The sequence below is a fragment of the Pseudomonas sp. UBA7530 genome, assembly GCF_002479365.1.
Taxonomy (GTDB): Bacteria; Pseudomonadota; Gammaproteobacteria; order Pseudomonadales; family Pseudomonadaceae; genus Aquipseudomonas.
Genome location: NZ_DLMS01000001.1, coordinates 918,103 through 1,101,298 on the forward strand (window position 1 = coordinate 918,103; position 183,196 = coordinate 1,101,298).

General features: G+C 62.9%; 185 protein-coding genes and 2 pseudogenes (1 of these 187 cut by a window edge). 85 read left to right on the top strand and 102 right to left on the bottom strand.

What is annotated here, in order from left to right; genetic code table 11:
• Nucleotides 1-663, top strand: partial view of a transglycosylase SLT domain-containing protein gene (locus tag B2U07_RS04375; protein WP_275544573.1) — the final stretch only. The gene continues 1,266 nt to the left of window position 1, outside the view; the window shows 663 of its 1,929 coding nt (coding positions 1,267-1,929); its start codon lies off the left edge, out of view; its stop codon occupies nucleotides 661-663.
• Nucleotides 664-717: 54 nt separating this feature from the next.
• Here B2U07_RS04375 and B2U07_RS04380 read toward each other — a convergent pair whose 3' ends face one another.
• The 3 genes from B2U07_RS04380 to yegS all read right to left on the bottom strand — a co-directional run bounded on the left by B2U07_RS04380 (nucleotide 718) and on the right by yegS (nucleotide 3,605).
• Nucleotides 718-1,524 (bottom strand): MOSC domain-containing protein, encoded by an 807-nt coding sequence (locus tag B2U07_RS04380; protein ID WP_275544572.1) that lies wholly within the window; start codon nucleotides 1,522-1,524, stop codon nucleotides 718-720.
• 139 nt (nucleotides 1,525-1,663) lie between these two features.
• Nucleotides 1,664-2,596 carry a chemotaxis protein CheV gene (locus B2U07_RS04385; protein WP_197855957.1) on the bottom strand — a complete coding sequence of 311 codons (933 nt, stop codon included), beginning with the start codon at nucleotides 2,594-2,596 and terminating at the stop codon, nucleotides 1,664-1,666.
• A gap of 91 nt (nucleotides 2,597-2,687) precedes the next feature.
• A complete protein-coding gene (gene yegS / locus B2U07_RS04390; protein ID WP_275544571.1) occupies nucleotides 2,688-3,605 on the bottom strand; it encodes a lipid kinase YegS in 918 nt (305 codons plus the stop codon).
• A 176-nt stretch (nucleotides 3,606-3,781) separates the two neighbouring features.
• Here yegS and B2U07_RS04395 point away from each other — a divergent pair, with 176 nt between their 5' ends.
• Nucleotides 3,782-4,480, top strand: a complete 699-nt coding sequence (locus B2U07_RS04395) for a pirin family protein (RefSeq protein WP_275544570.1) — start codon at nucleotides 3,782-3,784, stop codon at nucleotides 4,478-4,480.
• Between the two features lie 135 nt (nucleotides 4,481-4,615).
• On the opposite strand, the gene B2U07_RS04400 is transcribed toward B2U07_RS04395, so the two are convergent.
• The 3 genes from B2U07_RS04400 to B2U07_RS04410 all read right to left on the bottom strand — a co-directional run bounded on the left by B2U07_RS04400 (nucleotide 4,616) and on the right by B2U07_RS04410 (nucleotide 9,686).
• Entirely contained in the window at nucleotides 4,616-6,175 is a 1,560-nt protein-coding gene (locus B2U07_RS04400; protein ID WP_275544569.1) for an FGGY-family carbohydrate kinase, read from the bottom strand.
• 335 nt (nucleotides 6,176-6,510) lie between these two features.
• A complete protein-coding gene (locus B2U07_RS04405) occupies nucleotides 6,511-8,088 on the bottom strand; it encodes a glycerol-3-phosphate dehydrogenase/oxidase (protein WP_296275983.1) in 1,578 nt (525 codons plus the stop codon).
• 2 nt (nucleotides 8,089-8,090) lie between these two features.
• On the bottom strand, nucleotides 8,091-9,686 hold the full coding sequence (locus B2U07_RS04410; protein ID WP_275544567.1) for an FAD-binding oxidoreductase: 1,596 nt from the start codon (nucleotides 9,684-9,686) through the stop codon (nucleotides 8,091-8,093).
• Nucleotides 9,687-9,811: 125 nt separating this feature from the next.
• On the opposite strand from B2U07_RS04410, the gene B2U07_RS04415 reads away from it, so the two are divergent.
• A complete protein-coding gene (locus B2U07_RS04415; RefSeq protein WP_275544566.1) occupies nucleotides 9,812-10,846 on the top strand; it encodes an AraC family transcriptional regulator in 1,035 nt (344 codons plus the stop codon).
• On the opposite strand, the gene B2U07_RS04420 is transcribed toward B2U07_RS04415, so the two are convergent.
• From B2U07_RS04420 to B2U07_RS04435, 4 genes are read right to left on the bottom strand one after another with little or no spacing between them, the layout of a single operon-like run.
• A complete protein-coding gene (locus B2U07_RS04420; RefSeq protein WP_275544565.1) occupies nucleotides 10,843-11,442 on the bottom strand; it encodes a DoxX family protein in 600 nt (199 codons plus the stop codon). The genes B2U07_RS04415 and B2U07_RS04420 overlap by 4 nt on opposite strands.
• A 5-nt stretch (nucleotides 11,443-11,447) precedes the next feature.
• A complete protein-coding gene (locus B2U07_RS04425; RefSeq protein ID WP_275544564.1) occupies nucleotides 11,448-12,158 on the bottom strand; it encodes a DNA-binding domain-containing protein in 711 nt (236 codons plus the stop codon).
• Complete coding sequence (locus tag B2U07_RS04430) at nucleotides 12,155-12,997, bottom strand: DUF692 domain-containing protein (protein ID WP_275544563.1); 843 nt, start codon at nucleotides 12,995-12,997, stop codon at nucleotides 12,155-12,157. Before B2U07_RS04430 ends, B2U07_RS04425 begins: the two co-directional genes overlap by 4 nt.
• Nucleotides 12,998-13,017: 20 nt before the next feature.
• Nucleotides 13,018-13,311 (bottom strand): hypothetical protein, encoded by a 294-nt coding sequence (locus tag B2U07_RS04435; protein WP_275544562.1) that lies wholly within the window; start codon nucleotides 13,309-13,311, stop codon nucleotides 13,018-13,020.
• Nucleotides 13,312-13,467: 156 nt separating this feature from the next.
• Here B2U07_RS04435 and B2U07_RS04440 point away from each other — a divergent pair, with 156 nt between their 5' ends.
• The 6 genes from B2U07_RS04440 to rpsU all read left to right on the top strand — a co-directional run bounded on the left by B2U07_RS04440 (nucleotide 13,468) and on the right by rpsU (nucleotide 17,088).
• Complete coding sequence (locus B2U07_RS04440; protein ID WP_275544561.1) at nucleotides 13,468-14,046, top strand: hypothetical protein; 579 nt, start codon at nucleotides 13,468-13,470, stop codon at nucleotides 14,044-14,046.
• An 87-nt stretch (nucleotides 14,047-14,133) separates the two neighbouring features.
• Nucleotides 14,134-14,664, top strand: coding sequence for a hypothetical protein (locus B2U07_RS04445; protein ID WP_275544560.1), 531 nt, complete (start codon nucleotides 14,134-14,136; stop codon nucleotides 14,662-14,664).
• Nucleotides 14,665-14,748: 84 nt separating this feature from the next.
• On the top strand, nucleotides 14,749-15,213 hold the full coding sequence (locus tag B2U07_RS04450; protein WP_275544559.1) for a hypothetical protein: 465 nt from the start codon (nucleotides 14,749-14,751) through the stop codon (nucleotides 15,211-15,213).
• Nucleotides 15,214-15,288: 75 nt separating this feature from the next.
• Nucleotides 15,289-15,651: a hypothetical protein gene (locus B2U07_RS04455; protein ID WP_275544558.1), complete on the top strand. Its 363-nt coding sequence runs from the start codon at nucleotides 15,289-15,291 to the stop codon at nucleotides 15,649-15,651.
• Nucleotides 15,652-16,462: 811 nt separating this feature from the next.
• Complete coding sequence (locus tag B2U07_RS04460; protein WP_275544556.1) at nucleotides 16,463-16,723, top strand: hypothetical protein; 261 nt, start codon at nucleotides 16,463-16,465, stop codon at nucleotides 16,721-16,723.
• Nucleotides 16,724-16,833: 110 nt separating this feature from the next.
• Nucleotides 16,834-17,088, top strand: coding sequence for a 30S ribosomal protein S21 (rpsU, locus tag B2U07_RS04465; RefSeq protein ID WP_275544555.1), 255 nt, complete (start codon nucleotides 16,834-16,836; stop codon nucleotides 17,086-17,088).
• A 97-nt stretch (nucleotides 17,089-17,185) separates the two neighbouring features.
• Here the strand turns inward: rpsU and B2U07_RS04470 are convergent, their stop codons facing one another.
• The 3 genes from B2U07_RS04470 to B2U07_RS04480 form a co-directional block, all read right to left on the bottom strand.
• Complete coding sequence (locus B2U07_RS04470; RefSeq protein ID WP_275544554.1) at nucleotides 17,186-17,419, bottom strand: anti-sigma factor family protein; 234 nt, start codon at nucleotides 17,417-17,419, stop codon at nucleotides 17,186-17,188.
• Nucleotides 17,413-18,015: an RNA polymerase sigma factor gene (locus B2U07_RS04475; protein ID WP_275544553.1), complete on the bottom strand. Its 603-nt coding sequence runs from the start codon at nucleotides 18,013-18,015 to the stop codon at nucleotides 17,413-17,415. Before B2U07_RS04475 ends, B2U07_RS04470 begins: the two co-directional genes overlap by 7 nt.
• Nucleotides 18,016-18,086: 71 nt before the next feature.
• Nucleotides 18,087-19,208: a beta-ketoacyl-ACP synthase III gene (locus tag B2U07_RS04480; protein WP_275545321.1), complete on the bottom strand. Its 1,122-nt coding sequence runs from the start codon at nucleotides 19,206-19,208 to the stop codon at nucleotides 18,087-18,089.
• Between the two features lie 240 nt (nucleotides 19,209-19,448).
• On the opposite strand from B2U07_RS04480, the gene B2U07_RS04485 reads away from it, so the two are divergent.
• Nucleotides 19,449-21,059, top strand: a complete 1,611-nt coding sequence (locus B2U07_RS04485) for an FMN-binding glutamate synthase family protein (RefSeq protein ID WP_275544552.1) — start codon at nucleotides 19,449-19,451, stop codon at nucleotides 21,057-21,059.
• 118 nt (nucleotides 21,060-21,177) lie between these two features.
• On the top strand, nucleotides 21,178-21,840 hold the full coding sequence (locus B2U07_RS04490; protein WP_275544551.1) for a substrate-binding periplasmic protein: 663 nt from the start codon (nucleotides 21,178-21,180) through the stop codon (nucleotides 21,838-21,840).
• 15 nt (nucleotides 21,841-21,855) lie between these two features.
• On the opposite strand, the gene B2U07_RS04495 is transcribed toward B2U07_RS04490, so the two are convergent.
• Nucleotides 21,856-22,884 carry an AAA family ATPase gene (locus B2U07_RS04495; protein ID WP_275544550.1) on the bottom strand — a complete coding sequence of 343 codons (1,029 nt, stop codon included), beginning with the start codon at nucleotides 22,882-22,884 and terminating at the stop codon, nucleotides 21,856-21,858.
• A 1-nt stretch (nucleotide 22,885) separates the two neighbouring features.
• The gene (pnuC, locus tag B2U07_RS04500) at nucleotides 22,886-23,452 is read right to left on the bottom strand and encodes a nicotinamide riboside transporter PnuC (RefSeq protein WP_275544549.1); all 567 of its coding nucleotides are present in this window, start codon (nucleotides 23,450-23,452) and stop codon (nucleotides 22,886-22,888) included.
• A gap of 140 nt (nucleotides 23,453-23,592) precedes the next feature.
• On the opposite strand from pnuC, the gene B2U07_RS04505 reads away from it, so the two are divergent.
• The gene (locus B2U07_RS04505) at nucleotides 23,593-24,345 is read left to right on the top strand and encodes a tetratricopeptide repeat protein (RefSeq protein ID WP_275544548.1); all 753 of its coding nucleotides are present in this window, start codon (nucleotides 23,593-23,595) and stop codon (nucleotides 24,343-24,345) included.
• An 11-nt stretch (nucleotides 24,346-24,356) separates the two neighbouring features.
• Here the strand turns inward: B2U07_RS04505 and B2U07_RS04510 are convergent, their stop codons facing one another.
• Both B2U07_RS04510 and B2U07_RS04515 read right to left on the bottom strand, forming a co-directional pair.
• Complete coding sequence (locus B2U07_RS04510) at nucleotides 24,357-25,640, bottom strand: FAD-dependent oxidoreductase (RefSeq protein WP_296275995.1); 1,284 nt, start codon at nucleotides 25,638-25,640, stop codon at nucleotides 24,357-24,359.
• Nucleotides 25,641-25,726: 86 nt separating this feature from the next.
• Nucleotides 25,727-26,152: a 3-isopropylmalate dehydratase gene (locus B2U07_RS04515; RefSeq protein WP_275544546.1), complete on the bottom strand. Its 426-nt coding sequence runs from the start codon at nucleotides 26,150-26,152 to the stop codon at nucleotides 25,727-25,729.
• Nucleotides 26,153-26,336: 184 nt separating this feature from the next.
• Between B2U07_RS04515 and B2U07_RS04520 the strand changes: the two genes are divergently transcribed.
• On the top strand, nucleotides 26,337-26,603 hold the full coding sequence (locus B2U07_RS04520; protein ID WP_197855978.1) for a DUF2790 domain-containing protein: 267 nt from the start codon (nucleotides 26,337-26,339) through the stop codon (nucleotides 26,601-26,603).
• A 53-nt stretch (nucleotides 26,604-26,656) separates the two neighbouring features.
• On the opposite strand, the gene B2U07_RS04525 is transcribed toward B2U07_RS04520, so the two are convergent.
• The gene (locus B2U07_RS04525) at nucleotides 26,657-27,094 is read right to left on the bottom strand and encodes an HIT family protein (RefSeq protein ID WP_197855979.1); all 438 of its coding nucleotides are present in this window, start codon (nucleotides 27,092-27,094) and stop codon (nucleotides 26,657-26,659) included.
• 320 nt (nucleotides 27,095-27,414) lie between these two features.
• Here B2U07_RS04525 and B2U07_RS04530 point away from each other — a divergent pair, with 320 nt between their 5' ends.
• A complete protein-coding gene (locus B2U07_RS04530; protein ID WP_275544545.1) occupies nucleotides 27,415-28,116 on the top strand; it encodes a glutathione S-transferase N-terminal domain-containing protein in 702 nt (233 codons plus the stop codon).
• A 43-nt stretch (nucleotides 28,117-28,159) separates the two neighbouring features.
• Here the strand turns inward: B2U07_RS04530 and B2U07_RS04535 are convergent, their stop codons facing one another.
• Complete coding sequence (locus tag B2U07_RS04535) at nucleotides 28,160-29,470, bottom strand: NTP/NDP exchange transporter (protein WP_275544544.1); 1,311 nt, start codon at nucleotides 29,468-29,470, stop codon at nucleotides 28,160-28,162.
• A 43-nt stretch (nucleotides 29,471-29,513) separates the two neighbouring features.
• Complete coding sequence (locus tag B2U07_RS04540; RefSeq protein ID WP_275544543.1) at nucleotides 29,514-30,563, bottom strand: SDR family oxidoreductase; 1,050 nt, start codon at nucleotides 30,561-30,563, stop codon at nucleotides 29,514-29,516.
• A gap of 293 nt (nucleotides 30,564-30,856) precedes the next feature.
• On the opposite strand from B2U07_RS04540, the gene B2U07_RS04545 reads away from it, so the two are divergent.
• The 3 genes from B2U07_RS04545 to B2U07_RS04555 all read left to right on the top strand — a co-directional run bounded on the left by B2U07_RS04545 (nucleotide 30,857) and on the right by B2U07_RS04555 (nucleotide 33,677).
• Nucleotides 30,857-31,780 carry a LysR family transcriptional regulator gene (locus B2U07_RS04545; protein WP_275544542.1) on the top strand — a complete coding sequence of 308 codons (924 nt, stop codon included), beginning with the start codon at nucleotides 30,857-30,859 and terminating at the stop codon, nucleotides 31,778-31,780.
• Between the two features lie 74 nt (nucleotides 31,781-31,854).
• Entirely contained in the window at nucleotides 31,855-33,054 is a 1,200-nt protein-coding gene (locus B2U07_RS04550; RefSeq protein ID WP_275544541.1) for an MFS transporter, read from the top strand.
• Nucleotides 33,055-33,119: 65 nt separating this feature from the next.
• A complete protein-coding gene (locus B2U07_RS04555) occupies nucleotides 33,120-33,677 on the top strand; it encodes a hypothetical protein (RefSeq protein ID WP_275544540.1) in 558 nt (185 codons plus the stop codon).
• Between the two features lie 812 nt (nucleotides 33,678-34,489).
• On the opposite strand, the gene B2U07_RS04560 is transcribed toward B2U07_RS04555, so the two are convergent.
• Both B2U07_RS04560 and B2U07_RS04565 read right to left on the bottom strand, forming a co-directional pair.
• Entirely contained in the window at nucleotides 34,490-35,791 is a 1,302-nt protein-coding gene (locus B2U07_RS04560) for an SLC13 family permease (RefSeq protein ID WP_296276000.1), read from the bottom strand.
• A gap of 40 nt (nucleotides 35,792-35,831) precedes the next feature.
• A complete protein-coding gene (locus B2U07_RS04565) occupies nucleotides 35,832-36,653 on the bottom strand; it encodes an amidohydrolase family protein (RefSeq protein WP_275545320.1) in 822 nt (273 codons plus the stop codon).
• A gap of 173 nt (nucleotides 36,654-36,826) precedes the next feature.
• Between B2U07_RS04565 and B2U07_RS04570 the strand changes: the two genes are divergently transcribed.
• Entirely contained in the window at nucleotides 36,827-37,564 is a 738-nt protein-coding gene (locus B2U07_RS04570; protein ID WP_275544539.1) for a GntR family transcriptional regulator, read from the top strand.
• A gap of 150 nt (nucleotides 37,565-37,714) precedes the next feature.
• On the opposite strand, the gene B2U07_RS04575 is transcribed toward B2U07_RS04570, so the two are convergent.
• The 5 genes from B2U07_RS04575 to B2U07_RS04595 form a co-directional block, all read right to left on the bottom strand.
• Entirely contained in the window at nucleotides 37,715-39,028 is a 1,314-nt protein-coding gene (locus B2U07_RS04575) for a CitMHS family transporter (protein WP_212630123.1), read from the bottom strand.
• 159 nt (nucleotides 39,029-39,187) lie between these two features.
• Entirely contained in the window at nucleotides 39,188-39,931 is a 744-nt protein-coding gene (locus B2U07_RS04580) for an SDR family NAD(P)-dependent oxidoreductase (RefSeq protein ID WP_275544538.1), read from the bottom strand.
• 61 nt (nucleotides 39,932-39,992) lie between these two features.
• Nucleotides 39,993-40,340 carry a hypothetical protein gene (locus B2U07_RS04585; RefSeq protein WP_275544537.1) on the bottom strand — a complete coding sequence of 116 codons (348 nt, stop codon included), beginning with the start codon at nucleotides 40,338-40,340 and terminating at the stop codon, nucleotides 39,993-39,995.
• Between the two features lie 166 nt (nucleotides 40,341-40,506).
• On the bottom strand, nucleotides 40,507-41,031 hold the full coding sequence (locus tag B2U07_RS04590) for a DUF3087 domain-containing protein (RefSeq protein ID WP_275544536.1): 525 nt from the start codon (nucleotides 41,029-41,031) through the stop codon (nucleotides 40,507-40,509).
• 111 nt (nucleotides 41,032-41,142) lie between these two features.
• On the bottom strand, nucleotides 41,143-41,970 hold the full coding sequence (locus B2U07_RS04595; protein WP_161866538.1) for an AraC family transcriptional regulator: 828 nt from the start codon (nucleotides 41,968-41,970) through the stop codon (nucleotides 41,143-41,145).
• Between the two features lie 121 nt (nucleotides 41,971-42,091).
• Here B2U07_RS04595 and B2U07_RS04600 point away from each other — a divergent pair, with 121 nt between their 5' ends.
• Nucleotides 42,092-42,610: a carboxymuconolactone decarboxylase family protein gene (locus B2U07_RS04600; protein ID WP_212630119.1), complete on the top strand. Its 519-nt coding sequence runs from the start codon at nucleotides 42,092-42,094 to the stop codon at nucleotides 42,608-42,610.
• An 18-nt stretch (nucleotides 42,611-42,628) separates the two neighbouring features.
• The gene (grxC, locus tag B2U07_RS04605; protein WP_161866540.1) at nucleotides 42,629-42,883 is read left to right on the top strand and encodes a glutaredoxin 3; all 255 of its coding nucleotides are present in this window, start codon (nucleotides 42,629-42,631) and stop codon (nucleotides 42,881-42,883) included.
• 163 nt (nucleotides 42,884-43,046) lie between these two features.
• Here grxC and B2U07_RS04610 read toward each other — a convergent pair whose 3' ends face one another.
• On the bottom strand, nucleotides 43,047-44,495 hold the full coding sequence (locus B2U07_RS04610) for an alpha/beta hydrolase (protein ID WP_296276006.1): 1,449 nt from the start codon (nucleotides 44,493-44,495) through the stop codon (nucleotides 43,047-43,049).
• A gap of 151 nt (nucleotides 44,496-44,646) precedes the next feature.
• Here B2U07_RS04610 and B2U07_RS04615 point away from each other — a divergent pair, with 151 nt between their 5' ends.
• From B2U07_RS04615 to arsH, 4 genes are read left to right on the top strand one after another with little or no spacing between them, the layout of a single operon-like run.
• On the top strand, nucleotides 44,647-45,003 hold the full coding sequence (locus tag B2U07_RS04615; protein ID WP_161866542.1) for a metalloregulator ArsR/SmtB family transcription factor: 357 nt from the start codon (nucleotides 44,647-44,649) through the stop codon (nucleotides 45,001-45,003).
• Nucleotides 45,004-45,012: 9 nt separating this feature from the next.
• On the top strand, nucleotides 45,013-46,296 hold the full coding sequence (locus B2U07_RS04620) for an arsenic transporter (protein WP_212630117.1): 1,284 nt from the start codon (nucleotides 45,013-45,015) through the stop codon (nucleotides 46,294-46,296).
• Nucleotides 46,297-46,311: 15 nt separating this feature from the next.
• Nucleotides 46,312-46,782 (top strand): arsenate reductase ArsC, encoded by a 471-nt coding sequence (locus B2U07_RS04625; RefSeq protein WP_275544534.1) that lies wholly within the window; start codon nucleotides 46,312-46,314, stop codon nucleotides 46,780-46,782.
• A gap of 10 nt (nucleotides 46,783-46,792) precedes the next feature.
• Nucleotides 46,793-47,479: an arsenical resistance protein ArsH gene (gene arsH, locus B2U07_RS04630; protein ID WP_275544533.1), complete on the top strand. Its 687-nt coding sequence runs from the start codon at nucleotides 46,793-46,795 to the stop codon at nucleotides 47,477-47,479.
• A 70-nt stretch (nucleotides 47,480-47,549) separates the two neighbouring features.
• Here arsH and B2U07_RS04635 read toward each other — a convergent pair whose 3' ends face one another.
• The 14 genes from B2U07_RS04635 to B2U07_RS04700 form a co-directional block, all read right to left on the bottom strand.
• Entirely contained in the window at nucleotides 47,550-47,912 is a 363-nt protein-coding gene (locus B2U07_RS04635) for a hypothetical protein (protein ID WP_275544532.1), read from the bottom strand.
• Between the two features lie 180 nt (nucleotides 47,913-48,092).
• Nucleotides 48,093-48,365 carry a hypothetical protein gene (locus B2U07_RS04640; protein WP_275544531.1) on the bottom strand — a complete coding sequence of 91 codons (273 nt, stop codon included), beginning with the start codon at nucleotides 48,363-48,365 and terminating at the stop codon, nucleotides 48,093-48,095.
• Nucleotides 48,366-48,732: 367 nt separating this feature from the next.
• Nucleotides 48,733-49,689, bottom strand: a complete 957-nt coding sequence (gene cyoE / locus B2U07_RS04645; RefSeq protein ID WP_296276014.1) for a heme o synthase — start codon at nucleotides 49,687-49,689, stop codon at nucleotides 48,733-48,735.
• Nucleotides 49,689-50,024 carry a cytochrome o ubiquinol oxidase subunit IV gene (cyoD, locus tag B2U07_RS04650; protein ID WP_074675324.1) on the bottom strand — a complete coding sequence of 112 codons (336 nt, stop codon included), beginning with the start codon at nucleotides 50,022-50,024 and terminating at the stop codon, nucleotides 49,689-49,691. The genes cyoE and cyoD overlap by 1 nt, the downstream gene beginning before the upstream one ends.
• Nucleotides 50,025-50,651, bottom strand: coding sequence for a cytochrome o ubiquinol oxidase subunit III (gene cyoC, locus B2U07_RS04655; protein WP_296276018.1), 627 nt, complete (start codon nucleotides 50,649-50,651; stop codon nucleotides 50,025-50,027).
• Between the two features lie 2 nt (nucleotides 50,652-50,653).
• A complete protein-coding gene (cyoB, locus tag B2U07_RS04660; RefSeq protein ID WP_296276020.1) occupies nucleotides 50,654-52,642 on the bottom strand; it encodes a cytochrome o ubiquinol oxidase subunit I in 1,989 nt (662 codons plus the stop codon).
• A 2-nt stretch (nucleotides 52,643-52,644) separates the two neighbouring features.
• Entirely contained in the window at nucleotides 52,645-53,562 is a 918-nt protein-coding gene (gene cyoA / locus B2U07_RS04665) for a ubiquinol oxidase subunit II (RefSeq protein ID WP_296276022.1), read from the bottom strand.
• Between the two features lie 816 nt (nucleotides 53,563-54,378).
• The gene (locus B2U07_RS04670; RefSeq protein ID WP_296276024.1) at nucleotides 54,379-54,954 is read right to left on the bottom strand and encodes a DUF6436 domain-containing protein; all 576 of its coding nucleotides are present in this window, start codon (nucleotides 54,952-54,954) and stop codon (nucleotides 54,379-54,381) included.
• Nucleotides 54,951-55,214 (bottom strand): hypothetical protein, encoded by a 264-nt coding sequence (locus tag B2U07_RS04675; RefSeq protein WP_161866554.1) that lies wholly within the window; start codon nucleotides 55,212-55,214, stop codon nucleotides 54,951-54,953. Before B2U07_RS04675 ends, B2U07_RS04670 begins: the two co-directional genes overlap by 4 nt.
• A gap of 63 nt (nucleotides 55,215-55,277) precedes the next feature.
• Nucleotides 55,278-59,303 carry an ATP-dependent RNA helicase HrpA gene (gene hrpA, locus B2U07_RS04680; RefSeq protein WP_296276028.1) on the bottom strand — a complete coding sequence of 1,342 codons (4,026 nt, stop codon included), beginning with the start codon at nucleotides 59,301-59,303 and terminating at the stop codon, nucleotides 55,278-55,280.
• A 161-nt stretch (nucleotides 59,304-59,464) separates the two neighbouring features.
• Nucleotides 59,465-61,054 (bottom strand): non-canonical purine NTP pyrophosphatase, encoded by a 1,590-nt coding sequence (locus B2U07_RS04685; protein WP_349681756.1) that lies wholly within the window; start codon nucleotides 61,052-61,054, stop codon nucleotides 59,465-59,467.
• Between the two features lie 70 nt (nucleotides 61,055-61,124).
• Nucleotides 61,125-62,108 (bottom strand): beta-ribofuranosylaminobenzene 5'-phosphate synthase family protein, encoded by a 984-nt coding sequence (locus B2U07_RS04690; protein ID WP_296276032.1) that lies wholly within the window; start codon nucleotides 62,106-62,108, stop codon nucleotides 61,125-61,127.
• Nucleotides 62,101-62,799 (bottom strand): hypothetical protein, encoded by a 699-nt coding sequence (locus tag B2U07_RS04695; protein ID WP_296276034.1) that lies wholly within the window; start codon nucleotides 62,797-62,799, stop codon nucleotides 62,101-62,103. The genes B2U07_RS04690 and B2U07_RS04695 overlap by 8 nt, the downstream gene beginning before the upstream one ends.
• A 26-nt stretch (nucleotides 62,800-62,825) precedes the next feature.
• Nucleotides 62,826-64,022 (bottom strand): DNA adenine methylase, encoded by a 1,197-nt coding sequence (locus tag B2U07_RS04700; protein WP_296276036.1) that lies wholly within the window; start codon nucleotides 64,020-64,022, stop codon nucleotides 62,826-62,828.
• A gap of 790 nt (nucleotides 64,023-64,812) precedes the next feature.
• Between B2U07_RS04700 and B2U07_RS04705 the strand changes: the two genes are divergently transcribed.
• The 3 genes from B2U07_RS04705 (at nucleotide 64,813) to B2U07_RS04715 (ending at nucleotide 65,989) form a co-directional block, all read left to right on the top strand.
• Nucleotides 64,813-65,055 carry a hypothetical protein gene (locus tag B2U07_RS04705; RefSeq protein ID WP_296276038.1) on the top strand — a complete coding sequence of 81 codons (243 nt, stop codon included), beginning with the start codon at nucleotides 64,813-64,815 and terminating at the stop codon, nucleotides 65,053-65,055.
• Complete coding sequence (locus B2U07_RS04710; RefSeq protein ID WP_296276040.1) at nucleotides 65,048-65,350, top strand: LasR-specific antiactivator QslA; 303 nt, start codon at nucleotides 65,048-65,050, stop codon at nucleotides 65,348-65,350. Before B2U07_RS04705 ends, B2U07_RS04710 begins: the two co-directional genes overlap by 8 nt.
• Before the next feature lie 189 nt (nucleotides 65,351-65,539).
• The gene (locus tag B2U07_RS04715; RefSeq protein WP_296276042.1) at nucleotides 65,540-65,989 is read left to right on the top strand and encodes a carboxymuconolactone decarboxylase family protein; all 450 of its coding nucleotides are present in this window, start codon (nucleotides 65,540-65,542) and stop codon (nucleotides 65,987-65,989) included.
• A gap of 62 nt (nucleotides 65,990-66,051) precedes the next feature.
• Here B2U07_RS04715 and B2U07_RS04720 read toward each other — a convergent pair whose 3' ends face one another.
• Nucleotides 66,052-66,969 (bottom strand): LysR family transcriptional regulator, encoded by a 918-nt coding sequence (locus B2U07_RS04720; protein WP_296276043.1) that lies wholly within the window; start codon nucleotides 66,967-66,969, stop codon nucleotides 66,052-66,054.
• A gap of 116 nt (nucleotides 66,970-67,085) precedes the next feature.
• Here B2U07_RS04720 and B2U07_RS04725 point away from each other — a divergent pair, with 116 nt between their 5' ends.
• The gene (locus B2U07_RS04725) at nucleotides 67,086-67,415 is read left to right on the top strand and encodes a nuclear transport factor 2 family protein (protein ID WP_296276045.1); all 330 of its coding nucleotides are present in this window, start codon (nucleotides 67,086-67,088) and stop codon (nucleotides 67,413-67,415) included.
• Nucleotides 67,415-68,188, top strand: a complete 774-nt coding sequence (locus B2U07_RS04730) for an SDR family oxidoreductase (RefSeq protein ID WP_296276280.1) — start codon at nucleotides 67,415-67,417, stop codon at nucleotides 68,186-68,188. The genes B2U07_RS04725 and B2U07_RS04730 overlap by 1 nt, the downstream gene beginning before the upstream one ends.
• A 97-nt stretch (nucleotides 68,189-68,285) precedes the next feature.
• Here B2U07_RS04730 and B2U07_RS04735 read toward each other — a convergent pair whose 3' ends face one another.
• On the bottom strand, nucleotides 68,286-69,452 hold the full coding sequence (locus tag B2U07_RS04735; protein WP_296276048.1) for an MFS transporter: 1,167 nt from the start codon (nucleotides 69,450-69,452) through the stop codon (nucleotides 68,286-68,288).
• Between the two features lie 94 nt (nucleotides 69,453-69,546).
• Between B2U07_RS04735 and B2U07_RS04740 the strand changes: the two genes are divergently transcribed.
• The 4 genes from B2U07_RS04740 (at nucleotide 69,547) to B2U07_RS04755 (ending at nucleotide 72,463) form a co-directional block, all read left to right on the top strand.
• On the top strand, nucleotides 69,547-70,440 hold the full coding sequence (locus B2U07_RS04740; RefSeq protein WP_296276050.1) for a LysR family transcriptional regulator: 894 nt from the start codon (nucleotides 69,547-69,549) through the stop codon (nucleotides 70,438-70,440).
• A 234-nt stretch (nucleotides 70,441-70,674) separates the two neighbouring features.
• Nucleotides 70,675-70,977 carry an ArsR/SmtB family transcription factor gene (locus B2U07_RS04745; RefSeq protein ID WP_296276053.1) on the top strand — a complete coding sequence of 101 codons (303 nt, stop codon included), beginning with the start codon at nucleotides 70,675-70,677 and terminating at the stop codon, nucleotides 70,975-70,977.
• A gap of 151 nt (nucleotides 70,978-71,128) precedes the next feature.
• On the top strand, nucleotides 71,129-72,103 hold the full coding sequence (locus tag B2U07_RS04750) for a zinc-dependent alcohol dehydrogenase family protein (RefSeq protein ID WP_296276056.1): 975 nt from the start codon (nucleotides 71,129-71,131) through the stop codon (nucleotides 72,101-72,103).
• 33 nt (nucleotides 72,104-72,136) lie between these two features.
• The gene (locus B2U07_RS04755; protein ID WP_296276059.1) at nucleotides 72,137-72,463 is read left to right on the top strand and encodes an antibiotic biosynthesis monooxygenase family protein; all 327 of its coding nucleotides are present in this window, start codon (nucleotides 72,137-72,139) and stop codon (nucleotides 72,461-72,463) included.
• A gap of 232 nt (nucleotides 72,464-72,695) precedes the next feature.
• Here the strand turns inward: B2U07_RS04755 and B2U07_RS04760 are convergent, their stop codons facing one another.
• Nucleotides 72,696-73,199, bottom strand: coding sequence for a MarR family winged helix-turn-helix transcriptional regulator (locus B2U07_RS04760; RefSeq protein WP_296276061.1), 504 nt, complete (start codon nucleotides 73,197-73,199; stop codon nucleotides 72,696-72,698).
• Nucleotides 73,200-73,284: 85 nt separating this feature from the next.
• On the opposite strand from B2U07_RS04760, the gene B2U07_RS04765 reads away from it, so the two are divergent.
• Together B2U07_RS04765 and B2U07_RS04770 are read left to right on the top strand one after the other, a co-directional pair.
• Nucleotides 73,285-74,187 carry a DMT family transporter gene (locus tag B2U07_RS04765; RefSeq protein WP_296276063.1) on the top strand — a complete coding sequence of 301 codons (903 nt, stop codon included), beginning with the start codon at nucleotides 73,285-73,287 and terminating at the stop codon, nucleotides 74,185-74,187.
• Nucleotides 74,184-75,356, top strand: a complete 1,173-nt coding sequence (locus B2U07_RS04770; protein ID WP_296276065.1) for a cyanate transporter — start codon at nucleotides 74,184-74,186, stop codon at nucleotides 75,354-75,356. The genes B2U07_RS04765 and B2U07_RS04770 overlap by 4 nt, the downstream gene beginning before the upstream one ends.
• Nucleotides 75,357-75,368: 12 nt before the next feature.
• On the opposite strand, the gene B2U07_RS23020 is transcribed toward B2U07_RS04770, so the two are convergent.
• The 4 genes and pseudogenes from B2U07_RS23020 to fadD2 all read right to left on the bottom strand — a co-directional run bounded on the left by B2U07_RS23020 (nucleotide 75,369) and on the right by fadD2 (nucleotide 81,085).
• The gene (locus tag B2U07_RS23020) at nucleotides 75,369-76,124 is read right to left on the bottom strand and encodes a methyl-accepting chemotaxis protein (RefSeq protein WP_419096321.1); all 756 of its coding nucleotides are present in this window, start codon (nucleotides 76,122-76,124) and stop codon (nucleotides 75,369-75,371) included.
• A gap of 102 nt (nucleotides 76,125-76,226) precedes the next feature.
• A pseudogene (locus tag B2U07_RS23025) lies at nucleotides 76,227-77,054 on the bottom strand (cache domain-containing protein); the annotation flags it as partial.
• Nucleotides 77,055-77,317: 263 nt separating this feature from the next.
• Entirely contained in the window at nucleotides 77,318-79,006 is a 1,689-nt protein-coding gene (fadD1, locus tag B2U07_RS04780; RefSeq protein WP_296276069.1) for a long-chain-fatty-acid--CoA ligase FadD1, read from the bottom strand.
• A gap of 390 nt (nucleotides 79,007-79,396) precedes the next feature.
• Nucleotides 79,397-81,085, bottom strand: coding sequence for a long-chain-fatty-acid--CoA ligase FadD2 (gene fadD2, locus B2U07_RS04785; RefSeq protein ID WP_275544511.1), 1,689 nt, complete (start codon nucleotides 81,083-81,085; stop codon nucleotides 79,397-79,399).
• A 217-nt stretch (nucleotides 81,086-81,302) separates the two neighbouring features.
• Here fadD2 and B2U07_RS04790 point away from each other — a divergent pair, with 217 nt between their 5' ends.
• From B2U07_RS04790 to codA, 10 genes are all read left to right on the top strand, one after another.
• A complete protein-coding gene (locus B2U07_RS04790; protein WP_296276071.1) occupies nucleotides 81,303-82,253 on the top strand; it encodes an alpha/beta hydrolase in 951 nt (316 codons plus the stop codon).
• A complete protein-coding gene (locus B2U07_RS04795) occupies nucleotides 82,250-82,720 on the top strand; it encodes a MaoC family dehydratase (protein ID WP_296276073.1) in 471 nt (156 codons plus the stop codon). The genes B2U07_RS04790 and B2U07_RS04795 overlap by 4 nt, the downstream gene beginning before the upstream one ends.
• 280 nt (nucleotides 82,721-83,000) lie before the next feature.
• A complete protein-coding gene (locus B2U07_RS04800; protein WP_296276075.1) occupies nucleotides 83,001-84,038 on the top strand; it encodes an isopenicillin N synthase family dioxygenase in 1,038 nt (345 codons plus the stop codon).
• Nucleotides 84,039-84,059: 21 nt separating this feature from the next.
• Complete coding sequence (locus B2U07_RS04805; protein ID WP_296276078.1) at nucleotides 84,060-85,163, top strand: BMP family ABC transporter substrate-binding protein; 1,104 nt, start codon at nucleotides 84,060-84,062, stop codon at nucleotides 85,161-85,163.
• Nucleotides 85,160-86,671 carry an ABC transporter ATP-binding protein gene (locus B2U07_RS04810; RefSeq protein ID WP_296276080.1) on the top strand — a complete coding sequence of 504 codons (1,512 nt, stop codon included), beginning with the start codon at nucleotides 85,160-85,162 and terminating at the stop codon, nucleotides 86,669-86,671. Before B2U07_RS04805 ends, B2U07_RS04810 begins: the two co-directional genes overlap by 4 nt.
• 16 nt (nucleotides 86,672-86,687) lie before the next feature.
• Nucleotides 86,688-87,776: an ABC transporter permease gene (locus B2U07_RS04815; protein ID WP_296276081.1), complete on the top strand. Its 1,089-nt coding sequence runs from the start codon at nucleotides 86,688-86,690 to the stop codon at nucleotides 87,774-87,776.
• Nucleotides 87,773-88,702, top strand: a complete 930-nt coding sequence (locus tag B2U07_RS04820; protein WP_296276082.1) for an ABC transporter permease — start codon at nucleotides 87,773-87,775, stop codon at nucleotides 88,700-88,702. The genes B2U07_RS04815 and B2U07_RS04820 overlap by 4 nt, the downstream gene beginning before the upstream one ends.
• Before the next feature lie 472 nt (nucleotides 88,703-89,174).
• Nucleotides 89,175-90,446 carry a cytosine permease gene (codB, locus tag B2U07_RS04825; protein WP_296276084.1) on the top strand — a complete coding sequence of 424 codons (1,272 nt, stop codon included), beginning with the start codon at nucleotides 89,175-89,177 and terminating at the stop codon, nucleotides 90,444-90,446.
• Complete coding sequence (locus B2U07_RS04830) at nucleotides 90,443-91,666, top strand: PucR family transcriptional regulator (protein ID WP_296276086.1); 1,224 nt, start codon at nucleotides 90,443-90,445, stop codon at nucleotides 91,664-91,666. The genes codB and B2U07_RS04830 overlap by 4 nt, the downstream gene beginning before the upstream one ends.
• 11 nt (nucleotides 91,667-91,677) lie before the next feature.
• Nucleotides 91,678-92,913 carry a cytosine deaminase gene (codA, locus tag B2U07_RS04835; RefSeq protein WP_296276088.1) on the top strand — a complete coding sequence of 412 codons (1,236 nt, stop codon included), beginning with the start codon at nucleotides 91,678-91,680 and terminating at the stop codon, nucleotides 92,911-92,913.
• Nucleotides 92,914-93,182: 269 nt separating this feature from the next.
• Here codA and B2U07_RS04840 read toward each other — a convergent pair whose 3' ends face one another.
• From B2U07_RS04840 to B2U07_RS04870, 7 genes are all read right to left on the bottom strand, one after another.
• Nucleotides 93,183-94,034, bottom strand: a complete 852-nt coding sequence (locus tag B2U07_RS04840; protein WP_296276091.1) for an HlyD family secretion protein — start codon at nucleotides 94,032-94,034, stop codon at nucleotides 93,183-93,185.
• Between the two features lie 223 nt (nucleotides 94,035-94,257).
• Nucleotides 94,258-94,461, bottom strand: coding sequence for a DUF1656 domain-containing protein (locus tag B2U07_RS04845; RefSeq protein WP_275544504.1), 204 nt, complete (start codon nucleotides 94,459-94,461; stop codon nucleotides 94,258-94,260).
• Nucleotides 94,448-96,436 carry an FUSC family protein gene (locus B2U07_RS04850; RefSeq protein ID WP_296276093.1) on the bottom strand — a complete coding sequence of 663 codons (1,989 nt, stop codon included), beginning with the start codon at nucleotides 96,434-96,436 and terminating at the stop codon, nucleotides 94,448-94,450. Before B2U07_RS04850 ends, B2U07_RS04845 begins: the two co-directional genes overlap by 14 nt.
• Nucleotides 96,437-96,630: 194 nt before the next feature.
• The gene (ccoM, locus tag B2U07_RS04855) at nucleotides 96,631-96,747 is read right to left on the bottom strand and encodes a cytochrome c oxidase subunit CcoM (RefSeq protein ID WP_283088575.1); all 117 of its coding nucleotides are present in this window, start codon (nucleotides 96,745-96,747) and stop codon (nucleotides 96,631-96,633) included.
• A gap of 199 nt (nucleotides 96,748-96,946) precedes the next feature.
• Entirely contained in the window at nucleotides 96,947-97,108 is a 162-nt protein-coding gene (locus tag B2U07_RS04860) for a hypothetical protein (protein ID WP_197856023.1), read from the bottom strand.
• Nucleotides 97,105-97,704, bottom strand: a complete 600-nt coding sequence (locus B2U07_RS04865; RefSeq protein ID WP_296276097.1) for an alpha-ketoglutarate-dependent dioxygenase AlkB family protein — start codon at nucleotides 97,702-97,704, stop codon at nucleotides 97,105-97,107. The genes B2U07_RS04860 and B2U07_RS04865 overlap by 4 nt, the downstream gene beginning before the upstream one ends.
• 34 nt (nucleotides 97,705-97,738) lie before the next feature.
• On the bottom strand, nucleotides 97,739-98,032 hold the full coding sequence (locus B2U07_RS04870) for an aspartate-semialdehyde dehydrogenase (protein WP_197856025.1): 294 nt from the start codon (nucleotides 98,030-98,032) through the stop codon (nucleotides 97,739-97,741).
• A gap of 162 nt (nucleotides 98,033-98,194) precedes the next feature.
• Here B2U07_RS04870 and rapA point away from each other — a divergent pair, with 162 nt between their 5' ends.
• On the top strand, nucleotides 98,195-101,038 hold the full coding sequence (rapA, locus tag B2U07_RS04875) for an RNA polymerase-associated protein RapA (RefSeq protein WP_296276099.1): 2,844 nt from the start codon (nucleotides 98,195-98,197) through the stop codon (nucleotides 101,036-101,038).
• A 104-nt stretch (nucleotides 101,039-101,142) separates the two neighbouring features.
• On the opposite strand, the gene B2U07_RS04880 is transcribed toward rapA, so the two are convergent.
• Nucleotides 101,143-102,375 carry an RNA polymerase sigma factor gene (locus B2U07_RS04880; protein WP_296276101.1) on the bottom strand — a complete coding sequence of 411 codons (1,233 nt, stop codon included), beginning with the start codon at nucleotides 102,373-102,375 and terminating at the stop codon, nucleotides 101,143-101,145.
• A 152-nt stretch (nucleotides 102,376-102,527) separates the two neighbouring features.
• Here B2U07_RS04880 and B2U07_RS04885 point away from each other — a divergent pair, with 152 nt between their 5' ends.
• The 3 genes from B2U07_RS04885 (at nucleotide 102,528) to cmoB (ending at nucleotide 105,062) form a co-directional block, all read left to right on the top strand.
• Nucleotides 102,528-103,166: a lysoplasmalogenase gene (locus B2U07_RS04885; protein WP_296276103.1), complete on the top strand. Its 639-nt coding sequence runs from the start codon at nucleotides 102,528-102,530 to the stop codon at nucleotides 103,164-103,166.
• Between the two features lie 187 nt (nucleotides 103,167-103,353).
• Nucleotides 103,354-104,097, top strand: coding sequence for a carboxy-S-adenosyl-L-methionine synthase CmoA (cmoA, locus tag B2U07_RS04890; protein WP_296276105.1), 744 nt, complete (start codon nucleotides 103,354-103,356; stop codon nucleotides 104,095-104,097).
• Nucleotides 104,094-105,062 carry a tRNA 5-methoxyuridine(34)/uridine 5-oxyacetic acid(34) synthase CmoB gene (cmoB, locus tag B2U07_RS04895; RefSeq protein WP_296276107.1) on the top strand — a complete coding sequence of 323 codons (969 nt, stop codon included), beginning with the start codon at nucleotides 104,094-104,096 and terminating at the stop codon, nucleotides 105,060-105,062. The genes cmoA and cmoB overlap by 4 nt, the downstream gene beginning before the upstream one ends.
• 58 nt (nucleotides 105,063-105,120) lie before the next feature.
• Here the strand turns inward: cmoB and B2U07_RS04900 are convergent, their stop codons facing one another.
• Nucleotides 105,121-105,381, bottom strand: a complete 261-nt coding sequence (locus B2U07_RS04900; RefSeq protein WP_296276109.1) for a hypothetical protein — start codon at nucleotides 105,379-105,381, stop codon at nucleotides 105,121-105,123.
• 115 nt (nucleotides 105,382-105,496) lie between these two features.
• On the opposite strand from B2U07_RS04900, the gene B2U07_RS04905 reads away from it, so the two are divergent.
• Nucleotides 105,497-106,384: a LysR substrate-binding domain-containing protein gene (locus B2U07_RS04905; RefSeq protein ID WP_275544495.1), complete on the top strand. Its 888-nt coding sequence runs from the start codon at nucleotides 105,497-105,499 to the stop codon at nucleotides 106,382-106,384.
• Between the two features lie 140 nt (nucleotides 106,385-106,524).
• Here B2U07_RS04905 and pdxJ read toward each other — a convergent pair whose 3' ends face one another.
• From pdxJ to rpoE, 12 genes are all read right to left on the bottom strand, one after another.
• Nucleotides 106,525-107,271, bottom strand: coding sequence for a pyridoxine 5'-phosphate synthase (pdxJ, locus tag B2U07_RS04910; RefSeq protein WP_197856033.1), 747 nt, complete (start codon nucleotides 107,269-107,271; stop codon nucleotides 106,525-106,527).
• Nucleotides 107,264-107,953, bottom strand: coding sequence for a DNA repair protein RecO (gene recO / locus B2U07_RS04915; RefSeq protein WP_197856034.1), 690 nt, complete (start codon nucleotides 107,951-107,953; stop codon nucleotides 107,264-107,266). The genes pdxJ and recO overlap by 8 nt, the downstream gene beginning before the upstream one ends.
• 60 nt (nucleotides 107,954-108,013) lie before the next feature.
• On the bottom strand, nucleotides 108,014-108,919 hold the full coding sequence (gene era, locus B2U07_RS04920) for a GTPase Era (RefSeq protein WP_197856035.1): 906 nt from the start codon (nucleotides 108,917-108,919) through the stop codon (nucleotides 108,014-108,016).
• Nucleotides 108,906-109,595 (bottom strand): ribonuclease III, encoded by a 690-nt coding sequence (rnc, locus tag B2U07_RS04925; protein WP_013714666.1) that lies wholly within the window; start codon nucleotides 109,593-109,595, stop codon nucleotides 108,906-108,908. Before rnc ends, era begins: the two co-directional genes overlap by 14 nt.
• Nucleotides 109,592-109,969: a DUF4845 domain-containing protein gene (locus tag B2U07_RS04930; RefSeq protein ID WP_296269464.1), complete on the bottom strand. Its 378-nt coding sequence runs from the start codon at nucleotides 109,967-109,969 to the stop codon at nucleotides 109,592-109,594. The genes rnc and B2U07_RS04930 overlap by 4 nt, the downstream gene beginning before the upstream one ends.
• Before the next feature lie 88 nt (nucleotides 109,970-110,057).
• A complete protein-coding gene (gene lepB, locus B2U07_RS04935) occupies nucleotides 110,058-110,912 on the bottom strand; it encodes a signal peptidase I (RefSeq protein ID WP_275544493.1) in 855 nt (284 codons plus the stop codon).
• Between the two features lie 6 nt (nucleotides 110,913-110,918).
• Nucleotides 110,919-112,718, bottom strand: coding sequence for a translation elongation factor 4 (lepA, locus tag B2U07_RS04940; protein ID WP_197856038.1), 1,800 nt, complete (start codon nucleotides 112,716-112,718; stop codon nucleotides 110,919-110,921).
• 151 nt (nucleotides 112,719-112,869) lie between these two features.
• On the bottom strand, nucleotides 112,870-114,294 hold the full coding sequence (locus B2U07_RS04945; RefSeq protein ID WP_197856039.1) for a DegQ family serine endoprotease: 1,425 nt from the start codon (nucleotides 114,292-114,294) through the stop codon (nucleotides 112,870-112,872).
• A 35-nt stretch (nucleotides 114,295-114,329) separates the two neighbouring features.
• Nucleotides 114,330-114,785 (bottom strand): SoxR reducing system RseC family protein, encoded by a 456-nt coding sequence (locus B2U07_RS04950; protein ID WP_296276112.1) that lies wholly within the window; start codon nucleotides 114,783-114,785, stop codon nucleotides 114,330-114,332.
• Nucleotides 114,782-115,729 (bottom strand): MucB/RseB C-terminal domain-containing protein, encoded by a 948-nt coding sequence (locus B2U07_RS04955; RefSeq protein WP_296276114.1) that lies wholly within the window; start codon nucleotides 115,727-115,729, stop codon nucleotides 114,782-114,784. The genes B2U07_RS04950 and B2U07_RS04955 overlap by 4 nt, the downstream gene beginning before the upstream one ends.
• Nucleotides 115,730-115,749: 20 nt before the next feature.
• Nucleotides 115,750-116,322 carry a sigma-E factor negative regulatory protein gene (locus B2U07_RS04960; RefSeq protein WP_296276116.1) on the bottom strand — a complete coding sequence of 191 codons (573 nt, stop codon included), beginning with the start codon at nucleotides 116,320-116,322 and terminating at the stop codon, nucleotides 115,750-115,752.
• Nucleotides 116,323-116,352: 30 nt separating this feature from the next.
• A complete protein-coding gene (gene rpoE / locus B2U07_RS04965) occupies nucleotides 116,353-116,934 on the bottom strand; it encodes an RNA polymerase sigma factor RpoE (protein ID WP_003245473.1) in 582 nt (193 codons plus the stop codon).
• A 550-nt stretch (nucleotides 116,935-117,484) separates the two neighbouring features.
• On the opposite strand from rpoE, the gene nadB reads away from it, so the two are divergent.
• The gene (gene nadB / locus B2U07_RS04970; protein WP_296276118.1) at nucleotides 117,485-119,116 is read left to right on the top strand and encodes an L-aspartate oxidase; all 1,632 of its coding nucleotides are present in this window, start codon (nucleotides 117,485-117,487) and stop codon (nucleotides 119,114-119,116) included.
• On the opposite strand, the gene B2U07_RS04975 is transcribed toward nadB, so the two are convergent.
• Together B2U07_RS04975 and B2U07_RS04980 are read right to left on the bottom strand one after the other, a co-directional pair.
• Nucleotides 119,070-119,537, bottom strand: coding sequence for a protein YgfX (locus B2U07_RS04975; protein ID WP_296276120.1), 468 nt, complete (start codon nucleotides 119,535-119,537; stop codon nucleotides 119,070-119,072). The two genes, nadB and B2U07_RS04975, sit on opposite strands and share 47 nt — an antisense overlap.
• Nucleotides 119,521-119,775 carry a succinate dehydrogenase assembly factor 2 gene (locus tag B2U07_RS04980; RefSeq protein ID WP_197856045.1) on the bottom strand — a complete coding sequence of 85 codons (255 nt, stop codon included), beginning with the start codon at nucleotides 119,773-119,775 and terminating at the stop codon, nucleotides 119,521-119,523. Before B2U07_RS04980 ends, B2U07_RS04975 begins: the two co-directional genes overlap by 17 nt.
• Before the next feature lie 167 nt (nucleotides 119,776-119,942).
• Here B2U07_RS04980 and B2U07_RS04985 point away from each other — a divergent pair, with 167 nt between their 5' ends.
• The 3 genes from B2U07_RS04985 (at nucleotide 119,943) to B2U07_RS04995 (ending at nucleotide 122,664) form a co-directional block, all read left to right on the top strand.
• Nucleotides 119,943-120,884, top strand: coding sequence for a YgfZ/GcvT domain-containing protein (locus B2U07_RS04985; RefSeq protein WP_275545319.1), 942 nt, complete (start codon nucleotides 119,943-119,945; stop codon nucleotides 120,882-120,884).
• A 47-nt stretch (nucleotides 120,885-120,931) separates the two neighbouring features.
• Nucleotides 120,932-121,768 carry an HDOD domain-containing protein gene (locus tag B2U07_RS04990; protein ID WP_296276123.1) on the top strand — a complete coding sequence of 279 codons (837 nt, stop codon included), beginning with the start codon at nucleotides 120,932-120,934 and terminating at the stop codon, nucleotides 121,766-121,768.
• A 140-nt stretch (nucleotides 121,769-121,908) separates the two neighbouring features.
• Nucleotides 121,909-122,664 carry a substrate-binding periplasmic protein gene (locus tag B2U07_RS04995; protein ID WP_296276124.1) on the top strand — a complete coding sequence of 252 codons (756 nt, stop codon included), beginning with the start codon at nucleotides 121,909-121,911 and terminating at the stop codon, nucleotides 122,662-122,664.
• On the opposite strand, the gene B2U07_RS05000 is transcribed toward B2U07_RS04995, so the two are convergent.
• Both B2U07_RS05000 and B2U07_RS05005 read right to left on the bottom strand, forming a co-directional pair.
• Entirely contained in the window at nucleotides 122,647-124,044 is a 1,398-nt protein-coding gene (locus B2U07_RS05000) for a sensor histidine kinase (RefSeq protein WP_275544487.1), read from the bottom strand. The two genes, B2U07_RS04995 and B2U07_RS05000, sit on opposite strands and share 18 nt — an antisense overlap.
• The gene (locus B2U07_RS05005; protein ID WP_197856049.1) at nucleotides 124,041-124,712 is read right to left on the bottom strand and encodes a response regulator; all 672 of its coding nucleotides are present in this window, start codon (nucleotides 124,710-124,712) and stop codon (nucleotides 124,041-124,043) included. The genes B2U07_RS05000 and B2U07_RS05005 overlap by 4 nt, the downstream gene beginning before the upstream one ends.
• A gap of 257 nt (nucleotides 124,713-124,969) precedes the next feature.
• Between B2U07_RS05005 and B2U07_RS05010 the strand changes: the two genes are divergently transcribed.
• The 5 genes from B2U07_RS05010 to B2U07_RS05030 all read left to right on the top strand — a co-directional run bounded on the left by B2U07_RS05010 (nucleotide 124,970) and on the right by B2U07_RS05030 (nucleotide 130,278).
• Nucleotides 124,970-126,235: an OprD family porin gene (locus tag B2U07_RS05010; RefSeq protein ID WP_275545318.1), complete on the top strand. Its 1,266-nt coding sequence runs from the start codon at nucleotides 124,970-124,972 to the stop codon at nucleotides 126,233-126,235.
• 31 nt (nucleotides 126,236-126,266) lie between these two features.
• Nucleotides 126,267-127,244, top strand: coding sequence for a Bug family tripartite tricarboxylate transporter substrate binding protein (locus B2U07_RS05015; protein WP_197856051.1), 978 nt, complete (start codon nucleotides 126,267-126,269; stop codon nucleotides 127,242-127,244).
• A 62-nt stretch (nucleotides 127,245-127,306) separates the two neighbouring features.
• Complete coding sequence (locus tag B2U07_RS05020; RefSeq protein ID WP_275544486.1) at nucleotides 127,307-127,750, top strand: tripartite tricarboxylate transporter TctB family protein; 444 nt, start codon at nucleotides 127,307-127,309, stop codon at nucleotides 127,748-127,750.
• Nucleotide 127,751: 1 nt separating this feature from the next.
• Nucleotides 127,752-129,272 (top strand): tripartite tricarboxylate transporter permease, encoded by a 1,521-nt coding sequence (locus B2U07_RS05025; RefSeq protein WP_197856053.1) that lies wholly within the window; start codon nucleotides 127,752-127,754, stop codon nucleotides 129,270-129,272.
• On the top strand, nucleotides 129,256-130,278 hold the full coding sequence (locus tag B2U07_RS05030; RefSeq protein WP_275544485.1) for an AbrB family transcriptional regulator: 1,023 nt from the start codon (nucleotides 129,256-129,258) through the stop codon (nucleotides 130,276-130,278). The genes B2U07_RS05025 and B2U07_RS05030 overlap by 17 nt, the downstream gene beginning before the upstream one ends.
• A gap of 105 nt (nucleotides 130,279-130,383) precedes the next feature.
• Here B2U07_RS05030 and B2U07_RS05035 read toward each other — a convergent pair whose 3' ends face one another.
• Complete coding sequence (locus B2U07_RS05035) at nucleotides 130,384-131,265, bottom strand: RluA family pseudouridine synthase (protein WP_275544484.1); 882 nt, start codon at nucleotides 131,263-131,265, stop codon at nucleotides 130,384-130,386.
• A 125-nt stretch (nucleotides 131,266-131,390) separates the two neighbouring features.
• Between B2U07_RS05035 and B2U07_RS05040 the strand changes: the two genes are divergently transcribed.
• The 3 genes from B2U07_RS05040 (at nucleotide 131,391) to B2U07_RS05050 (ending at nucleotide 135,172) form a co-directional block, all read left to right on the top strand.
• Nucleotides 131,391-132,062 carry a COG3650 family protein gene (locus tag B2U07_RS05040; protein ID WP_275544483.1) on the top strand — a complete coding sequence of 224 codons (672 nt, stop codon included), beginning with the start codon at nucleotides 131,391-131,393 and terminating at the stop codon, nucleotides 132,060-132,062.
• Nucleotides 132,063-132,282: 220 nt separating this feature from the next.
• Nucleotides 132,283-133,410 (top strand): MFS transporter, encoded by a 1,128-nt coding sequence (locus B2U07_RS05045; RefSeq protein WP_275544482.1) that lies wholly within the window; start codon nucleotides 132,283-132,285, stop codon nucleotides 133,408-133,410.
• A gap of 148 nt (nucleotides 133,411-133,558) precedes the next feature.
• On the top strand, nucleotides 133,559-135,172 hold the full coding sequence (locus B2U07_RS05050; RefSeq protein ID WP_275544481.1) for an NAD(P)/FAD-dependent oxidoreductase: 1,614 nt from the start codon (nucleotides 133,559-133,561) through the stop codon (nucleotides 135,170-135,172).
• A gap of 265 nt (nucleotides 135,173-135,437) precedes the next feature.
• On the opposite strand, the gene B2U07_RS05055 is transcribed toward B2U07_RS05050, so the two are convergent.
• The 16 genes from B2U07_RS05055 to B2U07_RS05130 form a co-directional block, all read right to left on the bottom strand.
• Nucleotides 135,438-135,953, bottom strand: coding sequence for a GNAT family N-acetyltransferase (locus B2U07_RS05055; RefSeq protein ID WP_275544480.1), 516 nt, complete (start codon nucleotides 135,951-135,953; stop codon nucleotides 135,438-135,440).
• 107 nt (nucleotides 135,954-136,060) lie between these two features.
• A complete protein-coding gene (locus B2U07_RS05060) occupies nucleotides 136,061-136,399 on the bottom strand; it encodes a Na+/H+ antiporter subunit G (protein WP_197855296.1) in 339 nt (112 codons plus the stop codon).
• 12 nt (nucleotides 136,400-136,411) lie between these two features.
• Entirely contained in the window at nucleotides 136,412-136,681 is a 270-nt protein-coding gene (locus B2U07_RS05065; protein WP_013714638.1) for a K+/H+ antiporter subunit F, read from the bottom strand.
• Nucleotides 136,666-137,163 (bottom strand): Na+/H+ antiporter subunit E, encoded by a 498-nt coding sequence (locus B2U07_RS05070; RefSeq protein ID WP_275544479.1) that lies wholly within the window; start codon nucleotides 137,161-137,163, stop codon nucleotides 136,666-136,668. The genes B2U07_RS05065 and B2U07_RS05070 overlap by 16 nt, the downstream gene beginning before the upstream one ends.
• A complete protein-coding gene (locus tag B2U07_RS05075) occupies nucleotides 137,160-138,671 on the bottom strand; it encodes a monovalent cation/H+ antiporter subunit D (RefSeq protein WP_275544478.1) in 1,512 nt (503 codons plus the stop codon). The genes B2U07_RS05070 and B2U07_RS05075 overlap by 4 nt, the downstream gene beginning before the upstream one ends.
• A complete protein-coding gene (locus B2U07_RS05080; protein ID WP_099522068.1) occupies nucleotides 138,668-138,997 on the bottom strand; it encodes a Na+/H+ antiporter subunit C in 330 nt (109 codons plus the stop codon). The genes B2U07_RS05075 and B2U07_RS05080 overlap by 4 nt, the downstream gene beginning before the upstream one ends.
• Nucleotide 138,998: 1 nt before the next feature.
• Nucleotides 138,999-141,791 carry a monovalent cation/H+ antiporter subunit A gene (locus B2U07_RS05085; protein ID WP_296276132.1) on the bottom strand — a complete coding sequence of 931 codons (2,793 nt, stop codon included), beginning with the start codon at nucleotides 141,789-141,791 and terminating at the stop codon, nucleotides 138,999-139,001.
• 295 nt (nucleotides 141,792-142,086) lie between these two features.
• Entirely contained in the window at nucleotides 142,087-142,548 is a 462-nt protein-coding gene (locus B2U07_RS05090; protein WP_197855291.1) for a hypothetical protein, read from the bottom strand.
• 114 nt (nucleotides 142,549-142,662) lie between these two features.
• Nucleotides 142,663-143,796, bottom strand: coding sequence for a glycerate kinase (locus tag B2U07_RS05095; protein ID WP_275544476.1), 1,134 nt, complete (start codon nucleotides 143,794-143,796; stop codon nucleotides 142,663-142,665).
• A gap of 56 nt (nucleotides 143,797-143,852) precedes the next feature.
• On the bottom strand, nucleotides 143,853-145,220 hold the full coding sequence (locus tag B2U07_RS05100) for a GntP family permease (RefSeq protein WP_275544475.1): 1,368 nt from the start codon (nucleotides 145,218-145,220) through the stop codon (nucleotides 143,853-143,855).
• Nucleotides 145,221-145,404: 184 nt separating this feature from the next.
• Nucleotides 145,405-146,535: a sugar diacid recognition domain-containing protein gene (locus tag B2U07_RS05105; RefSeq protein WP_275544474.1), complete on the bottom strand. Its 1,131-nt coding sequence runs from the start codon at nucleotides 146,533-146,535 to the stop codon at nucleotides 145,405-145,407.
• Between the two features lie 98 nt (nucleotides 146,536-146,633).
• Nucleotides 146,634-147,161, bottom strand: coding sequence for a ProQ/FinO family protein (locus B2U07_RS05110; protein ID WP_275544473.1), 528 nt, complete (start codon nucleotides 147,159-147,161; stop codon nucleotides 146,634-146,636).
• 364 nt (nucleotides 147,162-147,525) lie between these two features.
• Nucleotides 147,526-148,218 carry a DUF421 domain-containing protein gene (locus B2U07_RS05115; RefSeq protein WP_275544472.1) on the bottom strand — a complete coding sequence of 231 codons (693 nt, stop codon included), beginning with the start codon at nucleotides 148,216-148,218 and terminating at the stop codon, nucleotides 147,526-147,528.
• Nucleotides 148,219-148,657: 439 nt separating this feature from the next.
• The gene (gene pdxH / locus B2U07_RS05120) at nucleotides 148,658-149,305 is read right to left on the bottom strand and encodes a pyridoxamine 5'-phosphate oxidase (protein ID WP_275544471.1); all 648 of its coding nucleotides are present in this window, start codon (nucleotides 149,303-149,305) and stop codon (nucleotides 148,658-148,660) included.
• Nucleotides 149,306-149,392: 87 nt separating this feature from the next.
• Entirely contained in the window at nucleotides 149,393-150,040 is a 648-nt protein-coding gene (locus B2U07_RS05125) for an OmpA family protein (RefSeq protein ID WP_275544470.1), read from the bottom strand.
• A gap of 82 nt (nucleotides 150,041-150,122) precedes the next feature.
• The gene (locus B2U07_RS05130) at nucleotides 150,123-151,268 is read right to left on the bottom strand and encodes a serine hydrolase domain-containing protein (protein WP_275544469.1); all 1,146 of its coding nucleotides are present in this window, start codon (nucleotides 151,266-151,268) and stop codon (nucleotides 150,123-150,125) included.
• Nucleotides 151,269-151,505: 237 nt separating this feature from the next.
• Between B2U07_RS05130 and mbhE the strand changes: the two genes are divergently transcribed.
• Genes mbhE through mnhG form a run of 6 tightly spaced genes read left to right on the top strand, consistent with a single transcriptional unit; the run spans nucleotide 151,506 to nucleotide 157,260 of the window.
• Nucleotides 151,506-154,226 (top strand): hydrogen gas-evolving membrane-bound hydrogenase subunit E, encoded by a 2,721-nt coding sequence (mbhE, locus tag B2U07_RS05135; protein WP_296276137.1) that lies wholly within the window; start codon nucleotides 151,506-151,508, stop codon nucleotides 154,224-154,226.
• Nucleotides 154,226-154,624 carry a sodium:proton antiporter gene (locus B2U07_RS05140; protein ID WP_197855281.1) on the top strand — a complete coding sequence of 133 codons (399 nt, stop codon included), beginning with the start codon at nucleotides 154,226-154,228 and terminating at the stop codon, nucleotides 154,622-154,624. The genes mbhE and B2U07_RS05140 overlap by 1 nt, the downstream gene beginning before the upstream one ends.
• Nucleotides 154,621-156,117: a proton-conducting transporter membrane subunit gene (locus tag B2U07_RS05145; protein ID WP_275544467.1), complete on the top strand. Its 1,497-nt coding sequence runs from the start codon at nucleotides 154,621-154,623 to the stop codon at nucleotides 156,115-156,117. The genes B2U07_RS05140 and B2U07_RS05145 overlap by 4 nt, the downstream gene beginning before the upstream one ends.
• The gene (locus tag B2U07_RS05150; protein WP_275544466.1) at nucleotides 156,117-156,614 is read left to right on the top strand and encodes a Na+/H+ antiporter subunit E; all 498 of its coding nucleotides are present in this window, start codon (nucleotides 156,117-156,119) and stop codon (nucleotides 156,612-156,614) included. The genes B2U07_RS05145 and B2U07_RS05150 overlap by 1 nt, the downstream gene beginning before the upstream one ends.
• Nucleotides 156,611-156,922, top strand: coding sequence for a monovalent cation/H+ antiporter complex subunit F (locus B2U07_RS05155; RefSeq protein WP_275544465.1), 312 nt, complete (start codon nucleotides 156,611-156,613; stop codon nucleotides 156,920-156,922). Before B2U07_RS05150 ends, B2U07_RS05155 begins: the two co-directional genes overlap by 4 nt.
• Nucleotides 156,919-157,260 carry a monovalent cation/H(+) antiporter subunit G gene (gene mnhG / locus B2U07_RS05160; protein ID WP_275544464.1) on the top strand — a complete coding sequence of 114 codons (342 nt, stop codon included), beginning with the start codon at nucleotides 156,919-156,921 and terminating at the stop codon, nucleotides 157,258-157,260. The genes B2U07_RS05155 and mnhG overlap by 4 nt, the downstream gene beginning before the upstream one ends.
• A gap of 3 nt (nucleotides 157,261-157,263) precedes the next feature.
• On the opposite strand, the gene dinG is transcribed toward mnhG, so the two are convergent.
• Nucleotides 157,264-159,408 carry an ATP-dependent DNA helicase DinG gene (gene dinG, locus B2U07_RS05165; RefSeq protein ID WP_275544463.1) on the bottom strand — a complete coding sequence of 715 codons (2,145 nt, stop codon included), beginning with the start codon at nucleotides 159,406-159,408 and terminating at the stop codon, nucleotides 157,264-157,266.
• 139 nt (nucleotides 159,409-159,547) lie between these two features.
• Between dinG and B2U07_RS05170 the strand changes: the two genes are divergently transcribed.
• Nucleotides 159,548-160,012: a CopD family protein gene (locus B2U07_RS05170; protein ID WP_275544462.1), complete on the top strand. Its 465-nt coding sequence runs from the start codon at nucleotides 159,548-159,550 to the stop codon at nucleotides 160,010-160,012.
• A 48-nt stretch (nucleotides 160,013-160,060) separates the two neighbouring features.
• Here the strand turns inward: B2U07_RS05170 and B2U07_RS05175 are convergent, their stop codons facing one another.
• The 4 genes and pseudogenes from B2U07_RS05175 to B2U07_RS05190 all read right to left on the bottom strand — a co-directional run.
• Nucleotides 160,061-160,822 (bottom strand): collagen-like protein, encoded by a 762-nt coding sequence (locus tag B2U07_RS05175; protein ID WP_275544461.1) that lies wholly within the window; start codon nucleotides 160,820-160,822, stop codon nucleotides 160,061-160,063.
• Complete coding sequence (locus B2U07_RS05180) at nucleotides 160,815-161,120, bottom strand: DUF1145 domain-containing protein (protein WP_275544460.1); 306 nt, start codon at nucleotides 161,118-161,120, stop codon at nucleotides 160,815-160,817. The genes B2U07_RS05175 and B2U07_RS05180 overlap by 8 nt, the downstream gene beginning before the upstream one ends.
• 155 nt (nucleotides 161,121-161,275) lie before the next feature.
• Nucleotides 161,276-162,010 (bottom strand): OmpA family protein, encoded by a 735-nt coding sequence (locus tag B2U07_RS05185; RefSeq protein ID WP_275544459.1) that lies wholly within the window; start codon nucleotides 162,008-162,010, stop codon nucleotides 161,276-161,278.
• 139 nt (nucleotides 162,011-162,149) lie between these two features.
• A pseudogene (locus tag B2U07_RS05190) lies at nucleotides 162,150-162,503 on the bottom strand (OmpA family protein); the annotation flags it as partial.
• 445 nt (nucleotides 162,504-162,948) lie between these two features.
• Here B2U07_RS05190 and B2U07_RS05195 point away from each other — a divergent pair.
• The 3 genes from B2U07_RS05195 (at nucleotide 162,949) to B2U07_RS05205 (ending at nucleotide 165,116) form a co-directional block, all read left to right on the top strand.
• Nucleotides 162,949-163,446, top strand: coding sequence for a DUF6231 family protein (locus B2U07_RS05195; RefSeq protein ID WP_197855272.1), 498 nt, complete (start codon nucleotides 162,949-162,951; stop codon nucleotides 163,444-163,446).
• A gap of 4 nt (nucleotides 163,447-163,450) precedes the next feature.
• Entirely contained in the window at nucleotides 163,451-163,933 is a 483-nt protein-coding gene (locus B2U07_RS05200) for a YchJ family protein (protein ID WP_275544458.1), read from the top strand.
• 67 nt (nucleotides 163,934-164,000) lie between these two features.
• Nucleotides 164,001-165,116 carry a hypothetical protein gene (locus B2U07_RS05205; protein ID WP_275544457.1) on the top strand — a complete coding sequence of 372 codons (1,116 nt, stop codon included), beginning with the start codon at nucleotides 164,001-164,003 and terminating at the stop codon, nucleotides 165,114-165,116.
• Nucleotides 165,117-165,173: 57 nt separating this feature from the next.
• On the opposite strand, the gene B2U07_RS05210 is transcribed toward B2U07_RS05205, so the two are convergent.
• A complete protein-coding gene (locus B2U07_RS05210) occupies nucleotides 165,174-165,728 on the bottom strand; it encodes a hypothetical protein (RefSeq protein WP_275544456.1) in 555 nt (184 codons plus the stop codon).
• Between the two features lie 192 nt (nucleotides 165,729-165,920).
• Here B2U07_RS05210 and B2U07_RS05215 point away from each other — a divergent pair, with 192 nt between their 5' ends.
• The 4 genes from B2U07_RS05215 (at nucleotide 165,921) to B2U07_RS05230 (ending at nucleotide 169,715) form a co-directional block, all read left to right on the top strand.
• Nucleotides 165,921-166,418, top strand: coding sequence for an LEA type 2 family protein (locus B2U07_RS05215; protein ID WP_197855268.1), 498 nt, complete (start codon nucleotides 165,921-165,923; stop codon nucleotides 166,416-166,418).
• A gap of 17 nt (nucleotides 166,419-166,435) precedes the next feature.
• A complete protein-coding gene (locus B2U07_RS05220) occupies nucleotides 166,436-166,630 on the top strand; it encodes an SEC-C metal-binding domain-containing protein (RefSeq protein ID WP_197855267.1) in 195 nt (64 codons plus the stop codon).
• A gap of 7 nt (nucleotides 166,631-166,637) precedes the next feature.
• Nucleotides 166,638-167,102 (top strand): DUF2489 domain-containing protein, encoded by a 465-nt coding sequence (locus B2U07_RS05225; RefSeq protein WP_197855266.1) that lies wholly within the window; start codon nucleotides 166,638-166,640, stop codon nucleotides 167,100-167,102.
• A gap of 99 nt (nucleotides 167,103-167,201) precedes the next feature.
• The gene (locus B2U07_RS05230; protein WP_275544455.1) at nucleotides 167,202-169,715 is read left to right on the top strand and encodes a penicillin acylase family protein; all 2,514 of its coding nucleotides are present in this window, start codon (nucleotides 167,202-167,204) and stop codon (nucleotides 169,713-169,715) included.
• A gap of 266 nt (nucleotides 169,716-169,981) precedes the next feature.
• Here B2U07_RS05230 and B2U07_RS05235 read toward each other — a convergent pair whose 3' ends face one another.
• Nucleotides 169,982-170,674 carry an NUDIX domain-containing protein gene (locus B2U07_RS05235; RefSeq protein ID WP_275544454.1) on the bottom strand — a complete coding sequence of 231 codons (693 nt, stop codon included), beginning with the start codon at nucleotides 170,672-170,674 and terminating at the stop codon, nucleotides 169,982-169,984.
• Nucleotides 170,675-170,816: 142 nt separating this feature from the next.
• On the opposite strand from B2U07_RS05235, the gene B2U07_RS05240 reads away from it, so the two are divergent.
• The 3 genes from B2U07_RS05240 to nadE are packed head-to-tail and all read left to right on the top strand — an operon-like array spanning nucleotide 170,817 to nucleotide 173,495.
• Nucleotides 170,817-171,461, top strand: a complete 645-nt coding sequence (locus B2U07_RS05240) for a nicotinamidase (RefSeq protein WP_275544453.1) — start codon at nucleotides 170,817-170,819, stop codon at nucleotides 171,459-171,461.
• Complete coding sequence (gene pncB, locus B2U07_RS05245) at nucleotides 171,458-172,657, top strand: nicotinate phosphoribosyltransferase (protein ID WP_275544452.1); 1,200 nt, start codon at nucleotides 171,458-171,460, stop codon at nucleotides 172,655-172,657. The genes B2U07_RS05240 and pncB overlap by 4 nt, the downstream gene beginning before the upstream one ends.
• A gap of 10 nt (nucleotides 172,658-172,667) precedes the next feature.
• Entirely contained in the window at nucleotides 172,668-173,495 is an 828-nt protein-coding gene (gene nadE / locus B2U07_RS05250) for an ammonia-dependent NAD(+) synthetase (protein WP_275544451.1), read from the top strand.
• A 56-nt stretch (nucleotides 173,496-173,551) separates the two neighbouring features.
• Here nadE and B2U07_RS05255 read toward each other — a convergent pair whose 3' ends face one another.
• The 3 genes from B2U07_RS05255 to dcd all read right to left on the bottom strand — a co-directional run bounded on the left by B2U07_RS05255 (nucleotide 173,552) and on the right by dcd (nucleotide 175,051).
• Complete coding sequence (locus B2U07_RS05255; RefSeq protein ID WP_275545350.1) at nucleotides 173,552-173,785, bottom strand: hypothetical protein; 234 nt, start codon at nucleotides 173,783-173,785, stop codon at nucleotides 173,552-173,554.
• Nucleotides 173,786-173,849: 64 nt separating this feature from the next.
• Nucleotides 173,850-174,413 (bottom strand): hypothetical protein, encoded by a 564-nt coding sequence (locus tag B2U07_RS05260; protein WP_275544450.1) that lies wholly within the window; start codon nucleotides 174,411-174,413, stop codon nucleotides 173,850-173,852.
• A 71-nt stretch (nucleotides 174,414-174,484) separates the two neighbouring features.
• Nucleotides 174,485-175,051 carry a dCTP deaminase gene (gene dcd, locus B2U07_RS05265; RefSeq protein ID WP_013714599.1) on the bottom strand — a complete coding sequence of 189 codons (567 nt, stop codon included), beginning with the start codon at nucleotides 175,049-175,051 and terminating at the stop codon, nucleotides 174,485-174,487.
• Between the two features lie 300 nt (nucleotides 175,052-175,351).
• On the opposite strand from dcd, the gene B2U07_RS05270 reads away from it, so the two are divergent.
• Nucleotides 175,352-175,561, top strand: coding sequence for a cold-shock protein (locus tag B2U07_RS05270; RefSeq protein ID WP_013714598.1), 210 nt, complete (start codon nucleotides 175,352-175,354; stop codon nucleotides 175,559-175,561).
• Nucleotides 175,562-175,967: 406 nt separating this feature from the next.
• Here the strand turns inward: B2U07_RS05270 and apbC are convergent, their stop codons facing one another.
• Nucleotides 175,968-177,056 carry an iron-sulfur cluster carrier protein ApbC gene (gene apbC, locus B2U07_RS05275; protein ID WP_275544449.1) on the bottom strand — a complete coding sequence of 363 codons (1,089 nt, stop codon included), beginning with the start codon at nucleotides 177,054-177,056 and terminating at the stop codon, nucleotides 175,968-175,970.
• A 160-nt stretch (nucleotides 177,057-177,216) separates the two neighbouring features.
• Here apbC and metG point away from each other — a divergent pair, with 160 nt between their 5' ends.
• From metG to rsxC, 5 genes are all read left to right on the top strand, one after another.
• Entirely contained in the window at nucleotides 177,217-179,253 is a 2,037-nt protein-coding gene (metG, locus tag B2U07_RS05280) for a methionine--tRNA ligase (protein WP_275544448.1), read from the top strand.
• Nucleotides 179,254-179,274: 21 nt separating this feature from the next.
• Nucleotides 179,275-180,042 carry a DUF4349 domain-containing protein gene (locus B2U07_RS05285; protein ID WP_275544447.1) on the top strand — a complete coding sequence of 256 codons (768 nt, stop codon included), beginning with the start codon at nucleotides 179,275-179,277 and terminating at the stop codon, nucleotides 180,040-180,042.
• Nucleotides 180,043-180,164: 122 nt separating this feature from the next.
• Nucleotides 180,165-180,749, top strand: a complete 585-nt coding sequence (rsxA, locus tag B2U07_RS05290; protein ID WP_275544446.1) for an electron transport complex subunit RsxA — start codon at nucleotides 180,165-180,167, stop codon at nucleotides 180,747-180,749.
• A complete protein-coding gene (rsxB, locus tag B2U07_RS05295) occupies nucleotides 180,746-181,321 on the top strand; it encodes an electron transport complex subunit RsxB (protein ID WP_197855256.1) in 576 nt (191 codons plus the stop codon). The genes rsxA and rsxB overlap by 4 nt, the downstream gene beginning before the upstream one ends.
• Nucleotides 181,318-183,196: electron transport complex subunit RsxC (gene rsxC / locus B2U07_RS05300; RefSeq protein ID WP_296276151.1), on the top strand; the 1,879-nt coding region annotated here is incomplete at its 3' end. The genes rsxB and rsxC, both read left to right, overlap by 4 nt.

Genomic DNA, 183,196 nt, shown 5'->3' on the forward strand with positions numbered 1-183,196 from the left:
GTCGACGGCCGCCGCGAGTGGTATCACGTCAGCCGCCGGTTCAGCCGCGACGAGCTGGTGGCCCAGGCGCGCCTGGCCTACGAAATGGAGTGGTACTTCCCGGCCATCCGTACCATCAGCCAGGCCCAGTACTGGGACGATCTGGAGGTACGCTTCCCCATGGCTCATCGCAACGAACTGGTCCGCGAAGCCAGACGCCGCGACCTGCATTCGAGCTGGGTGTTCGCCATCACCCGCCAGGAAAGCGCCTTCATGGCCGACGCCCGCTCCCACGCCGGCGCCATGGGCCTGATGCAACTGATGCCGGCCACCGCCAAGGAAACCGCGCGCAAGTTCGGCATCCCCCTGGCCTCACCGCAGCAGGCGCTCAACCCGGACACCAATATCCAGCTGGGTGCGGCTTATCTCAGCCAGGTGTACGGCCAGTTCAACGGCAACCGCGTGCTCGCCTCGGCCGCCTACAATGCCGGCCCGGGCCGGGTACGCCAGTGGCTGCGCGGCGCCAATCACCTGAGCTATGACGTCTGGGTGGAGAACATTCCGTTCGACGAAACCCGCCAGTACGTGCAGAACGTGCTGTCCTACTCGGTGATCTATGGCCAGAAGCTCGATGCGCCGCACCCGCTGGTGGCCTGGAACGAGCGTTTCTTCGACGATCAGTGAAGCCGGTGTAGGAGCGAATTTATTCGCGAATGAATTCGCTCCTACAAGACCGCGCTACTCCAGCACCTGCACCGTCATGCCCAACTGCAGCTCACCGACACCGCGCGGCAGCAAGTTCTGCCCGAAGAACACGTCACCCTCGCGTTCACGATAGGTCTTGAGCGTGGCCAGCGGTTCGCGCTGAGCGTTGCGCTCGCCGGTCTGCGGGTCGATGGTGGTGAGAATGCAGCGCGAGCAGCCCTTGACCACGTCGAATTCCACCTCGCCAATGCGGATACGCTTCCAGCTGTCTTCGGCGTAAGGCTCGCTGCCGGCAACCACTAGATTGGGGCGAAAGCGCAGCATCGAGAGCGGCTGGCCGACACGCTGGGACAGATCGTCCAGCGATGCCTGGCCGATCAGCAGCAGCGGGAAACCATCGGCGAAGGCCACGCGATCACCCGGCTTGGCATAGGCGGTATCGACCTGGCGGGTGCGCTCTTCGGGCACCTGCACCAGACGGCAGGCCTTGCCCAGCAAGGCGCTGAGCCACTCGGCAGCTTCATCGCCGGCATCCGGCACACGCAAGCTGTCGCGCCACAGGATGACGCCACGCAGATCCTGATCAGGGTCGGGCAGCGCCACGGAAATATCGTCGCGCCCCGGCGCGCTGAGGGTGAGGCCGCCACGCCCATCGTACAACGCGCTCAACTGGCTCATTTGCGGCAGCAGGCGCTGGCTGATGAAGCGGCCGTTGTCGGCGTCGACCAGCATCCAGCGCCGATCGCCATGCAGGCCAAGGCCATCGACCGCACTGCGCTGCAAGGTCTCGCCGCGGCCGGACTTGAGCGGGTAACGGTAAAGCCCCGAGAGACTCAGCATGGGTCAGCTTCCTGTTGGCAAAACGCCGTTATACGAGCTGACGGCCTCGCTCACAAGCACTGCGGGGCAATAACGACTGGCCGGCGTAGAGCGGGTCCGCCATCGGTGCCCGACGAACCTCCCCCGCCGCACACGTGCTCTAACGCGGCTCGTCGAGCTCCAGGCGCTGGCGGATCACGTCCACCAGCTTGTCCGGCTGGAACTTGGAGAGGAAATTGTCGCAACCGACCTTCTTCACCATCGCCTCGTTGAAGCTGCCGGACAGCGACGTGTGCAGCACCACGTAAAGATCCTTGAGGCGCGGATCATTGCGAATTTCACTGGTGAGGCGGTAGCCGTCCATTTCCGGCATCTCGGCGTCGGTGAAGATCATCAGCAGCTTGTCCGTCATCACTTCGCCAGTGTCCGCCCACTTCTTCAGCAGGTTGAGCGCTTTGAGGCCATCGCTGGCCATATGCAGGCGGATGCCCAACTGCGACAGGGTATCGCGCAACTGGCTGAGGGCGACGCTGGAGTCGTCCACCAGCAGCACTTCACGGCCACGGGCCTTTTCCAGCAGCGGGTCGGCGAGCTTTTCCTCGGAGACCTTGGTGCTCATCGGCACGATCTCGGCCAGCACCTTCTCCACGTCGATGACCTCGACGATCTGCTCGTCGACCTTGGTGATGGCGGTCAGGTAGTGCTGGCGGCCGGCACCGCCGGGCGGTGGCTGGATCGACTCCCAGTTGAGGTTGAGGATGCGATCCACGCTGCCGACCAGGAAGGCCTGCACCGAGCGATTGTATTCGGTGACGATGATGGTGCTGCGCTCATCCGGCACCAGCGGGCGCATGCCGATGGCCTGCGACAGGTCGATCACCGGCAGGGTCTGGCCACGCAGATTGACCACGCCGCAGACGAAGCGGTGGCGTTGCGGCATCAGCGTCAGCTTGGGCATCTGCAGGACTTCCTGCACCTTGAACACGTTGATGGCGAACAGCTGCCGGCCGGCCAGGCGGAACATGAGAATTTCCAGACGGTTTTCGCCGACCAGTTGCGTGCGTTGATCCACTGAATCGAGAATGCCGGCCATCATGCGCTCCAAGGTAATGAGGTGAGTCTAGTCTGCCGCTCGGGTTATCGGCGAACTGCCGGCAGACTGAAGCGTTGCTGGCGCGCAGCCATCATGCCTCAGCGCCAAGCGCATGGCCAGCGAGCAGCGGCGAATGCCCGGGCAGGTGCAGACGCAAGGCACCGGGTTGTGCAGTGAAGCGCAGCCGCTTGCTTTCCATCGGCTCGCCGTCGAGGTTCAGGTCCAATCCCTCCAGCGCCTCCACCTCCAGCCAGGGCAGCCGCGCGCTGATCGCAACGCTTTGCAAACCGTGCATGCCGCCAGTGAGCAGCGTGCCAAGAGTGCTCACCACGTCCTGCGCCGCCGGCACGATGCTGACGTCCAGCAGGCCATCATCGATGGTCGCTTCCGGGCAGAGCAGATGCCCGCCGCCCGCCTGACGGCCATTGCCGATACCGAGGGCGAGAAATTCGCCCTGCCATTCGAACTCCGGCCCATGAAAACGCCCCGCGGCGGCGCGCACTTGGGAAAAGCGACTGAGCCCGGTCAGCAGATAGGCGGCGCCACCGAGGACGTTCTTAAGCTCCTCCGAGGTATTGGCGGTGACATTGGAGCCGAAGCCGCCGGTGGCCATATTGAGAAAGGCGCGCTCGCCCGCCATGCCCACATCCACCGCCACCGGCTCCACTTCCAGCAGAGCCAGCGCCGCAGCTGGCGTCAGCGGCACGCCGGCGGCATGAGCAAAATCATTGGCCGTACCCAGTGGCAACAGCGCCAGGCTGGCTTCACTGCGTGCCTTGACCATGGCCTCGACCACATCGCGCAGGGTGCCGTCGCCGCCGCCAGCGATCAGGATCGGATAACCAGCCGCCAGCCCTTCGTGCACCAGACGCTCGGCATCGCCACCCTCCCAGGTCAGGCGCACCGCCAGATCCCAGCCACGCTCGCGCAGGCCGTTCACGGCCGCCCTCACCTCTTCGTTCAATGCCTGCTTGCCATGCAGGATCAACCAGGCCTTGCGCTCGCGCATTGCGGTGCTCCTTGAAAGGGGTAAACGAAAGCCTAGTGTGTGGCCCTCGGACAATTAATCTAATTTATAGATATAAAATCAATAAATATTGCGCTTTTAAATCGATCAATCAAAAAGGATCATTCATCCATCGACATCGCACGGGACTGACCTCGTGCATGACTGGAGGATTGACCATGATCGATGTACGTCCGTTCGAACAACTCGGTGGCGCTCACCACGGCTGGCTGAATGCCCGTCACCATTTTTCCTTCGCCGAATACTACGACGCCGAGCGCATGAACTGGGGTCGCCTGCGCGTCTGGAACGATGACGAGATCGCTCCGCACTCTGGCTTCCCGCCGCACCCGCACCGCGACATGGAGATCATCACCTACGTTCGCGAAGGGGCCATCAGCCATGAGGACAACCTGGGCAACAAAGGCCGTACCGAGGCCGGCGATGTGCAGGTGATGAGCGCCGGCACCGGCATCGCCCACAGCGAGTACAACCTGGAAGATGAGACCACCAAGATCTTCCAGATCTGGATTCAGCCGAACCAGGCCGGCCTGCCGCCCTCCTGGGGTGCCAAGCCTTTCCCTAAAGGCGACCGCTCCGGAGCCTTCGTCACCCTGGCCAGCGGTTACGAGGAAGATGTCGACGCCCTGCGCATCCGCACCGACGCACGCCTGGTAGCGGCCACGGTCAAGGCCGGACAAAGCGCCGAGTACGTGCTGCAGCCGGGTCGCAAGGCCTATCTGGTGGGCGCCACCGGCGCCTTCAGCGTCAACGGTGTGGCAGCCAAGGCACGTGACGGCGTCGCCGTTGCCGATGTCGAGGTGATCCGCGTCGAAGCGCAGGAAGACAGCGAAATCGTGCTGGTGGATGTCGCTTGAAGCACGCCCTAACGCCCTCCATTTGGAGGGCGACTGGTTTCTGTAGGAGGGGCTTTAGCCGCGACCTTGGTATTACTCGGTCGGGGCTAAAGCGGAGCGCCGCCCGGCCCCTCCCACAGTGCTCATCCCTATGCTCTACGCCGGATAGCCGGTGATCTTGCGAATGCGCTGGTACAGCGGTTTGAGCTGGCGGTACATGCGCTGATAGACCTGCCCGTAGAGCTGCTGGTAAACGCGCTGTGCCTCCGGGTTCGGCTGGAACACCTGCCCTACTCGAGTCATGGCGGCGATGGCGCTCGGGTAATCGGCGTGCAAGCCCAGGCCCACCGCGCAGTTGATCGCCGCGCCCAGCCCGCTGGTCTCGTACAGATGCGGCCGCTCGGCCGGCAGGCCGAAGATATCGGCCGTCAGTTGCATTGCCGCATCGCTCTGCGAACCGCCACCGGACACACGCAGGCGCTCGATGCGGGTGCCGGAGCGTTTTTCGATACGTTCCTTGCCCTGACGCAACGCATAGGCCAGGCCTTCGAGAATGGCACGGTAGATATGCGCGCGGGTGTGCACATCACCAAAACCGATGATCGAACCCTTGGCCTCCAGCCCCGGCTCACGGATGCCGGGCGTCCAGTACGGCTGCAACATCAGCCCCATTGAGCCGGGCGGGACGGCGTTGACCAGCTCGTCGAACAGCGCTTCGGGCGACACGCCCAGCGCCTCGGCACGCTGCATCTCCCGCAGACCGAATTCGCGCTTGAACCAGCTGACCATCCAGAAACCGCGATAGATCATCACCTCGGTGTTGCAGTGATCCGGCAGCGCCGCCGGATAGGGAGGAATCAGGCGCACGGTTTCCAGATAACGACTGCGCGTGGTGTTGATGGTCGCTGTGGTGCCGTAGGACAGGCAGGCCGTGCTGGCCTCCAGCGCACCGGAACCCAGTACCTCGCACGCCTTGTCTGCGCCGGCAGCGATCAGCGGCAGGCCCTCGGGAATACCGGAGTGGCGGCTGGCCTCGGCCGTGATGCAGCCCAGTCGCTCCCCTGGCTTGAACAACTCGGGCAGTTGCTCACGGCGTACCTTCAGCGCCTGCCACTTCCAGTCGCCGGGCGCGGCCCAGCGCAGGCGTTTGTAGTCGAACGGCAGATAAGCCACGCAACTGCTGGTGGAATCAACGAAGCGGCCGCACAGGCGATGGGTGAGAAACCCGGATAGCAACAGCACCTTGTGCGTGCGATCCGCGTTGTCCGGCTGATGCTGAGCCACCCAGTTGACCTCGGCCTGGCCACGAAAGTGATCGACCGCCTCCTCGGCACGTGCCAGCTTGAACAGCCAGCCCCACAGGCCCTTGATGCGCCCCGCCACCTCGGCACGACGCTGATCGAGCCAGAGAATCGCCGGGCGCAGCGGCGTGCCCTGCTCATCGACATGAATGATGCTGCCGCGCTGGGTGGTAACGGCGACGCCGCGGATCAGGCGGCGGTCGATATCCACCTGTTGCCACAGCAAGCGGCAGGCCTCGCCGAGGCTGGCCCAGTAGTACTCCGGGTCCTGTTCGGCCCAGCCAGGCTGTCTGGAGAAATAGGGATCGAGCTCGACCTTGCCCTTGGCGAGCAGGTTGCCGTTGGTATCGAACAGCAGCGCTCGGACGCTCTGGGTGCCGTTGTCGATGCTCAGCAGGTAGCTTGGTTCGCTCAAGGTGTGGTCCTTCTGTTATGTCTCCCCTCTCCCATTTATGGGAGAGGGGCCGGGGGAGAGGGTGTTCCGTCTGAGCCAGGTGGCCTGCGAATAAACGCTTTCCCTCTCCCCAACCCTCTCCCGCAAGCGGGAGAGGGAGCTGATCGGAGTTACCGCAATCTAGCTACGTAGCCCGGATGAAATCCGGGAGCTGCATCGTCGTTCATCCCCGGATTGCATCCGGGCTACAACCTGTACGCGGAATCCGTGTAGGAGCGAGCTCTGCTCGCGAAGCTTTTGCGCTAACCGCATTCGCGAGCAGAGCTCGCTCCTACGGAAAGTCGGCAGCGCCATCATTAAGTCTCTGGCAGGCTGTAACAGCGCTGCCAAAGCGCCAGGTAATCCGCCTCCTCCTGCTGCCAGCGCGCATCGTTCCAACCCAGGCGCGGCTGGCATAGCGCGCGGATACGCGGCAACTCGGCGCGGCCGCCTTCAGCCAGCAGCAAACCCAGGCGCGTGCGCCGCAACAGCAGGTCGTCCAGGTGCAGCACCAGCTCGCCCTCGGCGGCCCAGGCCAGTTCGGCCCACAGGGTGTTTGTACCCGCGACGCAATCGCCGCCCACCTCGTCGATCAGGCGCAGCACCTCGCCCAGCTGGCGGCCATGGCGACCGGCCAGACGGCGTTGCTGCGCCGGGCTTAATGCCGGCACCGGTGTCGGCGTATTCGCAGCGAAGACCGCGCCGCCCTGATGGTCCACCGCTTTGCCGACGAAGCCTGCGCAGGCGCGCAGTACCTCCAGCGCCAGCAGGCGGAAGGTGGTCAGCTTGCCGCCGGCCAGGGTTACGCTGCCCGGTTCGATCCACAGAGCATGCTCGCGCTTTTCGTCCGAGGGTTTCAGCCCGGCGCTGCCATCGCCCACCACCGGGCGCACGCCGGCCCAGGCCGACAACACATCGCCGCACGTCACTTCGGCGCACGGGAACTGCTGGGCGCAGGCGGCCAGCAGGTAGTCGACCTCCTCCTTGCTGATCGCCGCCTCGGTATCCAGATCGTCCGCATGATCCAGATCAGTGGTGCCGATAACCGTCGCGCCCTCCCAAGGGAAAACGAATACCGGCCGCCCATCGGCGGCGTGCATAAAACTGAAGGCATGCGCCACCGGCAGGCGCCAGCTCGGCAGCAGCAGGTGGCTGCCGCGTAGCGGTCGAACCCGGCCATTACCGGGCTGGCGCAGACGATCGGCCCAGGCACCAGTGGCTTGCGCCACGGCGCGGCTGCGCAGGCGGTACTGTTTGCCCGTTTCCACATCCTCGGCGAGCACACCAACCACCTGCCCCACCTCGCGCAGCAGCTCGACCACGCGCATGCCATTGAGCGCCTCTGCACCTTCGGCGCGCGCCTCGCCCAGCACGCGCTGCACCAGACGGGCATCGTCGGTCACTGCGTCGAAGAAGCGCGTGCCGCCGAGCAGGCCGTCCTCGCGGATGCCCGGCGCCAGGTAGCGCAGCTGTTGCAGCGGATAGAACAGATGATTGCGCTTACCGGCCAGAGCGTCGTAGAGGCTGAGCAGACCGCCAAATACCTTGGGACCAGGGAAGCCGCCGCGGTAATGCGGCATGACGAAACTCAAGGGTTCCACCAGCCCCGGCGCCTCGCCGAGCAGGCGCTGGCGTTCGCGTACCGAGTCGCGGGTTAGCCCAATCTGGCCCTTGGCAACGTAACGCAGGCCACCGTGCACCATCTTCGACGAGCGGCTAGAGGTGCCCCAGGCGAAGTCGCGCTGCTCCAGCAACAGGCAGCGCCAGTCACGCCGCGCCGCCTCACGCAGGATGCCGGCGCCGCAGATGCCGCCGCCGATCACCAGCAAATCCCAGTCGCGCGCGGCCAGTTCAGGCAGCGCACGCTCGCGCCAGCGGGCGTTCCACAGTTCCATGCTCAATCCTGCAACAGCACGCCGGGAGCCAGGCGCTGCTCCGGGTCGAAGTGCGTGGCCAGGCTGCGCAGCGTGGCCATGCCCAGCTCGCCCTTCTCCGCCGCCAGATAAGACGCGTGGTCGCGCCCCACGCCGTGCTGGTGGCTGATGGTGCCGCGATTTCCGGCGATGGTGCGACTGGCCGCTGCCTTGAGCCGCTGCCAACGCGCCATGGCGGTGGCGTAGTCGCTGCCGGGGCGGAATACGTAGGTGGTGTAGATGCTCGAACCTTCGCCGTAGACGTGCGACAGGTGGGTGAACACGTGCACCCGCTCGCCCTCCCCGGCCAGCTCGTCACGCAGGCTTGCCTCGACCTTGTTCAACAGGTTGTCGACGTTGGACCAGTCGGTGGCGGTTTCCAGGGTGTCCACCAGATAGCCGCGCTCCCACAGACCGTGACGCAGATAGGGGAAGCGGAAGCGGTTGTGCTCCCATTTCTTGCCCAGCAGGGTGCCGGTGAACACGCCGCCAAAACCTTTGAGCAGGCGCCGCGTCTGTTTCAGCGAAGCGGCGTTCTGCACCCGGCTGCCAGTGACGCCGAAGGTCAGCATGCACTTCTCATCGCGAGCGCCGCGCAGGGCCAGGTATTTCTCCAGCAGCGCGATCTGTTGCGGGTGACCGGCCAGGGCCAGTTGGGTGCGGGTTTCGATGGCATTGGACAGACGCAGCATGGACAGCGGCACGCGCGCCTGCGCAAGGCTGCGAATGGCACTCAGCGCCTGCTGCCAGTTGGGCAGGAACACCGCATAGAAGCGCTCCTGCTCGGCCAGGCGACTGATGCGCACGCGCACCTCGGAGATCACCCCGAAGCGCCCTTCCGAACCCAGCACCAGCTCGCGCAGATCGGGGCCGGCGGCCGACGCCGGGAAGGTGGGAATCTCCAGAGTGCCGGCGAAGGTTTCCAGCTTACCGCCGGCGAACAGTTGCTCGATGCGCCCGTAGCGCAGCGACTGCTGACCGCTGGAGCGGCTGGCGACCCAGCCGCCGAGGGTCGACAGCTCCCAGGACTGCGGGAAGTGGCCCAGCGTATAGCCGCGCGCGCGCAGCTGGCTTTCCACCTGCGGGCCGTTGGCGCCAGGGCCGAAGGTGGCGATCAGGCTGTCCTCGTCGATATCCAGCAGGCGCGTCATGCGCTCCAGCGACAGGGTCAGCACCGGGCGCCGCCCGGCCTGCGGGTTGATGTGGCCGGCCACCGAAGTGCCGCCACCGTAGGGGATCAGGCTGACGTCATGCTGCTGTGCCCAGGCCAGCAGCTCGCGGATCTGCTCGGCACTCTCCGGGCAGGCGACGCCATCGGGGAAGAGGCCGAACTCGCCGGAGCGCATGGCCAGCCAGTCCGGCAGGCTCTGGCCACGGGCATGGCGCACGCGCACTTCGGCATCAACGCTGATCAGCGGATGCGGGGCCAGACGCGAGGCCGGCACACGCGCCAGGACATCCTGCAAGCTGGCATCGGCCAGACGCTGGCCCGGCCCGACCAGTTCGGCGAGAAAGGCCTCGCCATGGGCCGGCAGTTCCACCTCGGTCGCTTCGTCACCCCATCCGTTCCAGCGTCGCATCGCATCCCCCATTCCGATCAGCACTTATGGCTGCCTATACTAGCCAGCCGCCGATTTCCGTCACTGTCGAATCGGGACAGGCGCTATCGCCAATCAAGACAGGCATCGCAGAACAAGAAGAATCCATGGAAAACCTCGGCTATACCTCGGTTCCCGCCCTGCTCAAGTACCTGCGCCAGGCCGAACAGCTCGGCCTGGATATCGACCGCGCCCTGGCCGCCGCCGGGATTGCCGCGCAGGACCTGGCCGACAATGGCAAGCGCATGCCCAGCGAGGTGCACGAACGCCTGCTGGCGCATCTGATGGAGGTTTCCGGCGATCCCTTGTTCGGCCTGCACTCGGCGCGTTTCGTCCAGCCCGGCTCGTGGAGCGTACTTGGCTATATCGCCATGAACTGCGCCACCCTCGGCGAAGCCATGGGCCGCATCGTGCCCTACGAGAAACTGGTGGGCGACATGGGCACCAGCCGTATCGAGGCAGCCGAGGATCACGTGCGGCTGATCTGGAGCTGCCGCCATCAGGCGCCGGACGTTCGCCGCCATATGGTCGAGAACGTACTCGCCTCCTGGCTGCTGTACGCCCGCTGGATCGCCGACTCCGATCATTCGCCGCGCGAGGTCTGGTTCGAACACGCGCAACCGGCCACCACCGACCTGGCCGAATACCAGCAGCTGTTCGGCTGCCCGGTGCGGTTCGAACAGCCCTGCAACGCCCTGCTGGTGCCGCTGGACTACCTCGGCGTGCCGCTGCGCCAGGCCGACGCCAACCTGCTGCGCACGCTGGAAGAACATGCCCTGACCCTGATGGCAGGACTGGACGACAACGAGCCGCTGCCCCGCCGGGTAAAGAACGCCCTGCGCCTGCTGCTCAAGGACGGCCTGCCGCGCAAGGAACGGGTCGCGGAGAAGTTCGACATGACCGTGCGCACCCTGCAGCGCCACCTGCAGCAGGCCGGCACCAGCTACCAGCAGATACTCGACGAGCTGCGCCAGGAACTGGCCGAGCATTACCTGCTGCGCAGCGACCTGGCGATCCAGGACATCGCCTGTTACCTGGGCTTCACCGAGTCACGCTCGTTCCACCGCAGCTTCAAGGGCTGGACCGGGCAGACGCCCGGCGAATTTCGCGAGAGCCGGCGCAGGGACAACCCATTGGGCTAACGGGAAATTCGGAAACGTCGCGCCAACCAGTAATCGATGCTCAACCAGCGCCCTGCCCCACTGAAGAACAACGCCACGAGCATCACCAGGTAGGTGGCGGCGAACTCGATGCCATTGTTCAGCACCACGAACTTGCCGCTGGCGGTCAGCCAGTCGTAATTGCCGTGCTCACGCAGGATGCTGCGCGCCCGTTCGAGCTTTTCCGCCGCCGCTAGCACGCGCTCGTTGGCGAACGGCGCGGACGGGTCGGCAATCGCCTGCCAACCATAGGGCCAGTGCACGGCGAAAATCGCCACCAGCATGGTGACGATCAGCGGGATGCTGATCCAGCGCACGGCAAATCCGAACAGCAGCAGAATGGCGCCACCGGCCTCGGTCAGCGCCGCTGCCCAGGCCAGCAGCTCGGGAAACGGCAGGCCGAGCCCCCAATCCGGATTGCCGAACCAGGCGGCAGTGGCGTCGATGTCCTTGAGCTTCTGCGTGCCGGCCATCCAGAACACCGGCACCAGATACAGGCGCAGCAGCAGCGGGCCGAGAAAATCCAGGCGCCGGGAAGCCTCCAGCGCGTCCTGGCAGCGATTGAGTAAAGCGATCATGGTGGTCAGTCCTCGGGATACGGAAACCAGATATCGCGCGTCTGCCAGTCATCCAGCAGCGCGCGAGCGTTAGCGAAATAGGCGCGATCAGCGGCCAGGCCGTGCTCGATGGCCAGCGCCTGTTGCGCCTGCACGGGCGGCTCGCCAGCCTGCAGCCGCAGCGCCAGTTGATAAGCAAACGGCGCCAGTTGCATGAAGCGCACCTGATCCTGGCGGTCGCGCCAGACCAGCAGGCAGGTCGGCTCGGCCGGTGGCTGCGTGGGGTGGTGATCAGCACCGATCCTCTGCACCGGCCAGCGATAGGCCAGCGGCCAGGCCAGTGGCGACCAGCCGCGCTCGGGCAACTGCGCGTCGCTGACATCCAGCGCCAGCTCGACCCACTCGTAATGGGCCAGCTCCAGCATGAACGCAGGGTCGTCAGGCTCGGCGCGATAGCCCTGCTGCAGCCAGGCAATGAACTCCTGACTGATCTCGAGGAAGTACGGCGTGCTCGCCCGGTGCTCGGCGAAGAACGCGCGCAGCAACCGCTGCCAGCGCTCGGCTCCGAGAACCCCACGCAGCACCGGAAAGGCGCCGCCCACCAGGCTGGCGACGTTGTTGAAGAACAGCTCCTCGTAGACCGCCATGCGCTCGGCCGTGATGCCCGGCAGCAAAGACTGCGCCTCAGGCTGGCGAATACGTGCAGCGAAATCGCGCTGCTGCTGAATGCCGCTCATGTACCGTACCTGCTCAGCGGTTGCACGGCCTGTTGCAGGCTGCGGATATGCGCCAGCTCGGCATACAGCTCGGCCAGCGGCGGGAAGTTGAAGTCGCGCTCCAGCAGCGTCGGGCGCACGCCATGCTGCGCGTAGGCGCTGCTCAGCAGCGCCCACACCGGGTCGATCACCGGCGCACCGTGGGTGTCGATCTTCAGGTCTGCCGCCTGGTCGTAATGACCGGCGACGTGCAGATAGGCGATGCGCTCACTGTGCATCGCGGCGATGTAGGCTTCGGCATCGAAGCCGAAGTTCAGGCTGTTGACGTAGACATTGTTGACGTCCAGCAGCAGCTGGCAGTCGGCACGCTCCAGCACGGCGCGAACGAAATCCGCCTCATCCAGTTCGCCAGGCATGCGCGCGTAGGCCGAGACGTTCTCGATGATCAGCGGCCTTTCCAGCAGGTCCTGCACGATGCGCACGCGCTCGGCGATGCGCACCACCGACTCGTCGGAAAACGGTAGCGGCATCAGGTCATACAGCTGGCCAACGTCGGCGCAGGCCGACAGATGTTCGCTGTAAGCCAGCACGCCGTGCTCGTCGAGAAAGCCCTTGATGGCGTGCAGCAACTCTAGGTTCAGCGGCGCGAAGCCGCCGAGGTTGAGGGACAGACCATGACACAGCAACGGCCGGCGCTCGCTCAGGGCGCGCAACTGCTTGCCCAACCGGCCACCGACACCGATCCAGTTCTCCGGCGCCACTTCGAGAAAGTCGGCGCCGCTGGCCTCATCGCCGATCAGCTCGGCGAGCAGCCCGCGACGCAGACCGAGACCGGCGCCAGTGAGGTTTGCGAGTCGCATGATCCGTCCTCCCCTTGCCCTTACTCGCTCTTCTCGCCGCCGCACTTGCCTTCGCCGCATTTACCTTCGGCGTCGGCTTTTTTCTCGCCACCACACTTGCCCTCGCCGCACTTGCCTTCCTTGTCGGCTTTCATCTCGCCACCGCATTTGCCTTCGCCACAGGAACCCTCCTGCGCCTTCTCGGCAGCGGCCAGGCTGTAGCCGCTGGCCAGCTCCTGCGCAGCGAAGGGGTTGCTGGCCGCGTGAGCACTGAACGCCATGGAAGTAAGCAGCGCAGCGCCGAGGGTGGCAGTCAGGGTATTGAGTTGTTTCATGGCATCTCTCCATCGGTTTCGAATGCGGGGCCAGGTTGGCGCCCTCGCAGCAATTGACGAGGCAGGGATGCGGGCGTTACAGCGGGCGAAAAAAGTTTTCGTAGCCCGGATGAAATCCGGGGGCGCTTTGCCCGCTACAGTCGCGGCTACGACTGCATGGATGCAGTAGGTAGAGCGAAGCAGGATGCCAGAGCCGAAAGCCCCTCCCCCAGGGACAGGAATATCCACCACACCGTGGGAGGCGCTTCAGCGGCGATGCTTTCGATAGCCAGTAGCCTGAACATCCACCTCGCGGTGTGCCAAGCGCAATGCTGGAGCAAAAAGAAGAGGTCAAGCGAATACAGCGGACTGCCGGAGCACAGCGATAAGGCCATGATTGGAAGGGAATTTTCGTGCGAAGCGAAACGGGATGGTGCGGAGCTAGATGGAAGGCTCTACTATCGGATTAGTACCGCCATCCATCTAATCACTGTTAGCTTAAGGCTCGCAATGCGCAGTATTGATACAGACCGTAGAAGCTTTATTCCTCTCAGAGTTGTGTATATGTCCATCTCTGCGCTCGTGCTTATCGTTACCGCAGTCTTTCTGCTTCCCAAGGGCTTCTGGGGCATACTCTCGTTCTGCTGCATCAATGTGCCGTTTCTGGTAGCAGCTGTTTACTTAAGAGACGGGAAGCTAAAGCGCGTCCACGAGGGACTTAGTGATTTGGGGGATATCTTCCGTGCGTTCGGCTAACACCTGGTTCAAGCCGTTCGCTTCGCTCACTAGGACGGGCTAATGCCCGCCCCTTAACCAAACGTTATGTGCTTATTGAGGGGCCTCATGATTCACGAATCCAGCTATTGGAAAGATGATCTCCTCAAACTTGCAAGCAGGCTTGAGCGCAGACTTATTCAAACACGCTGGGACGAGAAAAATTTTTATACTGTAGAGAAAGAAATATTTATCGGCTTCTATTCAATCAGAAAGCTAATCGAGTCAAAGAAAGTATCCGATCACATCTCGAAAAAGAAATACAATATCCAAGAAATTCCTTATCGCGGAAATCCTGAATCCATAATCACACGCATTAAAGAGCCTGAGTACGAATTCAGAAATTTGAAATATACAGAAATATCAATATACGACCTCTGCAATCAGTTCATTCACAGCCACCATTTTGTACCCTTCATCCCAAATGGGAAAAATCTAATAGGCTTTTTCTTTTGCTCTGACCACAAAAGGAAATCTGGACTTTACCTGATAACACTATTTGATGTGGTTGACATTTATCGCTCAGTGGGGAAAAACTACCCACACACCATACATACAGTGCGCCTGCCAAATGGGAAGTCCACCACAACTATTGAGTAAGGCACATAACAAATGGTTCAAATCGTTCGCTTCGCTCACTGGGACGGGCTAAAGCCCGCGCCTTAACCAAACGTTAGGCAAAACATGGATCGTCAGTCTTCACAAAATACGCCATTAGACATTTATCACGGCGTTCCCAGTGGCTGGTCCAAAGCTGAAATCGTTTCGCTGCATAAGTCGCTGGGCGGCTCTTTTGAAATTGATTCTGGCGAGGCATCTGAACCCGGTGCGCCGTCCTGGATGCCTGATCGCTACAACTGGCTACAGTATAGAAAATCACTATATGAAATAGGCAACGGAATCAAGAAAGGCGACAATGCCTGTATAGAACTAGCAATAAGATATATTGAGATGGACTACTTTGACTCTTACTCAGGCTTTATAAAAGAAAGAATTGCCAGGCTTTTAAAACCTCAAGCACTGTCAAAGCAACAAATCGCCAGGCTAAAATTACACTTTGAGCACCTAGTAAAAAATAAGCGATACCTTCAAGAATTTAGAGAATATAAAAAGCTAATGAACAGAATTCAGCTGAGCGAAAACGCTTAACAACTAGTTCAAACCGTTCGCTTCGCTCACTGGGACGGGCTAAAGCCCGCCCCTTAACCAAACGTTAGGCTCTATATGTACGCTATCGATCCACACGATTCTCTTGTGCCGATATTTGTAGAACACCTAAGCTCAGGAAAAGTTGAGCAGGTTGGAACCGGTATATTTATCGAGTTCCAAGGAGCTCCTTTTCTTTTTACCGCAGCGCACGTTACAGACATAACTGAGTACGGGAGCTTGTTGACCCCAACCGCAAACGGAATATCCGAAATTGATGGATACATGGCATATGTGGACTTGTTGCCTGAAAGCAAAAGATCGGAAGACACCGTAGATATAGCTTACTTCAGGCTCGACAAAACCTTTGCTAGAAGCCTGCTTGCTCACTTCAAGCCTTTACATCAATCAAGATGTGAAATAACCCATAACGCAAATTAATTAAAAATGTACTCAATTTGCGGCTACCCAGCAAGCAAATCGCGTCAAAAAGGCGATGTTTTTAGTTCAGAATTTGCATCCTATCGTGGCCTCTCGGCTACGAAAGAAACATACAATGAACTGAATTTAACTAGTGACTCCAGTATTATCGTTCGATTTCGTAAGAAAAACGCCATCTCCCCAATCGATGGCAAAAAGATGAACCCGCTTAGTCCCCGTGGCGTCAGCGGTGGCGGGATATTTTCTTGGCCTGCCGGCCATGAACTTTCAAACGACTGGTCTCTTACTCGCTTAGTAGGAATATTTCATACGTATAAAGAAAGAAAAGGCTGATGATTGGAACTAGCCTATTATCGGTAGTCACCGCAGTACAGCTTGGGGCAATGAAAAATTATGGTGGCACTGAGTAATAGCCATGCCTAATAATTGGTTCAAGTCGCTCGCTTCGCTCACTGGGGCAGGCTGAAGCCCGCCCCCTAACTAAACGTTAGGTTTTTTAATTCGGAGAAATACGTATGTCCAACCCGCTTCCAGACCAAGCAACTCAAACAATTGCAGTTTTGACAGCCTCTCGTGCAAACCATAGGCAAGAAGAACCCAGAGTTTATTTTCGCATTTGAGCAGAGCCTCCAGGAAATGTACGCAAACATCCGAGACAACAGTTATTTTCCACCTGAAACCTTACAGGCGGTAAAACTGGTAGAGGGTCTACTGAAGAACTCATAATGCGTCAACTTTTCCTCGCCTCCCTTACTGGTCAGTAATAGTTACGCTTTTGGCCGCCAGCTATCTCAATCGTTGGATATTCCATATGATTAAAGAGCAGAAAATACATTTCCTTCACAAAAGCACAATGCGAAAGGAAAACGGTGAAATTGAAGCTTACGAGATAGAGGTTACTGGCGAGCCAATCGAAGAAGCCATTACACTTCAGGTGAAACCCGGTCACTTAACTTCAAACATCTCAATGAAACGCATTCTTCTGGACAGAAAAATATTTTATTCAGCCAGCAAAAATGAGCACACCAAAACAATTAAAAGAATGTTTGAAAACTCGCCATGCAAAATCTAACAAGAGGTTCAAACCGTTCACTGCGCTCACTGGGACGGGCTAAAGCCCGCCCCTTAACCAAACGTTAGAAAGCAAATATGGACAGGCGTCGGTCCTTAAAATGCAAAAAAATGACAATTACAGTCAACATAGAAGATAATGAATCAATTGAGATTGCATTACGCAATTTCAAGAAAAAGGTGAAGCACGAGACAGATCGGCGCTGGCACAAGCGAAGATTTGGTTATTACGAAAAACCATCCATATTGAAGCGCAAAGCAAAAAAGATGAAAAAGCTTTCAATACAGTCAGGTGGTAGTTTGTGGTTGAAAATTGGCCTTAAGGAACAAGTCTCCAAAAGCGGTAACTTGGCTGCGGGGCGCTAGCAAGTAGCCCGGACAGCCACCGCAAACGGTGGATGAAAAAAAGCGTCATCCACCCTACGCCTGAGGACGCAACCAAGCCGTCCAGCAAGCACATGGCTTACCCCTGATTGCGCCGAACCTGCGCCAGGCGCTCGGCCAGGGCGTCGAGCGCGGGTAGCTCCTCATCCGGCATCTGCCGGATCACCGCCTGGGTCAATTTCATCTGGCGGATAAAACGTCGGCAGTTGCCGCACATGGCCAGGTGGGCGCGTACGGCCAGGCGCTGGCGTAGGGTCAGTTGGCCGTCGAGATAATCGCTGGAGTGAGCGACCAGTTCCTTGCAGGTCAGCATTGGCCTGTCTCCTCGAAATGTTCCAGGGTGGCGAAGACTTTCAGGCGTGCCCGGTGCAGCAGCACACGGGCATTGGAGAGGGAGATGTCGAGAAGATTACAGATCGCCTCCAACTCCAGCCCCTGACGCTCACGCAGCACCAGCACGCTGGCCTGCAGTTCGGACAGGCTGGCCAATGTGTGTTCCAGGCATTGGCGCAATTCGTCTTCGGTCAGCAGCGCTTCGGGGCTGTCCTGATGCCAGGCATGCGGCGCCAGCAGCCAGTGGCCGTCATCGGCGAAACGCCCGTCACCCACCGTGCCATGGGGCGCGGGCAGGTCGTCGAGCAGCACCTCGCGGCGGTTGTGCTTGAGTCGGGTCTTGGCGGTGTTGGCGGTAATGGTCAGCAGCCAGGTCTTGAGGCTGGCGCGGCGTTGAAAACCTGCCAGGTTGCGCACCACGGCGAACCAGGCATCCTGCACCACCTCATCGGCATGGCGGCTGCCGACGATGGCGTAGGCCACCGCCCGCATCGCACCCTGATAGCGAGCCACCAGCTCGCGGTAGGCCTTCTGCTCGCCGGCGAGCAGGCGCCCCAAGAGATCGGAATCGGACATGGAACTCCCGTAGGTCAGGCCTGCGCACGAAGCCGAACACCCCGTGCACGTCAGGCATTCCTACAGAGAGTTCAACGCTTGCGCAAAATTACACTGCCGATGGAATAACCGGCACCAAAGGAGCTTAGAACACCCAGGCTGCCCGCCGGCAGGTCGTCCTGGTTCTTGTGCAGAGCGATCACCGAGCCGGCCGAGCTGGTGTTGGCGTAGGTGTCGAGAATCACCGGCGCTTCGTGCGGCTCGGCGTCGCGACCGAGCAACTTGCGCGCGATCAGCAGGTTCATGTTGAGGTTGGCCTGATGCAGCCAGAAGCGCTTGATGTCAGCGACATTGAGCTGGTGCTCGGCCAAGTGCGCGGCGATCAGTTCGGCGACCATCGGGCAGACGTCCTTGAACACCTTGCGGCCTTCCTGCACGAACAGCTTGTCACGGGCGCCCACGCCCTCTTCCGCGGCGCGGTTGAGGAAGCCGAAGTTGTTGCGGATGTTGTTGGAGAACTGGGTCAGCAGCTTGGTGCCGACCACATCGAACTGGTGCTTGGAGGTGGCCTGGTCGGCACGCTCGATGATCACCGCAGTAGCGGCGTCGCCGAAGATGAAGTGGCTGTCGCGGTCGCGGAAGTTGAGGTGACCGGTGCAGATTTCCGGGTTGACCATGAGGATGGCGCGGGCCTGCCCGGTCTGGATCGCGGTGGTCGCGGCCTGGATGCCGAAGGTGGCAGAGGAGCAGGCCACGTTCATGTCGTAGCCCCAGCCGTCGATGCCCAGCGCGGCCTGCACTTCGATGGCTACCGCCGGATAGGCGCGCTGCAGATTCGAGCAGGCGACGATCACCCCGTCGATGTCGGCGACGGTCTTGCCGGCACGCTCCAGCGCCTGATGGGCCGCCGCGACGGACATTTGGCAGAGAATGCCCCACTCGTCGTTGGAACGCTCAGGGATGCGCGGCACCATGCGCTGCGGATCAAGAATGCCGTCCTTGTCGATGACGAAGCGGCTTTTGATACCCGAGGCCTTCTCGATGAAGCCGCTGCTGGATTCGCTCAGTGCCTCGATTTCACCACGGGCGATGGCTTCAGCATTATCGGCGTTGAACTGCTGCACGTAGGCATTGAAGGATGCCACCAGCTCGTCGTTGGAAATGCTGTTGGCCGGGGTGTAGAGGCCGGTACCACTGATCACGACGTTATGCACGCTCATTCCTCTTCTTGGCCGCTGGCGGCCTCAGGCAGTAGGCCGGCGACAATGGGGCGCAGGCCGAAAAATCGGGAGACGCGGGCCAAGCTCTGGCGATGGTTGGCTCCGGGCCACTGAGTGTGCCACAGGGCATCGGTGTTCGTCCTTAGCCCTTGAGAGTGTCTGTACGGACAGAACGTGACCCGTTATAGCCGTTTAGTCTAAAATCTCCACCTGACTCACGTTCCGGGAATCTTCATGAACCTCTCTTTGCTCAGCCGCTATGCATTCTTCGCGTTCTGCGTGCTGTTCACCCTGGCCAGCCTGCCCTTCCTCGCTCATGAATGGATATGGCCGCTAACCCTAATCGGCGGCGTGCTCAGCCTGATCGGTATCGGCGATCTGCTGCAAACCCGCCATGCAGTGCGGCGTAATTACCCGATCCTGGGCAATATCCGCTATCTGGTCGAAGGCATCCGCCCGGAAATCCGCCAGTACCTGCTCGAAGGTGATGCCGAACAGCTGCCCTTCTCCCGCGCCCAGCGCTCGCTGGTCTACGCCCGCGCCAAGAACGAAGGCTCGGACAAGCCCTTCGGCACCCTGAGCGACGTGTACCAGAACGGCTTCGAGTTCATCAGCCACTCGATGCGCCCGGCGCCGCTCAGCGACCCTTGCAGCTTTCGCGTGGAGATCGGCGGGCCGCAATGCAGCCAACCGTACTCGGCCTCGCTGTTCAACATCTCGGCGATGAGCTTCGGCTCACTCAGTGCCAACGCCATTCGCGCCCTCAACGAAGGGGCGAAACTCGGCGAGTTCTACCATGACACCGGCGAAGGCAGCATCAGCCCTTACCACCGCGAGCACGGCGGCGATCTGGTCTGGGAACTGGGCAGCGGCTACTTCGGCTGCCGCGCCTCGGACGGCCGCTTCGACCCCGAGCGCTTCGCCGCGCAGGCGGCCAGCCCGCAGGTGAAGATGATCGAGATCAAGCTGAGCCAGGGCGCCAAGCCGGGCCACGGCGGCATCCTGCCCAAGCACAAGGTCACCGAGGAAATCGCCAACACCCGTGGCGTGCCCATGGGCGAGGACTGCATCTCGCCGTCACGCCACAGCGCCTTCTCCACGCCGACCGGGCTACTGCAGTTCATCGCCCAGCTGCGCGAGCTCTCCGGCGGCAAGCCGGTGGGGTTCAAGTTCTGCCTGGGTCACCCCTGGGAGTTCATGGGTATCGTCAAGGCCATGCTGGAGACCGGCATCCTGCCCGACTTCATCGTCGTCGACGGCAAGGAAGGCGGCACCGGTGCGGCGCCGCTGGAGTTCACAGATCACTTGGGCGTGCCGCTGCGCGAGGGCCTGATGTTCGTCCACAACACCCTGGTCGGCAGCGGCCTGCGCGATAAGATCAAGCTCGGCGCCAGCGGCAAGATCGTCAGTGCCTTCGATATCGCCCGCGTGCTGGCCATCGGCGCCGACTGGGCCAACTCGGCGCGCGGTTTCATGTTCGCCATCGGCTGCATCCAGTCGCAGTCGTGCCATACCAACAAGTGCCCCACTGGCGTCGCCACGCAGGACCCGCTGCGCCAGCGCGCCCTGGTAGTCGAGGACAAGGCCCAGCGCGTCTACAACTTCCACCGCAACACGCTCAGAGCGCTGGCCGAGATGCTCGCCGCCGCCGGCCTCGACCACCCCTCGCAGATCGATGCCAAGCACCTGGTGCAGCGCCTGTCGGCCACCGAGATCAAGTTGTTCTCGCAGCAGCACGTATTCCTTGCACCGGGCGAGCTGCTCAACGGTGAGGTCAGCGGCGAGTTCTACCAGCGCATGTGGCGCATGGCCCGCGCCGACAGTTTCGAGCCGGCGCCAGCCTGAACGCTGGTCGTCTAGGCTGAACAGCAAACGCCTTCAACTCGGTAATTACATGCGTCTCTCGCTCTGCCTTCTGTTAGTTCTGCTCAGTCTGACAAGCGCAGCACAGGAGCAACGCCCTTTGCGTTTCTCGGTGAACGAGAGCTGGGCCATGCCGATGGTCAGCATCGTCGACGGCCAGGCACGCGGCGGGATTCTCTACGACTTGCAGCTGCGTCTGGCGCAGAAGGTCGGCCGCCGCGCCGAGATGCTGGTGTTGCCGCGCCTGCGCGTACAGCGCCTGCTGACCAGCGGCGAACTCGACGTGCGCTGTTACGTCAATCCGGACTGGCTGAGCGAACCCCATCACCAGTACATCTGGAGCCTGCCTTTCATGGTGCAACGCGACCTGATCGTCGGGCGCAGCGCCGAAGCTGACTTCACCCTGGAGCGTTTGCACGGCAAGCGCCTGGGTACCGTATTAGGGTTTAGCTACCCCAGCCTGGAGCCACAACTGGCCAGCGGCGAAATCCAGCGTGAGGATGCCCGCACCCAACAGCTGACCCTGGAAAAGCTCGGGGCCGGCCGTTATCACTATGCAATCAGCAGCCAGCTCAGCCTGGACTGGTTCAATCGCAACCAACCGCGCGAGAAACAGCTGCATGCGCTCGCCGAGGTCAGCGCCGACCCAATCTCCTGCCTCGTCCGCGACGGACCGGACATACCAACCCAGGCGTTGCTGCGTGCCTTGGTGCAGATGAAGGAGGACGGCGAGTTCGACGCCATTCTCGCCCGCTATCGTTGAGCCCACTGCGCGCGACTAACTGCTCAAGCGCAGCAGCACCTGCTCGACGCGCTGCGCCAGCGAGCCGGTCAGGCGGGTGAAGGCCAGACCTCGACGCTGCAGCTGCTGCTCGTACCACTGGTTCTGCCGGCGGCGGAAGGTCTCGTCTTGGCGGGTGCCGTCCTGCACGAAGGGGAAGTCGTCGGCGCACAGGAACAGGTGGTGATAACGCCGCTCGGCCAACTGTTCCAACTCGGCCTCGGCGCGGCCGAAAGATTCGCGGCAGTAGAACAACGTGGTCAGCGGCGTGGTGTCGCAAACCAGGTAACGCCGGCACTGCCCGGCCAACGCCTGCTCACGTGCGACCTGAGTGCAGCCGATGCGCAGCAGATCGTCATAGGCAAGCACGCCGCCCTGCTCCTCCCAGAGCTCACGGCCATATTCCGCGGCATGTCGCGTGCCCAGTGCCTCGGCCAGCGCCAGGGCGAGGCTGCTCTTGCCAGTGGACTCACCGCCGAGCAAGGCGATGCGCTCGACGAAATCGCCGTAGACCTGTGGCGCCAGGTAGTGACGCAGGCCATGGATATCGGCGCGCAAGCGCGTGGCCGAGATCGGCACCTGCTGGCGCGCCCGGTCCACCTCGACATGCGCCACTGGGCGCTGAAAGCGCGCCGCCAGGTGCGCAGCGAAACCGTCGCCATAGGCCTCGCTGGTGAACACCGCATCCACTGGCTGGCCCAGCACGGCGAGGCAGAACGCGGCGACGAATTCGCGCTGCACGGCATCCGCCTCGGACTCGTGCGGTAGGTCCGGCAGCCTTAGCCCCGCCTGCCGCTGGGCAGCCACCCACTCAGGCGTCACCACCCAGCTGCGCAGCTCAGGAAAGCGTATCCGCAGCCAGTTCGCCCGCCGTTCAGGTTCACAACCTGCCAGTTCGGGGTGCGCCCAACTGAGCAGCACTACTTGCTCGCACTGGGCCTGAGCCTGCTGGATCAGCCATTCATGACCCAGATGCAACGGCGCGAACTTGCCCACCACCAGGCCGGCGGCGAATCGCTTGCTCATGTCAGGCCATCTCAGCCTTCAGTTCCTGGCGCCAGCGGTACAGGCCATACCAGGCATTGCACCAGAACAGCAGGTAGATGAAGGCGGTCAGGTACAGCTCACGCGAGGCGAACAACGGCACCGCGAGGGTGTTGACCAGCAGCCAGCCGTACCAGGTTTCCAGCTTGCGGCGCATCAGCAGTAGCTGCGCCAGTACGCTGAAGGTCAGCACCAGCGAGTCGATGAAGGGCGCGTAGGCGTCGGTGAAATGGTGCAGCAGCGCGCCGTAGGCCAGCGCCACCAATACCGCCACGGCGAGTGCCAGGGACAATCCTGGCCAGGCCGTACGGCTGATCGGCATGGCGTCGCCGCCACGGCCATGCATCCAGCTCCACCAGCCGATCAGACTGGTTAGGATGAAGAAGCCCTGCAGGGTCACGTCGGCATACAGCTGCACGCTGAAGAACAACCAGCCGAACAGCACGCAACCGACCAGCCCGACCGCCCAGGTGTGCACCGAGTTGCGCGCCGCCAGCAGCACCGAAACCAGATAGAAAAGGTTGGCGAAGATCTCCAGCGACGACGGCATGCACGCATCCTGATGAACATGGAATCAGCCGCGCAGCCTATCACGTGACGCATGCCACAGCCGTGCATGGCTCACCTGACAAGCAGGCCGATCCGTGCTCTCATGGGCGCCCTTCGCACTCCAAAGGACTGGACCGCACCATGCCCCTGCTCGCCCTCCTCGTCATCGCCTGCCAAGTTACCTGCGGCCTGCATGTGGTTCGCAGCGGCCAGGATCGCTACTGGCTGTACCTGATCATCGCCCTGCCGGGCCTTGGTTGCCTGATCTACTTTCTCGGCATCATGCTGCCTGAGCTGCTCGGCAGCCGCCGCGGGCGCCGCACGCTCAACCGCCTGCACGACAGCATCGACCCGCAGCGCCATCTACGCACCCTGCGCGATGAGCTGGAAATCCGCGACACGCGCGATACCCGCGTCAACCTGGCCGACGAGCTGCTGCGCATGGGGCAGGCCGAAGAGGCGGCCCAGCACTATCAGGCGGCTCTGCGGGGTATCCACAGCGATGCCCCGGACATCCTCCTCGGCCTGGCCAGGGCGCGTTTCGCCCTAAGCGATTTCGCCGGTTGCCAGGCAAGCCTCGACCAACTGATCGCGCACAACCCGGACTTCCGCTCCACCGAGGGCCACCTGCTGTATGCCCGTGCGCTGGAAGGCCAGGGCAACGTTCTCAAGGCTGAGGAGGAATACCGCGCGCTTGGCAGCTACAGCGCCGGCCCGGAAGCCAACTATCGCTATGCCCTGCTGCTGCGCCGACAGGGGCGCCAGCGCGAAGCCATCGAACTGTTGCAGCAGATCCATACCCACGCCCGCCGCTCCGCTCGGCATTACCGGATTCTGCACAAGGAGTGGCTGGATCTGAGCCAGAAGGCGCTGCTCGATCTGCAGCGCAACTGAACAGCGTGGGGTTATTCCCACGCCTCCCGCTCACCGGTCCAGGCATGCAGCTCGCGCTTCTGCGCGCCGGACCATAGCCAGCCGCTGCGCGCACCGACCAGCGTGCTGACCGCATGCTGGCGCCCGAAGCGGTTATGCCGGGCGAGCATCAGGGCGATATCGCGCAGCACAGCGAGAGTGTTGCTGTTGGACTGGAACAGAGGCGTCAACAGCCGGCTGGCCTGGCGGTAGTAACGCAGGTGGTCCCGTCGAGCTTCGCCATAACGGACGAAGATGGCGCTCCAGTCGAGCGCATGCTGCTGTTCATCACCCGCATTGTCGAGCGCATCGGCCAGCGCGGCAGCATCCACCAGCGCCATGTTGGCGCCCTGGCCCAATTGCGGACTCATGGCGTGGGCACAGTCGCCGATGGCCAGGACGCGACCATCGCTCCAGTGCTGCATGCGCACGTCGGCATAGGCCGCCAGGGTTAATTGCGCGGGATCATTGATCTGCTGCAGATAGGCCTCCGACGCTTCGCCAGCCAGGTTGCGCACACGGGTTTTCCAGGCATCCAGGCCACTCGTTCGCCAACTCTCGTGCTCACTGAGCGGCAGGCTCCAGAACAGGCTGGTCAGCGAACATTCGCGCGCCTGATGGGTGCAGCCGGTGGGCATCAGCCCGAACATTTCCCGGCAGCCGCGATACCACTGGCGCAGCTCACCACTTTCGGCCGCCGGTGAGGTCGGCAACATGCTCCACAAAGCGCCCCAGGGATACGGCCGCGACCACTGGCGCACCTGCATCTGCGCGCGCAGGGTCGAACGGGTGCCATCGGCCAGGATCAGCGCGGCAAAATCCCCCAGAGGTCGCTCAACACCCTCTTCGTCCTGATGCAACAGGCGGACATGACCGCTTGCCTGTTCGAACCGGCTGACGCTCACCCCGGTCTGCACCTGCACGCCAATGCGCTGCGCCGCATTGAGCAGCGCCGTCATCAGCACACCGCGGTGAATGCCAAGGCCAAAGCTGCCGGGCTGCCAGTCGTGATAACGGGTATCGAGGATCACCCGCCCCTGGCAGCTGGTGCCGTACAGTCGGCTGACCGGTGCGCCGAGTGCGGTGCATTCGGCGAGCAGGCCCAGGCGCTGCAACACGGCCAGGCCGGAAGGCTGCAGCAGGATACCGGCCCCCACCGGTTGCAGCTGTTCGACCCGCTCCAGCAGCCGCACTGCATAGCCCTGACGGGCGAGGAATATGGCAGTGGCGAGGCCGGCAGTCCCTGCGCCTACTATCGCGATTGGCAATCCATTCACGTTCGTGCTCCCTGATTGGCTGCAGGGAATACTAACCGTCTGGCATCACTGGCGGTATGACCGCCCGCACAGCGCCAGCGCGGTCATCAAGGTTTGTCCGGGCGTATATCGAAGCCGCCCTTGTTCTGGCTGACGATGCGCAGGTGCTGGACTTCCCCGCTTTTCACCGGCACGGCCACTTCGCGCAGCAGGCGGCCCATGCCGCACAGGGTGTCGTCCATGCGATCCGGCGTGATACCGACCACGCGAGTGCCCGGGCGTACCTGGAAGGTTGCGACCTCACCGACGCCGATGCGCGCGGCGACCTTGCGATCCACCTCGATGGCTACGTAGCAGCCGCCGCCCATCATGCCGAAATCGCGGTTGACCACGATCTGCGCGCCATTTTGCTGCGCATCCTGAAAGGCCAGCAGGCGGTCCTCCGGCACCGGCTTGATATCCTCGGGGTTACCTCGAAACGACGAACAGCCAGCCAGCAACACCAGGGGTAGAGCGATGAGGATCGAACGCATGAAGCCCTCCATGGGCAAATGAGTGCCGGCTGAGTATTGGGCTTGGCGCGTCTGTGAGCAAGGTATCGATGGCGGCGATTTTCGCTAGCAGAAGCATCGATTTCTGCAATGAAGGGCACAGTGTTTTCATCTCTCTCGAGCCCAGCGCCAACCTTCCCGGCGCCACCTATCGGAGACTATCAAGATGAAATTCGCAGCCCTCAACGCCACCCTCCTCGCCGCCTTCGCTCCTATCGCTTTCGCCAGTGAGAAGGCTTCTGAAATCAGCAACGTGGAAGTACAGCAGTACCAGTACGGCATGCATCTGGATATCGACCAGGTACTGCAGCGCACCGACAACAGTCAGAAGAGCGGCGTGGTTCCGAGTGTACTGGTCTACCGCGACAGCCAGGGTGAGGTGCACGCGGTGCGTTTCGTCGAATGGGGCGGTCTGAGCAGCCAGAACGGCTAAATCACCGCCCGCCTGATGCCCCGGTCGAGACGCTCGTCCGGGGCGATGTCGTTTCAGCCTTGCAGACGTTTCGCCAGACGCGCCTGCAGCGCTTCCAGCTCGGCCGGATCGGCCTTGGTGGCCGCGTGAATCCCCAGCCCCTCGCCCTCGAAGCGCGGGATCACGTGCATGTGGATATGGAACACCGTCTGCCCGGCAGGCGCGCCGTTGAACTGCGCCACCTGTACGCCAGCCGGCTGCAATTCATCCACGACAGCCTGGGTAACTTTCTTCACCACGGCCATGACCTTGGCCAGGCTGGCTTCGTCGATTTCCAGGATATTGCGGGCGGCGGCGCGCTTGGGGATGACCAGGCTGTGGCCCTTGGATTGCGGGAACAGATCGAGAAACGCCAGCACATCGTCGTCCTCGTAGAGTTTGTAGCAAGGCAGGTCGCCACGAATGATCTGGGCGAAGATGTTCTGGGAATCGTAGGTACCGTGCAGGCTCATGCCGATGGGCTCCGTGCCGGGTGGATGAAAACCCGCACCATACCGCCTCGGTCGCGCACAGGGAACCAGGCAGAATCGTCCGAGTCGATGACTAGTAGCTGCTGGATCGATTTCCTGCGTACCTGCCACTCGTGTTCTGATCGCCCCTTTCGTAGAGGCTGTTCAGGATCTCGCGAGCTAGAGCGATACAAGGCAAGAACAAGCGAGGAAGCAGAGTGTACTTTTGTACATGAGCATTCCGAGCTTGTTTTTAACGCAGTAGCGCCGACGCGCAGCAGATCGTGAACAGGCTCTTAGGCCCATTCGACATGGAACTGCACATGACCGACCTCAGCCCCTTCCACATCACTCGCAAATGGCCCGCGCAGCATCCCGAGCGCCTGCAGCTCTATTCGCTGCCCACGCCCAACGGCGTCAAGGCCTCGATCATGCTGGAGGAGATCGGCCTGCCCTACGAGCCGCACCTGGTCAGCTTCGAGAGCAACGACCAGTTCAGCGCCGAGTTCCTTTCGCTGGCGCCGAACAACAAGATTCCGGCGATCCTCGATCCCGACGGGCCGAATGGCCACCCGCTGCCGCTGTTCGAGTCCGGGGCGATTCTGATCTACCTGGCGGAAAAGACCGGCAAGTTGCTGCCACAGGACGCCGCCGCACGCTACGAGACCATTCAATGGCTGATGTGGCAAATGGGCGGCCTGGGGCCGATGTTCGGCCAGCTCGGCTTCTTCCATAAGTTCGCCGGTGCCGAGTACGAGGACAAGCGCCCGCGTGATCGCTACGTCGCCGAGTCCGTTCGCCTGCTCGGCGTGCTCGACCAGCACCTGCAGGGGCGTAACTGGATCGCCGGCGAGTACAGCATCGCCGACATCGCCGTGTTCCCCTGGATTCGCAACCTGGTGGGTTTCTACGAGGCCGGCGACCTGGTGCAGTTCGAACGCTTTGGCAACGTGCGCCGCGTGCTCGACGCCTTCCTCGCGCGCCCGGCCGTGCAGCGCGGCCTGAACATCCCCGCGCGCAGCTGACGAGCTTGCAGGAGCCGTGCTTGCGGCTCCTGCCAAGTTCGGTCTATGTGGTCACCAGTTCCCGCCGCTCGGCGGCCTTGCGGTCCGCCTGGGTCCCCAGATACCAGCCGAGCAGCCCCCACAGCGCCGCACTGGCCGCGCCCACCAGCGCCACCAGCAAGGCGCCTTGGGCGAGCATGTCCAGCAGGCTCTTGAGCCAGCCACTGATGGCATCGCCGGCGCGATAGACCACGGTGTCGATGAAGTTCTTCGCCTTGTACTTACTCTCGGCATCCAGCGGCGCGAAGAGCATCTCCCGTCCTGGCCGCACGAAGGCGTATTCGCCGATGCGCCGTACGATCATCAGCGCTGCGAGCATGGCGAAGGTCGGCATCAAGGCCAGACCGATGAAGCCGACGCACACCAGCAGCGGTACGCAGGCCAGCAGCACGCGCACACCCAGGCGTCGCGCGATGCGCCCGGTGATGAACAGCTGGGAGATCAGCGCACCGGCCTGCACCACGAAATCGATCACCCCGAACACCCGCACCTGCGCAGCGCGATCCGGAAACAGCTCGGCCACCAGGCGGGCCTGCTCGAAGTAGAGAAAGGTGCTGGCCGTCGCGAGCAGGATGACGAAACCGGCGATACCAAACAGGTAGGGCGAAGACAGCACGCGCATCAGACCGCTGAACGGATTGCCCGGCACCGGGCGCCGTGTGCTCTCCGCCTGCACGGCGCCGGCACGCCCCGCACCACCCTCCTCGCGCCAGCGCATCAGCACCTGCTTGAGCGAAAGCGCCACGGCCAGCAGCACCGCGGCCAGCAAAATCAAGCCACTTTGGCCGAGCGTGCTCACCAGCAAGGCACTCAGCGCCGGGCCGACCAAGCCGCCGACACTGGCACCAGCGGCGATGAAGGCGAACAGGCGTTTGGCCTGTTCGCTGTCGAACACGTCGGCCATCAGGCTCCAGGCTACCGAGACGACGAAGAGGTTGTAGACCGAAATCCATACATAGAAGCTGCGCGCCAGCCACACGCTTTCATCCGCACTGAAGAACAACAGGGCGAACAACGCCAGGTTCAGGGTGAAGAAACCATACACCCAGTCGATGAAATGGAGCCGCGGCACCCGCGAACTCAGCCAGGCGAACAACGGCACTGCGATCAGCATCACCACGAAGGTGGCGGTGAACAGCCACTGCAGGTTCTCTACGCCGGAGACGATGCCCATTGCTTCGCGGATCGGCCGCAGCATGAAGTAGCCCGAGAACAGGCAGAAGAACAGAGTGAAACCGGCCAGCGCCGGCCACAGCTCGCTGCGCTGCGCGTTGATGGCCACGGCCACGCGCTGCGCCATCGTTGAAGATGACATGGGAAAATCCTCGAAGGGCGCGCGCCTCGAGGCGCGCCAAGATTCAGCCGTATTTCACGCCCGTCAGGCGCTCGGCCACCGACCACAGGCGCGCCGCATCATCGGCATCCGCCGCGGCAGCCGGCACTCTTGCCAGCCCCACTGGGCCGCGTTTTTCCTCTTCGCCGGTCGGCCCGTAGTAACGACCACCCTCGGCTTCAGCCGCCGTCGCCGCGAACAGTGACGACAGCGCCCCATGCGCCGCCGAGTGATAGACCTCGCGATCCTTCGCCCACTCGTGGGCGAACTCGCTTTCCAGTCCGGGACCGCGCTCGACCAGTTCGGTAACGGCCACACCAGGATGCGCGGCGATGCTGCGCACGCCCCAGTTGTTGGCCAGGCTGCGCCGCTGCAGCTCGAAGGCCATCAGCAGGCAGGCCAGCTTCGACTGGGCGTAAGCCGCATAGGGGTCGTAGCTGCGCTCGGACTGCAGGTCGTCGAAATTGATCCGACCACGATTGACCGCGATGCTCGCCAGCGTCACCACGCGGGGATCGGATGACTTGCGCAGCGATGGCAGCAGCAAACCGGTCAAGGCGAAATGGCCGAGAAAGTTGGTCGCCAGCTGCATCTCGAAACCGTCGCGAGACACGCCGCGCTGCGGCGGCGCCATGATCGCGGCGTTGTTGATCAGCACATCCAGCACCTCGCCCTCGGCATTCACGCGCTGGGCCAGGCTGCGTACCGAGGCCAGATCGGCCAGGTCTAGTTGTTCGAAACGCACCCGCGCATTCGGCACCTGGGTACGAATGCGTTCGATGCTCTCGGCGCCACGCTGCGCGTTACGCGCGGCAATGATCACCTGCGCTCCGGCCCCGCTCAGGGCCAGGGCATCCTCGAAGCCCATACCGCTGGTGCCACCGGTGACCAGCATGCGCTTGCCGGTCAAAGGCGGCATGTCCGTCGCCTGCCAGCCCGTTGCAGGGTCGGCCCAGGCGAACGTCGGCGCACCGCCTAAGACACCTTGCAAGGCAAGACTGCCGCCCACCATGCCGAACAGTTTCAATGCTTCACGGCGTGTATGGCCCAGCCGCGCTTCGTTTCTCTTGCTCATTACAGCTTCCTCCTGTCCGTTAGCTCGATGCGCCAAAGCAAGCAACGGCGCAGGACATAGGGTGAAAGCAAAGAGACTGTTCGATAAGCCGGTCACGACCGCACAGGGTGTACGGTCAGGCGTACAGTTACCGGAGGTTTCAAAGGCGCGAACCGTAGCCCGGATGCAATCCGGCTACGGCGAAGATCGCGGCTGAAGCCGCTCCCACGCTTGCCACCCAGCACCGTGTCAGGATTGGCAAAGCGGGCGCTGCGCCGCATTATCGAAGGCTTCGCCATTAGCCGGTCGCCGCCATGCGCCAACCGAATCTGTCCGATATCGCTCTGTTCGCCGCCGTGGTCGAGGCCGGTGGTTTCCGTGCCGCAGCGCAGCGCCGCGGCACGTCAGCCTCGTCACTCAGCGACTGCATCCGCCGCCTGGAAAAGGAACTGGGCGTGCGCCTGCTCAACCGCACCACGCGCGGCCTGACGCCGACGGAAATCGGCGCGCGCCTGCTGGAGCGCCTGCGCCCGGCGCTGGACGAAATCAACACCGCACTCAACGACCTGCAGGAAGACCCGCAGCATCCGGTTGGCTCGCTGCGCCTGCATGTGCCTGGCGTGATCGCCCGGCACATCCTGCCGCAACTGCTAGACGGTTTTCTCGCGCGTTACCCCGGCATCGCGCTGGAGGTGAACATGGACAACACCTTCATCGACGTCATCGGCGCCGGTTACGATGCCGGCATTCGCTACGAGGAAAGCCTGGCCAAGGACATGATCGCCATCCCCATCGGGCCGCGCCGGCAGTGTTTCATGGCAGTCGCTGGGCCCAGCTATCTGCAGCGGCACGGCACGCCACAGCATCCCTGCGAACTGAGCGAGCACCGCCTGCTAGGCTACCGTTTCGCCAGTGGCAAGCTCGGCGTCTGGGAGTTCGAACAGGATGGACGCACCTTGCGCATCGCCCCGGAGGGCAGGTTGGTCAGCTCATCGCAGGATCTGCTGATCGCCGCGGCTTGCGCCGGCCACGGCATTCTCTACACCTTCGAGGAATACATCGCCGCGCATCTCGCCAGCGGCCAGTTGCAACCCATCCTGCATGATTGGTGGCAGCACTTCGAAGGGCCCTATCTGTACTACCACAGCAGGCGCAACGTGCCGGCGCCGCTGCGCGCCTTCGTCGATTACGTGAAAGCCCTGAACAACGCCGACCATTCGTCTCAAAGCCCGATATAGAGCGGGCGGCAATATCCAGGCACGACACTCGGAGATTATAATTCCGCGCTTGCTTTCCCCCTTCCAGGTCACTCATGAACACGCCTTCCCCCAGCGCTGCGACGCATCTGTCGCCGGGCGCGATCCTTCTCATTCAACTCGCCCTGGCCCTCGGCGGCTTCGCCATCGGCACCGGCGAGTTCGCCATCATGGGGCTGATGCCCAACGTCGCCGCCGACCTTGGCGTCAGCGAGCCGCAAGTCGGCCACGTGATCAGCGCTTACGCCCTCGGCGTGGTGGTCGGCGCACCGGTGCTGGCCCTGCTCGGCGCGCGTTTGCCACGGCGCATCCTGCTTCTGCTGCTGATGGGCTGCTTCGCCCTCGGCAACTTCGCCAGCGCACTGGCGCCGAGCTACGAGCCGCTGCTGATCTTCCGCTTCATCGCCGGCCTGCCGCACGGCGCGTACTTCGGCATCGCCATGCTGGTGGCGGCGTCCATGGCGCCGCCGCACAAACGTGCCAAGGCGGTGAGCCGGGTGCTGGCCGGCCTGACCGTGGCGATCCTGATCGGCAACCCGCTGGCCACCTGGCTCGGCCAGTTCATGAGCTGGCGCTACGCCTTCGCCCTGGTCGGGGTGATTGCCATCACCACCATCGCCATGGTGGCGATCTTCCTCCCGGCAGACCCCAACGAGCAGCGCAGCAGCCCGTCGGGCGAGCTGCGCGCATTCAACCGCGCGCCGATCTGGCTGGCCCTGGGCATCGGCGCCATCGGTTTTGCCGGGATGTTCTGCGTGTTCAGCTACATGGCGCCGACCCTGCTGCACGTCACCCAGGTCGGCCCCGGCTGGATTCCGCTGGCCATGGGCGTGTTCGGCGCCGGCTGCATCGTCGGCAACAGCGCCGGCGGCTGGTTGTTCGACCGCCTGCGTCTGCGCGCCGTGGCCTGGATTCTGGCCTGGAGCACGCTGGTGCTGCTGGTCTTCCCGTTCGCGGCGCACAGCCTGTGGACGATCCTGCCGGCGATCTTCGCTCTCGGCACCATGATCGCCCTCGGCCCGGCATTGCAGACCCACCTGATGGACGTCGCCACTGGCGCGCAGACCCTCGCTGCCGCTTCCAATCACGCCGCGTTCAATGTCGCCAACGCGCTCGGCCCCTGGCTCGGCGGCCTGGCCATCAGCGCCGGCATGGGCTGGACGGTGACCGGCTACATCGGCGCCGCGACCGCCATCGGCGGCCTGCTGTTGTTCGTCTGGGCGTGGCAGGTGCAGCAGAAAAACGCAGCGATCTGAACAGGTGCGTGAGGTGACTCGGGCAAGGTATCTTCTACCTCCCGAGCCACCGACGAACCCGCCCGATGATTGTTCAGCGTTTACGCTTCGCCCTGATCGCCACCACCCTTTTCACCGCCCTGAGCGTCCAGGCACAGGTGGAAGTCGAGGCCAATGCCGGCATGCTGGCTGCGAAGATTTCCGAAGAGATCGTTCCAGGCGACTACGAGAAACTGCTGGCTGGCCTGCGCGCCAATCCGGGTAAGCACAAGCGCAAGGTCGTGCTGCTCGACAGCATCGGCGGCAGCGCTCCGGAAGCCATACGCATGGGCCGCCTGCTGCGCGAAACCGGCTTCGAGGCGCTGGTGCCTTCAGGTGGTATGTGCCAGGGCAGCTGCATCTACCTGCTCGCTGCCGGCACCAAGCGCACCATCAACGGCCACGTCGCCCTGCGCCGCCCACCCTTCCCCGCCGGGGACTCAGCTCAGGCTCAGGCTGCCCACGGCCGCCAGTCGTTCAGCCCGGCCAAGTACTTTCGCGACATGGGTGTCGACGTGCGTCTGGCGGAAGACATCTATCAGCTAGAGCCGGGGCGCTTGCGTCTGCTGGGCCAGGATGAACTGGCGCGTTATCGGCTGAAATAGCGATACGGACTTGCGGGGATAGAACCCCGGCATCACGCGATGCCGGTTTTTTTCAGGTTCTTCGCATTCTCGCGGGGGATACGCTTGGCACCAGACTGGCAATTAAGTGTCAGCTGTCGATGACTTGGCACTATCCATTAGCACGCCGCCTGGCCTGATGGGTTTCGCCCCTTACGGGCGACTCACTTTCTTTGCTTGTGCAAAGAAAGTAAGCAAAGAAACACACCCCTGCATACGGCCCCGGCTGCGCCGGGGTCCCCTCGTTCCATCACCGCTCCAGGGGTACGCCGCGAAGGGCCATCCCTGGCCCATCACGGCTCTCGCGACATCCATGTCGCTCAACCCCTTCCACGGTGATTCCACTCGGCCTCCTGAAGGGGACTTGGGCGTCGTCTGTGAGATCGCGCTTCAAGAGCAAAAGCCAAACGCTGCCGACGTTGGTCTTCCGGAGATGTCGCAAGCTCGCGACCTGGTCCCCTTCAGGAGGCCGAGTGGAGGTGTTGCGTAGGGGGATGAGCCGCATGGATGCGGCGAAAGGCTTAAAGGGCCATGGACGGCCCTTGTAAGCCGGCCCCCGGAGCGGCGCCGGAGCGAGGGGAGTTGAGCGAAGCGAAACCCGGATGTCGGGGTGCCCTTCTTTGGCACACCTTTCTTGGGCAAGCAAGAAAGGTGTGGCGCCCGTAAGGGGCGCAACCCAAACGTTCAGTACACGCGGTAATGGATAGTGCTAAGTCAGTAAGCGGTAAGCACACAAACTTGCCAATCCGGTATCGGCTCACACTAGCCCCAAACTATGCGAAGAACCTTTTTCATCAAAACAGGAAGGTCAGCGCCAGGTTGAACAGCATGGCGGCGACGAAGCCGATGGGCGCAGCGCGCAGCAGCAGTCGCGAGAACAGCGTCGAGCGCGCCTTGTCATCGGTGCACGAGCCCAGCAGCAGGCTGCCGCCCGAAGAGAACGGCGAGATCGAGGTGGCCTGCGCACCGACCACGATGGCGACGAAGATGATCATCGGATCGATCGACATCGAAGCCGCCAGTGGCAGCACCATCGGGAACAATGCCGGCGTTACCACGCCCAGGGTGCTGGCGAAGATCGACATCAGCGCCGCCACCACACCGAATGCCACTGGAACCATCAGCGGCGGGATGTTGCCGCCGATCCAGGACGCCAGCGCATCGATGGTGCCGGCCTTGATCGCGATCGAGATCAGCATGCCGACGCCGCAGATCATGATCAGCGTGGCCCAGGGCACGGAGGCGATCGCCTTGCGCTCGTCACCGAGCTTGAGCAGCAACGCAATGACCGAGAAGACGCTGGCGATCAGACCGATGTCTACCTTGCTGTTGATGAACCTGACCGTCGCGTTGTCCGGGAAGGCCAGCAACGCCAGCGGCGCAGCGAGTACCAGCACCATCATCAGCAGAGTCAGCAGCAGGGTCAGTTTCTGCTCGCGATTGAAGGCTTCCGGCAGATCGGCGGTGAGTACCGCGTTCTTCAGGTTGCGGCCATGGCCACCGAGGAAGACGAAGGCGGAAATCACCAGCACCGGGATGATCGCCGTGCTGGCGAAGATCGCCAGGGCATTGACGAAGGCTTCGCTCTCGGGCATGCCGGCGCCGGTCATCAGGCCGCGGAAGATGATGCCGCTCTGGCTGGAGACGAAGTTGGCCCCGGCCAGCGCACCGTAGTTCACCGCCATGCCGCCGAGAATCAGGCTCATGCCGGTACGCTGGCACAACAGCAGGGTCAGCGGTGCCATGAAGGCCAGCACGGTGTAGTAACCGGCGCCCATGGCAGCGATCACCCCCGAAGTCAGCAAAATGGCATAGGGCAGCAGGTGCGGCACGCCACGGCAGCGATACAGCAGATGCCCAGCGAGCTTTTCCAGGGTGCCGTTGACGGTGGCGAAGCTGTAGAACAGGCAGACCGAGAAGATCACGAAGAAGATCTTCAGCGGCCACATGTTGATGATCTCACCCGGGCTCATGCCCATGCCGAAACAGCCGAGCAGGTAGGCGAAGGCGATGGCGAACAGGCCGATGTTGATCTTGGTGGTGTAACCCAGCGCGACGGCAAGAACGATCGCGACGACGACGAGCAAGCTCATCATGATGATTTGACTCCTTTTGTTGTTCTGATGTGAGCGGCGCTTACGCCGAGGCGATACCGAACAGGGTTGCGGGGTTGTCCACCAGAACGCGACGGCGCTCCTCGGGGTCGGGTAAGAGGGCCTCGAGCAGCGCGAACTGCTGATCGTAGCGGGTCTGCGACTCGAACTGAGTGTTGGGCCAGTCGCTGCCCCAGAGGAAGCGGCCGATACCACCACAGGCCTCGCGCAGGCGCGCCTCGATGGCCTGGGCTCGGGCCAGGTCGGACTGGCTGCGGTAGGCTGCCGACAGCTTGATCCACACCGGCGCCTGGCCGAGCAGATCGAAGAAGGCGTCATGCTGGCCATCGTCCAGCTGCACGCTCGGCGCCGGCAGGCCAAAGTGATCGATCACCACGGTGAAGCCGGACTCGAGAATCGCCGGCAGGATCAGCGCCAGATCGCCGAAGCCGCGCTGGATCTCCACCTGCCAGCCACGTTGCGCCAGGCGCCGGAACAGGCCATTCCAGGCCGGCCCGGTGTAGTCCTCCAGCACCTTGCCGATGAGGTTCAGGCGCACACCCACTACCCCGGCCGCGGCCAGTTCGTCCAGTTCGCTATCGCTGATCTGCGCCTCGACTACCGCTATGCCGCGCAAGCGCTCGGGGAAGCGCTGCAACGCCTCGACCATGAATTGGTTATCGGTGCCGAGAAAGCTTGGCTGGATGAGCACGCCATGAGACAGGCCGCAGGCATCCAGGTGAGCCAGGTACTGCTCTACGGTGGCGTCGTAGCTGGGGCTGTAGCGGCGCCCCGGGACCATGGGCAGGTCCTGACGGAATATGTGGGCATGGGTGTCGATGCCGGTGATACCGGCATAAGGCATGGGCGTCACGAAGCAATACCTCTGTCGTTCTTGTTCGGGCCGCTCGTGAGGCAGCCATCTCTGCACATATAGTCATATATATGAATAGATGACTGTATAGATAGAGTTCCAGTGCTGTCAACGCACCCGCCGGTGGTAAAGTGACGGCCGGTCGAATTGCGGATTTGAGATTTATGAGCACCACGGCACTGGGACAGGATGAACGCCTGCCGCTGTATCAGCGGCTACGAGACGAAATGCTGGGCAAGATTGCCGCAGGCGAATGGCTACCCGGCGAAGCCATCCCCACCGAAGCGGAGTTGACCCGCCAGTACGGCGTGGCCGTGGGCACGGTGCGTAAGGCGGTGGAAACCCTGGTTGCGGAGGGGCTGCTGCTGCGCGCCCAGGGCCGCGGCACCTTCGTGCGGCGGCCGAACTTCGATGGATCGCTGTTTCGCTTCTTCCGTCAGGTCAGCGCCAGCGGCCAGTCGCAGGTGCCGCAGAGCCGCATCCTCGAATGCCGCCTCGAGCCTGCGGACGCGGCAGCACGCCAGGCATTGCAACTGGCGGAAGGCGAACGCTGCGTCTTCCTCCAGCGCCTGCGCCTGATCGACGGCCGTCCGCTGTTCCACGAGCGCATCTGGCTACCCGCTTCGCGTTTCGGCGCGCTGCTGGAGCTCACGCCGGATGAATTCCCGCAGTTGCTCTATCCCTTTTACGAGCAGCACTGCGGCCAGCGCATCGCTTCGGCGAAGGAGACCCTCACGGTTTCTGCCGCCGATGCCGAGCTCGCGGCCATTCTCGATGTCGCCGAAGCCAGCCCGAGCGTGGTGATCGAACGAACCGCACTGGGCTATGACCGCGCCCCGCTGGAATATCGCCTGTCACGCGCGGCAGCGGAAAACTTCCGCTACCAGGTGGAAATCAGCTAACGCCTCCCGTCCGCCAGATGCAACACGCCCGAGCGGCCCTCTCCCCCAACCCCTCTCCCATAAATGGGAGAGGGGAGCCAAACGTGTGCAACCTTAAGTGAACAGCATTACGAGCAAACCCGGGCGCGTGCAGTACACGCTGAGTTTGGTCTAGAACATGCCCAGCGCCCAGGCGGCGCCGAACAGCACCAGTGAGAAGCCCCACATCCACCACAGCGAGTAACGGATGTGCCGGCCCAGATCCAGCCCGGCCAGGCCCAGAGCCAGCCACAACGCCGGCGAGAACGGACTGATGAAGGTGCCGATGATATTGCCGATGATCAGCGCATAGACCACGCTGGCCGGCTCCACACCATGTCCCGCAACCACTTCCAGGGTCACCGGCAGCAGGCCGAAGTAATAGGCGTCGGTGCTAAGCAGTAGCTCCATCGGCAGGCCGAACAGGCCGAGCACGATATGCATCTGGCCCACCAGAGAGGCTGGCAGCACGCCGGCGAGATCCTGGGCGATGGAAGTGAGCATGCCGGTGCCGGTGAAAATGCCGAGCATCGACCCCGCCGCCAGAATGATCATGCCCATGCTCAGGGCGGCCGGCGCATGCGCGGCGATGCGCTGCATCTGCGCCTTGCCGCCACGGTAGTTGAGCAACAGCGCCAGCGACAGCCCGATCATGAATACATAGCCGGCCGGCAGGATTCCGGTGAACAGCGCCACCAGTACCAGCAGGAACAGCGCCGCGTTGACCCACAGCAGTTGCGGGCGCTCCAGTTCACGCTCCTCGTCGCTGGGCGTGGTATGCAGGTCGCCACTGGTATCCACCAGCACGCCCTCGTCGCTGCTGTTGCCAGCGGCGATGCGGCGTTGTTCACGTACGCCCAGCAAGGCAGCCAGGGCGATCAACAGCACCACGCCGATGCCCTGAATGACGATCAGCGGACGCCACAATTCGGTGACGTCGATACCCGTAACCGCCGCGGCGCGCCCCAACGGCCCGGCCCAGGGCACCATATTGAAGATACCGGCGCCCAGCGCCAACAACAGCAGCATCAGATAGGGGCTCATGCGCAGCTGCTTGTATAGCGGCAACAGCGCGGGAACGGTAAGCAGGAAGGTGGTGGCGCCAGCGCCATCGAGGTGCGCCAGCATGCCGATGATGGCCGTGGCCACGGTGACGGCGATGACGTTGCCGCGGGTCAGTCGCACCATGCCGCCGATCAATGGGCGGAACAGCCCGGTGTCCTGCAGCACGCCGAAAAAGGTGATGGCAAACACGAACATGGTGGCGATCGCCGTCACGCGGCCGATGCCATCGGTGAAGAAACCGGAAATTGCCTCCGGGCCGAAACCCGCGGCCAAGGCGCCGAGCAGCGGCACCACGATCAACGGCAGAACAGGCGACATGCGCCCGATGAGCAACAGCACAACCAGGCTGCAAATGGTCAACAGGCCAATCAGGGTCAACAAACCGCTTTCTCCTCTTTTTCTTGTAAGCACGCGAAAGGCGCGTGGGGAGGCTAAGAGGCGAACCTTTCAATAACCTTTAAGCGTTGGCCACGAGGTTGAGCAAATGTCAGGGGATATGTCGCGCAGTCGGGGCGGCAGCCATGCCCGCCCCTGAACCGCTCACTGCAGGGTATAGCCCTTGTCCACCACCCAATCCTGACCATAGACGCCGCGTGCTCCGTTGCCCAGCTGGAACAGCACCACTTCGGCGATCGCCTGCGGTTCGAGGAACTCACCATTGACCAGGCGCTTGTTCACTTCACTGGCGACACCCGCCAGAGCATCCTCGGCCAAGCCCAGACTGCTCCAAATCGGCGTCGCCGTCGGTCCCGGCGAAACCAGATTGAGCCGCAGCCCTTCGCCGGCATGTTCCAGTGCCAGGCTGCGCACCAGCGCCGACAACGCTGCCTTGCTGGCGATGTATCCACCGAGCCCGGCGAAACCAAGCTGGCGCAGGAACGTACTGATGAACACCACGGACGCCGGCCGCGCCAGATGCGGCTTGATCACCTCGAAGGTATTCACCGCGCCAGCGCCGTTGATCCGCCACTGCTGCTCGAATGCCTGCATGTCGCCGCCCGGCGCGAGCCGCGCGATACCGGCATTGGGCACCAGATAATCCACGGCACCGAGTCGCCCGGCCCGCTCGGCCAGTGCGTGCAGAGAGTCGATATCGGTGACGTCGCCGGCGCACCAGTGCAGCTGCTCGGGGTAAGACGCCTGCAACGCGGCCAGTGCACCGAGGCGCCGCGAGAAGGCAAGCACTCGCGCACTGCGCTGCAGCAACAGATCGCACACAGCCAGCCCAATACCCGAGCTGGCCCCGGTCACGACCGCCAGACGGCCCTGAAAATTCGTATTCATGAAAAGTCCTCGAAGCGAAAAAGTGAATGCGGTGGCTGAGTAACCTCCCAGCCAAATCGGTTTACTGAGCCAGCAGACGGATACCGTTCATTTCCACTTGCTGGCCCAACTCGAAGCGCTCATTAGGCGAGCGCACCCACTGTTCGCGACCGTCTTCATGACGCACGACATAGGCAGTACCGCTGTTGCCACTGGCGGACTGAACCTGAGCTCCGGACCAAAGCCCGGCGGCAGCGCCAACCAGCGCACCGACGGGGCCGCCAGCCGCAGCGCCGAGCATCAGGCCGGACAGGCCACCGAAGCCGGCGCCGATGGAGTTTTCCTCACGCTCGGCGACCACTTCGGCAGCCTGCAAGACACTGGTGGCCGCAAGGCCAAGGGAAAAAGCGAGCAAGGCAAGGGGTTTCATCTGATTTTCTCCTGTAATAGGCATTGCACCCGGAGATAGTCAGATCTCGTGCCACATATTTTTATCTTTAAAAACAAATAGATAGAAAAATAAAGGTACTAATGACAGCAGAAAAGAAAAGTCAAAATAACAGCAAATAAGTCATTGTGACTCGATAACGAAGTGTTCAGTTGAAGGACTTTACCCACTCCAACGAGGCAGGATCGAACCGCGTCTGCTGGATATCCAGCCCACGCTGCTGCATCGCCTCGCGGTGGTCGTCGATCTCGCGCACCATCTGGCTCAGCTCACTGGAATTGCCGTCGAGCTGGTGCATCTGGGTGACCCCCAGGTGATAGAAACGCAGCAGTTTCATCGCGCTTTCATCCCCCTGCGCCACACCCGCCTTGACGTGATGCATGACGTTGGTGATGCGCATCAGGCTGCGTTTGAGCCGCCAGCCATAAACGGCCGGTGCCATGAATGGCCGCGACCATAGCTGCTGGCGCACCAGGGCGACGGTAAGCATCAGACCCGCTGCCACACCGAGCAGGTTCCACTTGAAGTTGTCGCCACCGGGCGTGCCGAACACCTGCGTACTCAGCGTGGCGCAGAGCATGGCCAGCGCCACGAAGACGACCGCGATCACCATCGTGCTGCGGCGTGTCTGCTGGCGGTAATAGGCGGGGTCGATGGCTTGGATTTCGAACATGGCGCGACTCTCGAAGCAGGCAGCGTGGGGCGCCACCATGCACTATCGGGGCACTGTGGTCGAGCCCGATCAGCAGCCCGATTGCCGCAGATCAAAGCTGCCGCGTGATACTCAACCGCCCTGCTTCAGCCACTCACTGGGGCTCGTTCCCACCTTGCGGCGAAACGCGCGGGCCAGGGCCGAGGGGCTTTCGTAGCCGACCTCATCGGCGATCAGTGCCATGGGCCTGCCTTCACGCAGGCGCTTCTGCGCCAGGCTGACACGCCAGCCCACCAGATAATCGGCCGGCGTAGCGCCTACCACCTGGTGAAAATACGCAGCGAAACTGGCCCGCGACATGCCGGCCAGCGCAGCCAACTCGGCCACCGACCAGCCATGTTGCGGCTTCTCATGCATCCGATTGAGCGCGCGCGCCAGGCGCGGTTCGGCAAGGCCCGCGATCATCCCCGAGGCCAGTTCGCGATTGTTCATCAGATGGCGCAGCAGCTGGATTACCATCAGCTCGAAAAGGCGGTTCAGCACCAGTTCACGCCCGCAATCCTCCCCCGCCGCCTCGGCGAACAGCCAGTCCAGGCAACCGCTCAGACTCGGCAGTTCGCGCAAGGGTTTGACGATGGCCCCGGGCAGCGACCGCGACAGCGGATTGTCGATGCCACCATCGAAGGCCAGGGTGGCGCAGACCAGTTCGGCGCCGTCGGCCTCGCTGGCGCTCATCTGGTGCAGGCGCGGCCTGGCCACCAGCATCAGGCTCGGCTCGGCCAGATGCAGTTCGCGGCCATCGCCCTCGCGAAAGCTCATGCGCCCGGCACGCAGCAGGTGGATGTAACCGTGCGGCTCATGCTCGCCATGGCTGCTGGTGCCGCAGAAGCCACCACGGTGGAAGGTGCTGGCGTGCAGATTGAAGTGATGCAGCAGGCTGGACAGGCGATCCATGGTCATTTCGCACTCTTGGACGATCTGTCGCATAACATCGACGATCTGAATCCGAAAGGCCAGCTCGCTTCAATAATCTGGCTCCAGGCTTGAACGACAAGCTCACCATCAAGACTGGAGACTCACCATGACTCGCATCGCCGCACTGCCCTTCGAACAAACCGCTGCCAGCGCCCAGGCGCAACTGGAAGGCATCCGCAAGGGCCTCGGTTTCATCCCCAACACCTTCGCCACCCTGGCCAATGCCCCGGCCGCGCTGAGCGGCTACCTGGCGCTGTCCCAGGCCCTCGGCAAAGGCACATTGAACGCCAGGGCGCGCGAAGTGGTGGCGCTGGCCAGCTCGCAGGTCAACGGCTGCGACTACTGCCTGGCCGCACACACCCTGTTCGCCGGCAAGGCCGGTTTGAGCGAGGCAGACATTCGCAGCGCCCGCAATGGCGAGTTCGATGCCGTGGCGCGCCTGGCCCGGCAGGTCATCGACAGCCGTGGCCGCATCAGCGATGCGCAGCTGCAAGCCGCGCGCGATGCCGGGCTGAGCGAGGCCGCTATCGTCGAGGTGGTAGCCAACGTCGCCCTGATGACGCTGACCAATTACCTCAACAACCTGGCCGAAACCGTTGTCGACTTTCCACCAGTAGCCGTCTGATGACGCCGGAGGTCCACCATGCAAGCCGTCACCCTCTACACCACTGCGTACTGCCCCTACTGCATCAATGCCAAGGCGCTGCTGACGCGCAAGGGCGTGACCTACGAGGAGATCGATGTGAGCCGCTCGCCCGAGCTGATGGCGCAAATGCTGCAGCGCAGCAAGCGCCGCAGCGTGCCGCAGATCTTCATCGGCGAGCAGCATGTCGGTGGCTTCGATGATCTGGCCGCGCTAGAGCGTGCAGGCAAGCTGGACGCGCTGCTGCAAGACTGAGCGCTGACGGCCGGCCTGGTGGGCGGCCACCGCCCCGCTGGTCGCCGCTATCAACGCGCGCCTGTTGCCGCGATGGCCAGCAGCGATCGGCAGGCACGCCCCGCGGCCGGTGTTCGCACCCATAAAAGGGGCAGGAACGCATGCTGGCCGCCCACCTCGGCGCTCACTCCAAGTGCTCGTCGATGCGCTGCAGCAGGTAGTCGTAGAAGGGGTTGGAAGTTGCCCGTTGCAGACTGTCCAACCCCACCACCAGCACGCCATGTTCACCACGCGGCGCCAGGGTGCCGAGCGATACGCCATAGGATTCATCCGATGCCGGGTCGCTTCCGTACAACGGATCGCTCGGCGGGAAAGGCAAGGCCACATGCGACAGCGAGAACAGCTGACTCGGATAGTCCACGCCCAGCGGCTGACGCTGAACCTGCTGGCTACCTGCGGCGATACGTCGGGCCTCGACTGCACGGCCCCGCTCGGTGACCACGCCGACCACGGTCAGGTCGTAGTCACGCCGAGCCGTTGGCAACAGTTGCTCCAGCAATCCGCTCATATCGGCTCGCAACAGGGAGCTGGCTGCCTGCGAGCGATTGATATCGAACACCACCAGCTCGCTGTCGTTGGCCGGCAGGCGCGCGAACAGCTGGCGCACCACCGCGGGCGTGCTCACGGTGCTGTCGGCCAGTGATTGCAGGGCCAGCACCGGTGGCAGCCGCGACAGACGGCCATCGGCCTCGGCAGCATCGAAGGCGCTCTGCACCTCGCGGGTCAACTCGTAGGTCTGCCGCGCCGCCTGCACCGGGAAGGAGTTGTACTTGAACGGATTGAACTCCGGCAGCACGTTCATCCACGCCGACTTGGCGAAGGCCGGTAGCACCGCTGGCAGAGCCGCCAAGCCGGCGTAACGCGCGTAACTGGTGACACCGATCATCGGCGAGATCAGTACCAGGCGTTGCGGCATGGCCAGACGCTCATCCTCCAGCGCCGCCAGACTGTAGCGCAGCGCCAGAGCCCCGCCATTGGAGTAGCCGACCAGATACAGCGGCCCGTCCGGTACCTGACGCCGCGCCTCGCGCACAGCCAGGCGCGTGGTGGCCAGCCATTGCTCCCAATGCGCAGCGGTGAGCGCCGCCGGCACCGTGCCATGGCCGGGCATGCGCGGCACCACGGCGAGCAGCCCCCGCTCGCTCAGATGCCGCGCGATATGGCGCAGGCTGTAGGGCGAGTCGGTCAGGCCGTGCAGCAACACCACCACGCCTCGCGCCGGGCCCGAAGGCGGCAGGATGAAGGAACGGTTCCAGTCATGCGGCAGATTGCCGGGGTAGACCGGGCTGTCGCTGGCATAACGGCTGTATGGCGCCGTGCCGGAGACCGTGACCGGCTCGATCAGATCACGTTGCAGGCGCTCGAAAAGGGCCGCCTCGGCAGCCAGGTAGGCCTGCCAGTCGCCCTCATCCAGCTCGCTGACCTCCAGCTCCTGCGGCACCAGGCGGTGCCAGGGCTCCAACTCGGGCAATGCCGACAGCCCGGCGATACGAATGCCGAGCAAGGCCACCAGGATCAACAACAGCACCACCAGCGTCCAGGCCATCACGTTGCGCATGCGCGGTAAACGCATCAAGCGCCTCCCTTGAAATCTCTGGCCGGGAAAATCCGTCCCGGCGACCGGCTCGGGGACTGTAGTGCAAAGCCCCGACGAGCTCCACCGGGTTTGCCTTACACATATGGATTTTCGTATATTCGGCAAACCACATATTTGGGCTCCGCCAATGTCCGATCAACTGTCCCCACCCGCACTGTTCAAATCCCTGGCCGACGAAACCCGCGCACGTGCCGTACTGCTGATCGTCGAGCAAGGTGAGCTATGCGTATGCGAGCTGGTCTGCGCATTGGCCGACAGCCAGCCGAAGATCTCACGTCACCTGGCGCAACTGCGCACGAGCGGCCTGCTGCAGGACCGCCGCCAGGGCCAATGGGTGTACTACCGCCTGGCGCCGGATCTGCCGCAATGGGTGCGTGACGTGCTGGCCGCCACCCTAGCTGCCAACCGCACCTGGCTGCAGCAGGATGCCAGCCGTCTCGCCAACATGGGCGACCGCCCTGCCCGCCTCGCCACTTGCTGTTGAGAAGCCCACATGCTTATCGCCGCCGCCATCTTCGTCTTCACTCTGATTCTGGTCATCTGGCAACCGCGCGGCCTTGGCGTCGGCTGGAGTGCCTCGCTCGGCGCGGTGCTGGCCCTGCTCACCGGAGTGGTCAGCCCCGGCGACATTCCCACCGTGTGGGACATCGTGTGGAACGCGACCTTCACCTTCATCGCCCTGATCATCATCAGCCTGCTGCTGGATGAGGCCGGCTTCTTCGAGTGGGCTGCGCTGCACATGGCGCGCTGGGCCGGCGGCCATGGCGCACGCCTGTTCGCCCTGTGCATTCTGCTCGGCGCAGCGGTATCGGCGCTGTTCGCCAACGACGGCGCCGCGCTGATCCTCACGCCCATCGTCATTTCCATGCTGCTGGCGCTGCGCTTCTCGCCGGCCTCGACCCTGGCCTTCGTCATGGCCGCCGGCTTCATTGCCGATACCGCCAGCCTGCCACTGGTGGTGTCGAACCTGGTCAACATCGTCTCGGCCGACTACTTCGGCATAGGCTTCGGCGCCTACGCCGCGGTGATGGTGCCAGTGAATCTGGTCAGCGTGACCGCCACCCTGGGCATGCTCTGGCTGTTCTTCCGCCGCGACATTCCTGCGCGCTATGCCGTAGGCAGCCTACCGGCGCCGCGTGAGGCGATCCGCGATCCACACACCTTCATCGCCGGCTGGATCGTCCTGCTGGTGCTGCTGCTCGGTCTGTTCGCGCTGGAGCCGCTGGGCATCCCGATCAGCGCGATTGCTGCAGTGTGCGCGGCGGTGCTGTTCGGCGTGGCCGTGCGCGGCCATCACATCGCCACGGCCAAGGTGCTGCGCGGTGCGCCATGGCAGGTGGTGGTGTTCTCGCTGGGCATGTATCTGGTGGTCTACGGCCTGAGCAACGCCGGCCTCACGGCGGACCTCACCACCCTGCTCGACGCGCTGGCTGCGCAAGGCATCTGGGCCGCCGCCATCGGCACCGGCCTGCTCAGCGCCCTGCTCTCCTCGATCATGAACAACATGCCCAGCGTACTGATCGGCGCTCTGGCCATCGACGCCAGCCAGGCCAGCGGCCTGGTACGTGAGGCAATGGTCTACGCCAATGTGATTGGCTGCGACCTCGGCCCCAAGATCACCCCCATTGGCAGCCTGGCCACCCTGCTCTGGCTGCACGTGTTGGCCCGCAAGGGCATCCGTATTACCTGGGGCTATTACTTCAGGGTCGGCATCATCCTCACCCTGCCGATCCTCCTGCTGACTCTTGCCGCTCTGGCCCTGCGCCTGAGCCTCTGACCCGGAGCCTTCCTGATGAAAGTCTTGTTCATGTGCACGGCCAACAGCTGCCGCAGCATTCTCTCCGAGGCGCTGTTCAACCATATTGCCCCGCCCGGCTATCAGGCCGTCAGCTCCGGCAGTTTCCCCCGCGGCCAGGTACTGCCGCGCAGCCTGAGCACCCTGGAGGCGGCCGGCATCTCCACCGCCGGCCTGTCGAGCAAGGGCAACGAGGCCTTCGAAGATAGCCCGCCGGACATTGTCATCACCGTCTGCGACAAGGCCGCCGGCGAGGCCTGCCCGGTGTATTTCGGCCCGGCGCTGAAGGCGCACTGGGGCCTGGAAGATCCTTCCCACGTGGAAGGCGATGAGACCACCATCGACGCAGCCTTCCACGCCACCCTGGCGCATATCGAGCGGCGCTGCCGCGCCTTCCTCGCCCTGCCGTTGCGCAACCTGAGCCGCGCCGAGCTGCAGCAGGCACTGAACCAGATCGGCGAATTGTAAGGAGAATCGCATGAGCGATCTGCCCAACCTCGACAGCGACCTGCTGCCAGCGGCCGCCCCCAGCGACGCCCCGGCGCCGCGCATCCTGCTGCTGTACGGCTCCAACCGCGAGCGCTCGTTCAGCCGCCTGCTGATCGAAGAAGCCGCGCTCCTGCTCCAGCACCTGGGCGCCGAGACACGCATCTTCGACCCGTCCGGCCTGCCCCTGCCGGACGATGCCCCGGTGGAGCACCCCAAGGTGCATGAACTGCGCGAGCTGATGCAGTGGTCGGAAGGCCAGGTGTGGTGCTCACCGGAACGCCACGGCGCCATGTCGGCGGTGTTCAAGGCGCAGATCGACTGGGTGCCGCTGGCCATGGGCGCGGTGCGTCCGACCCAGGGCAAGACCCTCGCCGTGCTGCAGGTGTGCGGCGGCTCGCAGTCGTTCAACGTGGTCAACCAGCTGCGCGTGCTCGGCCGCTGGATGCGCATGTTCACCATCCCCAACCAGTCCTCGGTACCGAAGGCCTTCCTCGAATTCGGCGACGACAACCGCATGAAACCCTCGCCCTACTACGACCGCCTGGTGGATGTGATGGAAGAGCTGATGCGCTTCACCTGGCTGCTGCGCGACCACCCGGAACTGGTGGATCGCTACTCAGAACGCAAGGAGTCGGCCGAGGAGCTGATGCAGCGGGTCAATCAGAACAGTATCTGAGACGGTAGGAGGCGCTTTAGCGGCGACAATCGCGGCTAAAGCCGCTCCTACGGAATCGAGTGCAGGCTGATCAGGCGGCCGCGACGTAGAGTGGCGAGGCGGCCAAATACAGCACGACCAGCAGCACGCTCAGGATCAGCGCATTGAGTTGAATTCGCCGGACCTTGCTCAGGCCGGCAAACTCCTTGGCGACGCTCAACACGAAGATGGCGCCTACCACGAGCATGGCCGGCATGGAGACCAGCGTGTCGGCCAGCCAGCTGTTCATCAGTCGCTCGCTGCTCGGGTAGAGCTCCTGACTGATCGCCATGTAGCTGGGCCTGGCGCTGGCCATGCCCCAGTAGGCTGCCAAGGTGATCAACTGCAGCAGGAGCAATGCCAGATTGCACAGCGTCTTCAAGCGCGGAAAACGGCCGAGATCACGGTTAGCCACAGAGCATGCTCCCATTCTGGGTCTGCCACACCGTTTCGCGCCGATACTGATGGCCACGATCGTCCATTACATGTTCCCTATGCTGGCGAGGATCAACCGCAAAGCTTGAACCAATGCACCCCGATTTACCATGAAGAGGCATACAAACAGCCTCGTGCCTGGATGTCCAAAAGCATCAACCTAGCTGCCGCACAATCCTCCATCAGAGAACGGACAGATGACCATGTAGGAAATAAGAAATACAGGAATGGCTACAACTGCAACCACCACAGAGACAGCGCCAAGAGCAAGTTGCTCGCCCACACCGGGCTCTGACTTTGGCGTGTCTTGCTGGCAGCTCTCTACCTCATGGCATGTCTGCACAGCTTCCGGCTTTTGCTCGTTCTGTCGCTGAGCACAGCCCATCAGGCTGACTATCAACAACGCAACCAACAATGAACGCAACAACGCCATGGAACCTCCCTGTCAATCTACTGAGCACCTTCCGCTACGCATGGTTTTTCCATGCTTGCAGATAGCACGCCTCTGTCCCTACGAGGAGCGAGCACCGTAGTTCAGATGCAATCTGCCAGCAAGACCATCTCTGGCGAACTAACTCACAGAGTCGCCACAACAAATGCAAATGCTGCCGGTTTGGGGAAGGGAAAAGAAAGGGAGATACATGGACAGCCCGAAGGCCATCCACGCTTACGCTCAACCACAGGGTGGATCACGCTTCATCGATCCACCTGTGGTGAATGTAAAGAGCGGTATTACAGTCCCCGTGGGAGGCGATTCAGCGGCGACAGTCGCGGCTGAAGCCCCTCCCACAGGGCCGAGGTCAGATACCGGCGACCACCGCGCAGATGCCCTGCGCGCTGCCGGCGAACTGGCTGCACAGGTGATTGATGGAGGTCACCAATACCTGTTCGGGCGAGGAGATGAAATCCACCGACATCATCACGCTGAGCATGGTGATGCTGATGATGGAGAAGGTGAACAGCTTGCGCGCCCACACTCGATCATCGACAGCCTTGTAGCCCGATACGCCCATCCACAGCCAGTAGGCACCGCTCAGCGCGGCGACCACGAAGTAGCTGTAGCCGGCGTAGCCGCTGAGCGTCAGCATCAGGGTCGCGACCACGAAGGCGGCGATGTACAGCACGATCTGCCGCTTGGCCGCCGAAATCCCCTTGATGACGGGCAGCACCGGGATGTTCGCGGCCTGGTAGTCATTGAAACGGAAGATGGCGATGGCATAGGAATGCGGCATCTGCCACAGGCTGAAGATCAACAACAGGATGGCGGCGCCAGCATCGAACTCGTTGCTCACCGCGCAGTAGCCAACCACGGGCGGGGCCGCCCCGGACAGGCTACCGACCAGGGTGCCGTACACCGAGCCACGCTTGAGCCACAGGCTGTAGAGGCCGACATAGACCACGAAGCCCATGAGCACCAGCATCACCGCCAGGGTATTGGTGGCGGCATACAGCACGGCCACCCCCGCCACACCCAGCACGCAGGCATAGACGATGGCGTGCACAGGGGACACCAGCCCCTGCGCCAGCACCCGGTTACGGGTGCGCTCCATCTTCTGGTCGATGTCCCGATCGATGTAGTTGTTGAACACGCAGCCTGAGGCGATCACCAGGGAAACCCCCAGCGCTGTCGCGAAGTACAGCGCCAGGTTCGCATCGCCGCGCGAAGCCAGGAAGAAACCGCCCGTCACGGAAATCAGATTGCCGAAGACGATGCCTGGCTTGGCGAGGTTGAGGTACTGCTTCAGGAGCGCCAGCATCAGTTGATCATCATGTGATAGTGCATGCTCCACATGATCCAGACCGACAGGCCGACCACGAACGCAATGATCAACACGGTGAAGATCATCGAAACGACGTTCCAGCGGCCTTCCGCGTCGGTCTTCATGTGTAGGAAGTACACGAGGTGGACGAGCACCTGCACCAGGCCGAAGAGCACCACGGTGATCAGGGTCGCGCCACGACTCAGGCCCAGCACTTCAGGATGCATGACCAGCATGAAAGGGATCACGGTGAGGATCACCGACAGGATGAAACCGGTCAGGTAATCCTTGAAGCCCACGGCGTGGGCGGCGTGATTGTCTTGGTGAGCCATTTACAGCACCCCCATCAGGTAGACGACGGTAAACACGCAGATCCACACCACGTCGAGGAAGTGCCAGAACAGGCTGAGCAGCCCCACGCGGGTCTTGTTGGTGTCGGTCAGGCCACGGCTGCCAACCTGGAACATCAGCACCAGCATCCACAGCAGGCCGGCACTGACGTGCAGGCCGTGGGTACCGACCAGGGTGAAGAAGGCCGACCAGTAGGCGCTGACCTGCGGCCCGGCACCTTCATGGATCAGGTGGCGGAACTCGTACAGCTCGATGCTGATAAAGGCCGCACCGAACAGGAAGGTGATGCCCAGCCAGCGCAGCACCGCGCCCTTGTCGCCACGGTAGGTGGCGAGCATGGCCATGCCGTAGGTGATGCTGGAGAACAGCAGCGCGAAGGTTTCCACCAGCACAAGGTGCAGGCCCGGGCTGAGCATTTCCTTGGCGGTGGGACCACCGGCGAAGGAATTGCTCAGCACCGCGAAGGTGGCGAACACCGTGGCGAAGACCAGCAGGTCGGTCATCAGGTAGACCCAGAAGCCGAACAGCTTGATCCCACTGGTGTCGTGGTGGTGCTCATGGCCGTGGCCATGAGCGTCATGTGGAAAATGGGGTTCGTAAGCGGTCATGGTTAGGCCTGTACGACTGCGTTGGCTTTGGTTTGGTGGTGCGCCTGCTCGATCCGCGCGATCTCTTCGGGCTGCACGTAGTAGTCGATGTCTTCGTCGTAGGAACGCACGATGAAGCTGACCGCGGCACCGGCCAGACCGACGATGGCCAGCCACCAGATATGCCAGATCATGGCGAAGCCGAAGGCGATGACGAACGCCGACACCACCAGGCCGTTACCGGTGTTCTTCGGCATGTGGATCGGCTCGTAGTGCTCCGGTGCAGGCATCAGCTCGACACCGTTCTTCTTCGCCTCATAGAAGGCGTCGATCTTGTCCGCCGTCGGGATGACCGCGAAGTTGTAGAACGGTGGCGGCGAGGACGTCGCCCACTCCAGGGTGCGGCCGTCCCAGGGGTCGCCGCTCACGTCGACGTTTTCCTTGCGCTTGATGTAGCTGGTGACGAACTGCACCACGGTGAAGACGATGCCGATACCGATCAGCACGGCGCCGACCACGGCCACCTGCACCCACGGCACCCAGGCCGGGTTGTCGAAGTGGTTCAGGCGACGGGTCATGCCCATGAAGCCCAGCACGTACAGCGGCATGAAGGCGAAGTAGAAGCCGATCAGCCAGCACCAGAAGGAGTAGCGGCCGAAGCGGTCGAGCAACTTGAAGCCGAAGGCTTTCGGGAACCAGTAGATGATGCCGGCCAGGTAGCCGAACACGGCGCCGCCGATGATCACGTTGTGGAAGTGGGCGATCAAGAACAGGCTGTTGTGCAGCACGAAGTCCGCCGCCGGCACCGCCATCAGCACACCGGTCATGCCGCCGATGGAGAAGGTCACGAGGAAGCCCAGGGTCATCCAGGTCATGGCGTTCAGTTGCAGGCGGCCACGGAAGATGGTGAACAGCCAGGTGAAGATCTTCACCCCGGTGGGGATGGCGATGATCGAGGTCATGATGCCGAAGAAGGCGTTGACGCTGGCCCCCGAGCCCATGGTGAAGAAGTGGTGCAGCCACACCACGAACGACAGCACGCCGATGGCCGCGGTCGCCCAGACCATCGAGGCATAGCCGAACAGGGTCTTGCGCGAGAAGGTCGCCACCACCTCGGAGAACACGCCGAACGCCGGCAGGATGAGGATGTACACCTCCGGGTGACCCCAGATCCAGAACAGGTTGGCGTACATCATCGGGTTGCCGCCCAGTTCATTGGTGAAGAAGTGGAAATCCAGGTAGCGGTCCAGCGACAGCATCGCCAGGGTCGCGGTCAGCGGAGGGAAGGCGCCGCAGATCAGCACGCAGGTCACCAGGATGGTCCAGGTGAAGATCGGCATCTTCATCAGGCTCATGCCCGGTGCACGCATCTTGAGGATGGTGGCGATGAAGTTGACCCCCGTCAGCGTCGTCCCCAAGCCCGATAGCTGCATGCTCCAGATGTAGTAATCCATCCCCACACCCGGACTGAACTTGATCCCCGATAACGGCGGATACGCCACCCAGCCGGTCTTGGCGAACTCGCCCAGGCCCAGCGACAGGTTGATCAGCAGCGCGCCACCGACGAACAGCCAGAAGCTCAGCGAGTTCAGGTAGGGGAAGGCCACGTCACGCGCGCCGATCTGCAGCGGCACGACGATGTTCATCAGGCCGGTGACCAAGGGCATGGCCACGAAGATCAGCATGATGATGCCGTGTGCGGTGAAGATCTGGTCATAGTGCTCGGGCGGCAGGTAGCCCTGCCCGTCACCGTGGGCCATCGCCAGGTGGGTCCGCATCATGATCGCATCGGCGAAGCCACGCACCAGCATGACCAGCGCGACGAGGATGTACATCACGCCGATTTTCTTGTGGTCCACCGAGGTGAGCCACTCGCTCCACAGGTAGCCCCACTTCTTGAAGTAGGTCACCGCCGCGAACAACGCCAGACCACCGAGCGCCACGACGGCCAGGGTGATCATGATGATTGGCTCGTGGTACGGAATCGCATCCAGAGTCAGTTTTCCAAACATATTCACTCCTGCACCTCCGCTGCTTCGTGCATGGCCGTGCTGTGGGAATCTTTCAGGGTCACGTACTGCCCGATCACCTTGTTGAACAGGTTCGGTTCGACCTGGCCGAAGTAACGGGTCGGGTAGACCGGGTAGCGGTGGTTGACCATTTCGCCGGGCTCGCCCACCTGCTTGAAGGTGGCGAAGTCCATGACCTCGGGCGATTGCTTGACCTGGTCGACCCACTGCGCGAACGCGTCGTCGCTGACCGAGTGGGTGGTGAAGCGCATGGCCGAAAAGCCTTCGCCGCTGAAGTTGCCGGACTGGCCGAAGAACTCGCCCTGTTCGTTGGCGATCAGGTTGAGCTGGGTACGCTGGCCGCCCATGGCGTAGATCATCCCGCCGAGCTGCGGGATCGACAGCGCGTTCATCACCGTGTCGGAGGTGATGTGGAAGGTCACCGGCGTCTTCTCCGGAATCACCAGCTCATTGACCACGGCCACGCCCTGGTCCGGGTAGATGAACAGCCATTTCCAGTCGAGCGAGACGACTTCGATGTTCAGCGCCGGCTTGTCCGATTCGATCGGGCGATAGGGGTCGAGCGAATGCGAGGTTTGCCAGATGATGACCGCCAGAACGGCGACGATGATCAGGGGAACGCCCCAGACGACCAGTTCGATCTTGTGCGAATGTGCCCAGTCGGGCATGTAGGTGGCCTTCTCGTTCGACTCGCGATAACGCCAGCCAAACAGGAAGGTCATGATGATCACGGGTACCACCACGATCAGCATGAGTCCGATGGAGATCAGGATCAGATTGCCCTGCTCGACACCGATCTGCCCTTTCGAGTTGAACAGTGCCCAGTCACATCCACCGAGCGCCGAGAAGGCAATCGCCATCACCAGCCAGCGCGCACAACGATGGTATTTCTCTTCTTTCATGTCACGACCTTCAACTGAGTGAGCCCACAGTCGGCTTCAGTTGCCGTGCGGCCCATCGAGTAAGAGGCCGGCAGCAAGAACTCAGAGCTTGAGCATCCGTGCAAGCGAAGCGGTAAACCGTGGGAAGCGCGGATGTTGCAGGCTTTGACAGCCCCGCACAATTAGTTAGCAGCCTACTTAGGCGCCGGTTGACCGCCTCTCCTCGACATATTTCGCAACATATACGCAATGATTTGAAACACTTTGCCGGAAGAAGCCGGCAAAGAGTCGGAGGGGTGCGACAAAAGACCACAGCCCCGGTTTAGAGCTTTTTGTCAGCAAATTGACAGGAATCAATGACACGAAAGATGCTGTCCGCCGGCAGCTAGCCAGAGCTTGACATTGAGGGAATTTCGAGATTTCGAATGCGTAGCTGAGGACCGTCAGCCTTGCCGAAAGGCTGAGCGCAGAGCGGGGTCAAGTAGAGACAGAGGACGGCTGGTGTTGTAGCCCGGATGTAATCCGGGGCCATCGAGGTCAGCCCAAAAGCATCGCGGCTGAAGCCGCTCCCACGGGAGCTGTGAGCGCCTGCAAAGTGAGCGGCATTTCGTTTCAGCCGCGATAGCTTCACCTAACCCACGCACACCCCGGAACGACTCGATATATGCCCCGGATTGCATCCGGGCTACGAACGGCGGCCGGCAGTGGCTTGTGTGGGAGGGGCTTTAGCCGCGAAGAGTATCGCGGCTAAAGCGCAAGCCCCTCCGCCGCTCCAGACTTTCAACTATCCCGTAGGAGCGGCTTCAGCCGCGATAGCTTTACCTACTGCCTACGCCACTACTTCCAGGCGCAATAACACCCCACCGCCAGGCCGCTGGCGAGGGACACATGGCGCCCCTGAGTCAGCGCATCCAGCACCGGCTCGACGAAGCTGTTGCTGGAGTTGCACACCAGCCCTTCGCTGTAAGGGCCGGCATAGGCCAGGTTGCCGTCGCGATCCCAGATCGCCAGCGCCGGGCTGGCCGGCAGCGCCTCCATGCCCTCGATGCCCGGCAGGGGCTTCATCCGCCCACGCAGAAACGGCGCGATCTCGCCCGTGCTGCCCGGCTTCTGCACGCTGTAGAACGCCACATCGGCATTGCGGTGCAGGCCGATCAGGTAGCGCAGGTGCGCGTCGGTTTCCGCGTTGCAGGGGCAATCCGGGTCCCAGAAGTGCACCACGCGAATCGGTCCAGGCCCGGCCAGCTCGGGCGGCAGTTTCAACTCGCCCTGACCGAAGATCACCGTCTGCTCGGCATAGGGCCGCAGGTAGGCAGCGCCGCTGAGCCACCAGATCAGCACCACGATCCCCAGCGCCAATACACAGAAGCCCACCACCAGATGCTTGAAGCTCAGGCGTTGCAGCAGGTTCATGGCTGATGGCCGAACTTGCGCAGGAACTGCTTCTCCATCTCCTGGCAACTCTCCTCGGTGAAGCTGCGTTCGGTGGCCTGCGCGCTCTTCCAGCAGGCCTCGATGGCCGCGCGCTCGCCAGCTTCGATCTCGGCGTCCTGCGGGCGGGTCATGATGTAGATCAGCCCCGCGAAAATCAGCACCACAAAGGCCAGGCCGGCCAGGAACAGGCCCAGGCAGCCACGGCGCCCCAGCCCGGATTTATCTTCACTTGCGCTCATCGTTCTCGGTTTCCGCATTCATCAGTGGTTGGCTCGCCCCTGCACCGGGGCGAGCGCCGATCATCAACCTTCAACCAGCGTCCACTGCTTGCTCAGGCGCTTGTCCGATACCGCCATCTTCGTCCCCAGTTGCTGGGCGAATAGCGACACGCGGTATTCCTCCAGCATCCAGCGATACAACGTGAGCTGCGGGTCCCGCTTGCCTTCCTGGGCATGCTTGGCAGCACGCGCCTTGTACTGTTCCCAGTAGCCTGTGAGTTCGCCCGTCCACACGCGGTCACGCTGCACCTGCGCGCCCACCTTGTCCAGCCGCTGCTCGATGGCCTTGAGGTAACGCGGAATCTCCTTGAGCCACTCGCCCGGAGTCTCGCGCACGAAGCCGGCGTAGACCAGATTGGCCAGTTGCAGCTTGATGTCGTTGAGCGCCATGGCCTGGGCCAGGTCGATCTTGCCCTTGAAGCGCTTCTGCAGGTCATGGTGCAGCTTGAGGATTTCCAGCACCTGGCGGGCGATACGTTCGGCATGCGCCGTCCAGTCGCCACGCTTGCGCTCGGCCAGTTGCGCCAGGGCTGCACCGTCACGCGGCAGGGTCGCTTCGCCTTCGAGGATGCAGGCATCCAGGCTGGCCAGCAGAATGTCCTCGACCAACGCCTCGACGCGGCCAATATCGCGATACAGCAGGCCCAGCTCGGTCAGCCCCGGCAGCTTGCCGCGCAGGAACTTGGCCTGCTCGGCCAGTTGTTGCAGCAGCAGACGTTGCAGCGCACGGCGGTGCTGGAAGTCGGCCTCGGCCTGAGTCGGGAAGCGCCCTTCCTTGACCACCCCGGCCTCCTCCACCAATGCCGGGTAGACCGTCATGGAAAGCCCGGCGATCTTCTGCTGCGCCTTCTCGGCCACCTCGGCGAAGGCCTTGGCCTCCACCGCTTTCGGTTTGTCGCTCTGCTGCGGAATGGCCAACGCGGCCTGGCTGGCCTCAGCGAAGCGCGCCGTCAGCTCGGCCAGGTCACGGCCTTCGCCGAGGAACTTGCCGCGCGCATCCACCACCTCGATATTCATCTTCAGGTGGTTTTCGATGCTTTCAGCCGCTTCCGCCCAGGCCTCGTCGGATACCCGAGCGCCGGTCATGCGCAGCAGCTCCTGACCGAGTGCCTGCGGCAGCGAGCCCTGGCCGAACACCAGCTTGTCCAACGCCGCACTGACGAAGTCCGGCACCGGCACGAAGTTCTTGCGCAGCGCCTTGGGCAGGCCACGCACCAGGGCGATGCACTTGGCTTCCAGCAGCCCCGGCACCAGCCATTCCAGGCGTTCGGGCTGCAGCTGCGGCAACAACGGCGCCGGCACACGCAGGGTCACGCCGTCACGCGGGTGATTGGGCTCGAAGTGATAGGACAGCGGCAGTTGCAGCTCGCCGATGCGCAAGGTGTCCGGGTACTGCGCGGCGGTAACTTCCTTGGCATCGCGGGCCAGGGCATCTTCCTCGCGCATGATCAGCAGTTGCGGATCGGCCGCGCTGCCTTTCTTGTACCAGCTCTCGAAACTCGCGGCCTGGTAGATGTCCTGCGGAATGCGCGCCTCGTAGTAGCCGAACAGGGTTTCCTCGTCGGCAAGGATGTCGCGGCGGCGAGACTTGGCCTCCAGCTCGTCGAGGCGTTCGAGCAACTGACGGTTGGCAGTCAGGCAGCGCACGCGGCTGTTGATCTCGCCCCGCACCAGCCCCTCGCGAATGAACATCTCGCGCGCCACCGGCGGGTCGATGGGGCCGTAATGCACCGGGCGGCGGCCGACGATGATCATGCCGTACAGGGTGACCTGCTCGTACGCCACCACCTGGCCGCGCTTCTTCTCCCAGTGCGGTTCCAGATGGTTCTTCTTCACCAGGTGCGCCGCCAGCGGCTCGATCCAATCCGGCTCGATCTTCGCCACCATACGGGCGAACAGCTTGGTGGTTTCCACCAGCTCGGCGGCCATCACCCAGTTGGGCTTCTTGCGCCCGATCACGCTGGAGGGGTGAATCCAGAAGCGCCGCTGGCGCGCGCCGAGGTAGTCGCCGTCCTCGGTTTTCTGGCCGATCTGGCTGAGCAAACCGGCAAGAATCGCCTTGTGCACGGCGGCATAGTTCTTCGCCCGCACCGCCGCCTCGCTGGCCTCGGCCTGCTCGCGCAGGATCACGTTGACCTTGGTATCGGTGGTGGGCGCAATCTTGTGGGAGCGGTCTTGACCGCGATTGCTCGCCGCAGCGGCAGCATCGCGACCACGCCCACCCTGCAACTGCAGCTCACGGGCGATCAGTACCAGTTGCCGGTGCGCATCACGCCATTCGCGCAGGCGCATGTAATTGAGGAAGTTCTTCTTGCACCAGGTGCGCAGCGGGTTGCTGCCCAGTTCCTGGCGTTTTTCCTCGAAGCCGCGCCACAGGTTGATCAGCGCGGCGAAGTCCGAGTCCACATCCTTCCACTGCGCATGGGCCTGGTCGGCGGCCTGCTGGCGATCCATCGGTCGCTCACGTGGGTCCTGCACCGACAGCGCAGCGGCGACGATGAGGATTTCCTCCAGGCTGCCCTGCTTGGCGCCTTCCAGCACCATGCGCCCCAGACGCGGGTCGATGGGCAGGCGCGCCAGTTGCCGGCCGATGGGCGTGAGCTGGCTTTCGCGGTTGACCGCCGACAGCTCCTGCAACAGGTTGAAGCCATCGCTGATGGCCTTGCCGTCTGGCGGCTCGATAAAGGGGAAGTCCTCGATGCAGCCGAGGCGCAGGTGCAGCATCTGCAGGATCACCGCCGCCAGGTTGGTGCGCAGAATCTCCGGGTCGGTGAACTCGGGGCGCCCGAGAAAATCCTCCTCGCTGTACAGACGAATGCAGATACCCGGCTCGACCCGCCCGCAACGGCCCTTGCGCTGGTTGGCGCTGGCCTGCGAAATCGGCTCGATGGGCAGGCGCTGCACCTTGGCGCGGTAGCTGTAGCGGCTGATGCGCGCCGTGCCGCTGTCGATCACGTAGCGGATGCCCGGCACGGTCAGCGAGGTTTCGGCGACGTTGGTGGCCAGCACGATCTTGCGCCCGGCCATCGGCGCGAAAATCTTCTGCTGCTCGGCCGGCGTCAGCCGTGCATACAGCGGCAGCACCTCGGTAAAACGCAGGTTGGCCTTGCGCAGCACCTCGGCCGCCTCGCGAATCTCGCGCTCGCCGGGCAGGAACACCAGCACATCGCCAGGGCGCTTACCCACGCTGCGCTCGTGCTCGGTAATCTCGTCCAGCGCAGCGAGAATGCCCTGGTCGATGGAGAGGTCATCGAGCAGGCGCTCGCCCTCCTCGTCCACCTCCGCCGCCAACGGGCGATACCAGGTTTCCACTGGGTAGGTGCGACCGGACACCTCGATGATCGGCGCGTCATTGAAATGTTTGCTGAACCGCTCCAGATCGATGGTCGCCGAGGTGATGATCAGCTTCAGATCCGGGCGACGCGGCAGCAGGGTCTTCAGGTAGCCGAGCAGGAAGTCGATATTGAGGCTGCGCTCGTGCGCCTCGTCGACGATGATGGTGTCGTACTTTTCCAGAAAGCGGTCGTGCTGGGTTTCGGCGAGCAGGATGCCGTCAGTCATCAGCTTGATCAGCGTGCCGTCCTTGCTCTGATCCTCGAAACGCACCTGATAGCCGACCAGCTCGCCCAGCGGCGTACCGATCTCTTCCGCCACCCGTGTCGCCACACTGCGCGCAGCCAAACGACGCGGCTGGGTGTGGCCGATCAGGCCATGCACGCCCCGGCCGAGCTCCAGGCAGATCTTCGGCAACTGCGTGGTCTTGCCCGAACCGGTCTCACCGGCGATCACCACCACCTGGCTCTTCTCCAGCGCAGCCTTGATCTCGTCACGCTTGGCGGCAATCGGCAGCGCATCGTCGTAGCGCATGGCGGGGATGCTGCTGCGCCGCGCCGCGACCTTGTCGCTGGACGCCTGAAAACGCGCCTGCCACTGCGCCAGCTTGGCCTCATCGGGCTGCTTCTGCAGCTCATGCAACTGCCGGCGCAAACGATGGCGCTCGGCGATCATGACGTGGTCGAGTTTCTTCTGCAGCGTGGCGAGGTCAGTCATCTGGATCGGGGCAATCAGGGCAAAGGCGGGATTGTCGCAGATTACGGTGTGGGGCGGGCAGGCTATACAGCAGCGGAAGAGCGCGGGATTAAGGTGTAATGGGGTGGCTTTCGGCGAAGGCGGACAGTCAACCCAGTAACCCTTTTGGGTTCGAGGCAGGATTATTGAGTATCACCTGATATCTTGCGCAACAGGGAGATCGCTGCACTTATGCCTGTATGTGACAAGCTAAAGTAAAGCTTCTTGTTTTGATTAAACGCTTCAAAATGGGGGCTAAAACGCTGATTAAAAAACCTACTAACATTATTCTTATCCATGGGAAGATACTTATCCCCTTTCATCCTCAATCCTGGGATATTAGATTCCGCATTCCTCGCAATTTGCGTAGTTGTGAGAGGAAGAAGCCCTTTTTTATGATCGATTAGCATCGATATAAGAAGTGCCTGCTCAAGCGGAAGAAACTCCACCACTTTAGAGACATCGCAATTAAATGGTATTACATTAGAGTTATCCGTTAGAAACTGAAGCGTCATTCTTATGTAAGCAAATATGCTTTTCTCATTTTTTATTATTTTAGATTGAGCGCGGATCGCATCAAGCCCCATCGCATTTTGCGCGTCATTTTTTTTACGAAATGCAGAAAAGCTGATAGGTGCATCAGCACGATTTCTTTTACGATTGCGCTGGTATCTAATTTCAAGACTGCTGTCTATATAAAGCGCCTCAATGCTAATACCTGAAAGCTCCTCCTCTAAGACCTTAATCTCTTCCGGTGAGCGAAACCCAGTAATTACAATGCCCGTTGTAGGCATATCTTTAAGGTAAGAGGCTATCTGGCGAGCTACAATCCCTGGGTCTTTTTTTAAGGCATCTGTGGCGAAATCCTGAATTTTCATCGTGGTCATGTATCCATGCCTAGAATACAGGGCGCACCTCATAAAATCACTCGCTTCTATATGTTGATAAGCATGAAAGCGTGTGAGGGATGATGCCAATACAGTTTTACCAGCGCATGTAGCGCCGCAAATTATATAGTTTTTCCTTGGAAAAAGCTCCCCCTGCAACGGCTTTACCTGAGAATGCTTAACATCAAGGAGATCCTTTTTTTTCAAAAATGAGATCAGCTTGTGCAAGGCTAGATTTCTAAAATCGTACTTCAAGCTGGAGCTAATTGACAGCTGGCTTATAGGCTTTTTTGCGCCTTTGGGAACAAACCACTTGTTGAATGTTTTATTATCCAGCCATGGATATAACTTGTTTGTCTTGAAAGAAACCTCTTCATCAACAATAGATCCAGCAACCTCCCCTACAAACACCTTATATGTTTCATCAGGCGTGTCACGCAGGTGGGGCGGTAAATACAAAACAATATCCGACCTGACCGTAACCCTCCTATTATTGCCTAGCAACTTAAGCTGCTGATCTAGTTCGGTGAATGAGGTTTCTCTCATCCAATATTTTACATCTACACCAGGGAATTCTCTTTCTTCGCTAAGAGCCTCGATAGTTATTGATGTATCTTCTATAAAAAAAATGCGGTGCTGATGTTTTGATGCATATCTTGCTAGAAGGCCAGCGTTCTCTTTTTCAGTATTGAAAACCATATCAGGCTGAAGAGGCTGATCACTTCCTACAACGCTTTTTGCCAGCTTGAGGTTTGCGCTCTCAATACTTTCTTTTAATAACTCATCCCGATCTTCGATACGCGGCTCATAGTATGGCCTCCCATAGTTAGGAGGCGGCAAGAGCATGATTGGGTGCTCGCGGAGAAGATATTCAAAGTGGGCTATCTTTGTTAGATTTGAGGACAGAAAGAAAAGTTTAATCAATTTCTAAAGTCCTACCTGAGTTATTGGGAAAGCACCTTGCCAGTAAGCAGTCACTTGCCAAGTTAAGATTGGCGAATACTGCATCAAGATCATCAGACATGAAATAGATAGCTGGGCCTAAGCTCGAAAGACCAACGCATTTGGCTCCCGCCTCATGCAGAGTTTTTCTTAACTCAGTAAGGATGTCCGCCTGCGCACGCCACTCTGCTTCTTTCCATTCAACTCCCTGCATAGCGTTAATTGCCGAACAGAATGTATCGAAGTCTGACTCAATTGCGCTGCATGCCATCCCTGACATAGCATGATATATTGACTGGTGAACTGAAAGAGGATCTACAGGACAAGTTCTTTTGAAAAAACTAATCTCATCTTCCGCTGAAATTCTATATGCTTTCGGTGCAACAATTACTCCAACTTGCCAACTGATCGGCAAAGGCAGACTCAGTATTTGAGTTGGCAAGATAGATGGACCTTGCCTTGCGGAAGATGGAGCTAGCTGCAAGCCGGTAGACTTAACCCCGAGATCTATACTCATACCTCCACTAAAATAGGTATTAACCCCCACTCCAGAAGTTCCACCTCTCCCGGACGCCAACACAACTTGCTTTATATCGAGATCCACGTGATTAAAATGGTATGCAGCCTCAACGCAAGCTAATCGGGTAGATGTGCCAGTTCCAAATCCACTGTGCGGCGCTGGGCCGGATAAAAATGTTAGGCAGAATTTCTGCACATACGCGCGCGATGCATATAGCCGTTCTAAGAAGTTTATTAAAGCATCGTTTTCTCGATCCGAATAACCGACAGTTCGATTGTCGATTATTTTAAAATCTTTGCATGCAACAAACTCGATTATCGTATCCAGTCCAGTTATGCAAAATCCAATGCCGCCATTTTGGCGGTATCCGCTATTACTCATATCAAATAAATTGACATGAATGCGCCCAGGAGCTGTAATTTTTATTCTCTCACTCATGATCAGGCGAAGAATTTTTTATTGTATCATTAATGTATTGGAGGTATGGCTTTATATAGCGACCATCCTTGTGAAACTTTATGGCCGGCGTATCTCTACTTGGTATATTTTCAAATATCGGACCAACTATGCAATATGAGCCAGCGAGAAAGATACTGTGTGAAGGTTCAAAGTCATAATAGCGAATTTTAAAATTTGAGGGGTACTTCGCTTCGAGTGCCTGCGCCCTGGGTAGGGTTTTATTGTTGAAATCCGAGAGATTCGGTTCAGCAAGATATTTTATCTTAGGCAGAAGCAAAGTCACGTCGACATTTCGCGCCATTGCTTCCAGAAGATCTTGTGATTGGTCATTTGCAGCATTGGCGAAGTCATCAAGTAACCTGTTACACGTGACGCCCACAACTACAATTTTATCTCCGACCTCTGTCTGCTTTATAAGCCTACGATAGTACTCTGCATCTTTTCTATTTGGAAGAAACTCATCCAGACCATGCTTCTTATATTCAGCCAAGGTATTTTGCTCAATGTATTGCGTGAAAAATTGTATTGCTGCAATACCTAAGCCCGTCACGAGACCACTTAGAACACCAATATACCGAGCATCAGCATTTGCATTTGTATAGTAGAGCATGGCACCTATGCTCAGCGTAATTATCACCAGCACCACAAAGTACAAGAGAGGTGCTTGCACTACAAACTTCAACCTTGACATTTCCATCACGATCTCCCTATTAAAATAATTTCCTTCTTTGTCTTTTTGCTTAATGCGTGTGGCACGTCATGCTCAAGTAAAACAGTATGCCTAAATGTTGTCGAAAAAAAGCTCTTAATTTCTTGCACGCCAGGATACGCATCGTGAACATAAGAAAGGCAAACTGTCGAACCCTTATGCTTCTCAATCAAAGTAAATAGATGATCCTTGAATTGCACCTTGCTTATCCACTTAGACATATCCTCTGGGCATGGTATTGGTCGATTTATCTTCGCTAAATCAATCTTGTCTTTCCACTGACTTGGATTACAAAGCCCCTCAAGAAAGTGATATCTGTCCATGTAGGATATATCTTGCTTTCTAAGTGGAATATATGGCGGATCAAGGTAGACAAAGTCATAACCCGAAGGAAGCGCAATAGCGTCAGTGCAGGGCAGAATAATGGGGTCATACTTGGCGGGTTGTCGCGCTTTGATTATTTCACCCAGCGCACGATGAATAAGAACCGAAAATGGTTTCTCCCAAGTCGCCCAGTTACCGAATTTAGTGTCTCTAGTATTATTCTGTCTAAGATGTAAATTTTTGCGGTGAAAAAGATTAAAGGGTCGCTTTTGCAAACATGCCTGCATTAGGCAATACAATATTTCACACTTTCTTAATGTATTTTTGATTTTGCTCAACTCATTGATGGCGCCATCAAGCCAGTTATTCTCTTCGGAAGTATAATAGATACCATTGAAGTATTCAGAAACAAACCCATGCTCGGGAATAATCTTTGAAAAAAAATCTTCTAGATCATCTTGACTCGTAAGGCATGGCTGGTTTGAAAGTAGCGCAGTAGCAGTAACCCGATTTGACTCCAGTATGTCATTGTAAGTGACTTGCTTGCCTAAATTCTTTAAAGCTAAGGACACCGTGGATGTCCCTCCAAAAACATCAAGCGCCGTTTGGAACTCATATTTTTGGAATTCGCCAACCATCCAGTCGACAAGTCTACGCTTACTGCCGTAATACCTAGTCAAGGGAAGGTAGCCCTTGTCATGATTTACGGCTGAGTTAAGTGCGATCTTGGTTTTACGTATATCAAGGCAAGGGAAGTCTGTTCCAGTGATAAGTGAAGCTGAAGCATTAGACTCACCACGCAACGACAAAGCATCTCCATGGGGACCCTCGTGGCTCCCTCTAGAATCAGTTTTGAACATTCGGCGCTCCAATCATGCCAAGTTTTCTCCATCACCTGAATAGTGATCCGATTCAAAGTCTAATAGTCATTGAGAATCGGAACTTGTTAATTACGTCAGTGCACTGATATGCCAACGCTCGTTTAAGTCAGAATGCTTTCAGGCCGTGGTCATAACCCTGGAGGAGTGTCTGAGCGGTTGGTCATCACCTTTCCTATTCTGGCTCGCGAATAGCTCGTCGTGACATCATCGCTTTTTGCGTCTGAGATTGCACCTGATTGACCACTGGCCGTCCTAGAGGGTTGGCTCTTACGAAGCGATATTTTTCACCAGAGCACTAGGCTGCGACCACTTAAAAAATGGTTAGAAATCGTACCCATAGGGGACAGATTTATTTACGAGCCTAACGTCGTCTGCCTCTGGCCGATAGCAACCACTCCACACCTTGCCTTGCCCTGCACCCCGCGCTACAGTCCGCCCCGTCACGGTCAATCCCGTGACCGGGTGTGGTAGCCCGATTCACACGAAGGCGCGGTAGCGCCATAGTCGAGAGCAGGCGCTTTTTTTGTGCCTGCTGTTTTCTCGCGCATTTATGGCGGGCCGTGTGAGGCAGGCTTCGGCCTGGCCGGCGTCCTTCGTGGGTCGGTCTACCACCCTTGCACGGTCCGCCTCCATATCGTGTGGTAGCGAATGGAACGCGGCTCCTTAAATCCACGAAGGAGCATATGGAAAATGCACTATCCCCCTTTTACCCAAGGGCTCCGCCCTGGGCTGTTGGCTGTCATGTCGACTTCCGTTTTGGAGGTGCTGCATGACCAAGTCTGAATCCGTCGTTATCCCCTTTCCCACGCCACGCAATCCCTTGCATAGCCATGTGGCCGACGAGTGCTCGTTGCAGGCAGCAGCCGAGTATCGGGCGGCATTGCTGACCAAGCTGTTACGACGAATGCCGGAGCCGGAGTTAGCGAGTACCACCCATGCGCTGCTGAGCGAGTTGATTGTGCTCTACCGCCGAGCCATCGCCCAGGCAGCCGGGAGGGCCGAGCATGATTGAACTGCAACGTTATCTCACCTATCTGCCCGGCCATGACGGGCAACCGCCTGCCGAATTTGGCTGGAATGCAGATTGCCAGGCGAGCTTCGGCCACGGCGTACAAACCGCGCAGGCCTGGCTGGACGACGCAAACAGCGGTTGGCTGTGGGCCAATCTGTTGCTGGAGCGGCAGCTGTACCCGCCTGGCGCACAGCGCCATGCCTTCGAGCTGGGTTTTCTCAGCCGCATTCACCAGCGCCTTTGCTCGCCATTGGGCGGCGAGCATCAGGCATTACGGACGGAATTGCGGCTGTAACGACTCAGGCGAGGGCATGCCCTCGCCTCTTCATGATCGTTCCCACGCTCTGCCTCATCAAAGTCCACAACGGCCCTTCCGCAAAGTGGACCATTCATTAAGCCTTTAATTGGCTCAATACCTTGATCCTCTTAGTTGTCTTAATTGAGCAGACCTTACTGACCCCCCATCCACAAAGGGTACTGCTCTATGACTCGTCTTGACTGGTTTGAGGCTTCACCCGGTGCAGCTAAAGCGCTGGGCGGGCTGCACCATTACGTCACCACCGGAACGAACCTGCCGCCTCAGCTCATACATCTCGTGTTCTTGCGGGCATCGCAAATCAATGGATGCGCGCACTGCATCGATATCCATTCACGAGATCTGATCAAGGGAGGTATGTCGGTAGAGAAGCTCGTTCTGGTGCCGGTCTGGCATGAGGCCGCGCATCTGTTTTCCGAGCAGGAACGTTCCGCCTTGGCCTGGACGGAAGAAGTGACCCTGGTCGGCGAAACGCATGTTTCCGACGAGGCTTATGCCGCGGCATCGTCTGCATTCACCCCGAAAGATCTGGTCGACCTTACGACGGCCATCGCAGCCATGAACGCGTTCAACCGCATGGGTGTCAGCTTTCGCTTGAGTCCTGCTGCGAAGGCTTAAACCGGAAGACGCGTGAGAATCTGGGAAACGGCTCTTGGCAAAATCGCCCTCACGCCTGGTGTTCAACCCAGCTCGTCCTTGCCGGCCAAGTTCGCCCGCGCCAGGGCAGTGAAGGCCTTGAGTGCTGCAGACGGATTGCGGCGGTTTGGGTAGTAGAGGCACAGCCTCTCCAGAGGCGGGGTCCAGCCCTCCAGCACCCGCTCGAACTGCCCGGCCTCGATTTCAGCCTTCACGTCCTGCTCCATGAAGAAGCCAAGCCCTACCCCCGCCTGCACCGCAGCCTTGGCCACGCCGGACTCATCGAGCGTGAGCGGCCCGGCGACATCGAGTCTCGTTACCTCCCCTGCCCGCTCGAATTGCCAGGGATAGATCGCACCGTTGGGCAGGCGGATGCGAATACAGGCATGGCGCAGCAGATCAGCCGGGGTGCGCGGTCGCCCGTGCTGCTCGAAGTATCCCGGCGCGCCGACCACGGCGTAGCGTTGCGGTGCCCCAAGGGGGATCACGATCATGTCGCTGGGCACGAGGTTCGCCGAGCGCACCCCGAGGTCGAACCCGCCCGCGACGATGTCCACCAGACGTCCTTCGGTCACCATGTCGATGTGTACGTGCGGATAACGCTGCAGAAACTCCAGCACCAGCGGCATCAGGGTTGCGCGGGCCGCACTGGCAAACGCATTGATGCGCAGTGTCCCCGCCGGCCCGGCATTATGCGAACGCACCGCTTCAAGCGCCGTACGAACGTCCTGCAACGCCGGCCCGACCTGCTCCAGGTACAGCGCCCCCGCTTCGGTCAGCGACACACTGCGCGTGGTGCGATTGAACAGGCGGGTTTCCAGGCTGGCCTCCAGCTTGGCGATGGTGTTGCTCAAGGCGGTGGTGGATACATCGAGATCGATGGCGGCCTGGCGGAACGAGGCCCGGCGCGCCACGGCCAGCACCGCTTCCAATTCATTGAGGCCCAGGCGCGGGTCAGCCATTGGATTATCCTGCTATTCGGGATAGGTCATTAACTCTGTCCCAGTTGAGCAAATTATCCATTGAGCAGCAAGATCACTCCCGTAGCGCCCCCGCCCATTACGAGAGGACACAGGCCATGAACCTGCAGCTGCCCGAAGCCGTAAACACCTACTTCGCAATCAGCAATGGCGACGATCTGTCACGCCTTGCCACTTGCTTCCATCCGGACGCCACGGTGATCGACGAGAAACGCACGCACCAGGGCATCGACGCCATCGTGGCGTGGCAACGGGAGGCTCGGCAGGCCTCCAGCTACCGCGTCGAGCCCGTGGATGTCTCACAACGAGGTGAAGGATTGAGCGTTACCGCACGGGTAGTTGGCGACTTCCCCGGTAGCCCAGTGCTGCTCAAACACCTGTTCGCACTCACGGATGGCCAGATCCGCTCGCTGGAGATCGCACCGTGATGAACCTCGACCTGACCGGCAAGCACGTACTGGTCACCGGTGGTACCAAGGGTGTCGGCCGTGCGGTAGTGAAGCGCTTCGTCGCAGAAGGCGCCAAGGTTCTGACTTCGGCGCGCCAGGTGAGCCAGGACCTTCCGGATGAACTGTTCATTCAGGCCGATCTGTCGACGCGTGAAGGCTGCGACGCCCTGGTCGATGGAGCATGCAAGCGCCTGGGCGAGGTGGACATCATCATCCATGTGCTGGGCGGCTCATCGGCCCCCGCTGGCGGCTTCGCGGCACTGGACGACGACCAGTGGCAGCGCGAATTCGATCTCAACCTGCTGCCAGCCGTGCGCCTGGATCGCGCCCTGCTCCCGGCGATGCTGGAACGCCAGGCGGGCGTCATCATCCACGTGACCTCGATCCAGAGCCACCTGCCTCTGGCGGAAGCCACCACCGCCTACGCCGCAGCCAAGGCGGCGCTCGCCACTTACAGCAAGAGCCTGTCGAAAGAAGTGTCGCCTCAGGGTGTCCGTGTGGTGCGGGTATCGCCAGGCTGGGTCGAAACCGAAGCATCGGTCGCCCTGGCCGAGCGGCTCGCGCAGGAGGCCGGCACCGATTATGAAGGCGGCAAACGACTCATCATGCAGGCCTTGGGGGGCATCCCTCTCGGTCGCCCATCCAGTCCGGACGAAGTGGCGGATCTCATAGCCTTCCTCGCCTCCCCCCGCGCCGCGTCCATCACTGGTACGGAATTCGTCATTGACGGAGGGACGGTGCCGACGGTTTAGCGGGAGCCTGGCGGAAATACCCGCCAGCGCCCGGAGAATCGGGGGCAAACTGCAGTTCCTTTCAAGCCGCAGCCGCCCTGATCCATGTTGCCTGCCTTTACGCCACCGCAGCCGCCACCGCCCTGGAGCGCCAGGCAAACCCCAGCACCATCAGCAGTCCCAGCCCGGCCATCGCTGCACCGGCCAGTGAAATCGCCGGATAGCCCAGCCCGGCATTGATCACCGCACCGCCCAAAGCCGCGCCAATCGCGTTACCGAGGTTGAAGGCACCGATATTCACTGCCGAGGCCAGGTTGGGCGCTTCTCTGGCGGCCTCCATCACGCGCATCTGCAGCGGCGGCACGATGGCGAAGCTGGCGATGCCCCAGATCAGGATGGCCACGGCTGCCGGCAGCGGCCAGCGCATCAGCACGGTGAAGGCCAGCAAGACCAGGATCAGCGCACCGAGCGAGACGATCAGGGTGCGGTCGACGGAGCTATCCGCCGCTTTACCACCCCAGATGTTGCCGAGCGTCAGGCCGATGCCGTACAGCACCAGCATGGAGGTGATGAAGGCGGTGGATGCTTGGGTCTCGCTGCTGAGGATCGGCGCGATGTAGGTGAAAACGGTGAACATTGCGCTGGAACCGATCACGGTCAGGGCCAGGGCCGCCAGTACCGGGCCGCGACCCAGCACGCGGATTTCCGCCAGCACGCCGTCGCTCTTTGGCAGCGGCACGTTGGGTAGCGCGAACCACAGCGCGAGCATGGCCAATACGCCCAGGCCGGTAATACCCGCAAAAGCCGTACGCCAGCCGAACAACTCACCGAACCAGGTCGCCAGCGGCACGCCGCCGATGGTCGCCAATGTCAGGCCCATGAACATCGCCGCCACCGCCCCGGCACGTTTGTCTGGTGCGACCACGCTGGCGGCGACGATGGAGCCGACGCCAAAGAAAGCGCCGTGGTTGAGCGAGGTCACGACCCGCGCAATTAACAGGCTGGTGTAATCGGTGGCGAGGGCCGACATCAGGTTGCCCAGGGTGAAGATGGCCATCAGCCCGATCAGCAGGTAGCGCCGGGGAATCCGGCCAGTGGTCAGGGTCATCAACGGCGCGCCGAGCAGTACGCCGAGGGCGTAGGCGCTGACCAACAGGCCGGCAGCGGGAATGGAAACACCGAGATCGCTGGCGATACCCGGCAACATGCCCATGGGGGCGAACTCGGTGACGCCGATGCCGAAGGCACCGATAGCGAGTGCAACGAGTGGTGGATTGATACGCATGGAAGTCTCCTCATCTATGCCGCGAATGCTAGGATCGAAACCTTGCCGGCGGTAGATGGCATTTCTGGCAAACACCTTTGCTTACGGAGCACAAATGGACTTCAACGGCAGGTCGGGCGAAATGCTCGTGTTCGCCAGCGTGGCGGAGGAAGGCAGCCTGTCCGCTGCTGCGCGTGCACTGGGGCTGACACCTTCGGCGGTCAGCCGAATCATCGCCCGTACCGAGCAGCGCCTCGGCACGCGCCTGCTGCTGCGCACCACCCGCGCAATCACCTTTACCGCCGAGGGCGAGGCGTACCTGCGTGGTGCCCGGCGCATCCTTGCCGATATGGCGGAAGTGGAAGAAGCCATCGCTGACCAAGGCGTACCCCGAGGCCGTTTGCGTGTCAGTGCTGCGCTCGGCCATGGCCGGATGACCATCGTGCCGCTGGTGGCGGCGTTCAGCGCGCGCTACCCGAACATCACCGTCGACCTCAGCCTGGGCGATGAAGTGGTCGACATTCTCGGCGGCCAGGCGGACGTGGCCGTGCGCTTCAGCCTTCTACCGGACAGCCCGTTGACCGCACGAAAAGTTGGCGACACCGGCCAGGTGGTGGTCGCTTCCCCTGACTACCTGCGGCGCCACGGCACGCCGCAGCAACCGGAAGACCTGCTCCAGCACAACTGCCTGCGCTTCAACTTCCGCCGCGCCGAGCCCAACTGGCCATTCACCCGCGATGGCCAGGCGTTCTCCCTGAAGGTGTGCGGCAACATCGAATGCAGCAGTGGCGAGGCGCTGGCGCAGTTCGCCCGGATGGGCGCCGGCATCGCGCGCATCGGCGATTTCAGCGTGGCCGAAGACATCCAGCGCGGCGACCTGATACCACTGCTGCAAGCCTTCAACCCCGGCGACAGGGAGCCGATTCATGCGGTGTTCGTAGGCGGCTCGGCAATGCCGGCACGGGTGCGGGTGTTCGTGGATTTTCTGCTGGAACATCACCGAATGTAAGCAGCGGCAGTTACCGGAACGGCAGGCTCTCCTACCGAACGTCAACTCCGCTGATTTTCTCAGAAAGCCGCGCTACCAGACTGAGCGGCGCTGCTGGCGCAAGCTCATCGGGCTGCGTGCAATTGAAGTGCAAAACGTCCCTCGGGTGACGGCAGATGCGGATCAAGCAAATGCCTAACGAAAAGCCTCGGGTTACAGCATTGACATATCGGGAAAAGCCGATATTATCGCGCCATGGAACTGATCGACGTATTCAAAGCCCTCTCGAACCGCACGCGCCTCGACATTCTGAGGGGCTTGAAGGATCCCGCTAAGAACTTCCCTCCGCAGGATGAAGGGGATGTTCATACCGTGGGCGTATGCGTCAGCAGCATCCAGGAAGGCGTCGGGCTGTCGCAGTCGACGGTGTCCGACTACCTCGCGACCCTGCAACGGGCCGGCCTGGTCGAAGTCAGGCGTATCGGGCAGTGGACCTACTACAAACGCAACGAAGCAAATATCCGCGCGCTTGCCGAGATCATCGGCAAAGAGCTGTAATTTTTTACCTGTAAATATCGAAAAATACCGATATTCCTTTTTAACGTAGCGAGGTCCAACATGGCCTGAACGCATAGCAAGCAGCGATAAATCACTACCATTACACATCGAAAATTCCCGATATCCCTTTTTCCAGAAACAAGGAGTTCTTATGAAAGCGCAAATCCTCAAATCATTTGGCGGCCCTGAATCGTTCGAGCTGAGCGACGTCGCCAAACCCGTGCCGAACGCAGGGCAGGTTTTGGTGCGGGTTCACGCGACCTCGATCAATCCTCTGGATTTCCAGGTCCGCCGCGGTGATTACGCCGACCTGGTGCCGCTGCCCAGCATCACCGGACACGACGTATCCGGCGTGGTCGAAGCGGTCGGCCCTGGCGTGACCAGCTTCGAGCCGGGCGACGAGGTCTGGTACACCCCGCAAATCTTCGACGGCCCGGGCAGCTACGCCGAATACCACGTCGCAGCCGAAAGCATTATCGGCAAGAAACCTGCCTCGCTGAGCCATCTCGAAGCCGCAAGCCTGACGCTGGTCGGCGGAACGGCGTGGGAAGCACTGGTGGTGCGCGCGGCGCTCAGGGTGGGTGAAAGCATTCTGGTGCACGGCGGCGCAGGTGGCGTTGGTCATGTGGCGATCCAGCTGGCAAAGGCCATGGGCGCCAGGGTGCTGACCACCGTACGCGAAGCCAACTTCGAGTTCGCGCGAAGCGTGGGCGCCGACGTGGTCATCGACTACGAAAAAGAGGACTACGTCGATGCCGTCTTGCGGGAAACCGATGGCCTTGGTGTCGATGTGATTTTCGACACCATCGGCGGCAACACCTTGTCGCGCAGCCCCGACGCGCTTGCCCAGCTCGGTCGCGTGGTCTCGATCGTGGACATTGCCCAACCGCAGAATGTGATTCAGGCATGGGGCAAGAACGCGAGTTTCCACTTCGTTTTCACCAGACAGAACCGCGGGAAGCTCGATGAACTCAGCGCCCTGGTCGAGCGCGGACAGCTGCGCCCACACGTTGGCGCCGTCTATTCGCTGGCCGACATTCCGCGCGCTCACGCGCTGCTGGAAAGCGCCAACAACGGCCTTCGGGGAAAAATCGCGATCGCCGTCGAGCCATCGTTCATCCCGTAAGTGCTTACGCCCAACTCACAAGAGGACTTTCCCATGGTTCATGAAATTGCCCTACTGCCCATCCGCGACGGGCACATCGAAGCGTTCAGACGTGCCTTTGCCGACGTCACTCATTTGCTGCAACGCGCGAAGGGTTACGACGGCCACATGCTCGCGCAAGGGATCGAGAGCCCGCAGATTTTCAACCTGATCGTGCGGTGGCAAACCCTCGAGGATCACACGCCGCGTTTCGAGGCGAGTGAAGACCACCGACTGTTCATGATGGGCTTGGAGCACTGCTTCGCGGCAGAACCGCAGGTCTACCATATCCAGGCGCTAGACCAGAGCGGTGCCTTCGACCTGGCCATGCCGGCGCCTTGAGGTCGAGGGTATCGAAGGGCTGGCCGTTGAAACGTCCAGACCGGCATCGCCAAGCAATGATGACAGCGTGTTGATCTGGCAGTCGACGTCCACGACTGTCAGATCATCTCAGCTGTCGCATGAGTGCTTCATGGCAGTGGCACCGATCGCCTCGCTGGCGCATGCATCGCAAGGACATCGCTGATGAAGAACATTGACGAACACGCAACGGCAAAGCCCCAGGCTACGGCCTCTAGTCTGCGTCTCGCGGCATCAGGCCCGCCAGCAACTTGCCGGTCAATTCATGCAACGCCCGCTGCTCGTCGGCGGTCAATCCTGAGAGCACACGCTGCAGGTTGGCCACATGGGCGGCGAGCATACCGTCGATCAATTCGAACCCGGCCGGGGTAAGCGCCACCAGCACGCCACGGCGGTCGCTGGGGTGTTTGCGCCGTTCGATCAGCCCGGCCTTTTCCAGACGGTCGATGCGACTGGTCATGCCGCCCGAGGAAATCATCGCGCTCTCGTACAGCGCGGTAGGCATCAACGCATAAGGCTCACCCGAGCGCCGCAGGGTAGCGAGCAGGTCGAACTCGCCGGCCTGCAGCCCGTGTTCGGCGAAGAACGGCAGCAGATGGTCGCGGCTGATCACCTGACTGAGTTCGCCCAGGCGACCTATCACGGCCATGGCGAAACCATCGAGATCGGGTCGTTGGCGTCGCCACTGTTCAGCGGCCAGTTGTGCGCGGTCTTGCATATCGCCCCCGATTTATCTTGCTATCAAGATACTTTTCAAAAAGAATGTTGCCATCGTAGCGTATTCACCCCAAGGAGGCACGCGCATGTCGGGCACTCAATATCGGCCATTTCTGGCCGTTTCGCTGCTGTTCACCATTGGTACGCTGATGGGTTTGACCAGCAACCTGGTCAAGCTGGCCAGCGGCAGCGGATGGCAGCCGATGGCCTTCCTGCTCTGGAGCCTGCTCGGTGGTGGTCTGCTGCTGTTGTTGTTCGCCTGGCTGCGGGGGGAACGGCCCGGCATGAGCCTGCCTCAACAGCGCTACTACCTGGCCTCCGGCTTGCTCAGCATCGCGGTTCCCAACGCCCTGCTGTTCAGCTCCATCGGCCATGTCGGAGCCGGCTTCGCCTCGATGTGCCTGGCCTTCCCGCCACTGATCACCTACCTGCTGGCCCTGGCCCTGCGCATGGAAGGACTCAGTCGCATCCGCCTGCTGGGCATCTGCATCGGTCTGGCCGGCAGCCTGCTGCTGGCGCTGGGCAAGCTCAACAGCGGCGACAGCCCGACGCTGTGGGTGCTGGGCGCGCTGAGCGTGCCGGTGTTCCTGGCACTGGGCAATATCTACCGCGCCCGCTACTGGCCGAGTGGCGCCAGCCCGCTGTCGCTGGCGCCCGGCATGCTGTTGGGCGGCGCCTTGCTGCTCATTCCCACCGCCCTGCTCGGCGTCGACTTCGCGCCGCATCTGGGCAGTGCCAAGGCGGTTGGCCTGCTGGCGGCACAGATGTTGTTGTTCGCGGCGGTCTATGCGCTGTTCTTCATCCTGCAGAACCTGGCCGGCACCGTATTTCTCAGCCAGATCGGTTCGGTGGCGGCGATCACTGGCGCGGCCATCGCCATCGGCCTGCTCGGTGAACAGGGCAGCCTGAGCATGCTGCTGGCCGCGCTGTGCATCGTCGCCGGCGTGCTGCTGGTGGCCTGGCGCAGCGCGCAGGAGGCCCAGCAGTGAAGCGCGAGAATCTATTGCTGATCGCGATCATCCTGCTCGGCCTGAACCTGCGCCCGGTGTTGGCGGCCATCGGCCCGCTGCTCGATCGCATCCAGCTCGATACCGGCCTGGGCTCTGTCGGTGCCAGCCTGCTGACCAGCGTGCCCGTGGTCATCATGGGGCTGGGGGCGCTGGCCTCCGGCCCGCTGCGTCGACGTCTTGGCGACAGCGCCGGCATTTTCCTCGGCACCCTGCTGATCGCCTTCGCCTGCCTGCTGCGTGGCCTGCTGCCCGACGGCAACACGCTGATCATCAGCGCGTTGCTCGCCGGTGCCGGCATCGCCTTCGTTCAGGCGCTGCTGCCTGGCCTGATCAAGTCGCGCTTCGCCGCGGACAGCGGCCGCCTGATCGGTTTCTACAGTTGCGCGATCATGGCAGGCGCCGCTTTCGGTGCGGCGTTCACGCCATGGCTGGCGCAGTCGGTGGGATGGTCATGGGCCCTGGCGGGCTGGGCACTGCCGGCCCTGCTCGGCGCGGCGATATGGCGTCGTGCGGCGCCGGCCAGACCGGCAACCGTCGCCAGCGCCACGCCGCCGCTCGTGCCCTGGCGCTGGCCCAGAGCCTGGCTGCTGATGAGCTTCTTCGGCATTGGCACGGCCGGCTACACCCTGGTGCTGGCCTGGCTGCCGCCCTACTACACGGCCCTGGGCTGGAGCGCTCAGGCCAGTGGCCTGTTGCTGGCCGCGCTGACACTGTGCGAGGTGGTCGCCGGCCTGCTGCTCTCAAGCCTGCTGTCTCGCTTCCCGGATCGACGACCCTTGCTGGCGCTGGTGCTGCTGTCGCTTCTTGCCGGTTTGATCGTCCTGCAGCTGGCACCGCAGACACTGGTGGTACTCGTCGCCCTGCTGCTGGGTGTCGGTATCGGCGGTCTGTTCCCACTGTCGCTGGTCGTCGCGCAGGATCACCTGGAGGATCCGCAGCAGACTGGCGAGCTGCTGGCCTTCGTCCAGGGTGGCGGTTATCTGATTGCAGCGTGCGCGCCGTTGCTGGCTGGCGTGCTGCGCCGCTACAGCGCGGACCTGAGCCTGAGCTGGCAGCTGATGGCGCTGGCAACCGTGCTGCTGATGGCCATGGCGGTGCGCTTCAGCCCCGCTCACGAACGCCGCACCCTGGGCGTCGCGACGGACTGAAGCGCTCGAGACTCAGACGCGGAACTGACCGACCAGGCCCTGCAGGCGTCCGCCCAGGCCGTCTAGGTCGCGAGCGGCCTGGGCACCCTGCGCTGCGTCGCTGGCGACTTCGTCCACCGCGACGGCGATCTGATGCACGCTGCGGTTGATCTCTTCGGCCACTGCCGTTTGCTCCTCGGCGGCGCTCGCGATCTGCGCGTTCATCGAGTTGATGGTGCCGATCAGCACCGCGATGCTGTCCAACGCCTCGCCGGCATGGCCGGCCTGCTCACGGGTACTGTCACCCATCTGGCTGGCGCGCTGCATCGCCGCGACCGCCTCGCCAGTGGCATTCTGCAGACGGTCGATCATGCCCTGAATCTCGCCCGTGCTCTGCTGGGTGCGGCTGGCCAGCGCGCGCACTTCATCGGCCACCACGGCAAAACCACGCCCGGCCTCGCCCGCGCGCGCCGCCTCAATGGCGGCATTGAGCGCCAGGAGGTTGGTCTGGTCGGCGATCGCGCGGATCACCTCCAGCACGCTGACGATGCCCTGTACGTCACGGCGCAGACTGTCCAGCGACTCACTGCTGCTGCGCACTTCACCGACCAGATCATGGATATGGGCGATGCTGCCATCGACCACCCGCTTGGCCTCCTGCCCCTGCTGGTCCGTCTCGCGCGCAGCCTCGGCGGCGCGCTGGGCGCTCTGCGCCACCTCATGGGCCGCAGCGGACATCTCATTGATGGCGGTGGCGACCTGCTCGGTCTCGTGACGCTGCCCGGCCATGGCCTGTTCGGAGCGCTGGGCCTGGCTGGACACGCCGCCGACCAGGCCGAAGAGCTGGTCGGTGGTCACCGACACCTGCTGCACCAGTGCATGAATCTTGGCGACGAAGGCATTGAATGACGTCGCCAGCTCCCCCAGCTCGTCCTGACTGGTGACCGGCAGACGCTGGGTCAGATCCCCCTCTCCAGCGGCCATGTCATCGAGCTTGCTCTTGATCAGTTGCACCGGCTTGGTGATCGACGCCGCCAGCGGCATAGACAACAGGGCCAGCACCAGCAGCAGGCCAACGGCAGAGCCGGCCATGACCATCAGCAAGCGGTCGACGCTCTCCTGGAACTGCGCACGCGCGGCCTGGACGTCGCGCTCCACGCCGTCGAGATTGACCGAGGTACCAAAGACCATCTTCCACTTCGGCAGGTAGTGCGAGAAGCCGACCTTGGGCACCAGCACCTTGCTGTCGCCGAGGACGAAGCTGTAGTCGACGTAATGGCTGCTGTCGGTGCCAGCTCGCACCAGCTCACGAATGGCGTAGATACCGTTGGGGTCGCGGTAACCGCTGAAGTCCTCACCGATGCGATCGTTGGTGTTGCCCTGCAGCACGCGGCGGACGTCGTTGTCATACCCCCAGAAATAACCATCCGCGCCGTATGACAAGCGCTTCAGCACCTCGACGGCCTGAGCGCGCGCATTCATGTCGCCATCTGCGGACGCCTGGTACAGCGGCGCAATCGCGTTCAGCGCCAGCTCGACGTATTGCTTGATCTCCGCCTTGCGGTCAGCCACCAGCTTGGCCCGGGTCTGGGCCTCCTGCTGATTGGCCAAATTGCCGAGAACGACGAACGCGATAGTGCTGAGTAACAGGGTCAACAGGCAGATAGGCCCCAAAGCCAGCAACAGCACTTTGGAACGCAGACGCAGCGAGAAGATCATTGGCAGTACACCTTTACCGGCGCTTTGATGTTATAGAGCTGGCATATTGCCAATAGCACGACAGCAAAAGAACAGAGAAACGCAAAAACTGGTATGACCAGCGAGCCGCGCAACAGAATGAATATCCAGAACAAACAAAATAGCCGTAGATGGGAGCCCGTTAGCGGCAAATTAGCGCGCCGCCTGCGGCGTTCCGTCTCAGCGCTACTTTTTCAGGCAACAAAAAACCCGCCGCAGCGGGTTTTCGTTTCAGCGGGCATCCATCACTTCTTGCCCAGCTTCTTCAGCTCTTCGTCACGCAGTTCGCGGCGCAGGATCTTGCCGACGTTGGTGGTCGGCAGCACGTCGCGGAACTCGACGGCCTTGGGCACCTTGTAGCCGGTGAGGTTGGCGCGCATATGCTCCATCACCTGCTCCTTGGTCACGCTCTCGCCGGGCTTGACCACCACGAACACCTTGATCGCCTCGCCGGATTTTTCGTCCGGCACGCCGATGGCGGCGCACTGCAGCACGCCCGGTAGGGTCGCCAGCACGTCTTCCAGCTCGTTCGGATAGACGTTGAAGCCGGACACCAGAATCATGTCCTTCTTGCGATCGACGATACGCAGGTAGCCGTCTTCCTGGATCAGGCCGATGTCGCCGGTTTTTAGCCAGCCTTCGGCATCGAGGATTTCATCGGTGGCTTCCTGGCGCTGCCAGTAACCCTTCATCACCTGCGGGCCTTTCACGCACAGCTCGCCGATCTCGCCGATGGGAAGCTCCTGCCCGTCGTCGTTGACGATCTTGCACTGCGTCGAGGGCACCGGGATGCCGATGGTGCCAAGCTGGATGGCGCTGAATGGGTTGACCGTGGCCACCGGGCTGGTCTCGGTCATGCCGAAGCCTTCGCAGATGGCGCAGCCGGTGACTTCCTTCCAGCGCTCGGCCGTGGCCAGTTGCAGGGCCATGCCGCCGGAGACGGTGAGTTTCAGACTGGAGAAGTCCAGCTTGCGGAAGTCCTCGTTGTTGCACAGGGCAACGAACAGGGTGTTGAGGCCGACGAAACCGGTGAAGCGGTATTTGCCCAGGTCCTTGACCACCGAGGGCAGGTCGCGCGGGTTGGTCAGCAGGATGTTGTGGCCACCGATCAGCATCATCGCCATGCAGTGAAAGGTGAAGGCATAGATGTGATAGAGCGGCAGCGGCGCGATCAGCACCTCGCAACCTTCATTGAGGTTGGCGCCCATCAGCTCCTTGACCTGCAGCATGTTGGCGACCAGGTTGCGATGGGTGAGCATGGCGCCCTTGGCCACGCCGGTGGTGCCGCCGGTGTATTGCAGCACGGCGATATCGGCGTTGCTCGGGTTGGCTTCGCTGAAGCTCTGGCCGCGGCCCTTGGCCAGGGCGTCGTTGAGTTTGACGGCCTGCGGCAGGTGGTAGGCCGGCACCATTTTCTTCACGTGCTTGATCACGGCATTGACCAGCAGACGCTTGAAGGTCGGCAGCATGTCGCCGACTTCGGTGACGATCACCGTCTTCACGCCGGTCTTGGGTACGACCTGCTCGGCCAGGTGGGCCATGTTGGCCAGACAGATCAGCGCCTTGGCGCCGGAGTCGTTGAACTGGTGCTCCATCTCCCGCGCGGTGTACAGCGGGTTGGTGTTGACCACCACCAGACCGGCACGCATGGCACCGAAGACGACGATGGGGTACTGCAGAACGTTGGGCAACTGCACGGCGATGCGGTCGCCGGGCTTGAGATCGGTGTGTTTCTGCAGGTAGGCGGCGAAGTCACCGGAGAGCTTGTAGAGCTCGCCGTAGGTGAGCGTCTTGCCCAGGTTGCTGAAAGCAGGCTTGTCGGCGAAGCGTTGGCAGGACTCCTGCAGTACCGCGAGGATATTCGGGTACTGGTCGGGATTGATTTCGGCAGCAACCCCAACGGGATACTTGTCCTTCCAGAAGTTTTCGGTCATGGAAGCCCACTCCTAAGCAACAGCTGATCTTCACCGCGCGACGGCGGTTGTTTGTTGTGTATTTAGCTCGCTATCCCGCTGGCCCACGGCCCGGAAGCGCGCCGAGAGTAGCAGCTTTGCCAGAGGCTCACCAGCATCAAACCTGGCCAGAACAGTCGCAAAAGTGACTATAAAACTCGGAAAAGTCACGACCTATCTTTTCTGCCGATAGCCCGCGAAAAGCCTCTAGCTCGCATATTGCAGCGTTTGCAGCCTAGCGCGTAAGTGTGACCGATGCAGTGCGGTAGAGCATGCAACAGGCACTGGCGGTTACTAAATCACAACAATCGGGCTGCCAGTGGCAGCGGGGGCGGGAAAGCCCCTTCCCTGCAGCGGGAAGGGGCTTCTGGGTCAGGCGATGTCGCGCAGTTCGCGGCGCAGGATCTTGCCGACCGGGGTCATCGGCAGCGAGTCCTTGAACACGATGTGCTTGGGCACCTTGTAGCCGGTGAAGTTCTCCTTGCAGTAGGCCTTGAGCTCTTCGACAGTCACACCGCCATCGCGCGGCACCACGAACAGCTTGACCACTTCGCCGGATTTCTCGTCCGGCACGCCGATAGCCGCGCAGCTGGCGACTTTCGGGTGCGCCATGACCACGTCCTCGATCTCGTTGGGGTACACGTTGAAACCCGAGACGATGATCATGTCCTTCTTGCGATCGACGATGCGCACGAAACCATCCGGATCGATCACCGCAATGTCGCCGGTCTTGAACCAGCCTTCGGCATCGAGCACCTCGGCGGTGGCTTCCTCACGCTGCCAGTAGCCCTTCATCACCTGCGGACCCTTGATGCACAGCTCGCCACGTTCGCCGGCCGGCAGCTGGTTGCCGTCGTCATCGATCACCTTGAACGCCGTGCCCGGCACCGGAATGCCGACCGTGCCCAGGCGCGCCCTGTCGCCATAGGGGTTGGTACTGGCCACTGGCGAGGTCTCGGTCAGGCCGTAGCCTTCCACCACGGTGCAGCCGGTCATCTGCTGCCAACGCTCGGCAGTCGCCTTGACCAGCGCGGTACCGCCGGAGTTGGTGACCTTGAGGCTGGAGAAGTCGAGGTTTTTGAAATCCGGATGATCCATCAGCGCGACGAACAGGGTATTGAGGCCCAGCAGCGCGGAGAACTTCCACTTGCCCAGCTCCTTGATGAAACCCGGGATGTCGCGCGGATTGGTGATCAGCACGTTATGGTTGCCGTTGACCATCATGCACATGCAGTTCGCGGTGAAGGCATAGATGTGATACAGCGGCAGCGGCGCGATCATGATCTCCTGGCCCTGCTTCATCAGCGGCGTACCGTCCGGCCCGAGCTGCGACAGGCAGGCGTCGACCTGCAGCATGTTGGCCACCAGGTTGCCGTGGGTGAGCATGGCCCCCTTGGCCACGCCGGTGGTGCCGCCGGTGTACTGCAGCACGGCGATATCGTCATGGCTGGCACTGACCGGCGTCAGCGCCTGGCCCTGCCCCTGCTTGAGCACCTGCTTGAAGGGGATGGCCTGCGGCAGATGGTAGTCGGGCACCATCTTCTTGACCTTCTTCACCACGGTATTGACCAGCCAGCCCTTGAGGCTCGGCAGCAGGTCGCCCATCTTCGCCTCGATCAGGTACTCGATCTCCGTATCGGGCAGCACTTCCTGCACCAGCTTGCCGAACATGTTCAGGTACACCAGCGCACGCACCCCGGCATCCTTGAACTGGTGGCGCATCTCGCGGGCGGTGTACAGCGGGTTGGTGTTGACCACGATCAGCCCGGCGCGCATGGCGCCGAACACCGCGACCGGATACTGCAGCACGTTGGGCATCTGCACCGCGATGCGGTCGCCCGGCTTGAGGTCGGTTTGCTTCTGCAGGTAGGCGGCGAAGGCCGCGGAGAGGCGATCCAGCTCGGCATAGCTCAGCGTGACGCCGAGATTGCTGAAGGCCGGACGGTCGGCGAAGCGCTTGCATGAGCGCTCAAACACCTCGATTACCGACTTGTAGCTGGACAGGTCGATATCGTTGGGCACGCCAGGGGCGCGTTTGTCGTTCCAGAAATCAGGTTGCATTGTTCTTGTCCTCTTCCCCTGAAGTGATCTGACTGCCCGGAAAGTAGCAGTTTAGAGCCGAGCCGCAAATAGCTCGAAGGCGTCATTGATGGGCTGAATTTCGCATTAAATGTAGCGATTCGTAACCGATCTTTGCGGCATCGAGAAAGACCGCGACGCTTTGCCTGGTGCTGGTCAAGGTGCACAATGCCGCCAATCTCCGGCACAAGGATTCGCCATGCGCCACAATGTCTTCCCCCTGGCCACTCAGGACGGTCTGCACCTGCACGTCAACCACTGGCACGGTGATCAGCCGCCACGGGCGGTGGTCATGCTGTCCCACGGCATGGCCGAACACAGCCAGCGCTACGCACGCCTGGCCGAAAGCCTGGTGGCCGCCGGCTTCGACCTCTATGCGCTGGACCAGCGCGGCCACGGCCAGAGCGCCACGCAAGGCGTGCTAGGCCACTACGCCGACGAAGGCGGCTGGGACAAGGTGGTCGGCGACCTGGCCTCGCTCAATCACCACATTCGCCAGCGTTACCCGCAGGCGCCGATTTTCCTGTTCGGCCACAGCATGGGCAGCTACATCGGCATGGCCTATCTGATGGGCCATAGCTGCAGTCTGCAGGGCGCCGTGCTGTCAGGCTCCAACTACCAGCCTGTTGCTTTGTACAAGGTGGCCCGGATGATCGCCGGCTTCGAGCGCTGGCGCCTGGGGCCCAAGGGGCGCAGCAAGGTCATCGACTTTCTCTCCTTCGGCTCGTTCAACAAGGCCTTCAGGCCCAACCGCACGGCCTTCGACTGGCTCAGCCGTGACGCGGCGGAAGTGGACAAATACGTGACCGACCCGCTGTGCGGTTTCGTCTGCACCACGCAGTTGTGGTGCGACCTGCTCGGCGGCCTGCAATACATCACCCCAAAAGCGAACCTGGCGCAGATCGATGCCGGCCTGCCGCTGCTGGTGATCGGCGGCTCACGCGACCCGGTCAGCGACGGCAAGCGTCTGGAAGATCTCGCCGGCGCCCTGCGCGAGGCCGGCGTGCGCGACGTGCAACTGAATATTTATCCCGAGGCCCGTCACGAGCTGCTCAACGAGAGCAATCGCGACGAGGTCACCGCCCATTTGATCGATTGGCTGCAGCAGGCGCTGAGCCATGGTCGAAGCCCAAGCAAGGAGTGTCCATGACTCAGGTAACCAATATCCCCTACGAGGCCCTCGAAGTCGGCCAGCAGGCGAGCTTCGAGAAGCAAGTCGAAGAGCGCGACGTGCAACTGTTCGCCGCCGTCTCCGGCGACAACAACCCGGTGCACCTGGACGCCGCGTTCGCCGCCGAGACCATGTTCAAGGAGCGTATCGCCCACGGCATGTTCACCGGCGCACTGATCAGCGCTGCCATCGCCTGCAACCTGCCCGGCCCGGGCACCATCTACCTCGGCCAGCAGCTCAAGTTCACCCGCCCGGTGAAACTCGGCGATACCCTGACGGTGAAGCTGGAAGTGCTGGAAAAACTGCCGAAGAACCGCGTGCGCATCGCCACCCGCGTGTACAACCAGGACGGCAAGCAGGTGGTCGACGGCGAAGCGGAAGTGCTCGCCCCTAGCGCCGAGCAGACCGTGACCATGCCGGCCATGCCGCAGGTAACCGTCGGCTGAACCGCCACGGCACATGCTGGTGCGCGCCCCCGATGGCGCGCACCAAGCTTGTTCAGTCCCCACAATAAAACCTTCTGCACCCCGCCACATAACCCGCACAAACCAGGCACTTTGCACAACAACCCTTGTGCATCGTCACCCTTCATCGCGGCTGGCATGACCCCTGCTATCGCTCAGTGCCACCCCTTTACGGAGCGACGGCCATGAGCCTCTCCTCGCACGCCCTGCCGCCCAGCGAAATGACCTGCGCTCCTGACTCTTCCGCTTCAGGAGACTTGCCATGCAAACCGTGAAGACCGGCAACGGTCCGCGCAATTTCAAACCGTCAGGACTCGACGCGCGCCAGGCACCGTTCTCGGAAATCCCCGTGATCGATTTCTCGGCCATGTACGGCGACGATGCCGAAGCACGCCGCCAAGTCGGTGACGCCGTGCGCCAGGCCTGCACCCAGGTCGGCTTCTTCTACGCCAAGGGCCACGGCGTACCGCAAGCGGTGATCGCCGACACCTTCCAGGCCGCGCACCGCTTCTTCGACCTGGCCATGGAGCAGAAGCTGGCCCTGAACATCAGCCAGTCAGAGAACATGCGTGGCTACACGCCAATGCTTGGCGAGAACACCAACGAAGAAAATGCCGGCGACATGCACGAAGGCTTCGACCTGGCGCTGGATCTGGCCGCGAACGATCCGGACGTACTCGCTGGCGTGTTCGGCTACGGCCCCAACCAGTGGCCTGCCGACCTGCCGGGCTTTCGCGAAGCCCTGCTGGCCTACCACCAGGCGCTGCTCGATTTCGGTCGACGCATCTTCGCCGCGTTTGCCCTGGCCCTGGAGCTGGACGAAGACCACTTCGAGCGTTACCTGAACAAGCCCATGGCGCATATGCGCGTGCTCGCCTACCCCAGCCAGGACGGTCCCATCGACGAAGCGCAGATCGGCATCGGCCCGCATTCGGACTACGAGTGCTTCACTATGCTCTGCACCGACGAAGTGCCGGCCCTGCAGGTGCTCAACAGCGCTGGAGAATGGGTGCAGGCGCCACCGCTGCCAGGCTGCTTTATCGTCAACGTCGGCGACCTGATGGCGCGCTGGACCAACAACTACTTCGCCTCGACCCTGCACCGCGCGATCAACACCTCCGGGCGCCAGCGCTACTCCATCCCGTTCTTCTACGGCCCGGACTCGCGCAGCCTGATCGAGGTGCTGCCCAGCTGCCAGAACCCCGAATGGCCGGCGCAGTACCCGCCCATCGAGGCCGGCGACTACATCCGCTCACGTTTCGACCACACCTATTTCCACCGCCAGCAGGAAGCGGGCTGAAGCCCCGCACCAGGAGTTCGCATGATCACTCGTCACTTGCGTCGCATCTGCACCCAACTCGCCGCCGTCAGCGGCCTTGCACTGCTGCTGCAGGCGCCGGGCGCCCTCGCCTTCGAGCTGCAGGGTGAACCGAAGATCGCCTTCATCTATGCCTCCAGCGCCCGCGATGGCGGCTGGAACGAGTCGATCGACAACGCCCGGCAGATCGTCGCCGAGCAACTCGGCTACCCCATCGCCGTGGCCGAGAGCATTCCCGAGGAAGCCAGCGCGCTGAAGAACGCCATCGACCTCTACGTACAGCGCGGCTTCAACATCATCGTCACCACCACCTATGGTTACTCCGACGGCGTACTGGAAGCGGCGAACAAGCACCCCAACGTGGCCTTCCTCGCCGCCTCCGGCACCACCAACGCGGCCAACCTGGAAAGCTTCTACGCGCGCACCTACCAGGCCTGGTACCTGGCCGGTATCGCCGCCGGCTCGGTGGCACCGGACAAGGTGGTCGGCATGCTCGGCGGCTTCCCGGTGTCGGTGGTGAACTGGGACATCAACGGCTTCGCCCGTGGCGTGCAAAGCGTCGATCCGTCGATCAAGACCATCGCGCTGTACACCAACTCCTGGTGGGATCCGGCGAAGGAAGGCCAGGCGGCCAAGTCGATCCTCGAGCAGAACGCCGACGTGATCGCCAACAACCTGTCCTCGGCCGCCCCCTTCACCGCAGCCGAGAAGGCTGGCAAATACTCGGTTGGCTTTCAGCTCGACATGAGCAAGATGGCGCCCAACGGCCACCTGACCTCGGTGGTGTTCCACTGGGAAAAATACCTGGTGCCGACCATCAAGCAGATCGTCGACGGTTCCTGGCAGCCCTCGCAATACGGCGCCTTCCCCGGCCTGAAGGAAGGCGTGGTAGACATCACCCCGCTCAGCGACAAGGTGCCGGCCGCCGCCCGCGAGCAGATCGCCAGCGCCCGCCAGGCGATGATCGACGACACCTTCTCGCCCTTCACCGGCCCGCTGCTGAAACAGGATGGTAATTCGATCATCGCTGACGGCGCCGTACTCGATGACGAGGCGCTGTGGGGCATGGACTACCTGGTGCAGGGCGTGACCGGGAGCGTCAAGTGAGCCAAGGCCCGCTGCTGGAGCTTGCCGGCATCGCCAAACGGTTCGGCGAACGGCTGGTGCTGGAGGATGCCGGGCTGGAAGTCGCGCCGGGCGAAATCCATGCCCTGCTTGGCGAGAACGGCGCGGGCAAGTCGACCCTGATGAACATCCTCACCGGGGTTTACAGCGCCGATGGCGGCAGCCTGCGCCTGGACGGCCAGGCGCGCCTGATCCGCAAACCGACCGATGCCAGCGCTTTGGGCATCGGCATGGTGCACCAGCATTTTCGCCTGGTGGAACGCTTCAGTGCGGTGGAAAACCTGCTGCTGGCCGCCGAGCGCCGGCACGGTCTGCGCACGGTCGCCGATGCTGCAGCCGCCCTGGAAAATGCGGCGCGCAGCATCGGCCTGAACCTCGATGCGCTGACGCCGATTGGCGAGCTGTCGGTGGCCGAGCGCCAGCGCGCGGAAATCTGCAAGGTACTGGCCCTCGGCGCACGCCTGCTGGTGCTCGACGAGCCCACCGCAGTCCTCACCGATCGCGAGGCCGAAGCCATGCTCGCCGCCATCCGGCGCATGGCCGAGAGCGGCCTGAGCGTGATCCTCATCACCCACAAGCTGCGCGAGGTGGTGGGTCACAGCCACCGCGTCACGATCATGCGTCAGGGTCGTACCGTGGCGCGTTCACTGGCCACTGCCGAACTGTCGGTCGAGGCCATCGCCCGACTGATGGTCGGCGAGCAGCCACCCAGCCCTGCCCGCGCGCCCTCGAACCTGCGCGCGCAAGGTGCCGACCTGTTAATCGTCAACGAGCTGCGGGTGGATCGCGCCGATGGCGGCGTCGGCATCGACGGCATCAACCTGCGCGTGCGTGCGGGGGAAGTACTGGGTATCGCCGGGGTGGGCGGCAATGGCCAGCAGCAACTGGCCGACGGCCTGCTCGGGCTGGCCGCCGTGGTATCCGGCAGCCTGGCCATCGACGGCGCCGAAGCCGCCCACGCCAGCATCGCCCAGCGCCGCGACCTGGGCCTGCGCATCATTCCCTCCGACCGTATGGCCAGCGGCCTGATCGGCGAACTGTCGGTCGCCGACAACCTGGCCCTGACTCAGGTGCGCAAGGGCCGCTTCCGTCGCCTGTGGCTGGATCGCCGGCGTCTGCGCGATCAGGCCAGTCAGGCCATCGTCCGCCACGAGATTGCCGGCGCCACACCGGTGCTGCGCACCAGTCTGCTGTCCGGTGGCAACGCACAGAAGGTGCTGCTGGCACGCGAGCTGGACGAGGACATGCGCCTGCTGGTGGCCCACTCACCGACCCGCGGCCTGGACGTGCGCGCCTGCGCCATGGTGCACCAGGCAATCCGCGAGGCCACCGCACGTGGAGCGGCCTGCCTATTGATCAGCGAAGACCTGGAAGAAGTCCTCGCCCTGTCCGACCGCATCGCCGTGATGAGCGCCGGACGCATCGTCGGCGAGTGCCCCGGTGACGCCACTGCCCAGCAGGTTGGCGCACTGATGCTTGGCCACGCCTGAATTCGCGGAGATCTGAATGTTGCTGCCTGCTTATCAATTTTCCCTGCAGCGCCGCCTGTTGCCTTCGCTGACGCGCCGTTCGCTGGCATTCAGCGGCGGCCTGCTGCTCGGCATCGTCTGCGGCACCCTGCTGCTGATCGCCGCCGGCGTGCCGACCGTCACCCTGTTCGACGACCTGGTGGTGCAGGTCTTCCTGCGTAGCGCCGGGCTGGCACAGACGCTGACCCTGAGCGTGCCGCTGATTCTGGTCGGGCTGGCTTCGGCGCTGGCCATGCGCGTGAAGTTCTGGAACATCGGCGTCGAAGGCCAGCTCTGGCTCGGCGCCATTGGTGCCACCGCCGTGTCGCTGAGTGGCATCGGCCCGGAGGGCATGCGCCTGCCGCTGATGCTGCTGGCCGCGGCGCTGTTCGGTGCCGGCTGGATCGCCATCGCCCTGGTGCTACGCCTGCGCCTGCAGGTCAGCGAGCTGGTGGTCACCCTGTTGCTGTCCAATATCGCCTACCTGCTGTTGCAGCACCTGTTGTTCGGTGCCTGGCGCGACCCGGCCAACAGCTTCCCGGTGTCGGCGCAATTGCCCAGCGGCGAACGCCTGGCCCTGCTCGGCTTCGGCAATTTGCACAGCGGCCTGTTCATCGCCCTCGGCGCCACGTTGCTGGCCGCCGTGCTGTGCGAGCGCAGTCGCCTAGGCTTCCACGCCAGCGCGGTGGGTGCCAACCCGACCGTGGCGCGCGCCGCCGGCATTCCGGTGAACCTTACCCTGGCGATCATGGTGCTGCTGTCCGGTGCCGCCGCCGGCCTGGCCGGTGGCGTGATCGTCACCGGCACCGAGTACCGGCTGACGCAGAACATCGGCTGGAACATGACCTTCAGCGCCATCGTCATCGCCTTCATCGCCCGCTTCTCGCCGCTGTGGTGCGTGCCGGTGGCCATCGTCCTCGGCGGTCTGTACAACGCCGGCAGCACGCTCAAGGTGTTCTACGGCCTGTCCGACGCGGTGATCGTGCTGCTGCAGGGCGTGCTGCTGATGAGTCTGCTGCTGAGCCAGTTCTTCGTCGACTATCGCCTGGAGGCGCGCCGCCTCAGCGCACCGGAGCCCACGCTATGACGCTCGCCTTTCTCACCAACTGGCTCGGCAGCGTACCGCCGGCCGCCATTCCGCTGCTGCTGGCCTGCCTTGGTCTGATCCTCAGCGAACGCGCCGGGGTGGTCAGCCTCGGTATCGAGGGCTATCTGGCGATGGGCGCGATGTCCGCCGCCAGCGTCACCCTGGTCAGCGGCCAGCCGCTGCTCGGCGTGCTCGCCGGGGTGCTGGCCGGCACCCTGCTGGCACTGGGTTTCGGCATCGCCGTGGTCGTGCTGCGTTGCGAGCAGATCCTCGCCGGCCTGGCGACCATGGCCATCGGCCTGGGCGCGGCCGGGGTGATCGGGCGCAGCTACGTACACCGCACCTTCGAGGGCATCGACAGCCTGCAACTGGGTGCACTGGCCGAGTTGCCGCTGCTCGGCAAACTGCTGTTCGCCCAGGATCCGCTGACCTACCTCGCCGTACTGCTCACCCTGGCGTGTGCCTGGATGCTGCTGCGCACCCGCCTCGGCCTGCGCCTGCGTGCCGTCGGCGAAGACCCGGCCACCGCCGATGTCGCCGGCGTCCAGGTGCAGGCCCATCAGTTGCTGGCCGTCGCCCTGTGCGGCGCGCTGGCGGGCCTGGGCGGCGCCTACCTGGCCACGGTCGCCAGCAACACCTGGGTCGAGAACATGGTCGGCGGGCGCGGCTGGATCGCCCTGGCGCTGGTCATCTTCGCCCGCTGGTCGCCGCTGCGCGCCCTGCTCGGCGCCTTCCTCTTCGGCGCCATCGAAGCCCTGCTGCCACGCCTGCAGGCCATCGGCCTGGACGCACCCGTGTACCTGGTCGGCATGCTGCCCTATGCGTTGACCATCGCCGTGCTGGTCATCGCCAGCTACTCGCCGAAACGCCGCGGCGTGGAACCCGCCGCGCTGGGCCTGGCCTATCTGCGGCAGGATCGGCGCTGAATAGAAGGCTGCTGTGCTCCGGGGTGTCGTCAACAAGATCCTGGAGCGTCAGCGGCGGGAATGCTCATTTGTGGCTGGGAGACTGCGTGTTTTCTCTCGACACCGAGCGGCACCGATTCGCGGACAAGTCCGCTCCCACAGGGGGATGCGTCTGCCGATGCTGCTTCGCTTTTTTTATGGGAGCGGACTTGTCCGCGAAGGCGGCAAACACCTCAGGCGTTTGCTTCGCTAGCACTCCCATTGCTCCCGCAGCTTGCCCAGCGGTTTCCCGGTAAAAGACACAAGCTGGTGCGCCGCAGAATGAAGCGCACCATCCTTGTTCACTGCAAACAAATAAAAACCTTACAATACGCACAAATCGCAAATTGCCTGTGCAACATGCACAAAACCCTTTTGGCACTCAGGCAAACCCTGCGCTTGGCACGCCCCCTGCTATCTGCCCTGCATCACGCCCTCATTCCGGAGCCAGGCCATGAGCCACCCAACCCCCGATAGCGACTTTCCCCTGAGTGAAGTGCCCAGCAGCGCGCGCAAGGGACTGTTCTCCACCGCCATCCTGCTATTCGGTTTCACCTTCTTCACCGCCACCATGTTCGCCGGCGGCAAGATCGGCATGGCTTTCGACTTCACCACCCTGCTCTGGGCTGCGGTGATCGGCAACCTGCTGCTCGGCCTGTACGCCGCCGTGCTGGGCCTGATCGCCTGCCGCAGCGGCTTGAACTCGGTGCTGATGGGCCGTTTCTGCTTCGGCGAGGTGGGCAGCAAGCTGTCCGACGTGCTCCTGGGCTTCACCCAGATCGGCTGGTACGCCTGGGGTACGGCGACCGTCGCCATCGTCCTGGTGAAGATTCTCGGCCTGCCCGAAGGCCTGACCATCCCGCTGATGGTGCTGTTCGGCTTCGGCTTCTGTCTCACCGCCTTCGTCGGCTACAAGGGCCTGGACCTGCTCTCGCGTGTCGCCGTACCGGCCATGCTGGTGCTACTGGTCGCCTCGCTGTGGATCGCCACCCGTGATATCGGCGGCCTCGCCGGCCTGCTGGCGGTCGAGCCCAGGGAGAGCATGAGCCTTAGCGTGGCCATCACCCTGGTGTTCGGCACCTTCGTCAGCGGCGCCACCCAGGCCACCAACTGGACGCGCTTCGCCAGGAGCGGCCGCGTCGCGGTGCTGGCCAGCCTGCTCGGCTTCTTCATCGGCAACGGTCTGATGATCATCGCCGGGGCCTATGGCGCCATCGTCTACCAGCAGCCCGATGTGGTCGAAGTGCTGGTGCTGCAGGGGCTGTCCATGGCCGCCGTGGTCATGCTGTTCCTCAACCTGTGGACGACACAGGACAACACCATCTACAACTTCGCCGCCGCCGGCTGCAACCTGCTGCGCACCGGCAAGCGCAAGACCGTGACCCTGGTCGGCGCCGGCATCGGCACGCTGCTGGCCATCGGTGGCATGTACGAGATGCTGATTCCCTTCCTGATCCTGCTCGGCTCGGTCATCCCACCAATTGGCGGCGTGATCATGGCCGACTTCTTCTACGGCCACCGTGCGCGCTACCCGAAACTGGCCGATGCACACCTGCCGGCATTCAACTGGGTCGGCCTGGGCGCCTACCTGATCGGTGCACTGAGCGCCTACTTCTCGCCTTGGGTCGCGCCGCTGGTAGGCATCGCCGTCGCAGCTGCTGCCTACGTCGTGCTGTTCGAGCTGAACAAGGCCCTGGCCGGCCGCCAGCAGGTCGCCGGCGCGTGAGTCTGACCGTCGCCGACATACTCGCCCTGCCCGGCCTGGACAGCATGCGCCTGCGTGCCGGCCAGGCCGGACGCGACAATGCCGTGCGCTGGCCCTACGTGGCCGAGAACGAAGGTATCGCCGACTGGGTGATGGGCAGCGAGCTGATCTTCGTCACCGGCATCAACCACCCGCGTGACGAAGCCAACCTGCTGCGCCTGGTACGCGAAGGCCATGAGCGCGTGGTCGCCGGCCTTGTCATCCTCACCGGCGCCGAGTTCATCCAGGCGATCCCGCCCAGCGTCATAGACGAAGCCGAGCGCCTGAACCTGCCGCTGATCGAGCAGCCCTACGCGCTGAAGATGGTGGTGGTTACTCAGGCCATCGGCACCGCGCTGGTTCACGCGCAGCAACTCGGCCGCTCGCGCCAGCACGTGCTGGAGCAGGTGCTCGACGGCGATTACCAGTCGCTCGACATCCTGCTGCAACGCGGCGACAGCCTCGGCCTGGCGCTGCATGTGCCGCGCCAGGTCGCGCTCCTGCGCCTCGAGGGCAGTGAGCAACTGTTCGGCGACCTGCCCGACGAAGACGCCGAGCGCCAGCTGCAGAGCCGTCAGCAACTGTTGCAACGGCGCCTGGAGCAGAGCCTCGGCGAACTCGGCAATGCGCTGCCGCTGGTCAGCCAGGGCCGCCACTGGATCGCCCTGCTGCCCTGCCCCGATACCCACACCGAAGCACGCAACCGCCAGGCCATGACCGCGCTGCTCGCCGAACTGCGCCCGCAGCTCGGCCCGCTACGCCTGTTCCTCGGCCTGGGCAGCGCCGGCTGCGACGCACCGCGTTTCGCCCAGGGCCTGGGTGAGGCACGCCAGGCTCTGGCCGTAGCACAACGCTTTCCCGAGCGCCTGGGCCTATGCAGTTTCAATGAATTGGGCGTGCTGGAGCTGCTCGGCGCGATTCGCGATCGCAGCCTGCTCGATCGCTTCGTCGAACGCGTGGTCGGCCCGCTGATCGGCGACGACTCGCGCCACCAACCGGTGCTGATGCCGACGCTGGAGGCCTGGTTCGCCGAGAACGGCAACCTGGCCCTGGCCGCGCAACGCCTCAACGTTCACCGCAATACCCTGAGCTACCGTCTACAGCGCATCGAAGCGCTGACCGGCTGCTCGTTCGAAGACCCGCACGACCGTCTGAACATCAGCGTCGCGCTGTTGATCCGGCGCCTGTCGTCGCCTGCCTGAGAGGAAACCTGATGATCATCCACAATGCCCGCCTGCGCGGCCGCGACGGCCTGCACCGCATCACCCTGGACGGCGAGCGCATCGCTGCCATCGACGCCCAGCATGCGCTGCATCCCATCGCCGACGGCGACCTCGACGCTGCCGGTAACCTGGTCGTGCCGCCCTTCGTCGAGCCGCACATCCACCTCGACGCTACCCTCACCGCCGGCGAGCCGGCGTGGAACATGAGCGGCACGCTGTTCGAAGGCATCGAGCGCTGGGCCGAGCGCAAGGCACTGGTCACCCATGAAGACACCAAGACCCGCGCCAAGAAAACCATCGACATGCTGGTCGACCATGGCATCCAGCACGTACGCACCCACGTCGACGTCACCGACCCGACACTGGCCGCGCTCAAGGCCATGCTCGAAGTGCGCGAGGAAACCCGCCACCTGATCGACTTGCAGATCGTCGCCTTCCCTCAGGAGGGCATCGAGTCCTACGCAAACGGACGCGCGCTGATGGAACAGGCCGTCGAACTGGGCGCCGACGTGGTAGGCGGCATCCCGCATTTCGAGAACACCCGTGACCAGGGCGTGTCGTCGATCAAGTTCCTGATGGACCTGGCCGAACGCACCGGCTGCCTGGTGGACGTGCACTGCGACGAGACCGACGACCCGCAGTCGCGCTTTCTCGAAGTGCTGGCCGAAGAAGCCCGCGTGCGCGGCATGGGTGCGCGGGTCACCGCCAGCCACACCACGGCCATGGGCTCCTATGACAACGCCTACTGTTCCAAGCTGTTCCGCCTGCTGAAGATGAGCGGCATCAGTTTCATCTCCTGCCCCACCGAGAGCATCCACCTGCAGGGCCGCTTCGACACCTACCCGAAACGCCGCGGCCTGACCCGCGTGGCTGAAATCGACCGTGCCGGGATGAACGTCTGCTTCGGCCAGGATTCCATCGTCGACCCTTGGTACCCGCTGGGTAACGGCAACATCCTGCGCATCCTCGAAGCCGGCCTGCACATCTGCCACATGCTCGGTTATGAAGATCTCAAGCGCAGCCTGGACCTGATCACCGACAACTCGGCTCGCGCGCTGAACCTGGGTGAAGGGTATGGCCTGGAAGTGGGTCGCCCGGCCAACCTGCTGATCCTGTCGGCGCCGGACGACTACGAGATGGTGCGCAGCCAGGGCCATGCACTGGTGTCCGTGCGCCATGGCAAGGTGCTGATGCGCCGTACGCCGGCCAGCATCGAGCGCGGCTGACGCCCAAATGTGGGAGGGGCTTTAGCCGCGATAGCCTCCAAAAGGATCGCGGCTGAAGCCGCTCCTACAAGCCCTACTTCTTCCGCATGCAGGGGTCATGTCGTCGCTCAAGCCATCCCTTGGGCACATCGTCCAGTTTGATCCCCCATAAACGGCCGAAGAGCAAACACGATAATCCTCATGCGAACAGCAACCGTGGGAGCGGCTTCAGCCGCGATTACGCTTGAAGCGCTCGCGGCTAAAGCCGCTCCTACAACTGCGAAACAGCCCTAGTCCACCCGCACGCTGGCAGTCATGCCGGCGCTTAGCAGCATGCCCTCGGGCACCTGATCGAGCTTGATGCGCACCGGAATGCGCTGCGCCAGACGCACCCAGTTGAAGGTCGGCTCGACATCGGCCAGCAGTTGCCCGTCCGGGCTGACATTGCGGTCGGTGATGCCACGGCTGATGCTTTCCACCTCGCCGCGAATCTGCTGGTCCCCTCCCATCAGCCAGACCTCCACCGGTGCGCCGACCTGTATGCGCGGCAGCTTGGTTTCCTCGAAATAGGCCTGCACGTAGAACGACTGGGTATCGACCAGCGCCATCACCGCCTGCCCAGCATTCACATAGTTGCCCTGGGCCAGCACCAGGTTGGTGATCTGCCCGTCGCGCGGGGCATGCACTTCGCTGCGCGCCAGGTTCAGCTCGGCCACACGCAGATCGGCCTGCGCCTGACGGTACTCGCCACGCGCCATCTCGGCATTGATCTGCGCGTTCTCCAGCAGCTCGGCGCTGATCGCCTGGGCGCCCAGGCGCGAGCGACGCGAAGCCTCGTGCTCGCGCAGGCTCAACTGCTGGCGGCGAATGTCCACCACCGCCTTGGCTTTATCCACCGCCGCCTGATAGCGATCGCGGTCGATGCTCATCAGCAAATCGCCCGCCTTGACCTGCTGGTTGTCGCGCACCTTGAGCTCGACCACCCAGCCGGACACGTCCGGAGCGATGGTCACCACGTCGGTGCGCACGCGGGCGTCGCGTGTCCAGGGCGAATACATGTAGTGCTGCCAGATCCAGGAGCCGGCAAAGATCGCCGCCACTACCATGGCCAGGGTGATGCCGACGCGGATGGTCGAACGCATGTCGCACTCCTTCAATGTCTCCGCAAAGCTTGTTCAGCATCTTGCGAGCTAGAGCCATGCAAGGCAAAAACAGGCGAGGACGCGGAGTTTACGAGTTTGTAAATGAGCATTACTCGCTGCGCTCGCCCCTTCGGGGCCGCACTGAAGTGCGTTAGCCGCAAGCGGCTTGCCGACCCTGTTTTTAACGCCGCAGGGCCGACGCGCAGCAGGTGCTGGCAAGCTTTCAAATCGCCAGGACGGCCATCACCGCCGCCAGCACGCAGACATACAGGGCACAATCGAACAGGGCTTCGTGCCAGATCCAGCGCGACAGCCCGACGCGCTGCAGGCCCAGGCGCAACACGCCGGTCAGCAGCAACGCCAATACCGCGTAGATCGCCATTGGGCTCAGTAACACGCCGCCCAGCGACCATTCATGTAAACCCATTAGCCTCTCCTCTGAGCTGACACCAGTGGCTCCAGCCGTTTTGCAATTGCAACAGCGCCGCTTCGGCCAGACGCTTGTCGATGCTCGGCGTGCAGGCGCGCAGGGCTTCCTGCAGTTCGGCCACCGGCGCGTTCAGATCGTCTTCACGGCCCGGTGCGGGACCACGCTCCAGCGCGTCATCGAGGCGCTCCAGGAAACGCTGCTGCGACCGTGCCAAACCGGCATCTGCATTGACCAGGCACTTGCGCAGGTGCAGCAGCTCGTCGCCCAGGTCGAGACCGGCGACGCCATCGTCCCAGCGGCTGCGCGCCTGGTCCGGCCGCGCCGGATAGTGCCGCGCCAGCTGCAGCAGACGGTCGGCCATGCGCCCGCCGAACCAGTTTTCGGCGCGGCCCAGGTCGCGACGAGTGAGGCGTCCGAGATCGGCCAGGATCGCCTGCATCAGGCGCCGCCCATGCCAGACCGGATTGCGCAGCACCACTAGCTTGAAGGCCATCACCGCACAACCGACACCCATAAGCATCCCCGGCGCCTCATTGAGGAAATAGGCGACGTCATAGCCGACACCCGGCGCCGGCAGGCACAGAACGATGAAGTGCAGGCAGAACGAGGTCGAGGTCGCGGCCGTCGCCGGCTTGGCCATGCCCAGCACGCCGAAGAACAGCGGCACGCCCAAGACCATGCAAAGCATCACGAAACCGTCGATCTGCGGCATGAGAATCTGCCCGACGAAAAACGCCACCGGCAACGCGTAAAGAATGCCGCGCAGAAACATCATGCCGATCTGCGGTGCGGCTTCGAGCCGGGCGAACAAACTGCACACCACGCAGGCCAGGAGCAACGCGCCGATGGCGTGGGTCCAGCCAGTGGCCAGCCAGAAGGCCGCCAGGGTCAGGAAGGTCAGCGCGCTACGCGAGCCATACACCAGCGCGCTCTGCCAGTCGTAATGCCAGGACAGAGCGCGCGGCGCATCGGCCGGCGCCCTGCCCTCCTCGACTGCGAGCAAGGCACGGCTAGCGTCCTCGACACGAAGCAGCAGCACCATCAGCCGCTCCAGACACAGTTGCTGGCCTCTGCTCAGTTCTTCGTCCTGCACGGCCTGGCGCAGCTGCTCGACCAACTCCGGCAAACCTGTCGGTTGCGCCTGCTGCAGGCGCTCGTCTACCACCTGCAACCAGGGCGCAACGGCCTGCGCCTCGGTGCTGCTCAGTTGCCGCCACTGCCGCGCCACACCGCGGGCCAGGCGCAACATGCCGAGCAGATCGCGGCTCAGCACCCGCAACGCAACGGCGCGCTGGCGACCGCGCGCGCCCTCGAACCAGGCATGTTCACGCTGGGCATCCACGGCAACGATACGCGCCAGCACTTCCAGCAACCCCTGCCGCGAGTCGGCCTCACCGGACAGCGCTTGTCGCGAAGCTGTCACCCCGGCCTGCCAGGCGTTACGCGCCTGCTGCGCCAGTTGCCGCTCGACCCGCTGCGGCCAGAGCAAGGCGCTGCTCAGGGTCGCGCAGATGATACCCAGGCAGATTTCCGTGCAACGGGCGATGGCCTCGTCGAACACCACATGTGGCTTGCCGATGGCCGGCAAGGCGATGATCGCGACGGTGTAGCCGGCCAGTACGAAGGAGTACGACCAGGCGCTGCGCAACATGGTCGAGGCCGCCGTGCACAGCGCCAGCCACAGGGCGAAGGCCAGCACGAACAGCAGCGGCGCCTGGGCGAACAGCCCCATCATCACCACGGCCATGAAGGTGCCGACCAGCGTGCCAAGCAGTCGCGCCAGGCCCTTCTGCACCACCATGCCGGACAGCGGCTGGGCAACGATGAATGCAGTCATCAGCGCCCACTGCGGTTGCTCCAGGCCGAAACGCAGCGCGCACCACAGCGCCAGACCACCGCCGAACAGGGTCTTGATGGCGAACTGAACGGCTTGCGGGCTTGGTGCAAGGAACACCAGCAAGGAGTCACGCACGATGGCTACCTGAAGAAATCTCAGCTCTGAACATAGCTGTAGCGATTGGGTTCCGCCTCCGTGCGAAACTCAATTATTAGCTAGCTAACTATATCTGTCCAGAGGATCAATTCGTTCAGCCCGCCAGAACGCGAGCAAAAAAAGGGCGACCGAAGTCGCCCGAATTGCCTTGCGTGCCCTGTGAACTGGAAGGATCAGCTCGGCTTGCGCTTGTGCGCATCCTTCCAGATGAAGTAACCAACACCCCCGAAGAACGCGACCATCAGAAGTACGGTGCCGACTCCGGCGAGAACCACTGTATCGACGAACATGGCTGCCTCCTGTTGTGCCTGTCTGTCTGGGATGGCTTCAAGTTATCAGCGCTGGCGGCGGGAAAATTGACCTGGATCAATGGCTCAGGAGCAGGCGTGACCGGGCTTGAGGGAATACTGACCCAGGTCAAGAAATCGAGGGGGTTCGAGGCGGGAAACGCTGCACAACGGAGGGCGCAGCGGGAAGATCGGAGCGCTTTCAGCGTTTCTTGGGCTTGCTCTTGGACTTCTTCCTGGCCTTGCCCAGCGGCAACACCTGCTCGAAGACCTGGCGCATCTCGTTGAGGCGCTTGTCGTTGAGGTCGTGGATACGCTTGTCGCGCTCGGCGGCGAAGTCGATCAGCTTGTCGTCATTGCTCATAGCGGAAACCGGATCAGGCGAAAGGTCAGATTCAGGCGTGGCGCGCAGGCTTGGCGCGTCTTCGCCACTTGATGTTGCCAATGATGCTGGGTCGGGCCGCGCATGACCAGTAGCGAGGCGTGCTCCAGCGTCAACGAGTGTTCGATGCGCGTGCTGCCAACACGGCGCAGGTCGAGGCGCCGGCTGCCGCCCAGGTTGAGCGAGGCGATCAGCGGATCACGGCCCAGCTCCGGCTCGGCATCGCTGTGCCAGCCCATGGAGTCCTGGCCGTCGCGGTAGTAGTTGAGCAGCACGGCATTGAGTGGCTGGCCGACTTGCCTCACGACACGTTGACGAATCTCGTCAAGCAACGGCGTCCAGGGCAACGGCTCGTGCAGCTTGCCGGAGTAGCGATAACGCGCCTCGGTATCGCCGTACCAGGCGGTCAGCCGTGGCGTGCGATAGTAGCGCCCGTGAATGAACAGTTCCGGCTGCTGCCAGGGCGTTTGCTCGACCAGCGCGTGTAGCCAGCTGTCAGCCACAGCGGCGTCCACCCAGCCGGGCAGATAGTCCAGCTCGGCATCGGCGATGGCAGGCAAGGGATCGGCGAACAGCATGACGATCTACATGAAAGAGAATGAAAAGAGTGTCTCAGACTTCCACATCCACCCACAGTCCCTGTCGAGGTAAGTCACCAAGGGCCTGCTCCACTTCTTCCGGCTCGGCCTCGGCCAACTGTTCCGGGGTGTAGCCACGCCGCTGGCGGCGGCGCTGCTCATCACGCAGCAGCTCCTCGGTTTCCTGAGGGTGTCGCTTATCCAGGCTCAGCGCACTTTCCTTGGCGCTCTGCTCGACCGGGGTCACCGGAGGAATCTCGGGCTTGGGCTTGATCACGTCCTGCGTAGCCGTGACCGGCACCAGGCCTTGGGGAATCGGTGGCAGCATGCAACAGCACCTCCTTTGGTCAGGCTGTCGGCCCCGCGAAACGCTACTTGAGGGCGTGCTCACTACACTTTCGACTAACGGATGCGACGATAGTGCCACGACCGCTTTAGCCATGGTTCGGCATCCGTTACCATAGCCGGCTTTTTCACGCGGGAGACAGGCATGGCGCAGTATCAACCGGGGCAACGCTGGATCAGTGACAGCGAAGCGGAATTGGGTCTGGGAACCATCCTCGCCGAGGAAGGCCGCCTGCTCACCGTGCTCTACCCGGCCACCGGCGAAACCCGTCAATACGCCACGCGCAATGCTCCGCTGACCCGTGTGCGCTTCGCCCCGGGTGACGAGATCACCCATTTCGAGGGCTGGAAGCTCACCGTACAGGAAGTCGAGGACATCGACGGCCTGCTGGTCTACCACGGCCTCAATGCCCAGCATCAGCCGGTCACCCTGCCGGAAACCCAGCTGTCGAACTTCATCCAGTTCCGCCTGGCCAGCGACCGCCTGTTCGCCGGCCAGATCGACCCGCTGTCCTGGTTCGCCCTGCGCTACCACAGCCTGGAGCACAACAGCCGCCTGCTGCAGTCGTCGCTGTGGAGCCTGGGTGGCGCGCGCGCCCAACCGATCGCCCACCAGTTGCACATCGCCCGCGAAGTGGCCGACCGCATCGCCCCGCGCGTGCTGCTGGCCGACGAAGTGGGCCTGGGCAAGACCATCGAAGCCGGCCTGGTAATCCATCGCCAGTTGCTTTCCGGTCGTGCCAGCCGCGTGCTGATCCTGGTCCCGGAAAACCTGCAGCACCAGTGGCTGGTGGAGATGCGCCGGCGCTTCAACCTCGACGTCGCGCTGTTCGACGCCGAGCGCTTCATGGAGAGCGACGCCAGCAACCCCTTCGAGGATTGCCAGCTGGCGCTGGTCGCCCTGGAGTGGCTGAAGGACGACGAGAAAGCCCAGGACGCGCTGTTCGCTGCCGGCTGGGACCTGCTGGTGGTCGACGAAGCCCATCACCTGGTCTGGCACCCGGAACAGGCCAGCGCCGAATATTCGCTGGTCGAGCAACTGGCCGAGGTCATCCCCGGCGTGCTGCTGCTCACTGCCACCCCAGAACAGCTCGGCCAGGACAGTCACTTCGCCCGCCTGCGCCTGCTCGACCCGGCCCGTTTCCATGACCTGCAAGCCTTCCGCGCCGAAAGCAGCCAGTACCGCCCGGTTGCCGAAGCCGTGCAGGAGCTGCTCGACCAGGGCAAGCTCAGCGCCCAGGCCCGCGATGCCATCGGCAGTTTCCTCGGCGATGAAGGCCGCGAGCTGCTCGATGCCGTAGACAGCGGCGATGATGCCGCCCGCGCCCGCCTGGTGCGCGAACTGCTCGATCGCCACGGCACCGGCCGCCTGCTGTTCCGTAACACCCGCGCCGCCGTACAGGGCTTCCCCGAACGCGAGCTGCACCCCTACCCGCTGCCGAGCCCGGACGAATACCTGGAGTTGCCGGTCGGCGAGCACGCCGAGCTGTACCCGGAAGTAAGTTACCAGGCGCAGGAAGAGATCGACGACGAGCAACGCTGGTGGCGCATCGACCCGCGCGTCGAGTGGCTGATCGACACCCTGAAGATGCTGAAGAAATTCAAGGTGCTGGTGATCTGCGCCCACGCCGAAACCGCACTGGACCTGGAAGACGCCCTGCGCGTGCGCTCCGGCATCCCGGCCACGGTGTTCCATGAAGGCATGAGCATCCTCGAGCGCGACCGCGCGGCGGCCTACTTCGCCGACGAAGAATTCGGTGCCCAGGTGCTGATCTGCTCGGAAATCGGCTCCGAGGGCCGCAACTTCCAGTTCGCGCATCACCTGGTGCTGTTCGACCTGCCGGCCCACCCGGACCTGCTCGAGCAGCGCATCGGCCGTCTCGACCGTATCGGCCAGAAACACCGCATCCAGCTGCACGTGCCGTATCTGGAGAACAGTCCGCAGGAGCGCCTGTTCCAGTGGTACCACCAGGCGCTCAATGCCTTTCTCGCCACCTGCCCCACCGGCAACGCCCTGCAACATCAGTTCGGCCCACGCCTGCTGCCGATGCTGGAGAACGCCGACGACGGCCAGTGGCAGCAACTGGTGGACGAAGCCACCGCCGAACGCATTCGTCTCGAAGGCGAACTGCACAGCGGTCGCGACCGCCTGCTGGAGCTGAACTCCGGCGGTGCCGGCGAAGGTGAGGCGCTGGTCGAGGCGATCCTCGAACAGGACGACCAGTTCACCCTGCCGATCTACATGGAAGAGCTGTTCAACGCCTTCGGCATCGACAGCGAAGACCACTCCGACAACGCCCTGATCCTGCGCCCCAGCGAGAAGATGCTCGATGCCAGCTTCCCCCTGGGCGACGACGAGGCGGTGACCGTCACCTACGATCGCGAGCAGGCCCTGGCCCGCGAGGACATGCAATTCCTCACCTGGGAACACCCCATGGTGCAGGGCGGCATGGACCTGGTGCTGTCCGGCTCGATGGGCAACACCGCCGTGGCGCTGATCAAGAACAAGGCGCTCAAGCCCGGCACCGTGCTGCTGGAGCTGCTCTACGTCAGCGAAGTGGTCGGCCCGCGCAAGCTGCAACTCGGCCGCTTCCTGCCGCCGGCTGCGCTGCGCTGCCTGCTCGACGCCAATGGCAACGACCTGGCGCCGAAGGTCGGCTTCGAAACCCTCAACGACCAGCTTGAAAGCGTGCCGCGTGCCAGCGCCAACAAATTCATCCAGGCCCAGCGCGATGTGCTGGCCAAGCAGATCAACGATGCCGAAGCCAAGGTCATGCCGCGCCATGTCGAGCGCGTGAGTGAGGCCAAGCGTCGTCTGATCGCCGAGTTGGACGAAGAACTGGCGCGCCTGGTCGCCCTGCGCGCGGTCAACCCGAGCGTACGCGACAGCGAGATCGAGGCTCTGCGCGAGCAGCGCGAGCAGAGCCTGGCGATGTTCGACAAGGCTGCCCTGCGCCTGGAAGCGATTCGCGTACTGGTTGCGGGCTAACCCTGGGGGGCGCAGCGCAGCGCCCCGTACTTACAGTCCCTCCGTAGCCCGGATGCAATCCGGGAGTGTCGTCCCGGATTGCATCCGGGCTACGGATACAGGTGCTAGCCACCCAGCTCATCCAGCCTTTTTTGCAGAAACTGCCGATCCGGCCCCTGTTGCGCCAGCGCCAGGGCCTGACCGTAGGCTGCAATCGCCTGCTCGCGTCGGCCCAACCGGCGCAGCAGATCGGCCCGCGCTGCATGGGCCAGGTGGTAACCCTGCAGTTCGCCCGCAGCCAGCAGTCGGTCGATTTCCACCAACCCCGCCTGCTCGCCATCGCGCATGGCCAGCGCCACGGCGCGGTTGAGTTCGATCACCGGCGACGGGTTCAAGCGCAGCAACTCGTCATACAGACCGACGATCTGCGCCCAATCGGTTTCTTCCAGACGGGCCGCCTCGGCATGCACGGCAGCAATGGCCGCCTGCAAGCTGTAGGGGCCGAAACGCCGCGAGTGCAGCGCCTGCAGCACCAGCGCCTCGCCTTCGGCGATCAGCTCGCGGTTCCACAGGCTGCGGTCCTGAGCGTCCAGCAGAATCACCTCACCATCGACGCCGCTGCGCGCAGCGCGTCGCGACTCGTGCAGCAGCATCAGCGCCAGCAGCCCCTGTACTTCCGGTTCGGGCAGTAGCTCCAGCAGCAGACGGCCCAGGCGAATCGCCTCGTCGGACAGCTGGCTGCGGGTCAGCGAATCACCGGAGCTGGCGAAGTAGCCCTCGTTGAACACCAGGTAGACCACGCGCAGCACCGCATCCAGGCGCTCGGGCAGCTCGCTGCGCCCCGGCACCTCGTAAGGGATACGCGCATCGCGAATCTTCGCCTTGGCCCGCACGATACGCTGGGCCAGGGTCGACGGGCTGGAGAGGAAGGCGCGGGCGATCTCCTCGGTGGAGAGGTCGCACACCTCGCGCAGGGTCAGGGCCACCTGAGCATCACTGGCCAGCGCCGGGTGGCAGCAGGTGAAGATCAGGCGCAGGCGATCGTCTTCGAGCAGTTCGCCTCCCTCGACGTCACCCTCGTCAGGCAATTCGGCCTGCTCATCCAGCGGCTGGAAGCGGCGCTGCCGACGCAGGCTGTCGATGGCCTTGAAGCGCCCGGCAGAGACCAGCCAGGCGCGTGGATTGTCCGGCAAACCCCCGTTCGGCCACTGCTCGACGGCGCTGCGAAACGCCTCGTGCAGCGCCTCCTCGGCCAGGTCGAAGTCGCCGAGCAGGCGAATCAGGGTCGCCAACACTCGGCGCGACTCCTCGCGGTATAGGCGTTCGATCAGTTCGCTGACCGGTGGCGATATAGACATGCGCTTCTCCTGAACGAAGGCATACGTTGCCCAATACCGCTGGCGGCGTCGAGTGGCGGCACGATCCGCCCCTCGATTTGGCATCCATCGCATTGGCAGCCATTCGACCACTGGGCATAGTCGCGAATTCCAATGATGAAGGGAGTCATGTCATGCAATGGTTGCTGCTCGGCCTGCTGGGCGCCGCGCTATTTCTCTACGGCCGGGTCACCGGCGACACGCAGCTCAGCCTGCTGAGCAAGGGCATACCCGTGATCGCCCTACTCTTGTGGTTGCGCCAGGCGCCGGCCGGCACCTACCGCCGCTGGATCACCATTGGTCTGCTGTTTTCCCTAGCCGGCGACCTTCTGCTGGACTGGCCTGGCGATCTGTTCGTGTTCGGCCTTGGCGCCTTTCTGCTCGGCCACCTGGCCTACCTGCGCGCCTATTGCTCCGACAGCCGCCAGCCCGCCTTGCCCGCCCTGCTGCTGGCACTGATTGCCGGCGGTGCGATGTTCGCCGTGCTGGCCAGCAGCGGACTGGGCGAGCTGCTGATTCCAGTGGCCTGCTACGCCACGGCGATCAGCCTGATGCTCTGGCGTGCGCTGGCCCGCATTGGCCATCCTGACCTGCAGCCACGCTCCACCTGGCTCGCCGCCGGCGGTGCGACGCTGTTCGTGCTCTCCGACAGCCTGATCGGCATCGACCGCTTCGTCGCCCGTTTCGACGCGGCGCCCTACGCCATCATCCTCACCTACTGGCTCGGCCAGTGGGGTATCGCCGCCTCGGCCTTCGAGCGCCAGAGCGCCTGAGGCAGCCAGGGCAATCGCATAAAGGTGTCGGAGCAAACGGGCGGCGCTCCGCTTTATTCGCGATTTCATCGCGAATAAAGCCCTTAGAAGGTAAAAGAATTGCCCTGCACATGCAGCTCGTAGCCTGGGGCTTGCGGCCGTCTTTTTGCTAAGATGCCGGCCTTTTCAGCTACCCGTTACGACTGCCGTGAGCCAAGAACCCGATCGTCTATTCTCCCAGCCCCTGTCCGCGGTGCCCGACTTCGTCTTCAACGAGGATGTGGTGCGGGTCTTCCCCGACATGATCAAGCGTTCCGTGCCCGGCTACCCGACCATCGTCGAGAACATTGGCGTGCTCGCCGGCCACTTCGCCCAGCCACACACCACCCTGTACGACCTGGGCGCATCGCTCGGCGCGGTGACCCAGGCGCTGCGCCGCCATGTGCGCGTCGACGGCTGCAAGGTAATCGCCGTGGACAACTCCCCGGCCATGGTCGCGCGTTGCAACGAATACCTGCATGCCCAGGACGCCATGTTCCAGGAGCTGCTGCCGGTGGAGGTGATCGAGGCCGATATTCTCGTCCTCGACCTGCAGCCCACCTCATTGGTCACGCTCAACTTCACCCTGCAGTTCATTCCGCCGGAGCGGCGCCTGGAGCTGCTCACGCGCATTCGCCAGGCACTGTTGCCGGGTGGTGCACTGATTCTCTCGGAGAAGCTGCGCTTCGAGGACGCCGCCGAGCATGAGCTGCTCACCGAGCTACATGTCGCCTTCAAACGCGCCAATGGCTACAGCGAACTGGAAATCGCCCAGAAACGCAGCGCCATCGAAAAGGTGATGCTGCCCGACAGCCTTGAGCAGCACCGCGAACGACTGCTGGCCGCTGGCTTCAGCAAGATATTGCCCTGGTTCCAGTGCCTGAACTTCGCCTCGCTGGTGGCCCTGCCATGATGCGCGACCTGGATCTTGATGCCCTGCAAGCGCAACTGGCCGGCACCCCGCTGCAGGAATGGGCTTGTGAGCTGCCCGGGCAGCTCGATGCCAAGCTGGCCATCGGTCACGGCGACCTGGCGCGCTGGTACGGTGCCGTCCAGGCTCTGCCGGACCTGCCTGTGAGCGAGGTGGAACTGGTTCAACGCTTCGCCTTTGGCGGCGCCAGCGACGAGACGACCCGTGCACAATTGAAGGCTGCTCTGCAGGGTTTGATTCCCTGGCGCAAGGGGCCGTTCGAGCTGTTCGGCGTGCATATCGACACCGAATGGCGCTCGGACTGGAAATGGCAGCGCGTCGCACCGCATCTGGATCTGGCCGGCAAGCGCATCCTCGACGTCGGCTGCGGCAATGGCTACTACATGTGGCGCATGCTCGGGGCGGGTGCCGACAGCGTGGTAGGCATCGACCCCAACTGGCTGTTCCTCTGCCAGTTCCTGGCGATGAAGCGCTATCTGGCGGATCAGCCGGTATGGCACCTGCCACTGGCGTTCGAAGAGCTGCCGGCCAAACTGCAGGGCTTCGATACGGTGTTTTCCATGGGCGTGCTTTACCACCGCCGCTCACCCATCGACCATCTGCTCGATCTCAAGGACGTGCTGGTCAAGGGCGGTGAACTGGTGCTGGAAACCTTGGTGGTCGAAGGCGATGCCGAGCAGGTGCTGGTACCCGAGGACCGCTACGCGCAGATGCGCAACGTCTGGTTCCTGCCCTCGGTGCCGGCGTTGGAGCGCTGGCTGCGCCGCGCCGGTTTCGAGGACGTGCGCTGCGTCGACGTCAGCATCACCTCGGTGGAAGAACAGCGCGCCACCGAGTGGATGCGCTTCCAGTCGCTGCCCGAGTTTCTGGACCCGGCCGACCACAGCCGCACCGTCGAAGGCCTGCCGGCACCGACCCGCGCGGTGCTGGTCGCACGCAAGCCGTAGAAATAGCGGCTCTAGGCGGGTGCAACCCGCCAGACCGCTATCGGCAGCTTGCCCGACCCTACCCCCGCAACCAGCACGCCCGCCGCTGTGCGATCGAGCGCAGCGGCTCACGCGCCCCCTGCTCCACCACGCCACGGGCACCGCCCAGGCGAATCCGGCCCTCTATGTCCTGTGCCAGCAGACGGCGCATACGCCGGCGCCAGAGCCAGGCGCCCACCCAGTCGACGATGGCGTTCTGCAGATCCAGCGGCCACATGGCCGGCATGTAGAACTCGGGCATCGGCGGACGTGGCTTATCGTGCTTGCTCGAACCGTTCATGTCTTTTCCTCCATTTCGCCGCCGGCTGTTCCCGGCTTGCGATCAGGATGAAACGCGCATATCGTTCAAACAAACGACAAATATCAAAGAACCAATTAAGAAATATTTAACGATCATGAACGCGCCAGCCTCTGTTTCTTTGCCGCTTCTGGAAAGCGACGTACTGCGCACCTTCGTCGCCATCGCCGATAGCGGCAGCTTTACTCGCACCGCCGCCCAGGTGTTTCGCAGCACGGCGGCCGTCAGCCTGCAGATCAAGCGCCTCGAGGAGACCCTCGGCCAGCGCCTGTTCATCCGCGAAGCCAGGCGCGTGCAACTCACCGCCGAGGGCGAGGTACTGCTGGGCTACGCCAGGCGCCTGCTCAAGCTCAACGAGGAAGCGGTGGCACGCTTTCTCACCCCGACGCTGACCGGCCGCGTGCGCTTTGGCACGCCGAACGATATCGGCGACCGGGTACTGCCCGGCGTGCTGACCCTGTTCGCCCGCAGCCATCCAGCCGTGGAGGTCGAAGTGAATGTGGGGCGCAGCGTGGATCTGGTGGCCAAGCTCGATGCCGGCGAACTGGATCTGACTCTGATCAACGCCGGCAATGACGGCCTGGACGACGCGCGCGGCGAGGTGATCTATTCCGAAGAACTGGTCTGGGCCGGACGCGATGGCGGCCTCGCCATACAACGCTCGCCGCTACCACTGGCGCTGGCTAACCCCGGCTGCGCCTGGCGAAGGACGGCGATCGACGCACTGGATCGTCAAGGGGTGGCCTACCGCATCGCCTACTCCTGCGAACAGTGTGCGGGGCAGGAGGCGGCCATGACCGCCGACCTGGCCATCGCGCCCTTCCCGCGCAGCCTGGTCAAGCCACCGTTACGTCGGCTCGGCGCGGAACAAGGCCTGCCCGCGCTGGGTGAGTACCACATCAAGTTGATTCGTGGTCATCAGAGCAACGACGCCATCGAGGCGCTTGCCACACAGATGATCCGAGCCTTTGCCGGCCAGGCTTGAGGGCCGGCTTCGCGGCACAAGGCGCTCCTGCGCAATGCGTTTAGGTGTGCGCTGTTCGCGGACAAGTCCGCTCCCACAAAGCCTGCTTGCACTGCGCTGCCGTGGGAGCGGACTTGTCCGCGAATGCTCTGGAAAGGCAGTCAGCCGCGATCGGCCGCCGCCACGATCAGCGCCTTCATCTCTGCGACCGCCTGCTTGAAGCCAACGAACAAGGCATGGGCGACGATGGCGTGGCCAATGTTCAGTTCGTTGATGCCGGGAATCGCGGCCACGGCCTCGGCGTTGTGGTAATGCAGGCCGTGACCGGCATTGACGATCAGCCCGTGGTTGAGGCCGCAGATCACACCATCGCGAATACGCGACAGTTCTTGCGCCGCCTCCTCTGCCGTATGAGCATCGGCGTAACGCCCGGTGTGCAGTTCGATGGCCGGCGCGCCGACGCGCATGGCGGCCTCGATCTGCCGCTCCTCAGCGTCGATGAACAGCGACACCTCGCAACCGGCCAGCGTCAGGCGCTCGACCGCCGCGGCAATGCGCGCTTCCTGTCCGGCGACATCCAGACCACCTTCGGTGGTCAGTTCCTGGCGGGTTTCCGGTACCAGGCAGACATGCGCCGGGCGAATCTGCTCGGCGAAGCCGAGCATGAAGTCGGTGACGCCCATCTCGAAGTTCATTCGCGTCTGCAGCACGTCAGCCAGCACGCGAACGTCGCGATCCTGGATGTGCCGACGATCTTCGCGCAGGTGCACGGTGATGCCGTCGGCACCGGCCTCCTCGGCGTCCAGCGCGGCCTTGACCGGGTCCGGGTAGCGCGTACCACGAGCCTGGCGCAGGGTGGCGACGTGGTCGATGTTCACGCCGAGCAGAATACGATTGGCCTCAGTCACGCTTGGACTCCTTGAGCGTCATGAAAAGTTCGCGGCTGACCAGTGGCCTGCCACCAAGATGAGGTGCCAGCGCCTGGCGCATCAGGCGCTTGGCGGCAGCCAGTGCGCCCGGTGTCTGCCAGTCGGCTTCGGCCATGGCCAGCAGCTCACGCCCCTGGAACACGCCAGGCTGCAGTTGTACCACCGGCACCAGGCCGATGTCCTGCTGCCAGCGATATAGCGCGGTGGGGTCGATGGCCTGGTCGTGCTGGTCGCGATCCAGGGCGAAACCATAGCCCAGCTCGTCCAGCAGGCGCCATTCGAATGCGCGCAGCAATGGCTCCAGCGGCCGGCCGGCAGCCAGCGCCTGCAGGGTCAGACCGTAGTGTTCGAGCATCACGGGGTGCGGATCTTCGGCCGGCAGCAGGCGGATCAGCAGTTCGTTGAGATAGAGACCGGAGAACAGCGCCTCGCCGGTCAGCAGCAGTGGGATGCCGGCGCTTTCCAGACGGCCGACGCTCTTCAGCTCGCCGCGCCCGCGCAGCTCCAGCTCCAGTGGCGCAAATGGCCGGGCAATGCTGCCGACCTTGCCGCGCGCTGCGCGCAGCACTGCGCGAATACGGCCCTGGGCGGTGAAGAAATCCACCAGGGCGCTGCTTTCCTTGTACGGACGGCTATGCAGGACATAAGCGGCAAGCTGCATGTTTCAAGCCTCAAGCAAGAGCGGCTTGTGGCTTGCAGCTTATGGCTTGCAGCCTGTTGCTCAATCCAGGTAGCCCAGCGAGCGCAGGGCACGCTCGTCGTCGGACCAGCCGCCTTTGACCTTGACCCAGAGGTTGAGCATCACCTTGGAATCGAACATGGTTTCCATGTCCTTGCGTGCATCCGCGCCGATGCGTTTGATGCGCTCGCCCTTGTCGCCGATGATGATCTTCTTCTGCCCGTCGCGCTCCACCAGGATCAAGCCGTGGATATGCAGGATGCGACCCTCCTGCTTGAACTCCTCGATCTCCACGGTGATCTGGTACGGCAGCTCGGCACCGAGCTGACGCATGATTTTCTCGCGGATCAGTTCGGCAGCCAGGAAGCGGCTGGAGCGGTCGGTGATCTGGTCTTCCGGGTAGAAGTGTTCGGACTCCGGCAGACGCTCGCCCACCAGCTTCTCCAGAGTGTCGAGGTTCTGTCCCTGCAGCGCGGAAATCGGCACGATCTCGGCCTGCGGCAGTTGCTCGGCCAGCCAGTTCAGATGCGGCAGCAGCTCGCTCTTGTCTTCCAGCCGGTCGGCCTTGTTCACCGCCAGCAGGATCGGGCATTTCACGTGCTGCACCTTCTCCAGCACCAGCTGATCCTCGTCGGTCCAGCGCATGCGGTCGACCACGAACACCACCACATCGACGTCCTTCAGCGCGGTGGACGCACTGCGGTTCATGTAGCGGTTGAGCGCCTTGTCGTTGTGCTTGTGCAGACCGGGCGTATCGACGTAGACGGCCTGTACCTCACCCTCGGTCTTGATCCCGAGCATGTTGTGGCGGGTGGTCTGCGGCTTGCGCGAGGTGATCGCCAGCTTCTGCCCGAGGATGTGGTTGAGCAGCGTCGACTTGCCCACATTGGGCCGGCCGACGATGGCGACGTAGCCGCAGCGGGTCATAGGTGCATCAGTCATTGCCATTCTCCACCCCGAGGGCGATCAGCGCCGCAGCCGCAGCGACCTGCTCGGCGATACGCCGGCTGCCGCCCTGGCCCAGGGTCTTTTCATTGAGCAGGGCCACCTGGCACTCGACCATGAAGGTACGGCAGTGCGGCTCGCCCTGAACGTCCACCACCTCGTAACGAGGCAGTTCGCAGGCACGCGATTGCAAAAATTCCTGCAGGCGCGTTTTCGGATCCTTGTTGGTGTCGACCAGCGTCAGGCCGTCCAGCTCACCGGTCAGCCAGTCCAGCACGCGCTCACGCGCCGCTTCCATGCCGGCATCCAGATAGATGGCGCCGATCAGCGCCTCCAGGGCATCGGCCAGGATCGACTCACGGCGGAAACCGCCGCTCTTCAGCTCACCGGAACCCAGGCGCAGGTATTCACCCAGTTCGAAACCGCGGGCCAGCACGGCCAGCGTTTCGCCCTTGACCAGGCGTGCGCGCAGGCGCGACAGCTGGCCTTCGCGGGCCTGCGGGAAGCGCTCGAACAGCGCCTCACCGGCTACGAAATTGAGAATGGCATCACCGAGAAATTCCAGCCGCTCATTGTTGCGGCCGGCGAAACTGCGATGGGTCAGGGCCAGGACCATCAGGTCCTGATCCTTGAAGCTATAGCCGAGCTTGCGCTCGAGGCGGGACAGATTGGGACTCACGGCATCCGTACACGAAATTCTTTGTCGAAATTCACCACCAGATCGAGGTTCTCGATCAGCGGCTCGCGTTTTTCATACTTGAGGTGGACCTGGAACTCGTTGTTCTCCACCTTGACCTGCAGAGCGTCGCGCATGTTCAGGTCACGAATGTTGTTGACCTGCATGCCCTTGCTCACATGATTGTAAAACTCACCGACGGTGCGCACGTCCGCCGCCTTGTCGGTTTCCACCGAGGTGATGATCTTCTCCATGGACATATAGTCCAGATAATGCGGCAGCACCTTGAATGCCGTGCTGGCGAAGAATGCCACCACGGCCAGAACCACCAGCCAACCCAGAATGGAAAGCCCCTGCTGCGAGCGCGCGAAAGTCATGTGTATCCCCAATGGACGGTCTTGTTGGAAAGCCTGACGGCTAAACTCTTTATAGCCTGTGGCGCTGTATTGAACAGCGCGCCAGTGCTCAATGAATCAGGCCGACTCGGGAGAAGTTGGGCAGATTTCCGGTCTTCGGCTCAGGCCAGCTCATCCAGATGGCGAAGGCCTTGCCGACAATATGGTCGTCCGGGACCATGCCCCATAGCTCCTGCGGGATATGACGATCACGCCAGTAGCGGCTGTCGTTGGAGTTGTCACGGTTGTCGCCCATCATGAAGTAGTGCCCTTGCGGCACTACCCATTGGCCGCCGGGCTCACGGCGCATGCGGGTCATTTCCTTGCGGATGGTGTGCTCGATCTGGCCCAGACGCTCTTCATAGAGCATCGCACCGCCCAGACTGCCCGGCTCCTCACCGATCAGCTTCTCGGCCACCGGTTCACCATTGACCAGCAGTCGCTTGCCCTGGGTGTACTCGATCTGGTCGCCCGGCAGCCCTACAACGCGCTTGATGTAGTTGATGGTCGGGTCGCTGGGATAGCGGAACACCATCACATCGCCGCGCTGCGGGTTGTCCACCTCGATGATCTTCTCGTCGATCACCGGCAGGCGAATGCCATAGGCGAACTTGTTGACCAGGATGAAATCGCCCACCTCCAGAGTCGGTTTCATCGACCCCGAAGGAATCTGGAATGGTTCGACCAGAAACGAGCGCAGCACCAGCACGATGGCCAGCACCGGGAAGAAGGATTTGCCGTACTCGACCAGCAAGGGCTCCTTGCTCAGGCGTTCCAGCACCCTGTCGTCAGGATCGTCGACCCGCCCCTGGTACGCCGCAATCGCCGCACGGCGGCGCGGAGCCAGCAGAATCAGATCGACCAGGGCCAGGAAGCCGCAAACGGCGACCGCGATAACCAACAGGAGCGGAAAATTGATCGACATAGAGCCTTAGCTATCCAACCTGAGCACAGCGAGGAAGGCTTCCTGTGGGATCTCCACGTTACCGACCTGCTTCATGCGTTTCTTACCGGCCTTCTGCTTTTCCAGCAGTTTCTTCTTACGGCTCACGTCGCCACCGTAACATTTGGCCAGTACGTTCTTTCTGAGCGCCTTGACGGTGGTCCGCGCGATGATCTGGCCACCAATGGCTGCCTGGATCGCCACGTCGAACATCTGCCGAGGAATCAGTTCCTTCATCTTCTCGGTCAACGCACGGCCCTTGTAAGCCGCGTTGTCGCGGTGAACGATCAAGGCCAAGGCATCGACCTTATCGCCGTTGATCAGTACGTCCAACTTGACCAGGTTGGCAGACTGGTAGCGGTCGAAATGATAATCCAGCGACGCATAACCCCGGCTGGTCGACTTCAGACGGTCGAAAAAGTCCAGCACCACCTCATTCATCGGCAGGTCGTAGCGAACCTGAACCTGCGAACCGAGGAATTGCATGTCGCGCTGCACGCCACGCTTCTCGATGCACAGCGTGATGACGTTACCCAGGTGCTCCTGCGGCACCAGGATGGTCGCTGTGACGATCGGCTCGCGGAAATCGGCGACAGTCGAGACGTCCGGCAGCTTGGACGGGTTGTCGACGGTGATGGTTTCACCGGTCTTGAGCTCGAGCTCATAGATCACGCTCGGCGCCGTGGTGATCAGGTCCAGGTCGTACTCGCGCTCCAGGCGCTCCTGGATGATCTCCATGTGCAGCATGCCGAGGAAGCCGCAACGGAAGCCGAAGCCCAGCGCATCGGAGCTTTCCGGCGCGTACTGCAGCGAAGAGTCGTTGAGGGTGAGCTTCTGCAGGGCATCGCGGAAGTCCTCGAAATCGTCGGAGCTGACCGGGAACAGACCGGCGTATACCTGCGGCTGGATCTTCTTGAAGCCCGGCAGCACTGCGACCTCGGGGGTCGAGGACAGGGTCAGGGTGTCGCCGACCGGCGCGCCGTGAATGTCCTTGATGCTGGCGATGATGAAGCCCACTTCACCGGCCTTGAGGTCAGCGGTGGCGGTGTGTTTCGGGGTGAAGACACCGACGCTGTCGACCAGGTGCACCTTGCCGGTGGACTTGACCAGAATCTTGTCGCCTTTCTTGACGCGGCCCTGGCGCACGCGCACCAGCGAGACCACGCCAAGGTAATTGTCGAACCAGGAATCGATGATCAGCGCCTGCAGCGGAGCATCGATCTCGCCTTCCGGCGCAGGGATGGTCTGCACCAGGCGTTCGAGCACCTCGTCCACGCCCATGCCGCTCTTGGCACTGCAGGCCACCGCTTCGCTGGCGTCGATGCCGATGATCTTCTCGATCTCGTCCTTGACGCGGTCCGGATCGGCCTGCGGCAGGTCCATCTTGTTCAGCACGGGCATCACTTCCAGGCCCTGCTCGATGGCGGTGTAGCAGTTGGCGACCGACTGCGCCTCGACGCCCTGGCCGGCATCGACCACCAGCAGCGCGCCCTCGCACGCAGCCAGCGAGCGGCTGACTTCATAGGTGAAGTCGACATGGCCGGGCGTATCGATGAAGTTCAACTGGTAGATCTTGCCGTCCTGCGCCTTGTAATGAAGCGTGACGCTATGGGCCTTGATGGTGATGCCGCGCTCACGCTCCAGATCCATGGAGTCCAGAACCTGAGCCTCCATTTCACGCGCGGTGAGACCGCCGCACAGCTGGATGAAACGGTCAGCCAGGGTCGACTTGCCGTGGTCGATGTGGGCGATGATGGAAAAATTGCGGATATGACTCAGGTCACTCACGGATCAACACTCGAAGAAGGCACAGGCAAGACGCTTGCCGAAAATAGCCGCGGATTGTACCCGATCCCGCGCGACCGCGTCACGTCTGCACAACACCGGTGCAGACACGAAGAAGGGCGCTCGAAAGCGCCCTTCTTAAGCATTGCCCGGATTACTCGGCCAGCTTGAAGGTAATGAAGCTGGCACGCCCCTGGCGCAGCACGCGCATGGACACCGAACGATTCTTCGGCAACTCCTGGGCCACCTGGGTGAAGGTACTGGTGGAGTCGATGGCCTGGTTATTCAGGTGCGTGATCACGTCACCCGGGCGCAGACCGATCATGGCCGCCGGGCCGTTGAGCACTTCCCTGACCACTACGCCGCCCTTGAGGTCGAGGCCTTTCTTCTGCTCGGCAGTCAGCTCGACGACGGTCACGCCCAGACGATTGTTGCTGCGCTCGCCACCCTGCGCCGAACCCGACGAGGCCAGCTCCTGCCCTTCTTCCGGCAGCGTGCCAACCGTGACGTTGAGCTTTTTGCGCGAACCATCACGTACCACGTCCAGCTCGGCCTTCTCGCCCGGCTTCAGCCCGCCGACCAGATGCGGCAGGTCGGCCGACATAATGATCGCCTTGCCGTTGAGGCTGAGAATCACGTCGCCCACCTGCAGGCCACCCTTGTCTGCCGGGCCGTCTTCGAGCACCTGAGCGACCAGCGCGCCGGCCGGCTTTTCCAGACCGAAGGATTCGGCCAGATCCTTGTTTACTTCCTGAATCACCACGCCGAGCCAGCCGCGCGTGACCTTGCCGTCAGCCTTGAGCTGATCGGCGACCTGCATGGCTACCTCCATCGGTATGGCGAAAGACAGGCCCATGAAGCCGCCGGAGCGGGTGAAAATCTGCGAGTTGATACCCACCACTTCGCCCTGCAGGTTGAACAGCGGACCGCCGGAGTTGCCCGGGTTGATCGCCACGTCGGTCTGGATGAACGGCACGTAACTGTCGCTCGGCAGGTTGCGGCCCTTGGCGCTGACGATACCGGCGGTTACCGAGTGGTCGAAACCGAACGGCGAACCGATGGCCAGCACCCACTCACCGACCTTCAGGTCGTCGGCCTTGCCCAGGCGCACCACAGGCAGGTCCTTGCCCTCGACCTTGAGCAACGCGACGTCGCTGCGCGGATCGGCGCCAATCAGCTTGGCTTCGAGCTCGCTGCGATCGGACAAACGTACGATGATCTCGTCGGCATCGGCGACCACATGATTGTTGGTCATGATGTAGCCGTCCGGCGAAATGATGAAACCGGAGCCCAGCGACTGTGCCTCACGCTGGCGACCGCCAGGATTGCGCGGCACCTGCGGGATGCTGCGCTCGAAGAACTCGCGGAACATCGGCGGCAAACCTTCGAGATCAGGCAGCCCCGGCTGACCGGCAACGCCACGTTCCGGCATTTTCTGCCGAGTACTGATGTTGACCACCGCAGGCGAGGCTTCCTCGACCAGATCGGTAAAGTCAGGCAGGCTGGCCTGAGCCAACAAGCTCTGCCCCCAGAGCAAGGCGACCGCCAGCAGCGGCGCAAAGGACTTGAGTTTTCTCATCGAACTACGACTCCCCATGTAAAACTCGAACACACTCAACCCGCCGCTGGCACAGGCACCAGCAGCGTTCGCAGGACAACGGGTTGCAATAAGGGGTCCCCGGCAACGCGAGCAGCGCGCCAGCGAACCAACAGCCAACTGGCGGACAGGCCGATCAGGCCGACAAGGATCACCAGAGGCTCGGACAGGCCCAGGCCGTCCGCCAGCAGCGCAGCGGCGAACAAGCCCAGAAGTGGAAGCAGATAAACCAGAAGAGAACTGCGCACCAGCAGATCTTCGCGCACACCAACGATCACGGTGTCGCCAATCGCCAGCGGCATTTGACTGAGAGCACGCACATAACCACGTTGCCGGCCGACACCCAGGCGATCCATCAACCCCTGGCCACAGGCCGCATTGGCCGAACAACTCGAGCAGGTACTCTTGCGCAGCGTCTCGACCCAGACAGCGCCGGGCTCGAGCGCCACTACACGCCCCTGCTCTTCAATCATTGGCTCGCCTGTTCAGGCACTCCGGCGCGCATGGACAGAGCGATACGTTCGGCGGTTCCCAAAGGAATCTCACCGACCACGGTAACCATCACGTCACCGGCATCTGTGCTCATCCGTCGCGATACCGCAACGGTCGGGCCCAGCTGGCTGCGCGCGTCTTCCACTACATCGCCATTGAGGCGCTCGAGGAAAACCGAGAAACGCGCCAAGCCATCGCCATACAATAGGTAGGCGACAGCATCAGCCGAGGCCGGATCACGACGCAACTGCGCAGTAGTCAGGGTAAAGCCCGGTGGCAACCAGTCCGAACGCCAGCTTCCCTCGGCCATGCTGTCGGAAGCACGGAAACTCACCGGCCGACAACCCGAACTCGGCTGCAGGGCATTTTCCACCGGCACGGAAGTGTCCAACTGGGCGAACTGGAAGCGCTCCAGAAGCTGGCCGCGCTCGTTCAGCAACAGGGACTTGAGTGGCAGACCGGTTTCCCGGTCAAGGTACAGCTCGAAGCCGTAACGGTGCTGATCCTTGGGCTCCAGCACCAGAACATCCGCTGCACGGTTGGCAATGCGCGACTGGCCGGCGACACGAATGTCATACCAGTTGCTCAATTGCTCGGCATCCATCTGACGGGCAGGCCAGGCCTGCCCTTCGCTTACCTGATCAGCCAGTGCGCCGGTGACGCACTGAGCCTGACCATCGACCTTGAGCACTTCCTGCGCAGGGCCGTCGAGTTGCAGAAGGCGCTCGCGAACTTGCCCCCCCTCCTCCACCCGATGCCATACGGCGTGAGTGGAGAAACTACCATTACGTTCGTAGATGAACGTACCCTGAAAGCTTTGCTCACGCTCTGCCGCAGCAAGGCGTCCGAGCAAGTCCTGTACCTCGGCGGCCTGCACCGGCAATGCCAGCAGACCACCGAGCAGGCAGAGGGGAATAGCGCGCATGTGACTCCTTACTTAGGCGCTTAGCGGTTTTCCAGACTCGCAGCACGAGCATAAGGCAGAGCGGTTTCACCGGTACCCATCACCGCTTCCTGTGCGTGTTGACGCAGATAGTTCGGCAGGCGCTGCTCGTGCCAGCTGGCAGTACCGGCCTGGGCAGGTTCGCCGGCCTCTTCGCTGCTGTTATAGCCAGCGAGCAGCGCAGGACCTTGCACCTGCGGTACCGAGAGTACCGGAGAAGCATCCTGTTGGGCCAGCTGAGCGCCCGTCAGGTCATCCTGATTGTAGAAGCGCACCCCAGCCAGCACAGCAACGGTCACCGATGCTGCCACGGCTACTCGCCCGATGCTGCGCCAGATCGGCGCCTTACGCGCCGGAGCGGCTTCGTCGGCCAATGCCGCGGAAACCGCCGATGCGATGTCCAGCTGCGGTACCAGCAACTCACGGTGCATGGCTGCACAGGCGACCTGGTAACGCGACCAGGTACCACGCAGTTCACCATCCTCGCTGGCTGCGAGCACTCGCCGCAGTTCCAGTTCGTCCGCTTCGTTATCCATCACCGCGGACAGCGATTCCTGCAGGGTTTCACGACTCATGGCGTACCTCTCTTGGCTGTCGCCGCTGCCTTAGGCTTCCTGCAACAAAGGTTGCAGGGACTTATCAATTGCCTCACGTGCACGGAAAATCCGTGAACGTACCGTACCCACCGGACACTGCATGACGCTGGCAATGTCCTCGTAACTCAAGCCTTCGAACTCACGCAGGGTCAATGCCGTACGCAGGTCATCCGGCAGCTGTGCGATGGTTCGATGCACGGTTGCCTCGATCTCGTCGCGCAGCAATGCCCGTTCCGGTGACTCGATGTCCTTGAGGGCGTGGTCGCCGTCGTAGAACTCCGCGTCATCGCTACTGACATCACTATCTGGCGGTCGCCGACCGCGGGACACCAGATAATTCTTCGCCGTGTTGATGGCGATGCGGTACAGCCATGTATAGAACGCGCTGTCACCGCGAAAGTTTCCAAGCGCTCGATAGGCTTTTACGAACGCCTCTTGAGCGACATCCTGAGCCTCGTGGGTGTCGTGCACGAATCGCACGATCAAACCGAGGATCTTGTGCTGATACTTCAGCACCAACAGATCGAAGGCACGCTTGTCACCACGCTGCACTCGCTCGACCAGCTGCTGATCATCTTCCTGGGTTAGCATGCACTCTCCTCGTTACGCTTGAAGGAGGCTTGCACCCGTAAGCAAATCAACTTGCCAAGATAGACTCGGGCCTTACGCAAAAGTTCTCCCCTCCAAGCAAGCTTCCCGCAGAGTTTTCTTTTCTCTGGCTGGAATGGCGACAGCGAAACGTCTCCGCTAGCGCAAATAATCTTATCGCCGCTCATTTCCACACCCTCCGCTGACTTCAGATGCAGGCACGCGCAAGCGCTCTCCCTTATATGGGCGACCCTCTATGGAACCTTAAAGACTAAAAAAGTTCCCAAAGCATTGAGGTCGGACATAAGAGCTGCCTCAATATTCGCGAGCTAGAGCACTGCAAGGTGAAGACAGAAGGAAGCGAGTTTCGAGTAGAAACGAGCAGTACTCGTTTCGCTCGCCCTTCTAGCCTTCATTCGGACGTAAATCACCGTCCGAGATTGCTTCAACTAAGCAGGCCCGACACGCAGCGGATAATGATGTGGCTCTGGCTGGCTATTGTGCCGATGCCCCTCTCTATATACTAGGGCTCGCTTTCACGCGGAACTCGGACATGAGCCACCACTTCCAGCACGACGTTCTGGTCATCGGCAGCGGCGCTGCCGGCTTGACCCTCGCCCTCACCCTGCCATCTCACTTACGCATCGCGGTCTTGAGCAAAGGCAGCCTGGCCAATGGCTCGACCTACTGGGCGCAAGGTGGCGTGGCAGCCGTACTGGACGACACCGACACGGTCGAATCCCACGTCGCCGACACCCTAGACGCCGGCGCCGGCCTGTGCCGCGAAGACGCCGTGCGCTTCACGGTAGAACACAGTCGCGAAGCCATCCAGTGGCTGATCGATCAAGGCGTCCCTTTTACCCGTGACGATGAAACGGCGCGCGAGGATGGCGGCTTCGAGTTTCACCTGACCCGCGAGGGTGGCCACAGTCACCGGCGCATCATTCACGCGGCCGACGCCACTGGCGCGGCGATCTTCAATACGTTGCTGACACAGGCACGCCAGCGCCCGAACATCGAGCTGCTGGAACAGCGCGTTGCCGTCGACCTGATCACCGAGCGCAAGCTCGGCCTGGATGGCGACCGCTGCCTGGGCGCATACGTGCTCGATCGCGCCTGCGGCGAAGTGGACACCTTCAGCGCGCGCTTCGTGGTCCTCGCCACCGGCGGCGCTGCCAAAGTCTACCTCTATACCAGCAACCCGGACGGCGCCTGTGGCGACGGCATTGCCATGGCCTGGCGCGCCGGCTGCCGCGTCGGTAACCTGGAGTTCAACCAGTTCCACCCGACGTGCCTGTATCACCCGCAGGCCAAGAGCTTCCTGGTCACCGAAGCCGTGCGTGGCGAAGGCGGCCTGCTCAAGCTGCCCAATGGCGAACGCTTCATGCAGCGCTTCGACGAACGCGCCGAGCTGGCGCCGCGCGACATCGTCGCCCGTGCCATCGACCACGAGATGAAGCGCCTGGGGATCGACTGCGTTTACCTGGATATCAGTCACAAGCCGGCGGAGTTCATCAAGAGTCACTTCCCCACCGTCTACGAACGCTGCCTGGGCTTTGGCATCGACATCACCAAACAGGCCATCCCGGTGGTGCCGGCCGCGCATTACACCTGTGGCGGCGTGGTGGTCGACCGGCATGGCCACACCGACGTACCGGGGCTGTACGCCATCGGCGAGACCAGCTTCACCGGCCTGCATGGTGCCAACCGCATGGCCAGCAACTCGCTCCTCGAATGCTTCGTCTACGCCCGCTCGGCCTGCGCGGATATCGTCCGGCAACTCGGCGCCATCGGTATGCCCGCCAACCTGCCCTGCTGGGACGCCAGCCAGGTGACCGACTCGGACGAGGACGTGATCATCGCCCACAACTGGGACGAGTTGCGCCGCTTCATGTGGGACTACGTTGGCATCGTACGGACCAACAAGCGCCTGCAACGCGCGCAGCATCGCGTGCGCCTGCTGCTGGACGAGATCGATGAGTTCTACTCGAACTACAAGGTCAGTCGTGACCTGATCGAGCTGCGCAACCTCGCGCTGGTTGCCGAACTGATGATCCGCTCGGCTATGCAGCGCCATGAAAGTCGCGGCCTGCACTACACCCTCGATTACCCCGAGCAACAAACCGAGGCCCGCGACACTATTCTGGTGCCGACGCCCCAGGCTCAGCCCAGCGTCGCCGACTGAACTTCAAGCGCAAGCGCAGGCGCCGATGCAACTCGGGCGCCAGCGCGTCATGCGCGATACACACCCCACGACTGAAGCGCTGGCCCGGCACGCGATAGCGCAGCACGACCGCCAGCGGCAACGCCAGACTGTCAGGACGCAACTGCACCGCCTGCCAGCCGCTGGCAGCGCTGTAGAGATGCCAGCCGAGCGCATCACGACGCAAACCGGTAATGGCCTGCGGTGCCGTCAGCAGAACGTGCCGCGGCAGCACCCAGGCTGCGTGCGCCAGGCACGGCAGAGGTGAAAGCAATTTCGACCAGAAGGGAATGTCGGCCAGCCAGGGCGCCAGCAGGGCCAGCGCCAGTACCGACAGGTAGAGCCTCAGCAGCCAGCGCGATGGCTGCCAGCGGCACTCGAAGGCGTCACTTGGGTTGGACACGATCCAGGATCATGCGCACGATGTGGCGCAGGTCGGCATCTTCGGGCTCGCCGCGCTGCATGAACCAGCCGAACATGTCCTGATCCTCGCACTCCAGCAACTTGCGGTAGCGCGCCTGGTTCTCGGCATCCAGGTTCGGGTATACCTCCTGGACGAAAGGCACCAGCAGTACGTCCAGCTCCAGCATGCCACGACGGCTATGCCAGAACAGGCGATTCAGTTCATTTTGCTCAACCATGCAACGGACTCCTCGAACGAGGCGGCAGTATAACAGCAGCTGCAGGCAGTATCCGGCTCAATGACCAGATACACCCGGCGCTTTTCCGCTTTTTGCCTGCCGCCTGTAGCCTGCTGCCTGTAGCCGCTCTTATCATGTCGTCTTTCCCAGCCAAACCGATTCCGATCATGGCCGATAGCGCTTACTTCACCCTCCTCGATCACGAAGGCCTGCTCGCCGTGCGCGGCGCGGACGCGGCCAAGTTCCTGCAGGGCCAGGTGACCTGCAACCTCAATTACCTGAGTGCCAGCCAATCGAGCCTCGGCGCTCGCTGCACGCCCAAGGGCCGCATGCTGTCGAGCTTTCGCATCGTCCCGGTGGACGACGGCTACCTGCTGGCCATGGCCCGCGAGCTGATCGAGTCGCAACAGGCCGACCTGCAGAAATATGCGGTGTTCTCCAAATCCAAGCTCGGCGATGAAAGCGCCGCCTGGGTCCGTTTTGGCCTGGCCGGCGGCGACGCCGTGCTCAGCGAACTTGGCCTGCAACTGGGAGCTGCCAGCGACGCCATCACCAGCGCGGGGCAGTTGATTGCCGTACGCCTGAGCGATGGTCGTGCCGAGCTGTGGGCTCCAGCCACCGAGGCGGAGCAATTGCGAGACCGCCTCGCCGCCCTGCTGCCGCAAGCACCTCTGAACGACTGGCTGCTGGCTCAGGTACGCGCGGGTGTAGGCCAGGTGTTCGGCGCCACGCGTGAGCTGTTCATCCCACAGATGATCAACCTGCAGGCCCTGGGCGGCGTGAGTTTCAAGAAGGGCTGCTACACCGGGCAGGAGATCGTCGCGCGCATGCAGTACCTGGGCAAACTCAAGCGCCGCCTGCAGCGCCTGCGCCTGGTCGCCGAAGCACTACCGGCCGTCGGCGATGAATTGTTCTCCCCAGTGCATGGCTCCAGCGTCGGCGAAGTGGTGCTCGCGGCCCAGGCCGGCGATGCCATCGAACTGCTCGCCGTGCTTCAGGAAGACGCCGTGAACGACGGCCGCATTCATCTCGGCAGCAGTGATGGCCCGGCGCTGACCCTGCTCGATCTGCCTTACCAGCTGGATGCCGACAAGGAAATCCAGCGCTGATTAACGTCCTGGCGCCGCCGCATCGGGCCGCCTATAGAGAGCCTTTAATGAGCAAGCTTGCTGAAAAAGTCCAACAGGAACTGATCCATGCCATCGAGAACGATGAGCTGGTGCTGCCCACCCTGCCCGAAGTGGCGCTGAAGGTTCGCGAAGCCGCAGAAGACCCCAACGTGGGCATCCCACAGATCAGCAAGGTGATCGGCAACGATGCTGCCCTCACCGCGCGCATCATCAAGGTGGTCAACAGCCCACTGCTACGCAGCAGCAAGGAGATCACCGACCTGCAGATGGCAGTCAGCCGCCTGGGCATCAACTACACCTGCAACCTGGCCACCGGCCTGGCCATGGAGCAGATGTTCCAGGCCACCAGCGACGTCGTCGACCGCAAGATGCGCGAAGTGTGGAACAAGAGCACTGAAATTGCCGGTATCTGCCACGTGCTGTGCCGCCACTACACGCGCCTGATGCCGGACCAGGCCACTCTCGCCGGCCTGGTGCACCAGATCGGCGTGCTGCCGATTCTCACCTATGCCGAAGAACACAACGAGCTGCTGGCCGACTCCATCAGCCTCAACCACGTGATCGAGCAGATCCACCCGATCATCGGCGACAAGATCCTGCGTACCTGGGAGTTTCCAGAGCCCATCGCCGTCGTGCCCAGCCAATATCTGGACTTCAGCCGCAACTCGTCCAAGGTCGACTACGTCGACATCGTCCAGGTCGCCACCCTGCAGAGCTACCTGGGCAGCGAGCACCCCTACACCCAGCTCGACTGGAGCAAGGTACCAGCGTTCGCCAAGCTCGGCCTGGACCCGCAGGTCGATATGCAGGCCGACGAAGACATGTCGGCTGCGATGGAAGCAGCAATGAGCATGCTGCAATAAATACATCTCGCCATGGATGGCAAGAAAACTGTCGGGAACAATTTTTGACGTCGCCGCGCGACAGCCCGAAGGGTGATCTACAGGGATGTAGGTGACAAAATGCCTCTACACTCAAGTCGATCGCCTGAGGAAGTAGAGCCATGCGTTATGCATTTGTCCTGCTCGTCCTGTTGTGCGGCAGCCTCCAGGCTGCCGAGCAAGTACGCCTTACCAACGGCGAATGGCCACCCTATCAGGGCGAAAGCCTGCCCCACCAGGGTGTCGCGTCACGCATCATCGCCGAGGCGTTCGCGCTGCAGGGCATCGACGTGCAATGGGAGTTTCATCCCTGGGCGCGCTCTCTGAAAATTGCTGAGCAGGGCCTGCGCCCAGGCAGCGCCGTCTGGTTCTACAGCCCTGAGCGCGCAGAGCACTTTCTCATCAGCGACGCGGTAATCGAAAGCGGCTATCACCTGTTTTATCGCAAGGATTTCGCCTTCGACTGGCGCAACATCAAGGATCTGCGCGGCCTGCGCATCGCCGTGACACGTGGCTATGATCACGGCGACGCCTTTCGCCGCGCCGAAGCGGCCGGTGAACTCCAGGTGGTGCGCCTGACCAGCGATGAACAGGGTCTACGTCAATTGCTCGCCGGGCGCATCGATCTGTTTCCGGTCGACAAGGTGGTAGGCTTCGACCTGCTGCACCGAAAGTTCACTGCCACCGAGCGCCAGCGCCTGAGCTTTCACCCCAAGCCGCTGCACAGCGCCAGCATGTATCTGCTGCTATCGCGCAACGTGCCTGGCAATGTCGAGCTGATGCAGCGCTTCAACCTCGGCCTTAAGCAATTGCGCGACAGCGGCAAGGTTTCCCAGTACCTGATGGAGATTCAGCAGCCGCTAAGCCTCACTCACTGACAGCGGAAATTCGACGCGCACCCGCAGGCCGTGCGGCTGCGCCTGATGCAGGCTGATTCTGGCCTGATGGGCGCGGCAGATCTCACCGACGATGGCCAAGCCAAGGCCCGCACCATTGCCCAGATTGCTGCGCCTATAGAAGCGCTCGAAAACCTTCTCGTGCTCGGCTTCGGGAATGCCCGGGCCGTCATCCTCGACCTCCAGCACGGCTGGCGACAAGGCGCGGATGATCAGATTGCCACCGGCCGGTGTATGCGCCAGCGCGTTATCCAACAAATTGCTCAACAGCTCATTGAGCAGCGTTGGCTCGCCATCGATCCACACCGGCTGCTCAGCCTCCAGCGCCAGCGCAACGCCACGAGCGTGAGCTAGGGGCGCCATGGCCAGGCCCAGCTCACGCGCCAGCTGACTGAGATCGATGCGCTGCGCGCCGCCCTCGGTAATGGCCCGCGCACCGCTCTCGATACGCGCCAGCGACAGCAGCTGGTTGGCCAGCAAGGTGAGGCGGTCCCCCTGCTGCGCCGTCTGTTCCAGCGTGCTGCGCCACTCCTCGGGTTGCTCGGCACGCAAGCCCAGGGCAATGCGCGCCTTGAGCGCCGCCAGCGGCGTACGCAACTCGTGGGCCGCGTCGGCAATGAACTGCGACTGACGCTCGAACAACCCCTGCAAGCGCTCGTTGAACTGGTTGAGCGTTTCCACCAGCGGCAGCACCTCACGTGGCAGCCCCCCGTCCGGCAGCGGCTGCAGGTCATCGCTGGCCCGTTCGGCCACTTCCCGGCGCAGCGCTTCCAGCGGGCGCAAGGCCAGGTTCACCGCCAACCACACCAGCAACAATGCGCTGACCGAAAGCAGACCCATGCGCCATAGGGTGCCGATCAGCAGCTCACGGGCCATGCGCTCACGCGCGCCCTGGGTTTCCGCCACGCGGATTTCAGCAATGCCATTGAGCTGTGGCTCGCTGACCGGCTGCAGCAGACTGACCACGCGGACACCCTGATTGCGGTACTGGGCATCGTAGAAATGCGCCAGTGCCGGATAGTCATCGGTGCGCGGCGTACCCGGCGGCGAGGGCGGCAGGTCCTCGTAACCGGAAACCTGATTGCCCTGCAGATCGAGCACCTGGTAGTAGATACGCCCGGCGCTGTCGTAAGCGAAGGTATCCAGCGCTACGTAAGGGATATTCGCGCGCAGCCGGCCATCCTCGGTATACAGTCCATCGGCCACGGCCCGCGCCGACGCCAGCAGCGTGCGGTCATAGGCCGTATCCGCTGCACGGCGGGCACTCCAGTAGGCACTGAAGCTGCTCAATAGCAGGATCAGCGACAGCAGCAGTGCCAGACGCCGCAGCAGACGCCCGCGCAGGCTGACACCACGGTTCATGCCTCGACCGCCTCCAGCAAGTAGCCGAGACCGCGGAAGGTGACGATACGCACGGCGCTGCCTTCGAGTTTCTTGCGCAGGCGATGAATGTAGATCTCGATGGCATCCGGGCTGGCGTCCTCGTCCAGGCCGAACACCTGCGCCGCCAGTTGCTCCTTGCTCATCACCCGGCCAGGCCTGGCGATCATCGCCTCCAGCACCGCCTGCTCACGGGCGGTGAGGCTAAGGGCCTCGCCACCGAGGCTGAAACGGCGAGCGCCGAGGTCGTAGACCAGATCGCCACAGCGCTGCAATTGCTCGCCGCCGAGCACGCTGCGCCGCAGCAACGCTTTGACCCGCGCTTCCAGCTCGGTCAGCTCGAAGGGCTTGGCCAGGTAGTCATCGGCGCCGAGGTTAAGCCCGTGCACGCGGTCCTTGACCTCGCCACGTGCAGTCAGCATCAGCACCGGCAGGGTCTGGCCACGGTCGCGCAGACGCGCCAGCACGGCGAAACCGTCCAGGCGTGGCAGGCCGATATCGAGAATCGCCAGCGCATAATCCTCGCTGGAAAGCGCTAGATCAGCCGTGACGCCATCGTGCAGCACGTCCACCGTCCAGCCGGCGCCTTTCAGCGCCTGGGCCACGCTTTCCGCCAATTGCGGATGGTCTTCGACCAGCAGAATCCGCACCGCTACCTCCAACTGCAGCATCGTTAAAGGCGCGCAGTTTAGCGCCGCTACGCCTGCTGTGAATTGCTCAAATGCCAAAGCGGCAAACGAAACGGTATCCGCGCAGCCCTGCGCTGGTAACGCTGAAAAACTTTTCACCATGAAAGCCTAGCGAAAGCTTGCCCTCATAGCATCGATCAAAGGTGGCTCGATCCACCTGCTCAAGCGACCTGGCAGTGGTGCCAGGTGGCGACAAGAACAAAAATGGAGACCACATGATGCTCGCAGCCTCACGCCAGGCCCTGCCGCCTGTCCGCCTGCTCTGCCTGGCAATCGCCGCCACCGGTGCTGCCCCCCTCGCCAACGCCGCCTTCATCGAAGACAGCACCGCCAGCCTCACTGCCACCAATATCTACCTCAACCGTGACTTCCGCGAAGGCTCCGGCCAGAACAAGCGCGAAGAATGGGGTCAGGGTTTTCGCCTCGACCTGCAATCGGGCTACACCGAAGGCACCGTGGGCTTCGGCCTCGACGCCATGGGCCTGCTCGGTATCAAGCTCGATTCGGGTCGCGGCCGCACCGGCACCGACCTGTTGCCCGTTCACGACGACGGGCGCTCCGCCGACGAGTTTAGCCGCATGGGCCTGACCGCCAAGGTCAAGGTCTCCGCCACCGAACTGCGCTACGGCTCCCACGTGCCGGAACTGCCGGTGGTCAAGGCCAGCGACAGCCGCCTGCTGCCGCAGGTGTTCGAGGGCGGCCTGCTGACCTCTTCCGAACTCGAAGGCCTGACCTTCACCGGCGGCCGCCTGGACAAGGTCATCGACCGCGCCTCCACCAACGAAGAAGACATGGTGCTCAACAGCAAGAACCGCCGCTTTGCCGGTGGCGTCAGCGCTGACCACCTTGACCTGGCCGGTGTCGACTACAAATTCGCGCCCGGTTTCACCGGCCGTTACTATTTCGCCGATCTGGACGACATCTATCGCCAGCATTTTCTCGGCCTGCTGAGCAGCCACAAGGTTGGTGCCGGCACCCTGAGCAGCGACCTGCGCCTGATCTACAGCAGCGACAGCGGCGCCGCCAAGGCCGGCAAGGTCGATAACCGCGCCATCAACGCCATGGTCAGCTACGGCCTGGGCAACCACAAGGTTGGCCTGGGCTTCCAGGACATGAGCGGCGACACCGGCTTCGCCTACATCGACGGCAGCGATCCGTTCCTGATCAACTTCGTGCAGATCAACGATTTCGCCAACGCCGACGAACGTTCCTGGCAGGCTCGCTACGACTACAACTTCGCCGGCATCGGCGTTCCCGGCCTGACCTTCATGACCCGCTACATCCGCGGTGACGACGCGCGCATCGCCGGCTCCGACGAGCGTGGCGGCGAATGGGAGCGCGATATCGAATTCAAGTACGTGGTGCAGAGCGGCCCGCTCAAGGACCTTTACGTACGTGTACGCAACGCCAGTTTCCGCTCCGACTTCGCCCGCGATGCGGACGAGAACCGCGTCATCGTCGGCTACACGCTGCCAATCTGGTAAACAACAACAAGACTCGCGAGGAATCACCGTCATGAAATCCGTCCTGACCCGCGCCGCGCTGGCAACCGCCTGCCTGGCCTTTGCCGGCCAACTGCTGGCTGCCGAACCCAAGCGCCCCGAATGCATCGCCCCGGCCAAACCCGGTGGCGGCTTCGACCTGACCTGCAAGCTGGCCCAGAGCGGCCTGAAGGATACCGGCCTGCTCAAGGCGCCGATGCGCGTCACCTACATGCCCGGCGGCGTCGGCGCCGTGGCCTACAACGCCGTGGTCGCCCAGCGCGCCAAGGACCCGGGCACCATCACCGCCTTCTCCTCCGGCTCGCTGCTCAACCTGGCCCAGGGCAAATTCGGCCGCTACGACGAGAACGCCGTGCGCTGGCTGGCCGCCATCGGCACCGACTACGGCGCCATCACCGTGCGTGAAGATGCCCCTTGGAAGAACCTCAACGAGTTGGTCGAGGCTCTGAAGAAGGACCCGACCAGCGTGGTCTTCGGCGCTGGCGCGACCATTGGCGGTCAGGACTGGATGCAGACCGCGCTGATCGCCCGCGCTGCCGGTATCGACCCGCAGTCGCTGCGCTACGTGGCCTTCGAAGGCGGCGGCGAAACCCTCACTGCCATGCTCGGCGGCCACGTACAGGTCACCTCCAGCGGCCTCGGCGAAGTCACCCCGCAACTGGCCGCCGGCAAGGTGCGCATCCTCGCCGTACTGTCCGACGAGCGCCTGCCGGGCAAGCTGGCCGATATCCCCACCGCCAAGGAACAGGGTTTCGACATCAGCTGGCCGGTAATCCGTGGTTTCTACATGGGCCCGCAGGTCAGCGACGAGCAGTTCGCCTGGTGGCAGCAGCAGTTCGAGCAGATGCTGGCTCGTGACGACTTCGCTGCGCTGCGTGAGCAACGTGACCTGTTCCCCCTGTCGCTCACCGGCGACGAGCTCAACGCCTTCGTCCTCAAGCAAGTGCAGGAATACAAGGCGCTGGCCGGCGAGTTCGGCCTGGTCCAGTAACACTCCTGCGTAATCCGCGCTCGGCCACCATCCAGTGGCCGGCGCTCCTGAGGTAAATCTCCATGTACGTTCGCCTGTTCTCCGCGATCTGGCTGCTGCTGTGCGCCTGGCTCGCTGTCATTGCCTGGGGTTTCCAGGCGCCCTTTGCCTACGACCCGGTCGGCCCGCGCGCCTACCCACTGCTGCTTTTGGCGCTGATGGGCAGCGGTAGCCTGTGGCTGATCTACAAGCCCGGCATGCTCGAGCAGCGCCTGGACATTCCAGCTGCGCTGCGCAGCGCACTGTGCGTGGTGGTTCTGCTGGCCTATGCGCTGACCTTCGAGCCGCTGGGCTTCGTCATCAGCACCGCCCTGGCCACCTTCGCCCTTGGCCTGCTGTTCACCGGTCGCCTGCTGCCCTGCGCCATCAGCGCGGTGCTGATGGGTGTGCTGCTGTACGTATTGTTCGATCTGCTGCTGGACGTGCCCCTGCCGCTCGGCCTGCTTGAAGCCTTCGTGGAGAGCTGAAATGGAAACCCTTAACTTCCTCATGCAGGGCTTCGACGTCGCGACCCGACCGACCAACCTGCTGGTGGCGCTGTTCGGCGCCTTCGTCGGCACCGTGGTCGGCCTGCTGCCGGGCCTCGGCCCTATCAACGGCGTGGCGCTGCTGCTGCCGCTGGCGTTCGCCCTCGGCCTGCCGCCGGAAACCGCACTGATTCTGCTCGCTGCCGTGTACCTGGGCTGCGAGTACGGCGGCCGTATCTCCGCCATCCTGCTCAACGTGCCGGGCGACGCCGCGGCCATCATGACCACCCTCGACGGCTACCCGCTGGCCCGTCAGGGCAAGGCCGGCATCGCCCTGTCGCTGTCCGCCGTCAGCTCCTTCATCGGCAGCATCATCGCCACCTGCGGCGTGGTGCTGTTCGCCCCGCTGCTGGCGAAATGGGCGGTGGCCTTCGGCCCTGCCGAATATTTCGTGCTGATGGTGTTCGCCATCGCCTGCCTCGGCGGCATGGTCGGCGACAAGCCGGTCAAGACCCTGATGGCTGCGCTGATCGGCCTGGCCCTGGCCACGGTGGGGGTGGATTCGACCACCGGGGTGTATCGCTTCACCTTCGACAGCGTCAGCCTGTCCGATGGCATCCAGTTCGTCATCGTGGTGATCGGCTTCTTCAGCGTCAGCGAAATTCTCCTGATGCTGGAAAAGACCCACGGCGGCCAGAAAGCGGTGAAGGCCAGCGGCCGCCTGCTGTTCAACTTCAAGGAGTTCTGCCTGAGCTTCTGGACCATGATCCGCAGCGCCCTGGCTGGCTTCGTCATCGGCACCCTGCCCGGTGCCGGCGCAACCATTGCCAGCGCCATGACCTACATGACCGAGAAGCGCCTGGCCGGCAACAAGGGCCGCTTCGGTGACGGCGACCTGCGCGGCCTGGCCGCTCCGGAAGCGGCCAACAACGCCTCGGCCTGCGGCTCGCTGATCCCCATGCTGACCCTCGGCGTACCGGGTTCGGGTACCACGGCGGTGATGATCGGCGCGCTGACGCTGTACAACATCACCCCCGGCCCGTTGCTGTTCGAACAGCAACCGGACGTGGTCTGGGGCCTGATCGCCTCGCTGTTCATCGGCAACGTCATCCTGCTGGTGATGAACATCCCGATGGTCGGCCTGTTCTCGCGCATGCTCAGCGTGCCGAACTGGGTGTTGGTACCGGCGATCACCGTGGTCAGCATGGTCGGCGTCTATGCGGTGCACAGCACCACCTTCGACCTGGTACTGATGATCGTGCTCGGCGTGTTCGGCTACATCCTGCGCAAGCTCGATTTCCCGCTGTCGGCGCTGATCCTCGGTTTCGTGCTCGGCGAGCTGATGGAAGACAACCTGCGCCGCGCGCTGTCGATTTCCGCCGGTGACCTGGGCATCCTCTGGGGCAGCCCGATCACTCTGGTGCTGTGGGCACTGGTGGTGCTGATGCTGGCCCTGCCGGGCATTCGCTGGATACGCCGCCGCAAGCAGATCAAGGCCGGGGCCGATGCCGCTGCCGCGTGATCTCTGGGTGACGCCGCTGGCCGGAGTGGTCGGCGGCTACCTGGCCAGCCTCGCCGGCTGGCCTTTGCCGTGGATGGTCGGATCCCTGCTGGCGGTGATCGCCGTGCGCTGCCTGGCCGACCGCCCCTTCAGTGAACTGCCGGGCGGGCGCAAGGCCGGCCAGTGGCTGGTGGCCAGCGGTATCGGCCTGCACTTCACCAGCGAGGTGCTGGAACAGGTGCTGAGCCATCTGCCGGTCATCTTCATGGGTGCCTTCGGCACGCTCCTGCTCAGCCTGATCGGTATCGCCATCCTGCGCCGCGCCGGCGTCGACCGCGCGACCGCCTTTTTCGCCAGCATGCCTGGCGGCGCCAGCGAGATGGTCAACCTGGCCCTGCGCCACGATGCGCAGCCCGCGCGCGTGGCGGCGGCACACAGCCTGCGCCTGCTGCTGGTGGTGCTGCTGATTCCGGCGCTGTTCACCTGGGGCCTGCCCGAAGCCAGCGCACCGCCGCGCGCAGCGGTGGACTGGATCTGGCTGATCGGCCTGCTCGCCGCCGGCGCCGTGCTGGCAGCGCTGTGGGGGCGCCTGAAACAACCCAACCCCTGGATGCTCGGCCCGCTGATCGCCTGCGCCGTGGCCAGCGCCAGCTTCGACCTGCATCTGGGTATGCCGCAGGGCATGGGCCAACTCGGCCAGTGGCTGATCGGCAGCGCCTTGGGCTGCCACTTCGACCGCGCCTTCTTCCGCAGCGCGCCGGGTTTTCTCGCCCGCGTGCTGGTGTTCACCCTGCTGGCCATGCTCGCCGCTGCGGGTCTCGGCGAGATGCTCGGCTGGCTGGCCGGCGAAGATCATCTGTCGCTGATGCTGGGCATGATGCCCGGCGGTATCACCGAGCTCTGCCTGACCGCCGAAGCGTTGCAACTGTCGGTGGCGCTGGTCACCGCCCTACAGGTGCTGCGGCTGTTTCTGGTGATGTTCCTCGCCGAACCCTTATTCAAGCTCTGGTGCAAGTGCCACGCTTAGCCCGCCATGTGCGGGCTTTTTTTTGCACGCCTGGCTATGTGGCAAGGAAAAAGCTCGCGGCTGAAGCCCCTCCCACAGCCGTAGGGTGCGCCGTGCGCACAAGGGCTACCACTGCAACTGCAGTTCGCTCTCGAACTCGCGCAGGTGGCCGCTGACTGGATCAACGAAACGCAGACCATGCGCCAGCAGCTTGAGTGGCTTGTCATAGTCGTCCGGCTGGCCGCGGCTGTCGTGCAGCTCGGGGTAGAAATCATCACCGACGATCGGCGCGCCGAGACCGGCCAGGTGCACGCGCAGCTGATGCTTGCGCCCCGTCACTGGCGACAGGCCGTAACGCCATAGGCCACCGCGCCGCTCCAGCACCTCGATTCGGGTTTCGCTATTGGCCTCGCCCGCGACTTCCTGCATGCGAAAGAAAGGCTCGCCATCGACCATGCGCGAACGGTGCAGGTAGGGAAACTGCAACTGCGGCAACGCCGGGGCTATGGCCTCGTAGCGCTTTTCCACCGCACGCTGGCGAAACAGCGCCTGGTACTGGCCGCGACTGGCCGGGTTGACCGAGAACAACACCAGGCCGGCGGTGAGCCTGTCGATGCGATGGATCGGGACCAGGTCTGGATTGCCGGTGCGCTTGATCAGGCGCGCCAGCAGGGTCTGCTCGACATATTCGCCTGCCGGCATTACCGGCAGAAAATGTGGCTTGTCGGCGACCAACAGGTGCTCGTCCTGCCATAGCACCTGTTCGACGAAGGGGATCGGCGTCTCGTTCGCCACCTCACGGAAATAGCGCACCTTGAGCCCAACCTGATAGGGGTGCGTGGCATCGATGGGTGCACCACCGGCATCCAGCACCCGACCGCGCGCCATACGCTGCAACCAGGTGGCGCGATCGATGGCGGGAAAGTGATCGCACAGGCAGTCGAGGACCGTGGCCCAGTCGCCCTGTGGCAGATGAAGAGTACTGGGACGCATGAGGGGGCTGGGCATTGCAGAGGCTGCTCGATCGGACCGGACGGGCGAATTAGGCCGCACTCGCCAGGCTCAGTCAAAGCAAACGGCTTGAGCCAGGGGCGCGCTGTGGCTATGGTGGCCGCTCGTATTTGGAGAGACCCATGTCCATCACCCGCTCCCTGCTCACCAGCGTCGCCCTACTCCCGCTTCTGGCCGCCTGCCAGGTCTACACCGGCAAACCGGAAGGGCCGCCTCCGGCCACCCGCCTGCAGGGTCAGGTACAGCTCGACAATGGCCAGCTGGTTTTCATGCCCTGTCAGGAGCAGCGCCGCTTCGTACTTGTAGATGGCGACGGTACCGGTATCGAGCGGGAAGTGACGCGACTCGGCAGCGATGGCCAGGCCAGCCTGTTCGCCGATCTCGGCGGTCATCTGGGTGGCAGCCAGGGCAAAGGCAACGACGGTCGCTTCGAGGTCAGCCAGATCTATCGCCTGCAAGGTGAAGGGCACGGCTGTGACGACCTCAACTTCAAGCGCCTGGCCCTGCGCGCCAGTGGCAACGAACCGTTCTGGCAACTGGAAGTCGGCAGCAAAGGTCTGGTCCTCAACCGCCCCGATCACGAGCCGCTGGCCCTGCCCTACCTGGAAGAACAGATGCCGGACGGCCGCCTCAACTTCAGCAGCGAGGCCAACGGCCAGCGCCTCGATCTGTGGGTCGCCCCGCAGCGTTGCGTCGACGGCATGAGCGGCGCGGTCAATCACCTCAGTGCCGAACTGCGTCTCGATGGCCAGGTGCTGCGCGGCTGCGCGCACTTCGGTGCCCTGCGCAACTGAACCTCGCGATACCGATGCACAGCATCGGCAAGCCGGACAAATGGCCCCGCCGAACTATGGGTGCAACACCTTTCCCGTCTGACACCCGCAGTGGCACTCGCGTCGGGGCCGCTCATCCGAGCCCTGGCGCGAGACGAACACCAAGGTTTTCTCCATGCCTCATCCCGCCTCAACGGCCTCTGACCAGTCCGACTCCCCGCCCGCCGCATGGTGGGCCGTCGTGTCGCTCGCCTTTGGCGCCTTCGGGCTGGTGACCGCGGAGTTCCTGCCGATCAGCCTGCTCACGCCGATGGCGACCGAGTTGGGCGCCTCCAACGGTGTCGTGGGCCAGGCCATTACCGCTACGGCGGTGGTCGCTGCATTTGCCGGCCCACTCGTGGTGCTGGGTTCCGGCCAACTGGATCGCCAGAAGATCGTCTGGGGCTTGATGGTGGTGCTGGTGCTTTCCAGCGTCCTTTCGGCCTACGCCGAGACCGTCACCGTCCTGCTGATTGCACGCGGCATGCTGGGCTTCGCCCTTGGCAGCTTCTGGGCCATGATGACCGCATTGGCCCTGCGCCTGGTGCCGCCCGACAAGGTGCCGAAAGCCATCTCGATCATCCTCATGGGCATTTCCTTCGCCACGGTATTCGCCGCTCCGCTAGGTGCCTTCCTGGGTGATCTGTGGGGCTGGCGCATGACCTTCCTCGCTGCATCCGGCATTGGCGTGGTGGCGCTGGCGATCCAGATGCTGACTTTGCCCAGACTGCCGGCGGCCGCTGCACCGGGGCTGGCTTCGTTCAAGGCCGCATTGTCGCGTCGCGCGGTGGTCATCGGCCTGGTCACCGGTTTGCTGGTCATTTCCGGGCACTTCGCCGCGCTGACCTTTATCCGCCCCTTTCTCGAAGAGGTGCCGCGTCTAGACGTCGCCACCGTCTCTTTGACCCTGCTGGCTTTCGGTGTCTGCGGTTTTTTCGGCAACCTGATCGGAGGCATCGTCGCCGCGCGCAGCCCGGCGTGGGCGGTGGCCAGTTGCTCGTTCCTGATCACCCTAGTGGCGCTTGCATTGGTGCTATTCGGTGCCGAAGTGAATGTCGCGCTCGTGGCGACCGCGCTGTGGGGCTTCGCCTTCGGCGCCTTCCCGGTATCGATCTCGGTCTGGAATGCGCGGGCAGCTGCCGACCACGCCGAAAGCGCGGGCGCGCTGCTGTCCTCGACCTTTCAGGTGGCCATTGCCGCAGGGGCGGTACTCGGCGGGCTGATCATCGAAGGCCTTGGCCCGCAGGCGGTGATTCTCTATGCCGCTGTGGCAACCCTGGCCGGCGCCGCCCTGATGTTCGCGCGCGGCCGCGCACTGAAAAGACGCTGAGTACCGCGCGTCGGTTCAGCCCGCGCCTGGTTGGCCTAATCTGAACCGGGACAGCCACTGACGCAGCGCCCTTTCGCCCTGCGAATCCCGTACAATCGCCGCCCTTCTTCACCTTGCCGGATCACCACCGGCCAACCAGGACACCGCCATGCTTCGTCTGACTGAACTGAAACTTCCCCTAGACCATGCCGACGAGGCCTTGCGCCCGGCCATCGTCCAGCGCCTGGGTATCGCCGACGCGGACCTGCTGAATTTCAGCGTGTTCAAGCGCAGCTACGATGCGCGCAAGAAGTACGGCGATATGCCGTTCATCTACACCATCGATTGCGAAGTGAAAGACGAAGCGGCGCTGCTGGCGCGCCTGAGCGGCGACAAGCATGTAGGCCCGGCGCCGGATATTGCCTACAAACCGGTGGGCAAGGCCGAGACGCCGCTGGACGAGCGCCCGATCGTGGTCGGTTTCGGCCCCTGCGGCATCTTCGCCGCGCTGATCCTGGCGCAGGCCGGCCTGCGCCCCATCGTGCTGGAGCGCGGCAAGGAAGTGCGCCAGCGCACCAAGGACACCTGGGGGCTGTGGCGCAAGAACGTGCTCGACCCGACCTCCAACGTGCAGTTCGGCGAGGGCGGCGCCGGCACCTTCTCCGACGGCAAGCTGTACAGCCAAATCAAGGACCCGAACCACCACGGGCGCAAGGTACTGGAAGAGTTCGTCAAGGCCGGCGCGCCGGACGAGATCCTCTACGTCAGCAAGCCACACATCGGCACCTTCCGCCTCACCGGCGTAGTCGCCACCATGCGCGAGGAGATCAAGGCCCTCGGTGGCGAAGTACGCTTCCAGCAGCGCGTCAGCGACCTGCTGATGGAAGACGGCCAGCTTACCGGCGTGGTGCTGGAAAACGGCGAGCAGCTCAATAGCCGCCATGTGGTGCTGGCCCTCGGCCACAGCTCGCGCGACACCTTCCGCATGCTCCATGCCCGCGGCGTGTACCTGGAAGCCAAGCCCTTCTCGGTGGGTTTCCGCATCGAGCATCCGCAATCGCTGATCGACCGCGCGCGCCTGGGCAAGTACGCCGGGCACCCGAAACTCGGCGCCGCCGACTACAAGCTGGTGCACCACGCCAGCAACGGCCGCTCGGTCTACAGCTTCTGCATGTGCCCGGGCGGCACCGTGGTCGCCGCCACCTCCGAACCGGAGCGCGTGGTCACCAACGGCATGAGCCAGTACTCGCGCAACGAGCGCAACGCCAACGCTGGTATCGTCGTCGGCATCACCCCCGAGCAGGATTATCCGGGCGGCCCGCTGGCCGGCGTGGAACTGCAGGAGCGTCTGGAGTCGCATGCCTATGTACTCGGCGGACGCAACTACGAGGCGCCCGGGCAACTGGTCGGCGACTTCATCAAGGGCACGCCGTCCACAGCACTCGGCGAAGTGCAGCCTTCCTACAAGCCGGGGGTGAAACTGGGTGATCTGGCGCCATCGCTACCGGACTTCGCCATCGAAGCCATCCGCGAGGCGCTGCCGGCGTTCGGCAAACAGATCAAGGGCTTCGATCTGGCCGATGCGGTGCTCACTGGCATCGAAACGCGCACCTCCTCGCCGGTGCGCATCACCCGTGGCGACGACCTGCAGAGCCTGAACCTCAAGGGCCTGTACCCGGCCGGCGAAGGCGCGGGCTACGCCGGCGGCATTCTTTCAGCCGGGGTTGACGGCATCCGTGTGGCGGAAGCGGTGGCCAAGGACATGCTTGGGTTGAATCGCTAACCCCTGCACGCACAGGGGCCGGCTTCCAGGCCCCTGATTCGCCAAGCTGGCGGGCGTGCCAGCCTTCTTCGCGGATAAATCCGCTCCTACCAGTCCGCAGCCAACACGCAGCTTTTCTGTAGGAGCGAATTTATTCGCGATTCGGGTAAATGTGCCCGCCTTTTTCGCAGATAAATCCGCTCCCACCGGTCAGGCGCGTGCCGCAACACCGGGCGCCCTCTGTAGGCGCGAATTCATTCGCGATCCTGAAGCAGCCGCCGCGCCGTCAATCGTCATCACGGCGGATACAACACAGCGTCGTGCGCCCCGAACCATTGGGGCGCCGGGCCGGGTCGGCATAGGTCAGCAACTCTGCGAAACCGGCCTTGCGCATCATCCCCGCCGAAGCAGCATTTTCTTCGTGGCGATCGATATAGACATCGCGTGCACCCAGTCGCCAGAGATCCTGCACTGCCGCCGTGAGCAGCTGAGCACCCAGCCCGCGACCGGTGCAATCGCGATGCACCACCGCCTCACAGATATAGCCGTGCAGCTGCCCGGCACGCGCAGCGGGTTGGTGAGCAGCGAAATCCTCGGTCAGGCGATAGCTGACGAACCCCAGCAATCGCCCCTGCTCCTCGGCCAACACGGCCAGCGTCGCGCTCGTCGCAATACCCTGCAGATGCTGGCGAACCTCGACTTCGGGCAGATGATTCCAGGGGTTGAGCCCGTGTTCGAGAATCAGCGCGCAGAGCGCCTCGATATCCTCGGCACCGGCCTGACGGATGACCAGCTCGCTCATGCTCCTGACTCCCCTGACGCAACGGCGTTTGATTCAAGAGCGCAGTCTAGAGCGGGCAGTTGCCTGGCGACAGTTACAGCCAGGCGCGAGAAATGCCTGACAGTGGATCAGTGATCATCGTCCCACGGCTGGCCACGGGTCCGCTCGAACAGTTCGAGTTTCTTCTGCATTGCCGCCTTGGACAGGATGTGTGCGCTGACCGGAGCGGTGAGGAACAAAAACAGCGTGATCAACAGCTCGTGCAGGCTGAGGCTGCCGGTGTGGTGAGCGAAGAACAACATCGAGGCGATCAGCGTACCGCCGACTCCCAGCGTGGTGGCCTTGGTCGGACCATGCAGACGGGTAAAGAAATCCGGCAGGCGATACAGCCCGATGGCACCGACCAGGGCGAACAGGCTGCCCAGGATCAGGCAGGCGCAAATCAACAGTTCCAGCCAGAACGGCATGGTCATTTCCCCTTAATCGATGATATCGCCGTGCAGCAGGTGTTTACCCACCGCGACCGTGCCGACGAAGCCCATCACTGCGATCAGCAGTGCGGCCTCGAAGAACAGATCCGACGCCAGCCAGATACCGAACAGCACGATCAGCGCTAGCGCGTTGATGTACAGGGTATCCAGGGCCAGAACGCGATCCACCACGCTCGGTCCTTCGACCAGACGCGCGACATTGAGCAGCATGGCCAGCGTGAGGATGCCCATGCACAGAAAGACTACGTTCTCGAGCATTCGAAAATCTCCAGCAGCGGCTTCTCGTAGCGACTCTTGACCTCGGCGATCAGCTCGTCGCGATCCGGCACGTCGAGCCCGTGCAGCAGCAGTGTCTTGTGGTCGGAGCTGAGTCCCGCGGAAACGGTGCCAGGCGTCAGCGAAATGATGCAGGCCAGGGTCGACAGGACGAACTCGTCTTCTATCTCCACCGGTACCTCGACGAATGCCGGCTCAAGGCGCGACTTTGGGCCGAGCACCAGCTTAACAACCTGCAGGTTGGCCACCACGATGTCGTAGAACACCTTGCCGATGAACATCAGCAGCCCGATGGGCTTGCGCACCCTCGGCACGGTCAGTAGGAAGTCGCCGCACAGGTGCACGATCGACCACCCCAGAAACAGCCCGAGCAGGATATGCCCCAGGTTGAGGGTGTTGACCAGCAGCAGCCAGAGCACCGCCAGCACCAGCATCATCCGCGGGTGGGGGAAGAAACGCCTCATGCCGCACCTCCGGCAATGATCGACAGATAAGGTTGCAGATCGAGCAATTGCGCCGCTGCCGCCTCCAGGTACGCCAGGATCGGCTTGGCCGCGATCAGCAGCAGCGGGCTGGCCAGCAACAGGCCCAGCGCCGCCAACAGGCTGATGCGATCCGCCGGTTCGGCCTTGGACGGTGAAGCGTCCGCGCCATGGCCCAGCCAGAACAGGCTGGTACCGGCGCGGCTAAGCGCCACCAGGGTCAACAGACCGCCAATCAGCACCACCGGCCATAGGCTCCAGGCCTGCCAACCCGGCTCGGCCGCGCGCAGCAGCAACATTTTGCCGAGGAATCCAGAGAATGGCGGCAGCCCGGCGATGGAGATGGATGCGAAGAAGAACATGCAGCCTAGCAACAGCGGCTGACGCAGCACACGCTCCTGCTGCAGATCACCGTCTGCGCTGTCACGCTGGGCGACCACCAGGCCGGCGAGCAGGAACAGCGCACCGCTGATCAGTGTGCTATGCACCATGTAATAAAGCGCAGCACTCAATGCGGCTACGTTACCCATGGCGAAGCCGGCCAACAGAGTGCCCACCGAAACCACCACCAGATAAGCCAGCAGCGCCTGCAGCTGACGTGCACCCAGGGCACCAATGACGCCAAAGGCGATGGTCGGCAACGCCAGCCACCAGAGCAACTCATGGCCGAGATGGGCCAGCGGCCCGGCCTGTTCGCCAAACACTAGGGTGAACACGCGGACGATGGCGTAGAAGCCAACCTTGGTCATGATCGCGAACAACGCCGCCACCGAAGCAGGCGCAGCGGCATAGGCGCGTGGCAGCCAGAAACACAGCGGCAGCACGGCAGCCTTGAGGCCGAAAACGATCAGCAGCAGGTAGGCCGCTGCCTTGATCAGCGGTGCATCGGCGACATCGGCGCTGGCTACGCGCGCTGCCAGGTCCGGCATGTTCAGGGTGCCGGTCAGGCCGTACAACAGACTGACGCCGATCAGGAAGAACGACGAGCCCAGCAGGTTGAGTACCACGTAATGCACGCCAGCCTTGACCTGATTGGCACGGTTGCCATGCAGCAGCAGTGCATACGACGAGATCAGCAGAATCTCGAAGAACACGAACAGGTTGAACAGGTCAGCGGTTAGGAACGCACCATTGATGCCCAGCAGTTGAAACTGGAACAGCGCATGGAAGTTCGGCCCACGCTCATCATCACCACGGCAGGCATAGATCAGTGCGAAGCAGGCGAGCACTGAGGTAAGCAACAGCAGCGCAGCGTTGAAGCGGTCGAGCAGCAGCATGATGCCGAACGGCGCGACCCAGTTACCCAAGGCATAAACCTGCAACTGCCCCGCACCGGCCAACAGCACCAGATACAGACACACCGGCAGCAGCGCCAGGCAGCCGATCAGGGAAACACCCCGCTTCACCTCACGCGACCAGCCGTGGCCGACCAGCAACAACGCGCCGAAAAACATCGGCAGCAGAATGGGGAGGATGATGGCGTGACTCATGCGCGCGGCTCCTCGCCATCGACGTGATCGGTTTTCAGCTCACCCATGCCACGTAGGGCCAGCACCACGACGAACGCAGTCATGGCGAAGCCAATGACGATGGCAGTCAGTACCAGTGCCTGTGGCAACGGATCACCATACTCGGCGCTCTTGCCGATCACCGCCGGCACGCCCGTGCCGAGCCGGCCCATGGCGAAGATGAACAGGTTGACCGCATAGGAGATCAGGGTCAGCCCCATCACCACCGGAAAAATACGCGCCCGCAGCAGCAGGTAGACGCCGCTGGCAGCCAACACCCCGAGGGTAATTGCGAATACTGCCTCCATATCAGATGACCTCCTTGCACGACTCGTCCTGACTGACATGGCCGATATTGGAAAGGATCAGCAGGGTCGCGCCGACGACCGCCAGGAATACCCCGAGATCGAAAAGGATCGCGGTCGCCAGCTCGATTTCGCCGATCAGCGGAACATGGAAATGACCGAACGCCGAGGTCAGGAACGGCGAGCCGAACGCCCAGCTGCCCAGGCCGGTCAGCCCGGCGATCAGCACGCCCCAGCCGGCGGTGGCGTGATAGCTGAACTTCAGGCGCTCCTGGGTCCAGGTCACACCGTGGGAGATGTACTGCAGGATCAACGCCACCGAGGTGATCAGGCCAGCGATGAAGCCGCCGCCCGGCAGGTTATGCCCGCGCAGGAAGATGAACGCCGAAATCAGCAGCGCCATCGGCAGCATGGCCCGCGCCAGGTTGTCGAGGATCATCGGATGCGCATCGGTCGACCACGGACGACCGTTCTTGTCGTGGGTCGGATGCGGCAGGTGCAGGCCATGCAACAGTGCATAGATCCCGATGGCAGCAATCGCCAGCACGGTGATCTCACCCAGCGTATCGAAGCCGCGGAAGTCCACCAGGATCACGTTGACCACGTTGGTACCGCCGCCCCCGGAGACGCTGTTCTCGAGGAAGAACGAGGAAATGCTCTGGTAAGGACGGGTCAGCACCGCGTAGGTGAGCATCGCCACCATGGTGCCGCTGCCCAGCGCCAGGACCAGATCACGCAGGCCACGCAGGCTGCTGGACTCGGCCGGGGTGCGGTCGTTCATGAAGTACAGGATAAGTATCAGCAAGATGATGGTCACCACCTCCACCGACAGCTGGGTCAGCGCCAGGTCCGGGGCGGAGAAGCGGGCGAAGGCCAGCGCCACCATCAGACCAGCAGCGCTGAGGATCATCAGAGCCACGAGGCGGCGGCGGTGGAAAACCACGGTGAGTACCGCAGTCACCATCAGAATCAGCATGCCAATGGTTGTCAGCGGATCGATTGGCGTCATTGGCACACTACCGGTCAACTGCTCGAGCGGCGACAGCGCGATTACCACCAAGGTCAGGGCACTGCCAAGCATCCAGGCCAGGTAGCGCTGCAGCGAACCACTTTCCAGCAATTTGGTGATGCGCACAGCCAGGCGGGTCGAGTAACGCACCACCTGATCGAACGCGTCCTTGGCATCCAGATTCGGTAAACCTTCATACCAACGGAACAGCGGCTTGCGACAGGCATAAACGAGAATCCCGCCGAACAGGGCGATGAAGCTCATCATCAGTGGCAGATTGAAGCCGTGCCAAATGGCCAGGCTGTACTCGGGCAATTCGCCGCCTAGCGTCGAAGCGGCAGCGGCGGCCAGCAGCGGCGCCACCGTGTAGGCCGGCACCACGCCCACCAGCAGGCAGAGGAACACCAGCACCTCCACCGGTACCTTCATGTAACGCGGCGGTTCGTGCGGCGGGTACTTGGGCAGGTCGACCGGCTTGCCGTTGAAGAACACGTCGTGGATGAAACGCAGCGAATAGGCTACCGAGAACACGCCGGCCAGGGTCGCGGCTGCGGGAATCACCCAGTTGAAACCGCCCAGCAGGTGCTGGTGCAGGGTTTCGGTGAAGAACATTTCCTTGCTCAGGAAGCCGTTGAGCAACGGCACACCGGCCATGGCCGACGCGGCCACCATCGCCAGCACCGCCGTATGCGGCATGTACTTCCACAGCCCGTTAATGAGCCGCATGTCGCGGCTGCCGGTTTCGTGGTCGATGATGCCGGCGGCCATGAACAGCGAGGCCTTGAAGGTAGCGTGGTTGATGATATGGAACACCGCCGCCACCGCGGCCAGGCGGGTATCCAGGCCGAACAGCAGGGTGATCAGGCCCAGGTGGCTGATGGTCGAATAAGCCAGCAGGCCCTTGAGGTCATGCTGGAACAGCGCCATGCACGCGCCCACCAGCAGCGTGGCCAGGCCAGTCAGGCTGACCATGTAGAACCACCACTCGGAACCGGCCAGTGCCGGGTACAGACGCGCCAGCAGGAATACCCCGGCCTTGACCATAGTCGCCGAGTGCAGATAGGCCGATACCGGCGTTGGCGCAGCCATGGCGTGCGGCAGCCAGAAGTGGAACGGGAACTGCGCCGATTTGGTGAACACGCCCAGCAGCACCAGCACCAGCGCCACCGGATACAGTTCATGCGCACGGATGGCATAGCCGGCGGCCAGTACCTGCGACAGCTCGAAGCTACCGGCGATATGGCCGATCAGGAGGATGCCAGCGAGCAGTGCCAGGCCACCGCCGCCGGTGATCGCCAGCGCCATGCGCGCGCCTTTGCGCGCCTCGGAACGCGAACCCCAGAAGCCGATCAACAGGAACGACGACAGGCTGGTCAGCTCCCAGAACATCAGCATCAGCAGCAGGTTTTCCGACAACACCACACCGAGCATGGCGCCCATGAACAGCAGCAGAAAGGCGAAGAAACGCCCCATCGGCTCGGTCTTGGCCAAGTAATAGCGGGCGTAGAGGATGACCAGCAGGCCGATGCCAAGAATCAGCAAGGCGAACAGGAAGCCGAGGCCATCGAGGCGCAGGCTGAGATTCAGGCCCAGATGCGGCAGCCACTCCAGCTTGACCCGCAGCACCTCGCCGGCGAACACCGCTGACTGATGATTGAACAGCAGCACCAGCGCCACCACGGGCGCAAGAGCCGCAGCCGCGGCGCAGGCCGAGCGTCCAAGCCGCTCGGCAAGCACCGGCAGAAACAAGCCCAGAAATGGCAAGGCGACAATCAGCGCAAGCGCCATCGAAAAAACCCCTTTATGCAGGCACGTCAGGTCGGGCGACCCAATTAGAAAAAACTGGAGTCGCAACTCCCTGACGGTGATATTCCATGCACCACAACGGATCAGCTAAGTCGTTGTCGGCACAAGCATAACGGCCGATTATCCATAACTATCAAGGCAACGTCATGTATTGAATTATCGTTAAACACACTTGGTTACACGCATGTCGATGCAAGGATGCCGACGACCGCTCAGCACTATAGCCGGACACAAAAAAGCCGGAGCAGCCTTGACTGCTCCGGCTTGTCTACAACGATCAGTGAGTGACGCGGCTGGTACCGTTGACGGTCATGATGCGCACGCGCTCGCCGACACGGAACACCTGATTCGGCTCGACTTCCTGCACGTAGGCGCGCATGGTGCCGTCGTCCTCCCGCACGGTGATCTCCACACCCTGGGTGCGAGTGAAGCCTTCCTCGGCTGCCGCGCCGAGCAGGCCACCGGCGACGGCACCGACCACGGCCATCACCGCGCTGCCGCGCCCGCCACCCAGGCCGCTGCCGCCAATACCGCCAACCACGGCACCGGCGCCAGCGCCGACCGGAGTTTTGGTGCCTTCGATCTTGACCGGACGCAACGACTCGATGGTGCCCATGCGTACCGTTTGCACCGCCCGGGCCTCGTCGCGGCTGTAGGTGTCGCCGGTCAGGCTGGACTGGCAACCACCAAGGGCCAGCAGCGCGGCCAGCGAGGTGATGAGCAGAGTAGGTTTACGCATAGCAATTCCTCCAGAGGTATCTTGATCCATTAGACGCCGGGGGCGCGCAACTGTCACGACTGCGCATTAACAATTGTTATGTCTGACAGACCGAGTTCAGCTAGGTTCGCCCAGTCAGGAGCGGGCGAGGCGCCACAGCCTTGCGATATCCGTGGCGCGCGCCTGCAGCTCGCCTGCCGCGCCGGCGATCGCCTGCTCCAGCGAAAGCGGCCCTGGTGCCAGGCTGAACGCTGCCTCGATGCCGGCCTCGTACAACGCCTGATAGTTGTCGCCCAGGCTACCGGACAAGGCAATGACCGGCACCCCGGCCGCACCCGCCACACGTGCCACACCGACGGGCGTCTTGCCGTGCAGGGTCTGGGCATCCATGCGCCCTTCCCCGGTGATCACCAGATCCGCATTCTCCATCGCAGCAGCAAGCCCGGACAGTTCGGCTACCAGTTCGATGCCAGGGCGGAAGCTCGCCTTGAGAAAAGCACGCGCAGCGAAGCCGAGGCCGCCTGCGGCACCGACACCTGGAAACTCGGCGTGATCCTCGCCCAGCGTAGCGGCGGCGACCCGGGCGAAACGGCCGAGCGCCGTGTCGAGCTGGGTGACATGCTCGGGCGTTGCGCCCTTTTGCGGGCCGAACACGGCAGAGGCACCGCGTGGCCCGCACAAGGGATTATCGACATCGGCGGCGACCTCGATCTGCACCTTGAGCAGGCGCGCATCGAGGCGGCTCAGATCGAGCTGATCGAGATTCGCCAATGCCGCGCCGCCTGGCGCCAGCTCCTTCCCGTTGGCATCGAGAAAACGCATGCCCAGCGCCTGCAGCAGGCCTAGGCCCGCATCGTTGGTGGCGCTGCCGCCCAGGCCAAGAATGATGCGCGTGGCACCGGCATCCAGCGCCTCGCGGATCAGCTCACCTGTGCCAAAGCTACAGGCCAGGCGAGCGTCGCGCTGCTCGCGCGGCACCCAATGCAGGCCGCTGGCCGCCGCCATCTCGATCACCGCGGTGCCCTGCCCCAGCCAGCCCCAATGCGCCTTGACCGGCGCGCCCATGGGGCCGCGCACTTCGTGCTCACGACGCTCGCCGCCGACGGCCGCCAACAGCGCATCGACCGTGCCCTCGCCGCCGTCGGCCATTGGCCGCAGCAGACATTCAGCTTCGGGAAACACCTGCTGCCAGCCGCGTGCGATGGCAGCGGCCACATCGGGCGCGCTGAGGCTCTCCTTGAAGGAGTCGGGAGCGATGACGATTTTCATGATAGGAACCTCGAAAGGAGGCAGGCGACCTTCTGGTCGCCTGTCGGTATAGCGGATTACAGCAGAACCAGGCTCAGCAGCCAGACGGCAGCCATACCGGCGATACCCTGAACCAGCGTCGCCATGGTCTGTGCACGATAAGCGGTGGCCACCTTCATGCGGCTGAACTGGGTTACCACCCAGAAGAAGCTGTCGTTGGCGTGGGATACGGTCATGGCACCGGCACCGATGGCCATCACGGTCAGCACGCGGCCCATCTCGCTGTCGAGGCCCAGGTTGCTCAGCAGCGGCGCAACCATCGCCGAGGTGGTCACCAGGGCAACAGTGGAAGAACCCTGCGCACTCTTCAGCGCGGCAGCCACCAGGAACGGCATGAACAGGCCGATACCCAGCGCCGACAGGGTGTCACCCAGGTAACCGGTCAAGGCGGTGGCCTTGAGGATGGCACCGAAGGCGCCACCGGCACCGGTGATCAGCAGGATCGGCGCAGCCTCTTTCAGGCCGTGGGCGACATGATCATGGAACTGCTGACGTTTGCCCTCGCCCTTGAGCAGCGAGCAGGCCAGCACCAGACCGACCAACAGCGCAGCGACCGGCTGACCGAGGAAGCTCAGCACCTCGAACAGCGCGCCTTCGCCAAACGGCTTACTGGGGAACGCCGCGATCGAGCCCAGGCAGATCAGCGCGATAGGCACGAAAATCGGCGAGAAGGCCTGCCAGGCGCTGGGCAGTTTGCCGTAGCGGGCACGCAGCGCATCGAAGTCGACGTTATCGGCGAGTAGCTCGCTCGGCGCCTCTTCCAGCAGTTCCTGGTCGTTCTGCTTGAGGAAACGATTGGCCCAGAACATACCGGCCACGGCGGTGACCGCTGCCACCAGCAGGCCAACCAGGATCACCAGACCCAGGGAAGTTTCCAGGCCCAGATTACCAGCCGCAGCGATCGGGCCGGGGGTCGGCGGTACGAAGGTGTGGGTGGCGTACAGACCGGTGGCCAGGGCCACGCTCATGGCCACCACGGAAACCTTCATGCGCGCGGCCAGGGCATTTTTCAGCGAATTGAGAATGACGTAGCCGGAGTCGCAGAACACTGGAATCGATACCAGGTAGCCGATGATCGACATGGTCAGCGTGGGAAAACGCTGGCCCAGCAGGCGAATCACCGTCTCGGCCATGGTGATCGCGGCGCCGCTACGCTCGAGGATGACCCCGATGATGGTGCCGAGCACGATGACGATGCCGATGTAACCGAGAATACCGCCGAAGCCGGCAGTCATCGTCTTGATGATTTCGCCGCTGGGCAGTTGGTAGGCAAAACCGGCGATCAGTGCAGCGGCCAGCAATGCCAGGAAGGGGTGCAGTTTCAAACGGGTAGTGGACAGCACGATGAACGCGATCAGTGCTACCAGAATCAGGACCAGGCCCATGACCAGTCTCCTCGTTGTTGTTATGGCGGGCACGTGGCCCGAATGTAAGTGCCGACAGGCGCAACATTGTGGCTCAGGCCACCCTGCCCTCGCCTTGTGCATCAGCACCAAATCAAACGAAGCAAGGCGCAGCAGGCTGTGCAATCGCACAAGGCCACCTGGCTTCGCTGGCTACCTGGGGGAATTACCGGGTGTTCGGTTGAGCGGCCACTTCCGACTCCAGCAACCCCAGCCCCAAGGATAGCTGTAGACGCTGATCCAGCCGGTTGAGATCCAGGCCACTGAGCTCGGCGATGCGCTCCAGGCGATAGCGAAGGGTATTGCGGTGAATGCCCAGTTCCTGGGCGCAGGTCTGTACCTGGCCGTCATGCGCGCACCAGGCCTCCAAAGTCGCCCGCAACGTGCCCTGCGGATCCTGCGCGAGAACCTGGCGCAGGGGCGCCAGCCAGCCCTGCAGCAACCAGCTGTGGCGCTGGGCATAGAGCAGCGTCGGCAGGCGCAACTCGTCCAGCTGCAGCAGACGACGCTCGGGGAAACGCGCCTGGCCGTAGGCCTGCAGGTCACGCAGCACCAGGCTGGCCTGACGCAGCTCGGCAAGATCATGCAGGGGATCGCTGAGCGCCAGCGAGCGTACGCCCCACTCACGCTCGTCGGCCTGCTGCAGCCAGGCGCGATCATCGCGCGTGGCGCTGTAGGGCCTGCACCAGAGCAGCTCGTGGCGGCCGAGCGGCGCCACCAGGTGTTCGCTCTTGCCACCCAGGGACGCCAGCAGACGCGCCTGGCGCGGTAGAGGATCGCCCTCACCATCGAGTTGCAGCAGGCACATCTGCCGTGGCCAGGTCAGCTGCAGCCCCAGGCGTTCGACATCGACCTCGAGACTGGACAGGCGCAGTTGCGGATCAAGCAACTGGCGCAACCAGGCCTCCTGCTGATGCCGCTGCCAGTGCCGCTCGGCCTGCAGGATGCGATGCTCGACCAGCATTTCCGCGGCCATGCGCACCAGTTCGGCATAGGGCCGCACGGTCTCGGGGTCGCCGGTGATACCGAGCACGCCGATCAGGCGCTCGGCATGTAGCAGGGGCAGATTAACCCCGGGCCTGACGCCACGCAGGCAGGCCGCTGCCTGCGCATCGATCTCCACCACGCGACGGTTGGCTAGCACCAGCTGCGCGCCCTCGTGGCGGGTATGCAGGCGGCTGGGGTCGCCGCTGCCGATGATCATGCCCTGCGCATCCATCACATTGATGTTGTACGGCAGGATGGCCATGGCGCGGTCGACGATATGCTGCGCCAGGGTGGAGTCGAGTTCGAGCATCGGAAGCGGCCTCGCGAATGAGGCCGCCATTGTAGGCCGTTGGGCGGCACGATGCGCTGGCAAGCCCGAGCAATCCTCGGGCTGTAACAGAAGGTGGGTTACTCGGCGCCTGGTTGCGCGCTGCTGTCAGCGGCTTGGTCGTCCGCCGGCGCTTTCGCCTTGGCCTGGTTGCGGCGCATCTCCATACGCTGGCGCCTGGCCTGCTGCCGGGCATGCAACGCCTGCCCTGCCGTCACCACGCCCACGGGCTGGCCTTGCAGGTCCAGGCGCGGCGCGTTCTCGGTCATCGCAGACCAATAGCGCCCGCCGCGGCACCAGGCGGCAATGCCCAGCTTGAGCTGCTCGAGGCTGATGCCGAGCAACGACAGATGCTGCTCGGCATCCTTGAGAATGCCCTCTTTCAGCGGCACCTTCGGCGCAGGATTGACCGGGAAGGCCAGAGGGAAATGCTTCTGCAGCCGCCAGATCGCCTCGACGGCCGGATCCTGCTCACGCACCTTGGCTTTTTGCGGTTGCTTGCGCTTTTGCGGCTTGGCGCCTTCGCTCTTTGCCTGCTGTACCTGCTCTACCTGCTTTTTCTCGGCCCGCAGGCGGTCACGTAGCTCGGCTAGTTGTTCAAAACCCATCTTCGATTCACAGCATCCCGGTTGATTCGTGGCGCAAGGGTATCTTATGTGCTCGTTTCGCACAGCCTTATTGGCAATTGGCATGCTCGGCGGTAGGTGGCGGGCCGTCTGCCGAGAACGCGTGAAAGGCCGCTGCCGGCCACAATGGCTGCCTGAAGCGCGCGATCCTGAGGGATTGGCGCGGCGCTGGAAACATCATCCGCTAATGGCCGGAAACAGCCGGCCGTGTGCGAAAACTATCGACGGACGGAAAGCAGTAATCCGTCTTTGCCAATACACGCCTGCCAAGGCCAGCTGCCGCTGACTCCGGAATTTGGCCAACAGAACTGAGAAACTCAAATCAGCTACATCGGATTATTGGCAATCAGCGCAAGCGTGGCTCACTCGATGCGAGCGTCCATTGAGTATTTTCACAGCGAGGGCAGGCCGCCTGCTTCTCAGCATCGATAACTTGGGTATTGCCACAGCGGGTGCAGGCGTAAACGGTGCTTGATGGCACCCTTACGTAGGCCGGGCGGTATTCTTGAGGTAATACAGACAGCCCGAACTTGACGGCCTCTGCTGGGTAAAAATAAAGACTGACTTCGCCGTCGGTCTCAAGAATGGCCAGCCGTACTTGACCGAGGTGCTCGACACCTTGTTGGCGAAGCTCCATGAAGAACTCGTCAGACGAGATCTTCAAACGCCTCAGGCTGTCCAGATCGTAGAGCCCTTCTCTGATGATCGTGACCGGCTCGCCCTCCATCCAGATCGAGAACCTCCTGCAGCGACTCATTGCCAGGACGGTCAGGCGATAAAGCAGCAGCAGAGAGGCGAAAACCATTGCGACCGGCAGAAGGGGCACGTCTTCGTAAAAGGAGACATCGCCTGCAGCCGAGCCAAGCGTCAGGATGACCACCAGTTCAAACAGCGACAACTGGCGAATGCCACGGCGACCGCTGACTTTGAGAAAAACGAAAACGACTATGAATGCGAAGAGAGCACGAAACGCGACTTCTCCCAGAAAAAGCAGGGGGAAATCATCCAGTAGCATGCGCTGCCAGTCGAACGCTGTCATCGATTAGTCCATAAGCGGCTTGTACCTTATAGACAAGCAAATCAGGCAAAGGGTCGCCTGCTAAACGGGCCACATAGACGGCTTGGGAAAAGGCAGCCCTCAGTACGGAACGGATTTGTGTAGCCGCCGGCTATGCGCGGCATGGAAAGCTGATGCCGGCCATAGGCGAGAACGAGGTTTGCGAGAGGCTGCACATGAAAGATCGGGAAGAAGTTCCCACCAACTGCCTATTTGACCCGGCAGGCAGCCTCTTGCTCAGAAGTCCCGATGATGCCTGAGTTGGCATCGGTGAGCCTGACTGACCGAACGATACGGACCCGTTACGGCAAGGCGCCGCCGAATATCCTGCACCTCGCGGCCTGACAAACGCGTCGAAGCCGTTCGCTTCGCTCTTTGGACCCTGCACTAGACCGGCGTGCTCACCACGCCGGTCTTTGCATCAAGGCGCCAGCCGCTCGCGAATCCACGCCTCGCCCTCAAAGCGATAGTTGAGCCGGTCATGCAGGCGGCTTGGCCTGCCCTGCCAGAACTCGATGCGCTCGGGCAGCAGGCGATAGCCGCCCCAGTGCGGCGGGCAATTTGGCGCCTGACCCTGGAAGCGTTTTTCGGTCTCGGCCAGCAGATTCTCCAGTTCCGCGCGATCACGAATCACCCTGCTCTGTGGCGAAGCCCAGGCGCCGATGCGGCTGCCCAGCGGGCGTACCTGGTAGTAACCATCCGATTCGGCGGCGGTGACGCGCTCAACACGACCTTCGATACGCACCTGGCGCTCCAGGCTGGGCCAGAAGAAGGTCATGGCGGCAAAAGGATGGGCCGCCAGCTGACGGCCCTTGGCGCTGTCGTAGTTGCTGAAGAAAGTGAAGCCTCGTTCATCGAGGCCCTTGAGCAGCAGTACACGGCAATGGGGGCGGCCCTGTTCATCGACAGTAGCCAGGGTCATGGCGTTGGGTTCAACCGGCAGTTGCTCGGTCTTGACCGCGTCATCGAACCACTGACGAAACAGGGCAAAGGGTTCCAGCGGGGCCTGGGCTTCGCTCAGGCCGTCGCGGGTGTAGTCGCGGCGCATATCGGCCAGGGTTTGGGTCATGGCAGTTCCTCAGGACAGGGCCAGAAACCAATCCGTCTGGTCTCCAGCGCCAGCCCTAGCAGTGTGGAAATGCCTGCAAGCTTACTCTTACTTGCCCGCTTTTCCTTGATCTGCGGCAGCTACCTTGGGCGCATCCTTCAGCTCTGCCTTGACCGGCTGGCTGTATTTGGCGATCAGGCCCTGCATGGTGTCACGCGAGGTCAGGAGGATTTCCACGCGGCGGTTGAGCGCTCGACCGGCTGCGCTGTCATTGGCGGCGCGCGGCATGTCGGAGCCCAGGCCCATGACCTGCAGGCGAGTCTGCTTGAGGCCGCTGAGACGGAAGATGGAGGTCACGGCACGTGCGCGCTGCTGGCTCAGGTCACGGTTCAATGCAGCGTCACCACTGCTATCGGCATGGCCAAGAACAACTACGGCGATGTCTTCGTCGGTTTCCAGCAGCTTGGCTACGCGGGTGATCGGACCCAGGCTGGCAGGCAGGAGCATGTGCGGACGGTCCGGGTTGAAGGAACCCTGCACCGGCGCCGTCACCACCAACAGATTTTCCCGACGCTCGAACTCGAACTTGCTGTCCTTGACCACTTCGCGCAGCTTCGGCTCATATTCGTCGAGCCAGGCGCGGGTCACCTGGGGCGCAGGCATTGCCGCCGGCTTGGCGACTTCCTTCTTTTCCGAGCCGGCACAGCCCGCGATCAGCAGGCAGCAGGTAAAAGCAAAAATCTTGTTGGCACGCATGTAGCCCCCGTGATTACGCAAATCTAATGGTCAGTTCGTTATGGTTGGTACTGAACGGCTGGCGCAAGTGTAGCCGTTTCAATCAGATACAGTCCGCAACCTGACGTGCAAGTTTCTGTGCTCGGGGGTCCATCAAGACGAACGGTCCTAAATTGTTGGTTACGAAGCCGAATGCCACGTCCCTTTGCGGATCGGCAAAGCCACTGGAGCCTCCCGCCCCCGGGTGGCCGAAGGCTTTCGCGCCCATGCCGTAAGTGGCGTTGGCCACATCGGTCTGATCGAGCATGCAGCCCAGACCAAAACGCGTGCGGGTCAGCAGGGTCTTGTCGTCACCGACACTGTGCTCGCGAGTCATTTCGCCCAGCAGCTCGGCATCGAGCAGGCTGCCGTCGAGCAGGCCGGCATAGAAGCCCGCCAGGCTGCGCGCGTTGCCATGACCGTTGGCGGCTGGTTGCTGCATGCGCCGCCACTCCGGCTTGTTGGTGCTGGTCATGATCGACGGCGGGTTCGTGAACGAGCGCGTGCTCATGGCGCTGGCGTCGCTCATCATCACCTTGAGCAGGCGCTGCGCGGCGGCATCGCCGAGATTGCCCTTGCCGCGGGCGATATGGGCGACGCGGTCGAATTCGCTGTCGTCCAGGCCGACATGGAAATCCAGGCCCAACGGCCTGGCGATGCGCGCGGCGATGCTGTCGCCCGGGCCATGTCCTTCGACCCGGCGAATCAGCTCACCGATCAGCCAGCCGTAGGTGATGGGCGCGTAGCCATGGCCCTCGCCCAGCGGCCACCAGGGCTGTTCGGCCGCCAGCGCGTCGGTCATGGTCTGCCAGTCGTACAGCGCCTCGGCGGGCAGCAGCTGACGCAGCGCCGGCAAGCCGGCCTGATGACAGAGCAGGTGGCGCACCTTGATGCGCTCCTTGCCGGCGGCGGCGAATTCGGGCCAGTAACGCGCCACCGGGGCATCCAGATCGAGCTTGCCCTCGCCCACCAGCTGCAGGGCCACGACCGCGGCGAAGGGTTTGGTGCAAGAGAACAGGTTGGCAATGGTATCGCTGTGCCAGGTCTGCTGGCCGTCCTTGTCCATCACCCCGGCCCACAGGTCGATCACGGTTTCACCACCGACCTTGACGCACAGGGCCGCGCCCCGCTCCTGCGCGTCGTCGAACAGCGCGGCGAATGCGTCTCTCACCGCCTCGAAGCGCAAGTCGAAATAGCCCTGAATCTGCACGCTGTTCTCCCGTTTCGCTACCTGGCCAAAGCTGCCGATGATGGCAGCCGCCTATCATGCAATGTTCTGAAACTTCATAAAATAGCGATGTTCGATTGGTTTTTCCTATTCTGAAAAAAAGCGCGGCCTGATATGACCGGTACGCCCTGCAGCCCTGTCAGCCGGTAAAGGCCGGCCACAGGCAAGTGCGTGATTATCAGGCCGCCTTGGCTTCGACGCTCGGAACAGGAGAAACGAGTGCTCTACCTACTGTCCCTGATCGCCCTGGCTGCAGTTGCGGCGCCCGGTCTGACGCGCCTGCTGGGCGCTCGTACGGGCTGGCTGCTAATGCTGGCACCGCTGGTGACCTTCATCTGGTTCGTTCAACAAATCCCGCTGATTGCCGGCGGCGAGGCCATCGTGCAGAGCATGAGCTGGATTCCGGCCCTGGGTATCAACCTCAGCCTGCGCCTGGATGGCCTCTCATTGCTGTTCGCCCTGTTGATCAGCGGCATCGGCAGCCTGATCGTGCTGTACGCCGGCAGCTACCTGTCCAGTCATGTCCATCTCGGTCGCTTTCACGCCTACTTGCTGGTGTTCATGCTGGCGATGCTCGGCCTGGTGCTGGCCGACGATCTGGTGGCGATGTTCGTGTTCTGGGAACTCACCAGCATCGCCTCCTTCCTGTTGATCAGCTTCCAGCATGAAAAAGCGGTATCGCGCAGGGCGGCACTGCAGGCCCTGCTGATTACCGGCGGCGGTGGGCTGGCGCTGCTGGCAGGCCTGATCCTGCTCGGCGGCGCCACGGGTAACTGGCAGTTTTCCAGCCTCAGCGCCGAACAGATCGAAGGCCATGTGCTGCTACCGGCGATCATTGCCCTGGTGCTACTCGGCTGCTTCACCAAATCGGCACAGGTGCCCTTTCACCTGTGGCTGCCCAACGCGATGAATGCACCGACGCCGGTGTCGGCCTATTTGCACTCGGCGACCATGGTCAAAGCCGGCATCTACCTGCTGGCCCGCCTGAACCCGGTGCTTGGCGGCTCCATCGGCTGGGGCACCCTGCTGATCACCTTTGGCGCTGCAACGGCGGTGCTCGGCGCCTTCCTCGCCTTCCGCCAGACCGATCTCAAGCGCCTGCTGGCCTACACCACGGTCACCGTACTCGGTCAGTTGACCATGCTGATCGGCACCAACACCAGCTACGGTCTACAAGCGTTCGTGCTCTATCTGGTGGCGCACTCTCTGTATAAAGGTGCGCTGTTCATGGCGGTCGGCGCCATCGATCACGCCACCGGCACCCGCGAGTTGGCGCGCCTCGGCGGTTTAATCCGCTTCATGCCGCTGACCGGTGCAGCGGTGGCGTTGGCGGCGTTCTCCAACGCCGGCCTGCCGCCGTTCTTCGGCTTCATCGCCAAGGAGTTCAAGTACAGCGGCCTGATCGAGATGGGTCATATCGGCTGGGCTGTGACCCTGGTGATGATCCTTACCAACGCCCTGCTGTTCGCCGCGGCATGTCTGGTGTTCTTGCAGACCTTCCTTGGCAAGCGTGGCGACTATCCGCGCGCGCCTCATGAAGTCGGTCTGCCGATGTGGCTGGGGCCGATGCTGCTGGCCGTCGGAGGCTTCCTGCTAGGCGCCTGGAACGCCTGGCCGGAAACCTGGCTGGTGCACAACGCGGTGCAAGCCGTGGCGCGCGGCCCGGTGGATGTGAACCTTTATCTGTGGGGCGGGATCACCCCGGCACTGCTGGCCAGCTTGCTGACCGTATCGCTGGGGGTACTGTTCTATGTGATGCGCGACCGCGTGCGGCAGCTGCTGGACAGCGCCAACGCGGCCTGGAACGTCAGCGGTGACCTGATCTGGGATCGCCTGCTCAAGCGCGTCTTCCACCTCGCCGGGCTGCTCGCCGCGCGCTTCCAGCACGGCTCGCTGCGCCAGCATCTGGTGCTGTTGGCGCTGGCGGTAGGCGGCCTGCTCGCGGTCGGCCTGTTGCCGGCGCTGCCCCAGTTGCTGCAAGGCAGCTACAGCCCGATATCACCGCTGGGGTTGGCCGGCTGCCTGCTGGCACTGGCCGGTGGCGTGGCGGCTGCGTTCCTGCCTGGTCGCCTGACCTTGCTGGCGGCGCTCGGCGCCTGTGGCCTGGGCCTGGCACTGGTGTTCGTCTCGGTCAACGCGCCGGACGTGGCGATGACGCAGTTGATGGTGGAAACCCTCACCCTGATTTTCCTTGCCCTGGTATTTCGCAAGATGCCCACGGTACCGGCCAGCGGCGCCCGCGCGCCCTGGAAGCGCCGCCTGCATGCCAGCGTGGCGATTCTCTTCGGCCTCAGCGTGACCGGCGCCCTGCTGCTGGCGGTGAGCCTGCCGCTGCCGGGCGAAATCGCCCAGTGGTATCAGGCCAACAGCCTGCCGGGTGGTCATGGCCACAACGTGGTCAACGTGATTCTGGTGGACTTCCGTGCCTTCGATACCCTCGGTGAAATTCTCGTGGTCGCGCTCTCCGCCCTTGCCGCGGCCAGCCTGCTTGGCAGTGGCCGACGCTTCGGCAACGAGCACGGCGGTGAAGATGCCTTCACCTCGCCGCTGCTGCGCCAGGGCCTGCGCCCGCTGGCCTGGCTGATGCTGGCGGCCTCGCTGCTGCTGCTGTGGCGCGGCCACAACCTGCCGGGCGGCGGTTTCATCGGCGGACTGGTGGCGGCCTGCGGCCTGATCCTGCTGGTGCTGACCTATGGCCACGGGCAGATTCGCCGTGTGCTGCCGGTGGCACCCGCGCAACTGATCGGCATCGGCCTGGGCTGCGCGGCAGGCGCCGGCATCCTCGGGCTGATCGCCGGCAGCGCGTTTCTCACCGGTCTCTGGACCTTCCCCGGCGGGCTGCCGCTGGGCACGCCTTTGCTCTTCGATATCGGCGTTTTCCTCACCGTGTTCGGCTCCGCCCTGCACATGATCGACAAGCTCACGGGAGTTCGCCACTGATGGAATGGCTCGCTGCAATCACGACCGGAGGCCTGGCAGGTCTGGGCCTGTGGATGCTTCTGGACCGCAACCTCAAGCGCGTCGTGCTGGGTGTGGTGGTATTGGGTAACGCAATCAACCTGGGCGTTCTCACCGCCGGGCGCTTCTTCGGCGAGCGTCCAGCCTTCGTCGAGGCCGGCAATACGGTCGACGCCGCCAACCCACTACCGCAGGCGCTGGTGCTGACGGCGATCGTCATCGGCTTCAGTCTGTTCATCTTCGCCCTGGCGCTGCTCAAGCGCACCCGCGAATTGCATGGCGACAAGACCACCGACTCGGTCAGCTCGATCACCGAGCAACCGGCGCCGGACTGGCACGACAGCGAGCATGAAAGCGACGGTGTGGAGGCTCGCCGATGAACCACGCGTTACTCGTTGCACCGATCCTCGTTCCGCTGTGCAGCCTGCTGCTGGCGATCATCCTGCGTCGCCACCTGCTAGCTGTACGTGTGCTCAGCCTGAGCGGTGCCGCCCTGCTGCTGGTAGTGGGCCTGGCGCTGGTCTGGCAGGCCGCGCAGGGCGTGGTGCTGACTGGTCAGGTCGGCGGTTGGCAGGCACCGTTCGGCATCAGCCTGGTGATCGACCGGCTGTCGGCTGTGATGATCGCCATCAGCGCCGTGGTCGCCTTGGTGACCTTGCTCTATGGCGTTGCCAAGGACAACGACAGCAAGGTCGGCCGTGACTTCCACCTGTTCATCCAGGGCCTGCTGACCGGCATCTGCGGCGCCTTTATCACCGCCGACATCTTCAACCTGTATGTCTGGTTCGAGGTGCTGCTGATCGCCTGCTTCGCCCTGATGGCCCTCGGCGGTGGCAGCCGCCGACTAGCCGGCAGCATGACCTACGTGGCGCTCAACCTGTTCGCCACGCTGATCTTCCTGCTCGCCGCCGGCCTGGTCTACGGCGCCAGCGGCACGCTGAACATGGGTGAACTGGCGGTGATCATGCGCAGCGGCGAAGCGCCGCCCGGCGTCACCCCGGCGCTGCTGCTGATGTTGCTGTCGTTCTCCATCAAGGCGGCGCTGTTCCCGGTGTTCGGCTGGCTGCCGGCCACCTACCACGTAGCCCTCACCGCCGTGTCAGCAATGTTCGCCGGGCTGCTGACGAAGGTCGGCGTGTATGCGCTGATCCGCCTGGTGACCCTGCTCTGGCCGGAATACGGCCTACCCCATCAACTGCTGCTGTGGGTCGCCTGCGCCACCATGCTGGTGGGCGTGCTCGGCGCGGCGGCGCAGACCGAGGTGCGACGCATCCTGTCGTTCCATATCGTCAGCCAGGTCGGCTACATGATCCTCGGCCTGGCGCTGGCCACGCCGTTGGCGCTAGCCGGTGCGGTGTTCTACCTGATCCACCATATCGTGGTGAAGGCCAACCTGTTCTTCATCGGCGGCCTGGCGGCGCGCATCTGCGGCTCCGAACGGCTGGCCGACATGGGCGGGCTGTACCGACGCATGCCCTGGCTGGCGCTGCTGTTCGCCATTCCGGCCCTTTCGCTGGCGGGCATCCCGCCGTTGTCCGGTTTCTGGGCCAAGTTCCTGCTGGTCAAGGCCAGCCTGGATGCCGCGGCCTGGTGGGCGGCCGGCATCGCCCTGCTAACCGGCGTGTTCACACTGCTGTCGATGAACAAGATCTGGAACGAGGCTTTCCTCAAGCCTCATCCACAGGGTGAGGAGGCGCTGCAAGTGGTCACCGGCATGCGTCCGGCCTGGCTGGGCATGAGCGCCCTGGCGGTGATGACCGTGCTGATCGGCCTGGGCGCCGGCCCGCTAATCGACTACGCCGTGGCGGCCGCCGCGCAGCTCGCCGATCCGCAGGCCTATCTGCAACCTTTCGCCAGCGCAGGAGATGCCTGATGTTGTTTCTCATCCATCTGCTGGCCAGCGCCGTACTGGCCTGGAGCCTCGGCGCCGGCCATTTGGGCGGCGGCCTGCTGGCCTTCGCCCTGCTCTACCTGCTGGTGCGCCTGCTGGGCCTGATGGTCGCGCGCCTGCGCCGTTACGCACGCAGCCTGGAGCATGGCATCAGCTTCTGCCTGTGGTTCATCGCCCAGGTGTTCCTTGCCACCTATCACGTCGCCACCCTGGTGCTGGCGCGTCGGGTCGACGTAGAGCCGGCGATACTGGCCTACCCGGTCACGCGACGCGAGGTGGGCAAAGTGACGCTGCTCGGTACCCTGCTGACCCTGACCCCCGGCACTCTGGCCCTGGATTACGACCCGGAGCAGGGCCTGCTCTATATCCACGCCCTCGATGCGCGCCGCCGCGAGGACGTGACCGACATTCTCATCGAGCTGGAACGTCGCCTGCTGGCCTGGTTCGACGCAGGCCAAGCAGAAGGAGTAACGCCATGACCCTGCATCTTGCCGGCGCCGCCTGGGTACTACCCCTGGCTGCAGTCTTGCTCGCGCTGAGCGGTTTGATCAGTCTGTATCGCCTGCTGCGCGGGCCGAGCCGCCCGGATCGTGCGGTGGCGATCGATGCCCTGACCCTGCTGGCTGTCGCGGCCATGGCACTGCTGTGCCTGATGCGCGGCGAGGCACTGTTCGTCGACGTCGCGGTTTTGCTGGCGCTGGTGTCGTTTCTCGGCACGGCGGCTTTCGCCTTCCTGTTCGATGACGCTCACAGCCAGATGCCGGAAAAACGCGAGGAACGTCCATGAACGAGATCCAGGCCTGGCTGGCCTCGCTGCTGGTACTGAGCGGCGCACTGATTTCCCTGCTTGGCGCGATTGGCGTGCTGCGCCTGCCCGACAGTTACAGCCGCATGCATGCGGCGAGCAAGGCCGGGGTTCTCGGCGCGGTGCTGCTACTTGGCGCAGTAGCCCTGGCCAGCAGCGGCGAACTCGCCCTGGAAGCCTTTCTCGGCCTGCTGATTCTGCTGGCCAGCGCCCCGCTGGCTGCGCACGCCATCGCCCGCGCCGCTCACCGCGCCGGCATTCGGCCAACGCTGGGCCGTTTGGGCGATCAGCTGGAGCAGCGTAACAAGGGCGGCGAATAGGCCTCAGTCGATCTGCCGGCGAAACGGCGGCAGAGCATTGAGAATCGCCTTGCCATAGCGCTGGGTAACCACGCGCCGGTCCAGCAGAGTGATGGTGCCGCGGTCGGCCTCGGTACGCAGCAAACGACCACAGGCCTGCACCAGGCGCAGCGAGGCATCCGGCACGGCGATTTCCATGAACGGGTTGCCGCCGCGCGCCTCGATCCACTCGGCCAGCGCCGCCTCCACCGGGTCGTCCGGAACAGCGAAGGGAATCTTGGCGATCACCACGTGCTCGCAATAGGCACCGGGTAGATCGACGCCCTCCGCGAAACTGGCGAGACCGAACAGCACGCTCTCCTCGCCCGAGTCGACACGCGCTTTATGCTTGTTCAGAGTCTCCTGCTTGGACAGGTTGCCCTGGATGAACACGCGCTTGCGCCAGTCGCGGTCGAGGCCATCGAACACGTCCTGCATCTGCTTGCGCGAGGAAAACAGCACCAGCGAGCCGCGGCTGCCGGCGACGAGGCCGGGCAGGTCACGGATGATCGCCGCGGTGTGCACCGCGGCCTCGCGCGGATCGGCCTTCAGATCCGGCACGTGCAGCAGGCCGGCGTCGGCATGATGGAAGGGGCTCGGCACGATGGCGGTGACCGCCACCCTGGGCAGCCCGGCGCGCATGCGATAGCGGTCGAAGGTGCCCAGCGCGGTCAGCGTGGCGGACGTCACCAGGCAGCCATGGGCGACGTTCCACAAATTGCGGCGCAGGGTCTCGGCGGCGAGGATCGGGCTGGCATTGACCTCGATGTCAAACAGCGCACCGCTCTCGGCCAGGGTCAGCCAGCGCGCCATCGGCGGGCTCTCTTCCGGGTCTTCAGCGGTGAAGGCCAGCCACAGCTCCCAGTTGCCCTTGGCGCGTGCCATCAGGCTACCGAACAGCGGATACCACTCCTCGGCCTGGTGACTGGCGATGCCCACGGCACCCTCGCCATCCATGGCCTCCTTGAGCAACTCGGTAACGCTGGTGAACAGGTCGTTGAGTTTTGAGAAGCCTTTCTTCAGCTCCAGCCCGAGTTCGGTCAGATGTTCCGGCACCACCCCACCGACGAAACGATGGCGCGGGCGCTCGCGCCCTTCCATGTCCTCGCCGGCCTTGAAGTCGGCGACCTCTTCGCAGGCGCTGAACATGAACTGCTGCTGGGTCTTCAGCTCGCGTGCCAGCTCCGGCACCTGTTCGATCAGGCGGCCGAGATCGCCAGGCAAGGGATTCTGCGCCAGCAACTTGGTCAGGTTCTTGTCGATCTGCGTGAGCCAGTCGGCGGTCGAGCGCAGGCGGGTGAAATGAGCGAAATGGCCAATGGCCTTGTCCGGCAGGTGGTGGCCTTCGTCGAACACATAGATGGTCTCGCGCGGGTCGGGCAGCACTGCGCCACCGCCCAGGGCCAGGTCAGCCAGGACCATGTCGTGGTTGGTGACGATCACGTCGACCTTACCCATGCCTTCGCGTGCCTTATAGAAGGCGCATTGCTGGAAATTCGGGCAGTGGCGATTGGTGCACTGGCTGTGGTCGGTGGTCAGTTGCGCCCAGCGGCTGTCTTCCAGCTCCTGTGGCCAGCTGTCGCGATCACCGTCCCACTTGTTGCCAGCGAGCTTCTCGATCATCGCAGTGAACAGTTTTTGGCCCTGCTCATCGACGTCGATGCGAAAGCCTTCTTCCTCGAACAGCTGGGCGGTGGCGCTCTGCGCGGCGCCGTCCTGCAGCAGATGGTCGAGCTTGGACAGGCACAGGTAACGGCCACGGCCCTTGGCCAGGGCGAAGCTGAAATTCAGCCCGCTGTTACGCAGCAGATCCGGCAGATCCTTGTGCACGATCTGCTCCTGCAGCGCCACCGTGGCAGTGGCGATCACCAGGCGCTTGCCCGCCGCCTTGGCGGTGGGGATGGTGGCCAGGCTGTAGGCCACGGTCTTGCCGGTACCGGTGCCCGCTTCCACCGCCACCACGGCGGGGTCGCCCACGCGCTTGCCCTCGTCGTCGCTGCTGATGGTGCCGAGCACCTTGGCAATCTCGGCGATCATCAGGCGCTGGCCGTAACGCGGCTTGAGCGACTTGGCCTCGAGAAAGCGCGAGTAGGCGCCCTGGATCTGGGTCTTGAGTTCGGTACTGAGCATGGATTCTGAAACGAAAAAGGCTGGATAAATTTTCAGTATTCGCGGAGCGGCCGCTATCATAACGCGCCAATCGATCCGGCGCAGACTCGCATGCCAATCGAATGCCGCGAACTGCCAAACGGCCCACTGGAGACGCTACATGACACCCTACGCACCGCTTTACGCACTGCACCTGCTGGCCGCTGTCGCCTGGGTCGGCGGCATGTTCTTCGCCTGGATGATCTTGCGCCCAGCTACGGTCGAAACGCTGGAACCGCCCGCGCGCCTGCGCCTGTGGCTGAGCGTGTTCAAGCGCTTTTTCGTCTGGGTGTGGCTGGCGGTGCTGGTCCTGCCCCTGACCGGCGTCGGCATGCTGCACATGAGCTATAGCGGCTTCGACGCCGCACCGCGCTATGTGCACATCATGATGGGGCTGTACCTGGTGATGCTCGCCCTGTTCCTGCGCATTCAGGCGCTGCAACTGCCGGAGCTGCGGCGCGCCGTGGAGGCTGAAAACTGGCCAGCCGGCGGCGAGGTTCTGGGACGGATTCGCAGGGTGGTGGGCAGCAACCTGCTGATCGGTCTGGCGCTGATGACGCTGGTGGCCATGCGCCCTTCATTCTGATTGGCGAGGCTGCCTTCGCCTGCAGTGAGCGAACGAAGGCAGCAACCTTTAGAAGCGGAACACCTGCACGGCGCCGCTGCTACCTGCGGCACCTTCGCGCCCTGGCTGGCCAGGCTTGCCATCGGCAGCGCCGTCCACGCCGTAGAGCAGGCAGCCCTTGGCCGCGCCGCCGCGGCCGGGGCGCCCCGCCGAACCAGCAGCGCCGCCGGCGCCGCCGTCGAGCAGCACCTGCATACGCTCGACCTCGACATAGTGCGGCACCTCCAGCGTCACCTGGCCGCCGGCAGCGCCGTCGTGGCCATCGGTGCCATCCTGCCCATCGTAGCCCGCGCTGGCCTGGCCCCAGGTGCAGCCACCCGGCTGGCCATGCGCGCCATCGAGCCCGGCATAACCCGGCGCGCCCTGGCCGCCGCGTACATCCAGCGTCAGCGATTCGAATGTCAGCTTATGCAGCTTGAGGCTGATCTCACGCCCCGGCGTCGCTGGCCGGGTATAGGTACCGGCGGCGCCCTTGGCGCTGATCCAGGCGCCGGCACCGATATCGGCGTCCTCGACGACGAGACGCAGCGGCTGATCGCCCGGTGCCACGCCGATGCGGGCGTCGCGCCCCATCAGCAGCTCGCCGATGCGTAACTCGGTCACCGTCGCCGGAATCATCAGGGTCGCCTGATCCGCCACTTCCAGCCGTTCGAGCTGCAGGCTGCTGCTGGCAACGGGCAGGCGCATCAGCGTATTGGACGGCACCTTGACCTGGGCATCTGCCAGCGCGGTACCGGCGCACAGACAAAGCAAAAACGCGAGATTACGCATGCGCAGCCTCCTCGATAGTCGCAGTAGTGACAGTAGCGGGCTGTTGCACCGTCTTCAGCGGATACAGGTGGAAGATGCCGAATAGCAGCACCTGTATACGGTCCAGCCAGGGACTGGCGCGACCGGACAACAGGCCGGAGAACAGCCACAACTGCGCGCCATGCAGCAGCGCAAGGAAGGCCGCGAGCAGGTAGACCAATTGCTCGAATGGAGTTCCCAGACGTTTGGCCAACGCTGCCCCGAACACCAGCCAGAAGACCAAGGCCAGCGCCTTGCCCATGATCAACAGTGCTTTCATCCCCGCCCTCGTGCTCGGTTTTTCTAATAGCGCAGCACGTTAACCGGTCGCAGCGAGGACCACCAGAGCGAAGGATTATTTTCCATGACTTGGACGTATCGCCTTGCGAAAAACGGCGCAGTCAAACCGAATGAGCCGGACTGCGCCGCCCTGCTTCAACGGGAAACGTGCAACTCCACACGGCGATTCTGCGCACGTCCGGCATCGCTGCCGTTGTCTGCCACCGGCTGGCTCTCACCCTGCCCTTCGCTACTGAGCTTGCCGGCGGGCACGCCCTGGGCGATGAGAAAGTCGGCAACACTGCGTGCGCGACGCTCGGACAACCCCTGGTTGTAGGCATCGGAGCCGACGCTATCGGTATGCCCGACGACCCTGACCGCGACCAGGCTGGTGCCAGCCAGACGTGTGCTGACTTCGGCGAGCAGGCGCTGAGCATCGGCAGTCAGCTCGGCCGAGTCGAAGGCGAACAGCACGTTGCCCAGCTCGCTGAGGACGATGACCTCATCCTCTATCTGCGGCTCCATCGCCGGCTCGGCCGCTACACTGGCCGGATATTGCGGCAATGGACAGCCGTTATGACCTACCGCTGTACCTGCAGGCGTGCCGGGGCAGCGATCACGGCGGTCGAACACACCATCGCCATCCTCGTCACCGTCCTGCGCATAACAGATGATGGTGCCCAGCAGAGCGCCGGCTACCGCGCCGCCTGCTGCCCAGGCCGAACTCTCGATTGCACCGAGGCCGCCACCAGCCAAGGCTCCAATCGCACTGCACAGGGGCCAGTTCCCCTGGTTGAGCGGCGCGTCTCCCGTACTGGAAGTCGTGGCACAACCCGAAAGAACACTGCTGACCAGGAGAAAGGGTAAAACCCTCGAAAGCGCAATTCTCATGGCGGTGTCTCCTGTGATACCGGCATGTTGCCGGCATCACAGGAGTAAAGACGGCACCAGGGCTACACACAAGAAAAGGCCCGACCGATGGAGAACCGGCCGGGCCTTTGCGGTTGACGCCTTCGTGCAGCCAAGCGCCTTACGGCTGAGCTTCGACCTCGGCCTCTACGCGACGGTTGATCGCACGGCCATCGGCATTGGCGTTGTCGGCAACCGGGCGGCTCTCGCCATAACCCACCGCCTGCACACGCCCGGACTCGACACCGTACTGGTTGACCAGAACGTCACGAACAGCGCTGGCGCGGCGCTCGGACAGGCCCTGGTTGTAGGCATCGCTACCCACGGAGTCGGTATGACCTTCAACCACGGTGCTGGTCTGCGGGTACTGTTTCATGAAGTCAGCCAGGGCTTTGATATCACCATAGCTTTCCTGCTTGACCTGCGACTTGTCGAAATCGAACTTGACGTCCAGCTCGACGCGCACGGCTTCGGCTGGCTCGGCCACGGCGACTTCCTCGACCATCACGACTTCTTCTTCGACAACGGCAACCTGCTGAGCTTCGGCACCATGTACCCAGCAGTACGCGGCAGCCATACCGGCACCCACCAGCGCACCACCACCGGCCCAGGTAGAGCTTTCGATCGCCCCTAACGCTGCACCACCCACACCGCCTACAGCTGCGCAGGTGGGCCAGTCGGTTTTCTGCAGGCCGGCACAGCCGGTCAGCATGGTACTAGCCAGAATCAGGGGTACTGCGTTCCTTGTGATACTCATACTTTAGGTCTCCAATGTTCATCGGCCCATAACCGACTCAATAGTAGTAAAGACAGGAGTTGTACAATCCGCCAGCTATAGCCGCTTCTGCGGATAATTTTCTCTCACTCTAGGCCTGATCCCGACACCACGTTAGTCTTTGCAGACTTTTCGAGGAAGTTCGATGACCGCCAGCCTTAGCACCCGTACTCCACAGCAGGCCATTGCGGCACTGCTTGCCCGTTACACACCCGAGAAACTGCTGTTGCTCGGGGCTAGCGAACTACCCGCAGTCAGCGCCTTTCATAGCGCCCATCCGCAGTGTCAGGTCACCACTGCACCTGCTGCACCCCTGGCGCCCGAACTGGCCGCACAGCGTTTCGACCTGGCGATTCTGGTCGACTGTCTGGAGCACTTACCCAAACGCGATGGATTGCAGCTACTGGGTGGCATTCGCAACCTCAACGCCAGCCGGGTCGCCGTGTTGCTCGACCTCAAGGCAGCGGATTGGCAGGAAACCGACCTGTTCGCCCTGGCCATGCAGGCCAGTGAGCAGTTCCAGCGCGAGGGACAGACCCTGCATCTGTTCACCTATGATCTGCTCGATTACAAGCAAGTTCCCGACTGGTTGAACGCAAAGTTCTGGGCCAATCCACAAAATTTCGGCAAATACTGGTGGTAGAGCGATGAATCCACTCGATCCCAATTGCCCCTGCGGCAGTGGCAACCCGCTGAGTCAGTGCTGCGGCCACTATCACGCAGGCACTCACGCGCCCAGCGCGGAGCTACTGATGCGCTCGCGCTACAGCGCCTATGTATTGGGCCTGGTGGACTATCTGGTGGCCACCACCCTGCCCCACCAGCAGCATGCGCTCGATCGCGAGGCCATGGCTGCCTGGAGTGCGCAGAGCACCTGGCTTGGCCTGGAAGTGGAAGGCAGTGAAGTGTTCGGCGGCCAGCCCGAACATGCGCAGGTCACCTTCGTCGCCCACTGGCACGACGAGCAGGGCGAACATCGTCACCGCGAATGCTCCGCCTTCGTTCAGGTGGACGGACGTTGGTATTTCCTCGACCCGACGGTGCCGCTGAAGGTCGGACGCAATGACCCCTGTCCCTGCCAGGGCGGCCAGAAGTTCAAGAAGTGCTGCGCGCCTTACCTGAACGGCTGATTGGCGTTAATCGCGCTTTCTGCTTGAGTTGAATCGTCCTGCGGGGACGCTCAACAAGGAGAAAGTCATGCACAAGAAAAGTGGTATCGCTCTTATCCTGGCCAGCCTGCTGATTGGCTGCGCCAACCAGCCCGGTGGGCTGCAAGGGGAAACGCTGGATCTGGGGGAAAGCCAGCGCGTCAGCCGTTTGTTCGCCTATCCGAACAACTGCAGCGTGATCTGCTATCGCGACTGGACGCTGGAACAGACGGTGGAACATTACCTGCAGCAGAGCCTGACGCGTGATGGCTACCCTCAGGCCAGCGTGCAGGTCACGCGCAACGGGGATCGCGTGCACGCCCACTTCACGGGCACGCCAGCCGAGTACGGCAAACCCCTGCTGCAATTGCTCGATGCCGGCGACCTGGCCTATCAGGGCGCCACTCAACTCAATCGTGACGGCAAGTGGCAGTACAACTGGTACTTCTTCCTGCCATTGGGCATGGCACTGGAGAACCGCAAGAGCGTCGAGCTGCTGCACTTCCCGCCGGATTATTCACTGACCCAGGCCCAGGATTACCTGCGTTCGAGTACCACCGACCGCTGGGCCGCCTTGCTCAGCTACAACGGCATCGCACCCGAGCAGACGCCGGCCTATCAGACCATCGTCGACATCGCCCCCATCGCCGCTCCGGCCAGTGCTGGCAGCGCTCTGGAAGGCGTATATGGCTACTTCAACAAGTATCAGCAGCGCATGGTCAGCGAACTCAGTGCTGGTTCGGACAATGCCAGCCTGCCGATGGTCGCTTTCGGCAGCCCGGTGCGCAGCTGGATCAAGCAGCAATACGGGGTAAACCTGCCGGTGCTGGGTCTGGGCCAGATCGACGCAGGCGCCGGCCGGCAGGTTTCCGTACTCGGCGCCAACCATCCCAGCTATATCTGGTACGCCGCCGATCCGAGCAACAACAAAGGCAGCCAGGATGCGGCCGACGCGGCGGGGATCAAGGTCATGGGGCAGGACCTGAGCGCGGCCTGCTGGCAGGCCGGCATGGGCCAGCAACCGACGCGCGATGCGGCGCAAATGCTCAGTAGCTGCAGCCAGAAATGGCAGGTGACGGAGACGCAGCAAACCTGCGAACTGTTTTTCATCAGCGTGCGCAATCTCAAACCCGAGGAGGCGCAAGCCATGTGCAAGGCGGGCTAGCCGCGCTCAACGCAGAAACGCCGTGGCTGACTGTGCAGCTCACGGCGCCGCCAGCGGTCATTCCTGCAGTTTCAGATGCGAGGTGTCCGGCGCGGGTGCCGGAATCGCGGACTTGGCCTGCCCCATATCGCTGCCCACCGGCGCCAGGCTGAATTGCGACAGGTCGACCCGCGGCGCTTCGGCGTCGGGTCTGGCGTCCTGCAGATCACTACCTACCGGAGCGATGCCGAAATCCGGCGCATCCACCTCGCTGAACGCCGCCATGTATTCATCACGCGGCGCGACCTGCAGCCGCCCGGGCCTGGTCGCAACTGGCGCAGCCACCGGAGCAGGCATCGGCTCGGCTGGTGGCGGAGGCGCGAGTTCGACCTCCTCGATCAGCATGTCCATATCGACGACCTCGACACGCGCACCGGCCCGTTCGAGGGTCGTACGGTATTTCTCTGCGGCAGTGGCGTCGAGGTTGTTCTTGATCACGATGCGGCGCCCGGAGAACAACTGGGTGATACGCTGGGCATCGGCCTGGAACAGCTTGGCCAGATTGGCCTTGACCAGTTCTGGCTGGGCTCCCGGCACCAGTTGCCCGGAGAAGGCGATCTCGTAGCGACTCATGGTCACACTCCTGTCCTATACGCCGCTCAGTATGGCGCAGGTTCTCTTGCCCCGACACTGCAGGCTTCTCATCCATGCAATCACGAACACCTACTGCACAAAACTGCGACGTTATCACCCTGAAAATAATACTTGCTCACCCGTTGCAGCCGAGCGCTTGCTTGTTACACTGGGCTGCAATGGGGGTATGAAATGTTTTCTCAGGCGCAAATGATAAGAATTATCAGCCTATTGATGTTTTTCGGCCTGCTTTCAGGCCTGACAGGATGCTCCACCTGGATGACAGGTGACTTCAAGGACCCGGACGTCCAACTCATCAAAGTTGATGTGATCAAGGCCAGGCTGCTCGAACAGGAGTTCAGCCTGCGCTTTCGAATCGACAATCCCAATGGCGTCAGCCTGCCGGTGCGCGGGCTGAACTACAATGTTCATCTCAATGGCATCCAGCTTGCCGAAGGCCACTCCAATGAGTGGTTCACCGTGCCCGCCCATGGCCATCACACCTTCGATGTGCCGGTACGCACCAACCTCTGGCGCCACGTGCGGCAGATCGTCAAGGCGCTGGAAAAACCCGACGAACCGATTCGCTACAGCCTCAAGGGCCAAGTGAAAACCGGCATGTTGTTTGGTCGCAGCGTGCACATGGCGCGCAATGGAGAGATAATTCCCGGCGATTTCATCTCCGAATAACCAGCATGAGTAACACCATGAGCAACCAACCCCACATCCACGGTCCCGACTGCAACCATGACCACGATCATCACGATCACGGCCATGTACACGGTCCGCACTGCAACCACGCCCATCAGGAGCCGGTACGCAACGCGCTGAAGGATGTCGGCCGCAACGACCCATGCCCTTGCGGCAGCCAGAAAAAATTCAAGAAGTGCCACGGCGCCTGAACCGCGCATGGATGCCATGGCCCTCATCCTGCTATTGACCGGCCTGCTGCTGATCGCAGCGCTGGCGGCCTATGCCTGGCACCTTTGGCGCCGTGTATGGGCCAACCAGCGCGCTCGCGACGAAGCGCAGCAGGAGCGCCAGCAGCGCCTCGGTGGCGATCTGAATATCCTCGCCAGCAGCCTGCTCGACGAGCAAGTGCCGCTGATAGAAGGCGCCATTCGCATCAAGGTGCTGCTCGACAACTACGACAGCAGCCTGAGCAATGACGGCCGCTGCCAGGTGTTCCACCTGCTCTACGAAGCCACCGCCGACGTGCCCACCCACGCGGCCTGGAAAGCCCTGGACAAGGCAGAGCGACGTCGCTTCGAGAAGCGCTTCAACGAGCTGGAACTGCAGCACAAGGCCGCCGCACGCATCGCCGCGCGCTGGTTGCTGGACGAGGGGCTCAACGGGTCTCAGGCAAACGCCTGAGGCCTCTTGCCAGGCTCCATTAGCCTCTTTACCTTGGCGCCTTTGTGGCCGGTTGCTATGCGATCGGCCTCGCCTGTTCGCACACCAAGGAAATTCGCCATGCGCACGCTGGCCTGCCTGACTCTCGCTGCTTCCCTGACCGGCCTTGCCGGCTGCCAGTCCCTGCTCAACAGCCGTTATGCCGATAGCGTGCCGCCCACCCGCGGCGTCGAGCGCATTCAGGGCGTGGCCGAGAGCGCATCGGTGCGACGCAACGCCCTTGGCATGCCGCTGATCGAGTCGAGCACCTTCCACGACGCCCTGTTCGCCCTGGGTTATGTGCATGCCGGTGACCGCCTCAGCCAGATGGTCGGCATGCGCCTGCTGGCCCAGGGCCGCCTGGCGGAAATGGCCGGCCCCGGCGTGCTGGAAATGGACCGTTTCATGCGTGCGGTGGACCTCAGGAAGAGTGCGGAAATTCTCTATGCCGACGCCTCGCCGCGTCTGAAACGTTTCTTCGAGGTCTATGCGCGCGGCGTCAACGCTTACATGTTCCGCTACCGTGATCGCCTGCCGATGGACCTGGCCGAATCCGGCTACCGCCCCGAATACTGGAAGCCCGAGGACTCGGTGCTGCTGTTCTGCCTGCTCAATTTCGGCCTGGCGGTGAATCTGCAGGAAGAAATCGCGGCGCTGACAATGGCCCAGCAGGTGGGCGCCGACAAGCTGCCCTGGTTGCTGCCGATCTACCCGGACGAACCGCTGCCCTTCGCCGAGGCGGAGAAGCTCGCCGGCCTCGACCTCAAAGGACAGTTGCCCGGTCTGCAGGCGATTTCCCGCACGGCAGCGCAGATCGCCGAGCAACACATGCTCGGCGTCGCCGCCTCGAACAACTGGGCCATCGCGCCGCAACGAACCCGCGGCGGCAAGAGCCTGCTGGCCAACGACACCCACCTGCCGCTGAGCATGCCGTCGCTGTGGAATTTCGTGCAGATCCGTTCACCCAAGTACCAGGCTGCTGGCGTGTCACTCGCGGGCGTACCGGCAGTAGTGGCCGGCTATAACGGCAAGCTGGCCTGGGGCATGACCATGGTCATGGGCGACAATCAGGACATTTATCTGGAACGCATCAAACGTGAAGGCAGCCGCCTGATGTACGAAGCAGACGGCAAGTGGCTGCCGGTTGCCGAACGTCAGGAAACCTTCTTCATCCGCGGCCAGCGGCCGATCCGCGAGACGCTGTACGAGACCCGCAATGGCCCGCTGCTCAACTCGGTGCTCGGCGAACGCAAGCACATGCTGCAACCTCTGCCGCTGCAGAGTGGTTACGGTCTGGCGCTGAAGACCACGCAGTTCGAGCGTGACAAGAGCCTCGACGCCTTCTTCGACCTGTCGCGTGCGCAGTCGGTGGACCAGGCCTTCGAGGCCGCGCGTGAGATCCGCGCCATGCCGCTCAATATCGTTTTCGCCGACGCCCAGCACATCGGCTGGCAGGTCACCGGTCGCTACCCTAATCGCCGTGAAGGTCGCGGCCTGCTGCCCTCCCCGGGCTGGGACGAGCGCTACGCCTGGGACGGCTTCGCCGACCCGATGCTGCACCCCTACGATCAGGACCCGCCGCAGGGCTGGCTGGGCACCGCCAACGAACGCAGCGTACCGCCAGGCTATGGCATGCAGCTGTCGAGTTCCTGGTACTACCCGGAGCGTGCCGAGCGCATCGCCGAACTGGCCGGCAACGGCCGTCACGATGGCCGCAGCATGATCGCCATGCAGTACGATCAGACGTCCCCCTTCGTCGTTAAGCTGCAGGCCATGTTCAACGACCCGGCTATGCACGACTCGCTGCGCCAGGCCATCGCGGCGCTGCCGGCTGGTCAGCGCGCACGTGCCGATGAAGCACTGAAACGCCTGCTCGCCTTCGACGGCAAACTCACCGCCAGTTCCGCCGATGCCGCCATCTACGGCGCCTTCCTGCATGAAAGCGCGCGGCAGATCTTCCTCGACGAGCTGGGCCCGGAAGACAGCCCGGCGTGGCAGGCGCTGGTACAAACCGCCAACACCTCCTATTCGGCGCAGGCCGACCATCTGCTCGGCCGCGCCGACAGCCCGTTCTGGAACGACATCCGCACCCCCGAGCAGGAAGATAAACCGTCCATCCTCGCGCGCAGCCTGGCCGCCAGCATCGAGCTGCTGGAAAGCCGCCTGGGCACTGAGCGGCGTAACTGGCAATGGGGCAAGCTGCACAGCTATGAGTGGGTGACCGATACCACGCGCATGGCCCCCTACATGAGCGCCAGCCAGCGCACCAGCATCAACGCCTTGAAGGGTTATCTGGATCGCGGCCCCTATCCGGCAGGCGGTGATCACAGCACGCTGAACGTCTCGGCCTACGCCTGGGGCGAGGATTTCAACACCTTCCTGATCCCGGCAATGCGTATCGTGGTGGATTTCGCCGCTGACGAGCCGCTACTCGGCGTCAACAGCTCGGGCCAATCCGGTAACCCGGCCAGCCCGCACTATGCCGACGGCATCGAGTCATGGCTCAAGGGCGGCTACATGAGCTTCCCGTTCAAATCGGAAAATCTGGACAAGGTCTACGGCAATCAGCGCCTGCTGCTGATGCCGGGCAAGTGATGACCGTTCGTCGGGCGGCGCTGAACCATTCCCGCAGCGCTCGACTCTGAGTAATCGACTTACTCCATCGATCATCGTTTAAGGCGCCCCTGGCGCCTTTTCTTTTGCCTGCAGAAAAGGTGGCATTTTTGCATCACTGACTGAACTTTCTCACCGAAGCAGGCTCAGAACCTATGCATCGGTTGAAATGCTCCCCTGGCGCCTCTGGCGCCTATTTTTTTGCCCGCATTATTCCCACCCTGGTCGCTACGGATAAACGAAGGCTCCTAGGCCAGCAGGTTGCGGTCGAAGACGAACACTTCGGTCGCCAGCGGGCGATGCTCCAGCAGGTTTTGCGGTCGCCCCATCTTCGGGTAGTTCTTCTCGCCGGTCTCACCGATCCAACCCTGGGTCTTCATCCGCTCCAGCCGTCCACGCAAGGTGGTGTGCTGTACCGGCTCGCCCAGGCAAGCCTGGAATGCCGCCAGCGCTTCGGTCACGGTAAAGCGCGGCGCCAGCAGATACAGCGGCAGCGAGCTGTAAACCGACTTGCCGCGCAGACGCTCGGCCGCCAGACGCACCAGTTGCGAATGATCGAATGGCAACGCCTGCTGCGCGGAAGTGACGGCGGCCAGTTCGACGAACTGCAGATTCTCATCCTGCGGCACGACGTCAGGCGCCAGCAGCGCCAGGTAACAGGTGCTCAGCGACCAGCCACGCGGATCACGCACGCCGTTGCCCACCGTCGTCACCTGTTCCAGGTAATGCGGTTGCAGACGCGCCTTGTCCGCCAGGGCACGAGCGGCGGCGGCATCCAGGCTGGCATCGGCGCAACGACCATTGACCAGCACGCCTGGCAGCGCCCACTGTCCCATATAGGGCTCGCGCTGGCGACGCAGCAGCAGCACCTGCAACGTCCCCTCTTCGCTCAGGCGCAGGGCGACGATATCCACCCCGGCCAGTACTTCCACTGCACTCATCCTTCCATTCGCCTCCGTTATGGACTTATTTCATCTTGACCAATAATTCGCTTTCTTTCACGCAAGAATTGGTAAAAACGCTTGACTACATATTTCATCAGATGAAATATGTAGTCACCCAAGCGCAGTAAGGAGGCGCACCATGAAGATCGCCAGCTTCGACGTCGACGCCCAGAAAGGCTTCACCCCACTTTGCCCCAATGAGCTGCCAGTCCCCGAGGGCGACGCCATCGTCCCGGCACTGAACCAGCTGGCAGCGCGCGCTCAGTTGCGCATCGGCAGCAAGGACGCCCATAGCCCGCAAGCCGCCTGGGTGGTGCCGGACCACGCGCAGATGCTGCAAGCGCTGCCGCTGGCCAATGCCGACCTGACCTGGGTCAGCCACTGCGTGCCCGGCACTCCCGGCTTCGAACTGCTCGACGACCTGCCGGCGCCGCTGGACTATGACTTCTTCGTGTGGAAGGGCGTGGAACCCGACCTGCATCCTTACGGCGCCTGCTACCACGACCTGGCCGAGAAGCGCAGCACGGGCGTGATCGAATTTCTTCGGCAAAATGGCGTCGACCTTGTATTGGTCGGCGGTCTGGCGCTGGACTACTGCGTCAAGACCACCGCACTGCAACTGCGCCGCGCCGGCTTCGAGGTGATCGTGTATCTGCCGGCCTGCCGAGCCATCGCCAGCGAAACCGCCGAAACTGCCTGTATCGCCATGGGCGAGCACGGCATCACACTTGCCGCCAGCCTGGAACAGCTGGACAGCGTCATAGCCAAGGAGAACCTGCGATGAGCGAGAGCATCTTCGCCGACCGCACCGTGCAAAACCTGCTGGATACCGATTTCTACAAGCTGACCATGATGCAGGCGGTGCTGCACAACTACCCCAACGCCGAGGTGGAATGGGAGTTCCGCTGCCGCAGCAGTGAGGATCTGACGCCTTACCTGGCCGAGATTCGCTACCAGATCGAACGCCTGAGCGAGCTCAGCCTGAGCGTCGATCAGCTCGCCTTCCTCGAAAGCATCCCCTTCATCAAGCCGGACTTCATTCGCTTCCTCAGCCTGTTCCGCTTCAATCTGCGCTATGTGCACACCAGCATTGAAGACGGCCAGTTGAACATCCGCCTGCGCGGCCCCTGGCTGCACGTGATCCTCTTCGAGGTGCCATTGCTGGCCATCGTCAGCGAGGTGCGCAACCGCTATCGCTACCGTGAGGTGCTGCTGGAGCAGGCTGCCGAGCGTCTGTACGAGAAGCTCGACTGGCTCAAGGCCGAGGCTTCGTCGAGCGAACTGGCAGGTTTTCAACTGGCCGACTTCGGCACCCGCCGGCGTTTCTCCTACCGCGTGCAGGAGCAGGCGGTGCACATCCTCAAACGCGATTTCCCCGGGCGCTTCGTCGGTACCAGCAACGTGCATCTGGCACGTGAATTCGACCTCAAGCCCATCGGCACCATGGCCCACGAGTGGCTGATGGCGCACCAGCAGCTCGGCCCGCGCCTGATCGACAGCCAGATCGCCGCGCTGGACTGCTGGGTGCGCGAGTATCGTGGCCTGCTGGGTATCGCCCTGACCGACTGCATCACCATGGACGCCTTCCTGGCCGACTTCGACCTGTACTTCGCCAAGCTGTTCGACGGCCTGCGCCACGACTCCGGCGACCCGCTGGTGTGGGCGGAAAAAGCCATCGCCCACTACGAGAAACTGGGCATCGACCCGAAGAGCAAGACCCTGGTGTTCTCCGACGGCCTCGACCTACCCAAGTCGCTACGGCTCTACCGTGCACTTTCCGGGCGAATCCACGTAAGCTTCGGGGTCGGAACCAACCTGACCTGCGACATCCCCGGCGTCGAGCCGATGAACATCGTGATCAAGATGATCGCCTGCAACGGTCAGCCAGTGGCGAAGATTTCCGATACCCCCGGCAAGACCCAATGCCGCGACGAGAACTTCGTCCATTACCTGAAACACGTATTTCGCGTGAACCAGTGAGGAGCCAGACATGAGCAACCGCCAAGCCGAAATCGCCGCCGCCCTCGACGTGGTACCGCCATTCGCCGACGACGCTGCGCTGAGCGCCGAAATCGAAAGGCGCAAGACCTTCATCAAGAACACCCTCAAGCAGTCCGGCCTCAAGGTGCTGGTGCTGGGTATCAGCGGTGGCGTGGACTCGACCACGGCCGGGCGCCTGGCTCAGCTTTCGGTCGAAGAGCTGCGTGCCGAGACTGGCGACGCCGACTATCGCTTCATTGCCGTGCGCCTGCCGCACAACACCCAACATGACGAACACGACGCTCAGGCCTCGCTGGACTTCATCGGCGCCGATGAGGTCAGCACCGTCAACATTGCCGACAGCGTCAATGGCCTGGCCCAACAGGTCAGCCACTTGCAACAGCTGAGCGAAGCCCGTCGCGACTTCGTGGTCGGCAACGTCAAGGCACGTATTCGCATGGTCGCCCAGTTCACCATCGCCAATGCCAGCAACGGCCTGGTGATCGGCACCGACCACGCCGCCGAGGCGGTGATGGGCTTCTTCACCAAGTTCGGCGACGGCGCCTGTGACCTTGCCCCGCTGTCGGGCCTGGTCAAGCACCAGGTGCGCGCTATCGCAGCGCATCTGGGCGCGCCGGAGCATCTGGTGAAGAAAACGCCCACCGCCGACCTCGAAGAACTGCGCCCCGGCAAACCGGACGAGGAAGCCCACGGCGTGACCTACGCCGAGATCGACGCCTTCCTGCATGGCGAGAAGGTCAGCGACGAAGCCTACGCCACCATCGTGCGCACCTATGACGCCTCGCGTCACAAACGCGAGCTACCGCTGGCGCCCTGATCCATGCAGGCAAAAAGAAGCCGGGCACGGCCCGGCTTCTTCATCTGTGCAGCGGCTCAATGCGACTCGCCGGCGATGCGTTCTGCCGGTGAGGCACAGCGTTCGAACACCTCCCGCGGCCGACACTGGGCCACCGGCGCAGGTGGCGGCTGATCCGGCACCGTCGGCTCGCCCGGCTCCTGCGGTGGCACGGGTTTGCCGGGCTGATCGGGAACATCGGGCTGCGGCTGGCCCGGAATATCGCCAGCCCGAATCCCGCTGGAGATCAAGGTAAAAGCTGAAACGGACATGGTTCTACCCTCGTTGAATGGACTGCAGAGGGTAGAGTGCGCCGTCAGGCACTAATTCCAACTTTCATCGGGCAGGCTGGGCGTCGAAATGTACGGTGAGCGATACCAGCACCTGCGGCTCGCCGTCCTCGGCCTGGGCATGATTGTCGGCCCGGCCAAAGCCCAGCCATATCGGCTGCTCCTGCTTGATCGCCACTGCCGAATTCTGGTCGGCCGAACCCTCCAGTCCTGATAGCGCCGACTCGGCCTCTTCACGCGACATGCCAAGGCGCAGCCGATCATCCAGCACGAAGCCCTCCAGTCCGGCGCGAGCAGGCACCTCCTGCAACCAGCCCAGATAGAGATCACCGGTGAAACGCGGCACCAGCCAGCAACGCACTTCACGTAAGCGGTCACCGGCGAACACCAGCATCAGGCTGTTGCCATACAGCAGGCCGCGGCGCTCGCCATGCAGCGGCAACTCCGCGCTGGGCTGGCCGAGGGTCATGGCAAAATCCGCTGGCGACGCCGTGGGCGCCAGGCCGAACACATTGCTCCCCGAATACACCTGCAGCTCGGCGCGAGCTGACAGACATGCAAGCAGCAGAGAGAAAAAGACGGCCCGCTTCAATATCGTGTTGATGGTCATGTTCCCTGACTCCGATTTTCGCTCATGAAAAAGCCGGGCTTTGCCCGGCTTCTGGTGTTCGCATGACTTGATCAGGCTTTCGGCAGGGTTACGCCCGTCTGCCCCTGATACTTGCCGCCGCGGTCACGGTAGGAGACCTCGCAGGCCTCGTCAGACTGCAGGAACAGCATCTGCGCCACGCCTTCGTTGGCATAGATCTTCGCCGGCAGGTTGGTGGTGTTGGAGAATTCCAGAGTCACGTGGCCTTCCCACTCCGGCTCCAGCGGCGTGACGTTGACGATGATACCGCAACGCGCGTAGGTGCTCTTGCCCAGGCAGATGGTCAGCACGTCACGCGGAATGCGAAAGTACTCGACGGTACGGGCCAGGGCGAAGGAGTTCGGCGGGATGATGCAGACGTCGCTCTTGATGTCGACGAAGCTCTTCTCGTCGAAATTCTTCGGGTCGACGACAGCCGAGTGGATGTTGGTGAACACCTTGAATTCGTCGGCGCAGCGCACGTCGTAGCCGTAGCTGGACACACCGTAGGAAATCACCCGGCTGGCGTCGGCGCCACGCACCTGACGCTCTACGAACGGCTCGATCATGCCGTGTTCCTGGGCCATGCGGCGAATCCACTTGTCCGATTTGATGCTCATGGCGAGGTGTCCTGAGTGGGCGGTTACTGGAAAAGTGAGCGCATCTTACCGATGCCGGCGCCACGCTTCAAAGATTGCCGCCGCGCCCACCAATCATTATTTGCAAAAAAGCTGCATCGACTATTCGCACTCGACGATAAAAACACGTATGGTGTGCCCACTGTGCTGCATGTGTCACCGCGAATCGCTACTAGATGCCTAGATTTCGATCCAAACATCGTCCGACTCCTAGTACTCGTTGCACTCAGTCCCGGCCTGGGCTTTTCCAGGGCTGTTATTACTTTTGTTAGGAGACATCACATGTCCAATCGTCAGACTGGCACCGTTAAGTGGTTCAACGATGAGAAAGGCTACGGCTTCATCACCCCGCAATCCGGTGACGACCTCTTCGTTCACTTCAAAGCCATCCAGAGCGACGGTTTCAAAACCCTGAAGGAAGGCCAGCAGGTTTCCTTCGTGGCTACCCGTGGCCAGAAAGGCATGCAGGCTGAGGAAGTTCAGGTTATCTAACCTGTACTACCCTGCTTGAAAAGAGCCCCGCCTAGTGCGGGGCTTTTTTATGGGTGTTGCACGCCTTGTAGGAGCGGATTTATCCGCGAAATCGCGGCTGATCCCGCTCCTACAGAAGCGGGATCGGAGTGGGCTTCGTCACGCCAGGACCGAGTCGCCTGCGTTGCCCTCTCCCGCCCTTCGGGCGCACTCGGCTTTGGCTCCTGAGCCGCCCTGCCTTCCGCATCATGCAGTCATTCCTCGCAAGCGGGGAGGATGAGCCGAACCACCGAAGTCGCCTGCATCGCCCTCTCCCGCCCTTCGGGCACCCTCGGCTTTGGCTCCTGCGCCGCCCTACCTCCTGCATCCATGCAGTCGTCTCCCGCAAGCGGGAGAGGGGCATCAGAGGGCCGCTGCGCGGCTGCTGTTAGTCCTCGCTGATCTCGATGCTGGGCATCGCCGGCTTGCCAGCCTGGGCGATACGCGCGCCGACCTTGCGCGCCAGGTCCTGATAGATCATGGCGATCTGGCTTTCCGGATCGGCAATGGTGGTGGGCTTGCCATCATCGGCCTGCATGCGGATGGCCATCGACAGCGGCAGCGAGGCCAGCAGCTCGACACCATATTGCGCAGCCAGCTTCTCGCCGCCGCCCTCACCGAACAGGTGCTCGGCGTGGCCGCAGTTGGAGCAGATGTGCACCGCCATGTTTTCCACCACACCCAGCACCGGGATGTGCACCTTGCGGAACATCTCCACGCCTTTCTTGGCATCGAGCAGGGCCAGGTCCTGCGGCGTGGTGACGATCACGCTGCCAGCCACCGGCACCTTCTGCGCCAGGGTCAACTGGATATCACCAGTACCCGGCGGCATGTCCACCACCAGGTAATCAAGATCGTTCCAGGCGGTCTGGGTGATCAGTTGCAGCAAGGCGCCGCTGACCATCGGCCCGCGCCACACCATCGGCGTGTTGTCGTCGGTGAGAAAGGCCATGGACATCACCTGCACGCCATGAGCTTCGAGCGGCACGAACCACTTCTGTTCGCGAACTTCCGGCCGCGTACCCTCAGCGATACCGAACATGATGCCTTGGCTGGGCCCATAGATATCGGCGTCGAGGATACCCACGCGCGCGCCCTCGCGGGCCAGCGCCAGCGCCAGGTTGGCCGCCGTGGTGGACTTGCCCACGCCGCCCTTGCCCGAAGCCACAGCGATCACGTTCTTCACCCCGGCCAGCGCTGGCACCTGGGCCTGACCCTGATGCGAGTCGATCACGCAATCGACCTGCACTCGCGCGCCGTCCACGTCTTCGAGGTTCTCCAGCGCCATCTGCAGCATCTGCGCCCAGCCATTCTTGAACAGACCGGCGGCGTAGCCCAGCTCCAGACGTACGGCGACGCGCGCACCCTGGATGTCGACTTCACGCAGGCAGCCGGCGCTGACCGGGTCCTGCTCGAGATGGGGGTCGGTGAACTGACGCAGGCAGGCTTCGACCGCTTCGCGGGTGACGGCACTCATGCAAGAACTCCAGAAGGCAGACAGAAAAACAGGCCCTCATCATAACAGCAGCCTTCCCGGGCAATGCAGCATGCGCTTTTCCTTGCCGCAGGTAGCTTGAAGCTTGTCGCTTCCCTTATAGTTGTCGACTTCCCTCGTTTTACCAGTGCAGCCGATCACCATGACCGAAGCCCGCAAGATTCTCGTTACCAGCGCCCTCCCCTATGCCAACGGCTCCATCCACCTCGGCCATATGCTCGAGTACGTGCAGACCGACATGTGGGTGCGCTACCAGAAACTGCGTGGCAATCAGGCGATCTACGTCTGCGCCGACGACGCCCACGGCTCGGCGATCATGTTGCGCGCCGAGAAAGAAGGCATCACCCCCGAACAATTGATCGATGGCGTACGCGCCGAGCACATGGCCGACTTCGCCGACTTCGGCGTGGACTTCGACAACTACCACTCCACCCACTCGGAGGAGAACCGCGAGCTGTCGGCGGCCATTTACCTGGCGCTGCGCGACAAGGGCCATATCGCCACTCGCGCGGTGACCCAGTACTTCGACCCCGAGAAGGGCATGTTCCTCGCCGACCGCTTCATCAAGGGTACGTGCCCGAAATGCGGCACCGAGGATCAGTACGGCGACAACTGCGAGAAATGCGGCGCCACCTATTCGCCGACCGAACTGAAGAACCCACGCTCGGCCATCTCCGGGGCCGTGCCGGTGCTCAAGGAATCGCAGCATTTCTTCTTCAAGCTGCCGGACTTCGAAGCCATGCTCAAGCAGTGGACGCGCTCCGGCGCCCTGCAGGAAGCGGTGGCCAACAAGATCGCCGAGTGGCTCGATGGCGGCCTGCAGGAGTGGGACATCAGCCGCGATGCGCCCTACTTCGGCTTCGAGATTCCCGGCGAGCCGGGCAAGTACTTCTACGTCTGGCTGGACGCGCCGATCGGCTACATGGCCAGCTTCAAGAACCTCTGCAGCAAACGCCCGGAGCTGGACTTTGACGCGTTCTGGGGCAAGGATTCCACCGCCGAGCTGTACCACTTCATCGGCAAGGACATCGTCAACTTCCATGCTCTGTTCTGGCCGGCCATGCTCGAAGGCGCGGGCTACCGCAAGCCGACTGCAGTCAACGTGCACGGCTACCTGACCGTCAACGGGCAGAAGATGTCCAAGTCGCGCGGCACCTTCATCAAGGCGCGCACCTATCTGGATCACCTGAACCCGGAATACCTGCGTTACTACTACGCCTCCAAGCTGGGCCGTGGCGTGGACGATCTCGACCTGAACCTCGAGGACTTCGTGCAGAAGGTCAACTCGGATCTGGTCGGCAAGGTGGTCAACATCGCCAGCCGCTGCGCCGGCTTCATCCACAAGGGCAACAATGGCCTGCTGGTCGCCGCCAACCCGGAGCCCGAGCTGTGGGACGCCTTCCAGGCCGCCGCGCCGAGCATCGCCGAGGCCTACGAAGCGCGCGATTTCTCCCGCGCCATGCGCGAAATCATGGCACTGGCCGACCGCGCCAACGCCTGGATCGCCGACAAGGCGCCCTGGGCTCTGAACAAGGTCGAAGGCAAGCAGGCCGAGGTGCAGGAAATCTGTGCGTTGGGCGTCAACCTGTTCCGTCAGCTGGTGATCATGCTCAAGCCGGTGCTGCCGAAACTGGCTGCCGACGCCGAAGCCTTCCTCAACGTGAAGCCGCAAACCTGGGCCGACCTGTCGCTGCCGCTGGCCAATCATCAGTTGAACCCGTTCAACCCGCTGCTGACCCGCATCGAACAAGCGAAGATCGAAGCCATGACCGAAGCCTCCAAGGAAGACCTGGCCGCCGAAGCGCCCAGGCCACAAGGCAATGGCGAACTGAGCAAAGATCCGCTGGCCGCCGAGATCAACTTCGACGCCTTCGCCGCCGTCGACCTGCGTATCGCCCTGATCGAGAAGTGCGAGTTCGTCGAAGGTGCCGACAAGCTGCTGCGCCTGTCGCTGGATATCGGTGACGAGAAGCGCAACGTGTTCTCCGGCATCAAGTCCGCCTACCCGGACCCTAGCAAGCTGGAAGGCCGCCTGACCCTGTACGTCGCCAACCTGGCGCCGCGCAAGATGAAATTCGGCATCAGCGAAGGCATGGTCCTGGCCGCCGGCCCCGGTGGCGAGGAAATCTACCTGCTCAGCCCCGACAGCGGCGCCAAGCCGGGCCAACGCGTCAAATAAGCCAAACGCCAGGAGGCACGGATGAAGCCATGGATGGTAGTGACGCTGCTGGCCGCACTGGCCGGTTGCTCCGAGCAATCGGGGCCCCCGCTCGGTGGCGCCCTGCAGGGTGAACGCAACCAGGCTGGCAGCTACCTGGCTTATGAGCACCATATCGGCATAGAACTGGCCGCCGAGCAGATCGGCGAACGCATCGCCGCCACCCGCGAAGCCTGCCTGAGCGAGCGTTTCGGCGCCTGCAGCCTGATCGCCGCACAGCAAAGCAGCGACCATGCGCCGCGTGGCGACCTCACTCTGCGTATCGTGCCCGACGGGGTCGAGGCCATCACCGCCCTGGCCAGCGAGGGCGGTGAGCTGGTCAGCCGCAGCACTCGTGCCGAGGACCTGGCCCAGGCAGTGAGCGACAATCGTCGTCAGCACGAGCAACTGCTGCGCCAGCAACGGACCTTGCAGCAGTTCGAACAACGCGACGATCTGGCCGTGGCCGACCTGCTGGCGCTGGCCCGAGAGCAGGCAGCACTGGAGGTACAACTGCAGGCCATCGCCCAGGAAGCGGCCCAACAACAACGGCGCCTGGATACCAACCTGCTGACCCTTAGCTTCAGCAGCCCCTACGAAAGCTCGCCTTTGGGCCGCATCGGCGAAGCTTTTTCACGCCTCACCGACAACCTCGCGGAAGGCACCGCCAACCTGATCGAGTTCATCGGCTACAGCCTGCCCTTCCTGATCGTGCTGTTCCCTGTAGCGCTGGGCTTGCGCAAGCTGTGGAGACGCCTGACCGGCCGTTGACCGAGGCCGAATAAAGGCCGTCAATGGCAGGCAATTCGCCGCATCCGGCTTGTATGGCCAGGGCCGCTTCCCGATAATAGGCGCCCTTTTCCTAAGTCCTTTGCGCATTCGACGGCAACCCGATGACCGAACTCGTCCTGATCATGGTCAGCGCCATCCTGGTCAACAACTTCGTGCTGGTGCAGTTCCTCGGCCTGTGCCCGTTCATGGGCGTGTCGAAGAAGATCGAGACCGCCATCGGCCTGTCCCTGGCCACCACCTTCGTGCTGACCATGGCCGCCATGTGCAGCTACCTGGTGCAGCAGTACGTGCTCAAGCCGCTGGACCTGGAATTCCTGCGCACCATCAGCTTCATTCTGGTGATCGCCGTGGTGGTGCAGTTCACCGAGATGGTGGTGAACAAGACCAGCCCGCTGCTCTATCGAGTGCTGGGCATCTTCCTGCCGCTGATCACCACCAACTGCATCGTCCTCGGCGTGGCCCTGCTCAACGCCAACAAGGCCGAGTTCACTTTCATCACTGCCACCGCCAATGGTTTTGCCGCCGGCCTGGGCTTCTCCCTGGTGCTGGTGCTGTTCGCCGCCATGCGTGAGCGCATCGCCATCGCCGACGTGCCGAAATCCTTCCAGGGCGCGGCCATCGGCATGATCACCGCCGGGCTGATGTCGCTGGCGTTCATGGGCTTCTCCGGGCTGATCAAGCTATGAGCCTGGTTCTGGTCGCCGTCCTCGCCCTGCTCACGCTGTGCCTGATCGCCGGGGCCATCCTCGGTTTCGCCGCCGTGCGCTTCAAGGTCGAGGGTGACCCCATCGCCGAGCAGATCAACGCCCTGCTGCCGCAGACCCAGTGCGGCCAGTGCGGTTATCCGGGCTGCAAGCCCTACGCCGAGGCCATCGCCGGCGGCGACAAGATCAACAAGTGCCCACCCGGCGGCGAGGCGACCATCCAGGCCTTGGCCGACCTGCTGGATGTCGAGCCCGAGCCGCTGGACGCGGTGGAAGGCGAAAAGCCGCAGATGGTCGCGTTTATCCGCGAAGCAGAGTGCATTGGCTGCACCAAGTGCATCCAGGCCTGCCCGGTGGACGCCATCGTCGGCGCGGCGCGGCAGATGCATACGGTGATCGTCAGCGAATGCACCGGCTGCGACCTGTGCGTCGAACCCTGCCCGGTGGACTGCATCGACATGATCGAAGTCGGCAGCAGCGTGCAGAGCTGGAAATGGGACAAGCCGCTGGCACCCGGCCAGTTGATCGCCAGTGACCGGGAGCAGGCGGCATGACGGTGCAGGAAAAGTTCTGGGATATCCCGGGCGGCATCCATCCGGCGGAGCGCAAGGAGCTGTCCAACCGCACGCCGATCCAGCAGGCCCCGCTGCCCAAGCGCCTAGTGTTGCCGCTCGGCCAGCATATCGGTGCAGTCGCCGAGCCCTGCGTTGTCGTCGGCCAACGGGTGCGCAAGGGCGAGAAGATCGCCAATGCCAACGGCTTCGTCAGCGCACCGCTGCATGCCCCGACCTCCGGCACCGTCAGCTTTATCGGCCCGCAGCCATATCCCCATGCTTCCGGCATGCTGGCGCCGGCTGTCGTCATCGACAGCGACGGTCTGGATGAGTGGATCGAACTCACGCCGCATGGCGACTACCGGCATATGGAGTCGACCGAGTTGCTGGCACTGATCCGCGAATCCGGCATCAGCGGCCTGGGCGGCGCCGGTTTCCCCACGGCGGTGAAACTCACCGCACGGCCGACGCAGAAGATCCACACGCTGATCATCAACGGCACCGAATGCGAACCCTATATCACCGCTGATGACGTGCTGATGCGCGAGCGCGCCGGCGAGCTGGTTTCTGGCATCGATATCCTGATGCAGCTGATCCAGCCCGAGCAGGTGCTGATCGGTATCGAGGACAACAAGCCCGAGGCCATCGCCGCCGTGCGCGCTGCCTGTGTCGGCCGCGATTATCAGGTACGGGTGTTTCCGACCAAGTACCCCTCCGGCGGTGAGAAACAGCTTATCCAGATTCTCACCGGCGTTGAAGTTCCAAGCGGCGGCCTGCCGGCCGATATCGGCATCCTTTGCCAGAACGTTGGCACTTGCGTGGCCATCCACGACGCCGTGCTGCTGGGCAAACCGCTGATCTCGCGCATCACCACGCTCACCGGCGAAGCGCTGGCGCGTCCGGGCAATGTCGAGGCGCTGCTCGGCACGCCGGTGGGCGAGCTGCTGCAGTTCGCCGGGCTGGACACCAGTAAACTCAATCGTCTGATCATGGGCGGGCCGATGATGGGCTTTACTCTGCCCAGTCTCGATGTACCGCTGATCAAGACCAGCAACTGCCTGCTGGCCAGCACCGCCGCGGAACTGCCACCACCACCGCCGGCCATGCCCTGCATCCGCTGCGGCGAATGCGCCGAGGCGTGCCCGGCTAGTCTGCTGCCGCAGCAACTGCACTTCTTCGCCCTGGGCCAGGAGCACGAACAGCTCAAGGCGCACAACCTGTTCGACTGCATCGAGTGCGGCGCCTGCGCCTACGTCTGCCCATCGAGCATTCCACTGGTGCAGTACTACCGCGTGGCTAAGGCGGAAATTCGCGATCTGGAGCAAAAACAGCTTAAAGCCGAACACTCCAAACAGCGCTTCGAGCAACGCCAGGAGCGCCTGCGCCGCGCCGAGGAACAAAAGGAAGCCGAGCGCAAGGCCCGCGCCGAAAAAGCCGCCCGCGCCAAGGCGGCACAGGCCGAAGCGCCTCCTGCTGCGGCAGCGGCGCCGGCCGATGAGGCGCTGAAGAAGCTCAAGATCGAAGCCAGCATGGCCCAAGTTGCGCTGAAGAAAGCCGAGAAACAGCTGGCCGCCCACGACACTCCCGAACTGCAGGCACAGGTCGCCGAGCTACGCGCTGCTGCCGAAGCCGCACAAAAGGCCCTGGCCGATGCACAGGCAGCTGCACCAGCCCCTGCGCCCAAGCCCGCCGGCGACGAAGCGCTGAAGAAAGCCAAGATCGAAGCGGCCATGCTCAAGGCTCAATTGCGCAAGCTGGAAAAGATCGAAACACCGGACGACGATCAACAAGCCGAGATCGCCCGCGTGCGCCAGCAGCTTGAAGCCGCCGAAAAGGCGCTGGCCGATCAGCAGGAACAGGCGCCTGTGCCGACTG

Excerpts from the sequence above, each read along its gene's own strand:
- B2U07_RS04535 (WP_275544544.1), bottom strand. The coding sequence starts at position 29,470 with ATGTCATCTTCAACGATGGCGCAGCGCGTGGCCGTGGCCATCAACGCG.
- cyoE (WP_296276014.1), bottom strand. The coding sequence starts at position 49,689 with ATGCTGGCGCTCCTGAAGCAGTACCTCAACCTCGCCAAGCCAGGCATC.
- B2U07_RS04685 (WP_349681756.1), bottom strand. The coding sequence starts at position 61,054 with ATGCTCTTGCCGCCTCCTAACTATGGGAGGCCATACTATGAGCCGCGT.
- B2U07_RS04670 (WP_296276024.1), bottom strand. The coding sequence starts at position 54,954 with ATGAACCTGCTGCAACGCCTGAGCTTCAAGCATCTGGTGGTGGGCTTC.
- recO (WP_197856034.1), bottom strand. The coding sequence starts at position 107,953 with ATGCAGCTTGCCGCTTATGTCCTGCATAGCCGTCCGTACAAGGAAAGC.
- B2U07_RS04815 (WP_296276081.1), top strand. The coding sequence starts at position 86,688 with ATGTTGCTGCCTGCTTATCAATTTTCCCTGCAGCGCCGCCTGTTGCCT.
- B2U07_RS04555 (WP_275544540.1), top strand. The coding sequence starts at position 33,120 with ATGATTGTTCAGCGTTTACGCTTCGCCCTGATCGCCACCACCCTTTTC.
- B2U07_RS04620 (WP_212630117.1), top strand. The coding sequence starts at position 45,013 with ATGCTTATCGCCGCCGCCATCTTCGTCTTCACTCTGATTCTGGTCATC.
- B2U07_RS04520 (WP_197855978.1), top strand. The coding sequence starts at position 26,337 with ATGAAATTCGCAGCCCTCAACGCCACCCTCCTCGCCGCCTTCGCTCCT.
- B2U07_RS05055 (WP_275544480.1), bottom strand. The coding sequence starts at position 135,953 with ATGAGCGAGCTGGTCATCCGTCAGGCCGGTGCCGAGGATATCGAGGCG.
- B2U07_RS04540 (WP_275544543.1), bottom strand. The coding sequence starts at position 30,563 with ATGAGCAAGAGAAACGAAGCGCGGCTGGGCCATACACGCCGTGAAGCA.
- B2U07_RS05015 (WP_197856051.1), top strand. The coding sequence starts at position 126,267 with ATGAAATCCGTCCTGACCCGCGCCGCGCTGGCAACCGCCTGCCTGGCC.
- B2U07_RS05150 (WP_275544466.1), top strand. The coding sequence starts at position 156,117 with ATGTTGTTTCTCATCCATCTGCTGGCCAGCGCCGTACTGGCCTGGAGC.
- B2U07_RS04435 (WP_275544562.1), bottom strand. The coding sequence starts at position 13,311 with ATGAAACAACTCAATACCCTGACTGCCACCCTCGGCGCTGCGCTGCTT.
- rsxA (WP_275544446.1), top strand. The coding sequence starts at position 180,165 with ATGACCGAACTCGTCCTGATCATGGTCAGCGCCATCCTGGTCAACAAC.
- yegS (WP_275544571.1), bottom strand. The coding sequence starts at position 3,605 with ATGCGCGAGCGCAAGGCCTGGTTGATCCTGCATGGCAAGCAGGCATTG.
- B2U07_RS04995 (WP_296276124.1), top strand. The coding sequence starts at position 121,909 with ATGCGTTATGCATTTGTCCTGCTCGTCCTGTTGTGCGGCAGCCTCCAG.
- B2U07_RS04425 (WP_275544564.1), bottom strand. The coding sequence starts at position 12,158 with ATGAGCGGCATTCAGCAGCAGCGCGATTTCGCTGCACGTATTCGCCAG.
- B2U07_RS04455 (WP_275544558.1), top strand. The coding sequence starts at position 15,289 with ATGTACGCTATCGATCCACACGATTCTCTTGTGCCGATATTTGTAGAA.
- B2U07_RS04405 (WP_296275983.1), bottom strand. The coding sequence starts at position 8,088 with ATGGAACTGTGGAACGCCCGCTGGCGCGAGCGTGCGCTGCCTGAACTG.
- B2U07_RS04730 (WP_296276280.1), top strand. The coding sequence starts at position 67,415 with ATGAACCTCGACCTGACCGGCAAGCACGTACTGGTCACCGGTGGTACC.
- B2U07_RS04415 (WP_275544566.1), top strand. The coding sequence starts at position 9,812 with ATGGAAAACCTCGGCTATACCTCGGTTCCCGCCCTGCTCAAGTACCTG.
- B2U07_RS05240 (WP_275544453.1), top strand. The coding sequence starts at position 170,817 with ATGAAGATCGCCAGCTTCGACGTCGACGCCCAGAAAGGCTTCACCCCA.
- B2U07_RS04565 (WP_275545320.1), bottom strand. The coding sequence starts at position 36,653 with ATGCCTTATGCCGGTATCACCGGCATCGACACCCATGCCCACATATTC.
- codB (WP_296276084.1), top strand. The coding sequence starts at position 89,175 with ATGAGCCACCCAACCCCCGATAGCGACTTTCCCCTGAGTGAAGTGCCC.
- B2U07_RS05085 (WP_296276132.1), bottom strand. The coding sequence starts at position 141,791 with ATGGCGCTTGCGCTGATTGTCGCCTTGCCATTTCTGGGCTTGTTTCTG.
- lepB (WP_275544493.1), bottom strand. The coding sequence starts at position 110,912 with ATGTCGATCAATTTTCCGCTCCTGTTGGTTATCGCGGTCGCCGTTTGC.
- B2U07_RS04805 (WP_296276078.1), top strand. The coding sequence starts at position 84,060 with ATGATCACTCGTCACTTGCGTCGCATCTGCACCCAACTCGCCGCCGTC.
- B2U07_RS04580 (WP_275544538.1), bottom strand. The coding sequence starts at position 39,931 with ATGAATACGAATTTTCAGGGCCGTCTGGCGGTCGTGACCGGGGCCAGC.
- B2U07_RS04610 (WP_296276006.1), bottom strand. The coding sequence starts at position 44,495 with ATGCGTTTACCGCGCATGCGCAACGTGATGGCCTGGACGCTGGTGGTG.
- cmoB (WP_296276107.1), top strand. The coding sequence starts at position 104,094 with ATGATGCGCGACCTGGATCTTGATGCCCTGCAAGCGCAACTGGCCGGC.
- B2U07_RS04885 (WP_296276103.1), top strand. The coding sequence starts at position 102,528 with ATGCAATGGTTGCTGCTCGGCCTGCTGGGCGCCGCGCTATTTCTCTAC.
- B2U07_RS04900 (WP_296276109.1), bottom strand. The coding sequence starts at position 105,381 with ATGAACGGTTCGAGCAAGCACGATAAGCCACGTCCGCCGATGCCCGAG.
- B2U07_RS04880 (WP_296276101.1), bottom strand. The coding sequence starts at position 102,375 with ATGTCTATATCGCCACCGGTCAGCGAACTGATCGAACGCCTATACCGC.
- B2U07_RS05030 (WP_275544485.1), top strand. The coding sequence starts at position 129,256 with ATGCCGCTGCCGCGTGATCTCTGGGTGACGCCGCTGGCCGGAGTGGTC.
- B2U07_RS23020 (WP_419096321.1), bottom strand. The coding sequence starts at position 76,124 with ATGGCCGGGCAGCGTCACGAGACCGAGCAGGTCGCCACCGCCATCAAT.
- B2U07_RS04530 (WP_275544545.1), top strand. The coding sequence starts at position 27,415 with ATGACCGACCTCAGCCCCTTCCACATCACTCGCAAATGGCCCGCGCAG.
- B2U07_RS04515 (WP_275544546.1), bottom strand. The coding sequence starts at position 26,152 with ATGCGTTCGATCCTCATCGCTCTACCCCTGGTGTTGCTGGCTGGCTGT.
- B2U07_RS05145 (WP_275544467.1), top strand. The coding sequence starts at position 154,621 with ATGAACCACGCGTTACTCGTTGCACCGATCCTCGTTCCGCTGTGCAGC.
- B2U07_RS05210 (WP_275544456.1), bottom strand. The coding sequence starts at position 165,728 with ATGAGTCGCTACGAGATCGCCTTCTCCGGGCAACTGGTGCCGGGAGCC.
- B2U07_RS04570 (WP_275544539.1), top strand. The coding sequence starts at position 36,827 with ATGAGCACCACGGCACTGGGACAGGATGAACGCCTGCCGCTGTATCAG.
- B2U07_RS04715 (WP_296276042.1), top strand. The coding sequence starts at position 65,540 with ATGACTCGTCTTGACTGGTTTGAGGCTTCACCCGGTGCAGCTAAAGCG.
- rpoE (WP_003245473.1), bottom strand. The coding sequence starts at position 116,934 with ATGCTAACCCAGGAAGATGATCAGCAGCTGGTCGAGCGAGTGCAGCGT.
- B2U07_RS05270 (WP_013714598.1), top strand. The coding sequence starts at position 175,352 with ATGTCCAATCGTCAGACTGGCACCGTTAAGTGGTTCAACGATGAGAAA.
- ccoM (WP_283088575.1), bottom strand. The coding sequence starts at position 96,747 with ATGTTCGTCGATACAGTGGTTCTCGCCGGAGTCGGCACCGTACTTCTG.
- B2U07_RS04820 (WP_296276082.1), top strand. The coding sequence starts at position 87,773 with ATGACGCTCGCCTTTCTCACCAACTGGCTCGGCAGCGTACCGCCGGCC.
- B2U07_RS04460 (WP_275544556.1), top strand. The coding sequence starts at position 16,463 with ATGATTAAAGAGCAGAAAATACATTTCCTTCACAAAAGCACAATGCGA.
- nadE (WP_275544451.1), top strand. The coding sequence starts at position 172,668 with ATGAGCAACCGCCAAGCCGAAATCGCCGCCGCCCTCGACGTGGTACCG.
- apbC (WP_275544449.1), bottom strand. The coding sequence starts at position 177,056 with ATGAGTGCCGTCACCCGCGAAGCGGTCGAAGCCTGCCTGCGTCAGTTC.
- pnuC (WP_275544549.1), bottom strand. The coding sequence starts at position 23,452 with ATGCCGTCGTCGCTGGAGATCTTCGCCAACCTTTTCTATCTGGTTTCG.
- B2U07_RS05155 (WP_275544465.1), top strand. The coding sequence starts at position 156,611 with ATGACCCTGCATCTTGCCGGCGCCGCCTGGGTACTACCCCTGGCTGCA.
- B2U07_RS04640 (WP_275544531.1), bottom strand. The coding sequence starts at position 48,365 with ATGGCGTTGTTGCGTTCATTGTTGGTTGCGTTGTTGATAGTCAGCCTG.
- fadD1 (WP_296276069.1), bottom strand. The coding sequence starts at position 79,006 with ATGACCGAAAACTTCTGGAAGGACAAGTATCCCGTTGGGGTTGCTGCC.
- B2U07_RS04790 (WP_296276071.1), top strand. The coding sequence starts at position 81,303 with ATGCGCCACAATGTCTTCCCCCTGGCCACTCAGGACGGTCTGCACCTG.
- rpsU (WP_275544555.1), top strand. The coding sequence starts at position 16,834 with ATGACAATTACAGTCAACATAGAAGATAATGAATCAATTGAGATTGCA.
- B2U07_RS05095 (WP_275544476.1), bottom strand. The coding sequence starts at position 143,796 with ATGAAAATCGTCATCGCTCCCGACTCCTTCAAGGAGAGCCTCAGCGCG.
- B2U07_RS05100 (WP_275544475.1), bottom strand. The coding sequence starts at position 145,220 with ATGGGCCTGGTCCTGATTCTGGTAGCACTGATCGCGTTCATCGTGCTG.
- B2U07_RS05230 (WP_275544455.1), top strand. The coding sequence starts at position 167,202 with ATGCGCACGCTGGCCTGCCTGACTCTCGCTGCTTCCCTGACCGGCCTT.
- B2U07_RS04470 (WP_275544554.1), bottom strand. The coding sequence starts at position 17,419 with ATGCTGACCTGCAAGGAACTGGTCGCTCACTCCAGCGATTATCTCGAC.
- grxC (WP_161866540.1), top strand. The coding sequence starts at position 42,629 with ATGCAAGCCGTCACCCTCTACACCACTGCGTACTGCCCCTACTGCATC.
- metG (WP_275544448.1), top strand. The coding sequence starts at position 177,217 with ATGACCGAAGCCCGCAAGATTCTCGTTACCAGCGCCCTCCCCTATGCC.
- B2U07_RS04760 (WP_296276061.1), bottom strand. The coding sequence starts at position 73,199 with ATGCAAGACCGCGCACAACTGGCCGCTGAACAGTGGCGACGCCAACGA.
- B2U07_RS04750 (WP_296276056.1), top strand. The coding sequence starts at position 71,129 with ATGAAAGCGCAAATCCTCAAATCATTTGGCGGCCCTGAATCGTTCGAG.
- B2U07_RS04870 (WP_197856025.1), bottom strand. The coding sequence starts at position 98,032 with ATGCTGCCACCGATTCCCCAAGGCCTGGTGCCGGTCACGGCTACGCAG.
- B2U07_RS05115 (WP_275544472.1), bottom strand. The coding sequence starts at position 148,218 with ATGACAGCGTTCGACTGGCAGCGCATGCTACTGGATGATTTCCCCCTG.
- B2U07_RS04410 (WP_275544567.1), bottom strand. The coding sequence starts at position 9,686 with ATGCGACGCTGGAACGGATGGGGTGACGAAGCGACCGAGGTGGAACTG.
- B2U07_RS04845 (WP_275544504.1), bottom strand. The coding sequence starts at position 94,461 with ATGGGTTTACATGAATGGTCGCTGGGCGGCGTGTTACTGAGCCCAATG.
- B2U07_RS05105 (WP_275544474.1), bottom strand. The coding sequence starts at position 146,535 with ATGCTCGAACTCGACTCCACCCTGGCGCAGCATATCGTCGACCGCGCC.
- B2U07_RS04385 (WP_197855957.1), bottom strand. The coding sequence starts at position 2,596 with ATGGCCGGCATTCTCGATTCAGTGGATCAACGCACGCAACTGGTCGGC.
- B2U07_RS04595 (WP_161866538.1), bottom strand. The coding sequence starts at position 41,970 with ATGACCATGGATCGCCTGTCCAGCCTGCTGCATCACTTCAATCTGCAC.
- B2U07_RS04990 (WP_296276123.1), top strand. The coding sequence starts at position 120,932 with ATGAGCAAGCTTGCTGAAAAAGTCCAACAGGAACTGATCCATGCCATC.
- B2U07_RS05090 (WP_197855291.1), bottom strand. The coding sequence starts at position 142,548 with ATGCGTAAACCTACTCTGCTCATCACCTCGCTGGCCGCGCTGCTGGCC.
- B2U07_RS04505 (WP_275544548.1), top strand. The coding sequence starts at position 23,593 with ATGCCCCTGCTCGCCCTCCTCGTCATCGCCTGCCAAGTTACCTGCGGC.
- B2U07_RS05035 (WP_275544484.1), bottom strand. The coding sequence starts at position 131,265 with ATGCCCAGCCCCCTCATGCGTCCCAGTACTCTTCATCTGCCACAGGGC.
- dinG (WP_275544463.1), bottom strand. The coding sequence starts at position 159,408 with ATGCTCAGTACCGAACTCAAGACCCAGATCCAGGGCGCCTACTCGCGC.
- B2U07_RS04865 (WP_296276097.1), bottom strand. The coding sequence starts at position 97,704 with ATGCTGTTCGCCGATCCCTTGCCTGCCATCGCCGATGCCGAGCTGGAC.
- B2U07_RS04615 (WP_161866542.1), top strand. The coding sequence starts at position 44,647 with ATGTCCGATCAACTGTCCCCACCCGCACTGTTCAAATCCCTGGCCGAC.
- era (WP_197856035.1), bottom strand. The coding sequence starts at position 108,919 with ATGGCAATGACTGATGCACCTATGACCCGCTGCGGCTACGTCGCCATC.
- B2U07_RS05260 (WP_275544450.1), bottom strand. The coding sequence starts at position 174,413 with ATGACCATCAACACGATATTGAAGCGGGCCGTCTTTTTCTCTCTGCTG.
- hrpA (WP_296276028.1), bottom strand. The coding sequence starts at position 59,303 with ATGACTGACCTCGCCACGCTGCAGAAGAAACTCGACCACGTCATGATC.
- B2U07_RS05140 (WP_197855281.1), top strand. The coding sequence starts at position 154,226 with ATGGAATGGCTCGCTGCAATCACGACCGGAGGCCTGGCAGGTCTGGGC.
- B2U07_RS05235 (WP_275544454.1), bottom strand. The coding sequence starts at position 170,674 with ATGAGTGCAGTGGAAGTACTGGCCGGGGTGGATATCGTCGCCCTGCGC.
- B2U07_RS05010 (WP_275545318.1), top strand. The coding sequence starts at position 124,970 with ATGCTCGCAGCCTCACGCCAGGCCCTGCCGCCTGTCCGCCTGCTCTGC.
- B2U07_RS04985 (WP_275545319.1), top strand. The coding sequence starts at position 119,943 with ATGGCCGATAGCGCTTACTTCACCCTCCTCGATCACGAAGGCCTGCTC.
- B2U07_RS05185 (WP_275544459.1), bottom strand. The coding sequence starts at position 162,010 with ATGAGAATTGCGCTTTCGAGGGTTTTACCCTTTCTCCTGGTCAGCAGT.
- mnhG (WP_275544464.1), top strand. The coding sequence starts at position 156,919 with ATGAACGAGATCCAGGCCTGGCTGGCCTCGCTGCTGGTACTGAGCGGC.
- dcd (WP_013714599.1), bottom strand. The coding sequence starts at position 175,051 with ATGAGCATCAAATCGGACAAGTGGATTCGCCGCATGGCCCAGGAACAC.
- B2U07_RS05040 (WP_275544483.1), top strand. The coding sequence starts at position 131,391 with ATGTCCATCACCCGCTCCCTGCTCACCAGCGTCGCCCTACTCCCGCTT.
- pncB (WP_275544452.1), top strand. The coding sequence starts at position 171,458 with ATGAGCGAGAGCATCTTCGCCGACCGCACCGTGCAAAACCTGCTGGAT.
- B2U07_RS05050 (WP_275544481.1), top strand. The coding sequence starts at position 133,559 with ATGCTTCGTCTGACTGAACTGAAACTTCCCCTAGACCATGCCGACGAG.
- B2U07_RS04525 (WP_197855979.1), bottom strand. The coding sequence starts at position 27,094 with ATGAGCCTGCACGGTACCTACGATTCCCAGAACATCTTCGCCCAGATC.
- B2U07_RS05060 (WP_197855296.1), bottom strand. The coding sequence starts at position 136,399 with ATGCCGTTCTGGCTGGAACTGTTGATTTGCGCCTGCCTGATCCTGGGC.
- B2U07_RS05180 (WP_275544460.1), bottom strand. The coding sequence starts at position 161,120 with ATGAAAGCACTGTTGATCATGGGCAAGGCGCTGGCCTTGGTCTTCTGG.
- B2U07_RS04710 (WP_296276040.1), top strand. The coding sequence starts at position 65,048 with ATGATTGAACTGCAACGTTATCTCACCTATCTGCCCGGCCATGACGGG.
- B2U07_RS04705 (WP_296276038.1), top strand. The coding sequence starts at position 64,813 with ATGACCAAGTCTGAATCCGTCGTTATCCCCTTTCCCACGCCACGCAAT.
- B2U07_RS04450 (WP_275544559.1), top strand. The coding sequence starts at position 14,749 with ATGGATCGTCAGTCTTCACAAAATACGCCATTAGACATTTATCACGGC.
- B2U07_RS04800 (WP_296276075.1), top strand. The coding sequence starts at position 83,001 with ATGCAAACCGTGAAGACCGGCAACGGTCCGCGCAATTTCAAACCGTCA.
- B2U07_RS04980 (WP_197856045.1), bottom strand. The coding sequence starts at position 119,775 with ATGGTTGAGCAAAATGAACTGAATCGCCTGTTCTGGCATAGCCGTCGT.
- cyoC (WP_296276018.1), bottom strand. The coding sequence starts at position 50,651 with ATGACCGCTTACGAACCCCATTTTCCACATGACGCTCATGGCCACGGC.
- B2U07_RS04560 (WP_296276000.1), bottom strand. The coding sequence starts at position 35,791 with ATGATGAGCTTGCTCGTCGTCGTCGCGATCGTTCTTGCCGTCGCGCTG.
- B2U07_RS04485 (WP_275544552.1), top strand. The coding sequence starts at position 19,449 with ATGAACCTCTCTTTGCTCAGCCGCTATGCATTCTTCGCGTTCTGCGTG.
- B2U07_RS04440 (WP_275544561.1), top strand. The coding sequence starts at position 13,468 with ATGGATGCAGTAGGTAGAGCGAAGCAGGATGCCAGAGCCGAAAGCCCC.
- pdxH (WP_275544471.1), bottom strand. The coding sequence starts at position 149,305 with ATGACCCAAACCCTGGCCGATATGCGCCGCGACTACACCCGCGACGGC.
- B2U07_RS04675 (WP_161866554.1), bottom strand. The coding sequence starts at position 55,214 with ATGAGCGCAAGTGAAGATAAATCCGGGCTGGGGCGCCGTGGCTGCCTG.
- B2U07_RS04905 (WP_275544495.1), top strand. The coding sequence starts at position 105,497 with ATGAACGCGCCAGCCTCTGTTTCTTTGCCGCTTCTGGAAAGCGACGTA.
- B2U07_RS04625 (WP_275544534.1), top strand. The coding sequence starts at position 46,312 with ATGAAAGTCTTGTTCATGTGCACGGCCAACAGCTGCCGCAGCATTCTC.
- B2U07_RS05285 (WP_275544447.1), top strand. The coding sequence starts at position 179,275 with ATGAAGCCATGGATGGTAGTGACGCTGCTGGCCGCACTGGCCGGTTGC.
- rapA (WP_296276099.1), top strand. The coding sequence starts at position 98,195 with ATGGCGCAGTATCAACCGGGGCAACGCTGGATCAGTGACAGCGAAGCG.
- B2U07_RS04700 (WP_296276036.1), bottom strand. The coding sequence starts at position 64,022 with ATGTTCAAAACTGATTCTAGAGGGAGCCACGAGGGTCCCCATGGAGAT.
- B2U07_RS04420 (WP_275544565.1), bottom strand. The coding sequence starts at position 11,442 with ATGATCGCTTTACTCAATCGCTGCCAGGACGCGCTGGAGGCTTCCCGG.
- B2U07_RS04395 (WP_275544570.1), top strand. The coding sequence starts at position 3,782 with ATGATCGATGTACGTCCGTTCGAACAACTCGGTGGCGCTCACCACGGC.
- rsxB (WP_197855256.1), top strand. The coding sequence starts at position 180,746 with ATGAGCCTGGTTCTGGTCGCCGTCCTCGCCCTGCTCACGCTGTGCCTG.
- B2U07_RS04600 (WP_212630119.1), top strand. The coding sequence starts at position 42,092 with ATGACTCGCATCGCCGCACTGCCCTTCGAACAAACCGCTGCCAGCGCC.
- B2U07_RS04475 (WP_275544553.1), bottom strand. The coding sequence starts at position 18,015 with ATGTCCGATTCCGATCTCTTGGGGCGCCTGCTCGCCGGCGAGCAGAAG.
- B2U07_RS04545 (WP_275544542.1), top strand. The coding sequence starts at position 30,857 with ATGCGCCAACCGAATCTGTCCGATATCGCTCTGTTCGCCGCCGTGGTC.
- B2U07_RS05215 (WP_197855268.1), top strand. The coding sequence starts at position 165,921 with ATGTTTTCTCAGGCGCAAATGATAAGAATTATCAGCCTATTGATGTTT.
- B2U07_RS04725 (WP_296276045.1), top strand. The coding sequence starts at position 67,086 with ATGAACCTGCAGCTGCCCGAAGCCGTAAACACCTACTTCGCAATCAGC.
- B2U07_RS04585 (WP_275544537.1), bottom strand. The coding sequence starts at position 40,340 with ATGAAACCCCTTGCCTTGCTCGCTTTTTCCCTTGGCCTTGCGGCCACC.
- B2U07_RS04945 (WP_197856039.1), bottom strand. The coding sequence starts at position 114,294 with ATGAGAAAACTCAAGTCCTTTGCGCCGCTGCTGGCGGTCGCCTTGCTC.
- fadD2 (WP_275544511.1), bottom strand. The coding sequence starts at position 81,085 with ATGCAACCTGATTTCTGGAACGACAAACGCGCCCCTGGCGTGCCCAAC.
- cyoD (WP_074675324.1), bottom strand. The coding sequence starts at position 50,024 with ATGGCTCACCAAGACAATCACGCCGCCCACGCCGTGGGCTTCAAGGAT.
- B2U07_RS04795 (WP_296276073.1), top strand. The coding sequence starts at position 82,250 with ATGACTCAGGTAACCAATATCCCCTACGAGGCCCTCGAAGTCGGCCAG.
- B2U07_RS04590 (WP_275544536.1), bottom strand. The coding sequence starts at position 41,031 with ATGTTCGAAATCCAAGCCATCGACCCCGCCTATTACCGCCAGCAGACA.
- cyoB (WP_296276020.1), bottom strand. The coding sequence starts at position 52,642 with ATGTTTGGAAAACTGACTCTGGATGCGATTCCGTACCACGAGCCAATC.
- B2U07_RS04550 (WP_275544541.1), top strand. The coding sequence starts at position 31,855 with ATGAACACGCCTTCCCCCAGCGCTGCGACGCATCTGTCGCCGGGCGCG.
- B2U07_RS05255 (WP_275545350.1), bottom strand. The coding sequence starts at position 173,785 with ATGTCCGTTTCAGCTTTTACCTTGATCTCCAGCGGGATTCGGGCTGGC.
- B2U07_RS04445 (WP_275544560.1), top strand. The coding sequence starts at position 14,134 with ATGATTCACGAATCCAGCTATTGGAAAGATGATCTCCTCAAACTTGCA.
- B2U07_RS04960 (WP_296276116.1), bottom strand. The coding sequence starts at position 116,322 with ATGAGTCGTGAAACCCTGCAGGAATCGCTGTCCGCGGTGATGGATAAC.
- B2U07_RS05175 (WP_275544461.1), bottom strand. The coding sequence starts at position 160,822 with ATGCGTAATCTCGCGTTTTTGCTTTGTCTGTGCGCCGGTACCGCGCTG.
- B2U07_RS05170 (WP_275544462.1), top strand. The coding sequence starts at position 159,548 with ATGACACCCTACGCACCGCTTTACGCACTGCACCTGCTGGCCGCTGTC.
- B2U07_RS04955 (WP_296276114.1), bottom strand. The coding sequence starts at position 115,729 with ATGCGCGCTATTCCCCTCTGCCTGCTCGGTGGTCTGCTGGCATTGCCG.
- B2U07_RS04720 (WP_296276043.1), bottom strand. The coding sequence starts at position 66,969 with ATGGCTGACCCGCGCCTGGGCCTCAATGAATTGGAAGCGGTGCTGGCC.
- B2U07_RS04495 (WP_275544550.1), bottom strand. The coding sequence starts at position 22,884 with ATGAGCAAGCGATTCGCCGCCGGCCTGGTGGTGGGCAAGTTCGCGCCG.
- arsH (WP_275544533.1), top strand. The coding sequence starts at position 46,793 with ATGAGCGATCTGCCCAACCTCGACAGCGACCTGCTGCCAGCGGCCGCC.
- B2U07_RS05020 (WP_275544486.1), top strand. The coding sequence starts at position 127,307 with ATGTACGTTCGCCTGTTCTCCGCGATCTGGCTGCTGCTGTGCGCCTGG.
- B2U07_RS05025 (WP_197856053.1), top strand. The coding sequence starts at position 127,752 with ATGGAAACCCTTAACTTCCTCATGCAGGGCTTCGACGTCGCGACCCGA.
- B2U07_RS05110 (WP_275544473.1), bottom strand. The coding sequence starts at position 147,161 with ATGGGTTTTGAACAACTAGCCGAGCTACGTGACCGCCTGCGGGCCGAG.
- B2U07_RS04740 (WP_296276050.1), top strand. The coding sequence starts at position 69,547 with ATGGACTTCAACGGCAGGTCGGGCGAAATGCTCGTGTTCGCCAGCGTG.
- B2U07_RS04765 (WP_296276063.1), top strand. The coding sequence starts at position 73,285 with ATGTCGGGCACTCAATATCGGCCATTTCTGGCCGTTTCGCTGCTGTTC.
- B2U07_RS05195 (WP_197855272.1), top strand. The coding sequence starts at position 162,949 with ATGACCGCCAGCCTTAGCACCCGTACTCCACAGCAGGCCATTGCGGCA.
- B2U07_RS04950 (WP_296276112.1), bottom strand. The coding sequence starts at position 114,785 with ATGATTGAAGAGCAGGGGCGTGTAGTGGCGCTCGAGCCCGGCGCTGTC.
- B2U07_RS04690 (WP_296276032.1), bottom strand. The coding sequence starts at position 62,108 with ATGAGTGAGAGAATAAAAATTACAGCTCCTGGGCGCATTCATGTCAAT.
- B2U07_RS05080 (WP_099522068.1), bottom strand. The coding sequence starts at position 138,997 with ATGGAGGCAGTATTCGCAATTACCCTCGGGGTGTTGGCTGCCAGCGGC.
- B2U07_RS04860 (WP_197856023.1), bottom strand. The coding sequence starts at position 97,108 with ATGAGCAATGACGACAAGCTGATCGACTTCGCCGCCGAGCGCGACAAG.
- B2U07_RS05205 (WP_275544457.1), top strand. The coding sequence starts at position 164,001 with ATGCACAAGAAAAGTGGTATCGCTCTTATCCTGGCCAGCCTGCTGATT.
- B2U07_RS05000 (WP_275544487.1), bottom strand. The coding sequence starts at position 124,044 with ATGAACCGTGGTGTCAGCCTGCGCGGGCGTCTGCTGCGGCGTCTGGCA.
- cyoA (WP_296276022.1), bottom strand. The coding sequence starts at position 53,562 with ATGAAAGAAGAGAAATACCATCGTTGTGCGCGCTGGCTGGTGATGGCG.
- B2U07_RS05065 (WP_013714638.1), bottom strand. The coding sequence starts at position 136,681 with ATGCTCGAGAACGTAGTCTTTCTGTGCATGGGCATCCTCACGCTGGCC.
- B2U07_RS05075 (WP_275544478.1), bottom strand. The coding sequence starts at position 138,671 with ATGAGTCACGCCATCATCCTCCCCATTCTGCTGCCGATGTTTTTCGGC.
- B2U07_RS04755 (WP_296276059.1), top strand. The coding sequence starts at position 72,137 with ATGGTTCATGAAATTGCCCTACTGCCCATCCGCGACGGGCACATCGAA.
- codA (WP_296276088.1), top strand. The coding sequence starts at position 91,678 with ATGATCATCCACAATGCCCGCCTGCGCGGCCGCGACGGCCTGCACCGC.
- B2U07_RS04380 (WP_275544572.1), bottom strand. The coding sequence starts at position 1,524 with ATGCTGAGTCTCTCGGGGCTTTACCGTTACCCGCTCAAGTCCGGCCGC.
- B2U07_RS05220 (WP_197855267.1), top strand. The coding sequence starts at position 166,436 with ATGAGCAACCAACCCCACATCCACGGTCCCGACTGCAACCATGACCAC.
- B2U07_RS04430 (WP_275544563.1), bottom strand. The coding sequence starts at position 12,997 with ATGCGACTCGCAAACCTCACTGGCGCCGGTCTCGGTCTGCGTCGCGGG.
- B2U07_RS05125 (WP_275544470.1), bottom strand. The coding sequence starts at position 150,040 with ATGCGTGCCAACAAGATTTTTGCTTTTACCTGCTGCCTGCTGATCGCG.
- B2U07_RS04840 (WP_296276091.1), bottom strand. The coding sequence starts at position 94,034 with ATGCGTTCGACCATCCGCGTCGGCATCACCCTGGCCATGGTAGTGGCG.
- B2U07_RS05070 (WP_275544479.1), bottom strand. The coding sequence starts at position 137,163 with ATGAGGCGTTTCTTCCCCCACCCGCGGATGATGCTGGTGCTGGCGGTG.
- B2U07_RS05225 (WP_197855266.1), top strand. The coding sequence starts at position 166,638 with ATGGATGCCATGGCCCTCATCCTGCTATTGACCGGCCTGCTGCTGATC.
- B2U07_RS05200 (WP_275544458.1), top strand. The coding sequence starts at position 163,451 with ATGAATCCACTCGATCCCAATTGCCCCTGCGGCAGTGGCAACCCGCTG.
- B2U07_RS04745 (WP_296276053.1), top strand. The coding sequence starts at position 70,675 with ATGGAACTGATCGACGTATTCAAAGCCCTCTCGAACCGCACGCGCCTC.
- B2U07_RS04735 (WP_296276048.1), bottom strand. The coding sequence starts at position 69,452 with ATGCGTATCAATCCACCACTCGTTGCACTCGCTATCGGTGCCTTCGGC.
- B2U07_RS04930 (WP_296269464.1), bottom strand. The coding sequence starts at position 109,969 with ATGACTTTCGCGCGCTCGCAGCAGGGGCTTTCCATTCTGGGTTGGCTG.
- nadB (WP_296276118.1), top strand. The coding sequence starts at position 117,485 with ATGAGCCACCACTTCCAGCACGACGTTCTGGTCATCGGCAGCGGCGCT.